This is a genomic window from Stenotrophomonas sp. YJH_SMC_65, from assembly GCF_059369475.1.
The window spans coordinates 1-225,908 of record NZ_JCAFSR010000001.1 but is presented as its reverse complement, the minus strand read 5'-3'; the positions used below and the strand labels follow the sequence as shown (position 1 = coordinate 225,908).

Sequence of the window (225,908 nt, the reverse complement as noted above, 5' to 3'; positions counted from 1 at the left end):
AACAGATGGCCGAAGCTGCCATGCAGGAAACCGTAGGTCAGCAGCTGCCAAGGCTGGAAGTTGCCACCCGGCGAGAACGCGTCGAAGCCCTGCTGCAACGGTTGCAGCATGAACGGCTCGAAGGTCTGCATGCCGAGCAGGAACGGCTGCTGCAGCAGGAACAGGATCGCGTTGGCGATCAGCAGGGCCTTGGTGACGGTTGGCAGTCGCGGGAACATGGGAGCACCGGCATGGAACGGCCTCCATCATAGCCGCAGCATCGTGTCTTGTTGGCGACCCGCAGGTCCGGCCTGTTCAGTCGCCAGCGGTGCTCAGCCCGGGCCCCACACCGCTGCGTCCAGCGCCGCCGCCGGATCGGTCGCCGGCATCCGCACCCGGCCGTTCTCCACCCGCACACCCTCGGCGCGCAACCGTTGTGACTGCTCGCGCCAGCCGGCCGACCCTTCTTCCATGGCAATGCGCCCGTCCGAGCGCAGCACGCGGTGCCAGGGCAGGTCCGGGTCGTCGTTCTGGCCCAGGATGCGTGCGGTCAGGCGTGCACGCCCGGGCAGGCCCGCGCGCATCGCCACCTGGCCGTAGCCCATCACCTGCCCCGCCGGGATTGCGCGGATCACCGCCAGGATGCGCGCACGCGCCTGCTCCGGCGTCAGCGCCGCAGGCGGGTCACCAGCAGAACGCCGATCAGCACCAGCACGGTGCCGGCGATCTGAGCCGGCCCCATCGGTTCGTCGAGCAGCCATAGGCTCATCACGATGGTGGAAACAGGGCCCAGCATACCGACCTGCGCGGCCAGCGACGAACCCACGCGCTGCACCGCCAGCATGATCGCCAGCACCGGCAGCACCGTGCACACGGTGGCATTGACCAACGACAGCCACTGCACCGGCGCCGGTGCCTGCCACAGCAGCGGCAGCGGATGGGTCACCGCGAAATGCAGCAGCACCAGCACGCTGGCCACGCAACTGGCATAGGCGGTCAGCCGCACCGCACCGATGCGCGCGACCACCTGCCCACTGCCGAACAGGTACAGCGCATAGCTGAGGGCACTGCCCAGCACCAGCAGGCTGCCGACGATGATCTGCCCACCCTCGCGCTGCAGATCGTGGCCGAAGGCCAGCAGCACGCCGAGGTAGCTCAGCACCAGCGCACCGATCTGCCAGCGGCCCGGCCGCTGGCGCGCCAGCAGCACGTTGATCAGCAGTACCAGGGTCGGGTTCAAGTACAGGATCAGCCGCTCCAGGGTCACGCTGATGTACTGCAGTCCCTGGAAGTCGAGCAGGCTGGACAGGTAGTAGCCGGTGAAACCCAGCCACAGCACGCGGGCACGGTCGGCCCAGGACAACGGCTCGGCCCGGCGCGCGGCCCACGCTGCCATCAACGCGAACAGGGGCAGCGCCATCAGCATGCGCAGGGCGAGCAGCGTGGTGGCATCGACGCCGTGGCGCAGGCCGAGCTTGACGATGATCGCCTTGCCCGACGCGGCGATGGCGCCGATCGCGGCCAGGCCGATGCCGCCCAGCGCAATGCGTGGGGAAGCAGTGGCGATGCGGGAAGCGGGAGTGGACATCAGGACGACGGCGGGCCGCGCAGAGCGGCCCGGTAAGGCGTGGGGCGCTCATTGTCGCATGGGGGCGCCCGCTGCCCTGTAGAGCCGAGCCTGCGCTCGGCGTCGCCAGGTGTGGGCGAAAGGCTGCCGAGCAGGGCTCGGCCCCACAACGGCCCGGCTCAGCGCATCAGCACCACTTCTTCGGCCGAGGTCGGGTGGATCGCCACGGTGTCGTCGAACTGGGCCTTGGTCGCGCCCATCTTCACCGCCACCGCAAAGCCCTGCAGGATCTCGTCGGCCGCTTCGCCCAGCAGGTGGATGCCTACCACGCGTTCTTCCGGACCGGCACAGACCATCTTGAACAGGCTGCGCTGGGTACCATTGGCCAGCGCCTGCAGCATCGGGCGGAAGCGGCTGTGGTAGACGCTCACCTGGTCGAAACGCCGGCGCGCTTCTTCCTCACTCATGCCCACCGCGCCCAGCGGCGGATGCGAGAACACCACGCTCGCCACGTTCTCGTAATCCATTTTGGACTGCGGGCGCCCCCCGAACAGGCGGTCCATCAGCCGCCGCGAAGCGGCCACCGCCACCGGGGTCAGACCGACCTTGCCGGCGATGTCACCGACCGCGTGCACGCTCGGCACACGGGTGGTCTGCCACTCGTCCACCTGCACCTGCTCGTGCTCGCCGATGTCGATGCCGAGCGCTTCCAGACCCAGGCCACGGCTGTTGCCGCGGCGGCCGGCAGCGAAGAACACCGCATCGAACACACTGTCGATCGGGCCGTCATGGCCGAACGCCCGGACGCGCTCGCCATCGCGCTGCAGTTCGCGCAGGCGATAGTCGAAATGGATCCGCACGCCCTGCTGTTTCAGGTTCTCGGCCAGCTGATCGGTCAGCTCGTAATCGAAGCGCTCCAGCAGGCGCTTGCCGCGCACCAGCAGGCTCACGCGGCTGCCGAGCGCCTGCAGCAGGCCAGCCAGCTCCACCGCGATGTAACCACCACCGATGATCGCCACCTCGGCCGGCGCCGCACGCAGGTCGAAGAAATCGTCGGAGACCAGGCCCAGCTCCGCGCCGGGAATATCCGGACGCAGTGGATGCGCGCCAGTGGCGATCAGGATGTGTTCGGCGCTGTAGTGCACGCCATCACTGCAGGCCACGGTGTGCGCATCAAGCAGATGGCCACGTGCCGGAATGCGCACCACGCCGGTTTCGTCCAGGCGCTTGTGGTAGCTGGTGTGGATGTTGCTGATGTAGGCCTGGCGATGGATCACCAGTTCCTTCCACGACAGCGCCGGGCGTGCCTCGACATCGAAGCCCATCGCATTGGCCAGGCCGATGCGCTCGTGCAGGTCGGCCGCCAGCCACATCGCCTTCTTCGGCACGCAGCCGACATTGACACAGGTTCCGCCCAGTTCGCCGGGTTCCAGCATTGCCACGCGCTTGCCGTGCTGCGCGGCGCGGATCGCGCCGGCCAGGCCGGCGGAGCCGCCGCCAAGGACGATCAGGTCGTAATCATAGGATGCAGTGCTCATCGGAATCGCTCGGGTCGGTAAGGGGCAGGATCGATCGCTGGCGTGTGGCCGCAGACGAGATCGGCGATCCGCTGGCCGATGCCGGCGCTCATGCTGACGCCGAGCATGCCATGCCCCGCTGCAGGCCAGACGTGAGGATGCGCGGGCGCGCGGCCGATCGGCACAGCGCGTGCGCGCTCATCGCTCACCCCTGCTTCGTCCTGCGCCGCATCGGTGGCCACTGCCGGTAGGTCATTGCACGCCACAGCCATTCCATCGGACCAAAGCGGAAGCGCGCCAGCCACGCGTGCGAAACAGCCACCTGCACGGCAAACAACAGCAGCGCGAACAGCAGCTGCACGCTGCGCGGCATCATCTCGAACCTGCCCAGGCCGTAGTGGTAGAAGGTCCAGGTACACAGCAGCGACTGGCCAAGATAGTGGGTCAACGCCATGCGCCCCACCGGCGCCAGCCACGCCAGCCGCGTGCGCCAGTGCACGATCCACGCCAGGTAGCCCAGGCACATCGGCAGCCCGCCAACCGTGACCAGGGCCATCGCCGCGGTCACCGGCAGGTTGTAGGCGCCGGGTGCAAGGTAGGGTTTCCAGGCAACCCCCAGCAGCGTGACCAGCAGCCCCAGCGGCAGTGCGATCCAGCGCAGCGACGCGTACAGCCGCGGGAAGCGCTCCGGCGTCGCCAGCGCGCCACTGCCGGCGAACCAGCTGCCGAGCAGGAACATGCCCAGCACTTCCGGGCCGCTGATCAGCAACGCGCCCATCGAGGTGCCGAACTCGCTCAGGCGCTGCACAGTGGCCTGCGCCCAGCTGCCCTGCCCGTACACCTGCCGCTGCAGGTCGATGCTCTGCTGCGCCTCGGCAAGCATGCCCTGCACCTCTTCGGCCGAAGCCATCGACACCATCGCACCCACCAGCAGCATCATCGCTACACCGCCGAGGTAGACGATCACGCCCATCCACGGCAGCCAGCTGCGCGGCGCCTCGCGGCAGGCCAGCAAGGGCAACGAGACCAGCGCATACATCACCAGGATGTCGCCGGACCAGACCAGCAGTGCATGGCACAGGCCGATCAGCAGCAGGCCGGCGCTGCGGCGCAGGTAGAACGGGGTGAAGTCGCGCCCGGCCACCTCGGCGCGTTGTGCCATCACCGCAAAGCCGGCACCGAACAGCAGCGAGAACAGGGTGAAGAACTTGCCCTGCACGAACACATAGACGAAGGCGTCGGCCCAGTAATCGATGCCCCGCCAGTGCACGTCAATGCCGGTGAAGGCCAGGTCCAGCGGGCCGCTGAAAGCCTCGATGTTCATCAGCAGGATGCCCAGCAGCGCAGCACCACGCAGCACGTCCAGCACGGCGATGCGTTCGCCGGAAGCCACCGGCTGCAGGGAAGGAGAAGCGGCGTTCACGGGGCGTCCGTCAGGCAGGTCCGCCATTATGCCGCCGGCCCGTGCACCATGGATGGCCGCGGCGTGTTCCAGAAACGCAACGGCCCGCCGAAGCGGGCCATTGCTGCCATCACGATCGCGCTGCGATCAGTGCTGGTGACCGCCGTCGCCGTGGACGTGGCCGTGGTCCAGCTCTTCCTTGCCGGCTTCGCGCACGTCGACGATTTCGACGTCGAAGTGCAGGTCCTTGCCAGCCATCGGATGGTTCAGGTCAACGTCGACGACGCTCATGCCGACCTTCTGCACGGTCACCGCACGCGGGCCGAAGTTGGTCTGCAGCACGACCTGCTGGCCCGGCGCCAGCTTGGTATTGCCGAAGTGCTTCTTCGGCACGCGCTGGGACAGGCCCTCACGACGCTCGCCGTAGGCATCGGCCGCCTTGACGTCGACGTTGAAGGTCGCGCCGGCTTCCTTGTCCATCATGGCGTTTTCCAGGCCCGGGATGATGTTGCCGTGACCGATCAGGATCGCCAGCGGCTCGCCGCGGTCCTTGGACGATTCGATCGGCTCCTGGCCGACTTCGGAAACGGTGTAGTGGAAGCGGACAACGCGGTCTTTTTCGATCTTCATGCGCAACTCTGTCTGGATCTGCCGGAGGCAGGCGGGTTGGGGCGGGTTGTCGCCCGGCGGGGACGCCGCCATCATGACGGCCAATCCAAGGTGGCGCATTATCCGGAGATCATGCACATCACGCCAGTTTTGTCCGGCCAGCGCCGGTTTCTCGCCCCGGCCCTGCTGCTGGCCCTGCCTCTGTTGATGACGGCCTGTGGCGGTGGCAAGGCCACCCGCCCGGCCCCGCCCCCGCCCCCGCCCACGGCGAACTGGCCAAAGACCGTGCCGGACAACCCCGAGGCTGCCAACTCGGTGCTGATGCGCGCCATCAGCCTGGTCGGCACGCCCTACCGCTATGGCGGCAACACCCCGGATTCGGGCTTCGACTGCAGCGGCCTGGTCGCCTATGTCTATCGCGAGATGCTGGACCTGCGGCTGCCGCGCACCTCCCGCGACCTGGCGGCGGTGCAGGGCCCGAAGATCGACCCGCAGCGCCTGGCCACCGGCGACCTGGTGTTCTTCGGCAGCCGCGGCAGCGTCACCCACGTCGGTATTTATGTAGGTGAAGGGCGTTTCGTGCATGCGCCGAGCACCGGCGGCACCGTGCGCCTGGACTCGCTCAGCGGTCCCTACTGGAAGGACCACTACACAGGGGCGAAACGCGTCCTTCGCTAAAATGAACAGGCGATATATTCAAAACTGTGACGAGCATCACTGTGCAACTAACGAATTACTAACGGAATTTTTAACTTATCCGCGCTTTTACAGGGCATGATGCCCCATCGTTTTTTTCCTGTGACCGACGCGTGACGACTGACGACCTGAAAAGCGAAGGCCAGACTTCCGTATCTTCACGTAGTGCCCGCCCGCTGTTGCTTGGCCTGGCACTGTGTCTGACCAGCCTTCCGGCCTGGTCGCAGACTGCTCCGAACCGTTCCGATGTGACCCCGGCCCCGGTGGCCGAGAGCACCGCCCGACCGGCCGCCAAGGCCGAGGCTGCCGCTCCGCAGCGCAGCCGCGTCGATGCCGCCGCCAGTGCCACGCTGGCCGCCCTGCTGCCGCACCTGGCCGCCAACGACACCATTCCGCTGATGGACCGCTCGGCCGTGGTGGCCGGCGACCTCAGCCGCCTGCTCGCCAACTACGACACCAGCAGCGCCGCCAATGGCAGCGTCGTCGGCACCGCCGCCGACAACGGCAAGGTGCAGTCGCTGCTGCGCCGCGCGATGACCCTGCTGGGCACCCCGTACCGTTGGGGTGGCAGCAACCCGGACAGCGGTTTCGACTGCAGCGGCCTGGTCGGTTATGTGTTCCGTTCGGCCCTGGGCATCGAACTTCCGCGCGTCTCGCGCGAGATGGCCCACGATGACAATGCCGAACTGATCAACGACCGCACCGCGCTGGCCGCGGGTGATCTGGTGTTCTTCGGCCGCAAGGGCCGCGTCGACCACGTCGGCATCTACGTCGGCGATGGCCGTTTCCTGCATGCGCCGAGCTCGGGCAAGGACGTCCGCGTGGACACCCTGCTCAGTGGCTACTGGGGCAACAAGTTCATGCAGGCCCGCCGGGTCGACCTCTGACCGGCTGGCGTCACAGCGCCGCCTGATACGCAAAGCAAAGCCGCTGCCCTGCAGCGGCTTTTTTGTTGGGGCCCGCGTAATGGTGGGTAGCTGCCGACCTTGGTCGGCACCGCCTCCATCCACGCATGGCGTGGATCTACCACGGTCGGCAGCGCGTCAGCCATCTCCCAAACGAAAGGCCCGCCGGTCAGGGCGGGCCTTTCATCTCCACGCAACCTCAGCTGCGTGGCGGTGTCGGGTCAGGATCGTCCACGCCCACATTGCTGGACGGATTGTCATACACCGTCTGGTCCAGCAGCCCGGTTTCCTTGGCCACGATCACCGGCACCAGCATCTGGCCGGTCACATTCGTCATCGTGCGCATCATGTCGAGGATGCGGTCGATGGCATACAGATAGCCGATGGTCTCCAGCGGCAGGTTGGCTGCGCTCAGCACCACCGTGGCCATGATCACCGCGGTACCCGGCACGCCGGCCGTACCGAAGCTGCCCAGCACCGAGGCGATCAGCACCACCACGTACTGCTCCGGGGTCAGCGGCACACCGCTGTACTGCGCGATGAACACCGCGCACAGCGCCGGATAGATCGCGCCGCAGCCATCCATCTTGATGCTGGCGCCCAGCGGCACCGCGAATGAACCGTAGTCCTTGTTCACGCCCAGGTTGTGGGTGATCGAACGCAGCGCCACCGGCATCGCGGCGAAGCTGGACGAGCTGACGAAGGCCACCTGCATGCCCGGCGCCGCGCCGCGGAAGAACTTCAGCGGGTTCAGGCCGTGCGCCAGCAGCAGCGCGCTGTAGACCACCACGATGTGCAGGGCGCAGGCCACGTACAGGGCTAGCACGAAATGGCCCAGCGGCAGCAGCTTCTCGAAGCCATAGCTGCCGACCAGGCCGGCGATCAGGCCGAAGGTACCGATCGGGGTGACTTCCAGCACGAAGCGGGTCACCTGGATCATGATGTCGCTCATCTGGCCGACCAGCTTGCGCGCCTCGGTCACCTTCTCGCCCAGCTTGACGATGGCAAAGCCCACCAGGCCGGCGAAGAAGATCACCGGCAGGATCGAGCCGCGACCGGCCGCCAGCACAGTCTCACCGGCCGCATTGACCTTGGTACCGATGCCGGACAGCGCGTAGAAGACATTGGCCGGCACCACGTCCAGCAGCACCTGCATCACACTGGGCACTTCGCGCGGCACGTAGTTGCTGGCCATTGTCAGCTGCAGCCCGCCGGCACCGGGCTGCAGCACGGTCCCCACGCCCAGCCCAACGCATACCGCCAGCGCCGCGGTGATCACGAACCAGAGGAAGGTGCGGCCACTGAGCGCGGCGACCGACTTCTGCCCGTGCAGCGACGAGATCGCGTTGATGACCGCGAAGAACACCAGCGGCACGGCGATCATCTTGATCAGGGTGACGTACAGCTCACCGAGCGGGCCGAACCACGTTTCCGCGGCCGGGCCAAGCGCCCAGCCGGCCAGCGCGCCGAGCACGAAGCCACCGACCACGCGCTGCCAGAATGGAATCCGCAGCCAGGCAGAGACCAGCTTCATAGGCAATCCAGAGGGGAAGGAAGGGATTCTGGCACGATAGCCCAAGGCGGCCCGCAGAACGACCGCCCGGCCGGCAAATCAGTGTGTCATCGGCGTGCCTTGCAGGGGCGGGCATAATGAACGTCCCGTTACAGTTTGTGAGATCCCAGCGTCCATGCGCCGTTCCGTCTCCCTGTTGGCCGCCTGCGCCACCACCCTGCTGCTGGGCGCCTGCGCCAGCACCACCCCCGCCTCTGCCCCGGCCGGCCTGAAGGTCGCCGTCGACCCGGTCGCCCATCCGGCCGGCGAGACCCCGCAATGGTGGTACCGCAGTGGCGCCGCCCAGGCCGCCGCCAACGGCGCGATGTCCGGCAAGGCGAAGAACGTCATCCTGTTCCTCGGCGACGGCATGAGCCTGACCACCGTGGCCGCCTCGCGCATCTACGAAGGCCAGCAGAAGGGTGGCTCGGGCGAGGAGAACCTGCTGTCCTGGGAGCGCTTCCCGGCCACGGCGTTCAGCAAGACCTACAACACCGATTCGCAGACGCCGGACTCGGCCGGCACCATGACCGCCATCACCACCGGCGTGAAGACCCACATGGGCGCGATCGGTGTCAGCGCCGGCAGCCGCACCGACTGCGCCGACAGCCTGTCCAAGGGTCTGCTGACCTGGCTGCAGCTGGCCGACAGCGCCGGCCTGGCCACCGGTGTGGTGTCCACCGCGCGCCTGACCCATGCCACCCCTGCTGCCACCTATGCGCACTCGCCCGAGCGCAACTGGGAAAACGACACCGACCTGACTGAAGCGGCCAAGGCTGCAGGCTGCAAGGACATCGCACAGCAGCTGCTGTCGACCTCGCGTTATGGGCGCGGCCCGCTGGTCGCTCTCGGCGGCGGTCGCGGTGAATTCACCACCGTGGAAGAGCGCGATCCGGAATACGACGACAAGGTCGGCCAGCGCCTGGATGGCCGCAGCCTGGTGCAGGAATGGCAGCAGGCGCACCCGCAGGGTGCCTACGTGTGGAACAGCAAGCAGCTGGCGGCGGCCGCCAATGCGCCGGCCATCCTCGGCCTGTTCGAACCGGACCACATGCGCTACGAATACGAGCGCCCGCAGGATCCGGGCGGTGAGCCGAGCCTGGCCGAACTGACGGCTGCAGCGATCAGGAATCTGGCCAGGCACCAGGAAGGCTACGTGCTGATGATCGAAGGCGCGCGCATCGACCACGCCAACCACAGCGGCAACGCCTACCGTGCACTGACCGAGACCGTGGCGCTGTCCGACGCGGTGCGCGTGGCCAACGAACTGACCTCGGCCGACGACACCCTGATCATCGTTACCGCCGACCACTCGCATACGCTGAACTTCGTCGGCTACCCGGCACGTGGCAATCCGATCCTGGGCAAGGTGAAGGACAAGGGCGGCGAAGATGGTGCCGGCAAGCTGGACTACGCGCTGGACGGCACCGGCCAGCCGTACACCACACTGAGCTATGCCAACGGCCCGGGCCATACCGGCAGCAGCAACCAGCAGCCGGCCGGCCCGAAGCGTTACCCGCACAACCCGAGCAGCTTCGAACCGGCCAACGGCCGCCCGAACCTGCGCGAGGTCGACACCGAGCATCCGGACTACATGCAGGAAGCACTGGTGCCGATGAAGTCCGAATCGCACGGTGGTGAGGATGTCGGCATCTGGGCGCGTGGCCCGGGCAGCAAGGCGATCCGCGGCACGCTGGAACAGAACGCGATCTACCACATGATCGTGCAGGCCACCCCGGCCCTGCGCGAGCGCCTGTGCCAGGCCGGCACCTGCGATGACAAGGGCGTGCCGGTGCAGCTGCCGGCACCGACGGCCTTCGAGCGCAAGGCCGAGGCCAAGTGATCGTGCGGCAGGCCCGCCTCGACCGCGGCCGCTTCGCGCGGTCGCTGGTCCTGCTCGGCGTACTGGCCGGTTCCAGCGCGCTGGCGCAGGCGCCGGCCTGCAAGCTGCTGACCGACGAACACGGGTTGTGGCCGCTGCCCAACTGCGAGGTGGTCGATCACCGGCCGAAGATCAGCGCCGATGCGCTGAAGGACCTGAACTACGACGACCACGGCCTGGCCGTGGTGTATGCCGACCAGGGCTTCCACTACGTCGACCGCAAGGGCCGCAGCCTGCCTGTGCTGACCTGGGACAACGGCCCGGAAACACCGCAGGAAGGCCTGCTGCGCGGCCGCGTCGGCAACCGCGTCGGCTACTTCGACCTGACGTTCCGCCAGGTGGTGCCCGGCACCTACGATTTCGGGTGGCCGTTCCAGGATGGCGTGGCCGAGGTCTGCAACGGCTGTCGGCGCGGCACGCCGGATGCCGATGGCCACACGCCGATGGAAGGCGGGGAGTGGTTCCGCATCGACCGCGCGGGCCGTCGGGTGAAGTAGGTTTTTCGGCAGGGCTGCGCCCTGCACCTGCCGATGCAACGGCAACGGCCGAAGCAACAGCAACAGCAACAGCAACAGCAACAGCGTGCATTCCGTGGGATGGCGGGGCGGCCGGCAACCACGGCGGTTGCTGTTGCTCCTGGTAGGTGTCGAGCTTGGTCGACACGATTTTTCTCTCAGATATCGAATTGAATACGGGGTCAGATCCGTTTTCCGCAGGAAAACGGATCTGACCCCAAGAGCCATTCCGACAGTTCGCAGGAAACTGTCAAAGGCGGGATGGGTCCGGTTGCGGGAGTGTCCGCGGCATGGATGCCGCGGACAAGCCCCCATGGGTGAGGGCGCTTTGCTTGCGAAGCACTGCTTCGCAAGCGCCCGAACGCACAGCCGCCAGCGGCTGGGCCGGCCTGGGGGTTTACGGCGTCTCCCGCAACCGGACCCACCCCGCCTACCCTCAGGAAACCAGCTTCTGCTGTTGCTGTTGCTGTTGCTGTTGCCGTTGCTCTGGATCGTAGCGGGTGCAGGGCGCAGCCCTGCCGAGCAACCCTATACTTGCCGCCGTGACTGCCTTCCCTGCCCTCGTTCCGCTGGATGCACCACTGCTGGTGGGCTACAGCGGCGGTGTCGACTCGACCGTGCTGCTGCACTGGCTGTGGCGCTGCGCCAAGGCCTCCGGCACGGCGCTGCGCGCGGTGCACGTGCACCATGGCCTGCACCCCGATGCGGACGACTGGGTGCTGCATTGCCAGCACCAATGCGCAGCGCTGGGCATCGAACTGGCCGTGCATCGCGTGCAGATCGACCCCACATCGGGCCTGGGCCTGGAAGGCGCAGCACGGCAGGCGCGACGCGCCGCGTTCGCCACCGAACTGCGCGACGGCGAAACACTGGCGCTGGCGCAGCACCTGGACGACCAGGCCGAGACCTTCCTGCTGCGTGCCCTGCGTGGCTCCGGCGTCGATGGTCTTGCCGCGATGTCCGCAGACAGCCGCGTAGGCGAACACCGTGTGTGGCGACCGCTGCTGGCGGTGCCGCGCCGTGCGCTGCTCGATTACGCGCACCAGCACGCGCTGCGCTGGGTTGAAGACCCCAGCAACGCCGACGACCACGCCGATCGCAATTTCCTGCGCCTGCAGGTGCTGCCGTTGCTGCGCCAGCGCTGGCCGCACGCCGCCGCGGCATTGGCGGGCAGCGCCCTGCATTGCCGGCAAACCCGCGAGCTGCTGGACGAGGAGGACGCCGAGCTGATCGCGCATCTGGAGGTGGCACCGCGTGTGCTGTCGCTGCAGCTGCTGCGCCAGGTGTCACCGGGCCGCGCCGCGCGCGTGCTGCGTGCCTGGGTGATCGGCCATGGGGCCGCCCAACTGCCGGCCACGGTGCTGCAGCAGGCGCTGGACGAGCTGCTGCCAGCCAGCAACGATCGCCAGGCGCGGGTGCGCTGGCACGATCATGCCATCCAGCAATGGCGCGATCATGCCTATCTCCTGCCCGCGCAACTGCCGGCGCTTCCCCATGATTGGCAGGCCGGATGGGATGGACGCGCGCCATTGGCGCTGCCCGATGGCGGTCAGCTGCACCTGCACGGCGCCGAGGCCTTCGAACGGCCGCTCCAGGTCCGTGCGCGTGTGGGCGGCGAACGCATCCTGCTGCCCGGTCGCCAGCATTCGCATGCGCTGAAGGACTGCCTGCAACGCGAACACCTTGCCCCCTGGCGACGCGCCCAGCTGCCGCTGGTCTTCGATGGAGCGCAGCTGCTTGCCGCCGCCGACGTGGTCATCGCAGCTCCCCTGCAGGCCTGGTTGCAGGCCCACGACGCGCAGCTGCAGTGGCGTCCCGGCGGCTGGTGAATTGACCCCCGCGCGCAGCCCGTCCACACTTGCCGCATGGCCAAGAAGTCCCCCGAAAACGCCTCCCCGGTCGCCCAGTTCGAGCAGTCGCTCGAATCGCTGGAACAGCTGGTGGAGCAGATGGAAACCGGCGAGCTGAGCCTGGAAGCGTCGCTCAGTGCTTACGAACGCGGTGTCGGTCTGTACCGTCAGTGCCAGCAGGCGCTGGAGCAGGCCGAATTGCGCGTGCGCCTGCTCAGCGATCCGGCCCAGCCGGAAACGGCCGAGCCTTTCGATCCGCCCAACCATGACGGCTGAAGCCCTGTTCGCGCGCTGGCGCGACCGTATCGAAAGCCAGCTCGATGCCGCCCTGCCCTCGCCCGCCGAAGCACCGCAGCGCCTGCACCAGGCCATGCGCTATTCGGTGCTGGGCGGTGGCAAACGCATGCGCCCGCTGCTGGTGTATGCCAGTGGCGACCTGTTCGGCGCGCAGCCGGAACAGCTGGACGCGGCGGCGATGGCTGTCGAGCTGATCCACGCCTATTCGCTGGTGCATGACGACCTGCCGGCGATGGACGACGACGCCCTGCGCCGCGGCAAGCCGACCACCCACATCGCCTTCGACGAAGCCACCGCGATCCTGGCCGGCGACGCCCTGCAGACGCGTGCCTTCGGCCTGCTGGCCGATGCGCCGCTGCCGGCCACGCTGCGCGTGGCCTGCCTGCAGACCCTCGCTCACGCGTCCGGCGCCTCCGGCATGTGCGGCGGCCAGGCGCTGGACATCGATGCCACCGGCCAGCAGCAGACCCTGGCGGCACTGACCCGCATGCATGCGCTGAAGACCGGCGCGCTGATCCGTGCAGCGGTGCGCATGGGGGCGCTGTGCGGCCAGGCCCACGAGCCGCAGCTGGCCCAGCTCGACAGTTTCGCCGATGCACTCGGCCTGGCCTTCCAGGTCCGCGATGACATCCTCGATGTCGAAGCCAGTTCCGAACAGCTGGGCAAGACCGCCGGCAAGGACCAGGCGCAGGACAAGAGCACCTTCCCCGCGCTGCTCGGCATGGACGGCGCGAAGGCGCAGCTGCGCGAACTGGCCGCACGCATGCAGGCCACGTTGGCCGGCCATGGCGAAGAGGCCGATGCGCTGCGCGCGCTGGCAACGCTGGCGGTGGAACGCGATCACTGATCGCCGCCGGTGACGCTGCCCTCAAACAGGAACGCCCGGCAATGCCGGGCGTTCCTGCTTGCGCATGCGGCCGGTATTACTTGATCAGGCGCAGGGTGAACGGGTAGCGATAGGCTTCGCCGTTGTTGGCCTTGACTGCGGCAATGATGCAGAACACCAGGTTGATGATGCCCACGATCGGCGCCAGGATGCCGCCGATGATCACCACCATCAGGATGATGCTGATGACCATGGCGATGGTCACGGTGATCTGGAAGTTCAGCGCTTCCTTGGCCTGGTCGGTCACGAAGGCCTTGCTGGCGTCATCCTTGTTGATCAGCCAGATGATCAGGGCGCCGATGAACCAGGTGAAGATGCCCAGCAGGTGCGCAGCCAGCGCCATGGTGCGCTGGTCGGCCGGGGCATCGGTGGTTGCCGGCGGCGGCGGGACGTTATCGAATTCGCTCACGACAAAACTCCTTTTCATTGGGTGGTCTTGACCCACCAGCACCAAGCTGGTTGCGTCAGGCGCGCATAGCTTACGTCATCAATGCCATCAATCATTACCGGCGACGGTCATCCGCCCCAGCAGGATCGAACCGGTCCGGATGTGCGAGCGCGGGTCGACGTCGCTGCCGACCGCCTCGATGCTGCTGAACATCTCGCGCAGGTTGCCGGCGATGGTGACGCCGTCCACCGGGTACTGGATCTCGCCGTTCTCGACACGGAAGCCGCCCGCGCCTCGTGAGTAATCGCCGGTCACCCCGTTCACGCCCTGCCCCATCAGCTCGGTCACCAGCAGGCCGTCACCCATCTGCCGGGCGATCTCTTCCAGCGGGCCGGCATTGGCCGCCAGCTGCAGGTTGTGCACGCCGCCAGCATTGGCGGTGGTCTGCAGGCCCAGCTTGCGCGCCGAATAGCTGCCCAGCACGTAGCGCTGCAGTACGCCGTCTCGGACCAGCGCCGAACTACGGGTGGCCACGCCGTCGCCGTCGAAGGCGGCCGAGCGCAGGCCACGGCGCAGGTGCGGCAGCTCGTCGATCTGCATCCATTCCGGGAACAGGCGTTGGCCGACGCTGTCCAGCAGGAAGCTGGCCTGGCGGTACAAGGCGCCGCCGGACACCGCCGACAGCAGGTGGCCGACCAGGCTGCGCGCCACTTCCGGGGCGAACAGCACCGGCATGCTGCCAGTAGCCAGTGAACGCGGCTGCAGGCGGGCCACGGTGCGCTCGGCGGCACGACGGCCGACCAGGCCCACGTCTTCCAGGTCCTCCCGGGCAAGCGCGCTGGTGTACCAGCCATCGCGCTGCATGCCATCGCCCTGCCCGGCGATCAGCGCGCAGCCGACCGAATGGTGGGTGCCGCGCTCACGACCAAAGAAACCATGCGAATTGGCATACACCGACAGGCTCTGCATGCTCGACACCGATGCGCCGTCGGAATTGCGGATCTGCGCGTCGGCCTCGCGACCGGCCGCCTCGCAGGCCAGGGCCAGGTCCACCGCCTCATCGGCCTGCAGCGCCCACGGGTGCCAACCGTCCAGCTCCGGGAAGTCGGTGGCCATCAGTGCGGCCTCGGCCAGGCCGGCAGCCGGGTCATCCTCGGTATGCCGGGCAATCGCGCAGGCCTGCTCGACCGTAGCGGCCAGGCTGGCCTCGTTCAGGTCACCGGTGCTGGCACTGCCCTTGCGCTGGCCGAAATAGACGGTCACGGCGATGCCGCGGTCACGCGTGGACTGCACGGTCTCGACCTCGCCGAGGCGGACATTGACCTCCAGTCCGCGGTCCTCGCTGCAACTGACCTCGGCCTGGCTGGCGCCCAGCGCGCGGGCGCGGTCGAGCAGCTGCTGGGAGAGGTCGGCCAGCCGTTCCAGCCGGGCCGGGCTGTCGTCGCCGACGGCCACTTCAGGGGCGATCACGTTCAATGCTTTATCCTGTACAGGTTGGGCCCGGCATCACGCCGGGCGACTTTTTTTGAGATCAGGTAGGGACGATGCGCGGACGCGACGAAGAAACCGGTGAATTCCACGACAAGAGCCGCAGCCAGAACCGGCGCGACGCGCTCGACGTCCTGGCCCTGGGCGAGAAGCTGGTGTCGTTGACCCCGGCCCAGCTGGCGCGCCTGCCGATCCCGGAAGACCTGCTGCCGCATATCGCCGAGTGCAAGCGCATCACCGCCCACATCGCCCACAAGCGCCAGCTGGCGTTCCTGGCCAAGCACATGCGCCGCGAGGACGAGGCAACGCTGGACGCGATCCGCGATGCGCTGGACGCCAACAGCGAGACTGGCCGCCGCGAAGTGGCGATGATGCACCGCGTGGAAGACTGGCGCGACCGTCTGTTGGCCGACGGTGACAAGGCGCTGGCCGCCCTGCTTGACGACTACCCGCAGGCCGACCGCCAGCAGCTGCGCACCCTGGTACGCAACGCGCAGGCCGAAAAGGCGAAGAACAAGCCGCCGCGCGCCTACCGCGAGATCTTCCAGGTGCTGCGGACGCTGATGCTGCCGGCGGCGCTGGGCTTGAAGACGGCAGGCGACGAACACGCCGGCGATCCGGTCGACGAGGCCGACGAGGACTGAGTCCGCGCCGGCCCGGGCGGTGGCCGCGGCCATCGCCACGCTCAGGCCTGCGTACCGCCGACGGTGATGCCCTCGATCAACAGCGAGGGCTGGCCGACACCCACGGGCACACTCTGCCCGTCCTTGCCGCAGATGCCCACGCCCTCGTCCAGGGCCAGATCGTTGCCGACCATGCGCACCTTCTGCATGGTCTCCGGGCCGTTGCCGATCAGGGTCGCGCCCTTCACCGGGGTGGTGATGCGGCCATCCTCGATCAGGTAGGCCTCGGTGGCCGAGAACACGTACTTGCCGCTGGTGATGTCGACCTGGCCACCGCCGAAGTTCACCGCGTACAGGCCCTTCTTCACCGAACGGATCATCTCCTGCGGGTCGTGCTCGCCGGCGCGCATGTAGGTGTTGGTCATGCGTGGCATGGTCAGGTGCGCGAACGATTCGCGGCGCCCGTTGCCGGTCGGGGCCATGCCCATCAGCCGCGCGTTGAGGCTGTCCTGCATGTAGCCGACCAGGATGCCGTCCTCGATCAGCGGGGTGCACTGGCTCGGGTGGCCTTCGTCGTCGATGTTCAACGAACCGCGGCGACCGTCGAGGGTGCCGTCGTCGACGATGGTCACCCCCGGTGCGGCGACGCGCTCGCCGATGCGGCCGGCGTAGACGCTGGTGCCCTTGCGGTTGAAGTCGCCTTCCAGGCCGTGGCCGACCGCTTCGTGCAGCAACACGCCCGGCCAACCCGGGCCGAGCACCACCGGCATCATGCCGGCCGGCGCCGGCACCGCGTCCAGGTTCACCAGCGCCTGGCGCAGCGCTTCCTGGGCCAGGGCTTCGGGGCGGCCGCTGGCGAACAGCGCTTCGTAGCCATAACGGCCACCACCACCGGCGTAGCCGGACTCGCGACGGCCGTTGTGTTCGACGATGACCTGCACGTTCAGGCGTACCAGCGGGCGCACGTCGGCCGCCAGCACGCCGTCGCTGCGGGCGATCAGCACCGTATCGACGCCGCCGGACAGGCTCACCATCACCTGCTTCACGCGCGGGTCGGCGGCACGCAGGTAGCCATCCAGGCGCTTGAGCACCTCGACCTTGGCCTCGTTGCCGATGCCGTCGATCGGGTCCAGCGCCGGGTACAGCGCGCGCGCATTGCCGCGCAGCAGCGAACGTCCGGTCTGCGCACCGCCCTCGCGCGAGATCGCGCGCGCCGACTGCGCCGCCGCCAGCAGCGCATCGGCATGGATGTCATCGGAGTAGGCGAAGCCGGTCTTCTCGCCGGAAATCGCCCGCACGCCCACGCCCTGCTCGATGGAATGGGCGCCGTCCTTGACGATGCCGTCTTCCACGCTCCAGCTCTCGCGGCGGGCGTGCTGGAAATATAGGTCGCCGAAGTCGACACCAGGGCCGAGCAGTTGCCCGAAGGTGCGCTCCAGGCCGGCGGTATCCAGGCCGCCGGGGCGCAGCAGGCGGTCTTGGGCAAGCGTCAGGGCGATATCAGTCATGGTTTCGATCTGGGGGTGCGGGGGCGCTCAGGCAAGCCCCGTGAACAGGAAGCCGTGCTCAGCGCGAGCGCGGCAGGTCGGTGACGGTCGGCGGAATGGCCGGTGCAGGTGCCGGCACGGGCGGTGATGGGGTCTTGTCGCGGCTGCGCTCGATCACTTCCACCTTCGGCTCCTTCCATGGACCGGTCACCTTGTAGGTACGGGCGCCAATCTCGCCCAGCGGCTTGGACAATACCGCATTGGTGGCCGCGCCCAGCGCCGCCCCCACCGGGCCGCCGGCCACCGCACCGACCACGGTCAGCAGGTTGCCCGCGCGCGGGTTGACGTCGATGGTCTGGTCGAACTGCTGGTTGCGCAGGTCGGCCTGGCCACGGATGGTGATGTTGGCCGCCGGGCCTTCGATCAGCACCTTGTCGGTGCGCGCCATGCCCTGACCGAACTGCATGCTGCCCTCGATCTGGTTGAACGCGAAGCCCTTGGAGAAGAAGTCGCGGAAATCGAACATCAGCCGCCGCGGCAGCTGCGCGACGCTGAGCAGGCCCAGCACGCGGCCGGCGCCCGGCTCCAGCTCCAGCAGCTGGCCATTGCGCGCATGCAGGTCGAGGCTGCCCTGCAGGTTGCCCAGCTGGAAGTCCGACGGCCCCCCGCTCCAGGCCGCCTGCAGCTGCGCCTGGCCGGAACCGCCGCGCAGCTGGCCGCCGTAATCAAGGTTCTGCATCAGCCCGCCCAGGTCCTCGCTGCGCACCTGCGCGGTCAGTTCGGTACGGGCGCCGCCCGTACGGCCGAGCCAGCGGCCGGTGATGTCGATTTCCTGGTCCGGCGCGCGGAAGCGCAACGCGTCCACGTTCAGGCCGTTGGCCAGTGGGCGCGTGCGCAGCACCGCCTGGCCCAGCACCACCTTGCCGAACTTCAGGTCGGCGATGTCCAGCGCGAACGGCGGCAGCTTGGCCGGGTCCATGTCATTGGCACCGGCCTGTACCCGCGCCGGCGCGGCGGCCGCCCCCGGTACCGCCGGCAGTGACTGCCAGTGCACCCGGTCAAGCTGGCCGCTGATGGTGCCGCCGTCGGCGTTGGGTACGGTCAGGCGGCCGGCCAGCGACGGCCCGTCCAGGCGCACGTCCAGTGCCTGCGGGCCCGGGTGCAGCTGCAGCCGGGTCTGCTCGAAGACTCCGCCGATCAGCTTGAGCTGGCCGACCTGCACGTCGACCGCGCGCAGCGGCATCGCGTCGTCGTCACTCCCACCGCGCGCCAGGCTGATCCACTCCAGCGCATCCAGGGTCGGGCTGCGGCCATTGACCGTCAGTCCGCTCGCCGGCGGCTCGCGGTCGACATGGTCGCTGCCCAGCGTGACCTGCACACCGGTCTGGTTGTTGTGGCTGCGCGCGGCCAGGGCCAGGCGCTGGCCGAACGCCACATCGATGCGGCCGGCGCCCATCGGCAGCTGCGCGGCCACCGTGGTCGCCAGCGGCTCGGCGGCCGGCTTGTCCAGCGGCGCCGGCAGGTCGAGCCGGGTGCCGACCAGGTCCGAACTCAGTCGCAGCTCGCTCGGCGGCGCAGGCGCGCCGGGCGCCACCTTGGGCAGGTTGACGCCGATGGTCCAGGCCGAATTGCCGTTGATGTAAGGCTTGAGCCAGGCCATCTCCGGAGCACGGTCGATCAGCACGCTGGCATCGAGGCGGGCGGTCAGCTGCGACTCGAAGGCGCGCGTGCTGTCATGCACGTAACCGCCGGCACGCAGGCTCAGCCGTCCTTCCTGGCCGAGGTGGCGCACCGCCAGGTCCTCGGCGCCGAAACCGCCATTGCTGTAGCGCGCCTGCCCGTGCATGTTGTCAAAGGTCAGCTGGAAGCGCTTGTCGACCAGCTTCACGCCGGCCAGATCGACCGTGCCCTGCAGGTGGCCCTCGCCCTCGTCCTGATGCAGCGGCTGCAGCAGATCGAAGGTCACATGGGCCGGACCACTGGCGACCAGATTGTCCAGCGTATCGCCGTAATCCTTGTGCAACGGGCTCTGGCGCAGCATCGCCAGCAGCTTGCCGGCCTCGCTCGGCGCGTCGGCACGTACGTACAACGGCTGGTGCCCGAAGTCCGGAATGCCCGCTTCGAATTTCTGTACCGCCACGCCGGCAAGATCACCCCGTCCACGCATGTCGAAGCCAGGGCCGATGAAGGCGATGTCGACGTCGACCTGGCTCATCAGCGGCCAGTCGTGCTGGAAGCGGATGTCGCCATTGGTGATGTGGCCGGTGGCCTCGAAGCGGCCATCATTGTTGTCGAACGGCCAGTCGTCCAGGTCACCGGTGACCAGGCCGACGCCATTGCGCACCTGGCCGCCAGCCAGCGCCATGTCCAGCCAGTCGGTGGCGCCCTTGCTCATCTTGGAGTGGATCCAGAAGCGCTTGGCCGCCGTCATCGGCACGTCGTCCAGCTTCGCGGCCAGCTGCAGCCACGGCCGCGTGCCGTCGCCCTGGAACCAGACCCCGCCGCGCACGTCGGCCGCGTAGTCGGTGCCTTCCACACGCATCGCCGGCGTCCCGATCCGCCAACCACCGCCCTCGTCGCGCCAGCCCACGATCTGTCCGGCCAGGTGCAGGTCATGGCGCACGCCGAAGCCGGTCGGCCAATCGAACTGCAGCTGCCGTTGCGGTTGCAGCTGCAGGCTGAAGCCGTCGGCGTCGCCTTCAAAGCGCCCGCCCAGGCCGCGCAGGCCGGGCGAGTTGCCCACGCTGGCGAAACCCAGCGACTGCAGTTCACCCTGCGCCCACAGGGGGCCATCGCGTTCGCCCGACAGCTGCAAGGCGCGCACGTCCAGCTGCGGCCTGGACAGGAACAGCCAGCGACGCAGGCCCGGCTCAAGGCGATCACTCAGGGCCAGCGCACGCAGTGCGATGCCGGCCTGCACTTCACCGGAACGGACCTGCAGCTGTTTGCCGACCTGCAGCTGCAGGCCATCGAGGCGCTGCTCGCCGTCTTCATTCTTCAGCCGCAGCTGCGGTACCTGCAGCGCCCAGCCCTCGGCCTGGCGCTGCCAGCGCAGGCGGGCCTGCAGTCGCTGCAGCTGCAGCTGCGGCGCCGCCATGCCGGGTATCGGTGCGCCATCGATACGCACGTCGCGCAGATCCGAATCCGTGGTCAGCGCCACCGGCGCGAAATCGCGCAGGGTCAACCACAGGTTCAACTCGCCCTTGCCCTCGCGCAGGCGCACGCCGCCAGCCGCCAGCAAGGGCGCCCAGGCGTGGAAATCGACCGGGTCGGCGCCCAGCCAGGCCTCGCCGTTGCCGCGCGCACGGTCCACGTCCAGCACCGCGGTCAGCGGCAGCGCTTCGGGCTGCGCCCAGGCGCGTACGCCCACGCGCAGGCGATCGCCATTGACCCGCATGCGCAGGTCGATGCGCGGCAGCGTCGTGTCGATGCCCAACGTCGGCGCGTGCACGCCCAGGCGCCCTCCGATCACCTGCAGCTCGCCCAGCCGGCGCAGCGCATCCAGCGGATCGCCGCCGTTGTCCGATTGCGGCAGCCCGCGCACCGTCCAGCGTCCGTCCTCGCCCTGCTGCAGATCCAGCGCCAGGCCACGCAGGCGCAGCTCGGTCAGCGAGCGCCCGGGCAGCAGCCCGCTGTACATCGATACCAGCACCTCGGCCTCGCCGATCGCCAGGCCCTGCCCGGCGCCGATGCGCAGGCCTTTCAGCTGCAGCAGCGGGCCACGACGGGTCCAGGCGGTCTGCAGCTGGTCGAAACGCACCGGCTGGCCGGCACGCTCGCTCAGCCAGGCGGCAATCCTGTCAGGATGACGCTCGGCCAGCGGCAGCAGCTGGCTGAGCGTGCCCACCAGCAGTGCAAGCCCGACCAGGCCCACCGCACAGGCGGCAATGAAATGACGGCGGATCCTTCGCAGTCGCAGGCGCGGCGGCGCGCTCATCGGCCACCGCCGGCCTGCAGCCGGCGAGGATCAGAGCAGAACGACATCGAATTGCTCCTGCAGGTACTGCTCGTCCGCCTGGAAGCGGATGCTCTTGCCGAGGAACTCTTCCAGCTCGGCCACCGCCGAGGATTCCTCATCGGTAATTCGCGCGACCACCTTGGTCGAGGCGATCACCAGCAGGCGCGCAGCATCGAACTGGCGCACGGCACGGGTGATCTCGCGGAAGATCTCATAGGTCACCGTCTCGGTGGTCTTGATGCTGCCGCGGCCGCTGCACTGCGGGCAGGTCTCCGACAGCTGGCGCTCCAGGCTTTCCACCGTACGCTTGCGGGTCATCTCCACCAGGCCCAGCGGCGAGAAATCATAGACCGTGGTCTTGGCATGGTCGCGGGCCAGCGCCTTTTCCAGCGTGCGCAGCACCTGGCGACGATGCTCCGCATCATCCATGTCGATGAAGTCGATGATGATGATGCCGCCCAGGTTGCGCAGCCGCAGCTGCCGCGCCACCGCCTGCGCCGCTTCCAGGTTGGTGCGGAACACCGTTTCTTCCAGGTTGCGCTGGCCGAGGAACGAACCGGTGTTGACGTCGATGGTGGTCATCGCCTCGGTCTGGTCGATCACCAGGTAGCCACCGGATTTCAGCGGCACCTGCTTGTCCAGCGCGCGGCCGATCTCGTCCTCCACGCCGAACATGTCGAAGATCGGGCGGTCACCGGAGTACAGCTCCAGCTTCTCGGCCAGCACCGGCATGTACTTGGCGACGAAGGCCTGCAGTTGGCCGAAGGTCTCCTTCGAGTCCACCTTCACCTTGTCCACGTCCTTGCGGATCAGGTCGCGCACCGACCGCAGCGGCAGGCTCAGGTCTTCATAGATGATGCTGCACGACGGCGCTTCGCGGCCGCGGCGCTCGACCACGTTCCACACGCGCGACAGGTAGGCGATGTCCTCGGCGATGGCCTCGGCCGGCTGCCCTTCGGCGTTGGTGCGCACGATGTAGCCGTAGCCGCCGTGCTGCGCCGACAACTCGGTCACCAGCGCCTTCAGGCGGGCGCGCTCGGTTTCATCCTCGATGCGCGCGGACACCCCCACCACCTTGGACTGCGGCAGCAGCACCATGTAGCGCGAGGGAATGCTGATCTGCGTGGTCAGGCGTGCACCCTTGGTGCCGATCGGGTCCTTCACCACCTGCACCACGATGTCCTGGCCGTCACGCAGCAGCTCGACGATCGGCACGCTGGCCGGCGGCGGCAGCGTCGTGTTCTCGGTGTCGGCACTGGCCACCGGGGCCGGGCGCACCACGTCGTTGGCGTGCAGGAACGCGGCGCGCTCCAGGCCGACCTCGACGAACGCGGCCTGCATGCCGGGCATGACCCGCTGCACCTTGCCCTTGTAGATGTTGCCGACCACACCCCGGCGCCAGCCGCGCTCGATGTGCAGTTCCTGCAGCATGCCGTTCTCGATCACCGCGACCCGGGTTTCGCGGGGGGTCACATTGACCAGGATTTCCTCAGACATCGGCAGCCTCCCTGGCGGCATCGGCAGTGGGGGCCGGCACGCCACAGCGCGCCAGCAGACGATCGGTATGCAGCAATGGCAGCCCCATGACGCCGGAGTAGCTGCCGGAAAGATGTTCGATCCAGCGCTCGGCCCCGCCCTGGATGGCGTAGGCCCCGGCCTTGTCCAACGGCTCGCCGGTGGCGACATAGGCGGCGATGTCGGCGGCGGCGATCGGGGCGAAGGTCACTTCGGAAATGACCAGTTCGCTGTCCAGCCCGTCGGCGCCGACCACCACCACCGCAGTCATCACCTGGTGGGTGCGCCCGGCCAGGCGCGCCAGCATCGCGCGCGCGCCGGCGGCGTCGGCCGGCTTGCCGAACACTTCACCGTCCAGCACCACCTCGGTGTCCGAGCCGAGCACCCGCGCCTGCGGGTCTTCGGCCAGCACCCGGGCCAGGCCGGCGCGCGCCTTGTCGGCGGCGACCCGGCACACATACTGTTCGGCACTCTCGGTCGCGGCGCGCTGCTCGACGACCTCCAGGTCCAGGGCCTGGAAGGGGCGTCCGAGTCGGGCCAGCAACTGGTTGCGTCGGGGGGAGCGGGAAGCAAGATAGAGCATCGGCACAGCATAACCTGAGCCCGTCACCTGAATCGTCGGCAACCCGTTACGGAACGCGTACAACCCCGTACAGGCTCACAGCGCGTTCATCGCTACGACACCACCCTCACCGCACAACAAGGAGATCCCATGCGCCTGACCGCCACCCCGCTGCTGCTCGCCCTGTCCCTCGCCCTTGGAACCTCGATGACTGCCCATGCCGCTCCGTCGTCGCCGTCGATCGCCGCCGCGGCCGAAGGCACCCTGCTGAACATTTCGGCCAACGCCGAGGCCACCCGCGTGCCGGACGTCGCCACCCTGTCGGCCGGCGTGGTCACCCAGGCCGCCGACGGCAACAGCGCCATGCGCCAGAACGCCCAGCAGATGGACAAGGTGCTGGCCGCGATCAAGGCCGCCGGCATCGCCGAGCGCGACGTGCAGACCAGCGGCGTCAGCCTCAACCCGCAGTACCGCTATGCCGACAACGAGGCGCCGAAGATCACCGGCTACCAGGCCAGCAACACGGTCAGCCTGAAGGTCCGTGACATCGCCAAGCTCGGCAAGGTGCTCGATGCGCTGGCCGCTCAGGGCGCCAACCAGATCAACGGTCCGCAGTTTGAGATCGACCAGCCCGAACCGGTCTATGACGAAGCCCGCCTGGCCGCGCTGAAGAAGGCCCAGGCCCGCGCCCAGACCTATGCCAAGTCGCTGGGCCTGCAGGTGCGCCGCATCGTCAGCATCTCCGAGAACAGCAGCGGCGGTTTCCGCCCGATGCAGATGATGCGCACCATGGCGGCCGGTGCGGCGATGGACAAGGCCACCCCGGTCGCACCGGGCGAATCGACCGTCTCGGTCAACCTGGACGTGGTGTTCGAACTGGGCCGCTGATCGCGTCCGCCGCGGTCGACGACACAGGCGGGTCCCGCAGGGGGCCCGCCTTTTTCGTGCCCTCCGCCGACACTGGCTGAAGGCCAGCCCAACGATCATGCCCCTGCCTCTAGGCAGTAGCCGTCGTGCCGCGCTACTGATGGACTGCCAGCCGCGTGCGGCAACCCCGCCACGGGCCCTGGTGCGTTGAGGACTTCGTCACTGGCATGGAGGTGGATCATGGTTCGTACGTACCCCGTTGCATCCCTGCATTTCGACCCCGCCCGGGTGGCCGCCTGGAGCGCGGCGATCGCCCTGCACCTGCTGGCCTTCCTGTTGCTGCTCATCCCTGCGACCTACCAGGCCGTGCAGGTCCCGCGTGAAAAGACGCCGGTCCGGCTGATCGAGAAGATCCCGCCACCGCCAACGCCGCCGGTTCCGGTCACGCCCAAGGAGATCGTCCAGGTGGTGCCGAAACCGCGAACGCAGCCGGTGGTGCCGCCACTGCCCGCGCCCACCGCGACCGTGGAGGAGACCCAGGGCATCGCGTTGCCGGCCGCCGAACCGGCTCCGCCGCAGCTGGCGCCCAGCATCGACACGTCCACCCCTCTGGCCGGCGCCCAGCTGCAGTACCGCAGCGCCCCGCCGCCGACCTACCCCATCCAGTCCCTGCGCAACCACGAACAGGGAACAGTGCTGTTGCGGGTGGAAGTGGACAGCCATGGCCAACCGGTCGCGGTCAGCGTCGAGCGCAGCAGCGGCTCGCGCAACCTGGACCAGGCCGCCCGCCAGCAGGTGCTCCGGCACTGGCGCTTCGAGCCTGCCCAGCGTGACGGCGTGGCAGTTCCGGCCATCGGCCTGGTACCGGTACAGTTCTCGCTGCCCGACTGAGCCCCACCACCGGCCCGGCCTCGCGCCGGGCCGGTCCCTGCCGCTGCCCGGGAAATGCGGACAGGCCAGGGACCAAGCGTTACCGATTAAGCAAAATTTCACGACTTCGTCACCTGCAGGAAACCTAGATTGGCGCGTCCCGGTATCGATCCGGCGACAGCCCTCAACGCTACGGTTTTCCAGTTAGGAGAGAAGCTGTGAAACACCCGATCCAACGGCCCGCCAGCCGCCGCCGCAGCACCCTGGCATCGTCCATCACCCACATCCTCACCGGCGGCGCCCTGCTGCTGGCCGGCGCCGTCGCTTCCTCCTCCGCCTTCGCGCAGGAAAAGGCCACCAACCTCGACCGCATCACGGTCACCGGCTCCAACATCCCGCGCACCAACACCGAGACACCGTCGCCGGTGCAGGTGGTGACCCGCCAGGAAATCGACCGCACCGGCAAGACCTCGCTGGCCGAGTACCTGCAGACCATCACCGCCGATGGCGCCGGCTCGATTCCCAAGACCTTCGGCAACGGTTTCGCCGGCGGTGGTGCCGGCATCTCGCTGCGCGGCCTGGGCGCCGGCTCGACGCTGGTACTGTTGAACGGCCGCCGCATGGCCACCTATGGCCTGGCCGATGACGGACAGAAGGTCTTCACCGACCTCAGCACCATTCCGCTCGATGCCGTCGAGCGCGTGGAAGTCCTGAAGGACGGCGCTTCGGCGATCTACGGCTCCGATGCCATCGCCGGCGTGGTCAACATCATCCTGCGCAGCGACTTCCAGGGCGCCATCCTGCGTGGCTCCTACGGCCTGTCCGGTGACAGCGATGGCGACGCCCGGAAGGCAACCCTGACCGCCGGTACCGGCGACCTGGCCACCGATGGCTGGAACGCCTTCTTCAGCCTGGACGTTGGCAAGACCGACGCGATCAAGATCAGCGACCGCAAGAACCGCAAGTGGATCGGTACCGGTGACACCCGCCCGTGGGGCTATGACAAGACCGCCCAGTTCCTCGGCGGTGCCTACACCCGTGGTGGCACCTCCGGCGGTTCCGGCCCGAACGGCTCCTACCTCGACGCCACCGGCCATCTGGTGCCGCTGCCGGGTTGCGCCGGCCTGACCACCATCGGTGGGCAGACCCCGGCCAGCATCGCCGCCGATGGCTGCCTGTGGGATCCGGCGCAGCAGTACCGCGACCTGATTCCGGAAGAGAAGTACGTCAACGTGTTCGGTCGCGCCAGCTTCGCTTTCGGTGAAGGCGGCGAGATCTACACCGAGATCGGCTACTCGAAGAAGGAAACCATCTTCAGCAACACCCCGTCCGGCGTGTCGGGCGGCTGGGGCTATCCGGGCGGCCCGGTCAATGCCAACAGTGGCCCCGGTGCCACCGTGCTGGGCCCGAACCATCCCGACAACCCGACCCCGGGCACGGCGCGCCGCGTGCGTTACTCGGCCTGGGATGTCGGCCCGCGCGTGACCGACAACACCAATGAGTTCAACCGCTTCCTGGTCGGCATCAAGGGCAACTGGGGCGACTGGAGCTACGACACCGCCTACCTGCACTCGGGCACCGACCTGACCAACAAGCGCACCGGCTTCCTGCGCTACAGCGCCGTCCAGTGTGCACTGGGCAATGCCAACTGCGCCGGTGGCGTGTGGCGTATCGGTGATGATGCCGGCAAGAACTCGCAGGCGCTGTACGACTACATCTCGCCCACGATCAGCGCGCGCGCCAAGTCCAGCCTGGACATGTTCGACTTCACCGTCTCGCGCAGCCTGATGGACCTGAAGGGTGGTCCGCTGGGCCTGGCGATCGGTACCGAGTGGCGCAAGACCAGCAACAGCCTGACCCCGCAGACCTACACCGACCAGGGCGACATCATCGGCCTGGGCTACTCGGCCTATGACGGCACCCAGAACGTCTACGCCGGCTACGTCGAACTGTCGGCACCGGTGCTGGAACAGCTGGAACTGTCCGGCGCCCTGCGTTACGACAAGTACGAAAGCGGCGAAGGCAAGGCTACGCCGAAGCTGGGCGTGAAGTGGACCCCGGCCGACTGGATCGCCCTGCGCGCCAGCTACGCCGAAGGTTTCCGCGCGCCGAACCCGGCCGAGAACGGTGACGGTGGCCTGGCCGCCTTCTCCACTGCGGTCGACCCGGTGCGTTGCCAGATCAGCGGCGGCGCTGCCAGCGAATGTGGCGCCAATTCGGTGGCGATCATCACCAAGCCGAACAAGCTGCTGAAGCCGGAAGAGTCCAAGAGCTACTCGGTCGGCATCGTGCTGCAGCCGACTTCGACCACCTCGATGACCGTCGATGCCTGGCAGATCAAGCGTACCAACGAGATCGTGCAGGGCAGCACGGCGGCGGCGATCCTGGCCGGCAACGTGCTGCGCGACAGCAACAATCTCAATGGCGTGGCCAACAGCGGCACCATCCTGGCGGTCAACACCGGCTACGTGAATGCCAGCTCGTCGCGCGTGCGCGGTATCGATACCGATATCCGCCAGACCTTCGAGATCGGCCCGGGCCAGCTGGAGCTGGACCTGCAGTGGAGCCACATCCTGAAGTTCGAGCGCACCGAAGGCGGCGACACGGTTGATTACGTGGGTACCCACGGCAACTGCGACGTCACCAACTGCATCGGTACGCCGAAGGACAAGGTCAACTTCGGCACCACCTGGAAGCAGGGCCCGTGGAGCGTCAGCGGCATCGTCAACTACATCAGCAAGATGGACAACATCGACAGCCGTGGTGGCAGCTACCTGGCCTTCTACGCTGACGGTACGCCGGTGAAGAAGATCTCTTCCTTCACCACGATGGACCTGTCCGGTCGCTGGAGCATCAACGACTCGTTCGAACTCAACGCCTCGGTGGCCAACGTGTTCGACCGCATCGCCCCGCTCGATCCGACCACCTACGGCGCGGTGAACTACAACCCGATGCACTTCTCCGGTGCGCTGGGCCGTTACTACACCGTCGGCTTCAAGTACACGTTCAAGTAAGACCGGTTGCAGCGTCACCTTCGAAGGCCCGGGCCGTTGCCCGGGCCTTCGTCGTTTTCACGCGGGCCGGTTCGTGCAGGCTGGCGCTTGCCCGCTGGCTCTTGCGGACATGTTCACGAGGACATGGCTACCGTATGCTCGCGGCATCCGCGCCGCAGGGGATCTCCATGGCCGCGACATCGCAACGGCTGGGCCTGCCCGCGTTGACTGCACTGGTAGTCGGCTCGATGGTCGGCGCCGGCATCTTTTCACTGCCGCAGAACGTCGCGCGCAGCGCCGGCCCGGCCGCCGCCTTGATCGGCTGGGCGGTCAGTGGCGCCGGCATGCTGATGCTGGCCTTCGTGTTCCAGGCCCTGGCCAATCGTCGCCCCGACCTGGATACCGGCATATACGCCTATGCGCGCGAAGGCTTCGGCAACTACATCGGCTTCTCCGCGGCGTGGGGCTACTGGGTGGCGTCGGTGCTCGGCAACGCCAGCTTCTTCGTACTGATCTTCAGTGGCCTCGGCCACTTCGTGCCGGTCTTCGGTGAAGGCAATACACCCGCCGCCGTAGCCGCTTCATCACTGCTGCTGTGGACCGTGCACCTGCTGGTGCTGCGCGGCCTGCGCACGGCCGCCATCGTCAACGGCCTGGTGACGGTGGCCAAGCTGCTGCCGATCGCGTTGTTCCTGATCCTGGCGGCGGGCGCGTTCCGCATGGACGTGTTCCGCGCCGATTTCCTCGGTACGCCCGCACTCGGCGACCTCGGCCAGCAGCTGCGCGGCATGATGCTGGTGACCGTGTGGGTGTTCATCGGCATCGAAGGGGCCAGCATCTATTCGCGGCGTGCCGCGCGCCGTGCCGACGTCGGCCGTGCCACGGTGATCGGTTTCCTCGGGGTCTGGCTGCTGCTGGTACTGGTCAGCCTGCTGTCGATGGGCGTGCTGTCGCAGGCCGAACTGGCCGGGCTGCCCAATCCGTCGATGGCCTACGTGCTGCGCGCCATCGTCGGCGAATGGGGCGCGACGGTGATCATCATCGGTTCGATCGTCTCCGTACTCGGCGCATTGCTGGCCTGGGTGCTGCTGTGCGCCGAAGTGCTGTATGCCGCCGCCGGTGACGGCACCATGCCGGCCTTCCTCGGCCGCGAGAACGCGCGTGGCGTGCCGGCCAATGCACTGTGGTTGAGCAATGGCCTGATCCAGTTGTTCCTGCTGATGGTGCTGGTCAGTTCGGGCAGCTACACCGGGCTGGTGCTGCTCGCTGCGTCGATGAGCCTGGTGCCCTACTTCCTGTCCACCGCGTTCGGCGTGCAGCTGGCCTGGCGCGGGCAGGCCTACACCGGCGAACCAGGCGTGCGCTGGCGCGATTTCGGGGTCGCACTGCTGGCCAGCGCCTATGCGCTGTGGCTGGTGTATGCCGGCGGCCTGGACAACCTGCTGCTGTCGGTACTGCTGTACGTGCCCGGCGTGGTGTTGTTCGCTTTGACCCGGCGCCAGCGCGGCGAGCGGGTATTCACGCGCTGGGAGTGGGTACTGTTCGGCGCGATCCTGGCGGTGGCGATCGCCACGCTGGTGGCCTTCTGCAGAGGTGAGCTGGCACTGTAGAGCCGAGCCCGCGCTCGGCTTCACACAGGCAGCCGAGCATGGCTCGGCTCTACAACTGGCGATCCGCCAGCATGCCGATATCCTGCATCCAGCGCTCGGCCAGCTGCGGCCACGCCGCGACCGGTGCATCCTTCATGCGCAGCCCGAATGCGTGGCCGCCGCGTGCAAACAGATGCATTTCCACCGGCGCGCCCGCGTCCGCCAAGGCACGGTAATAGGCCAGCGATTCGCGCACGTCATCGGTGCGATCGTCGGTGGCCTGCGCGATGAACGTCGGCGGCACCTTGTCATCCACGGTGATGTCCCTGACCAGCGACAATCCCTTCCCGTGCCCTGCCCACAGGTGCCCGGAATACATCACCATCGCGAAATCGGGACGGCTGGGTTGCTTATCCGCAGCATCGACCGGCGCGTAGCTGCGCAGCGCGTGCGTGCTCAGTCCCGCCACCACGTGACCACCGGCGGAAAAGCCGATCGCCCCGATCCGCTTGGGATTGATTGACCAGCGCTCGGCCTGTGCGCGCAGCAGGCCCATTGCACGCTGTGCATCCTGCAGGGCCATCGGCACTTTCGGAATGTCGCGGCAGTTGCACTCGGGGTCCCAGTTCGGGCCAGAGGCTGGCACCCGGTACTTCAGCAATGCACAGGTGATGCCCTGTGCGGTCAGCCAGCCGCAGATCTCGCTGCCTTCCAGGTCCATCGCCAGCACCCGATAGCCTCCGCCAGGCACCACCATCACTGCGGTGCCGGTGGCCGGTCCCTTCGGTGGAAACACGGTGAGGGTCGGCGCAGCGACGTTCTGCAGCATCATCCAGTGTTCGCCACTGGCTTCGGAGATCACTTCGCTGACCTGCTCGGGCCCCTTCAACTTCGGCGGCGCGATCACCGTGCCCTGCGGCCACAACGGAAGCTCGGTGGTGCCCTGTGGCGGATGCCAGGTGGAAGGCGCGGCCTTCGTTGTGGCGAACGGCACCATCGCCAGCAGCAGGAAGCTCGAGGACAGCAGCACGCGCATGATCGGCATCCATGGTTGCAGCAGCAGAGTGTAGCGACAAAAAAAAACCTGCATCTTGCGATGCAGGTTTCTCAAGGTGGCGCCCGAAGTTGGACTCGAACCAACGACCCCCTGATTAACAGTCAAGTGCTCTAACCGGCTGAGCTATTCGGGCAGACGACTAGTATAACCACTCTTCACGCGCGATGGTAGGGGTGATTGGCAATCATTGCGGCGGCCCGATACAGCTGCTCGGCCACCACCAGGCGCACCAGCATGTGCGGCAGCGTCAGCGGTCCGATCGACCACTTCTCATCGGCCAGCGCGGACACCTCCGGCGAATGCCCTTCCGGGCCACCAATCAGGAACGCCAGGTCGCGGCCCTGCCCGCGCCAATGCTCCAGGCGCTGTGCCAGCTGTTCGGAACTCAGCTGTCGTCCTGGCACATCCAGTGCCACCACATAGGCGTTCTTCGGCAGCGCAGCGATGACCCGCTTGCCTTCATCTTCAGTGGCGCGGCGCGGATCACGTCCCTTGCCGCGCAAGCCGGGCTCGATTTCCACCAGCTCGAACGGCAGCCAGTGCGACAGCCGCTTCTGGTACTCGGCGAAGCCCTGCGCGACCCAGCTGGGCGCGCGTTCACCGGTGGCGATCAGGCGGGCTTTCATCTACACGGTCCTCCAAAACGTCGACGGCGCCATCGGCGCCGTCGAAGGGATGCATCAACGTGCGGCTCAGGCCACTTCGTCGTCGCTGGACGGCGGCTGGTCGCCAACGGTCCACAGGCGCTCGAGGGCGTAGAACTCACGCACGCGCGGCAGCATCACATGGACGATCACGTCGCCCAGATCGACCAGCACCCACTCGGCTTCGCGCTCGCCTTCAACACCCAGCGGCATCACGTCGATGTTCTTGGCGAAGCGCACGACTTCATCGGCGATCGACTTGACGTGGCGGGTCGAGGTGCCCGAAACGACGATCATGTAGTCGGCAACGCTGGACCGGCCGCGCACGTCGATCTCGACCAGGTCCTTGGCCTTCAGGTCTTCGGTGGCTTGGCGGACGCTGGCCAGCAGTTCCGGCACGGACGGCGGCGGGCTGGGCAGATCGACCTTGATGGTCTGGGGCTGGGTCTGGTTGCTCAAAGTGGATCGACTCGATAAACGTGGGGGCGATTATACGGGGATGGCACGGCGGCGCCATTCACGCTGTGGCCGGGCGGTACAGCCCGTGTGCAGCGACGTAGTCCGCGACGGCCGGCGGCAGCAGGGCGCGCCAGGGGCCACCGGCGGCGATCTGCGAGCGCACGGCGCTGGCCGATTCCTCGCGCAGCGGGTGGTGCAGGCGCAGGATGCGTCCGGCCGGGCTGGCGAACAGGGCCTGTTCGTTGTCGGCCCAGCGCCCCTGCAGGGCACGCCCCAGTTCACCGTCGATCGACGCCTGCAGCGGGCTGCCCGGCCGCTCGGCCACCACGAAGTGGGCCAGCCCGAACAGGGCCTCCCATTCGTGCCAGCCGGACAGGCCCAGCAGGCTGTCGGCGCCCACCAGCCAGGCCAATGGCCGGCTTGGGCCCAGCTCGCCACGCAGCTCGCGCAGGGTATCGACGGTGTAGGACGGACGACCGGGATAGCGCGTGGCACGGTCCAGTTCACGACGGTCCAGCAGCAGGCCCGGTTCGTCGCCGATGGCCAGCGACAACATGGCGCAGCGCTGCTCGGCGGTGGCGCCGGGCACCGCACGGTGCGGCGGATCGCCTGCCGGCAACATGCGCACGGCCACCTGCAGTTCGTCCCGGGCGGCTCGCGCGATTGCCAGATGCCCCAGGTGCACCGGATCGAAGGTGCCCCCGTAATAGATCCGCAGGCTCATCGCTCAGGCCCGCGCCAGCAGGCGCACGGCACGCGGTTCGGCCACGGCCACCAGCAGGCGCTCCAGCGCCAGCCAGGCATCGCCGTCGGCCCGCCCCTTGGCGATGCGGTCGACCAGCCCGGCTTCGGCCACGAAGCGTTCCCAGCGCTTGCCTTCCGGGTGCCGCTGCAGCGCGCGCTTGTAGGGCGCCTGCCGTGATTCCCAGATGCCACGCGATTTCATTTCGGCGGCCAGGTTGCCGCCACGGGCCTGCACACGGGCCAGGCCGGCACCGGCCAGCAGTTCACGGATCACGATCGGCATCAGTGCGGCCACCGCTTCGCCTTCGCCGCGCAGGCCAGCCAGCATGCGCAGTACGGCCGGCGGCTGGCCGGAGAACGTCGCCTCCACCAGCCGGAACACGTCGTAGCGGGCAGCGTCAGCCACCAGCGATTCCATCCGCTCCACATCCAGCGGCTGGCCATCGGCCAACAGCGCCAGCTTGTCGATTTCCTGAGCGGCGGCCAGCAGGTTGCCCTCCACCCGCTCGGCCAGGCGTTGCACGGCGGCCGGGTCGGCACGCAGGCCCTTGCCGCGCAGGCGGCGCTCGATCCAGTCCGGCAGTTCGTGCGGCTTGATCGCCCAGGCCACCGACAGCACGCCGATGCGGCTGACCGCCTCGGCCCACTTGCCCTGATGGGCCTTGCTCCATTCATTGGCGGTGATCATCAGCACCACGTCCGGCGCCGGATTGGCGCAGAACTGGCTGATCACTTCGGCGCCGTCCTTGCCGGGCTTGCCGCTGGGCAGGCGCACCTCGACCAGGCGGCGGGCGCTGAACAGGCTGGGCGCATTGAAGCTGGCGTCGAGCTGGTTCCAGTCGAAATCCCGCCCGTCGGCGTCGAACACTTCGCGTTCGCCGATGCCGGAAGCGCGCGCGCGCGCGCGGACGGCATCTGCCGCCTCCAGCACGCGCAGGGTTTCCGGGCCTGCGATCAGGTACACCGGCGCCAACGGGATGTCAGCGCCCTGGCTGGCCAGCTGCTCCGGACGCAGTTCCATCGTCGCTGCCGCTCAGTGCTTGGCGTCGGCGGCCGGCGCCGCACCCTCGATCGGCTTGGCCTTCGGCGCGGACAGGCTGCCGCCCTTCTCGATCTCGGCGCGGACCACGCTGTCGATACGGCGGATGATCGAGGCGGACATTTCCCGGCGCAGCTCCGTGGCCAGGATTTCGCGTTCGGTGGTGGTACCGGTGGCGTCGGTCGGCGGCGACACATAGTCGCGCGACAGTTCGATCACCTGCTGCGGCACCAGTTCGCTGCCATCCTCGCGACGGAAGATGAAGATCACCGCGTAGCGCAGGCTGTATTCCTGTGCGCGGCCCTGCGAGTCGATGGCGATCGGCAGGTCACCCCAGCGCTCGGACAGCACCTGCAGCTGGGCGTTGGGTCCCTTGCTGTCCTCATCGGCCAGCTTGGCACCGGAGGCCAGCAGGCTGCGGTTGAGCAGCTTGACCAGTTCACTGTACGGGGCGGTGGAGACCACCTTCACCGGGGCAGTGTCGGTCGGCAGCATCAGCTTGTTGCGCAGATGGAAACCGCAGCCGGCGAGGCCGAGGACAAGAACGAGGGCAAGCAGGATTCGGGTCATGGAGACAGTCTGGCGGAGCCGGGCGATCACGGCAACACACAGCGTGCCCGAAGCCGCGTGAATGCAGGGCCATCAGGCGCCCGGCCCTGCTCATGGAATGGCACCGGCCACCGCGCGGGTGACCGGTGCCGGGGACATCAGGCAGCGACGATGTTCACGATCTTGCCCGGGACGATGATGATCTTGCGCACCGTCAGGCCTTCCATGAACCTGGCCGCGTTGGGCTCGGCCAGGGCCAGCGCCTCGACCTGCTCGCGCGCGGCATCGGCCGCCACCTCGATGGTGCCACGCAGCTTGCCGTTGACCTGCACCGCCAGGGTCAGCGCATCGCGCACCAGCGCGCTGCTGTCGGCCTGCGGGAACGGCTGGTCTTCCAGCAACGTCTCGCCATGACCCAGCACCTGCCACAGGGCGTGGCTGGCATGCGGGGTGATCGGGTTGAGCAGCAGCACGATCGCCTGCAGCGCTTCCTGGCGCACCGCGCGGCCCTGCTCGCTGCCATCCTCGAACTTGGCCAGCGCGTTCATCAGCTCCATCACCGCAGCGATCGCGGTATTGAAGCTGTGGCGGCGGCCATAGTCATCACCGACCTTGCCGATGGTTTCATGGGTCTTGCGGCGCAGCGCCTTCTGGTTGGCATCCAGCGCCGCGGCATCCAGTGCCGGGGCGGCACCGTCGGCAGCGTGCTTCTGCACCTGGGCCCAGAGGCGGCGCAGGAAGCGGGCCATGCCGTCCACGCCGGCTTCGTTCCACTCCAGCGACTGTTCCGGCGGTGCGGCGAACATCGAGAACAGGCGCACGGTATCGGCGCCGTACTTGCCGACCATCGCCTGCGGGTCCACGCCGTTGTTCTTCGACTTGGACATCTTCTCGGTACCACCGACCACCACCGGCTGGCCGTCGGCGATCAGGGTGGCGCCGGTGATGCGGCCGCGCTCGTCGCGCTGCACTTCCACGTCGGCCGGGTTGATCCAGTCCTTCGAGCCGTCCGGGTTCGGGCGGTAATAGGTTTCAGCGATCACCATGCCCTGGCACAGCAGGTTGCGCGCCGGTTCGTTGCTGTCCACCATCCGCGCGTCGCGCAGCAGCTTGTGGTAGAAGCGGAAATACATCAGGTGCAGGATCGCGTGCTCGATGCCACCGATGTACTGGTCCACCGGCAGCCAGTAGTTGCCGCGCTTGTCGACCGCATCACGGGCACCCGGCGAGGTGTAGCGGGCGTAGTACCAGCTCGACTCCATGAAGGTGTCGAAGGTGTCGGTCTCGCGCTCGGCCGCGCCGCCGCAATCCGGGCAGGTGGTCTTGCGCCATTCCGGGTCGGTCTTGATCGGCGAGCCGGTACCGGCGAAGGCCACGTCTTCCGGCAGCACCACCGGCAGCTGCTCTTCCGGCACCGGCACCGCGCCGCACTTGGCGCAGTAGATCACCGGAATCGGGCAGCCCCAGTAGCGCTGGCGGCTCACGCCCCAGTCGCGCAGGCGGTAGTTGACGCGGCGCTGGCCCTGGGCCTTGCGCTCGAAACGTTCGGCCAAGGCTTCAAAGGCGCCCTGGAAATCCAGGCCGTCGAACTCGGCCGAGTTCACCAGCTCGAAGGCACGGCTCTTGTCGCTGTACCAGTCCTGCCAGCGGCTACCGTCCCAGTTGCGCTCCTCTTCGGTGCGCGCATCCTTCAGCGCGATCACCTGCTTGATCGGCAGGCCGTACTTGTTGGCCACTTCGTTGTCGCGCTGGTCATGGCCCGGAACGGCCATCACCGCGCCGGTGCCGTAGCCCATCAGCACGAAGTTGGCGACCCACACCGGCACCGGCTCGCCGGTGACCGGATGCAGCGCGCGCAGGCCGGTGTCCATGCCGCGCTTTTCCTGGGTTTCCAGTTCAGCCTCGGACACGCCACCCTGCTTCAGGTCGGCCAGCATCGCCGCCAGCTCCGGGTTGTTCTTCGCCGCATGCAGCGCCAGCGGGTGCTCGGCGGCGATCGACACGAAGGTCACGCCCATCACCGTGTCCGGGCGGGTGGTGAACACGCGCAGCGGGTCCAGCGCGCTGCCATCGACATCGCGCACATCGAACTGGATCTCCAGGCCCTCGGAACGGCCGATCCAGTTGCGCTGCATGGTCTTGACCGATTCCGGCCAGCCGTCCAGCTCGTCCAGGCCGTCCAGCAGTTCCTGGGCGTAGTCGGTGATGCGCAGGAACCATTGCGGGATCTCGCGCTTCTCCACCAGCGCACCGGAGCGCCAGCCGCGGCCGTCGATGACCTGCTCGTTGGCCAGCACGGTCTGGTCGACCGGGTCCCAGTTCACCACCGCGTTGCGGCGGTAGGCCAGGCCCTTGCGCATCAGGCGGGTGAACATGCGCTGCTCGTGGACGTAATAGTCCGGACGGCAGGTGGCGAACTCGCGCGACCAGTCGATGGCATAGCCCAGCGACTTCAGCTGGCTGCGCATGTGGTCGATGTTCTTGTAGGTCCACGCCGCCGGCGCGGTCTTGTTCTTGATCGCAGCGTTTTCCGCCGGCAGGCCGAACGCGTCCCAGCCCATCGGCTGCAGCACGTTGTGGCCGGTCATGCGCTTGTAGCGGCTGATCACGTCGCCGATCGTGTAATTGCGCACGTGGCCCATGTGCAGCGCACCGGACGGGTACGGAAGCATCGACAGGCAGTAGTACTTCGGCTTGTCCGAAGTCTCGTCGACCTCGAAGGCACGGGTGGCGTCCCAGTACTGCTGGGCGGCGGATTCAACCTGCTGCGGGTCGTAGGCGTTGGTTTCAGCGCTGGTCATGGAACACGCGGATGCGGCGGCAAAGCGGTACAGCGTACCGCAGTGCGGCAAATGGCTCCAATCCTGCCTGCCGGACGCCGGCGCCGCGGCGCTCGGGGAGGCGTCTCAGCGCGGACGCGACAGCGGCAGGGCCGCCGCCAGCCAGACCAGCCAGCAGGCGAACGCGAGCCGTTGTGCCATCGGCGCCGGCAGTGTGCCCTGCAGGGCGAACGCCGCCAGCGCGGCCAGCACGCCGCAGCCCAGGGCCACTGCGCCCAAGGCCCGGCCATGCGCCTGGCGCAGATGGGACACGCCCAGCAGCACGGTGCCGGCGACGAAACCCAGCACCCAGATCATCCAGGCGCTGGCATGCAGCTGGCTGGCGGGCCCATGCAGGTCATCCACGTCCAGTGGCAGCAGCCCCATCGCGGCAAAGGCCAGACCGGCCAGCAGCAGCATCTGGCTGCCGACCCGTGGCGCCCAGCCAGCAGTGGCCGGCAGACTGCGGCGCAGGCGTTCAGCCACCGCCACCGCCAGCACGCCGGGCAGCACGAAACCCAGCAGATTGAAGGCCAGCGCATGCGGTACACCGCGCGCACCCAGCAGCGCCACTGGGTGGCGAGCCTGGGCATAGCCGTCCAGGCCGGCACCGAAGCCGGCCACGGCCAGGACGAATACGACTGCCGCAAGCAGCCCCAACCAACGATCAAGCCGGACCACGGACATTGCGCGCAATCACCCGAAAAGGAATGGACCACGGCATTGTCGCGGCAGCGGCGCGATGCGCCAAGCGCGGCGCATTCCAGAGCACTTCAATATCTGCCTGCTGCGCCTACCGTGATGCTCGAGGCATGGCAGTTCCGCCCTGTCGCAAGCGCGCCTCCCCATCGAAGCCTGTCGCCTCCGGCTAGTGGGTGATCCACACGCTGCACTGCGCCCCTGCCGGCCCGCCAGCACCACTCGAGGGCGTACTCCGTGATGGCAGGGTTGAGACCGACATCGATCGTCACCATAGAATCGGTCTCCAGATGCCAAGCGATGCCTCCCCCATGACCGAGACGACCTACGTATTCGACGCCACCACTGCGACCTTCGAGGCCGAAGTCCTGCAGAAGTCGCTGCAGACGCCGGTGCTGGTCGACTTCTGGGCCACCTGGTGCGGGCCGTGCAAGACCCTGGGCCCGATGCTGGAAAAGCTGGCTGCCGAGTACAACGGCGCTTTCGAGCTGGCCAAGGTCGATGTCGACAAGGAACAGCAGATCGCGGCAGCCTTCCAGATCCGCTCGGTGCCCACCGTGTTCCTGGTCAAGGGCGGCCAGCTGGTGGACGGCTTCCCCGGCGCCATTCCGGAAGGCCAGCTGCGTGAATTCCTGGCCCAGCACGGCATCGTGCCGGCCGATGTCGGCGATGCCGCCCCTGAAGATGACGCCCCGCTGGACCCGCAGGCGCAGGTAGACGTACTGCGCGCGCAGATCGCCGCCGAGCCGGACAAGGATGAGCTGAAGCTCGACCTGGCCCTGGCCCTGCTGCAGATCGGCGGCGTGGACGAGGCCGGTACCCTGATCGACGGCCTGCCGGCCAATCTGGCCACCGACGACCGCGCCGTGCGCGCCCGTGCCCGCCTGGCCTTCGCCGCTGCGCTGAAGGATGCTCCGGCGGCCGAGGTGCTGGAGGCCCGCATCGCCGCTGATGGCAAGGATCTCAAGGCCCGCCACCTGCGCGGCGTGCAGCTGCTGCTGGGCGGGCATGACGAGGCCGCCCTGGCGCAGTTCCTGGAAATGCTGCGGATCGACCGTGGATTCGAGGAGGGCCTGCCACGCAAAGCCTTGATCGACGCCTTCAATGTGATCTCCGACGAGGACCTGGTGGGCCAGTACCGCCGCAGGATGGCGTCGCTGCTGTTCTGAACGGAAGCCCGCTCCGTTCAGAATCCCTGCACTGAACGCGGGCAATAATGCGCGCGCTGGCGGCCTTGCGGTCGCCACGATCCGTTCGGGGGGATGAGGTCGGGGCCATGGGGTCTTGCAGCTGCACCCCCGCATTGCCGGGATTGCAAACTGTGACCGTCGTCCGCTCTCTGTCGTTCGCCATGCGTTTAACGGGCGCCCTGCTCTGCGCCCTCCTCCTGCCGCCTGCCATCGCCGGCGCCCAGGACTGGAACTACCGGGTCCGGCCCGGCGACACCCTGTGGGACCTGGGTGGGCTGTACCTGAAACCCTCGGTACGCTGGCAGCAGCTGCAGCAGCACAACCGCATCGACAACCCCTACCAGTTGCCGCCGGGCCAGCTGCTGCGCTTCCCGATCAGCTGGCTGCGCACCGAACCGGCGCCGGCCCGGGTGCTGTCGGTGCGCGGCAAGGTCGAGCTGTCCGGTGCCGATGGCACGGCGACCCGTGCGCTCCAGGCCGGCGAGCAGCTGCATATCGGTGACACCGTGGAAACCGAGGGCGATTCCAGCATCACGCTGGAATTCGCCGATGCCTCGCGCCTGCAGCTGCGCGAATACTCGCGCCTGCGCCTGGACCAGCTCAGCCGCTATGGCCACACCGGCATGGTCGACACCCGCCTGCGCCTGCAGCAGGGGCGCGCCAGCAACCGGGTGACGCCGGCGCGCGGCCCGGCCTCGCGCTACATCATCGATGCACCCACCGCGACCAGCAGCGTGCGCGGCACGCTGTTCCGGGTCAGCGCCGGGGATACCGGGCACGTCGGCGCCACCGAGGTCCTGCAGGGCAAGGTGCAGGTCGGCAACCCCCATGGCCAGCGGCTGGTACGGCCGGGGCAGTCCACCCGCAGCAGCAGCGCCGATGCGGCCCCCGCCGCGGTCTCGGCCCTGCTGCCGGCGCCGGCGCTGCGCAATGACGCGCTGCGCCTGGCGCCGCTGCCGACCCTGCTTGCCTGGGAACCGGTCACTGGCGCCGATCACTACCGGGTGGAAGTGGTGCAGGCGGCAACGCCGGAGATCCTGCTGTTCGCCACCACCACCGCCGACACCCGGTTAGCGATCGGCGACCTGCCGCCCGGCCAGCTGCGCCTCCTGTTGCGCGCGGTCGACGCACAGGGCGTCGAAGGCCTGGATGCGAGCGCCGATTTCGAGCTCAGTGACCAGCCACCGCCGCCGCTGACCGTATCGCCGCTGCATGGGCAGACGATCAACAGCGACCGCCCGCGCTTCCGCTGGAGCCAGGCCCCCGGTGCACGCAGCAGCGTGCTGCAGATCGCCGCCGAACCCAGCTTCCGGCAGCCACTGCAGGAGCAGGCTACCCATGCGACCGACCTGCGCCTGGCGCAACCGCTGCCGCCCGGACAGTACTACTGGCGCGTGGCCTCGCGCGATGCCGAAGGCCACCAGGGCCGCTATGGCCAGGCGCTGCCGCTGCAGCTGAGCAACGAGCCGGTGGACCCGGCACTGCAACCGCCCGAGGCCGCGCACGGCGAGCTCACCCTGCGCTGGCAGGCCGGCAGCGAAGGCCAGCGCTACCGGGTGCAGGTGGATCGCCGCGGTGACTTCAAGGCCCCATTGATCGATGAAACCGTGGCCCAGCCGCAGGTGAGCTTCAAGCGCCCGTGGAGCGGCACGCTGCACGTGCGCGTGCAGTACATCGACGATGACGGCCACGCCGGCGAGTTCTCTCCTGCCCAGCAGATCCCGTTGCCATGCCGCCTGTGCTACGGCGCCGGTGGCGGTGCACTGCTGCTCTGGTTGTTGTTGTGAGGCGCTCGCCGCTGCCATGGTCGAAGCGGATCCTGCTGGCCCTGCTGGCCGGCGTGCTGACCATCGTGGCCAGCCAGGGCCAATGGCTGTGGCGGCAGGACGAGGCGGCCTATGACGCACTGGTCGGCAACTGGGACTACCGCCCCGACCCCAGCGTGCTGATCGTGGCCATCGACGAAGGCAGCCTGCAGCGTATCGGCCAGTGGCCCTGGCCGCGCTCGGTGCATGCCCGCCTGCTGGACCGCCTGACCGATGCCGGCGCCGAACGCGTTGCGCTGGACCTGATGCTGTCCGAACCCGACCGTCGCGACAGCCGCCAGGATGATGAGCTGGCGGCCGCGATCCGACGCAACGGCCGGGTGGTGCTGCCGGTGCTGGCGGCACCGGCGGCCGGCGACCGCATGGCCGAGGAAATGCTGCCGATCCCGCAGATCGCCGCCAGTGCCGCCGCGATCGGCCACACCGATGTCGAGGTGGATGGGGACGGCGTCGCCCGCGGCGTCTATCTGCACGCCGGTATCGGACGGCCGCACTGGCCGGCACTGGGCCTGGCACTGGCCGACCTGCCGGCGGGTGCGGTACGCGGCCTGCCCGACCCCGACCCGGCGCTGGGCTCGCCCTATCAATGGCGTCGCGATGATTACGTGCGCGTGCGCTACGCCGGCCCGCCCGAGCGGCTGCCGCAGGTGTCCTATGCGGACGTGCTCGATGGGCACGTGGATGGAGCGATGCTGCATGGCCGCCGCATCGTGGTCGGCATGACGGCCAGCGGCATCGCGCCTCGCCTGCTGACCCCGACCACCCGCGAGTTCTGGATGAGCGGCAGCGAGTACCAGGCCAACATCACCTCGATGCTGCTGCAGCACAAGCAGATCGACGTGCTGCCGCACGCCTGGCAGCACGCCATCAGTGGCGTGCTGGTGGCGCTGTGCGTGATCCTGCTCGGCCTGCGCCTGCCGTGGCTGGTCGCGCTGTGTTCGCTGCCGATGCCGCCGCTGCTGAGCTGGCTGCTGCTGCGCACCGGTGACCTGTGGTGGGCACCGGCCAGCGCGATGCTGGGCGTGGTGCTGGCACTGCTGGTCTGGGCGGTGTGGCGGATCTCGGCCTGGCACCGCCTGGCCAACCGCGATGCCCTCACCGGCCTGGGCAACCGCCTTCGCTTCGAGCAGTCACTGCAGCAGGAATGCGACGCCGCGCGGCGCAGTGGCAAGCCATTGAGCCTGGCGCTGATCGACGTCGACCACTTCAAGCGCCACAACGACCGCCATGGCCACCAGGTCGGTGACCGCGTGCTGCGTGATGTCGCCCGCCTGATCGGCGCGCATGCCCGTCGCCCGCGCGACATGGCGGCGCGCTACGGTGGCGACGAATTCGCACTGGTGCTGCCGGATACGCCGGCCGAGGGCGCGCGCCGGGTGATCGAGGACCTGATTGCCTGCGTGCGTGCACTGCCGGCGCCGGGCGATGGCAGCGATGACGGCGTCACGCTCACCATCGGGGTATTCACCCGCGTGCCCGACGGTGACCTGCAACCGCACCATTTCGTGGAAGGCGCCGACACCGCCCTTTACCAGGCCAAGGCCAACGGCCGCGACGGGTTCATGATCGACGGCGGGACGTGACTCCCGGGGTGCAACATACGCATGCGAATGGTTAGACTGGGCACCTCGCCCCGCGCCCCGGACCCGCATGAACGCCCGCCTGTTCCGCTTCGGCATCAACCTCTGGCCGCCGTTCCTGTTCACCGGCATCCACGTCACCCGGATCACGCCCGATTACCGGCAGATCGACGTGGCACTGCGACTGCGGCCGTGGAACCGCAATTACGTGGGCACGCATTTCGGCGGCAGCCTGTTCGCGATGACCGATCCATTCTGGATGCTGGGCCTGCTGCACATCCTCGGCCGTGACTATTACGGGTGGGACCGGGCCGGTGCGATCGATTTCCTCAAGCCTGGCCGGGGCACGGTGCGCACTTCGTTCCGCATCGATGATGCACTGCTGGCCGAACTGCGTGCCGAAGCGGCCGGCGGCGAAAAGGTGCTGCGCTGGTTCAGCAACGATGTCGTCGACGAAAGCGGCGAAGTGGTCGCCCAGGTACGCAAGCAGGTGTACCTGCGGTTGAAGCCGCACGCACGCTGATCCAGCACGCGCGCGCTATCCTCGGCCTCCCTGCCATGGAGGCTCCGATGCGCTCGTATGCGCTTGCCACACTGCTGACCCTGCTGTCCTTCACCGCCCACGCCCTCGACCTGCCACCGGTGCAATATCCGACGCTGCCGGCCCAGGCGGCCAATGCCGCCGGTTTCGTCCCCCAGGGCTGGGCACTTGAATCGAGTGTCGAAGGCGATCTCGACCAGGATGGCCGCGCGGACCTGGTGCTGGTGCTGCGTCAGCAGGCGCCACGCAACGTCATCGAGCACGATGGCTTGGGTCCCTCGCCGTACGACAGCAACCCGCGCATTCTCGCCGTGGCGTGGTCGCGCCCGTCCGGCTATGTGCTGGCGGTGCAGGACCACCAGCTGATACCACGCCCGGACAATCCGGTGATGAGCGACCCGCTCGAAGACGGCGGCGTCAGCATCCAGCGGGGCACCCTGAAGGTCGCACTGTTTTCATTCGCCAGCGCGGGCAGCTGGTCAATGGGCACGACCGCCTTTACCTTCCGTTGGCAGGACGATGCCTTTGCGCTGATCGGCTACGACCAGAATTCGGTGATGCGCAATTCCGGGCAGACCGAGTCGGTGAGCGTGAACTTCTCCACCGGCAGGGTAAAGCGGAGCGAAGGCAGCATCGAGGACGACAAGGACAGCGTGCACTGGGAGCCCCTGCACAGCCGCCGCCGCTGGACGCTGCAGACCATCGGTGATGGCTGGGCATTCGATCCGCTGGCGGGCAGCGACTGAGACGCTGCTCAATCGCGCGCAGCAGCGGCCGGGGCGTTCTCCATCACCAGCGGCACCGACAGCCATGGGCTCTCGTCGGTGCTGCGCGACGGTGAACGCCGCGGCACCTGCAGACGGCGGCCATCGGCCGACAGCTGCGGTGCCCGCACCGGCGAGCGGAACTGCGCAGGCAGGCGCTGCAGCGCATCCACCGGATCCTGCGCCTGCTGCCGCAGCCAGCGCTGCGCGCCGATCAGCCGCACCATCGCGGCGGCATCCTGGGTCCGTGACGAATAGGCCGGATAGACCGGGCGGGCAATATCGGTCAGCACGCACCCCAGGATGTTCGACAGGCAGCCAAAGTCATGCTGCGGCGGTGCCGGCACCGGCAGCGGGCGATCCGCTTCCAGCGCCGCCATCGCCGCCGCGCCGCAGGCCCAGCCCAGATTGCCCGCCGCGCGCGCCAGGGTGCTGCTGCGATCCAGGACCAGCACCCCGCCGAATTCCTGCGCCGAAGTTTCGATCGCAGCCCGGCTCATCGCGTACTCACCCTGCATCGCACGGCACAGGCTCTGTTCGGCGGCCAGCATCGGCTGCATTGCCTGATCGCATTCCGCTGGCAACGGATGGTCGGCCGGCAGTTCGACCAGCATGTCGGCCAGCAGTTGGGCATTGGCCTGCACCAGGCTGGCACCGATGATGCTCTCCACCAGGTAACTGCCGCCCGTCACCAGCCGCCGGCCCAGCTGAAGCCCCCTGCAACTGCCACGCAGCGCACCGTCGATATCGCCCTGCACATAGGCCAGCGCGCGTGCGCTGGTGGCATCGATCATCAGGCCATAGGTCGGCATCGGCACCAGGATGCCGTCGCCCTTGGGCCGGAATGGCGACACGAAGTGGTCCGCATCGGCCAGCTGGTCCAGGCGCGCATGCAGCTGCTGGTGGCCAGCGTGGGCATCGACGAAGCGCTGCGGGTCGGCGCGCACCTGGCCCAGGCAGTCACTGGCGGTCGGCCCGCAGCTGGCCGCCGGTCGTGATCGCAGCGCGTCATGGTCCTCCGCCAGCTGCGGTCCGGCGCCGCCATTGCCGCGCGGATCGGCCTCCCAACGCTGCACGTCGCGGGCCAGGGCCTGTTCGCGCTGGCGCGCGTCCAGATCGTCGAACGCGAGCGTCCACAGCAGCGCAAAACCGTTGTGGCCGTGGACAGGCAGGCGGGCCTGCAGGCGCTGCTGGGCCTGTCGCCGCGATTCCGGCACCGGCCACATGCGCGAGGCGCACCACACCACGATGGCCAGCACCAGAAGGCCTGCCAGGGTCCAACCCAGTCCGCGCAGAATCTTCAACACAGCTTCCCTTCCATGTGCCGTTGCCGCAGTCGATTGCCCAGCGTAATCGAGCGGCCGTGACCGCTACAATGCGCACATGTCGCTCGAAGCCCCCGCCCTGGTCCCCCGCCCCTCCCTGCAGCGCCTGTTCCTGACCGGCCTGCTGACCCTGCTGCCGATCTGGCTGACCTGGGTCGTGGTCAAGTTCGTGTTCGTGCTGCTGTCGGGCATTTCCAGCCCGTTGGTGGTGCCACTTTCCGAGCAGATCGCGACAAGCTTTCCGCACTACCTCGGCTGGGTCCGGGCCGAGTGGATCCAGAACACCATCGCCCTGCTGGCCACCCTGCTGGTGATCCTGGCGGTGGGCGTGGCCAGCCGCCGCGTGCTGGGCCAGCGCCTGCTGCGCTGGGTCGGCGCGGTCATCAAGCGCATTCCGCTGGCCAGCATCATCTACGACAGCGCCAAGAAGCTGCTGGACATGCTGCAGACCGAACCGGGCAGCACCCAGCGCGTGGTGCTGATCGACTTCCCGCACCGCGACATGAAGTCGGTCGGGCTGGTCACCCGCGTGATCAAGGAACACGGCACCGACCGTGAACTGGCCGCGGTGTACGTGCCAACCACGCCGAACCCGACTTCGGGTTACCTGGAAATCGTGCCGGTGGAACTGCTGACCCCGACCGACTGGACCGTCGACCAGGCCATGAGCTTCATCATTTCCGGCGGCGCCGTCGCGCCGTCCAGCGTTCCGTTCACGCGCGCCGGCGATCGCAGCGAATGACCGCGGCGCCGATCGAGCGCCCGTTGCAGGACCGCGCGGTCCTGCTGTTCATCGTGCTGGCTGCGTTCTTCTGCGGCAATGCGGTGCTGGCCGAACTGATCGGAGTGAAGATCTTCGCGCTGGAAGACACCCTCGGCATCGATCCGCTGAACTGGAACCTGTTCGGTCAGACTGGTTCGCTCAGCTTCACCGCCGGCACCCTGCTATGGCCGGTGGTGTTCATCATGACCGACACCATCAACGAGTTCTTCGGCAAGCGCGGCGTGCGCTTCATCTCGTGGCTGGCCGTGGTCCTGATCGCCTATGGCTTCCTGTTCGCCTTCGCGGCGATCTCGCTGGCGCCGGCCAGCTGGTGGGTCACCTCCATGGACGGGCACGGCGTGCCGGACTACCAGGCCGCATTCGCAGCGGTGTTCGGCCAGGGCATGTGGACCATCGCCGGTTCACTGGTGGCCTTCCTGCTCGGCCAGCTGATCGACGTGGCGGTGTTCCATCGCATCCGCCAGGCCACCGGCGAGCGCCACGTGTGGCTGCGTGCGACCGGGTCCACCGCGATCTCGCAGGTGGTGGACAGCTTCGTGGTGATCTGGATCGCCTTCGTGCTCGGCCCGCAGCACTGGCCGACCTCGCTGTTCCTGGCCGTCAGCAGCGTCAACTACATCTACAAGATGGGCTTTGCAATTGCCCTGATTCCGGTGCTGTACCTGATGCGGCGTGCGATCACCCGCTATCTGGGCGCAGACAGGGCCGCTGCGCTGCGCGCGGCGGCGGCGGCTGACTGAAGCCCCAGCGGCGGCAAGCTGACTGCGCCTTCACGCTGGCCGTACGCGGCCGGATCGTGCAAGCTCCACGGTCTGTGTTCCACGGAAGCTCCTGATGCCGCATCCCACCCGCGCCCTGGCCGCCGCCATCGCCGCGTTGTTCCTGTTCAGTGCCGTGCCGTCGGCCGAAGCAGCGAAAAAGAAGGCCAGCCGCCCTGCCGCCGCGCAGACCCGCCAGGCTGCCAAGCCCAAGGCCAGGCCCGCCCGCGCCACCGCACCGGCGCGTGGCAGCTCGGCACGCCGCGCCGCGCCGCGTCCGGTGGCGCCGGCCCGTGCCGTACCCAAGCAGGTACAGCTGGAGCGCCTGTACGACGAGTACTGGGATGCCTCGATGCGGTTGAACCCGCTGCAGGCCACCTTCCAGGGCGAATCCCGCTACAACGACCAGCTGCCCAACATCCTGTCCGCCGCCTGGCGCCAGCAGTCACACGACTTCACCACGCAATGGCTGGGCAAGGTCGAGAAGCTCGGCAGTGATGGCCTGCAGGGCCAGGACCTGCTCAGCTACGAGATCTTCGTGCGCGACGCACGCGCCTCGCTGGCCGCCGAGCGCTACCCGAGCTGGATGATGCCGATCAGCCAGTACTACAACATCGGCAGCATCATGGCGATCCTCGGTGCCGGTGCCGGCGCGCAGCCATTCAACACCGTGCAGGACTACGACACCTGGTCGCGCCGTTCGCTGGGCATTCCCGAACTGTTCGACCAGGCCATCGACAACATGCGCCAAGGCATGAAGGCCGGCGTGGTACAGCCGCGCGACCTGATGGAAAAAGTGCTGCCGCAACTGGATGCGGTGATCAAGCCGACCGCCGAAGAGAGCATCTTCTGGTCGCCGATCCGCACCATGCCCAACACCATCCCGGCCGAGGACAAGGCGCGCATCAGCGCCGAGTACAAGCGCATGATCGAACTGCGCATCATGCCGGCCTATCGCGCCCTGCGCGGCTTCATCGCCACCGAATACCTGCCGGCCACGCGCGCCAGCAGCGGCCTGGGCGCACTGCCCGATGGCCAGGCCTGGTACGCCAGCCTGATCGTGCAGACCACCGCCAGCGACCAGACCGCCGCGCAGCTGCACGCGCTGGGCGAACAACGCGTGCAGGAACTGCAGGCGCAGATCGCCACGGTGATGAAGGATGCCAAGCTGCGCGGCACCCCCACCAAGCTGCTGCGCAGCATGCGCAACGACCGCCAGTTCCAGTACGGCGATGCCAATGCGCTGATCAACCGTTACCGCCAGGTGCAGCAGCAGGTCAACGCACGCCTGCCGCAGGTGCTGGATACCTTGCCCAAGGCGCCGCTGGACGTACGCGCGGTGGAACCGGAGCGTGCGCTCACCGCCGCTGCCGCTGCCTACCAGCCAGCACTGCCCGGGCAATCCGCGGTGCTGTACGTGAACACCCGCGACCTGCCCGGCCGCAAGCGCTGGAACGTGCCGGTGCAGTACCTGCATGAAGCGATCCCCGGCCACCACGTGCAGCTGGGCCTGCAACAGGAGCTGGCCAAGCTGCCGCGCTTCCGCCGCCTCGGTGGCGATCTGGCCTTCGTCGAAGGCTGGGGCCTGTACGCCGAAACGCTGGGCGAGGACCTGGGCATCTACACCGATCCCTACGACCGCATCGGCTACCTGTACTCGCGCCTGCTGCGCGCCGCCCGCGTGGTGGCCGATACCGGCGTGAATGCCCAGGGCTGGAGCAAGCAGCAGGCTGTCACCTACCTGCAGAAGACCGTGGACATGAGCAGCGACGATGCCAACGCCGAAGTCGAGCGGGTCATGGCCCAGCCTGGCCAGGCACTGTCGAACGTGGCCGGCCTGACCACCATTGTCGCCCTGCGCGACAAGGCCAGGGCGCGCCAGGGCGCCGCCTTCGACCTGCGCCGCTTCCACGCCGAACTGCTGAAGGACGGCTCGATGCCGCTGGACGTGCTGGACCGCAAGATGGAACGCTGGATGGCCCAGCCGGCCAGCGCCACGCCCGCCCCGTCACCCTGAGCCTTCCGGAGCCGCCATGCGTCCTGCCGTCGCCCTGTTCGCCGCCGTGCTGGGCCTGCTGCCGCTGGCCACCGTTGCCGCACCGGTGCTGGCCCCACCGGATGCGGGCATCGACGGCCTGATGCAGGCCTACGACGGCCAGGTGCCCGGCGCCGCCGTACTGGTGCTGCATGATGGCAAACCGGTATTCCGGCGCGGCTATGGCCTGGCGGTGGTGGAGGACGGCACGGCGGTCACCGCGGCCAGCAACTTCCGGCTGGCCTCGGTCAGCAAGCAGTTCACCGCTGCGGCGGTGTTGCTGCTGGTGGAAGATGGCCGGCTCGGGCTGGACCAACCTGCCCGGCAATGGCTGCCCGAACTGCCCCCGGCTGCGGCCGCCATCACCATCCGCCAGCTGCTCTCGCATACCGGTGGCCTGCCCGACTACGAAGACCTGATGGACACAGCTGATGCTCGGCAGGTGCATGACGCCGATGTGCTGACCCTGCTGTCGCGCCAGGACCGACTGAACTTCGCGCCCGGCACGCAGTACCACTACAGCAACAGCGGCTATGCGCTGCTGGCACTGATCGTCGGCCGCGCCTCCGGCCAGGATTTCGCAGCCTTCCTGCAACAGCGCATCTTCCGCCCGCTGGGCATGGCCCACACCGTGGCCCATCAGGACGGCATCGATACCATCGCCGCACGCGCCTATGGCTACAGCTGGATCGATGGCCGTTGGCAGCGCACCGACCAGAGCACCACCAGCGCCGTGCTCGGCGATGGCGGCATCTATTCCTCGCTGGACGACCTGGCCCGCTGGGATGCGGCGCTGTACGACGACCGCCTGCTGTCGAAGGCCTCGCGCCGCGCGATGTTCAGCCCCGCCACATCGACGCCCGAACCGGATGTACCGCACTACGGGTTCGGCTGGCGGCTGAATGGCCCCGTGCAATGGCACAGCGGCGAGAGCATCGGCTTCCGCAACGTGATCGAGCGCCACCCGGAAAAACACCTGACCGTGATCGTTCTGACCAACCGCAACGACCCCGAACCCTATCCGCTGGCGCTGAAGATCGCCCAGCGCTGGCTGGACACCCTGCAATGACCGCCGATTCCGGTGCCCTGCTGGGCATCCACCACGCCGCACTGATCTGCAGCGACTACGCACGTTCAAAAGACTTCTACGTGCGCATCCTCGGCCTGCGCGTGCTGGCCGAGAACCACCGCGCCGCGCGCGATTCCTGGAAGCTGGACCTGGCCCTGCCCGACGGCGGCCAGCTGGAACTGTTCTCCTTCCCCTCGCCGCCGCCCCGTCCCAGCCGCCCGGAAGCCCAGGGCCTGCGCCACCTCGCGTTCCGCGTGGCCACGCTGGAACCCTTCATCCAGCGCCTGTCAGCGCACGGCGTAGTGTGCGAACCGATCCGCGTGGACGAGTACACCGGCCGCCGCTTCACCTTCTTCGCCGACCCCGACGACCTGCCGCTGGAGCTGTACGAAGCCGGTTGACGTCCCCGGGGGTCAGATCCCTTTTCCGACGGAAAAGGGATCTGACCCTATCGCCGCCACCGGAAACGTCATCCACGCATGGCATGGATCTGTGTCGACCAAGGTCGACACCCACCAACCGCACCAGCACCAGCAGATCGCCGGAAACTGTCGAAGGCGGGGCATTGTGGGTTTGCGGGGTGTGAGCCGCATGGATGCGGCGACCAAGCCCCCAGGGACGGGTTTACGGCGGCCCCGCAAACCCAAAGTGCCCCGCCATCCCTCAGCAAGTCCGCTTTTGCTGTTGCTCCGGCTGTTGCGGCTGCCTCTGCAGGTGCAGGGCGCAGCCCTGCAAAGCCCCCCTTCCCCATACCCCGCCGAATGGGTATACAGTCGACCCATGCCGGCACCGTGCCGGAATGAACCCTGGGAGGGGACCATGCGCAACACCTTCAAGACCCTGCTGCTGGCACTGCCGCTGTGCCTGGCCGCCCTGTCGGCCCAGGCCGCCGACGGCGCCGCCGGCCGCTGGAAGACCATCGACGACAAGACCGGCAAGGTGAAGTCGATCGTCGAGATCAGCCAAGCCGCCAACGGCACCCTGACCGGCAAGGTGGTCGACATCCTGCACTCGGACAAGGGCCCGAACCCGGTCTGCGATGGATGTGAAGGCGCCAACAGGAACAAGCCGGTGAAGGGCATGACCATCCTCTGGAACCTGAAGGCCGATGGCGCCAACAAGTGGTCCGGCGGCACCATCCTCGACCCGGCCAACGGCAAGACCTACAAGTCGAAGATGGAGCTGCAGCCGGGTGGCACCAGGCTGGACGTGTCCGGCTGCATCGCCTTCATCTGCCGCGCGCAGACCTGGCAGCGCGAATAAGCGCCCCGGCCCCCGCTTCATCCCCGTGACCCGGCCACGGCCGGGTCACGTCCTTGCGGGCATGCGATACTCTGCGGTTCCCCTCGGCTTCACCCCGCGACCATGACCCGTACCGCGCTCGTCACCACCGCCCTGCCCTACGCCAACGGCCCGCTGCACCTGGGCCACCTGGTCGGCTACATCCAGGCCGACATCTGGGTGCGTGCGCGGCGAATGAGCGGCGGCAAGGCCTGGTTCGTCTGCGCCGACGACACCCACGGCACGCCGATCATGCTGGCCGCGGAAAAAGCCGGGGTCACCCCGGAAACCTTCATCGCCAACATCCAGGCCAGCCACGAACGTGACTTCGCCGCCTTCGGCGTGGCCTTCGACCACTACGACTCGACCAACTCGGCGGCCAACAAGGCACTGACCGAGCAGTTCTACCTGAAGCTGGAAGCGGCCGGCCACATCAGCCGCCGTTCGGTCGCCCAGTTCTACGACCCGGCCAAGGGCATGTTCCTGCCCGACCGCTACGTCAAGGGCATCTGCCCGAACTGCGGCAGCCCCGACCAGTACGGCGACAACTGCGAAGTCTGCGGCGCGACCTATGCACCGACCGACCTGAAGGAGCCGCGTTCGGTCATCTCCGGCGCCACGCCGGAAATGCGCGATTCGGAGCACTTCTTCTTCGAGGTGGGCCACTTCGATGCATTCCTGCGCGAATGGCTGGCCGGCGATGTCGCCCTGCCGGGCGTGAAGGCCAAGCTGGGTGAGTGGCTCAACGCCGAAGGTGGCCTGCGCGCGTGGGACATCTCGCGCGATGCGCCGTACTTCGGTTTCCAGATTCCCGGCCAGCCGGGCAAGTACTTCTATGTCTGGCTGGATGCGCCGATCGGCTACCTGTCCAGCTTCCAGACCCTGTGCGGCAAGCTCGGCGAAGACTTCGAAGCGCACCTGCGCGCCGGCACCGCCACCGAACTGCACCACTTCATCGGCAAGGACATCGTCAACTTCCACGGCCTGTTCTGGCCGGCGGTGCTGCACGGTACCGGCCACCGCGCGCCGACCCGCCTGCACGTCAACGGCTACCTGACCGTGGACGGTGCCAAGATGAGCAAATCGCGCGGCACCTTCGTGATGGCGCGTACCTTCCTCGATGCCGGCCTGGAGCCGGAAGCGCTGCGCTACTACTACGCCGCCAAGTCCGGCGGTGGCGTCGACGATCTTGACCTGAACCTGGGTGATTTCATCGCCCGCGTCAACGCCGACCTGGTCGGCAAGTTCGTCAACCTGGCCAGCCGCTGCGCCGGCTTCATCAGCAAGCGCTTCGACGGCCAGCTGGCCGCGCAGCTGCCCGACGCGGCGCAGTACCAGCGCTTCGTCGACGGCCTGGCGCCGATCCGCGAAGCCTACGAGCGCAACGACCCGGCTGCGGCGATCCGCCTGACCATGACCCTGGCCGACGAAGCCAACCGCTACATCGACGACGTCAAGCCGTGGGTCATCGCCAAGCAGGAAGGCGCCGACGCGCAGCTGCAGGCCGTGTGCAGCCAGGGCCTGAACCTGTTCCGCGTGCTGGTCACCGCACTGAAGCCGGTGCTGCCGGCCACCGCCGCGCAGGCCGAGGCCTTCCTGGCCGCGCCGGTCAATGACTGGACCGAACTGGCACAGCCGCTGCTGGGCCACCGCATCACCGACTACACCCCGCTGTTCACCCGTATCGACCCGAAGAAGATTGACGCCATGATCGACGCCTCCAAGGACACCCTGCAGCCGGCCGCCGCTGCCGCCCCCGCCGCCAGGACCGACGCCGCCAAGCCGGCCACACCGGCCCCGGCCAAGGACGACGCGAAGAGCGCCGATGCTCCGGCCTATATCGGCATCGACGATTTCGCCAAGCTCGACCTGCGCATCGGCAAGGTGCTGGTGTGCGAGTTCGTGGAAGGTTCGGACAAGCTGCTGCGCTTCGAACTGGATGCCGGCGAACTGGGCAAGCGCCAGATCTTCTCCGGCATCCGTGGCAGCTACGGCGAGCCGGAAGCCCTGGTCGGTCGCAGCGTGGTGTTCATCGCCAACCTGGCCCCGCGCAAGATGCGCTTCGGCCTGAGCGAAGGCATGATCCTGTCGGCCGGTTTCGACGGCGGCGCGCTGGCGCTGCTGGACGCCGACAGCGGCGCGCAGCCGGGCATGCCGGTCCGCTGATGCCTGCAGCGGGCGCGGCCACCGCCGCGCCTGCCGGCAGCATCGGCCAGCGGAGGCAACGCGATCGGAAGCAATGGAATGGAACTGGCGCTGTTCGACTTCGACCACACCGTGACCACCTGCGATACCTATGGCCGTTTCCTGCGCCGCGTGGCCACCGCCGAACAGCTGGCGCAGGCGTGGTGGAAGGTCGGCCCGTGGCTGGCCGCATACAAGCTGAAACTGATCTCGGCCGAACGCATCCGTGCACGCGTCACCCGCCTGACCTTCAGCAACCGCCACAGCGATGACATCGCCACGCTGGCCGCAGGCTTCTCGCGTGAGTTCCTGCCCGAGGTGGTGCGCCCGGAAATGCTGGAGCAGATCCGCTGGCACAGGGAACAGCAGCATACCGTGGTGATCGTGTCCGGCTCGCTCGACCTGTACCTGCGGCCATGGTGCGAGCAGCTGGGCCTTCAGTTGATCTGCAACCGGCTGGAAAGCCAGGACGGCCGCCTGACCGGTCGCTATGCCGGTGGCGACTGCGGCCCGCGCAAGGTCGAGCACATCCGTCGCCAGTTCGATCTGTCCCGCTACGTGCGTATCCATGCCTACGGTGACAGTTCCGAAGACAAGCCGATGCTGGCGCTGGCCCACGAGCGCTGGTTCCGTGGCAAACCCCTGAAGTAACCCCGACGCGCAGCCTTCGCCACGCATGAGCATGAGCCTGATCCCGCCCCTGACCGAACGCCTCGACCGCCTGCTGCCGCAGACCCAATGCGGGCAGTGCGGCTACGACGGCTGCCGCCCGTATGCGCAGGCGATGGCGCGCGGCGAGGTGGGCGTGGACCGCTGCCCGCCGGGCGGCGATGCCGGCGCGCGCGCGCTGGCGCAGGTACTGGGCGTGCCTGCCATTCCGTTTGATCGTTCGCGTGGCGAACACAAGGTGCCGCAGGTGGCGCTGATCGTGGAAGCCGACTGCATCGGCTGCACCAAGTGCATCCAGGCCTGCCCGGTGGACGCCATCGTCGGCGGCGCCAAGTACATGCACACGGTCATCGCCGATCTGTGCACCGGTTGCGAACTGTGCATTCCGCCGTGCCCGGTGGACTGCATCGAGTTGCTGCCCCTGTAACAGGGGTCGGATCCCTTTCCGCGGGAAAGGGATCCGACCCCATCCCGCAGTTACGGCACGGCCGCCGTTACCACGATCTCGACCTTCCACTCGGCGTGGGCCAGCTTGGCTTCGAAGGTTGCGCGGGCCGGGGTCGCGCCCTCGACCACCCACTCGTCCCACGCCTTGTTCATGCCGTCGAAGTCGGCGATATCGGCCAGGAACACTTCCGCGCGCAGCACGTGCTGGCGATCACTGGCGACCAGTGCCAGCAGCTTGTCGATCTCCGCCAGCACCTGCCGGGTCTGCCCGGTGATGTCCTGGCTGGTGTCTTCCGGAATCTGGCCGGAGAGGTAGGCGACCTTGTTGTACACGGTCATTTCGGACATGCGCGGTCCGACGTCGTAACGCTCCATCATGGGCGTGGCTCCTGCGGGTGATCAGGCCTGCATTGTCCTCCAATCCGGTCGGCGGTGGGTGCACGGGCACCTTCCGCGACACGTCACTACCGGGCTCCGACGGTCCCACTGGTCAAATGACGATGACAGGCGCACGATGCGCCACGCCCGCGTTGACACCGCCCTCGCCCCTCCTGCCGCACCCTTGCGCCGATGACCGTCCCCGTCGATTCCACCACTGCCCCTTCCACGCCAGCCTGGAAGCGGGTTGCCACCATCGTCATCCCGCTGCTGATCCTCGCCCTGGCCCTGCACGGCCTGGCCAACGAGTTCGACGAGCACGGCTACCGGGCCATCCGCCAGGCGTTCCGCCAGCTCAGCGGCATGCAGATCGCGCTCACCGTGGTACTCGGCCTGGCCAGTTACGCCTGCCTGATCGGCTTCGATGCCATCGGCCTGCGTCGCAGCGGCATCCGCGTGCACCCTGCGCGAGTCGGCATCACCGCGTTCCTTGCGCACACGCTGGGCCAGACCGTGGGCTTTGCCGCGTTGACCGGCGGCGCGGTACGCCTGCGTGGCTACCGCAGCGCCGGCCTGGACCTGGCGCAGATCGGCCAGGTGGTGCTGATGAGCACGCTCGGCTTCGTGTTCGGGGCATGGCTGCTGATCAGCGTGGCACTGTGCATGGAACCTGCAGCGGCAGCGTTGGCATTGCCATTGAATCCCGATGCCGTGCGCATCGTCGGCATCGTCGCCCTGCTCGCATATCTCGGCACCGTGCTGCTGGTCGGCCGCGATGGACGGCAGTTCAGCGTGTTCGGCCATGCGTTGTGGCTGCCCGACCGCCGCACCATGATCGGCGTCACCGTGCTGAGCGTGATCGAACTGGTGCTGGCCAGTGCCGCGTTCTACGTGCTGCTGCCGGACTCCACGCCGACCGGACTGCCCGGCTTCGTCGGCCTGTACCTGGTGGCCGTGCTGGCCGGCCTGGTCTCGACCGTGCCCGCCGGCCTTGGCGTGTTCGAGTGGAGCCTGCTGAAGCTGTTGCCGCAGGTGGCACCGGCGGCGGTGCTGGCAGCGGCGCTGATCTACCGCGTCACCTACTACGTGCTGCCGCTGGTGCTGGCCACCCTGCTCGCGCTCGCGCCCGCCCTGCGCCAACCGCTGCAGGCCAGCGCCGGGGCAACCCGTGCGGGCTGGAACGCGCTGCGCCCGTGGCTGCCGCAGATCATCGCGCTGGCGGTGTTCAGCATCGGCGCCGCACTGGTCATCGACGGCACGCTGCCGACGCCACGCCGTCACCTGGTCAATGCCTCGCTGCCGATCCTGGAGACCTCGCACCTGATCGGCAGCCTCAGCGGCGTCGCACTGCTGCTGATCGGCCAGGGCCTGGCCCGGCGCAGCCACGCCGCGTGGGTGCTGGCGATGGCGGTGTGCGTGATCACCCCGCTGCCGCTGTGGCTGCGGGGTGGCCAACTGTTGATCGCCGTCTCGGCAGTGCTGGTGGCGATGGCACTGTGGGCCGCACGTCGCGAGTTCTACCGCCAGGGCGCGCTGCTGGACGAAGCCTGGTCATGGCCGTGGCTGCGCAACCTCGGCCTGGTGCTGGTCGCGGTCACCTGGCTGCTGTTCTTCACCTACAGCCATGTCGAGTACCAGAACGAGCTGTGGTGGCAGTTTGCGATATCCGGCAACGCACCACGCGCGCTGCGCGCGTTGCTGGTCGTGGCGATCGCGCTGGTGATGTTCGGCCTGGCGCGGCTGCTGCACAGCACGCGCAGCCCGCTGCCAGCCGCCGACGAGGCCACGCTGCAATCACTGGCGCCGGTACTGGCCGGTGCCACCGATACCCAGGCCTGCCTGGTGCTGACCGCCGACAAGGCGGTGCTGCGCGACGAGGCGAAACAGGGCTTCGTGATGATGCAGCGCTACGGCGGTTCGCTGATCGCGATGGGGGATCCGGTCGGCCCGCCGGAGGTCGCCCGCGCATTGATCTGGCGCTTCCGCGAGGAAGCCGACCGGCTCGGCCTGCGCCCGGTGTTCTACCAGGTCGGCGTGTCCTACTGGCAGACCTACCTCGACCTGGGCCTGGGCCTGGTCAAGCTGGGCGAAGAAGCGATGGTGCCGCTGCACGATTTCGGCCTGGAAGGCCGCGAACGTGCGGACCTGCGCCAGGCCTGGAACCGGGGCAAGCGCGGCGGCCTGTCCTTCCGTGTGGCACCGGTGGAGGAAATTCCCAGCCTGCTGCCGCGCCTGCACGCGATTTCCAACGCGTGGCTGGAAGACAAGGCCGGCGACGAAAAGGGCTTTTCGCTGGGCAGCTACGACCCGGATTACCTGGTGCGGTTCCCGGTGGCACTGGTGGAGGCCGAAGGCCAGATCGTGGCGTTTGCCAACCTGTGGCAGGCACCGGCCGGTGCCGAGCTGTCGGTGGACCTGATGCGCCACGTCAACGAGGCGCCGAAGGGGACGATGGACTTCCTCTTCATCGAACTGTTCCTGTGGGGGCGCGCGCAGGGCTATGCACGCTTCTCGCTGGGCATGGCGCCACTGTCCGGGCTGGCACAGCATCGCCTGGCCGGCCGCTGGAACCGCCTGGCCGGCCTGCTGGCGCGGCATGGCGAACGCTTCTACGGCTTCAGTGGCCTGCGCCGCTTCAAGTCGAAGTTCGACCCGCAGTGGCGGCCACGCTATCTCGCTGCGCCGGGCGGCATGCACCTGCCAGCCGCACTGCTGGATGCCACGCGCCTGATCTCGCTGGACCCGCGGCGCAACTGACGCCCCGCACCACCAGGCATACCCGGCGCCACCTGCCGCCCGGTAGGTGTCGACCTTGGTCGACACGCTCATCCCCAAGGCGCCCTCAGCCCCAGCGCCGACCAAGGTCGGCGTCTACCAAGCGCTACATACCGCCCTTGAGGATCACCTCGGCCAGCCGATCATAGTCACCACCGAAATGGTGGTCACCCGGCAGCTTCACCTTCTTCACACCGTCATTGGCCGGCAGGTCCGGGCACAGTGCGTCCTCATCCTTGTCGCCGTACACGCACAGCGTTTTCTCCGCCGGCAGTCTGGCCACTTCCGGCGCGATCGGCAGGCCGTCGCCGCCGCCGCCCAGCCAGTTGCTGACGTGGAACTCGAAGTCGGCCTTCTTGCCTACCGACAGCAGCACGATGCGATCCAGCGCTGCACGGGTATCGGCATCGAGCTGGTTGATGGTCGCCGGCAGCACGTCGGCCCCCTGCGAGAAACCGATCAGCATCACCTTGTCGCGGTGCCACTGCTGGCGGTAGTGATCGATGATCTTCTGCAGGTCAGCAGCGAAGCCCTTCGGCGTGCGCTCGCTCCAGAAGTAGCGCAGCGAGTCGATGCCGACCACGGCCACGCCGTGCTCGTTGAGCGACGACGCCACGTCCTTGTCCAGGCCGGCCCAGCCACCATCACCGGAGACGAACACGGCCAGCGTGTCGCCGTTGCCGGTCGACGGTACTTCCACCACCGGCAGGCCCTTCAGCGCGGCCGGCGGCGGTGCCAGGCTGACGCCTGCCTGCGCACCCATCACCCGCGCTGCAGCCACCAGGCCCGGTGAGGCATCACCACGCGCCGTGCGCTTGAACTCGCGCGCCATCGCCACCTGCTGCACGAAACCGCTGGCCTCGCCCGCCTTGCAGCCGTGATCACCGGCTGCACTCAACCACGGGAAGTTCAGTTCGGCGGGTTGCAGCGTGTTGCGCTTCACGCCATCGCCGCAGACCATGCGCTCGTGGTTGTGGTCCGGGCAGAAACCAGTGGTGAGCAGGCCGGCGAACACCTGCGTATCGGCCTGCGCAGCCAGCGCATAGGCCATTTCAGCGCCTTCGCCATCGCCGCCGACCAGCGGCAGGTGGTACCCGGGCAGATGCAGCGAGGCCTGCAGCCAGCGCGAGAAATTCTCGACATCGCCGGAACCGAACGAACAGGTCGGGTTGCCTTCGCGCTTGAGCACGCCGCGCAGGTGCGCGATGTCCACGGCGGCGACCATCGCACCGTCGGCACGCAGGGCCTCGATCGGCAGACGGCTGGTATCGCCACCGGGAGTCGGTTCGTGGAACCAGATCACCACCCGCTGCGGGGTACCGGCCGGCATATGCACCGGAATCTGTTCGAACCGCCCGTGGCTGAACTGCTGCACGGTCGCTGCCGCGGTTGCCGGCAGTGCGGCCAGCGCCAGCACCACGCCCATTACCCTGCCCAGCCCTGCACGCTTCATATCGCAGCCCCGATGGAATGCGCACACGATACGCTGCCTCCACGTGCACGGCACGTACCGGTGCAGGCCGTTGGGGTTTCAGCAGGCTGCGGCGCGACGACTGCGCCGATACAGCGCCAGCGCCAGATACAGCAGCCAGCCCACGATCACCACGATCACCGCTTTCTGCCCCAGCCCGCGCGGCGGCCCGCCACGCCACAGCACGTGCAGCCACAGCAGCACGAAGGCCAGCCAGGCCCAGCCCCAGAGCAGGCCGGCCGCGGATTGCCAGCCCGGTTCTCGGCGCAGGTACCAGGCCTGCAGCAGCATGCCGACGCTGGCACACAGGAACGCAGTGTTGGCCGCCAACCCGTGGATGAACGGTGCCAGCAGCGGGGTTGCTTCGGGCAGCCAGCTGTCACCGATGGCGACCGTGGCCAGGCCCAGCGCCGAGACCGTGAACAGCAGCGGCGCCGCCGCGCTGCGCCGCGGGCCGATGCTGCCGCGATAAAGGGCGATGCCGAGCAGGGTGATCGCCAGTGCCAGCAGGCAGTACGCCGCACGCAACGCCAGCCCCCACGGCCCGTGCAGGTAGAGGCTGAGCGTGGCCCGCACCCAGTCCAGGTCGGTGCGTGCGAACTGGGTCCACAGCGCGGTAACCAGGAACAGAACCAGGGCTGCCAGCGCCAGCAGCGCCGCCGGACGCGCGCGGCTCATGCGGAGGCTTCCGGGTGCCGCGCCTGCCATTCGGCCAACGCCTTGCGATAGCGCTGCAGCTCGTCGGCATACAGGTCCAGCACGCACAGCGGGCAACCGCTGCCACAGCATTCGTTGGGACCGGGCTCTTCCGGCGGCAGCGGACGGGGATCGGGATCAGGGACGGACACGGTTGGAAGCGGCAATCGGTGGAAACGGGCCCCAGTGTAGCGGGCTGGCTCAGCGACCCAGCTGCCGCCGCAGGTTGTCGCGCGCGGCCGCGTCGAGGCGCTGGTGGAAGAACTCGCTGAGGAAGATGCGCGGTGCGCGCAGCAGGCCCTGCAGGAAACGGCGGCGGCCAGCGCGATACAGGAAGCCCGGCACCACGCCCTTGTACTCTTCGGCCACGCCCCGGTCATAGGCGGTGAACACCGGTTCCGGCGCGGCCAGGATCGCCATGTCGCAGTCCAGGAACAGCGCGGCCTCGGCATCGACATCGTCCGGGCCGAGCGCGCCATGGCGGGCGGTCAGCAGGATCAGCTGCTCGACCCGGGCGGCATCGACAGCGGCGAGTTCCGGCGCCTGCGTGATCGCCTGCAGGGCCATCTGCGCCGAACGTGCTTCGTTGTCCTTTCGCCCCGCCACGTAGATCGCATCGTGGTAGAGCACGGCCAGGTAGACCTCGGCCGGCTGCTGCCAGCCGGGGCCGTCGGCAACCTCCTGGCAGTGCTGCAGCACCGCGCGCACGTGGCCGAAGTGATGGTAGGCGCGTGGTGGCGTTGCATAGCTGTCCTGCAGCGCCTGCCACTGCGCCGGAGCGAGCGTCAGCGGGGAAAAGTCCATGCCCGGATCATCCCGCCTGCGCGGTTGACGGGCAAGCTGTCGCTTTTTTCACCACGTCCTCACAACGCCCTTCGCACTAGGCCGCAACGCGGTTGTCCACAGCTTTCCCGAGCGCTGGTCCACACCGGTTGTGGATGAACGTGCGGACCGACCAACGGTCGCTGCAGCGGTGCGCGCACAGGTCTACACTCGCCTCAGGCGGGAGCGCCCGCCGCTGCCGGGAGCCGTCATGTACCGTCCTGCCGCCCGATTCGTTCTGCTCGCACTGGCCGCATTGGCAGCACCGTCCGCGATCGCACAGGATCATCCGGGAACGGCCGCGCCGCTGGCCGTTGCCAGCACCGCCACTCCGGCGATGCCGACGCCGCAGCAGGTGTTCGCGATTCCACCGGCGATGCGCGACATGCTGCGCACGCAGGTGATCAATCACAGTTACTCCCGCGAGCAGCGCCTGCAGGCGCTGGTGGAGATGATCTTCGACCGCCACGGCCTGGACCTGCAGTACGACGCCGATGCGACCTTCACCGTCAGCGAGATCTGGCAGCAGCGGCGCGCCAACTGCCTGGCCTTTACCCTGATGTTCGTCGCGCTGGCACGCGAAGCCGGCATCCAGGCACGCGTGCAGGAAGTCGGCCAGGTCGTGTCGTGGTACCAGGACCAGGCCCAGGGCCTGGTCTACAGCGTCGGCCACGTCAATGCCGGGGTCGGCTTCGCCGGCCGCTTCGCCACCGTCGATCTGGATCGCAACGTGCTGTACGACCGCCGCGGGCCGCTGCCGATCAGCCAGGCACGGGCATTGGCACACTTCTACAACAACCGCGGCGCCGAACGCATGGCCAGCGGCGATCTGGTGGGTGCACGCACCTTCTTCAATGCCGCGCTGGCACAGGACAACAGCTTCGCCGCCACCTGGAACAACCTGGGCGTGCTGGAAAACCGTACGGGCGATACCGCCGCCGCGCGCCGGGCATTGGAAACGGCGCTGCGACTGGACGGCCGCCAGGACGCTGCACTGACCAACGCCAGCGCGCTGTACCGGAAGCTGGGCATGGTCATGCAGGCGCAGGCGCTGGAGCAGCGCCTGCAGTCGGTGCAGCGCGAGGATCCGTTCGCGCAGTACATGCTCGGCGCCGAGGCCGAACGCGCCGGCCGACTGGATCAGGCGATCCGCTATTACCGGCAGGCCGTGCGCCTGTACGACACCGCACACCAGTTCCACTTCGGGCTGGCGCGGGCCTATTTCCTGGCCGGCCAGCTCAGGCGCGCCGATCGTGAACTGCTGCGCGCGCAGGCGCTGGGCGGTGCCCCGCAGCAGGCGCGCTACCAGGCCAAGCTGGACAGCCTGGCCCGCTGGCGCGCACAGCAGCAGGCCAGGCGCTGAAGGCCGGTCAGGCCTTCTTGAGGAAGCAGGTCTTCAGGACCAGGCCCTTGATCTTGTCCGAGTTGCCTTCGATGTGCTCGGCATCGTCCTCGACCAGGCGGATGTTGCGGATCACGGTGCCCTGCTTGAGCGGGATCGAGGAACCCTTCACCTTCAGGTCCTTGATCACGGTGACGGTGTCACCGGCCTGCAGGGTATTGCCGTTGCTGTCACGCACGACCAGGGTCGAACCGGCACTTTCCTCGGCGGTCCATTCGAAGCCGCAGTCGGCGCAGATCCACAGCGCGCCATCGGCATAGGTGTTTTCCAGGGTGCACTGCGGGCAGGCGGGGGCAGAAGACATCAGCAAGTAGCTCAAAGTGAATCAACAGCCGCCATTGTAACCGCCCGGCTCGCCTGCCCTTTTCCGGGCGGCGCCCGGCTCCCGGCTTGACCCGATCCGGCCTCCCGATACGGAATGGGAGGCCGCAGGAACTTGCAGTCGGCGGCGAACTGCAGCAGAGTGCGCGGCCCCTGATCGCCCCCGGAACTCCCCATGCGCCTCGGCATCGACTTCGGTACCAGCAACTCCGCCGCCGCCATCGTGCATGAGGGAACACTGCTGCCGATCCGCTTCGGCGACGCCGAGCAGTTCCGCACCAGTGTGTACTTCCCCGGCGTGGTGCCCGACCCGGACGACTTCCAGCTCGACGACGGCCAGGAACACCAGCTGCAGCAGATGATCGACAGCGCCGCGCGCGCGGCGCGTGCCGCCGGCCAGGAACGCGCGCCGCAGGCGCTGCGCCGCGAAGCCCTGCGCGCGCTGCGCCGGGAATGGATGGAAGCCCGCGCCGGCAAGGAACGCAGCGCCAACGACCTGCTGCAGAACGCGGTCTACGGCGACGAAGCGCTGGAAGCCTATTTCGAGGAACACGAAGGCAACCTGGTGCAGAGCCCGAAGTCGATGCTCGGCTACAACCTGCACCCGCGCGCGAAGCAGACCATCACCGGCATCGCCGCGCACATCCTCGAACACATCCGCCTGACCGCCAGTGCCCAGCTCGGCCGGCCGCTGCGCGCCGCCCTGCTCGGGCGCCCGGTGCAGTTCCGCAGTTCGATCGGCGCAGCCGGCAACGACCAGGCGCTGGACATCCTGCGTGAAGCGGCCACCCAGGCCGGCTTCGACCAGGTTGATTTCCTCGAGGAGCCAGCCGCGGCGGCCATGCATTACCACGCCGAAAGCCGCGAGCGGCACCAGGCGGTGATCGTCGATATCGGCGGCGGCACCACCGACATCGCCCATGCCGAAGTCGGCGGCGACGACGCCCCGCGCATCCACCGCGCCTGGGGTATCGCCCGCGGCGGCACCGACATCGACCTGGCGCTGAGCCTGTCCAGCTACATGCCGCTGTTCGGCCGCGGCATCACCCGCGTACCGGCCCACCACTACGTGGAAGCGGCCACCGTGCAGGACATGACCCGCCAGCGCGAATTCCGCCTGCACAAGTACGACCATGTCGACGCGCCCTGGGGCGAGCGCCTGCAGGCACTGCAGGACACCGGCAACACCGCCCGCCTGTACCGTGACGTGGAACGCGCCAAGATCGCCCTCAGCGCTGCCAGCGAGCACCGCAGCACGCTGGACTACATCGCCCGCGACCTGCATGCCGACAGCAGCGCCGACGGCCTGGCCGCCGCCGCCCATGGCTACCTGGAGCAGATCCGCGAGCTGCTGGCCCAGGTCCGCAGCGACATCGGCGGCGACCCGGATGCCGTGTTCCTGACCGGTGGCATGTCCCGCGCCGGCTACCTGCGCCAGGCGGTGGCGGCCGCCTTCCCGGGCGCCCGCATGGTCCACGGCGAGCCCTCGCTGGGCGTGGTCCAGGGCCTTGCGCTGGCGGCAGCCAGCCAGGATTAACAAAACGTTACGCGGTCTAAGTTACTCTTGGTCGGCTAGAACCCTGCTGCCCCTTCCACCGGCCATGCCGGTGTGTGTCCACGGTGCAGCCTGGCCCGCCCAGCGGGCCTAGCGGCCATGCCTTCCTGGCTCGTTCATGGTCCGCGCAGCACCTGAGCCGCCATTGAGACCCGCTTTGGGCACCCGCCAGGCCCCTGAGGCCTTACAACCTGACGCAGCACCTGCACCCATCGACTGCCGCCGTTGTGACGCGGTCTGTTGCCGGTTGCCCGTGCTGCTGCAGCCCGGCGACCACGTGCCCGGCCAGTTCCTGTCACGCGACACCCACGGCCGTGCCGTGATGGCGCGCAACGAGGAAGGCTGGTGCGCGGCGATCGATCCCTATCACCTGCGCTGCACGATCTATTCGCAGCGCCCGGCGATCTGCCGCCAGTTCTCGATGGGCGGCGATGACTGCCGCCGCGAGCGGCAGGACTACCTGCGCCAGGCCGATGCCTGGGCGCTTTCCTCCCCTTCCACCTGACAGGAGCAACCATGCCCCGCAAGGCAAAGACCCCCGCGAAGGCCAGCAACAGCATCCGCAGCGAACGCAAGGGCGCGGCCGCCAGCACCGTGGTCAGCAGCGATTCGATCGCTTCGGACCTGGCAGCGTTCCGCAAGGCCGGTGGCAAGATCGAAGTCCTCGGCACTACCTGGGCGCTGAAGAAAGCCAGCTGACCCAGCTCCGACCGCGGCGGCGCTGCCGCCGCGGCCTGCCGGACCGCGCTCAGCGATCCAGGCGTACCCGCACACTGCCCGAATGCGACTGGATGCGGATGTCACCGTCGCCATTGCCGAGCCGAGTATCGAGATGGCTGCCGGGGCCGTAGCGCGGCCGTTCCACCTGGCCGGCGTCGCTGTTGATCGACCCGCTGAAGCTGTTCACCGACAGCTGCGCCGAAACCGTGCGTGGCAGGCGCAGGTTGACCGACGCGCTCACCGATTCGACATTGATACGGCCCCCCGGCGCCAGCCCGGCCGCCGACAGGTCGATGCTGCCCGACACGGTTTCCACCGCCAGCCGCTGCACCCGCCCGGCATCGACCTCGACCCGGCCGGATACCGTCTGTGCACCGATGTCACCGGACACGCCGCCGCCGGCTTCGATGCGGCCACTGACCGTGTTCACGTCCAGCTTCGGCGTCTGCAGGCGCGCGATGACACCGCCGCTGACCGTATTGAGCTTGCTGTCGCCGCTGCGACCGGAGGCGCTCAGGCTGCCGCTGACCGTGTCGGCCTGCAGGCGGCGCACATCGATGCCGCTGATGTCCTGGCTGGCACTGACCGTACTCAGCAGCAGTTCCACCGAGCGCGGCACGTTCAGCACCAGCGTCGCGCCGCCGTTGTTGTTGCGACGCGGATACTCGATCTCCCAGCGCACGCGGTTGGCACTCTTCTCCTGGCGCAGCTGCAGGCCATCGCTTAGCGTACCGGTGAGCTGCACGTCGTTGCGGTCCCAGCCACGCACGCTCACTTTGCCGGCCACGTTGCTCAGTTCGATGCGGCCGCCGGCGGCCAGGTTGTGGCGCTCGTCGATCCGGGTGTCAGCCAGGGCCACCGCGGGCAGCAGCAACAGCGCGGCGCAGCAGGTCATCAGGGTTCGTGTCATCGGGGGTCTCCTCAGGTCGTCAGGCCGGACTCGGCGGCATAGGCCGCCTGCCGGGTCAATTCCAGCCGCAGCGCATAGGTGCGCTTGAGCTGGCCAAGCAGATGCGGCGCGCGTGGATCCTGCGCCAGCGCGGCCCGGATCTGTGCCGCGCTTTCATCGAGTTCGTGCAGCGCCGGCTGCCATTCCGGCGCCCGGCCTGCGGGCAACGAGGCCACTGCCTGCTGGTACTGCTCGGTCATCGCCGCGGCCTGCAGTTGCAGGGTAGACGGCACCGGCGCGTCCGGTTGCGCATGGCGCCACGGCGCCACCGCGTAGAGCGCCAGGCTTGCGGCCAGTGCGGCCCCCACCGGCAACCACCAGCGCCGGCGCGAACGCCCCGGCAGCACCACCACGTTGCCGGTCGGCGCAGGCGCCGCCTGTGGTTCACGCGGCGGCAGCTGCGCCGACAACCGCGCCCAGCCATCGGCGGGCAGGCCGCGTTCGGAAGGCAGCGCGCGCAGTCGGGCCACCAGATCGTGGTCGGAATCGTGTTCGTGTGTACTCATGTCATGTCTCCCAGCCGTGCGCGCAACAGGCCGCGCGCACGATGCAACTGTGCCTTGGAGCTGCCGACGGCCATCTGCAGCTGCGCGGCGATCTCCTGGTGTTTCCAGCCCTCGATGTCATGCAGCACCAGTACCGCGCGCGCCCTCGGCGGCAGCGTCGCCAGCGCGCGCTCCAGGTCGCGCTCGGTACCGGCGCAGCGGTCGTGTACGGCCAGTTCCTGCAGTCCTCCGTCCACATCATCAAGACTGTCGTGGTCCTGCCCGGCGGCGCGCCCACGCAGTTCCATCAGCGCAGCGTTGACGCCCAGGCGATGCAGCCAGGTCGACAGGCTGCTCTCGAAACGGAACCCCGGCAGCGCCTTCCACGCCTGCAGGAAGGCTTCCTGCAAGGCGTCTTCGGCACGCGCCTGCTGGCCCCCGCACAGCCGCCACAGCACGGCGAACACGCGCGGTGCATGCCGCCGGTACAGCAGTTCATAGGCCGAGGTATCGCCGGCGGCGGCCGCCCGCACCAGGGCGGGTTCATCGACGGCGTCGTGGGCGGCAGGCGGCGCGGGCATGGTGGTGTCGAGCATATCGCTTGGATGCGGCGGCCCGGGAAAAGGTTTAGAGCCGGACGACGATCACTGCCGTGCAACCTTTTCGACACCTGCTGCATCCATGGAAGGTCCTTCGCGAAATTGCCGTCCAGGAGTCCTGCCATGTCCAGCCCAACCTGCGCCGCCCTGCTGGTGATCGCCGCCTGCGTCGTGCTGCAGGCACTGGGCCTGTCGCTGCAGCTGCACCCCGGTAACGGCCGTGCCTGCCTGCAACAGCACCGCCAGGCGCTGGTGTGCCTGGCCTGGGCCCCGGCGGTCGAATCCCCGGCACGCGCCGGGTAACATCGAAGGTCGTTATTGCCACCTGTTGTCGCCCCATGATGTTGTCGCTGAAGGATCACCTGCCGCCCTGGACCCACCCGTGGTTGAACTACGCCGGCGTCGCCCTGCAGATCGTAGTGGTGCTTCTGGTCGCGTGGCTCCTGCGCGTGCTCGCCCGGCGCCTGATCCGCCGCTTCGCCGAGCACTACACGTTGCCGCCCGAGATGGTGATGGGCGCGCGCCGGATCACCAGTTTCGTGGTCTATTTCAGTGCCCTGCTGTACATCCTCAGCCTGCTCGGCGCGAAGCCCTCGGTGCTGTGGACCGCGTTCACCGGCTTCGCGGCCGTGGGCGCGGTGGCCTTCTTCGCGGCCTGGAGCGTGCTGTCCAACATCTTCTGCACGCTGCTGATCTTCACCACCCGCCCGTTCCGCCTGCACGACTACATCGAGGTGCTGGAGAACGGCGAGAAGCCGGGCCTGAAGGGCCGGGTGATCGACGTGAACCTGATCTACACCACGCTGCAGGAGACCGGCGAGGGCCACGAGGGCACGGTGCTGCAGCTGCCGAACAACCTGTTCTTCCAGCGCACGGTACGGCGCTGGCGTGACCCGGCGCAGGCCCCCGGCGGCATCCAGGGCGACGGTTGAGGGTGGAGTTTTCGGCAGGGCTGCGCCCTGCAATAAAACACCCCTTTACCTCAGCTGGCTGTCCTTGCTGCCACGCCGGTTGTACCCGGCATGCGCCTGGTCTTCGTCGTCCCGCGCCTGCTGGCACGCAACGCACAACCGCACACCAGGCACAGCCTGGCGCCGCGCCAACGGGATCGGCGCGTCGCATTCCTCACAGTGTTCCAGACCGGGTCCCTCGCGCAGCTGGCGCCGCGCGCGGGCGATCGCGTCGTCGACGGTGGCGTCGATCTGGTCCTGGACCGCGCCGTCTCCTGCCCAACCGGTGGCCATGGCTATCCTCCGCAGGTGTGTCGCCCGATATGGGGACGATACACCCCGGCAAAAAGGAAGGCCTTCATGTAGAGCCGAGCCATGCTCGGCTGCTTTTCAGGATGCCAAACAGAACGCCGACGGATCCGATCAGGCCGATTGCGGCTTAATCCCCTCCGTCCCCTTTTTGCTTACCAGACCAGGTCGTCGGGCACCTGGAACTGCGCGTAATAGGCGTCGTCTTCTGCGTTGCCGGTGGAGATCTCGGCGGTCGAGCCCGGCTGGCCGTGGTCGACGATGATTGCTTCGGGTGCGCGTTCACGCACCTTTTCGGCGGCGGCGCGGGGCAGCAACACATAGCCCTCGCCGTGGGCGACGATGACCAGCACGCCCACCGACAGCGCCTTGCGCAGCTTGGGGTCGATCAGCAGGGTACGGATCGCTGCGCCATCGCTGAAGCGGTACTCGTCGTCGCCCTTGTGGGGTACGGCATGGGCCGTGATGATCTGCCTGGCCTGGGCCTTCTGTTCAGCCTGCCTGGCCTGGGCATTGCGTTCGGCGGCCAGTGCGCGGTCGCGCTCGACCTTCTCGGCGCGGGCACGTTCAGCCTCGCGCTGGACCTCGGCCGAGGTCGATTCGGCCTTGCCCTGGCGGGCCTTGGCCTGCTCGCGTGCGGCGGCGCTGGCCTGCGACTTCTTGGCCAGGCCGGCCTTGAGCAATTGTTCCTGCAGCGCGTTGGGCTTTGCCATGGTCGGTGCGTACCGCGTGTAATCTTGGATGCCCCATTCTACCGACGCCCCGCCGGCCCTGCATGGCAGTCCTGAAGTACCTCACCGGTTATCCCGAACCCCTGGTTGCCCAGGTCAGCGAGCTGCTGGCGCAGGGCAGGCTCGGCCCCTGGCTGCAGCAGCGCTACCCCGACCCGCACGAGGTGCGCAGCGACCGCCAGCTGTACGACTACACCCAGGAGCTGAAGGACCGTTACCTGCGCAAGTCGGTGCCGCTCAACAAGGTCTGCTACGACAATACGCTGGAAGTGATCAAGCACGCGCTGGGCACCCACACCGCCATCTCCCGCGTGCACGGCGGCCGCCTCAAGGCCAGCCGCGAGATCCGCATCGCGACCGTGTTCCGCCAGGCACCCGCGGCGTTCCTGCGCATGATCGTGGTGCATGAGCTGGCCCACCTGAAGGAAGCCGACCACAACAAGGCCTTCTACCAGCTGTGCCAGCACATGGAGCCGGACTACCTGCAGCTGGAGTTCGATACCCGCCTGTACCTGACCGAGCTGGCCAACCGCGGCCAGCGCTGACCGGCCGCAGCAGCTACACTGCGCGCCCCCTGCCCGACCTGCCTGCCATGGAACCGATCCGTCTCGACAAACGCCTGTCCGCCCTGCTCGGCATCCCGCGCGGCGAAGCGCGGCGCTACATCGAAGGCGGCTGGGTCACGGTCAACGGCGACGTGGTGGAACAGCCGCAGCGCCCGGTCGATGACAGCGCGGTGATCGTGGTGGCCGAACAGGCCAGCGATGAAAAGGCCGAGCGGGTCAGCATGCTGCTGCACAAGCCGGCCGGTGTCGCCGCCGAAACCCTGTGTGCCCTGGTCAGCAGTGACAGCCGCAGCGAACTTGATGCCAGCGACATCCGCCCGTTGCAGCGTCACTTCCACGGCCTGCAGCTGGCCGCCTCGCTGCCGGCCAGCGACAGCGGGCTGGTGGTGGTCAGCCAGGATCCGGCCACGCTGGCCCACCTGCAGCGCAACCTGGGCCGTACCGAGCAGGAATACCTGATCGAAGTGGCCGAAGGCGGTCCCGAGCGCGGGCCGTGGCTGATGGCGCGGCTGCAGCAGGAATCGGGCGGCGCCAAGGTCAGCTGGCAGAGCGAGCAGCGCCTGCGCTTCGCCGGCAAGGGCCTGACGGCCAAGGGGCTGCGTGTGGCGGTCAGCGCCGCCGGCCTGCAGGTCACGGCCGTGCGCCGCCTGCGTATCGGACGCGTGGCGCTGGGGCCGCTGCCGCCGGGGCAGTGGCGCTACCTGGGCAGCGACGAGCGGTTCTGAGGTGTGCGGGTCAGGGCCCTTTCCCGTGGAGAGGGATCCGGGGGTCGGATCCCGTGCCGAAGGCAGGGGCTCTGACCCCCTGTCGATCCTGCAGGCATTCCTTCACGCATGGCGTGGCTCTACCATCGGGGCATGAGCCTGCCCAAGCCGCTGTGGCGACGCCTGCTGCGTGTTGCTGCGATCATCCTCGCCGTGCTGGTGCTGCTGGTCCTGTCCGGGCTGCTGCTGGCCGACCATCTCACGCCGCAGGCGCATGGCGCGCCTTCGCACGTGCTGCCGCTGCAGCCGGCACAGACCCGCATCGACCAGCAGATCGTGCCGCTGCAGGCGGCCCATCCCGGCCAGTCGGGCGTGGCCTTCCTCAGCGATGGCATGGATGCCTTCGCCGCCCGCGCGATGATCACCACCCAGGCCGGCCGCAGCCTGGACCTGCAGTACTACATCTGGCACGACGACCTGATCGGCCACCTGATGGCCAAGGCGCTGTACGACGCCGCCGAGCGCGGCGTGCGCGTGCGCATCCTGCTCGATGACATGAATGCCAAGGACAAGGACGCGCTGATGATGGCGCTCGATGCCCATCCGAACATCGAGATCCGCCTGTACAACCCGTTCCGCAACCGGACCGGCATCCTGCGCATGGTGGAGATGGTGCAGCGCTTCTTCAGCGTGAACCACCGCATGCACAACAAGAGCTGGATCGCCGATGGCCGCGTCGCGATCGTCGGTGGCCGCAACATCGGCGAGGAGTACTTCAGCGCGCGCACCGACGTGAACTTCCAGGATCTGGACCTGCTGGTCGCCGGCCCCGCCGTGGAGCAGGCCAACCGGATCTTCGACGACTACTGGAACAGCGAAACCGCCATTCCGGTATCCGCGCTTGCCTTCCATACCGACGCACAACTGCGCCTGCTGGTGCGCGAATCGGACCACGAGGCGCAGCGGGACGTGGCCCGCCCCTACCTTGCGCGCGTGGCCGAATCACGCCAGCGGCAGCGCCCGAGCCCCGAGCCGTTGCACTGGAGCGGTGCCGTGCGCATCGTGTCGGACCCGCCGATGAAGCACCGCAGGGATGATCGCGCCACCTGGCTGGTGTCGACCCTGATCAGCGAGCTGCAGGCCGCCCGGCACAAGGCCCTGTTGATCTCGCCCTACTTCGTGCCCGGCAACGAGGGCCTCGATGGCTTTTCGGCAATGGCCGGGCGGGGCGTGCAGGTGGGCGTGGTCACCAACTCGCTGGCCGCCAACGACGTCGCCGCCGTGCACGGGGGCTACATGGGCTACCGCGTGCCACTGCTGGAAGCCGGCGTCCACCTGTACGAGCTGAAGGCACAGGGTCAGTCGGGCGATGCCGGCGTGTTCGGCAGCAGCGGCGCGAGCCTGCACACCAAGGCATTCCTGATCGATGACCGCCGCGGTTTCGTCGGCTCCTTCAACCTGGACCCGCGCTCGGCCTACCTGAACACTGAAATGGGTGTGCTGTTCGACGATCCGGTGCTGGGTACACAGCTGCGGGACGAATACCTGCGCCTGGCTGACCCCAGGCACAGCTGGTGGCTGGCACTGGACGACCGCCGCCGGTTGCGCTGGCTGGAGCGCGAACCGCCACCGCACTGGGTGGAGGCCGAGCCAGGGGCAACGGCGCGCAAGCGCTGGTTGTCGCGGGTGATCAGCTGGCTGCCGGTGGAATCGCAGCTGTAGCGCTCAGGACGCCGGAGTGGCCTCATCCTGTCCGGCCTCGTCCAGCGTTTCCACGTTGCGCCCATGCAGGCGCCGCCAGATCCAGCGCAATGCATGCGGCGGTGCCGAGGGCAGCTGCTCCAGCAGGGCCAGCATGCGGCTCTGGCTGGCATGCCCATGGCGGCACAACAGGCTGGCCGCTGCGGCCGCGCTGGCCAGGCGCAGGCTGTCGGCCAACGATCCTTCCGCATCCACCGCCAAGGCCTGGTGAACCGGCTCAGGCAACTCCCATGCGGCAGCGACCCGCTGCGCCAGCGGCAACGACCACTGCTGCAACAGCTGCAGGGCCAACGCCGGCTCCACGGGCTCGCCACGGGCCTGTGCCTCCTGCAGCAGCTGGCGCATCACCAGCGCCGCACCCAGCCCCTGCACCAGGCCCAGCCACTGCGCGGCGAAGGCATCGCCGAAGGTGACCGTGCGTGCGTGGTCGGCCGCTGCACGCGATGCCAGCAGTGCGTGCTCCCAGATGATCGCGCTGAACTGCGGGAACACCTCGCATTGCACCTGCATCACCGGCTGCACCAGTACCGCACTGATGATCTGGCGCACGCCCTCGGTGCCGACCAGGGTCACCGCCCGCTGCAGGCTCTCTACCGGGCGCTCGTGGACCTTGTAGGCCGGGCTGTTGGCGATGCGCAGCAGGTTGCCGGTCAGCACCGGGTCCTGGCCGATGATCGCGGCCATCACCCGGGCCGAGGCGGCATCGTCGTTGACGGTCTGGATCAGCTGCGGCAGCAGCTGCGGCCGGCGGGGCAGCTGCCTGGCCGCCCAGTCGCGGTCCTGCAGCGCGCGCGCCACCGCCTCGCCCAGGCCTGGGTCCTGCACCGGCGTTGGCTCGCCGGCCAGCCGTGGGTACAACGCAAGCGCATGCAGCCCGCGTTGCAGGTGAGCGGCGATCTCCGGCGACGGCAGCGCCTCGCCCTGCAGGCTTGCGGCTGCGGCGGCCACCGCCTGGCGGGATGCGGCAACCAGCCGCGCCGGTGCCGTCCCGGTCGAACGTGTCAGCCAGCCGCGCAGCGATCGCCACCATGCCGCTGTCATCGCCGCCCGCCCTGTCGTTGTGATGCCCTTGCCGTCACTGACCGCCCTGCCTCTTCACGCCCATCCGGCCACCCGCCGTCGTCGCAGCATCGGCCGCACTTTCATCTTCTTTAACCGGACGGCCGCCGACGTCGACGGCAACGGCCGGGCGAATGGACTAGAATGGCGCCGCGCGACCCGTCCCCCAGCCATGACGACGTCGCTTTTTTTGTTTTGGGACCCTACCGTTCACTGGCCGTTCGCTGCAGTTCGCCGCTGTTCGCGCCATCGGAGACGCCATGCTATTCGAAACCCTCGCCACCACCGGCCACGAACAAGTGGTGTTCTGCCACAACCACGATGCCGGCCTGAAGGCGATCATCGCCATTCACAACACCACCCTGGGCCCGGCCCTGGGCGGCGTGCGCATGCGCCCCTACGCCAGCACCGACGAGGCACTGGCCGACGTGCTGCGGCTGAGCCGGACGATGACCTACAAGAATGCGCTGGCCGGCCTCAACGTCGGTGGCGGCAAGGCGGTGATCATCGGCGACCCGAAGGTGGACAAGACCGAGGTGCTGTTCCGCGCCTTCGGCCGTTACGTCGACTCGCTGGGCGGCCGCTACATCACCGCCGAAGACGTCGGCACCGACGTCAACGACATGGAGAACATCTACCTGGAGAGCCAGTTCGTGACCGGCGTGCACCAGGTCCATGGCGGCTCCGGCGATCCGGCCCCGTTCACCGCCTACGGTGCGCTGCAGGCGCTGATGGCGGCGATGCGCTTCAAGTTCGGCCACGAGGAAGTGGGCAAGACCAGCATCGCGGTGCAGGGCCTGGGCCACATCGGCATGGAGCTGGTGAAACTGCTGCGCGACCGCGGTGCCAAGCTGTATGTCACCGACCTGGACAGCGCACTGGTTGATCGCGCGGTCAGCGATTTCGGCGCCGAAGCGGTCAAGCCCGACGAGATCCACGAAGTGAACGCCGACGTGTTCGCACCGTGCGCGCTGGAAGGCGCCATCAACGCCGACACCCTGCCGCGGATCAAGGCCAAGATCATCTGCGGTACCGCCAACAACCAGCTGTCGAGCCTGGAAATCGGCGATGAACTGCACGCGCGCGGCATCCTGTATGCGCCGGACTATGCGGTCAACGCTGGCGGCGTGATGAACGTGTCGCTGGAGATCGATGGCTACAACCGCGAACGCGCGATGCGCCTGATCCGCAGCATCTATCACAACCTCACCCGCATCTTCGAACTGTCGCAGCGCGAGAACATCGCGCCGCAGCGTGCGGCCGACCGCATCGCCGAAAGCCGCATCCTGTCGATCGGCAAGCTGAAGATGCCGCTGGGCCGCAGCACCCCGCGCCTGGGCAACCTGCGCGGCGGCTGAGCCTGCCGATGTCGCGCCGGAGCTGACGTCCCGGCGCGACCTCCCGCTCAGAACCCGGTGCTGTAGCGCAGCGCCGCCTGGCGCGCGCCCTCGCCACCGACGCGCTGGTCGAAGCCCAGGCTCAGGCGGCCATTGCGGCCCCACCACGACTCCAGCGCCACGCCGAACAGCGCACTGCCACGCGGTGCGTCCCATCCCGCCAGGGGTGCCCAGGCATCGACACCAACGAAGCTGGCCTGCCAGTCCGCATCGGCACCGTCGAGCCGTTGCTGCCACTCGGCGTGCCCGCGCAGCGTCCAGCGCCCCCAGCCGCGCTCGCCGCGGATACCGGCCAGCATCTTGCTGCGCTGCACGCGGTTGGCGTCGCCACGCAGGCCGAAGCCGAAACCACCCAGCTCATTGAAGGCATCGGTATCCACGCGCGTGGTGCTGGCACCCAGATACGGTGTCAACGACGCGCCCGCGCGGCCAAAACGATAGCCGCCTTCGACGCTGGCACTGCTGAAGCGTCCGCCGTAACGTGCGGAAACACCATAGGCACCGGCACCCAGCAGCAACTGGCGATCCAGCGCACGGGTGAACTGGCCGCTGCCGACCTGCGCCAGCGCATAGCCCCGGCCCAGGTTCCAACCGGCGTACAACTGTGCCTGCGCCTGGCGATCACGCCCACGATCGCCGCCGAAGCTGCTGCCACCATTGCTGCGGGTCTCGCCAAAGGCCACGCCCATCAGCCCATTGCTGCCCAGCGGCAGGTCCTGGCCGGCCATCCAGCCACGGCTGTCGGCGGCATTGCCGGCAAAACTGCCCTGCCCGGCCTCACCGAGCGCGCTCTGCCAGGCCCCGCGCAGGCGCGGCGCCGCCTGCACGCGATCGAAGCGCTCGGCGATCGCACGGCGCGACATGTCGATGCTGTCGAAGGTGGCCGACTCGGCCCGCGCATGCGCCTGCCCGGACAGGCTCTGCAGGCTGGCTGCCAGGCCCTCGCTGCCACCGCCGGTCCACTGCAGCGCACCGGCCGCCGTGCCGAAGGCCGAGCCCTGCAGCGCAGGACTGCCATCGAGTGCGCTGAACGCACCTTCCAGTCGTTGCGCCGCGGACTGCGCCGAGGCCGCGAGCCCGGTCGCCGCCGCCGTCACGCTCACCTGGGTCAGGTTCAACCAGGCAGTGTTGCTGTCATAGCCATAGCTGCTCTGCAGCAGCGACAGGCCCTGCAGGCCGCTGGAGGAGGCCGGGCTGCTGAAGGTGCCGCTCAGGCCACCGGCCGCATGGACCAGGTCCTGGCGGCTGCCGTTCTGCGGCACGTAGCCGGAGACGAAGCCATGCACGCGCACGCCACCATTGATCGAGGCCGTGCCGGTCACCTGCAGCGCATTGGCACCGAGCGCGATCATCAACTGGCCACCCGCCTGCTGCGTGTAGTTGCCCTCGATGGTGCCGGTGGTGCTGCCGGTGGTCAGGAACACGCTGCTGCCGTTGACCACGTTGCCGATCACGCGCGGCGTGCCGCCATTGAACTGCAGGCCGGTCGAATCCGGGTCGGGCTGGCCGAGGATGGTCACGTTGGAACGGATGACACCGCCGTTCTGCAGCGACAGGATGCCGCGTTCGATGCGGGTGGCGCCGCTGTAGCTGTTGTTGCCTGCGAGCACCAGGGTGCCCCCGCCCTGCTTGACCAGGCCGCCGCTGCCGACGATGTCGTTGCTCCACAGCGAGCCGCTCGATGGCGCATCGACATTGGCCACTACATCACCCCAGTCGAAGCGGCCCGGGCCCTTGATCGCCCGCGAGATGTCGAGCAGGCCGTAGCCGAACACCGCATCCACGCCGGGCGCGCCGATGTCCTTGGCCGTGCCCAGCAGGGTCTGCCGCACCAGGTTGTTGTCGAAGTATGGGTAGCGCTGCCAGACCAGCGCGGCGGCGCCGGAGATCAACGGGGCGGCGAAGGACGTCCCGTAGTTCCAGTAGTAGGTGCTGCCATTGGCATCGGGATAGACCGCGCTGCCCGGCGCCGCCAGGCAATAGCGCGCCGCCTGCCCGCAGGCATTGGCGTAGCTGGCCAGCGTGCCCGGTGCATAGGGATCCACTGCGGTCGCCACCAGCCAACCGCGCTCCAGGTCGGCCGCCGGCAGCGAGCCGGCAACGCCCAGCTGGCTGGGCAGGGCGGCCAGGCTGCTCGGTTCGGTGCGCGCATCGTTGCCGGCCGCGAACACCACCAGGCCGCCATGGTTGATGACGAACGGACGGTACTCGGCCGCCACCTGCGCGGTGGTCGGCAGGTCGGTCCAGTACAGGCCGCCCCACGAGTTGTTCATCACCTTCACGTTGTAGCTGATCAGGTCCTGGTGGACCTGCGCCACGCCCAGCGGACCGCTGAAGGAATTGCCCTTGCCGCTGCCGTCATCGACCGGCGGCTTGTCGGCGATGATCCGCGCCGAAACGATCTGCGCACCGGGGGCGATGCCGCCCGGCCAGGTTCCCACCGGCGCGCCGGCGGCCAGGCTGGCTACCGCCGTGCCGTGGCCCACCACGTCGTCCACCAGCAGGTTGTTGCGCGCCGGATCGATGTAGTTGAGGTTGCCCACCACCCGCCCGTTCAATGCCGCTGCGTTGCGCTGCACGCCCGAGTCGACGATGCCGATGCGCACGCCCTGCCCGGTCAGGCCGGCGGCCTGTGCGGCACGCGCATTGGTCACTGACAGGTGCGCGTCGAAGGCCGGTTCCTGCGGCTTGGCCGGAGGCGGTGCCGTCGGAGGGGGCGTCGTTGGGGGTGTGGGGGTGGTCGGAGGGGGATCGATGCGGACATTGCCGCCGCCTCCGCCGCCGCCACATGCCGTCATTGCCATCGCCAGCGCCGTTGCCAGCGCGGACCTAACCATCGTCGTGCGTTCCATCGATTCCTTCCCATGAACGTTGACCTGCCTACATCCCGGCAGGCGTGCGGTGCCGCCCAGCGGCGGCCCTCCCCGACCCTCTATACTTGGGCCGACCCCCACGCAGTCTGCCGGGAAACCGGGGCGCTTCCAACGTCCGCGGTCTCCTTTCCGAACATTGCTTACGCATCAACGAGATTGCCATGTCCAACATCGTCATCGCCGCCGCCAAGCGCACCGCCATCGGCTCCTTCCTCGGCCAGTTCAACGGCGTGCCGACCCCCACCCTCGGCGCGGCCGCCATCGCTGCCGCCCTGGAACAGTCGGGCGTACCGGCCAGCGACGTCTCCGAGGTCCTCATGGGCTGCGTGCTGCCGGCCAACCTCGGCCAGGCGCCCGCCCGCCAGGCGGCGATCGCCGCCGGCATTCCGCTGTCGACCGGCGCCACCACCCTCAACAAGGTGTGCGGCTCGGGCATGAAGACCATCATGCTCGGCCATGACCTGATCAAGGCCGGTTCGGCCAGCATCGTGGTCGCCGGTGGCATGGAATCGATGTCCAACGCCCCGCACCTGCTGCCGAACTCCCGTACCGGCAACCGCTTCGGCAACTTCCAGGCGGTCGACCACATGGCCCACGACGGCCTGGTCAACGCCTATGACGGCAAGGCCATGGGCGAATTCGCCGAATGCGCCGTGGACAAGTACCAGTTCAGCCGCGAGGAGCAGGACGCCTACGCGATCGAATCGGTCAAGCGCGCGCAGGCCGCACAGGCCAACGGTGCGTTCGCCGACGAGATCGTCGCGGTGAAGGTAGCCACCCGCAAGGGTGACGTCGAGGTCGCCACCGACGAGCAGCCGGGGCGCTCGGATATCGCCAAGATCCCGACCCTGCGCCCGGCCTTCAAGAAGGACGGCAGCGTCACCGCCGCCAGTTCCTCCAGCATCTCCGACGGCGCCGCCGCGGTGGTCCTGCTGACCGAGGAAGACGCGGCCGCCCGTGGCATCACTCCGCTGGCCCGCATCGTCGGCCACGCCACCCATTCGCAGGAACCGGAGTGGTTCACCACCGCCCCGATCGGCGCGATCCACACGCTGCTGGCCAAGACCGGCTGGTCGCTGGACCAGATCGACCTGTTCGAGATCAACGAGGCCTTTGCCGTGGTGGCAATGGCGCCGATGCGTGAGCTGGGCATCCCGCACGACAAGCTGAACGTGAATGGCGGTGCCTGCGCGCTGGGTCATCCCATCGGTGCCTCCGGTGCACGCCTGGTGGTGACCCTGGTCAACGCCCTGCGCACGCGCGGTGGCAAGCGCGGCATTGCCACCCTGTGCATCGGTGGCGGCGAAGCAACGGCAATCGCCATCGAATTGATTTAAAAAGATTTAACGATGATTTCGCAAAAATGAATGCGGGATCGCTTGACACCCAATCTTGGCTTGTCATCATGTTGTCGGCGCGCAGCATGCGCGTTGCCTAATTCTAACGACGAGGATTTACACAATGAGCATCAACAAGCTGCTGGTCGCGATGTCCCTGGCTCTGGCCCTGGCCGCCTGCTCGAAGCAGGAAGCTGCCCAGGACGCCGCTGCTTCGGCCAACGAAGCCGCCACCGAAGCCCAGGCTGCTGCCGACCAGGCCGCCGCTGCCGGCGCCCAGACCGCCGACGCTGCCCAGCAGGCTGCCAACACCGCCGCCACCGCTGCTGACGCTGCGACCGACGCTGCTGCCAACACCGCTGCTGCCGCGACCGACGCTGCTGCTGGCGAAGCCAAGGACGCTGCCAAGGCTGCCGAAGCTACCGCTGAGCAGGCCAAGGACGCTGCTGAAGAAGCCAAGAAGTAATAACTTCTTTCTTCACGCTGTTCCGGAAAAGCCGCTGGTTCGCCAGCGGCTTTTTCTTTGCGCCACTGCGACCTCGCGGCGCGGGCATCGCGACCCCGCCTTCACAACGGCATGAATAGGCTGGCGTCCCCATCCATTGCAGTACCGGAGACCGCCATGAAGATTCGCCCGATCACCACCACCCTGCTGGCCGCCTCCCTGCTGCTGGCCCTGGCCGCCTGCAAGGGCCCGGAAGCCGAACAGGCCAAGCAGGACGCGCAGCAGGCCGCTGACAGCGCCGGCGCGGCTGCCCGCGATGCCGTCGACAAGGCGGCAGAAGCTACCCGTGACGCCGCCGACAAGACCGCTGCAGCCTCCGAGCAGGCCGCCGCCGATACCCAGCAGGCGCTGGACAAGGCTGCAGACGCCACCGCCAACGCTGCCGACAAGGCCAAGGACGCCGCAACCGACGCCGCCGCACACGCCAGCGACGCGACTGCCAACGCCGCACAGAAGGTGGCCGACAAGGCCCGCGATGTTGCCAATGACGCGAAGGCGAACGCCGCCAAGGAAGAAGCCAAGCACTGAGGCGTGCCGGCAGCCAGGCATGGGCCCGGCGCTACAGGAAAAGCCGCGGCACTGCCGCGGCTTTTCTGCTTTTCGCTTTGCGTTTTTTCCGTTGATTCCGTGGTGGGCGCTCCTACGGCAGCGCGCGCACCAGCATCGCCGACAGATCCACGCCCGTCGGCAGGGTCCCGAACACCAGCCCATGCTCCGCTTGCAGCCGGCTGCGCACGAACGCCTCTGCCATCGGACTTTGCGCACGCAACAGCAGCGCGGCCTGCAACAACAGCACTGTGCGCTCGCAGAACAGCCGCGCCTGCGACTCATCCGGTGGCGGTGCTGCTGCCCACCGCTGCAAAGCCGCTGCGTAGCGCGCATCACGATCGGCCACCGCCGCCAGTTCAGCGCGCAGCGCCGCCAGCGCCTCCGGTTCGCGCGCCAGCGCGCGCAGCACGTCCAGACACTGGATGTTGCCGCTTCCTTCCCAGATCGAATTCAACGGTGCCTGCCGGTACAGCCGCGGCAGCATCGATTCCTCCACATAGCCCGCGCCGCCCAGGCATTCCTGTGCTTCATTGACGAAGGCCGGCGCGCGCTTGCACAACCAGTACTTGCCCAGCGCCGTCCCCACACGCGCCAACGCGGCTTCGTTGGCATCCACGCCGGCCCGGTCCACCGCACGCGCGATGCGCATCGACAGCACTGTGGCCGCTTCCGACTCCAGTGCCAGGTCGGCCAGCACATTGGTCATCAACGGGTGCTCGACCAGCAGCTTGCCGAACGTGCGGCGATGACGTGCGTGATGCAGCGCCTGCGCCAGCGCCATGCGCATTTCCGCCGCCGCGCCCAGCATGCAGTCCAGGCGGGTCATCATCACCATGCCGATGATGGTGGCCACGCCCCGCCCCTCCTCGCCCACGCGCCACGCCTGTGCCCCGCAGAACTCGACTTCGCTGGAGGCATTGGCCCAATCGCCAAGCTTGTCCTTCAAGCGCATCAACCGGAATGCGTTGCGGTCGCCGTCGGCCAGCCGGCGCGGCATCAGCAGGCAGGTCAGTCCTCCCGGCGCCTGCGCCAGCACCAGGAAGCCATCGCACATCGGTGCGGAAAAGAACCACTTGTGACCGACCAGGCGATAGCGCTCGCCATCGATCGGTTCAGCGCGCGTGCTGTTGGCACGCACATCCGAGCCTCCCTGCTTCTCGGTCATGCCCATGCCCAGCGTGATGCCGGCCTTGTCCGCCACCGGTACATCGCGCGGATCATAGACCGGCGCTGCGGCCTTGCGCGCCCACTCGGCCAGGTGCGGCTGCGTGTGCAGCACCGCAACTGCCGCATGGGTCATCGTCAACGGGCAACTGGTGCCGGCCTCGGCCTGGTGGTGCAGGTAGCTCAACACCGCGCGCGCGACATGCCCGCCCGGTTGCGGCTCGTGCCAGGACAACCCGGCGACCCCGTGCGATTTCGCTGTGCCCATCAACTGGTGATAGGCCGGATGGAACTCCACCGTATCGATGCGATGGCCCTGCGCATCATGCGTGCGCAGGCGCGGCCGATCGCGGTTGGCATCGAAGCCGAGCCGGTACAGTTCGTCACCCGCCAGCGCACCATAGACCGCCAGCCGCGGCGCGAAGCCGCCAGCGCCTTCGCGCTGCACCGCCTCCATCAGCGCCACGTCATCGGTCCACAACTGGCGCCCCGCGAACGACGGCGGCTGGTTCAGCACCACATGGGTTTCGTAGGGCGCATTGCTGCTGAAGCTGGGTCCACTCATCCGGTCCGTCCTGGCGGCAAGAGATCTGCGGTTCGATTGTGCCGCATCGCCTGCCAAGCCCGTGTTCAGGCCGATTCTCACCCTGTGCACGAGCGGTCGGCCACAGTGACCGCATGGCAGTCAATGACGATCTGGTGGTCCTGCGCCCAGAAGGGCTGTACTGCGCCGCCGGTGATTTCCACATCGATCCCTGGCGACCGGTCCCGCGCGCGGTCATCACCCATGGCCACGGCGATCACGCACGCCCGGGCATGGGCGAGTACCACTGCAGCGACGGCAGCCTGCCGATCCTGCGCTGGCGCCTGGGCGATGTGCCGGTGCAGGCGCATGCCGAGGGCGTGCCGTTCCGCCTGGGCCGGGTGCAGGTATCGCTGCATCCCGCCGGCCATGTACTGGGGTCTTCGCAGGTGCGCATCGACGACGGGCAGCAGGTCTGGGTGGCGTCCGGCGACTACAAGCGCCAGCCTGATCCAACCTGTGCGCCGTTCGAAGTGGTGCCCTGCGATACCTTCATCACCGAGGCCACCTTTGCCCTGCCGATCTATCGTTGGCCGGACACGCCCACCGTCGCTGCGGAGATCGTGGCGTGGCGCCGCGAATGCGAACAGCGCGGCGAAGCTGCCATCCTGCTGTGCTATGCACTGGGCAAGGCGCAGCGGGTACTGGCCGAACTGCTGCCGCTGGACGATCGCCCGGCCTGGCTGCACGGTGCCATCGCCAATGGTGTGGAGGTGTATCGGCAGGCCAACGTGCCAATGCTGGAGACGCTGGCGGTGGCCGAGCAGGGTCGCCAGCCGGATGCCGCCGGCCAGTTGATCCTCGCCCCGCCCTCGGCCGCCGGCACACCGTGGATGCGCCGCTTCGGCCGCTACCAGCTGGGCTTCGCCTCGGGCTGGATGCAGCTGCGCGGCAACCGGCGTCGCCGCAACGTCGATCGTGGCTTCGTCATTTCCGATCACGCCGATTGGCCCGCACTGCTGCAGACCATCGAACAGACCGGCGCGCAGCGGGTGATCGCCACCCATGGCAATACCGATGCGTTGATTCCCTTCCTGCGAGAGCGCGGCGTAGCGGCTGAAGCCTTCCGTACCGATTTCGGGAGCGAGGAATGAAGGCCTTCGCGGCGCTCTACCAGCGCCTGGACCGCAGCACCGCCACGCTGGACAAGCGTGCGGCATTGATCGATTACTTCCGCCAGGCAGGCGCGCACGATGCGGCGTGGGCGCTGTACCTGCTCAGCGGTGGCAAGGTGGGCGGCGCACGCCGCAAGATCGCCGCCAGTGGCGAACTGCGCGCCTGGATTGCCGAAGAATCCGGCTTGCCGCCATGGCTGGTGGAAGACAGCTATGCGCAGGTCGGTGACTTGGCCGAAACGTTGACCCTGCTGCTGGATGATCCATCCCAGCCGGCCGCCGACCGTGCGTTGGCGGATTGGATCGAACAGCATCTGCTGGCGGTGGCCAACCAGCCCGAAGCGGTACGCCGTGCGGCGGTCGTCGCGGGCTGGCAGCAGCTGTGCAGCAGCGAACGCCTGGTGTTCAACAAGCTGCTGACCGGCGCCCTGCGCGTTGGCGTCTCGCAGCGGCTGGTGCAGCAGGCACTGGCGGAGTGGTCCGGCCTGGACATCGCGCGCATCGCCCAGCGCATGCTTGGCGAGTGGGTGCCCTCGCCCGCACTGCTGGGCCAGCTGCTGTCGCCGGATGAGCTGCCACTGGACCGGCAGCAACCCTACCCGTTCTTCCTCGCCTCACCACTGGAAGGCGATCCTGCCGAACGCCTCGGCCCCATCGAAGATTGGCTGCTGGAATGGAAGTGGGATGGCATCCGCCTGCAGCTGCTGCGCCGGCGCGGCGAGGTCGCATTGTGGTCACGCGGCGAAGAGCGGCTGGATGGTCGCTTCCCCGAAATCGAACAGGCGGCGATGGCGCTTCCCGATGGCTGCGTGCTGGACGGAGAGCTGCTGGCCTGGGACGAAGCCACGGACCTGCCGCGTGCATTCACCGCGCTGCAGACCCGCATCCAGCGCCGCAAGCCCGGTGCGGCTACCCTGCGCAACACGCCGGTGCGCGTGCTCGCCTATGACCTGCTGGAACACGATGGCGCGGACCTGCGTGAGTTGCCGTTGCGGGAACGGCGTGCACGGCTTGCCGACGTCGTCGGTGCCCTGGGTGATGTACGGATCCAGCTCTCACCCGACGTTGCCGCCGAAGACTGGCCGCAGGCGGCGGCGATGCGCGATGTGGCACGCGAACGTGGCGTGGAAGGGCTGATGCTGAAACGTCGTGCCTCGCCCTACCAGGCCGGGCGACGCCGCGGTGACTGGTGGAAATGGAAGGTCGATCCGCTCACCGTCGATGCAGTGCTCCTGTACGCGCAGGCTGGCCATGGGCGGCGCAGCACGTTGTACACCGACTACACCTTCGGCGTCTGGGACGGCGACACGCTGGTACCGGTGGCCAAGGCCTATTCGGGCCTGGATGACAAGGAGATCCTCGCGCTTGATCGCTGGATCCGCGCCAATACCCGCGAGCGCTTTGGCCCGGTGCGCAGCGTACGCCCCGAACACGTCTTCGAACTGGGCTTCGAGGCGGTCAACCGCAGCAGCCGGCACAAGTCCGGTATCGCCGTACGCTTTCCACGCATCCTGCGCTGGCGCCACGACAAGCCAGCCAGCGAGGCCGATCAGCTGGCTACCCTGCAGGCGCTGGCGCGATGAACCGCAGCCAGGCACTACGCCGGCTGGAAGACTGGTTCGCGTCGAAAGGCTGGCGCTCGTTGCCGTTCCAGCGCGCGATGTGGCGGCACTATCTCGCCGGCGGATCCGGGTTGCTGCACACGCCCACAGGCAGCGGCAAGACACTGGCGATGTTCGGGGGACCGCTGCTGCAGGCCATGATCGACCCACCGCCTTCGCCCCGCCGCGCCGGTGCGGTACGCCCGCTGCAGGTGCTGTGGGTGACGCCCTTGCGCGCGTTGGCCAGCGACACCGCGCGTGCGCTGCAGGCCGTGGTCGATGGGTTGCAGCTTGGATGGCGTGTCGGCCTGCGCAGCGGTGACGCCAGCAACCGCGAACGACGACAGGCACGCGAGGGCCGCATCGACGTACTGGTCACGACGCCGGAATCGCTGGCGCTGCTGTTGAGCTATCCGGATACGCTGCCGCGCATGCGCCAGCTGCGCTGCGTGGTGGTGGACGAATGGCACGAACTGCTGGGCAACAAGCGCGGTGTCCTGCTGCAGTTGAATCTGGCCGTGCTGCGCGATGCCGCGCCGGCATTGCAGCTGTGGGGGCTGTCGGCCACGCTGGGCAATCTGGATGAGGCGCGCGACGTGCTGCTGCCCGGACAGCCCGACGCGCCGATCGTGCAGGGCGTGCGCCCGCGTGCGACCACGGTGCGCAGCCTGCTGCCCGAACCCGGTGAACGCTTTCCCTGGGCCGGGCACCTGGGCCTGGCCCAACTGCCGCGGGTGCTGGACGCATTGATGCAGGCACGCAGCAGCCTGCTCTTCACCAACACCCGTGCACAGGCAGAACTGTGGCATCAGGCGCTGGCGTCGGTCTGGCCCGAGGAACACGACACGCTTGCGCTGCACCACGGTTCGCTGGATCCGGCGCTGCGCCAGCAGGTGGAGGACGGGCTGCGTGCAGGAACGCTGCGCTGCGTGGTCGCCACCTCCAGCCTCGACCTCGGCGTGGACTTTCCCGAGGTCGAACAGGTACTGCAGCTGGGCAGCCCGAAGGGCGTCGCCCGCCTGCGCCAGCGCGCCGGACGTGCGCGCCATCGTCCCGGTGCCAGTGGCGCGATCCTCTGCGTGCCGAGCCATGCGCTGGAACTGGCCGAGTACGCAGCCGTGCGTCGCGCACTGGCCGAAGGCGTGGTCGAAGCACGCAGGCCGCCGATGCTGTCGCTGGACGTTCTGGCCCAGCATGCGGTCAGCCGTGCCCTGGCCGGTGGCTTCCACGGGGATGCGCTGCTGGCGCAGGTCCGGCGCACCCATGCGTTCGCATCCCTGGCCGAGGACCAGTGGCAGGCCGTGCTGACTTTCATCGTGCAGGGGGGCCAGGCCCTGGCCCAGTACCCTGACTTCCACAAGGTCGTGCAGGACGCCGATGGCCGCTACCGGATGCACGACCGGCGCCAGGCACTACGCCACCGGCTGTCGATCGGCACCATCAGCAGCGATGGCAGCGTGCGCGTGCAGTTCCTGCGCGGGGCCGGCCTCGGCGCCGTGGAGGAACAGTTCGCCAGCCGCCTGCGCCGCGGAGACCGCTTCCAGTTCGCCGGGCGCCTGCTGGAGCTGGTGCAGCTGCGCGACATGACCGCCTTCGTGCGGCTGGCACGAGGGCGCGGTGAAGGTGTCGTGCCCCGCTGGCAGGGAGGCCAGCTGCCGCTGTCGATGGCACTGGGCAGCGAACTGGAGTCGGTGCTGTCAGGCGCCGACGACAGCGCGGAAGCCCGCTGGCTGGCACCGCTGCTGGCACTTCAGCAGCAGGTGTCGGCGCTTCCCGGCCCGGACCACGTGCTGCTGGAGGACGTACGCCGCCGCGAAGGCCAGTTCCTCTTCGTCTATCCCTTCGCCGGACGCCACGTGCACGAGGCGCTGGCCGCCCTGTTGGCACTGCGCTGCACCCGCCAGCAACGCAACAGCATCGGCTATGCCGTGAATGATCACGGCCTGGCGCTGGCACCGGCGCAGGCGATCGACCTGGACGCGGCGCAATGGCATGCGTTGTTCACCACCGATCAGCTGCTGGACGATCTGCGTGCGGCGGTGAACCTGGGCGAGCTTGCGCGGCGCCAGTTCCGTGGCATCGCGCGCGTCGCAGGCCTGCTGGTACCCAGCCTGCCGGGGGGCATGCCGCGATCGCTGCGCCAGCTGCAGGCCTCGGCGGGCCTGCTGTATGACGTATTGCGCGAGCATGACCCCGAGCACCTGCTGCTGGCGCTGGCCGAACGCGAAGTGCTGCATGACAGCCTCGACCTGCCGGGGCTACGCCAGGTGCTGGTCCGGATCGGCGCGCGACGCATGTCGATGCAGCGCCCTGCATCGCTGACGCCCCTGGGCTTTCCACTGTGGGCCGAACGCCTGCGCGGACAGTTCAGCAACGAGGACTGGCGTACCCGCGTGCAACGCGCGGCCCAGCAGCTGGAACGTCGCCATGGCCGATGAAATACCACTGCTGCTTGCCGGCGAACCGGTGACCCTGGCGGGCGCACGCGCACTCTACTGGCCGGCGCGGCAGGCGCTGCTGATCGCGGACCTGCACCTGGGCAAGGCCGATGTGTTCCGCCGCGCCGGCATCGCGCTGCCCAGCGGCGGAACCGGCGAAGACCTGCAACGCCTGCAGGGTCTGCTGGACAGGCACGCCTGCCGCGAACTGTGGATCCTGGGCGACATCCTGCATGGGCCGGCGCATCGCGCCGCCTGGTACCAGCAATGGCTCGGCTGGCGCGAACGCAACACCGCACTGGACGTGCATGTCCTGCGCGGAAATCATGACCGGCAGCTACCGCATGCCCAGCTGCAGGTGCAGATCCACGAGGAGGTGCGGCTGGCGCCGTTCCTGCTGCGACATGAACCGTGCGCAGATCCGGCGTGGCACGTAGTCGCAGGCCACCTGCATCCGCAGGTCGCACTGCCCGCATTGCGCCGGCGCTTCCCGGCCTTCTGGCTGCGCGAGCGGATGACGGTCCTGCCGGCCTTTTCTGCGTTCACCGCCGGAATCGTGCCTGCTCCCGCCAGCGGCGAACAGATGATCGCCTGCGTGGAAAACGGCCTGGTGGAACTGCCAGTGGCTTGAATCAGGCCGGACGAATGTCCAGCTGCGGCATCAACTGGAACTCAGGCGTGTCAACTTCACGTCGCCGCGGCAAGGCCTGGATTGCCGCCAGCATCTCCTGTGCGCAGGCGCGGATGCGTCCGTGGTGCTCCGGCGATGCATGACTGATCAAGCTGCCCACATGGAATTCGAACACGTCCTCCAGTACGTCGGGCTGGTCCTCGTGCAGCATCTGCAACAGTCCGCGCAGCTTGCAGATTTCCGATTCCAGCTCCTCGACCGCGAACCACATGGCGTCCTCCTCTTCAACAACAGGCGGCGCGTCCGGGCCGCGACAGGCCGCAACGGCAGCGCCGCCCGGGCCACGCGCGATGTCAATCACGGAAAGGAAAACGGGCGACGCGCAATCGCGTGCAACCTACTTCTCGCATATACACGGTGAGGCAACCGTTAATTCGCGTGACAGCGCGCTTCACGCATTCGCAGTGATCGCGCTGATGCCAGGCATCTGCGCCCCTGCAGCCAACGCGTCGACAAATGCCGGATCCAGCGCAAGCGAACCGAACCAGCCATGCTGGGTACCGCTGAGCACGCGCAGCATGTGGCCACGCCCACCCGGCAGGCGCCCCATCGGCCCGAGCAGCACGTCGCGCGCCTTTGCCCAGGCATCGCGATCAGACTGGAACAGCGGCGTCAGCCAACGGCTCCAGCGCTGGTAGACCGCAACGTGCGCCCTGCGCTGCGCCTGGTAGGCCTGCAATGCAGCGCCTCCCCCGCCATGTGCGCGCACGGCATCGCGCAATGCCAGCGCATCGAGCAGCGCCATGTTCACGCCCTGCCCCAGCTGCGGGCTCATCGCATGTGCGGCATCGCCGGCCAGCACCATGCGGCCGCAATGCCAGCGCGTCATCACGGCGTCACGGTAGACCGCGCGCGCCAGCTGGCCGGCATCATGCAGATGCGCAAAGCGCGCGCTGGCCTGCGGCCACAGCGCGTGCAGCTCGTCCAGCCAGGGCGTCATGCCATCGGCCTGCCATCGTTCGAAGTCGGCGCGTGGCAGGCTCCAGAAGAAGCTCAGGCGCGGCGTGTCATCACCTGGCCGCGTACCGACCGGCAGCAGCCCGATCATCTTGCGCGCGGCCACGTAGCGCTGCCGCAGCTCCTGCAGGTGCGGCCAGTCCTCGGCCGGCAGCAGGCACCACAGTGCGCCCCAGGGATACACGCGGTCCAGCCCGGTGCCGCCTTCGATCGAGCCGCGCAGCGTCGAAGCCGCACCATCGGCGGCCACCACCAGGTCGAACGGCCCATGCATGCGGCCCTCACTGTCATGCAGGCGGCCCTGTGCGGCATCCACTGCGGCGATGGTGACGCCGGCATGCAGCTGGCCCGCACCCGCACGCGCCCCGTCCAGCAGCGAGAACAGCGCCCCACGCTGCATGCCGAGGCCGTGCAGGCGCGCGTCCAGGCCGTCATAGCGCATGTCCATCACCGTGCGCTCGCACGGTGTATCGCCATAAAGACGGTGCACCGGCGCCGCATGCGCGCGCACGGCATCAAGCAGGCCCATCTGCCACAGCACCTGCAGGCCGCTGGGCTGCAGCAGGAAGCCGGCGCCAACCGGCCCCGGCGAGGGCACGCGTTCGAAGATCTCCACCTCGTGGCCATCACGAGAGAGCAGGATGGACAATGCCTGTCCAGCGGTGCCGTAGCCGATCACGGCGATGCGCAGTCGTTCCTTCATCGGCGCATTGTGCCCGAGCGCAAATCCGGATGGCCACCTGGAACCCTGTCCACAGCGCCGCAATGCCCGTCGCGACGCAAAAAAAACCCCGCCGAAGCGGGGTTTTCAACGCACTGTCGAGTGGATCACTCGGCCGGCGTGATGTTCGAAGCCTGGGCACCCTTCGGGCCCTGGGTCACGTCATAGGTGACACGCTGGCCTTCCTGCAGGCTGCGGAAGCCCTTGGAGTTGATGGCGGAGAAGTGCGCGAACACGTCGGCGCTGCCATCCTCCGGCGAGATGAAGCCAAATCCCTTGGCGTCGTTGAACCACTTGACGGTACCGTTCGGCATGGTGATGCGAGACCTTATGCAATGAATGGGTGGTGTACGCTGAACCCGCGCACAAGCTGAGTATGCAAAGCTTGCTCGGGGAAGACAATCACCCCCGCGCCAATTCGCCCACCAGTTCCGGAAGTCCGTTGCTGGCCGCCTGCACGTTCGCCAGTACTTCGGCCATCGTAATCTCCTCGCCATCACCGCAGCCGGCGGCCCAGTTGGCGATGATTGCCAGGCAGGCGTAATCCAGCCCCAGCTCGCGTGCCAGCGCGGCCTCCGGCATGCCGGTCATGCCTACCAGGTCGCAGCCGTCACGGCGCATGCGGGCGATCTCGGCGATGGTCTCCAGGCGCGGGCCCTGCGTCGCGCCGTAGCAGCCACCGTCATGGACCGTGACGCCGGTCACTTTCGCTGCCGCCAGGATCTTGCTGCGCAGCATCGGCGTATAGGGGTGGCCGAAATCGACGTGGACCACGTCGGTGCCTTCTTCTTCACAGATCGTGCTGATGCGGCCCCAGGTGTAGTCGATGATCTGGTCCGGGCAGGCCAGCACGCGCGGACCGAAGTCTTCGGTGATGCCACCCACCGTGTTCAATGCCAGCACGCGCTGCGCGCCCAGCTGCTGCAGCGCGGCCAGGTTGGCGCGGTAGTTGATCTTGTGCGGCGGCAGTGAGTGCCCCTCGCCATGCCGCGCCAGGAACGCCACGCGATGGCCGAGCAGCGTGCCCACGCGCACCGGGCCGGACGGGCGGCCAAAGCGGGTGTCGACCTCGTGGGTCTGCACGTCGTCGAGCTTGGCCAGGTTGTAGACACCGGTACCGCCGATCACGGCCAGGGCGATCTGTTGCATTCAAAGCACTCCATGGAAAGACGAACGCCGGCACCCGAGGATGCCGGCGGTGGAAGAAGACGCGCCGCAGGCAGCTGCGCCGTTACTCCTTCATTGCGTAGATCGCCGGCACGCAGCGCAGGGTCTCGTTGACGTCCATGCCGAAGCCGAACACGTAGCGGTCCGGCAGCTCGATGCCGGCGTAGTCGGCGGTCACGTCCGGCAGTGCGCGGTCGTGCTTCTTCACGGTCATCGCGGCGATGTGCACGTCGGTCGCGCCCTGCTCCAGGCACCAGGTGCGGACGCCCTGCAGGGTGTAGCCCTCGTCGAGGATGTCGTCGATCAGCAGCACGCGGCGGCCGAACAGCGAGGTGGCCGGCTTGTGCTTCCAGACCAGGTCTCCGCCGGTGGTTTCACCGCGGTAGCGGGTCGCGTGCAGGTAATCGAACTGCACGTCCTGGCCGCGCGCGCCCAGTTCCAGCGCCAGCTGGCCGGCGAACGGCAGCGCACCATGCATGATGGACAGGAACAGCGGCACCTCGCCCTTGTAATCGCGCGCGATGGCGTCGGCGATACCAGCGATGGCCTTGTCGATGGTGGGGCGGTCGACCAGCAGGTCAGCCTGGGCCAGGGCCTGGGAAATGGTGAGGTTGGGCATCAGACGGTTCTTCCAAGGGTTTCAAGCAGACGGGATTGGGTGTCGCCATGGCGGGCGTCGGCAAGCAGGCCGTCCCAGCCGAGCGCGCCGCGGCCAAGCAGGCCCAGCAGCGCAGCAGTATTGAGGGAGCGTCCCTGCACCGCGTGCAGGGCTTCATCGACCAGTTCCGGGTGGCAGACCAGCACCACGTCGCAGCCGGCATCCAGGTGCGCGTGCACGCGTGCCGGCACGCCACCGGCACTGTGCGAGGCGGCCATGCCGATGTCATCGGAGAACACCACGCCACGGAAGCCGAGCTCGCCACGCAGGATGTCCTGGATCCAGCGCGGGGAATAGCCGGCCGGCTCCGGCGCCACCTGCGGATAGATCACGTGCGCCATCATCACCGCATCGGCACCGGCGGCGATGCCGGCCTGGAACGGCACCAGGTCCTGGGCGCGCAGTTCGTCCAGCGCGCGCGGGTCGATCGCGGTATCGACGTGGGTGTCTTCCAGCACGGTGCCGTGGCCGGGGAAATGCTTGAGCGTGGCGGCCATGCCGACCGCATGCATGCCGCGCACATAGGCGGCGGTGAACGCGGCCACCACCTGCGGGTCTTCACTGAAGGCACGGTTGCCGATGGCGCGGTTGCCGCGGCCAAGGTCGACCACCGGCGCGAAACTCAGGTCGAGGCCGCTGGCACGTACTTCGCTGGCCATCAGCCAGGCATGCTGTTCGGCCAGGGCCAGCGCCTGCTGCGGGTCGGCGGCGTACAGCGCGCCGATGTCCTGCAGCGGCGGCAGCGCGCTGTAGCCCTCGCGGAAACGCTGCACACGGCCGCCTTCCTGGTCCACGCAGATCAGCTGCGGGCGCGGGGCGGCGGCACGGATCGCCGCACTCAGATCGGTCACCTGCTGGCGCGAGGCGAAGTTGCGCTTGAACAGCACCACCCCGGCCACGGCGTCGTGCTGCAGCCAGTCACGTTCCTGGGCGGTCAGTTCGGTGCCGGCAACGCCGATCAGCAGCATGGTCGATCTCCACAACGCGCGCCCGCATGGCGCAGTGCCGCATTGTCGCAGAACCGGCCGACAGGCGCAGGGGTCAGACGAAGGGGAGTGTGGGGTCAGAGCCCCTGCGGGGATCTGACCCCGGGGTCGGATCCCCGCAGGGGCTCTGACCCCGATCTGCTCAGACTTTGCAGCCGTCCGGGCCGCAGGCCTCGTCGCCGTCAGCCGAAGCTGCCGGGGCGCCCTGTTCGGCTGCGATCTGGCGAAGGGCGTTGGCGAAGGCCTCTGGCGGCTGGGCCCCGGAAATGGCCCACTTCCCATCGATGACGAAAGTCGGCACCGAGGAAATGCCCAGTGCATGGGCCTGCGCGAGCCTGGCTTCGACCTCGGCCAGGCCGCGGTCGGAGCCCAGCATCTGCGCGATTTCAGCACCGTCCAGGCCGCCAGCCACGCCGGCCTTCACCAGCACTGCGGTATCGGCCAGATTCTGGCCATGCTCGAAGTGGGCACGGAAAAGTGCTTCGCCGACCGCATCCTGCACGCCGTGCTGGCCGGCCAGCCACAACACCCGATGGGCCGGCAGCGTGGTCACCCGCACCTGGCCCTGGCTGAAATCCATCGGCAGGCCCTCGGCCCGCGCGGTGGTCTGGGTCTGGCCGAGGATCTGCTCGGTGCGCTCGACGCCACCGAACTTGCGCACATAGGCCTCGCGCAGCGGCACCGGGGTGGCGTCCGCGTCCGGGTCCAGCTGGAACGGCTGCCAGTGGATATCGAGTTCAGGCGCATTGGCGCCGAGCAACTGCACACCCTGCTGGAAGCGATGCTTGCCGATCCAGCACCAAGGGCAGACCACGTCGGAGTAGATGTCGATTCTCATCCCCACCACATGGGGCCCGCCTCCCTCGAAAAAAGGGGACGGAGGGGATTAAGTCGTTTCCAGCACAGCTGGGGTAAAGACGACTTAATCCCCTCCGTCCCCTTTTTTGGGGGCTTCACCACTGTGAATAGGGGTGACTGGCCAGTGCGACGTTGTAGTAGCGCGCGTCGTCGGTGACTTCGGCACCCACCCAGTCCGGCAGTTCGATCGCCTGGTCGGCGCTGTCCAGCTCGACTTCGGCCACGACCAGGCCGGCGTTGTCGCCGAAGAACTCGTCCACTTCCCAGGTCAGGCCGGCGTGTTCGACCAGGTGGCGGCGCTTGTCGATCAGGCCACCGACGCACAGCGCCAACAGGGCGCGCGCATCCTCCACCGGGATCGGGTAGTCGAACTCCTGGCGGGTATGGCCGATGGTGCGCGACTTCAGGTTCAGCGCGGCGTGGTCGCCTTCGATGCGCACGCGCACCGAGGCGTTCTGGGTGCCGCGGTCGAGCGCGCCCATGTCGTTGATGTAGCCCTGCGCCATCGGGATCACCCGATGCGCGGCGGTGCGCCAGCCATCACTGCTGACGAGGAATTTGCGTTCGATTTCGATGCCCATCGCGCCATTATGCGCGATGGGTGATGACAACCTGTCAGCGCTTCTCGAACACCGCGATGCTTTCCACGTGCGCGGTATGCGGGAACATGTCCATGGCACCGGCGCTGACCAGGGTGAAGCCCTGTTCGTTGACCAGATAGCCGGCATCGCGCGCCAGCGAGCCCGGGTGGCAGCTGACGTAGACAATGCGCTTGAACTGCTTCAGCGGCAGCTGCTGCAGCACTTCGATCGCACCCGAGCGCGGCGGGTCCAGCAGCAGCTTGTCAAAGCCCTGGCGCATCCACGGGGTGCTGCGCTGGTCCTGGGTCAGGTCGGCGCTGAAGAACTGCGCGTTGGCCAGGCCGTTGCGCTCGGCGTTCTCACGCGCACGCGCCACCAGGCCGGCATCGCCTTCCACGCCAACCACCTCGCGCACGCGGCGCGCCAGCGGCAGGGTGAAGTTGCCCAGGCCGCAGAACAGGTCCAGTACACGCTCGTCCTCACCCGGTTCCAGCAGGTCCAGGGCGTGGGCGATCATCTTCTCGTTGAGCTTGGCATTGACCTGGATGAAGTCCAGCGGGCGGAACGCCAGCTCGACATCCCACGGCGCCAGACGGAACGACAGCGGCACACCCTGCCCGTCCAGCGGCTGCACGGTATCCACGCCGCCGGACTGCAGGTAGATCACGAAGCCATGCTGCTGGCCGAAGGCCGCCCAGGCCGCGCGGTCGGCATCGCTGAGCGGCTGCAGATGGCGAACGGTCAGGACCACGGCCTGGTCACCGGCGATGAATTCGATCTGCGGGATGTCACGCTTGCCATCGAGTGACTCGATGAAGGTGGACAGCGCCTCGACCTTGGTACCAATCTCGGGGATCACGGTCAGGCACTGGCTGAGGTCGGCGACGAAGCGCGGATCCTGTTCACGGAAGCCGACCAGGGTCTTGTCCTTCTTTTCGACCCGGCGCACCGAGAAACGGCCCTTGCGGCGGTAGCCCCAGCTCTCGCCGACCAGCGGCGCGAGCACGGTGCCCGGCTTCACATGGCCGATCCGCTCCAGGTTGTCCATCAGCACGCGCTGCTTGGCCACGATCTGCTGGTCTTCGTCCAGGTGCTGCAGCACGCAGCCGGCGCAGGTGCCGAAATGGGGGCACTTGGGGGTCACCCGCTGCGGCGAGGCCTGCAGCACCTCCAGGGTGCGCGCCTCGTCGAAATGGCGGCTGCGGGCAGTCTGTTCAGCCATCACCACCTCGCCGGGCAGCGCGCCGCTGACGAAGGTGACCTTGCCGCCCTCGCCTTCACGGCGGGCGACACCGCGACCATCATGGCTGAGGTCGAGGATCTCGGTCTGGAATGGGGTACGGTCAGTGCGGGAACGGGATCGGGCCACGTGGCAACAGGCTGCGGGCAAAAATGGGGGCGTATTGTCGCAGATCCTGACCGACGGGGCCTGGACCCGCTTGCGCCCGTGGCCGTCGTGCTTGATGATTGGGCCAGCTGACATGGAGGCAGCCCTGATGCAGATGACCCCGCGGGCCGCACGGCCCCGCTTCCTGCTTGTCGAGGACGACATCATCAGCCGCGGTTTTTTCAAGGCGGCGTTGGAAACGTTACCGGCGGATGTGGATACCGCAGATTCGCTGGCCAGTGCCCTGGCCAGTGCCGAACCCGGCGCGCATGATCTGTGGCTGATCGACGTCAACCTGCCGGATGGCAATGGCGCGCAACTGCTGCGTGAGCTACGCCGCTCACATCCCGACACACCGGCGCTGGCACATACGGCCGACGGCGATACCTCCATCCACGCCCGCCTGCGCGAAGCCGGTTTCAGCGACACCCTGGTCAAGCCGCTGGGCCGCGACCAGCTGCTGAAGGCCGTGCGCCGTGCGCTGGTCAACAGCCCGGCGGGAATCTTCGTGGCACAGGCCCCGGCCGCGGTCGAGCTGGCCGTTCAGGACTGGGACGAGACTGCGGCATTGGCCGCGCTCAATGGCCAGCGCAACCACCTGATCGCACTGCGCGAGCTGTTCCTGGCCGAGTTGCCCGGTGTGCGCGACGCGGTCGAGCAGGCGGTGGACCAGCACGACGAGCGCCAGCTGCGCAGCCAGTTGCACCGGTTGCAGGCGAGCTGTGGCTTCGTGGGGGCGGCACGGTTGGGCCGGGCGGTGCGCCAGCTGCATCATGCACCCGAGTCCGGGCAGGCCCAGGACGGGTTCCGCGCCGCGGTAGCTGCCCTGCTGCATTGAGGGTTTTTCGGCAGGGCTGCGCCCTGCACCCGCAGAGGCTTCAAGCCAAGCCAAGGCAACAGCAACAGCAACAGCAACGGCATGCATTCCGTGGGTTGGCGGTGCGGTATCGGAGGGCGGGGACGCCGTAAACCCGTCCTTGGGGGCTTGGCAGCCGCATCCATGCGGCTGACACCCCGCCCTCCGATACCGCCCCACCTCTTACAGTTTTCCGCGATCGGGTAGATCCACGCCATGCGTGGATGAATTTCTGTCAGATATCGAAATCAATCTGGGGTCGGATCCGTTTTCCGAAGGAAAACGGATCCGACCCCACGCCGTTCCGACAGTTCGCGGAACACTGTCGAAGGCGGGGTGGGTCCGGTTGCGGGAGTGTCCGCGGCATGGATGCCGCGGCCAAGCCCCCAGGGACGGGTTTACGGCGTCTCCCGCAACCGGACCCACCCCGCCTACCCACGGATAGCCAGCTTTTGCCGTTGACGTTGATTCGGCAGGTGCAGGGCTGCAAGCCCTGCCCCCCCCCCTACCTGCGCGGCGCAAGCTGCTCGAGCATTTCCCAGGACTTCAGCCCGCGCGCGCCCAGGTGATGGGCCAGCACCCGCCGCATCGGCAGGCGCAGGCTGGCCAGATCGGCGGCATCCGGTTCTTCGTCGGCCGCAAGGGCCAGCAGCGCCGAGCCAGTGGCCGCCGCCCGGCGCTCCCCGCCACGCTCGCTCAGCAGGCGCTGCGCCCCTTCCTGCGGGTCCAGCTCGTAGCGCGCCGCCGGGTCGATCGGCTGGCCATCACTGGCACTGTCCAGCTCGAAACCCAGGCCCAGCGCGGACAGCAGTTCGCGCTCGAAACGGCGCAGGGTCCAGGCCAGGCCGGCACCGACCGCCAGCCGCGCGCGTGCCTCACCGTAGGCAAGGTACAGCTCCGGCAGCGGGTCCTGGCGCGGGGCCAGGCGCAGGGTCAGTTCACTCAGGTAGAAGCCGGCCAACATCGCCTGGCCGACCAGGCGTGGCGCGGCATCCAGCGCCTCGGCACCCCGCAGCTGGGCCAGTTCACCCCGCTGCTGGGCACTGAAGCGGATCCACTGCAACGGCTGCAGGGCGGCGCGCAGCACCTGGCCCTTGGCGGTGGACACGCCACGCGCCAGCAGGCCGATACGGCCATGCTGCGCGCTCAACACTTCGACCAGCAGGCTGGTCTCGCGGTAGGCCCGTGCGTGCAGCACGAAGCCGGTGTCGTCCTCGATCATCATCGAAGCGACCGTCGCGGCTTATTCGTAGCCGAAGGCCTTCAGCGCGGCCTCGTCGTCGGACCAGCCTTCACGCACGCGCACCCAGGTTTCCAGGAACACCTTGGCCCCGAACAGACGCTCCATCTGCAGGCGGGACTTGGCGCCGATCTCCTTCAGGCGGGCGCCGCCCTTGCCGATCACGATGGCCTTCTGGCCCTCGCGCTCGACCCAGATCACCGCACCGATGCGCAGCAGGTTGCCATCCTCGGTGAAGCGCTCGATCTCGACGGTGGTTGCGTACGGCAGTTCCTCGCCGAGCTGGCGCATCAACTGCTCGCGCACCAGTTCACCGGCCAGGAAACGCTGGCTGCGATCGGTGATCTCGTCCTCGCCGAACATCGGCGGGGCTTCCGGCAGCAGCTTCAGCACGTCGCGCACCAGTGCTTCCAAGCCGTTGCGCTTCTGCGCCGAGATCGGGTGCACGGCGGCGAAATCACGACCTTCGGTCACCTGCTGCAGGAACGGCAGCAGCGCGCCCTTTTCCTTCAGGCGATCGATCTTGTTGACCACCAGCACCACCGGGATGCCGGCGTCGCGCAGCACGTTGAACGCCAGGCTGTCCTCTTCATCCCAGCGACCGGCTTCGATCACCAGCAGGCCGGCATCGACGCCTTCCAGCGAGCCACGCGCGGCGCGGTTCATCACCCGGTTCATCGCCCGCTTCTGCACCTTGTGCAGGCCGGGGGTGTCGACCAGGACCAGCTGGCCTTCCGGATAGGTGGCGATGCCCAGCAGGCGATGGCGCGTGGTCTGCGGACGGTTGGAGACGATGCTGACCTTGGCGCCGACCAGGGCATTGGTCAGGGTCGACTTGCCCACGTTCGGGCGGCCGATGACGGCCACGCTGCCGCAATGATGGGGAGTTTGTTCGCTCACTTGGAATCCAGTTGTGCTAGGACGGCCGCAGCCGCCTGTTGTTCGGCAAGCCGCCGCGAGGCGCCTTCGCCCTCGGTGCTGGCGGCCGGGTCGGCTACGTTGCAGCGTACCCGGAAGTGCTTGGCGTGGTCGTCACCGGATTCTGACACCAGTTCATACTGCGGCAACGCCTTCTGTCGGGCCTGCAGCCATTCCTGCAGGCGGGTCTTGGGGTCCTTCTCGGGCCGGCCGGAGGCCGGCAGTGCCTCGATCGAAGCGCTGAACCAGGGCAGTACCACCGCCCGGCAGGCCTCGAAGCCGGCATCCAGGTAGATCGCAGCCACCACGGCTTCCACCGCGTCGGCCAGGATCGAATCACGACGGTGGCCGCCGGACTTCATTTCGCCCGGACCCAGGATCAGTCGATCGCCCAGTTCCAGGGTGCGCCCGATCACCGCCAGCGCGCCTTCACGCACCAGCTCGGCGCGGGCACGGGTCATCGCGCCTTCGTCAGCCTTGGGCCAGCGCTGGTACAACGCCTCGGCCGCCATCATGTTGACGATGCTGTCGCCCAGGAACTCCAGGCGCTCGTTGTGTGGCGCACCGGCACTGCGATGCGTCAGCGCCTGCTTCAGCAGCGCCGGGTCGCGGAAGGGATGACCGATCAGGTCACCACGTTGGAAAGGTTTATTCGGCACCGCTTCGGGTCAGGTCCTGGGATGAATCGAATTTGCCAACCACGTCCAGGTTGCCGACCAGCGGACGGCGCACTTCGTAGTTGACCTTGAGGGTCCAGCCATTGTCGCGGCGGTCGAACTTCACGTTGGCCGGCTTCACGTTTTCCGAGTAGTTGATGTACAGCCGCTTGAAGAACAGATCCTGGATCCGGGCCGGTTCCATGCTGCCCACACCCGGCTCGTTGGCCAGGCTCTTCATCGCCGAGCGCACCGCGTAATACTCCTGGTACATCGGGAACAGCTTCATGCCGATGTAAAGGAAGAAACCGACCACGATCAGGACCGCCAGGAACGAGGTCAGGGTCATGCCACGCTGCGTGTTCATCGTCTTCATTGCGTTCTCCCCAGATACGCGTTGGATGTGAAAATACTCGGTTGATGCCCGATCAGTTGATGCTCGAGCCGATCCGCGACGGCTCGAAGCCATCCTTGCAGAACCAGCCCTGGCAGTTCAGCCAGATCAGGAAGGCCTTGCCGCGCAGGTTTTCTTCCGGCAGCAGGCCCCAGAAACGGCCATCGTCGCTGTTGTCACGGTTGTCGCCCATCACCAGGTACTTGCCGGCCGGCACGGTCCACTGGCCCTGGCCACGCGGATAGTCGGTCTCCAGCACGGTGTGGGTACGACCCGGCAGGTGTTCGACCAGCAGGTTGGCACCCTCGCCCTGGCCCTTGTGGCCTGCATAGATGCCCTTGTTGTCGTACTTCAGCGGTTCGCCGTTGAGGATCACGCCGTCGCCTTCGAAGACCACGGTGTCGCCCGGCACGCCGATGACGCGCTTGATGAAGTTCTCACCCTTGGCCGGATCGTTGTCGCTGTGGCCGGGGAAGTGGAACACCACCACGTCGCCGCGCGACGGCTCGCCAAACGGCACGATCTTGGTGTTGCTGATCGGCAGGCGCAGGCCGTAGGAGAACTTGTTGACCAGGATGAAGTCGCCGATCAGCAGGTTCGGCATCATCGAGCTGGACGGGATCTTGTACGGCTCGGCGATGAAACTGCGCACGATCAGCACGATCGCCAGCACCGGGAAGAACGCACGCGAGTAATCCACCAGCACCGGCTCGGAGTCGAGCAGGCCCGCGCGCTGGGCGCGACGCTTGGCGAGGTACAGCTTGTCCGCGAGCAGGATCAGGCCCGAGGCCAGGGTCAGCACGACCAGGAGGATCTCAAACAGTTTCATTCAGGGTCCTTTGCAACGTCACCAGACGACCGGCCCCGCAGGGCCGGTGCGGGCCTTACTTGTTGTCCATCTGCAGGACGGCCAGGAACGCTTCCTGCGGAATCTCCACGCGTCCGACCTGCTTCATGCGCTTCTTGCCTTCCTTCTGCTTTTCCAGAAGCTTCTTCTTGCGCGAAACGTCGCCACCATAGCACTTGGCCAGCACGTTCTTGCGCATGGCCTTGACCGTGGTGCGGGCGATGATCTGCGAGCCGACGGCGGCCTGGATGGCCACGTCGAACATCTGGCGCGGGATCAGGTCCTTCATCTTCTCGCACAGCTCGCGGCCACGTCGGTCAGCGTGGCTGCGGTGCACGATCAACGACAGCGCATCGACCTTGTCACCGTTGATCAGCACGTCCACGCGCACGAACGGGCCTGCGTCGAAGCGCACGAAGTGGTAATCGAGCGAGGCGTAGCCGCGGCTGACCGACTTCAGCTTGTCGAAGAAGTCCAGCACCACCTCGGCCATCGGCAGCTCGTAGCTGATCTGCACCTGGCTGCCCAGGTAGTTGATGCCGATCTGGCTGCCGCGCTTTTCTTCGCACAGCTTGATGATGTTGCCGATGTACTCCTCGGGGGTGAGCACGTTGGCGCGGATGATCGGTTCGCGGATTTCCTCGACCTGGTTCACCGCCGGCAGCTTGGCCGGGTTGTCCATGTTGATGATCGAGCCATCGGTCTTCAGGACCTCATACACCACCGTCGGCGCGGTGCTGATCAGGTCCAGGTTGTATTCGCGCTCCAGGCGCTCCTGCACGATTTCCATGTGCAGCATGCCCAGGAAGCCGCAGCGGAAGCCGAAGCCCATCGCTTCGGAGCTTTCCGGCTCGAAACGCAGCGCGGCATCGTTCAGGCGCAGCTTGTCCAGCGCTTCGCGCAGGTCCGGGTAGTCTTCGGCATCGACCGGGAACAGGCCGGCGAACACGCGCGGCTGCATTTCCTGGAAGCCCGGCAGCGGCTTCGGCGCCGGGTCGCCGGCCAGGGTGAGGGTGTCGCCGACCGGCGCACCATGCACGTCCTTGATGCTGGCGGTGACCCAGCCCACTTCACCGGCACGCAGCGCCGGCAGCACCTTGCGCTTCGGCGTGAACACGCCGACGTTGTCGACCTGGTGGTTGCGGCCGGTCGACATCACCTGCAGCTTGTCACCAGCCTTGATCTCGCCCTGCATCACGCGCACCAGCGACACCACGCCGAGGTAGTTGTCGAACCACGAGTCGATGATCAGCGCCTGCAGCTTGTCGGTGTCGCGCGGCGCCGGCGGCGGGATGCGGTGCACGATCGCTTCCAGCACGTCCTGCACGTTGAGGCCGGTCTTGGCACTGACCGGCACGGCGTCGGAGGCATCGATGCCGATCACGGCCTCGATCTCGGCCTTGGCGCGCTCGATGTCGGCGGTGGGCAGGTCGATCTTGTTGATCACCGGCACCACTTCCAGGCCCTGCTCCACGGCGGTGTAGCAGTTGGCCACCGACTGGGCTTCCACGCCCTGCGCCGCATCGACCACCAGCAGCGCGCCTTCGCAGGCGGCCAGCGAGCGGCTGACTTCATAGGAGAAGTCGACGTGGCCGGGGGTGTCGATGAAGTTCAGGTGGTAGGTCTGCCCGTCCTTGGCCAGGTACGGCAGTGACACCGACTGCGCCTTGATCGTGATGCCACGCTCGCGCTCGATCGGATTGGAATCGAGCACCTGCGCTTCCATCTCGCGGGCCTGCAGGCCACCGCAGAGCTGGATGATGCGGTCGGCCAGCGTGGACTTGCCGTGGTCGACATGGGCGATGATGGAGAAGTTGCGGATGTTCCGCATCGAATCAGAAGACATAGGTGGCGGCGGCGCGCGGCGTCGTCAGGGTAACGGTCGATTATCGCACGCCCAGCGCCCGGCCGCGAAAACCGGCTGCCGGGCACCGGCCCGGAACGACCGAAGCCCCGCCGAGGCGGGGCTTCGGGGGAGGCCCAGGGGCCGCCGGAGCGGCCCCGGCAGGCCCTACTGGCCGGCCTTGACCGCCACGAAGGCGCTGTTGCCATTGGCCGTGCGGACCAGCAGCATGACCACGTCGTCCTTCTTGAAGCTGGACAGCGCCCGGTTCAGGGCATCCACGCTGCCGATCGCGACGCGGCCGACCTGCAGGATCACCATGCCCGGCGACAGGCCGGCATCACGCGCCGCCTGGCCCTTGACCCCGGTGATGCGCACGCCTTCGTTGCCGTTGAGCCCGAACTGCTTGCGCTGAGCTGCGCTCAGGTCGCTCACGTCCAGCCCCAGCAGGGCATTGGCCCCGGTCTGCGGCGCCGCCTCGGCACCGCCGGCCGACGGCCCGCGGGCACTGGCCTGCCCGTCTTCACTCAGGGCGGTCAACGTGGCACTGAGGTCATGCGGCTTGCCGTCGCGGTACACCACCAGGTTCACCTTGCTGCCCGGCGCCATCGCACCGATCAGCGGCGGCAGGTCGGACCAGCTGTTGACCGGGCTGCCGTTGACCGAGCGGATGACGTCGCCCACCTGCACGCCGGCCTTGGCGGCCGCACTGCCGGCCACGATCTGGTTGACCAGGGCGCCACGGCTGTCCGGCAGGCCCAGGCCCTGCGCCTTCAGCGAATCGATCGGCTCCACGACCGCGCCGAGCTGGCCGCGGGTGACCTTGCCGCTCTTCTTGATCTGCTCCACCGCGCTCATCGCAAGGTCGATCGGGATCGCGAAGCTGATGCCCATGTAGCCGCCGGACGCGGAGAAGATCTGCGAGTTGATGCCGACCACTTCGCCGCGGGTGTTCAGAAGAGGGCCACCGGAATTGCCCTGGTTGATCGCCACGTCGGTCTGGATGAACGGCACATAGCGCTGGTCGGGGCCGCCCGTACTGCGGCCGACGGCGCTGACCACGCCGGCGGTGACAGAATGGTCGAGGCCGAACGGCGAGCCGATCGCGACAACCCACTGCCCCGGCTTCAGGCTGTTGGAGTCACCCACGCGCACGGTTGGCAGGTTCTTCCCGTCGATCTTCAGCAGGGCGACGTCGTACTGCTGGTCGCTGCCCACCACCTTGGCGGTGAACTCACGGCTGTCGCCCAGCTTGACCTTCACGTCACTGGCGTCGGCCACCACGTGGTAATTGGTCAGCACATAGCCATCGGGCGAGATGATGAAGCCCGAGCCCATGCCACGGCCCTTGATGCTGGGGCCACCGTCTGGCCCACCCGGCCCCTGCCCCGGCATCGGGAAGTCGGGACCAAAGAAGCGGCGGAAGAACTCCGGCATGTCATCGTCGCCCATCGGGCCGCGCGCGGCCTGGCGGTTGTTGCGGACGATGGTGGTATCGACGTTGACCACGCCCGGGCCGACCTGTTCGACCAGGTTGGTGAAGTCGGGCAGGCCACTGACCAGCGGCTGCGCCGGTGCCCGCGCGGCCGCGGCTGGCGCGGGCTGGGTCTGGGCGACGGGCGCCGGCGCCTGTGCGCAGGCCACCAGGGGAAGGGTCAGGGCCAGCAGGCCAATGGCCTGCGTGCGGAGTCGGGGAGTCATCGGACGGCAACCTCCGGGTCGGGTGGAAAGAGGAATACGGGCCCCGCCGACGGCGGGGCGTGAAGGCGCCCGGCTCAGTCGCGCGGGCGCGGCGGCACCGGCAGGTCATCCTGCAGGCGCGGCTCGAACGGATAGAACGCGGCACTACCGGCGTGGGCCGGGAAGCTGGCATTGAGCGCGCCGCCAGCGGCGGGCGCCAGGCTGGAGCGCGGCCATGGCCGGGCCTGCAGCCCGCTGACCTCGCCGAACGGCAGGTTGCGGTTGGCGTTGGCCGGCACGGTCGGGGTCAACGGTGCCTGCACGGCCGCGATGGCGCGCTGCGAAGTGTCGTCGCGCTGGGCGGCACGCGCGGCCTGCTGGCTGCGCGTAGCGCTGGCACGGCGGGCGTCCTGGCGGCGGCCCGCCGCGGCCATCGCTACGGCCGGCGCAGCAGCCACGGCCACTGCGGCCGTGTCCACCGAAGCCTCGGTGACTGGGGTCGGCGCGGCCGGTGCCAGTTCCGCCTGGCTGGCGATCACCTGCGGCGCCAGCGGTTCACCCGGCGTCGCCTCCTTCAATTTCTCGCCGCCGATGAACAGGGCGACCGCGGCGACCGATGCGGCCAGCGCAGCACCGCCGCCCCAGGCGCGCCAGCCACTGCGACGCACCTGGCGACGCGGCTCGGCCTGCGGCGTCGGCTCTGCCGCAATGGCGGCCGCAACGGCGGCACTGAAGCCGGCCGGTGCCAACGCCGGGGCCTGCCCGCGCATCACGTCGCCCAGCAGCTGCCAGCGCTCCTGGCAGCCGGCCAGTTCGGGGTCGTGTTCCATCCGGCGCAGCAGGAAGCGCGCTTCGTCGGCACCCAGCTCGCCATCGACCAGGGCCGACAGCTGCTCGCGATGGCGCTGGTCCAGGCGCTGCCCGGCGGGCGATTGATGGTTCTGCGATTCGTTGAACGGGTTACTGGTCATACGCGGCTCTTCTCACGGGTGGCGCTGCCGATGTCCAACAGCGGCCGGAGTTCGGTGTCGATCGCCTCGCGCGCCCGGAAGATCCGGGAACGCACGGTGCCGATCGGGCACCCCATCTTCTGCGCGATATCCTCGTAGCTCAGGCCTTCCACCTCGCGCAGGGTGATCGCCGACCGGAGTTCCTCCGGCAGCGCGTTGACGGCCTTCATGACCGTCTGTTCCAGCTCCTGGCGCATCAACTCGCGCTCGGGCGTGTCGGTGTCCCGCAGGCGGGTACCGCTGTCGAACTGCTCGGCGTCACCGATGTCGATGTCATCGGTCGGCGGACGACGATTGTGTGAAGCCAGGTAGTTTTTGGCGGTATTCACGGCGATTCGATGCAACCAGGTTGAGAACTGGGCATCGCCACGGAAACTCCCGATCGCGCGGTAGGCACGGATGAAAGTGTCCTGGGCGACGTCCTGACATTCGCTCCAGTCGGCGATGTAGCGACCGACCAGGGCCACGACCCGATGCTGGTACTTGCGCACCAGGACATCGAACGCGGCACTCTCGCCGTGCTGCACGCGCCGGACCAGCTCCAGATCCAGCTCCTGAGGTGTATCAACATCGGCCATGAGGGGCCGCACTCCTGTCAGCCCAACCGACGTCGGGCAATGAGACTGCCAATCCCGGGAAAAGTTCAGTCGCCGATCACCTGGCGCCGCACCAGCTTTTAACCACCATTCGGTTAGCGTCCCGATCCACGGCCATGGATCCGGGGGCGCCACTCCCCTGCTATTGGGATTTGACGCGGGGGAAACAACCTCTGGATCATAGCCGCTTCTCCATACACAACCGGATGGAACGTCCATGCTCTCAGGCTTCGATGGTCTCCGCTTCAGCCACTGGCACCCCGAGATCCGCGACGACGGCGTGGTGGTTCTCTCCCTGGATCGCCAGGACAGCAGCGTCAATGCGATGTCGCAGGACGTGCTGCTGGAACTGGGCGACCTGCTTGAGCGCATTGCCCTGGACCCGCCCAAGGGCGTAGTCATCCAGTCGCTGAAGAAGGCCGGCTTCATTGCCGGTGCCGACCTGAAGGAGTTCCAGGAATTCGACCGTCGCGGCACCGTCAACGACGCGATCCGGCGTGGCCAGGCCACCTACCAGAAGCTGGCCGAGCTGCCCTGCCCGACCGTGGCGGCCATCCACGGCCACTGCCTCGGCGGTGGCACCGAGCTTGCCCTGGCCTGCCGCTATCGCGTGGCCTCCAATGACAGCAGCACCCGCATCGGCCTGCCGGAAACCCAGCTGGGCATCTTCCCGGGGTGGGGTGGCAGCGCCCGCCTGCCGCACCTGGTGGGCGCCCCGGCAGCGATGGACATGATGCTGACCGGCCGCACCCTGTCGGCCTCGGCCGCGCGTGGCATCGGCCTGGTCGACAAGGTGGTGGCACCGGCGGTGGTGCTCGACACGGCCGTTGCACTGGCGCTGTCCGGCACCACCCGCCCGTTCAAGCAGCGCGCCACGGCCTGGGCCACCAACACCTGGCTGGCACGCACGCTGCTGGCACCACAGATGGTCAAGCAGGTCGCCCGCAAGGCGAAGAAGGACCAGTACCCGGCGCCGTACGCGCTGATCAGCACCTGGCAGCGCAGTGGCGGCAAGCCGATCCAGGCCCGCCTGGACGCCGAGCGGCGTGCCGTGGTGAAGCTGGCCAGTACTCCGACCGCGCGCAACCTGATCCGTATCTTCTTCCTGACCGAACGCCTGAAGGGCCTCGGTGGCGGTGATTCCGGCATCCGCCACGTGCACGTGGTCGGCGCCGGCGTGATGGGCGGCGACATCGCCGCGTGGGCCGCCTACAAGGGCTTCGAGGTGACCCTGCAGGACCGCGAGCAGCGCTTCATCGACCCGGCCATGGAACGCGCGCAGGCGCTGTTCGCCAAGAAGGTGCGCGACGAGAGCAAGCGCCCGGCCGTGGCCGCGCGCCTGAGTGCCGACCTGGAAGGCAACGGCGTGGCCGAGGCCGACCTGGTGATCGAGGCAATCATCGAGAACCCCGAAGCCAAGCGTGCGCTGTACCAGACGCTTGAGCCGAAGATGAAGCAGGACGCCCTGCTGACCACCAACACCTCGTCGATTCCGCTGGTGGAACTGCGCGACCACATCCAGCGCCCTGCGCAGTTCGCGGGCCTGCACTACTTCAACCCGGTAGCGCAGATGCCGTTGGTGGAGATCATCCATCACGACGGCATGGCGCCGGAGACCGAGCGCCGCCTGGCCGCGTTCTGCAAGGCGCTGGGCAAGTTCCCGGTGCCGGTAGCCGGCAGCCCGGGCTTCCTGGTCAACCGCGTGCTGTTCCCGTACATGCTGGAAGCGGCCACCGCGTATGCCGAGGGCATTCCGGGCCCGGTGATCGACAAGGCCGCGGTGAAGTTCGGCATGCCGATGGGCCCGATCGAACTGATCGATACCGTGGGCCTGGACGTGGCCGCCGGCGTCGGCCGCGAACTGGCGCCGTTCCTGGGCCTGCAGATCCCGGCCGCACTGCAGACGGTGGAACCGGACAAGCGCGGCAAGAAGGATGGCCAGGGCATCTACACCTGGGAGAACGGCAAGCCGAAGAAGCCGGACGTGGCCAGCGACTACCAGGCCCCGGCCGATCTGGAGGACCGCCTGATCCTGCCGCTGTTGAACGAGGCGGTGGCCTGCCTTCACGAGGGCGTGGTGGCCGACGCGGACCTGCTGGATGCCGGCGTGATCTTCGGCACCGGTTTCGCACCGTTCCGCGGCGGTCCGATCCAGCACATCCGTGCGGTCGGTGCCGATGCGATCGTCGAACGGTTGAAGGCGCTGCAGCAGCGCCATGGCGACCGTTTCGCGCCGCGCCCCGGCTGGGACAACCCCACCCTGCGCGAACCGGTGGTCTGAGTTCATCGGCCGGGCCTGCGGCCCGGCACCCGCAGAGGCAACCGCCGAAGCCAGAGCCGGAGCAACAGCCGGCTCTGGCTTTTCTGTTAGGCGGGCGGGGCGGTGTGGGCTTGCAGGACACGCCGTAAACCCCGCTCCCCTGCAAGCCCACACCGCCCCACCCAGACAGTTTCCCGGTGACGGTTGCTGAACTGCGATGGCTGGTAGGTGTCGACCTTGGTCGACACGCTTGAAACACGCGTGGACGCGAGCGAAGCGACCGGCGTTTGATTTTGATTTTGATTTTCTTTTTTCTCTTCTCCGTGGCTGGACGCACACGGAAACTGTCAGAGGCCGGGCGGGTGGGTGGCGCAGGACCGTTGGCGCCATGGATGGCGCCATCGAGCCCCCATGGATGGGTTTACGGCGTGTCCTGCGCCACCCACCCGCCCGGCCAAGCGCGGCTTTTGCTTTACGCGACCAAGCAACCAGCCACGAGGGGCTGCGCCGTTGGCTGGAACACCCTGTTACCCATACGGGGCATGTGCCCGTCACAGCTGCATGCGATGCTCATCACCTGATCCCTGCCAGCGAGAACGCCCGCATGACCACCATCATCGCCCCGCGCGTGCACGACATCGGCGGCCTGGAAGTCCGTCGCGCCGTCCCCACCCTGCAGGCGCGCAGCATCGGCTCGTTCGTGTTCGTCGACCAGATGGGCCCGGCACTCATGCACCCCGGCACCGCCATCGACGTGCGCCCGCATCCGCATATCGGCCTGGCCACCGTCACCTACCTGTGGTCGGGCGCGATCGGCCACCGCGACACGCTGGGTTCGGATCAGGTGATCCGTCCCGGTGACGTCAACTGGATGACCGCCGGCCGCGGTATCGCCCATTCCGAGCGCACGCCGCAGCCGGACCGCGATCACGACAACCCGATCCACGGCATGCAGACCTGGGTCGCGCTGCCGAAGTCGCATGAAGAGATCGAGCCGGCGTTCTACCACCATGCCGCTGCCACCCTGCCCGAGCAGCGTCGCAACGGCGCGTGGCTGCGGGTGATCGCCGGCCGTGCGTACGGCGAGGAATCGCCGGTGAAGGTGTTCGCCGACACCCTCAACGTGGCAATCGATCTCGACCCCGATGCGGAAATCGATATCGACGACGGCCACCGCGAGCGCGCGTTGTACATCCTCGAGGGCGACGCGCAGCTGGATGGCGTGGATATTCCCGCGCAGCACCTGGTGATCCCCGAAGCCGGTGCACGAGGCCGCCTGCGCGCGAAGACGCCGGTGAAGGCGATGCTGTTCGGTGGCGAGCCGCTGGATGGCCCGCGCCACCTGTGGTGGAACTTCGTGTCGAGCTCGAAGGAGCGCATCGAGCAGGCCAAGCACGACTGGGAAGCCGGCCGCTTCGGCACCATTCCGGGCGACGACAAGGAATTCATCCCACTTCCGCAGTACTGAACATCGCGTGTTGCACACATCTGAAGGTGTATCCCTGCACCCGGCGTTGACGCTACAGTCACCCGCTGATCACTGAAATGTGACATAAATCACACTTTAGATCGTCAAAGGAGTGCAACACATGAGCATGGGTAAACGCTTGTCCGCCGAGTTCCTCGGCACGTTCTGGCTGGTTCTGGGTGGCTGTGGCAGTGCGGTGCTGGCCGCCAAGTTCGGTGGCGACGGCAATCCGCTGGGTATCGGTTTCCTCGGCGTGGCGCTGGCCTTCGGCCTGACCGTGGTGACCGGCGCCTATGCGTTCGGCCATATCTCCGGCGCGCACTTCAACCCGGCAGTCAGCGTCGGGCTGTGGGCCGGTGGTCGTTTCCCGACCAGGGATCTGGTGCCCTACATCATCGCCCAGGTTGCCGGCGGCCTGCTGGCCGGCTTCATCCTGCTGCAGATCGCCTCCGGCGCCAGTGGCTTCGCCATCGATGGCAGCCAGGCGGGTGCGTTCGCCAGCAATGGCTATGGCGCGCTGTCGCCCGGCGGCTACAGCGTGGCAGCCGCCTTCCTGTGCGAAGTGGTGCTGACGGCGGTGTTCCTGATCGTGATCATGGGTTCCACCCACGGCAAGGCACCGGCCGGTTTCGCCCCGCTGGCGATCGGCCTGTCGCTGACCCTGATCCACCTGATCAGCATTCCGGTCACCAACACCTCGGTGAACCCGGCCCGCTCCACCGCCGTGGCCTTCTTTGCCGGCAGCGGAGCAGTCAGCCAGCTGTGGCTGTTCTGGGTCGCTCCCCTGCTGGGCGGCGCGATCGGCGGCCTGATCTACAAGTGGATCGGCAGCGACCGCTGATCCACGCGGCTCCCATTGCGGCCGACCCTCGGCCGCAATGGTTACTTCTGTAACCGCGAATTGTGCGATTGCTCACGTTCCGTTAAGGTTGAGTTGACCGTCCGTGCACATGCCGGATGGGGCGGCATCCGGGGATGGGATGCCATGGCCGCCGGCCCTGCTGGCGGAGCCAAACAACTCATCACCTTGGGGGATGCATGAAGTTCGTGCCTGTCATGTTGTCGAGCCTGCTGTTCGCTGCGGCCCAGGCCGCCGCGCAGGCGCCGTCCGAATGTCCTTCGCTGCCAGCCAGCAGTGGCCTGCAGTGGCAGCAGCAGGTGCAGGCCGATTTCCTGGTCTGCCGCGCCAGCACCCCTGATGGCCGCGAAGTACTGAGCCTGATGCTCAGCGCGCGTGACCCCGCCATTCCGCTGAGCCGCTCGCTGCGCCAGGAAAAAGGCAGCTTCGGCGGTGAATCGCTGTACTGGTACCAGCCCGACCTGGGCGGCCAGCAACCGCCGGGTTACGCCGAACGGCGCATCAGCGTGGTCAAGATCGACAAAGGGCGTTACGCGCAGATTGCGCTGTATCCGGACAGCGCGCAGGAGCTGAGCTCACTGCAGCAGCTGGCGCAGGGCATGAGCCTGACCCCTTCGGCCGTGGCCGCCGGGCGCTGAAGGTGACGGGGATGACTGCCTGGCAGCATCCCCGCAATGCACCTCGATCGGCAGGCAGTGCCGGCCGCCGGCCGGCAAACCCTTCGGTCCTGATCAAAAGCAGGTGCCGGCCGGCGGCCGGCACTACCTCAGAACCTGCCTTCCTGGAAATCGACGAAGGCCTGCATCAGTTCCTGCCGCGTGTTCATCACGAACGGGCCGTGCCGCATCACCGGCTCGCGCAACGGACGGCCGGCCACCAGGATCAGCCGCGCGCCTTCGCTGCCAGCCGAAACATGCAGCTGTTCGCCGCCGCCCAGCACCGCCAGCTCCTGGCGCGCAACATCACGGGCGGCGTCCTGTTCACCCACCGTCAGTCCGCCTTCAAATACATAGGCAAAGGCGTTGTGGCCTTCCGGCAGCGTGTAAGTCCAGGCCCGGTCGGGCGCCAACGTGATGTCGAGATACAGCGGCTCGGTGGCCGGCTGCACGATCGGGCCGCGGGTGCCGTCGACCGAGCCGGCGATCACCTTCACTTCCACGCCGGCTGCCGGCTGCACCACGGGAATGCGCTCGGGCGCGAACTCCTGGTACTTCGGCTCGGTCATCTTCTCCTTCGCCGGCAGGTTCACCCACAGCTGGAATCCACGCATCTGCCCGCTTTCCTGCTCGGGCATCTCCGAGTGCACCAGGCCGCGGCCAGCGGTCATCCACTGCACGCTGCCCGGGGTCAACAGGCCTTCGTTGCCATGGTTGTCGCGATGCCGCATGCGTCCGTCGAGCATGTAGGTGACGGTCTCGAAACCGCGGTGCGGGTGTTCCGGGAAGCCGGCGATGTAGTCCTCGGCCCGGTCGGTGCCGAATTCATCGAGCAGCAGGAACGGGTCCAGGTCCGGCAGCGTCGGGCCGCCGATGACGCGGGTCAGGCGCACGCCGGCACCGTCGGAGGTGGGCATGCCACGGATGGTGCGCAGCACGCGGACCGGTTCGGGAAGGCTCATGGCGACTCCTGTGGGATGGATGCCCCTGAAGATGGACGCCACATGGCCGTACGCCAATGGATGGCACCGCAACCAATTGTTCCATCCCTGATGTTGGCTGCACGTCAGCGCCACCGTCGTACGACCAAAGTACTACCGCCGATTCGTCCTGTGCCAATTGACCCTGTCGTGGGCAAGCAGGACTCTTTGACTGTCTTTCCGGGAGAGAGCACCTCATGAAAGGGTTTTCCAAACTGGGCTGGGCGGCACTCGCCCTGCTCGGCGCATTCTGTCTGGGCACCGTCGCCCTGCGCCGCGGCGAGCACATCAACGCACTGTGGATCGTGGTGGCCGCGGTCTCGCTGTACCTGGTCGCCTACCGCTTCTACAGCCTGTTCATCGCCAACAAGGTGATGCAGCTGGATCCGACCCGGGCCACCCCGGCGGTGATCAACAACGATGGCCTGGACTACGTGCCGACCAACAAGCACGTGCTGTTCGGCCACCACTTCGCCGCCATTGCCGGCGCCGGCCCGCTGGTCGGCCCGGTGCTGGCCGCGCAGATGGGCTACCTGCCCGGCCTGCTGTGGCTGGTGGTGGGCGTGGTGCTGGCCGGCGCAGTGCAGGACTTCATGGTGCTGTTCCTGTCCAGCCGTCGCAACGGCCGCTCGCTGGGTGACCTGGTGCGCGAGGAGATGGGCCAGGTACCCGGCACCATCGCCCTGTTCGGTGCGTTCCTGATCATGATCATCATCCTGGCGGTGCTGGCGATGGTGGTGGTCAAGGCGCTGGCCGAAAGCCCGTGGGGCATGTTCACGGTGATCGCGACGATGCCCATCGCGATCCTGATGGGCGTGTACATGCGCTACATCCGCCCCGGCAGGATCGGCGAGATTTCGGTGGTTGGCCTGATCCTGCTGCTGGCCGCGATCTGGTACGGCGGCAAGGTCGCCGCCGACCCGGTGTGGGGGCCGGCGTTCACCTTCACCGGCACCCAGATCACCTGGATGCTGATCGGCTACGGCTTCGTCGCCTCGGTGCTGCCGGTGTGGCTGCTGCTGGCCCCGCGCGACTACCTGTCGACCTTCCTCAAGATCGGCACCATCATCGCGCTGGCCATCGGCATCCTGGTGGTGATGCCGGAACTGAAGATGCCGGCGCTGACCCAGTTCGCCGCCAGCGGTGATGGCCCGGTGTGGAAGGGCGGCATGTTCCCCTTCCTGTTCATTACCATCGCCTGCGGTGCGGTCTCCGGTTTCCACGCACTGATCTCCTCCGGCACCACGCCGAAGCTGCTGGCCAATGAAGCGCACATGCGCTACATCGGCTACGGCGGCATGCTGATGGAATCGTTCGTGGCGGTGATGGCGCTGGTGGCGGCCTCGATCATCGATCCGGGCATCTACTTCGCGATGAACAGCCCGGCCGCCGTGATCGGTGCCGATGCAGCCTCGGCGGCGCACTACATCACCAACACCTGGGGCTTCACCATTACCCCCGAGCAGTTGACCGCGACCGCGGCCGCCATCGGTGAACCGACCATCCTGCACCGCGCCGGTGGTGCACCGACGCTGGCGGTAGGCATCGCGCAGATCCTGCACGAAGCGATTCCCAGTGGCAGCGACGCGATGATGGCGTTCTGGTACCACTTCGCGATCCTGTTCGAAGCCTTGTTCATCCTGACCGCGGTGGACGCCGGTACCCGCGCCGGGCGCTTCATGCTGCAGGACCTGCTGGGCAACTTCGTGCCGGCCCTGAAGAAGACCGAGTCGTGGACCGCCAACATCATCGGTACCGCCGGCTGCGTGGCGCTGTGGGGCTACCTGCTCTACACCGGCGTGGTCGATCCGTTCGGCGGCATCCAGACGCTGTGGCCGCTGTTCGGCATCTCCAACCAGATGCTGGCTGGCATCGCGCTGATGCTGGGCACGGTGGTGCTGTTCAAGATGAAGCGTGACCGCTATGCGTGGGTCACTGCGGTACCGGCGGTGTGGCTGCTGATCTGCACCACCTACGCCGGCTTCATCAAGATCTTCGACAGCAACCCGGCGCAGGGTTTCCTGGCGCAGGCACACAAGTTCCAGGCCGCGCTCGCCAGCGATACGATCACTGCACCGGCCAAGTCGGTGGCGCAGATGAAGCAGATCGTGGTCAACGCCTACGTCAACACCGGCCTGACCGCGCTGTTCCTGCTGGTGGTCGGCGCGGTGCTGGTGTATTCGATCAAGACCATCCTGGCGGCACGCCGCAACCCGCAGCGCAGCGACCGCGAGACCCCGTACGTGGCGCTGAAGCCGCATGAAATGGTGGATCTGTGATGAGCACGCAACTGGTTCCCGCCGGCCAGTACCAGGCGCACCGCCGCATCTGGCGGCGCCTGGTGCAGACCGCACGACTGTGCTGTGGCATTCCTGACTACGACAACTACGTCCGGCACATGCTGGATAAGCACCCGGACCAGGAGCCGATGGACTACAAGACGTTCTTCCGCGAGCGCCAGGAAGCGCGTTACGGCGGGCGCAACGGCGGGCGCTGCTGCTGAAGGCCAGGCCTGCCTTTCAGCAGGCAAAAGAAAGCCGAGCGCGGGCTCGGCTCTACACGGGCAGAGCGGGTTCGCGGCGCACGCCGCGAACCCGCAACAGGATCGTCCGGCCAAGACTCAGGCGCCGGCCATCCACTTCAGGATCAGGCCGGTGACATACGCCAGCCCGGTGCCGGTGGCATAGCCCACCGTACCCAGCAGCACGCCCACCGGCGCCAGCGTCGGATGGAAGGCTGCGGCCACCACGGGGGCCGAGGCGGCCGCGCCGATGTTGCCCTGCGAACCGATCGCGAAGAAGAACAGCGGCGCGCGCAGCAGCTTGGCTACCCCCCACAGCACCAGCACGTGCGTGGCCATCCAGATCGCGCCAAGCAGGAACAGCCACGGCCGATCCAGCAGCGACAGCAGGTTCATCTGCATGCCGATGCAGGCGATCAGGAAGTACAGGAACACCGTGCCCAGCCGCGAAGCGCCTGCGGCTTCCAGCCGGCGCGCACGGGTGAAGCTCAGGCCCAGGCCCATCGCCGTGGACAGCAGGATCACCCAGACGAACTGGCTGTCGAGGCTGAACTGGCTGGCCCAGCTGACATTGGCCTTGAACCAGCCCGACAACGGCGCGGCGATGGCATGGGCCAGGCCGACGCCACCCAATGCCACGCCAACGATCACCATCAGGTCGGTCATGCTGGGAATGCGCGCGTTCTGTGCCTCGTAGGCGCTGATGCGTGCCTTCATCTCGTCGATGGCGCGGGTGTCGGCACCGTTGCGGGTATCGATCTGCTGCGCGCGGTTGGCCAAAAACAGCAGGATCGCCATCCAGAGGCTGGCGCAGGCCACGTCGACCACCGCGAACTGGCCAAAGGTGGTGGCATCGGTGCCGAACACCTCGCGCATGGCCACCATGTTGGCGCCGCCACCGATCCAGCTGCCGGCCAGCGCGGCCATGCCGGCCCAGGTATCACCGGCCACCGTTTCCGGATGGATCAGCTTCATCAGCTGGAACGAGACGATGGCGCCGAGCATGATGCCGGCGGTACCGGCACAGAACACGATCAGCAGCTTTGGGCCGAGCTTGATGACGCCTTTCAGGTCGATCGACAGTGTCAGCAGGACCAGCGCAGCGGGCAGCAGCACGTCGCGCGCGACCGGGTTGTACAGCGAGGTGTTGTGGCCATCGATGACACCAGCGGTGTTGTAGATGGCGGGGATGAAGTAGCACAGCAGCAGTGCCGGCACCCAGGCGAAGATCTTCTTCAACAACGGGGTCGGACCACTGGCGGCCCAGAAGATCAGGGCCAGGGTGGCGGCAATCAGGCCCAGTCCAACGATGTCGTTGCTGATCAGGGCGGTAGCGGGTTCGGTCGGCATGGGATCCTCTGTCGATCGAAAGAGCGGAGAAAAAAAAGCGCCGCATGACGCGGCGCAGGTCGAGATTAACATTGTCTTCACGCCGGGTCATGCTGCGCTGCTTGCCGCCTTCCCCTGCATTGACGACGATTGCGGCATCACCGTTGTGGAGCAGGCCCATGCAGCTTGGTGCGTTCTCTGTCAGCCTGTCCGTGAAGGACCTGGCCGCCTCCCGCGCGTTCCACGAAGCCCTCGGGTTCTCGGTCACCGGTGGCGATCCCACGCAGAACTGGCTGGTAATGCGCAGCAACGGCACGGTCATCGGGCTGTTCCAGGGCATGTTCGAGGGCAACCTGCTGACCTTCAACCCCGGCTGGGACCAGCACAGGCAGGAGCTGCCCCACTTCCAGGATGTGCGTGAACTGCAGGCGGAACTGGATGCCAAGGGCATCGAACTGGCAGTCCGCACTGACCCCGATGGCCAGGGGACCGGCTACCTGCAGCTGGCCGATCCCGACGGCAACGTGATCCTGATCGACCAGCACGTGGCGCGGCCGAACGGGCGGTAATGCGAACAGCCATTGCGTGGGTAGGCGTCGACCTTGGTCGACGGGCCGCATGCCAACCAAGGTTGGCATCTACCAGGACGGCCGGATCAGGCCGGGCGCGAGGCACTGAAATCTAGCGTGACACGCGTTCCGCGCGGCTCGCAGGGCTGCAGCTGCAGGGTCCAGCCCAGGTGCTCGCACAACCGCGCGATCAGGTCCAGGCCGATGCCGCCGCCACGATCGGCGCGTCCGCCACGGGCCATGCGCGCGTGGATGGCGGCAATCTCCTCCGGGCTCATGCCATGCCCTGGGTCCTGCAGCGTCAGCACCGCCGACGCACTCAACTGCAGCTCGATATGGCCGCGGCCGCTGTTCTCGATGGCATTGCGCAGCAGGTTGCCGATCGCCGCCTGCACCACTGCCATCGGCGCAACGATATCCACCGGCGCCGCCTGGATGCCGATGCTCAGGTCCTTGTCACCGAGCAGGTGGCGATGGTCGTCGACGATCTCCGGCAGCAGCTGGTCCAGGGCGATGCGCTCGGCACGCGCGGCCAGGCGTGCCGGATCACGCGCCAGCACCAGCAGCAGCTCGATCAGCTGCTCCACGCTCTGCGCTGTGCGCAACACCCGCTGCATCTGCTGGCGGGCGCGCTCGGGCAGGCCCGGTTGCTCCAGCGCGAGCTCGGCAGCACCGGTCATCACCGCGATCGGCGTGCGCAGTTCGTGGCTGGCGGTGCTGATGAAGACCCGCTCGCGCTCGACGAACTGCTCGTTGCGGTCCAGGTAGTCGTTCAACGCACCGGCGATGGTATGCAGCTCAGCGCTGCCGCGCGGATCGACTTCGATACGCTGGCCCTGCACGCCCGGCCGCAGCCCGGCAATGTGCTGTGCCAGCAGGCTCAACGGACGCACCATCCGCTCCATGCCGAACGACGCCATCAGCACGGTGACGAAGATCATGATCACCCCGGCCAGCATCACCCAGCGCGTGGCGAACTGTTCCAGGTCATGGAAATCGGAGATGTCAAGCGCCAGCGCCACCCGTCCCATCGACTGCGTTTCACGGACCATCACCGCCGTCTCGCGGCCCTTGACCATCACTCCGTCATGCAACCCCGGATGCAGGGAGCGCAGGCTCTCTGGCAGATTGACTGCGTCAAAGCGGTACAGGCTCAGCGTGTCCGAGTCCTGCCAGCGATAGTGAGGTTCGTGCTCGACATGCTCGACGATGCTGTCCAGTTCGGAATTGAGCAGCGCGCGCCACGCGGCGTGCTCGGCGTGTTCGTGCACGTAGTTGCCGACACTGAATACTGCAATCGACAGCAGTGCCAGGTACCCGAGCAACCACCACACCACCCGCCGGTACAGCGGCCCCGGCTTACGCGCCCTCATCAGCATTCCTGCCTGCGTCGGCAGCGTCCATCAGCGCCAACCGATAGCCCACCCGCGGCAGCGTATGGATGAGCTTGTCGGCAAACGGGCCGTCGACGCTGCGGCGCAGCTCGTAGACATGCGAGCGCAGCAGATCGCCATCCGGTGGCTCGTCGCCCCACAGGGCGAACTCCAGCTGCTGGCGGGTGACCGCACCGGGGCTGGCGCGCATCAGCACTTCCAGCAGCTTGCGGCAGGCCGGGTACAGGTGCAGCACCTGGCCACCACGCTGGGCTTCCAGGGTCGCCAGGTCCAGCACCAGGTCGCCCACCTGCAGGCGCTTGCGCGGATTGCGGCCCTGCGCGCGCAGCAGCAGCGCCTCCAGCCGCACTTCCAGCTCGGGCAGGGCGAACGGCTTGGTCAGGTAGTCGTCGGCACCGGCGCGGAAGCCGGCGATCTTGTCCGGCAGCTCGTCGCGCGCGGTCAGCATGATCACCGGCACCTCCGACGCGTGCTCGGCGCGCAGGCGACGCAGCACCTCCGGCCCCTCCATGCGCGGCAGCATCCAGTCCAGGATCACCGCATCGTAGGGGTGGCTGCCTGCCAGGTGCAGGCCGGTGATGCCATCCGGGGCCACGTCGAGCACGTGCCCGCGCGACTCGAAATAGTCGAACAGGTTGGCCACCAGCTGGCGGTTGTCCTCGATCACCAACAGACGCATGCACGAAAGATCCACGGAAGTTCGTACCATGGTAGCGCCGACCATGTCGGAATGCGGTCGCCCTGCGCCCGCTCCGACGCCTTTCCTACCCCAGCCACGTCAGAGTGGCGGTTTTGCTCCCGGAGCCTGCCGTGCCCGTAGCCCTGCCCCGCCGTTGGCGCCTGCCCCTGTTGTGGCTGCTGATCATCGCCGCGTTGGCCGCCGGTATCGGCCTGCGCCAGCCGCAGCCGCCGGACGAGCCGCGCTTCGTGCTGGCGGCCCGTACCATGGTCGAAAGTGGAGAATGGCTGCTGCCGCACCGGGGCGTGGAGCTGTACGCGGAGAAGCCGCCGGTCTTCATGTGGCTGCAGGCGGCCGCTTACGAGGTGGTCGGCAGCTGGCAATGGTCGTTCCTGCTGCCGTCGCTGCTGGGCGCCCTGCTCAGCCTGTGGCTGGTGTCGGACCTGGCACGGCGGCTGTGGGCGCCGCGGCATTCCCTGTACGCCCTCGCGGCGCTGTTCTGCACCCTGCAGTTCGGCCTGATGGCCAAGCGCGCGCAGATCGACATGGTGCTGGTCGGCATGACCACGGTGGCCCTGTGGGGATTGATGCGCCACCTGTGCGAGCGCCGCAACCTGCCCGCGCTGTGGCTGGCCGGTTTCGCCGCTGGCCTCGGCACGGTGACCAAGGGCGTGGGGTTCCTGCCGCTGCTGATGGTGCTGCCGTGGTTCGGCTGGTGGCTGTACCAGCGCCGCCGCGGACGCAGCGTGGACGGTCCGCACCCGGCAACGCTGCTGTGGCTGATCCCGGCCTTCCTGCTGGGCGTGGCGGTGTGGCTTGCCCCGCTGGGCTGGGCATTGCTGCATGAGCCCAGCGCGTCCCTGCAGTCCTACGCCCACGAACTGCTGTTCAAGCAGACCGGCACCCGCTACGCCAACGCCTGGCACCACCGCCAGCCGGTCTGGTACTACCTGCAGGTGATCCTGACCTTGTGGCTGCCGGGCAGCCTGCTGCTGCCGATGCTGTTCAAACCCTGGTGGCGCCGCATCCGCCGTGGTGACCGCCGGCAATGGCTGCTGCTGGGGTGGGCGCTGCTGGTGCTGGTGTTCTTCAGTGCCAGCCCCGGCAAGCGCGAGGTCTATGTGCTGCCAATGCTGCCGGCGATGGCGCTGGCGGTGGCCCCGCTGTTGCCTGGCCTGCTGCGACGGCTGTGCGTGCGGCGCTACCTGTTCGGCTACACCGTGGTGCTGATGCTGGCCACCGGTGTGCTCGGCGTGATGCTGATGACCGAACATCCGTGGGCCCTGGCGCAGCTGGAACGGCGGGCGATGCCCGATTCGCTGCTGCCGGTGCTGGGAGATGGCCTGCTGACCTTTGCCATTGCCCTGGCCACGTTGATCGTGTGGCTGCGGGTGCGACGTGCCGCAACGCTGGTGTTGCTGACCCACGGCATGCTGTGGATGCTCTACGGCCTGGTGCTGATCCCGGCGCTGGATCCGTACGCATCAGCGTCGGCGGTGATGCGCCGGGTGGGCGCGCGGATCGGCCCGGATGCGGAGCTGGCACTGGTCGCCTGGCGCGAACAGAACCTGCTGCAGGCAGATCGGCCGGTGCGCGAGTTCGGCTTCAAGCGCCCGTGGGCCGAACAATGGCATGACGCCGGCCCGTGGCTGGCCGAGGCGCCGGGCAAGCGCTGGGTGCTGGTGCTGGACGATGCGATGAGCCCCTGCGTGGACCCGGCCAAGGTGATCGACATCGGCATTGCCAACAGGAATCGTTGGCAACTGCTTCCCGGTACGGCCTGGGACCCGAAGTGCCACGCCGAGCGGACCGGATCGACCGCCGAAGAAGACTGAACGGTGACGCGCGCCGGGGACTCATTAACCCGGCGCGAACGGGCGTCCGACCCTTCTCCGACATCGAGGTGACGAGCATGAGCGCGGATTCCCGAACCGCCCCTTCCCAGCATGCCCGTTCGTCCCATTGATGCGGCAGCGCCGCTTGCGACATCACCACTGGCGTCAAGATTCGCCGTAACTCACTTCTGGCTGCCTGTCGCAATCGGTCTGCCCGTGTTTACGCTGCTGATGGGTTTCGGCGGTGATCAATGGTTGGCCGATCACCTGTTCCGCCTCGAAGGTGGCCACTGGGCGTTGCAGGACGCCTGGGTCACCCGCACGGTGGTGCACAAGGCCGGCAAGTGGCTGAGCACGTCGGCGGCGCTGGTCGCGATCCTGTTGTGCGTGCACCACTGGCGCAAGGGGGGCGATCGCACCCTGCGATGGGCGCTGCTTTATGTCGTAATTGCCATGGCGCTGGGTACGGGCGTGATCTCCCTGCTGAAGACCCTGGTGGCGATGGAATGTCCCTGGGACCTGCTGCGCTACGGTGGCCATCAGCCCTATATCGGGCTTTTCACGCAGCGCCCGGCCGGCATGGCCGCACAGGCCTGCTTCCCTGCCGGCCACGCCAGCGCAGGCTATGCGTGGCTGTGCCTGTACTATTTCGCCCTGCTGTGGCGCCCGTCGTGGCGCTGGGCAGGCTTGTGGATCGGCCTCGGCACCGGCCTGGTGTTCGGCATCAGCCAGCAGCTCCGGGGCGCGCATTTCCTTTCGCATGATGTTGCCACCGCGTTGATATGTTGGCTGCTGTCACTCGGCCTGTACCTGATCGTCAAAGGCATCCTGATCCGCCGTCAGCTGGACCGTCCCAACCGCCAGGAGGCAAACGCATGAGTGCATCGGTCCAACGCCCCGCCCGCCCTTCCGCGCTGGCGGGTCTTCGCCACTGGCGGCCACAGCTGTCCACCGAAGCACTGATCGCGTTCACCAGCCTGTTCTTCGCGGTGGCCGGCAACGGCCTGTTCTGGCACAGCGCGATGGCCAGCCATCCGGGCAGCCTGCGCTACGCGCTGTCGCTGCTGCTGTTGCTGCTGGGTGCGCACGGCGTGCTGCTGGGCATCCTGGTCTGGCGCTGGAACGCCAAAGTGGTGATCAGCCTGCTGCTGCTGGTGACCGCATTCGCCGCACACTACATGAGCCGCTACCACATCTACCTGGATGCGGACATGCTGCGCAACGTGCTGGCGACCGACCCCAAGGAAAGCCGCGAGCTGATGACGGTATCGCTGCTGTGGCCGGTACTGCTGCTGGCAGTGCTGCCGATGGTGGTGCTGTGGCGCGTGCAGCTGCGCCGCCGCAGCTGGGGCCGCAGCCTGCTCTGGCGTGTCGGCTTCCTGGTGGTGGCGGCAGTGACGGCTGTCGGCGGCGCGTTGATCTCGTTCCAGGATGTCTCGGCACTGATGCGCAACCAGCGTGAAGTGCGCTATCTCGCGACACCGGCCAATGTCCTGTTGGGCATGCCGCGTGCATTGCGTGGCGACAATCCGGTGCAGCGCGCGCCGAAGCTGCCGATCGGCACCGATGCCAAGGCCACCCCGCGCGCGCCGGCCAGCAAGCCGCGCCTGCTGGTGATCGTCATGGGCGAGACCGTGCGTGCGCAGAACTGGGGGCTCAACGGTGGCCGCAACACCACCCCGGAACTGGCGCAGGCCAGCGTGATCAATTTCCCGGACATGCATTCGTGCGGCACCAGCACCGAGGTTTCGTTGCCGTGCCTGTTCTCGCCGTGGGGCCGCCATGACTACGACGAGAAGAAGATCCGCGCGCACCAGTCGCTGCTGCACGTATTGAACCGTGCCGGCATCGCACCGTTGTGGCGTGACAACCAGTCCGGCTGCAAGGGCGTGTGCGAAGGCCTGGACTTCCAGTCCCTGTCCGATGCCACCACGCCGGGCCTGTGCGCCGATGGCCGCTGCATGGACGAGATCCTGCTGCAGGACCTGGCCACCCAGGTACGCGCCAGGCCCGGCGACCGGGTGGTGGTGCTGCACCAGCTGGGCAACCACGGTCCGGCCTACTTCGAGCGCTATCCGCCCGCATTCCGCCGTTTCACCCCGACCTGCGATACCCGTGACATTGGCCGTTGCTCGCGCGAAGAGATCACCAACAGCTACGACAATGCCGTGCTGTACACCGATCACTTCCTGACAAAGACCATCGGCACGCTGCAGGGCATGCAGGATTACGACACGGCGATGATCTACCTGTCCGACCACGGCGAGTCGCTGGGCGAGAAGGGCCTGTTCCTGCACGGCGTGCCCTACGCCATCGCCCCGGCCGAGCAGACCCGGGTACCGATGACGATGTGGTTCTCGCCAGGCTTCGCCAGCAGCCGTGGGCTGGACCTGCAGTGCGTGCGCAAGCGTTCGGCGGCGTATACCGACCATGACAACCTGTTCCCGTCGGTGCTGGGCCTGATGCAGGTGAAGACCTCGCTGTACGAACGCGACCGCGACGTGTTCGCCAACTGCGAGAGTTGAGGGGTGTTCGGCAGGGCTTGCAGCCCTGCACCTGCCGGGGCAACGGCCGAAGCAACAGCAACAGCGTGCATTCCGTGGGATGGCGGGGTGGGCCCGGTTGCGGGAGACGCCGTAAACCCATCCTTGGGGGCTTGGCCGCGGCATCCATGCCGCGGACACTCCCGCCACCGGACCCACCCCGCCTTCGACAGTTTTCCGCGATCTGTTGGACATGCCGATGGGGTCGGATCCGTTTTCCGTAGGAAAACGGATCCGACCCCATTTTGATTGTCGATATCTGACAGATGTGTCGACCAAGGTCGACACCTACCGACAGCACACGGAATCTGTCAGAGGTGGGGCGGTGTCGGAGTGCGGGGTGTCAGCCGCATGGATGCGGCTGCCAAGCCTACACGGACGTACTTGCGGCGTCCCCGCACTCCGACACCGCCCCGCCAAACCACGGATAGTCCGCTGTTGCTGTTGCTTCGGCTTTGCCGTTTGTTGAAGGCCTCTGCGGGTGCCGGGCGCCGCCCGGCCGACTTCCGCCACTTGCGGAGGCAGCGGCTGCCCACTAGCCTTCGGCCGTCGTTCACCACCCAAGGACCGCCCGTGAAACACCGTCATCTCCTGCTGGCCTCGGCAATCGCCGCCGCCACGCTGGCCCTGGCCGCCTGCAAGAAGGAAGCTGCCCCAGGCACCGATACCGCCAGCAGCAGCGCCCCGGCCGGCGAAACCGCCGACCAGTTCGTGGCCCGCATCAATGTCGAGTTCAAGGCCGCCTACCCGGAGATGACCTCGGCGCAGTGGCTGTCCTCCACCTACATCAACAGTGATTCGGAACGCATCGCGGCCAAGGCCAACGAGCGCTCGCTGACCCAGCTCAACAGCTGGATCGAACAGGCTGCGAAGTTCGACGGCAAGCCGATGAGCGAGGACAGCAAGCGCGCCATCCACCTGCTGAAGCTGATGTCGTCGATGCCGGCACCGCGCGACCCGGCCAAGCTGGCCGAGCTAACCCAGATCGCCACCCGCATGGAAGGCAGCTATGGCGCCGGCAAGTACTGCACCGATGCCAACGATCCGAACTCCTGCCGCCAGCTGGGCGAGCTGGAGCAGGTGCTGGCACGCAGCCGCGACTATGACAAGCAGCTCGACGCCTGGCAGGGCTGGCACAGCACCACCAAGAACATGCGCGGCGACTACCAGAAGTTCGTCGGCCTGGTGAACGAAGGCGCCAAGGGCATGGGCTTCACCGATGCCGGCCAGATGTGGCGCAGCGGCTATGACATGCCGCCGGAGCAGATCGGCCCGGAAACCGACCGCCTGTGGGAACAGGTCAAGCCGATGTACGAGCAGCTGCACTGCTACGCACGCGGCAAGCTGGACAAGACCTACGGCAAGGACAAGGCCGAAGTGGGCAACGGCCTGATCGCCGCGCACCTGCTGGGCAACATGTGGCAGCAGGACTGGTCGAACCTGTGGGACCAGCTGGAACCGTACCCGGGCGCCGGCAGCCTGGACATCACCGCGGCGCTGGAGAAGCAGTACCAGACCAACCTGAGCGCGGCGCTGGCCAAGGCCGGCAAGGATGCCAACGTGGCCGCGCAGTACAAGGCGCAGCGCGAGGCCGAACTGCGCACCGCCAAGCAGATGACCGAACGCGCGCAGGACTTCTACGTGTCGCTGGGCATGCCGTCGCTGCCGCAGTCGTACTGGGAACGCACCCAGTTCATCAAGCCCGATGACCGCGATGTGGTCTGCCACGCCAGCGCCTGGGACATGAACATGGAAGGCGACGTGCGCACCAAGATGTGCATCAAGCCGAACGAAGAGAACTTCACCACCATCTACCACGAGCTGGGCCACATCTATTACGACCTGGCCTACAACCCGCTGCCGCCGCTGTTCCAGGGCGGTGCCAACGATGGGTTCCATGAAGCGATCGGCGACACCATCGTGCTGGCGATGACCCCCAAGTACCTCAGCTCGATCGGCCTGGTCGATGCGCCGACCGAAAACCGCGAAGCGGTCATCAACAACCAGATGCGCATGGCGCTGTCGGGCGTGTCGTTCCTGCCGTTCGGGCTGATGATCGACCGCTGGCGCTGGGGTGTGTTCGATGGTTCGATCACCGCCGACAACTACAACAAGGCATGGTGGGACCTGAAGGCCAAGTACCAGGGCGTGGCGCCTGCCAGTACCCGTGGCGAGGAGTTCTTCGATCCGGGCGCGAAGTACCACGTGCCAGGCAACACCCCGTACACCCGCTACTTCCTGGCGCGCATCCTGCAGTTCCAGTTCTACAAGGGCCTGTGCGACGCGGCCGGCTACAAGGGCCCGCTGCATGAGTGCACCTTCTACGGCAACAAGGAAGCCGGCCAGAAATACTGGGCGATGCTGAGCAAGGGTGCCAGCCAGCCGTGGCAGGCCACGCTGAAGGAGCTGACCGGCACCGACAAGCTCGATGCCGGCCCGATGATCGAGTACTTCACGCCGGTCAACGAGTGGCTGAAGCAGCAGAACGAAGGCCAGATGTGCGGCTGGCAGGCCAACGCGGCCCCGGCGGCAAAATGAAAAAAGGGGCGGGTCCGCAAGGATCCGCCCCTTCCTGGTAGTGCCGGCCGCTGGCCGGCAACTACGCGATGAAGACCCCGCGGGCAGCCGGCCAGCGGCCGGCTCTACCGGAATGCCTGTCAGCTGTCCTTCTTCGCCGCCATCGCCGCGGCCAGGTCCGCCTTGAACTCCTCGAAGGTCTGGCCCTTTTCCTTCGCTTCGGCCTGTGCGGCGTCGCGCAGCGCATCGGAGTACATCAGGCGCACCGGCGTGCCGTTGCGCTCGTGCAGTTCACCGGCCTGCATGATCAGCGCCAGTACCTGCGCGGCGGAGTCACTGTGGCCGGCGATACGGCCGTCCATGCCCAGCACCCATTCGCCATCGCGGCGCACGACACCGGCCAGCAGGGTGCGCTGCGCGTCGCGCAGTTCCGCATGTGGCTCCACCGGCGAGGCCTGGGCAGCGGCCTTGTTGGCGGCCTGCTTTTCCTGGCGACGGCGCTGGTCGCGGCGGGTCTTGGAGCTGGTGGACATGGTGCGGTACCGCTGCGAAAGGGGGCGCAAGGATAGCGCACCCCACGCGCAGCACCGCTTCACGCGCGCTCGATCCAGCAAGGTCAGTCCAGCACTTTCCCGTGCCGCCAGTAACCCATGAAGGTGATCGTGCGGCGGTCCAGCCCGCACTCGCGGACCAGATGGCGACGGATCGCCATCACCGCTCCCGCCTCGCCTGCCACCCAGGCATACAGCGGCCCGGCCACGCTGGCATCGGCCTGTTCCCAGAGAATCTGCGCGTCAACGTCGATCTCTTCCAGTTCTTCGCCAGCGACCACGCTCGAGGCGGCCAGGCGCGCCTGCACCGCCTGCAACAGGGGCGCCCCGTACGCCGCCCGCCCGCGCGGCAGCCAGACAAGCTCGGCGGTAGCCGGCGCCTTCAGCGGCACGGCGTCGCCGGCCTGCGCCACTTCCAGCAGGGCCAGCGTACGTGGCGGATCCACCCTGGCCGCCAGTTCCTCAAGAATGCCGGCCACTGCCGGCAGCGCGGTCTCGTCAGCCACCAGCAGCACCTGGCCAACGCCGGCCGGCGGCTTCCATTCCCAGCCCTCGCTGCTGTCGGCGCAGTCGGCATCCGGGGCCAGCAGCACCACGCGGTCGCCCGGCCGTGCATGGATGGCCCATCGCGAGGCCGGCCCGGTCTCGCCATGCAGCACGAAATCAACATCGACCTCGCCCTGCTCTGCACGCAGCTGGCGGAGGGTGTAGGTGCGCATCGGCGGGCGCTGATCGTCCGGCAGGGCCCGGTAGCGCGGGTACCAGTCCTCGCCGCTGGGGACCTGCGGCGCCTCCTGGCCGGGCAAGGGGAAGAACACCTTGATGCGCTGGTCCGGCCCTCCGGTCGTCATCCGCGCCACGTCGGCACCGGTGAACACCATGCGGTCCAGGGAAGGGGAAAGAACGCGGCGCTCCTTCAGCGCCACCTCGAACAGGCGGTAGGTCTGCTGCGCAGCCATGGGGAACCTCATGCAACGACAGTGGATCGGCTGGCTGTCGTGCACCTGTGCACCGGCTGGCTGGAGTGCCCAGCCTAGTCCGGCGGTTTCCCGTCGCAAGCGTTGCGGGCGTCGTAGCCTGCCCTACCCCTGCGCGCTGCTCAGTGACCCGTGCAGGCTGCCTGCGCCGCGCGTTCGCGCCGGTGTTCCCAGTACCAGAACACGAAGCCGGCGCCGAAGAACCCAGCCTGGCCCAACGCCAGGTGCAGCGGGCTGGCGCTGAGCAGCGGCGACACCACGCCGGCCACCACGGTGCTGATCATCAGCTGCACGAAGGCCTGCAGCGACGAGGCCAGGCCGCGCTGGTGCGGGTACATGTCCAGCACCGCCAGCGCCAGGATCGGGAAGATCAGCGCCATGCCCATGCCACCCAGGAAGATCGGCAGCACCGCCCACGGCAGCACGAACTGCGGCGCCAGCGCCACGTAGCCGACGTTCAGCAGCACCGACAGCGCGCACAGGCCGAAACCAATGGATACCTGGCGGGTGGGCGTGGTGTGCCCGGCCATGCGCCCGGACAGGAACGAGCCGGTGGTCATGCCGCCGATGGTGGGGATGAACAGCCAGGCGAAACCGCCCTCGCCCAGGTGCAGGTGTTGCATCACGAACACCGGTGCCGAGGAGATGTACAGGAAGATGCCACCGAAACCGATGCTGCCGGCCAGCGCCAGGCGCAGGAAGCGCGGATTGAAACCGATGCGCACGTAATCACGCATCAGCACCCGCGGCGACAACGGAACGCGCGCTTCGAGCGGATGGGTCTCCGGCAGGTAGCGGGCGGTGGCCGCCAGCAGAACCAGTGCGAACACCACCAGGAACCAGAAGATCAGCGGCCAGCCAGCACCGCTGAGCAGGATCCAGCCACCGATGATCGGCGCGATCGCCGGGGCGATGCCGAACAGCATCGACACCTGGCTCATCAGCCGCTGCGCGTCGTGACCGTGGTACAGGTCGCGGATCACCGCGCGGCCGACGATCATGCCGACGCCTGCGGACAGGCCCTGCAGGGCGCGGAACCCCAGCAGCGTGGTCAGATCGGTGGACAGCGCACAGCCGACCGAGGCGCCGACGAACACCACCAGGCCGCCGAGGATCACCCGCTTGCGGCCCCAGGCATCGGACAGCGGGCCGTGTGCCAGGCTCATCAGGCCGTAGAACAGCAGGTACACGCTGATGGTCTGCTGCACCGCCACCTCGTCCACCGCCAGGCGCTGGGCCAGCTGCGGGAACGCTGGGAAGATGGTGTCGATCGAGAACGGACCGAACATGGCCAGGCCGGCGAGCAGCAGGGCCATGCGGCGGGTGGAAGGAGCAACAGCGGCGGTCATGGAGAAGGCGTCCGGCAGGGCCATGCGCGGCACGCACGGCGGGCGCCAGTCCCCTGCAGCAGGGACGGCGCCAGATGAATTCGGGTATCCGCCCATCATAGGTGGGGATTGCGCCTGATGCCATGCAGCAGTGCACAAAACGCACGGGCGGGCCATCGGCCATTCAGGCGCCGCGGCCGGGCCCGCAGGCGGCTGGCGCGCCCGCAACGGGCTATAATCGGCGGGCAACACGGTGGGAGAAGCGGAACACCGCTGCCGAAGGCGCAACGCCCGTAATCGCTCAGGCCCGATACCACCCGTAACACAACTCTGGAGAGACCGGTTCGATCCGGCGCCGAAGGGGCACGAAGCCGCGGTTTTCCGCGCTTCCAAACTCTCAGGCAAAAGGACAGAGGGGCGCCCCGCAGACCGCCGACCGGCGGCTTGTGCCCGTGCGTGTGCCCTTTCCTGACGGATCCTTCGCCATGTCCCAGAACACCCCTTCCCTGCGTGAGCTCGAGCACCACAATGCGTTCGTCGAGCGCCACATCGGCCCCAACGATGCCGAGATCGCGCAGATGCTCGACGTCGTCGGCCACGCGTCGCTGGATGCGATGACCGATGCCATCGTACCGGCCAAGATCAAGTCGCCGGCGCCGCTGGCACTGCCGGAATCGATGACCGAAGTGCAGGCACTGGCGAAGATCCGTGCGATCGCCGACAAGAACACCGTGCTGCGCAGCTTCATCGGCCAGGGCTACTACGGTACCCACACGCCGAACGTGATCCTGCGCAACATCCTGGAAAACCCGGCCTGGTACACCGCCTACACCCCGTACCAGGCCGAGATCTCGCAGGGCCGCATGGAAGCGCTGATCAACTTCCAGACCCTGTGCGCCGACCTCACCGGCATGGAAATCGCCAACGCCTCGCTGCTGGACGAAGCCACCGCCGCAGCTGAAGCGATGACCCTGGCCAAGCGTTCGGCCAAGTCGAAGTCGGACACCTTCTTCGTGCACGACGCCGTGCACCCGCAGACCCTGGAACTGCTGCGTACCCGCGCCGAGCCCATGGGCATCGTGCTGCGCGTCGGCACCCCGGTCGAGGCACTGGAAGCAGAAGCCTTCGGCCTGCTGCTGCAGTACCCGGACACCTTCGGCCAGATCGGCGACTACAAGGCGCTGGTCGAGGCCGTGCACGCGCGCGGCGGCCTGGTGGCCGTGGCCACCGACCTGCTGGCGCTGACCCTGCTGGCCGCCCCGGGCGAATGGGGTGCGGACATCGTGGTCGGCAACAGCCAGCGTTTCGGCGTGCCGTTCGGCTTCGGCGGCCCGCACGCCGCATTCATGGCCTGCCGCGACGCCTACAAGCGCTCGATGCCGGGCCGCCTGATCGGCGTCTCGGTCGATGCCCAGGGCAACCCGGCCTACCGCCTGACCCTGCAGACCCGCGAGCAGCACATCCGCCGCGAGAAGGCCACCTCCAACATCTGTACCGCACAGGTGCTGCTGGCGGTGATGGCCTCGATGTATGCCGTGTACCACGGCCCGGAAGGCCTGACCCGCATCGCCCGGCGCACCCACCGCCTGGCCTCGATCCTGGCCGCCGCGCTGCGCGAGGCCGGCGTGCAGGTCGGTGGCGACTTCTTCGACACCCTGCATGTCACCGGCGTGCACGCCGATGAGATTCACGCCAAGGCCCGCGCCGCCGGTTACAACCTGCGTGCGATCGACAGCGACTCGGTCGGCATCAGCCTGGACGAGACCGCCACCCGCGCCGACGTGGTCGCACTGGCCGCCGTGTTCGGTGCGCAGGCCGACGTCGACGCGCTGGATGCCAGCACCGCCGATGCGCTGCCGGCCGGGCTGCTGCGCCAGTCCGCATTCCTGACCCACCCGGTGTTCAACACCCACCACAGCGAGCACGAACTGCTGCGCTACCTGCGCTCGCTGGCCGACAAGGACCTGGCGATGGACCGCACGATGATCCCGCTGGGCTCGTGCACCATGAAGCTCAACGCCACCGCCGAGATGATCCCGGTGACCTGGCCGGAGTTCTCGCAGATCCACCCGCTGGTGCCGGCCGACCAGGCGCTGGGCTACAAGGAACTGATCGACACGCTGGAAGCGATGCTGGTGGAATGCACCGGCTATGACGCGGTCAGCCTGCAGCCGAACTCCGGCGCGCAGGGCGAGTACGCCGGCCTGCTGGCGATCCGCGCCTACCACCGCTCGCGCGGCGAAGGCCACCGCGACATCTGCCTGATCCCGGATTCGGCGCACGGCACCAACCCGGCCTCGGCGCAGATGTGCGGCATGAAGGTGGTGGTGACCAAGACCGATGCCAACGGCAACGTCGACGTCGAGGACATCCGCCTCAACGCCGAGAAGTACAGCGACCGCCTGGCTGCGATCATGATGACCTACCCGTCCACGCACGGCGTGTTCGAGGAAGAGGTGGTGGAGATCTGCGAGATCATCCACAAGCACGGCGGCCAGGTGTACACCGACGGTGCCAACATGAATGCCCTGGTCGGCGTGGCCAAGCCGGGCAAGTGGGGGTCGGACGTTTCGCACCTGAATCTGCACAAGACCTTCTGCATCCCGCACGGCGGTGGCGGCCCGGGCGTCGGCCCGTGCGCGGTCAAGGAGCACCTGGCCCCGTTCCTGCCGGGCAAGCTGGGTGACAACGGCCCGGTCGGCATGGTCAGCGCGGCCAGCTTCGGCAGCGCCTCGATCCTGCCGATCAGCTGGATGTACATCGCGATGATGGGCCGCGACGGCCTGCGCAAGGCCACCCAGGTCGCGCAGCTCAACGCCAACTACATCGCCAAGCGCCTGGCCCCGCACTTCAAGACCCTGTACACCGGCCGCAACGGCCTGGTGGCGCACGAGTGCATCCTGGACGTGCGCCCGCTGGAGAAGACCAGCGGCATCGGTGCCGAGGACGTGGCCAAGCGCCTGATCGACTTCGGCTTCCATGCCCCGACCCTGAGCTTCCCGGTGGCCGGCACGCTGATGGTGGAGCCGACCGAGAGCGAATCGCTGCACGAACTGGATCGCTTCATCAACGCGATGATCCAGATCCGCGAGGAGATCACCGCGATCGAAGACGGCCGCCTCGACCGCGAGGACAACCCGCTGAAGAACGCGCCGCACACTGCCACCGCAGTGACCGCCAGCGAGTGGACCCACGCCTACCCGCGTGAACTGGCCGCCTTCCCGCTGGCCAGCCTGAAGCAGAGCAAATACTGGCCGCCGGTGGCGCGTGTCGACAACGTGTACGGCGACAAGAACGTGATGTGCGCCTGCATCCCGGTCGATGCCTACAAGGATGATGAAGTCGAGGCGTGATTCCTCACTGCATCGGTAAAGAAAACGGCCCGCGCAAGCGGGCCGTTTTCATGGGGCGTGTGGACCAAGGCCCACACCCACAAGCATCCGATCACGGGTCCGGCATCTGCCCCAGGCTCAACTGCCACGACACGCCAAAGCGGTCCTGCACCCAGCCGTAGCGATTGCTGAAGTCATAGTCGCCCACCGGCATCAACCAATGGCCGCCCTCACCCAGCACGCGTGCCGCGCGCTCGAACTGCTCGGCACCGGAACACTCGACGAACAGCGAGATCGACGGCGAGAAGGTGAAATCGTGCACGTCCAGGCTGTCGAAGCACAGGTAGTGGGTGCCACCGAGCAGGAAGATGGCCTGGCGGACCTGCCCCGGCACGCCGGCGCCGGCCCCCTCGGGATGGCGTTGCAGGGCCAGCAGCCGGAAATCGGCAAAGGCTTCGGCGTACAGGGCCAGCGCGGCCTCGGCCTGGCCGGTGAACATCAGGAAGGGACGGCTGCGCAGCATGCGGTACTCCTGGTCGACGGGCCGATGACGGCCTGCCTGCACAGTGCCACGCGGAGTGTGTGCCTGTTGTAGAGCCGAGCCCATGCTCGGCTGGCGATCGCGCAAACAGCAGCCGACCGCAGGGTCGGCTCTACAGAATCACGCCTGGCGCATGCGCCGCGCGATGGCACTGCTGGCGGCGATCGTGGCGGTCAACGCCACCATCGACAGGAACTGCAGGCGGGTGTGCGACTCACTCAGCAGCAGGCCGAAGATCAGCGCAAGGATCGCCAGTGCACAGCAGGTCAGCCACGGGAAACCGGCCATGCGGAACGGCAGTCGGGTACCCAGACGATCCGCGCGACGACGCAGCACCAGCTGCGAGACCAGCGACAGCGTCCACACCAGCAGGCAGGTGGAACCGACGATGTTCAGCAGCACCGGCAGCACCCGGTCCGGGAACAGCAGTTCCATTACCGTGGCGGCAAAGCCGAACAGCACGCTGGCCAGCACGGCGATCACCGGCACCTGGCGCGGGTCGGTCCAGCCAAGCACGGCCGGCGCTTCGCGACGCTGCGCCAGCGAATACATCATGCGCGAGGCGCCGTAGAGGTTGGCATTGAGCGCCGACAGCAGCGCGATCACGGCGATCAGCGTGATGGCGGTACCAGCGCCCGGGATGCGGGCGATGTCCAGCACGGCGGCGAACGGCGACTTCAGCGCCTCGCTGGTCCACGGCACCACGGCGATGATCACGCTCAGCGAGCCGATGTAGAACACCAGGATGCGCCAGGCCACGGTGCGGATGGCACGGGCAATGCTGCGCTCGGGGTCTTCGGTTTCGGCCGCCGCCACGGCCACGATCTCGGTGCCGCCGAAGGCGAACACCACCACCAGCAGCGCCGCGCCGATCCCGGCCAGGCCCTTCGGCGCAAAACCACCGTGTTCGGTGAAGTTGCTCAGGCCCGGGGAGGTCACCTGCGGCAGCCATCCCATCAGCAGCGCCACGCCAATGGCGATGAACGCCAGGATCGCCGCGACTTTGAGGATGGCGAACCAGAATTCGAACTCGCCGAAGTTCTTCACTCCGAGCAGGTTGATCGCGGTGAAGAACAGCATGAACGCCAACGCCGCCATCGGTACCGGTATCGCCGGCCAGACCGTGGCCAGCAGCCCGGCCGCACCCACTGCTTCGGCGGCGATCACGATCACCAGCTGCACCCACCACAGCCAGCCCACGGTGGCACCGGCGGTAGCGCCCATGGCGTCGGCTGCATACACCGAGAACGCGCCGCTGGTCGGTTTGGCCGCCGCCATCTCGCCCAGAGCGTTCATCACGATGATCACCAGCGCTCCGGCGACCAGATACGACACCAGGACCGCCGGACCGGCCGCCTGCACACCCACGCCCGAGCCGAGGAACAGCCCGGCGCCGATGGCGCTGCCCAGGCCCATCATGATCAGCTGGCGGGGCTTGAGCGAATGTCCGAGGCGGGACGGCGAAGCGGTCGGAATCGAGTTGGGCATCGGCGGGGCTGGCGGCGGGCTACAGGGGCGACACCTTACCCTGTCCCGTGCCCACGGGGATAGGCACAGCGCAGCAGGCCGCTCAGGCCAGCGCCGGCTCGCCGACGTTCCCACCGATACGGGCACGATAGGCACGCGGCGAGAAACCGGTTTCAGCCTTGAACTTGCGGGTGAAGGCACTCTGGTCGCTGAAACCGCAGGCCTGGCCGATGCAGGCGATGCTGTCGTCGCCATGCAGCAGATGCATGGCCATCTGGATCCGCAGCCGGGTCAGCACCTGCTGCGGGGTCATCTGGAACACCTTGCGGAAGCTGCGCTCCAGCTTGGACAGCGAAAAGCCGGTGATGTCCAGCAGGGTCTGCATGCGCACGTTCTCGGCGTAGTGCGCGTTGAGGTGGGCCAGCGCCAGCCGCAGCTGCTCGTACTGGGTACCGAGGCTGTCCTTCTGGCCAAGGTCGCGGGAAATGCCGATCAGGCCCTCGATGGCCCCGTCGACCACCAGCGGGCGCTTGCAGGTCAGGCACCAGCCCGGTTCGCGGTTGGCGAACAGGTGCAGCTCCATCAGGTTCTCGATCACCTCACCGGACAGCACGCGGGCGTCCTGGTCAACGTAGTCCGCACTGAGGCCGGTCGGGTAGATTTCGGCCGCCGTACGCCCGATCACGTCCTTGCGCGCGCGCAGACCCAGCCGCCGCAGCATGGTCTGGTTGACGTGGGTGTAACGCCCCTGGCGGTCCTTGATGAAGAACAGCACATCCGGGATGGCGTCGAACAGGGCTTCGATGTCGGCGGGCTCGACTCGCATGCGGCAAGCATACCCGAGCCTGCTTTTGCCCGTACGTTCACCTTTGCCGGACCGTGGTTTAACGGGGCTGGTTCCAGTGTCGTGGTTCCTTTTGATGATCCGGAGCCAACGTCCATGGCCGCCAGCAAGCCGACCGGCAAGCGCGCAACCGTCCCTGCCGAAAGCCACCGCCGGGGCGATGGCGATGAACTGCACCAGCAGGCCGGGGGCAGCCATCCGGCAATGACCACCGACCAGGGCATTCCGGTGGCGGACAACCAGAACTCCCTGCGGCAGGGACCTCGGGGGCCCACGCTGCTGGAGGACTTCATCCTGCGCGAGAAGATCACCCACTTCGATCACGAACGCATTCCCGAGCGCATCGTGCACGCACGTGGCAGCGCAGCACACGGCTACTTCGAGCTGACCCGATCACTGGCAGCCCATACCCGCGCGCGCATCCTGACCGAGGTCGGCGTGAAGACGCCGGTATTCACCCGCTTCTCGACCGTGGCCGGTGGCGCAGGCTCGGTGGATACCCCGCGCGACGTGCGCGGCTTTGCGGTCAAGTTCTACACCAAGGAGGGCAACTGGGATCTGGTCGGCAACAACATCCCGGTGTTCTTCATCCAGGACGCGATGAAGTTTCCGGACCTGGTGCACGCAGTGAAGATGGAGCCGGACCGCGCCTTCCCGCAGGCCGCGTCGGCCCATGACACGTTCTGGGACTTCATTTCGCTGATGCCCGAATCGATGCACATGATCATGTGGGCGATGAGCGACCGCGCCATCCCGCGTTCGCTGCGGATGATCGAAGGCTTCGGCGTGCACAGCTTCCGCCTGCTGAACGAGGCTGGCGAGTCGACGTTTGTCAAGTTCCACTGGCGGCCCAAGCTGGGCATTCAGTCCACGGTCTGGGACGAAGCGTTGAAACTGCAATCGGCCGACAATGACTTCCATCGCCGCGACCTGTTCGAGGCCATCCAGCGCGGCGACTTTCCCGAATGGGAGCTGGCGGTGCAGCTGTTCACCGAAGAAGACGCCGACGCATTCCCGTTCGACCACCTGGATCCGACCAAGATCATTCCCGAATCGCTGGTGCCGTTGCAGGTGATCGGGCGCATGGTACTGGACCGCTGGCCCGACAACTTCTTCGCAGAGACCGAGCAGGTGGCGTTCTGCCCGGCCAACGTGCCGCCCGGCATCGACTTCAGCAACGACCCGCTGCTGCAGGGCCGCCTGTTCTCCTACCTGGACACCCAGCTGCTGCGCCTGGGCGGCCCGAACTTCCACCAGATCCCGGTGAATGCACCGAAGTGCCCGTTTGCCAATCATCAGCGCGACGGCCACATGCAGATGCAGGTGCCCAAGGGCCGCGTCGCCTACGATCCCAGCTCGCTGCAGGACGACACCCCGCGCGAGACGCCTGCCGGATTCCGCAGCCATGCCAGCGCCGACGATGGCCGCAAGGGCCGCACCCGCGCGGAGAGTTTCGCCGACCACTACAGCCAGGCCCGGATGTTCTTCCGCAGCCTGGAAAAGCCGGAGCAGGCGCACCTGGCATCGGCGCTGGTGTTCGAGCTGTCCAAGGTGGAAACGCTGAAGGTGCGGGTGCGCACCGTCAGCCACCTGCGCAACATCGATGACGCGCTGGCGCAGCGCGTGGCCGATGGCCTGGCCCTGCCTGCGCTGCCCGACCCGGCCCCAACCGCCACGCCGGTGCGGGACATGCCACCCGCTCCCGAGGTGCGCGTGATCGGGCGTAACAAGCCCACCCTGCAGGGTCGCTGCATCGGCATCCTGTTCGACGAAGGCTCCGACGCGCGCGTGATTGCCAGCCTGAGCAAGGCCGCCCGGAAGGCAGGTGCAGACGTGAAGCTGGTCGCGCCAAAAGTGGGAGGCGCCACGCTGAGCGATGGCGCATTGCAGGCGGCAGATGGGCAGCTGGCGGGCACCCCGTCAGCCGTGTTCGATGCAGTAGCCGTGGTGCTCAGCCTTGAAGCCGCGAAGGCCTTGTCGAAAGAGAGTGCAGCCGTCGAATTCGTCAGCCAGGCGTGGGCACACCTGAAGGCCATCGCCAGCGACGCGGGCGGCCAGGTGCTGCTGAAGGCGGCGCGCGTCGGCAACGACCCCGGCATCGTCGAAGCAGAAGACGCCAAGGCATTCCTGGCGGCGGCCGCCACCCGCCAGTGGGCGCGCGAGCCCAAGCTGCGCCTGCTGGCCTGACCACAACGACAGGAGAATCGTCATGCCCCGTGGTGACAAATCCGCATACACCGAAAAGCAGAAGCGCCAGGCCGAGCACATCGAGGAAAGCGAACGTGATCGCGGCGCGAGTGAAGGCACCGCCGAGCGCATTGCCTGGGCCACCGTGAACAAGCAGGACGGCGGCGGCAAGCGCGCCGGCAGTGCCCGCAAGGGCGCGAAGAAGGCGACCAGCAAGAAGGCTGCCAAGAAGGCGCCTGCCAGGAAATCGGCCACAAAGAAGGCCGCAACCAAGAGGACGGCGGCGAAGAAGGCACCTGCGAAGAAGGCGGTGGCGAAGAAGGCACCGGCTCGCAAGACCGCGACAAAGAAGGCCGCAAAGAAGACGGCGAAGAAGGCAGCGGTAAAGAAGGCGGGTACGGCCGCCGCGCGGAGCGCCGCCGCGAAGAAGGCAGCCAAGACGCGGGCCGCGAAGAAGACCGTGCGCAAGGCGGCGGCGAAGAAAGCCGCGCGCACGCGTGCACGCGGCTGAGTCTTCGATCAGGAGGGGAGCGCCCTCATCCATGCGGCAACTTCGGCTGCGGCTGCCTCGGCACGGGCCTGCAGCAGTAGATGCGGCCCTTCCAGCGATACGTGCCGGGCATCGGGCAACAAGACCTGCAGCTCGGCCACGCTGGGCGGCCACAACAGGTGGTCCTGTCGTGCATGCAGGCATAACGTCGGCAGCATGAGCTTCGGCAACTGCGCGCGGACATCGATCTGCAGTGTCGCCGCAGCGCGCTGCCGCAGGATCGCGGTCGGTACCGCAGCGATCGCATGCCGCAGCTCGCGAAGGTTCATGCGTGTCCGCCAATGCCCCAGCAGAAGCCGGGCCAGCAACGCCAGCGGCGGCGGTGGCCATGCAGGGGCAAGCAAGCGTGCGCTCGCCGCTGGCAGCGGCACCGGTCGCCGCGCGAAGGTCGTACTCAGTATCAATCCGCGCAACCCCGGCGGTGAAGCCACCGCCAGTTCGATAGCCAGCGGCCCGGCAAACGATTCAGCCAGCAGCACAAAGGGAGAGATGGGAAGCTGCGGGCGCAGGATCGACGCCAATGTGACGTAGTCCTGTGGCCCGTGCATGGGCAGCGGCAGCACCTGCACGGTAACCCCCTGGTCCTGCATCGCTTCCACGAAGCATGTCGACAGCAGGCCGCTGCCATCCAGCCCGGGCAGCATCACGATCGGGAGCATCACGGCGTTCATCACATTGCTCACTTCTCAGGTCCCTTCGCACGACTCGCTGCCGCGCAGCTTCGCTTATCGGCTCGACCCAGGGAAGTGCACGCCGCTGCTCGCGGCGCTACCCTGATGGCCCCGGACAGACGAGGAAGGCGGCATGCGCAAGCCACGCTGGCTCAGCTGGACCGGCATTGCCCTATGCGCGCTCTATCTCGCGCTGACCACCTGGCTGGTGCTCGATGCCCGGTCCAACAGCGACCCCAAGAGCGCCTACATCCTCATGCAGCTGCCGGTGATGCTGCAGACCGCAGCACTCAACGTCATCGGCGTGGGACGCTGGCTTTCCGGAATGACCTGGATCACCGTCTACCTTCTGGTGATTCCTCCCACGCTTGGCGTGCTGTACGTGCTTGGGGCCATGCTCGGCAGCGTCCTGGAGCAATGAGGGCGATCCTCCCTGCTGCCTGAGCGGGCAATGCAAATACGGCCGCTCAAGGCGGCCGTATTCCTGTCACGGGGTCAGCAGCCTGCTCAGGCTGCACGGCGCGGCACGGCCGAAGCCCCTGCGCCTTCCACCTTGAATACCGCTACCGACGTGGTCAGCGCATGCGCCTGTTCTTCCAGCGCGCGGCTCGCCGCAGTGGCTTCTTCCACCAGGGCCGCGTTCTGCTGCGTCACCTGGTCCATCTGCACCACCACCTGGTTGACCTGCTCGATGCCGGCGGCCTGTTCCTTGCTGGCCGCTGCGATGTCGCTCATCAGCTGGGTGGTGCGCGAACTGGCCTGGGCGACGCGTGCGATCGCTGCTTCCGATTCAACGGTCACCGCCAGGCCACTCTTCACCTTGGCAGCGGCGTCTTCGATCAGCTCCTTGATTTCCTTGGCCGCGACGCCGGCGCGCTGCGCGAGCGTGCGTACTTCGCTGGCGACCACGGCAAAACCACGGCCCTGCTCGCCCGCGCGCGCGGCTTCCACCGCAGCGTTCAGTGCCAGGATGTTGGTCTGGAACGCGATGCCGTCGATAACGGTGGAGATTTCCGAGATGCGTGCCGAGGACTGATCGATCTCACCCATCACCGAGGCCATCTGCGCCATCGCCTGCTCGGTCTCGCGTACGGCGGCACCGGCGGCATGCGCTTCGCTGTCGGCCTGACGCGCCAGCTCGGCGTTCTGGCGCACGGTGGAGGTCAGCTCCTCCATCGACGCGGCAGCTTCCTCCAGGTTGGCCGCCTGCTGCTCCGTGCGGCGCGACAGGTCGTTGTTGCCGGCGGCCAGTTCCTGGGCCGCGTTGTTGATGCTGTCGGCAGCCACCTGGATGCCCCGCACAATGCCCGTCAGCTGCGCGGTGGTGGTATTGGCGTCGTCGCGCATGCGCGCGAACACGCCGTCGTACTCACCGTCCATGCGTGCGGTCAGGTCACCGTGCGAGATCGCGCGCAGCACGTCGGAAACATCGGCAATGCTGGCCTGCGAACTGGCCATCATGCCGTTGAGGTGTTCGACCATCGCCTTGAACTGGTACTGGAACGCAGCAGCATCGCCACGCATGCTGAAGTCGCCGGCGCGAGCCGCACGGGCCAGTTCATCGATCTGCGCGTTGATCGCCATCAGGCTCTGCTTTACCGCGGCCAGAGTGCGGGTCAGCGTGCCCTTCTCGCCCGGGTAGTCCGGCAGGTCACGGCTGAGGTCGCCGATCGCGTAACGCTGCATCACTTCGGCCATCAGCAGCTCCACCTGCACGTGCGATTCGACCAGGCTGTTGGTGGCCTGCACCATGCGGCCGAAATCACCGGGGAAGGCACTGTCGTCCATGCGATAGCGGATCGCACCCGCTTCGTGCTGCTCAGCCATCTGCAGCTGCGCGCCGATCGCCGCCTGCACGCTCTGCCGCACACTGGCCATGGCCTCGCCCAGCTGGGTCAGTTCATCCCGGCCACCGAGGCGGAACTCCTGGTCCAGCTGGCCCTTGGACAGCCGCTCGGCCAGGTTCACCGCGCGCGCCAGCGGGCCGGTCAGGCTGCGGCCGATCATCACCGAGGCGCCGATGCCGGCAAGCAGCGCGACGCCGCCCAGCACCAGCAGCTGCAGCAGGCTGCGTTCGCCCAGGCGGATCGCTTCGGCGGCAGCCTCACGGCTTTCCTTCTCCTCGAAGTCCACGCCATCGGACAGCGCCTTGTTCCAGCCGTTGGCCGCTTCCTGCACCGGGCCCAGCGTCAGCGCCACGGCGCCAGGGTAATCACCCTGCTCCATCAGTTCGCTGGTCTGCTTGTTGAGCGGGCGCGCAACGGCACGCTTGGCCGCGATGGTTTCCGCGATGGTCTTGCCCTGGGCATCGCTGGGCAGCGCCTGGTAGGCGGTCCAGCTGGCCTCATAGCGCTTGACCAGGTCGGCGATGCGCTTCTCGTCGCTGCCGCGGTCTTCGCCCTGACGGATCAGCATTTCGCGGCGCACGACCATCATCTGGTTGTTGGCATCGAGCATCTGCGACAGCAGGCGCACCTTGGCCACGCTGACGTCGACCACCTGCTGCATCGCGCGCTTCTGCACGACACTGGCAGTGGCGCCGGTGGCCACCACGGCGGCGACCAGCAGCAGCAACAGGCCAAAGCCCAGCCCAAGACGCCAGGCAACCCTGACGTTCCTCAAGTAGTTCATGGGGATATCCAATACGGGGGGATGTGGCCTTATCGGCGGCCTCATGCTGGGTCTTGACCCGTAAATTCTGAACGCTTCGGGCGCGGTTCACGTTTGCATCGCCATTGCCAGCAACGAATGCGCAGCATCTCCGTAGGCGGTCTGATCCACGCAGTTGTTGCCGTTATGCTGGGCCACCGCTGATCTGCAAGATGCCAGACCTCGGCCACCCCCGCCATCGTACAAGGACGACCATGAGGCATTATCTCAGTGCACTTCCGCTCCTGCTTGCCTGCATGACAAGCCCACAGTCCGCGCACGCCCAGGACGCATACACCGGAAGCAACTTCAAGTTCCTCTACGCGTACAACATCATCGGCAATGCTGACCCCGCAGTCCGCTCCCAGCTGACCGAGCTGCACAATGCCGGCGCGAATGTGATTCCCGTGACAGGATGGAATACGGGTGAACTCAGCTCCCGTTTGCAGGCGCTGCGGCAGGACCCGCTGTTATCCAGATTCAAAGTGCTGCTCCAGTTCAACGGACCCGTTCACGACGCCTGGTACGCAGATCCCGGCAGTGCCTGCTCTCCTGGCAACGAGCGTCTACCAGACTGGCTTCAACAGGAGCTTGACGCTGTTGCTGCACTTGCCCTGCAGAACTCAGACATCGTAGTTGGTTACTACACTTTTGACGAACCAGCTCTGCCACAGACACCACAGAACCTTGGTATCTGCAAGCGCTTCCAGGAACTGGTCTACGAAAGGCTTCGGCAAGCGGATCCCGATGCATCCGCGCGCCCGGTGATCATCGCCAATCTGATGGGCACGTTGAGCGATGTCCAGATCCAGTACGCAATGAGCCCACACGCACAGGATGTCGTCTTCGTTGACCAGTATCAGAACACCGTCAACGAACAGGTCGCTCAGTACCAGAAATGGAAACGGCACGGATTGCTGGGAGGTGGAATGGTTCCGGTCCTTCCTGCTTTCAACTACACCAGCTGCAATGACCCCGGACTGCGCACCAGCTTCCGGGTGAAACTCGAAGCTTCATTGCAAGCCGTGTATGGAGCGGACCGCCCTCGCAACCTAGGCAGCGCCTACTTTGCGTTCTGGCCGGGTGCACGCCCTGATTTTCAGTTTGACGGGCAGAACTGCCCTGCCATCTTCAACTCAATGATCGATGACCTCACGCATCAACCGGACCTTCAGGTCACGCGGATCGACACGATTCCAAGCCAGTTCCGGGCAGGGGAGCCAGTCCGTTTCCGGGCAACCATCCGAAATGCCGGCAATGCTCCGTCTCCCATGAATCACCACAGTGTCCTCGTCCATGAGGAGGGACAGTGTTTCGAGGGAGGATGCCAATGGGGGATCTTGACCATCAGTCTGGCCCCTGGTCAACAGGCCACCATAGATCTGAACCAGGGACCCAGCTGGACACCTTCGGCAGGGCTGCATGCGATGACCGTGTTCGCTGATGACGCGGACCGCATCAAGGAACTCGACGAACACAACAACGAGTTGACCCGGGAAATCATGGTGGGGGATCTGCCCGATCTGCAGCCATACCTGATCGAAACGATTCCAGCCAGTTTCAAGCCAGGCGATGCAGTGACATTCCGCACGGCAGTAACCAACCGCGGATCAATGCCCGCACCTGCGGGTTGGCTCGGAGCGGTCTATCTGGTAAACGGCGCGTGCCCAGCCAGTGGCTGCCCCTGGAGTGGCCTGACAACGGCCTTGGCGCCGGGCGAATCCGTATGGTTGAGCCCCGCAGGCCCCGTTTGGCCAGCCGCGGGTGGCCAGCAACAGATCACCTCCATTGTTGACGACCAAGGGCTGATCCAGGAGTCGAATGAGGGCAACAACCAGCTGGCTCGAATCATCCAGGTCTCGGACAAGCCAGACCTTCGGATCACCAGCGCCCATTCACAGCCGCTGCGTCCGAAATCCGGCGATGCAACCTCGTTCACCGCAACCATCGAGAATGTCGGCTCGGTCGCCGCCAGCGCGCCTTGGATTGGGCTGATGGCCATGAAGAACGGGCAGTGTTTCATTGAAGGTTGCGTGTGGGGCGGCCTCCAGAACTACACCCTGGCACCCGGCGCCAGCGTCAATGTCAGGACTTACAACGACGTCTGGCGCCCGACCCCAGGGGTGCACTCCATCCAGCTGCTGGTTGACGATCAGAACACCGTGAGCGAGTCACGGGAGGACAACAACAGCATCGACATCATGGTTACTGTGGATTGAACATCAGGGCAGGCGGCGACGGATCCGTGGTCGCCTGCCCTCGTTGCTTTCCATGTGCAGACGCGGCCCCACAAGGGATGGTCACGTTGGCACCACTCATCCCGGCGTCAGATTCTTTTCACATCAGTCCTGCATTGCGCACAGGCATGGTAGTTCCGTGAATGCCGGAGATGCCCATGCGTGTACCCTATCCTGTACTGTTCGTCCTGTCGCTACTGATATCACCCGCCTTCGCGCAGTCCCCTGCGCCCAACCTGCCCGCCCCCATTGCCGAGAAGGCCGGCCCGGACGCCGCAGTGCGCTCCGCCCTGCACGCCCAGGTGCTGCTGGATCGCGCGAATTTCTCGCCTGGCCAGATCGATGGCGAAGTGGGCAGCAACCAGCGACGCGCGGTGGCGGGCTTCCAGGCCGCGCATGGGCTGACCGTGACGGGTGAGCTGGACGACGCCACCTGGAAGGCTCTGCAGGCTGATACGGTGGGGCCGCTGGCCAGCTACACGCTGACTGCCGAGGATGTCGCCGGCCCGTTCCAGCCCATACCGAAAGGACCTGCCGCACAGGCCAAACTGAAATCGCTGGGTTTCAGCAGTGTGGAAGAAGCCCTGGGCGAGCGCTTCCACGCCTCGCCGGAGTTGCTGAAGGTGCTCAATCCCGGCGTGGATCTGACCAAGGCTGGCAGCCGCATCCAAGTGCCCAACATCGCACCAGCGGCATTGCCGAAGGCGGCGAAGATCGTGGTCGACAAATCCGACTCCACCCTGCAGTTGCTGGATGCGCAGGGCAAGCTGATCGCGCAGGTGCCGGTGTCGTCGGGCAGCCAGCACGACCCGTTGCCGATCGGCGAATGGAAGATCCTGGGCGTGTATCGCGACCCGCCGTTCCACTACAACCCGAAGTTGTTCTGGGATGCGCGCAAGGGCGAAAAGAAGGCGACGCTGCCGCCGGGCCCGAACAATCCGGTCGGCCGGGTCTGGATCGACCTGTCCAAGCCGCACTACGGCCTGCATGGCACGCCCGAACCCAGCCACGTGGGCAAGACCGAATCGCATGGCTGCGTACGCATGACCAACTGGGATGCGGTGCGTGTGGCCGACGCAGTGGATACTTCGGTGCCCGTGGTGATGCAGGAGTAAGCCCATGCGTCTTTCGCAGCTGATCGTATTGGGCGTACTGCTGGGACTGGGGGCAGGTTGGTGGCTGCGTCGCGATGGGAGTGAGCCGGTAGCCGCCTCGCTGCCGGCAGCGCCATCGGCGGTGTCCGCCGCGCCGGTGGTCGAACCAGCGCCACGCGCAACGGCCCCACCCGCCACCACCGCGCCGCCGGCCGCGCAGGCTGCGGATGCACCGTCCGGCCTGCTGCTGCCGGTGCAGGGCATCCTGGCCTCGCAGCTGCGCGATACCTTCACCGATGCACGCAGCGAAGGCCGCGTACACGATGCCATCGACATCCTGGCCGATGCCGGTACTCCGGTACTCGCGGTGGCTGATGGCACGGTGGAAAAACTGTTCGACAGCAAACGCGGCGGGCTGACTATCTACCAGTTCGAGCCCAGCGGACGCTGGTGCTACTACTACGCGCACCTGCAGCGCTATGCCGATGGCCTGGCCGAGAAACAGGCGATCAAGCGCGGGGATGTGATCGGCTACGTCGGCAGCACCGGCAATGCCAGCGCCGAGGCCCCGCACCTGCACTTCGAAGTGCATGTCTTGGGGCCGGAGAAGCAGTGGTGGAAGGGAGAGTCGATCAATCCCTATCCCTTGCTGAAGTCGGCGGCACCGATGCCCGGCGCTGCTGGCGCCGCAACGCCACAGTGAAGACAGTCAACGCAGCCCCCGGAATCAGCAGGAACAGCGCCGCCATCTTCCAGAAAAAGAACGGCCACAGCCAGAGGTAGTCCAGGTCGGTCAGCTTCAGCAGACCCAGCGGCGGCTGCAGCTCGATGTCTGCAGTGCGTCCCGCCAGCGCCGGATCCACCTCCAGCACGGTTACCCGCAGCCATGAGCGGCCGCGTGGCAATGCGTCGCCGCGACCGTAACCAAAGTAGGAGGCCATGAGGCCGCTGGACTCAACCGATACCAGCGCGCGGTCGATGCCCTGCCCGGCCACTCCCCAACGCTCCCCTGCGCGGAAGTCTCCATGTTCGGTGGGAGTCTCGATGCGCAGCAGCACTTCAGGGTCAGCCTCTGTACCGTCCGCGGCATAGCGCAGGCGCAGCCGAAGCTGGTCATCGATGAGGCGGTAGACGGTGATCTGGGCGGTTGCGCCAGGGCGCAGCACCAGCGGCACCGTCTGCGTGCGCGAAGCCAGGGCATTGGCGGCTGCACCCAACACAAGTACCAGGCCGGCCATGCACCACAGGCTCCACGACACCCACAGGGTGACCCGCACTACCGTCCCGCCTTTCACGCTGACATCCTGGTCATCGCGTCGCTTCCCCGCTGGCCTGGCCACACAGTAACGAAAAAGCCCCGCGTGCGCGGGGCTTTTCCTGTCACCAACGCCGGGCATGGCCCGGCGCCACCTCAGGCGAACGGATCCTGCAGGACCATGGTGTGGTCGCGGTCCGGGCCGGTGGAGACGATGCTGATCGGGCAGCCGGCCAGCTCTTCCAGCGAACGCAGGTAGGCGCGTGCGGCCGGCGGCAGATCGTCCCACTGGGTGATGCCGTGGGTGTTCTCGCTCCAGCCCGGGAACTCCAGGTACACCGGGGTGCATTCTTCCCAGCCCTGCGCGTCCAGCGGCGCGTACTCGGTGCGCTTGCCGTTGTATTCGTAGGCGATGCAGACCTTCAGCTTTTCCATGCCGTCCAGCACGTCCAGCTTGGTGATGCACAGGCCGCTGATGCCGTTGATGGCCACGGCGCGCTTCAGCGCGACGATGTCCATCCAGCCACAACGACGCGGACGGCCGGTCGACGCACCGTACTCGGCGCCGCGGTCACGAATGCCCTGGCCGACTTCGTCGTCCAGCTCGGTCGGGAACGGGCCACCGCCGACGCGGGTGGCGTAGGCCTTGGCGATGCCCAGCACGTAGTCGATCGAATCAGCGCCGACGCCGGAACCGGCCAGCGCACCACCGACGGTGGTGTTGGAGCTGGTGACGTACGGGTAGGTGCCGTGGTCGATGTCCAGCAGCGCGCCCTGCGCACCTTCGAACAGCACGCGCTTACCCTGCTTGCGCAGGTCGTGCAGGATGCCGGCCACGTCGGACTTCATCGGCTGCACGTATTCGCCGAAGGCCAGCGCTTCGTCGAAGGTCTTCTGGAAGTCGACCGCATCGGTGTTCAGATACTTGGACAGCACGAAGTTGTGGTAATCCAGCGCGGTGCGCAGCAGTTCTTCCAGCTGCTTCGGGTAATGCAGGTCGGCGATGCGGATGCCGCGACGCGCCACCTTGTCTTCGTAGGCCGGGCCGATGCCGCGGCCGGTGGTGCCGATCGCCTTGCCACCGGCTGCGCGCTCGCGCGCCTGGTCCAGGGCGATGTGGTACGGCATGATCAGCGGCGCGGCCGGGGAGATCTTCAGGCGCGAACGCACTTCCACGCCGGAGGCTTCCAGCTCGGCGATTTCCTTCTGCAGCGCGGCCGGCGAGATCACCACGCCGTTGCCGATCAGGCACAGCGCATCGTCACGCAGGATGCCCGACGGGATCAGGTGCAGGACGGTCTTCTTACCGTTGATGACCAGGGTGTGGCCGGCATTGTGGCCGCCCTGGAAGCGCACGACGGCGCCGATTTCCTCAGTGAGCAGATCGACGATCTTGCCCTTGCCTTCATCGCCCCACTGGGCACCCAACACTACGACAGACTGACCCATGACGGGCTCCTCGGTTTGTTGCGGCCATCGGGGCCGCGGACGGGTAAACCGTGGCGGGGCTGGCCAGCACCTGGAGGGCGGCTCCAAACGGGGAGCGGCCGGCGATGGAGGGCCCAGACACGGAAAAAGCCGAACGGGGAGGCCCGTCCGGCTTTTGTGCATTATCCGGGTTTCCGGGGTCCGCTGCCACCTTTCCGACGGACGGCTTCACCGGCCGGTCAGCCGCCCCGCCCGGTCGTGCCGGCCGCTGGCCGGCAATGCCAACCAAGGTTGGCATCTACCAGAGCCTCGCCACGCTGGTGCAGGCCGGTCAGCCGCCCCGCCCGGTCGTGCCGGCCGCTGGCCGGCAATGCCAACCAAGGTTGGCATCTACCAGGGCCTGGCCACGCAGGTGCAGGTCGGTCAGCCGTCCCACCCGGTCGTGCCGGCCGCTGGCCGGCAATGCCAACCAAGGTTGGCAGCTACCAGGGCCTGGCCACGCAGGTGCAGGTCGGTCAGCCGCCCCGCCCGGTCGTGCCGGCCGCTGGCCGGCAATGCCAACCAAGGTTGGCATCTACCAGGGCCTGGCCACGCCGCAGGTGCAGGGCGGTCAGCTGCCCCGCCCGGTCGTGCCGGCCGCTGGCCGGCAATGCCAACCAAGGTTGGCATCTACCAGAGCCTGGCCACGCAGGTGCAGGTCGGTCAGCCGCCCCACCCGGTCGTGCCGGCCGCTGGCCGGCAATGCCAACCAAGGTTGGCAGCTACCAAGGCCAGGCCACGCACGTAGACGCAGGCGGCCGCGCCGGGGCTTCTAGTGCCGCACCCACCACAGCAGGCTCAGGCCGGCCAGCAGCACCAGTCCGCCGAAGCTGCGCAGGGCCGGGCTGGGCAGGTCCAGCAGGCGTTCGGCCATGCGCTTCCAGGCGAACGGCGCGACGAACAGGAACAGGCCTTCCAGCACCGCGACCAGGCAGACGGCGGCGAACAGATCTTTCATCGGAACTCCGGAAAAAGCACGGGGCCCGGCAGTTGGCCGGGCCCCGTGGGGTAATGCCTGCGACCTCAGCGGTCGTTCTTCAGGTACTGCAGGAACGGGTCGTTCTTGTCGAGCACGATCACGCCGTTGCCGTCGGTCATGGAGCCGCGGTACGCCTCCAGGCTACGGTAGAACGCGTAGAACGACGGATCAGCCGAACCGGCCTTGCCGTAGATGCGGGTGGCTTCCGCATCACCTTCACCGCGCAGGCGCTGTGCATCGCGCTCGGCCTCGGCGATCAGCACGGTGCTGTCACGGTCGGCCTGGGCGCGGATGGTCAGCGACTGTTCCTCGCCTTCCGCGCGCAGCTTGGCGGCTTCCTGCTTGCGCTGGGCGCGCATGCGCTCGTACACGTCGTTGATCACCTGGCTGTCGGTGGGCAGGTCCACCTGCTTGATGCGCAGGTCGATCATCTGCATGCCCAGGCCGGCCACGGCCTCGTTGATTCCCTTCAACTGCTCGGCGATCAGCTCACTGCGGTCGCCGGACACCAGCTGCTGCAGGGTGCGCGAGTTGATCTGGTTGCGCAGCGAATCGGTGATGATCGGCGCCAGGCGGGCGTTGGCCACGCGCGGGTCGCCGCCGGTGGCACGGAAGTAGTCACCCACGTTGGAGATGTAGCCGATGGCGAAGAAGTCGACGCTGACGTCCTTCTGCTCGGCGGTGAAGTAGCGCGCCGGCGCGGTGTCGAGCACCTGGAAGCGGCGGTCGAAGACCTTCACCGTTTCCACCACCGGCACCTTGAAGTGCAGGCCTGGCTTGATGTCCGACCGCACCACCTTGCCCAGGTTCAGCACCATGGCGGTCTGGTCCTCACGGACCACATACACCGAGCCGAGCAGGCCCAGCACCACCGCCACGATCACGGCGATCCAGATAGGACTCTTCATCGGCTGCCCTCCTCACGGCCGCTCGGTCGCCCGGTCGGGCGGCCCACCGGCCGGCCCGGATCACGGGAAGCTTCCACCGCTGCGCCCGGCAGCGACGGCATGACCACGTCCGGGTTTGCCACTGCGGCCGGGGCCGACGTGGTGGGACGGGTGTCGCCGGTCATCGGCACGTAGATCAGCTGGCGGCCATCGCCGCCGATCACCTTGCGGTTCTCGCTCAGCACCTGCTGCACGGTCTCCAGCCACAGGCGCTTGCGGGTCACTTCCGGCGCGTCCTTGTACTGGGCCTGCAACAGGCTGAAGCGCTGCGCGTCACCCTCGGCCTTGGACACCACCGCCTGCTTGTAGCCTTCGGCGGTGGTACGGGCGCGCGAGGCCTGGCCTCGGGCTTCCGGCACGACCTTGGCGGCGTAGGCCTGGGCTTCGTTGATCAGGCGTTCCTTGACCTGCTGGGCACCATTGACCTCGTCGAAGGCCGGCTTCACTTCCTCCGGCGGACGGGCGTCCTGCAGGGTCAGGCCGGTCACGGTCAGGCCGGTCTTGAACGCCTTCAGCAGCGCCTGCAGGCGCTCCTCGGCGGCCACGGCCAGCGGGCCACGGTTGTTCAGCACGGCATTGAGGTCGGCGCGGCCGACTTCCTCGCGCACCGCGCTCTGCGCCGACTGCTCCAGCACCTGGTTGGCATCGACCGTGCCGAACAGGTACTGCTGCGGATCGTCGATGCGGTACTGGACGTTCAGCGAGACGTTGACGATGTTCTCGTCACGGGTCAGGACCGGCACCTGGATCGAGAAGGTCTTGATCTCGGTGGCGTTGACCTTGGTGACCGACTCGATCGGCCACGGCAGCTTGAAGTTCGGGCCGGGCTGCAGGATGCGCGAGAACTGGCCGAAGCGCAGGACCACGCCACGCTGCTGCTCACCGATCAGCTGGAAGCTGGAGAACAGCACCAGCAGCACCACGGCCGCCACCACCCAACGCACGATGCCGCCGTCGAACAGGTCCTTCAGCGGCCCGGGCAGTCCGCCCCAGCCACCACCATTGCCACCGCCGCGCGACCCGAACGGCCCGCGTCGATTGTCCTCGGGGCCTTGTCCGCCCTTGTTGCCGCCGGGTGTATTCCAGGCCATGCACGCTCCATCAAGATGTGGGCTGCGGCGCGGGCCCTTCCCGCGGCGCCAGCCGTGAAACCATTACCGATCATACAAGATGGGGCGGATCGGCAGGATCGAAAGGGCGACGACGGGGTAAGGTGGCGTTTTCCTCGAAGTCAGGCAACGCCGATGGCCCCCACCACCCCGTTCACCGCCTTCCGCATCGAAAACGACGACGCCGGCTATCGCAGCGGCCTGACCCGGCTCGGTGTCGACGACCTCAACCCCGGGCAGGTACTGATCCGCGCCCACTGGTCCTCGGTCAACTACAAGGATGCCCTGGCCGGCACCGGCAAGGGGAAGATCCTGCGCCGCTTCCCGCTGGTCGGCGGCATCGACGTGGCCGGCACCGTGGTCGCCAGCACCGACCCGGCCTGGCGTGAAGGCGACGCGGTGCTGGCCACCGGCTGCGGCCTCAGCGAGACCCGTGACGGCGGCTACAGCCAGTATGTGCGGCTGGAGTCGCGTGCGGTGATTGCACAGCCGGCCGGGCTGAGCCCGCGCGAGGCGATGGTGCTGGGCACCGCCGGCTTCACGGCGGCGCTGGCGCTGCTGCGCATGCAGGACAACCGCCAGACCCCGGCGCTCGGCCCGCTGGCGGTCACCGGCGCCAGCGGCGGCGTCGGTGCGCTGGCGCTGTCGATCTTCAGCCGTGCCGGCTACACCGTGCACGCGGTCAGTGGCAAGCCGGACCAGACCGACTTCCTGCGCGACATCGGTGCCAGCGAGGTGCTGCCGCGCGAGGCGCTGGCCGACACCGGCCCGCTGCAGTCGGCGCGCTTCGGCGGGGGCCTGGACAATGCCGGCGGCGCCATGCTCGCCAGCCTGCTGGCGCAGACCGTGCCCTACGGCAGCGTGGTCAGCGCCGGCCTGGCGGCCAGCCCGACGCTGGACATGACGGTGATGCCCTTCATCCTGCGCGGTGTGTCGCTGCTCGGCGTGTCTTCGGCCAATGCGCCGCGCCGGCTGCGCGAAGAGGTGTGGTCGCGCCTGGGCGGTGAGTGGAAGCCGCAGCACCTGGACCGCATCTGCACCGCCGAGGTCGGCCTTGATGGCCTCCGGGCAGTGTTCGAGCGGATGCTGGCGGGTGGATCGCTGGGCCGCACGGTGGTGCGGATCGACTGAACGTCGCAGGCAGGCGACGGACGGCAGGTGCCCCCCTCCCGCCGGTAATGAGCCCGCACTACACTGCGGGCATTACATGGGGAACAACATGGCACGCATTCTGATCGTCGACGACTCACCGTCGCAGCTGTTGGGGATACAGCGCATCGTCGAGAAGCTCGGGCACCAGATCCTGACCGCCACCGATGGCGCCGCCGGGGTCGAAACCGCCAGGGCCGAGCTGCCCGACCTGGTCCTGATGGACGTGGTGATGCCCAATCTCAACGGCTTCCAGGCCACCCGTACCCTCGCCCGCGACGAGGCGACCCGGCATATCCCGGTGATCCTGGTGACCACCAAGGACCAGGACACCGATCGCATGTGGGGCATGCGCCAGGGCGCCAAGGCCTACATCACCAAGCCGTTCTCGGAAGACGAGCTGTCCGAGGTGCTGGAGCGGGTGTTCGCCGGCCAGGGCTGAGACGCGCGTGGTCGTGCCGGCCGCTGGCCGGCAACCACGCATCACCGTCCCAGGTCATGAAATTGCCGGCCAGCGGCCGGCACGACCGCAAGGCGTGCTCAGATCGACTCGCCGAAGGCCTTGGCCAGATTGCGGTAGGCCTTCTTCTGCGCCTCGTCGGTCGCGGCCGGGGCCACGATCTCGATTTCAACGATCTGGTCGCCGTCCGGGCTGCCCGGCAGGCCCCGGCCACGCAGGCGCAGTTTGCGGCCGGCATCGGAGTCGGCGGGGATCTTCAGCTCCACCGCACCGCCCAGGGTCGGCACGCTGATGCTGGTGCCCAACGCGGCCTGCCAGGGCGTGACCGGCAACGTATAGAGGATGTTGCGGCCATCGACCTCGAACTGCGGATGCGCGGCGTACTCCACTTCCAGCAGCAGGTTGCCGCCATGGTTGCCCTGCCCTGCCAGGCGGATCACCTGGCCCGGACGGATGCCCTTGGGCACGCGCACGTCCAGCTGCTTGCCGTTGACGGTGATGCGCAGGCTGTCGCCGCTGTAGGCCGCTTCCAGCGGGACCGACAGCTTGGCGCGGGTGTCGCGGTTGGGTGCGTGGCCCTGGCTGCTGAAGCCCGGGCCCGGACCGGCACCGCCACGCTGGCGCGCGAACAGGCTTTCGAAGAAGTCGCTGAAGCCGCCGTTGGGGCCACCACCGCCGAATACTTCCTCGAAATTGAAACCGCCGGCGCCGCCGTAGTTCGGCGGCACGTTGAACTCCTCGCCCGGGCGATAGCCCTGCGCGCGCAGCTGGTCGTAGGCTGCGCGCTTTTCCGGATCGCGCAGCGCCTCGTAGGCCTCGTTGACCGCCTTGAACTTGTCTTCGGCCCCGGCCTCCTTGCTGACGTCCGGGTGGTACTTGCGTGCCAACCGGCGGTAGGCGGTCTTGATCTCCGCCTCGCCCGCGCTCGGTTCCACCCCCAGGGTGGCGTAGTAATCCTTGAATTCCATCCAGCTACCTCGATCTGCTTCGGCCGCGCCGGTGGCGCCGCCCCGGGTTCATTCTACGCGCCGGCGATGCTACGCCGCCCCTCGTGCGGCCCCGGTGAGGCCGACTGATCCTGCGCAATGCCGCTGCCATCCCGATGCCCCAGGCTGTGGCTGGAAGCCCCCGCCGCAACCCTGAAGATGGGGCCTGCACACGGGTTTTCCAATGTCTTGACGCCCCTGTCCCATCCGGCCCACTAGCCTGCCCCAGCAAGGAGTTCCCCATGACCATCCATGTCGGCGACCGCATTCCGGAAGTGACCCTCAAGCGCATCCGCGAGGGCATCGCAACGCTTGATACGCATTCGCTGTTCGACGCCCGCAAGGTCGTGCTGTTTGCGGTGCCCGGCGCGTTCACGCCCACCTGCTCGGCCCGCCACCTGCCCGGCTACGTCGAAAAATTCGAGGCCTTCCGCCAGCGCGGCATCGATGTCTACTGCATGGCGGTCAACGACCCGTTCGTGATGAAAGCCTGGGCCGCCGACCAGAAGGTGCCCGACGGCCTGCTGATGCTGTCCGACGGCAATGCCGAGCTGACCCGCGCGCTCGGCCTGGAGCTGGATGCCAGCGCCTCGGGCATGGGCATGCGCTCGCGCCGCTTCGCGCTGTACGTGGTCGATGGCGTGGTGCGTGCGGCCTGGATCGAGCAGCCGGGCCAGTTCGAGGTGTCTTCCGCCGAGTACGTGCTGGAGCACCTGCCTACCTGATTCCCCACCGCAGAAGGAAACGGCCAGCAATGTCCAGCAAGCCAGCCAAAGCCAGCAAGCCCGCCGCCGGGATTCCCGGCATCAGTGACCGTCAGACCCTGCGCGAGCGTGCCCGGCATAACATCGAAGACGGCGCGATCACCGACAGCTACAGCGCCGACCGCAAGGTGGTGATCAAGCTGCTCAACGATGCCCTCGCCACCGAGTACGTGTGCGTGCTGCGCTACTACCGGCACTATTTCATGGCCAAGGGCATGCTGGCCGACGCGGTCAAGGCCGAGTTCCTCGAGCATGCGCAGCAGGAACAGGCGCACGCCGGCAAGCTGGCCGAGCGCATCGTCCAGCTTGGCGGCGAGCCGGACCTGAACCCGGATACGCTGACCACGCGCTCGCATGCCGAATACAAGGAAGGCAGCGACCTGCGCGACATGGTGCGCGAGAACCTGGTGGCTGAACGGATCGCCATAGACAGCTACCGCGAGATGATCAACTTCATCGGCGACCGCGATACCACCACCAAGCGCATCCTTGAAGAGATCCTGGCGCAGGAGGAAGAACACGCCGACGAGTTCGCCGACCTGCTGGACGGGTGGATCGGGGAATAGCGGCCCCGCAAACGCCTTGGTAGATGCCCACCTTGGTGGGCGCATTTATCGCGTGCCAACCAAGGTTGGCACCTACCAGAGCATGGATGCGTCGGGTCGACGGGCCATTCCCCCCAGCACCTATCGCAGGACGTTGAACCGCACCTGCGTCCACGCGCCGTCGGCTGCCAGCGCGGTCAGGGTGTGTGCGCCCGGATCGGCGAACTCGCGCTGCATCAGCTGCGCGCCGTGGGTCTGTGCAATCCAGCGTCCATCCAGCAACCAGTCCACCGCCTGCTCGCTGCCCAGCGCGCGCAGCTGCAGGCGCACGCCGTGTTCGGAATTCGGCGCGCGCGCCAGCGTGGCGCCGTCATTGAGCCCGTCCACGTGCAGCGCGACGCTGGCCTCACGCCCGTCGTCGCGGCAGTCCGGCGACAGCGCCGGCAGCTGCGAAGCCTCGCGCGTGGCCTTCGGCAGCCACGGCGACAACAACGCCGGCCAACGCGCGATCTCCCGCGCGACTTCCTGATGCGGCAAACGGCAATCAGCGGATACACGCAGACCGGTCCGCGCGTCGGCCAGGTAACGCTGCCGCCCCGGCTGCCAGCGCCGCGCCTCGCGCTCGGGGAAGGTCGGCGGTGCCGCACCGTCCAGCAGATAGGCCGACATCCGCCGCTGGCACAGCGCCGCTGGCAGGCCCTCGGCACGTTCGCCGGTGGGCCAGCAGACGTCCTCCTGGCTGACACTGGCCGGCATCGGTGCAGCAGCTGAATCACCGCGCTGGCGCGGCAGGCTGTCCACCACCTCGAACATCAGCGGCAGCGCGGTCACCGCGCCGTACTGGCCCGGTAGCGGTGTGCCGTCCGGCCGACCCACCCACACGCCCACGGTGTAGTGGCGGGTGCTGCCGATCGCCCACGCATCGCGGTACCCGTAACTGGTGCCGGTCTTCCACGCCACGCGCGGGCGGCCACCGACATCGAACGTCCCGACGCTATACCCCGGCCGCGGATTCGATTCCAGCATCTCGCGCACGATCCAGCTGGCGCCCGGCGAGGCCAGGCGACGCTCGATCATCGGTTCGTCATCGGTGTAGCGCACGCGCCCGGCGATGCCGTTGCGGTTGAGCGCTGCGAACGCACCGACCAGATCTTCCAGCCGCGCACCGGTGCCGCCCAGGATCAGCGACAGATTGGGTGTACTGCCCGGCGGGAAGCGCAGCTGGATGCCGGAGTGCGACAGGCGTGCGGCGAAGCGCGCCGGACCGACCCGCTGCAGCAGGTCCACCGAGGGCACGTTGAGTGACAGCCGCAGCGCGCTGGAGGCACCAATCGGCCCATTGAAAGCCATGTCGAAGTTGCCGGGGCGGTAGCTGCCGAAACTCTGCGGCGCATCGACCAGCAGGCTTTCCGAATGGATCAGGCCATCGTCCAGCGCCATGGCATACAGGAACGGTTTGAGCGTGGAGCCCGGCGACCGCCAGGCCTGCACCATGTCCACGTGGCCCAGCCGCTGCCGGTCACCGAACGCCAGCGTGCCGACATAGGCACGCGCCTGCAGGGTCTGGTTGTCGACTACCAGCAGGGCGGCCGAGGTGCGTTCCGGCAGCGTCGAGAAATAGCTGGCCACGCGTTCTTCCAGCGTTCGCTGCAGGCCGATGTCGATGCTGCTCTGGATGCGTGCCTGGCCCGGATGCGCCGAGTGCAGGCGCTGCGCCAGCAGCGCGGCGTGCAGCGGCGGGCGCAGCGAGCGCGCCACCACGTTCTCGATGCGCGCGTCTTCCACTTCGTCCGCCGTCCACACGCCCAGCTCGTTCATGCGGGACAGCACCTTGTCGCGCGCCTTCTGCGCCGCTTCCGGATGACGGTCCGGGCGCAGCCGGCTCGGCGCCTGCGGCAGCACCGCCAGCAACGCGGCCTCGGCATGCGACAGCTGCGCCGCCGGCTTGCCCAGGTAGGCCCAGCTGGCCGCTTCCACCCCCTCGATGGTGCCGCCGTAGGGCGCGCGCTCCAGATACAGGGCCAGGATCTGCTGCTTGCTCAGGTGCACTTCCAGCTGCACCGCGCGCAGCATCTGCTTGAGCTTGCCCCACGGCGTGCGCGTATGCGGATCGAGGATGCGGGCGACCTGCATGGTCAGGGTCGAGCCACCGGAAACGATGCGGCCGCCACGCAGCAGCTGGCCGCTGGCACGCAGGATCGCCAGCGGGTTGATGCCCGGATGCCGCCAGAACCAGCGGTCTTCGTAGGTCAGCAACGCCTGCAGGTACAGCGGCGAGACGCTGTTGATCGAAGCCGGGTAGCGCCACACACCCTCGGCGTCGGCGAATGCACGCAGCGGCGTGCCGTCGGCAGCCACCACCAGGGTGCTGGTATCACGCTGCTTCGGCAGCGGTGGCGGGAAGGCGAAATCCAGCACCAGCAGCAGCGCCAGCGTGGCGGCCGTACCCCAGCGCAGCCAGGGCCACAGCGGCTGCAGCCGGCGGCGCAGGGCCGCCAGCCGGATCGACATCGTGTTGTTCATTGCAGGTTGCCAGCAGGACGGGCCGCGCCGTCGCGGCCCGTCCGCGCGGTCACGGCTGTACCACCGTGATCGTGGTCGGGTTGCTGCGGCCGACGCCGCGCAGCTGCGGCCGGTACATGTCCTCCACCAGCGGCGGCGGCACCGAGTAGGTTCCCGGCGTCACCGCGCGTACCAGGTAGAACACGTTGGCCTTGCTGCCACGCGAGAGCTTCAGCGCGGCCACATAGCGGTCATCGCGGAACTCCTCGTGCTTGGTGTCGGCGGCCTCACCACGGTCGCTGATGGTGATGCCATCGACCACCACGTCGGCCCACTGCTTGGCATCGCCCAGGTTGAAGTTCTCGATCTCCAGGCCCGCCGGCAGCAGGTCGGTCAGCAGTGCATCGGGCATCGTGGTGTCAGCGGTGACGGTGACGCGCACGATCAGTGCTTCGCCTTCCTTCAGCGGGCGCGGCGACCACGGCTTGCCATCGGTGCCGTAGTAGCTGCGCTCGACGCCCAGCACGCTGTTGTCCGGTGCCGGTGCGCTGCGCGGGATGCCGGCCACGTCGATGCTGGCGAACATCGGCGGCTGGCCCTGCGGGGTGAAGCGCACGCCGCTGGCCAGTTCACTGGCGCTGAAGTTGCGTCCGAACAGCTTGCGCTCGCCGATGGCTTCGGTGTTGCCACCGATCACCAGTTCACCGGCCACCAGCGCCTTCTGGTTGGCGGCGAGCGCCTTGCCGAGGCGGGCAATCGCCACCTGTTCCTGCGTGCTCAGCCACATCCAGCCGGCATTGCGGCGTGCATCCAGGCCACGACCGAGGTCGACCGCGCGCGCGTCCCAGGCCGGCTTGGCCAGCTTGTTCTCGTGGGTCAGCGCGATCATCAGCGCGTCATCGCGGATCGCGCTGCCGTAGTCGCCGAAGTACGACGGGCGCTCGCTGCTGGACTTGGCGAAGGCCGCCGCCAGCGCGGCCTGGCCACGCTTGGCATCGCCCTGCAGTGACAGCGCCACGCCCAGGTGGACCAGCGACAGGCCGCCCACCGCCTTGCTGCGCTCGTTGTCGTACAGCGTGCGCAGGGTACCGAGCGGTGCACGGTTGACCCGGGCCAGCACGTAGCCCGAATAGGCCTGGTTGGCGAACTTCAGCTTCTCGCGGTCGTCCTGGCCGTAGAACTGGTTGCCGCCGGACAGCAGATCCTCGCTGAGCCGGTTGAGCGCCTTCTGCAGCACATTGTCGGGCACCGCAAAACCGGCATCCTTGGCGTCGAGCAGGAACTCGGTGATGTACGGGGTCAGCCACGGGTTCACGTAGCCGTCGTCACCCCACATCGAGAAGTTGCCGTTGGCCACCTGCATCGACGCCAGGCGACCGAACGCACCTTCCATGCGCTCGCGACGGGTCTTGGCATCCAGGCCGTCGGCACCGAGCATCGACGACGTCGCCTGGTCCAGGATCAGCGCCGCGTAACCCTTGCTGGTGGTCTGCTCGGCACAGCCATATGGATAGTTCAGCGCGCCCTGCAGTGCACTGGCGAACGGAATCGGCGGCAGCGGGCTGACCAGCAGGCGGGCATTGACCGACTCGGCCATCAGGCCATCGGTCAGGTTGTTGTCGAGGCTGACCGCGGCCAGCGGGTCAAGCGTACGCACCTGCGAACGCAGCACCTGCGGCCACGCCGCACGCACCGGCAGGTCGTAGCGGCGATCGGCCTTGAAGCCGTTGCCGTCCACCCGCACGCGCACCTTGGCCACGCTGTGGCCCTCGCGAGCCGACAGCGGGAAGCTCAGCGTGGTCTTGGCATCGGCATTCAACTGCACGCTGCGGCTGCCCTCGCCCAGGTTCAGCGGGCCTTCGCTCTCCACCTTCACGTTGAACTGCCCCGGCTTGCCGGTGAAGTTCTGCACGTCCAGGGTCACCGTGCTGCGGTCGCCCGGGGCCAGCACGCGCGGCATGCTGGCTTCGGCCAGGATCGGTGCGCGCACGATGGTTTCCACGTCGCGCTTGCCGTACTGGTCATCGCTGTAGACCAGCGCCGACACGCGCAGGGTGCCGTTGAAGTCCGGCACCTTCAGGCGGATGCGGGCATTGCCCTTGGCATCGAGCTGCACCGGGCCGGAGAACAGGTCCACGGTCTGCACGCGCGCGGTCGGGCGCTTGGCCTGCGGCAATGCCTGCAGCGCCATGTCGCCGCCGAACTTCAGCTTGCCGCTGCCGCCATCGAAGCTCTCGATCACCCGGCTGTAGATGTCGTAGGCATCGATACCGAGGCGACGCTGGGCGAAGAAGTGTGCACCGGCATCGGGCACCGGGAAACGGGTGATGTTGAGGATGCCCACGTCCACCGCCGAAACGGTGACGTGCGCGGTCTTGCCGGCCAGCTGCGGCGCACTGACGGTTACCGGCAGGTCCTGCTCGGGCCGCATCTGCTTGGGCGCGACCAGGCCGACGGCCACGGTGCGGCCCTTGCGGTCCATCGGCACATGCACCACGCCCACGGCACGGGCCGGGGTGATCTTGCTCGGCGCACTGCCGCCGCGGAACACCAGCGCGGTGATGTAGACATCGTGGCGTTCCCAGTCGGCGGTGACCGGGATCTTGAAGGTCGAACCCGGCTTGGCGTCGATGTCCTGCACGTACAGCATGCGGTCGGTCTCGACCATCAGGATGCCCTTGCCGGCGTGCGGCGGGGTCACCGTCACTTCCAGGGTGTCACCGGCCTTGTAGCCGGTCTTGTCCAGGCCCAGCTTGACCTTGTCCGGGCGTGCATCCAGGCCACGGTTGTCATCGCCCCAGCTCCAGCCGGCACGGAACGGGTAGCGGCTGGTCAGGCCGGTGGACGGATCGAACACGTCCACCCGGTACTCGCCCCACTCCACCGGGAAATCGAAGGCAACCGCACTGCTGCCGGCATCGACGGTGCGGGTTTCCTTGTTCTCGAAACGGCGGGTGAAATCGTAATCCCAGCGGTTGTCGTTGAAGGTCCAGTGGTAGTCGCGCAGTTCGCGCACCAGGGTGATCTTCAGGCCCTTGGCCGGCTGCGGCGTGCCCGCGGCGTCCACGCGCATCAGCTCGAAGCGCGCGTTGCCGTTGGCATCGGCACCATCGTCCGGGTTGAACAGCGGGCGCACGCCGACCAGCGCGTTGGCCGGCCACATCACCCGCTTCAGGGTACGGGTGACCGTGCGGCCACCGGTTTCATACAGGCTGCCGGACAGTACCACGGCGATCGGCGCCTTGGCCTTGGCCGCCTCTTCCGGCAGCGCCACATCCTCACGCAGCTGGCCATTGGCCGGCAGCGTGGTATCGATCACGTCCTTGGCCTCGCGCGGCAGCTGCAGGGTCGGGTCACCGAAGAAATAGCCCGGCAGGCCCTCCACCGGCTTCTGCTCGGCAGCCACCGCCATGCGCGCAGTGAAGCGGTTGCCATCGGCCGGCGCGCCGTACAGATAGGCGCCGTTGGCCTGCAGGCGCAGGTCCTCGCCCGGCTTCAGCGTCTTCTGCGCGCTGTCCAGGTCCAGCTTCATGCGCTCGGGCAGGAACTCCTCGATGCGCAGGGTCATGCCCTGGATCGCTTCCTTGCTGGCCGGGTCGGTGCGGAACTCGACCTGCCAGCGCCCGGTCGGCGCCTCGGCGGGGATCACCTGCTCGAAGTTGATGTAGCCCTGGTCGCCCGGCTGCAGGCGGGTCTCGCGGAAGGTCTTGCCGTCGGGCTGCTTCAGGCGCAGGAACACCGGTTGTGCCTTGACCGGCTTGCCGTCGTTGTCGCGCAGCAGCGCGGACAGGCGCACGGTCTCGCCCGGGCGGTACAGGTCGCGGCCGGACCAGGCGTAGACGTCGAACCAGGCGTTGTCACGACCGGCCACGGCGAACTCACTCAGGTCCAGCGCCGGCTGGTTGAACGGCAGGAAGCTGGTGTCCTTGCCACTGCTGGCGACCAGCACGTGGGTGGCATCCAGGGTGTAGTTCAGCAGCGCATTGCCGTTGCCGTCGGTGCTGCCCTTCAGCACCACCTCACCCTTGGCGTCGAGCACGCGCAGGTCGATGCCCTTCAGCGGCGCACCGTCCTTGAGGCCGGCGGTGTGCACGAACAGCTTGTCCTTGTAGGCACGGGTATGCAGGCCGATGTCGCTGACCGAGAAGAACGCGGTATCGAACTCGCCCTCGTAGTCACCGGTGCGCTTGAGCAGGGCGAAGTACAGGCCCGGCTCCTGCAGTTCCTTGATGTCCTGGGTCGGCAGGTAGGTCAGCACCCGCTCGTTCTGTTTGCCACCCAGGATGAAGCGGTTGACGTAGACCGGCTCGGCCAGCTTGTTGATCGGGCTGCGCTCGTAGTCGCTGCTGAGCTCCCAGCTGCCACGGCGGCCGCCGCGCTGGTACTGGCTGAAGAAGGTCGGCAGGTCCTTCTCGCGCACGCGCAGGAACTCGACGTCGACCTCCGGCACGTTCACCGAGACCACCGGCAGGCCGCGGCTGTCCTTGGCCGGCAGCACGCTGCCCTGCGAGGCGAAACCGACCACCGGCTTCAGCTCGCCGCTGAACACCTTCTGCTTCAGTTCCTTGCCCAGCCGGCTGCCGTCGGCGGCCAGCAGGTCCGGCGAGGCCACCAGGCTGAACTCCTTGCCGGCCTCGACGAACGGGTAACGCAGGGTCAGGCCGTCATCGGACAGGGTCCAGCTGCTGTCCTCGGTGCCGACCTTCTCTTCGAAGCGAACCAGTTTGTCGAAATCCTGCGTGCCGACCAGCGGGCGCGAGAACTCCAGCGCCAGCGACAGGCCGTCATTCTTCTGGTCCGGGTAGGCACGCAGCAGGGTGAATTCCTTCACCTGCTCGGCCTTGGTGGTGATGGCTTCACCACTGGCCTTGGGCAGCTGCCCGCTGTCATTGCGGCAGCCGGCCAGCCCCAGCAACAGGCCTCCTGCCAGTACGGCCGCCGCCCACCCCCACCGCTTCCGCCGTGCCGGACCGCTCATGTCGTCACTCCTTGATCGAGGCGGCCATTATAGGCAGGCCACGTCAAGGTGTTGACGCAAATCCGGCAATTGCCCCAGGCGCGGGTAGTGCCGGCCGCTGGCCGGCAGTCTCGGTAGCCGCCAACCTTGGTTGGCGTCGGCCGTGCCAACCAAGGTTGGCACCTACCCAAGCGGATCGAGCCATGTGCCCGGCAAGCAGGCGTGGTGTCAGATCCGGTGAAGCGCCCCTACCCCGGCAGGTACAGGTCCACATAGTCGGTCACCGGCATCGCCGCCAGCGCCACCAGATCCAGCGATGCGGCCAGGATGCGCTGCTGCTGGGTGGTCGGGAAGCGATGGGCCAGGTGCCGGCGGAACTTGTCCATCAGCAGCGGAATGCCTTCCTCGCGACGGCGCGCGTGGCCCAGCGGGTATTCCACCAGTACTTCGGGCAGCTCGGTGCCATCGGTGAAGCGCACGCTCAGGCCGTTGGCGATGCTGCGCTTGTCAGGGTCCAGGTAATCGGCGCTGAGCTGCGGGTCTTCATGGCAGGTCATCTTCGCGCGCAGCGCATCGATGCGCGGATCCGCCGCCACATCGTCCTCGTAGTCCTGGGCCACCAGCCGCCCATGCAGCAATGCGATGGCGACCATGTACTGCACGCAGTGGTCGCGGTCGGCCGGGTTATGCAGTGGGCCCTGCTTGTCGATGATGCGGATGCAGGCTTCCTGGGTGCAGATGGCGATGTGCGCGATGTCCTCGACCCGACGCCCCATCGCACGCAGCTGCTGGTGCAGCGTGATCGCCGCCTCCACCGCGGTCTGGCCATGGAACTCGGCCGGGTAGCTGATCTTGAACAGCACGTTTTCCATCACGTAGCTGCCCAGCGGTCGCTCCAGCGTCAGCGCCTTGCCCTGCATCGATACCGCTTCAAAACCCCAGGTCGGCGCGCTCAACACACTGGGATAGCCCATCTCGCCACTGGCCGCCATCAGCGCCAGGCGCACGCCACGGCTGGTCGCATCGCCGGCCGCCCAGCTCTTGCGCGAGCCGGTGTTGGGCGCGTGCCGGTAGGTGCGCAGCGCCTGGCCATCGACCCAGGCCAGCGACAGTGCATTGAGCATGCGTTCGCGATCCAGGCCGAGCAACTGCGCGACCACCGCGGTGGTGGCCACCTTGACCAGCACCACGTGGTCCAGCCCGACCCGGTTGAAGGAATTCTGCAGGGCCAGCACGCCCTGGATCTCGTGTGCCTTGATCATCGCCAGCAGCACGTCATGCAGGGTCGGCGCTGGGCGATGCAGGGCCTGCGCGTTGCGCCCCAGCCAATCGCAGACAGACAGGATGCCGCCCAGGTTGTCCGACGGGTGGCCCCACTCGGCGGCCAGCCAGGTATCGTTGAAATCCAGCCAGCGCACCATCGCGCCCAGGTTGAAGGCGGCCTGCACCGGGTCCAGCACGTAGTGCGTACCCGGCACGCGCGCCCCGTTGACCACGCTGATACCCGGCACCAGCGGACCGAGCAGCTTGCTGCAGGCCGGGAAGGACAGCGCTTCCAGCCCGCAGCCCAGCGTGTCGAGCAGGCAGTAGTGCGCGGTCTGGAAGGCCAGGGGGGAGTCGATGCGCGCGTCGCGTACGTAATCGACGATGTCCACCAGCAGCGCATCCCACGCTGCACGCTCGTTGGATGGGGTGTGGCTGTCAGACATCGTCGATCTCCTCTTCAGAGCTCAGGCCGCGCCTCCCGGTAGTCGCCAACCTTGGTTGGCGCTGGACGTTGCCCGGGCGGTGCCAATGCCATGCCAACCAAGGTTGGCATCTACCGAAGCATGTGATGCCAGCGCCGACCGGCTGGTTATTCGGCCGGCACCCGCACCTTGCCTTCCATCAATACGCGGGCGCTGCGGCTCATGATGGCCTTGGTCACTGTCCACTGGCCGTCAACGAGGCCGGCCTGCGCGCCCACGCGCAGAGTGCCGGAAGGGTGGCCGAAGGTCACCGCTTCGCGTTCACCACCACCGGCCGCGCGATTGACCAGCGTGCCCGGAATCGCCGCCGCAGTGCCGATCGCCACGGCGGCGGTGCCCATCATCGCGTGGTGCAGCTTGCCCATCGACAACGCCCGCGCGTGCAGGTCGATGGCCGAGGCCGGAATGGCCTTGCCGCTGGAGGACACGTAGTCCCGTGCCGGCGCCACGAAGGCCACCTTCGGCGTGTGCTGGCGGGTGGCCGCATCTTCCAGGTTCCTGATCAGACCCATGCGCAAGGCGCCGTAGGCGCGGATCTTCTCGAAGCGCTCCAGCGCCCCCTTGTCCTCGTTGATCGCAGGCTGCAGTTCGGTGCCGGTGTAGCCCAGGTCGGCCGCATTGAGGAAGATGGTCGGAATGCCGGCGGTGATCATGGTCACCTCAAAACTGCCGACGCCCGGCACATCCAAGGTGTCGACCAGATTGCCGGTCGGGAACATCGCGCCCGCATCGCCGTCATCGGACGGATCGATGAACTCCAGCTGGATCTCGGCGGCCGGGAAGGTCACGCCATCCAGCTCGAAATCGCCGATCTCCTGCACTTCGCCATCGCGCATCGGCACGTGGGCGATGATGGTCTTGCCGATGTTGGCCTGCCAGATGCGCACGGTGCACAGGCCATCGCGCGGCACCCGGGCCGGATCGATCAGCCCATTGGCGATCGCGAACGGACCCACTGCCGTACTGAGGTTACCGCAGTTGCCGCTCCAATCGACGAAGGCGGTGTCGATCGAGACCTGGCCGTACAGGTAGTCCACATCGTGGTCCGGCACCGAGGCGGTGGAGATGATCACGCACTTGCTGGTGCTGGAGGTGGCACCGCCCATGCCGTCGGTCTGCTTGCCATACGGATCGGGCGAGCCGATCACGCGCATCAGCAGCGCATCGCGCGCGGCGCCCGGCACCTGAGCGGCTTCGGGCAGGTCCTGCAGGCGGAAGAACACGCCCTTGCTGGTGCCGCCGCGCATGTAGGTGGCGGGAATACGGAGTTGCGGGAGGAAGGTCATCGTCGAATCCACGCGTTTGAATTTCAGGAAATGTCTTGCATCAGTGCGTCAAGACCACGATCAACGCACCACACACGCATGATGTCCACGCGGTCCGGTAGATCGAGGTAATAGACGAGGTAGCGTTCGAAGCCCGGAACCAGCATGAACCGCAACGACACCGGCAGCTGTGCTGCGAGGTCGGCGTGCCGGGTGGAATCCGAGCCTGGAAACACCGCGATGCGTTGAAGCGTGGCCTCCAACTCGGCGAGAAAGCGCCGACCCAGTACCAGCCCACCCTGCCGTGCAAACCACAGCGCGGCATCGGCTGCGTCGGCTTCGGCCCTTGGCCGCCATTCAATCGCCTTCACGCTCCATCCTTTCGGTCAGTTCGCGACGCATGCGCTCGAATGTGTCGGCCGTCACCGCGACGCCTGGACCAGAAGCCAGCCCCTCGGCTATCAACTGCTTGAGCAGCTCTTCGGCCTTGCTGCGCTGGCGCTGGCGGATCAGGTCACGCACGTAGTCCGACGTACTGGAGTAGCCGCCTTCACGCACTTCCTCGTCCACGAACTGCTTGAGCGGGTCGGTCAGCGAAATGTTCATGGTGGCCATGAGACTCTCCATTGGCAGTTTTTGCCAAGTCAGTGTGCGCCCTGCCCGGGTGTCGGACAAGCCGCCCCCGGCCTCCGGGGGCAGGCATTCAGGCCGGTATCACGCCACCTTGGCGCCTTCCAGGAAGTCCTGGGCGAAACGCTGCAGCACGCCACCGGCTTCGTAGATCGCCACTTCCTCGTCGCTGTCCAGGCGGCAGGTCACTGGCACGATCACGTCCTGGCCGTCACGGCGGTGGATGACCAGGGTCAGGTCGGCGCGCGGGGTGCGCTCGCCGATCACGTCGAAGGTCTCGGTACCGTCGATGCCCAGGGTCAGGCGGGTGGTGCCCGGCTTGAACTCCAGCGGCAGCACGCCCATGCCGATCAGGTTGGTGCGGTGGATGCGTTCGAAGCCTTCGGCCACGATCGCTTCCACACCGGCCAGGCGCACGCCCTTGGCGGCCCAGTCACGCGAGCTGCCCTGGCCATAGTCGGCACCGGCGATGATGATCAGCGGCTGCTTGCGGTCCATGTAGGTCTCGATCGCTTCCCACATGCGCATCACCTTGCCTTCCGGCTCCACGCGCGCCAGCGAACCCTGCTTCACGCTGCCATCGTCGTTGCGCACCATTTCATTGAACAGCTTCGGGTTGGCGAAGGTGGCGCGCTGTGCGGTCAGGTGGTCACCGCGGTGGGTGGCGTAGGAATTGAAGTCCTCTTCCGGCAGGCCCATCTTCGCCAGGTATTCGCCGGCGGCACTGGACGCCAGGATCGCGTTGGACGGCGACAGGTGGTCGGTGGTGATGTTGTCCGGCAGCACCGCCAGCGCACGCATGCCCGACAGTGTGCGCTCACCGGCCAGTGCGCCCTCCCAGTACGGCGGACGGCGGATGTAGGTGCTCTGCGGGCGCCAGTCGTACAGCGGGCTGACCGCCGCGCCATGCTCCACGCGCACGTTGAACATCGGGTTGTAGACGCGGCGGAACTGCTCGGGCTTCACCGAGGCCTTCACCACCGCGTCGATCTCGGCATCGCTCGGCCAGATGTCCTTCAGGCGCACCTCGTTGCCCTCGGCATCCACGCCCAGCACGTCCTTCTCGATGTCGAAGCGCACGGTGCCGGCGATGGCATAGGCGATCACCAGCGGCGGCGACGCCAGGAAGGCCTGCTTCGCATACGGGTGGATGCGGCCATCGAAGTTGCGGTTGCCCGACAGCACGGCCGTGGCGTACAGGTCGCGATCGATGATCTCCTGCTGGATGGCCGGATCCAGCGCGCCGCTCATGCCGTTGCAGGTGGTGCAGGCGAAGGCGACGATGCCGAAGCCGAGCTTTTCCAGGTCCGGCAGCAGGCCGGATTCTTCCAGGTACAGCTGCACCGCCTTCGAGCCCGGCGCCAGCGACGACTTCACCCACGGCTTGCGCAGCAGGCCACGTTCGTTGGCCTTGCGCGCCAGCAGTGCGGCAGCGATCACGTTGCGCGGGTTGGATGTGTTGGTGCAGCTGGTGATGGCGGCGATGATCACCGCGCCGTCGGGCATCAGGCCCTGCGCCTGCTCGGCCCTGCCCGCTGCCAGCTTGGCTTCGTCGGCGATGCCGCGCTCGGCCAGCTCGGCGGTGGCCACGCGCTTGTGCGGGTTGGACGGGCCAGCCATGTTGCGCACCACGCTGGACAAGTCGAAGCGCAGCACGCGCTCGTACTGCGCGGTGGCCAGGTCATCGGCCCACAGGCCGGTGGTGCGCGCATAGTTCTCCACCAGCGCCACCTGCGATTCCTCGCGGCCGGTCAGGCGCAGGTAATCGATGGTCTGCCCGTCGATATAGAACATCGCGGCGGTGGCGCCGTATTCGGGGCACATGTTGGAGATGGTGGCGCGGTCACCGATGGTCAGTGCCGACGCCCCCTCGCCGAAGAATTCAAGATACGCACCCACCACGCGTTCCTTGCGCAGGAACTCGGTCAGTGCCAGCACCACGTCGGTGGCGGTGATGCCCGGCTGCGGCCTGCCGGTCAGCTCGACGCCGATGATATCCGGCAGGCGCATCCACGACGCGCGGCCCAGCATCACGTTCTCCGCTTCCAGGCCGCCAACACCAATCGCGATCACGCCCAGCGCGTCCACGTGCGGGGTGTGGCTGTCGGTGCCCACGCAGGTATCCGGGAAGGCTACGCCGTCCTGCACGTAGATCACCGGCGACATCTTCTCCAGGTTGATCTGGTGCATGATGCCGTTGCCCGGCGGAATCACGTCCACGTTCTGGAACGCCTGCTTGGTCCAGTCGATGAAGTGGAAACGGTCTTCGTTGCGGCGATCCTCGATGGCGCGGTTCTTCTCGAACGCCTGCGGATCGTAGCCACCGCATTCCACCGCCAGCGAGTGATCGACGATCAACTGCACCGGCACCACCGGATTGACCTTGGCCGGGTCGCCGCCCTTGTCGGCGATCGCATCACGCAGGCCGGCCAGGTCCACCAGCGCGGTCTGGCCGAGGATGTCGTGGCACACCACGCGTGCCGGGAACCACGGGAAGTCGAGGTCGCGACGGCGCTCGATCAGCTGCTTCAGCGAATCGCCGAGCGTGGCCGGATCGCAGCGGCGCACCAGGTTCTCGGCCAGCACGCGCGAGGTGTACGGCAGGGTGGCATAGGCGCCGGGCTGGATCGCATCGACAGCGGCGCGCGCGTCGAAATAGTCCAGCGCGCTGCCGGGGAGGTTCTTGCGGTAATCGGTATTCATGGGCTGGCGGAGTGCTTGGGGCGGGCCGGGTGCCGGCGGTGCGGCGGCGAAAGCACCCGGCCGGCATGCGGCCGGCCGGATGGGGACAGCAGGGGGATCAGACGCGCTTGTCGATGGCAACGAAGTCGCGGTCTTCCGGACCGATGTAATTGGCGCTCGGGCGGATGATCTTGCCGTCGATGCGCTGCTCGATGATGTGCGCGCTCCAGCCGGCGGTGCGCGCGATCACGAACAGCGGGGTGAACATCGCGGTCGGCACGCCCATCATGTGGTAGCTGACCGCACTGAACCAGTCCAGGTTCGGGAACATCTTCTTGATGTCCCACATCACCGATTCCAGGCGCTCGGCGATGTCGTACATCTTCATGCTCGACTGTTCCTCGGACAGCTCGCGGGCCACGTCCTTGATCACCTTGTTGCGCGGATCGGAGACGGTATAGACCGGGTGGCCGAAACCGATCACCACTTCCTTGCGCTCGACGCGCGCCTTGATGTCCTCCTCGGCTTCATCCGGGTTGTCATAGCGCTTCTGCACTTCGAACGCCACTTCGTTGGCGCCGCCATGCTTCGGGCCACGCAGCGCACCGATGCCACCGCAGATCGCGCTGTACATGTCGCTGCCGGTACCGGCGATGACACGGCAGGTGAAGGTCGAGGCGTTGAACTCGTGCTCGGCGTACAGGATCAGCGAGGTGTGCATCGCCTTCACCCACGAATCCTGCGGCTTTTCGCCATGCAGCAGGTGCAGGAAGTGGCCGCCGATCGAATCATCGTCGGTTTCCACATCGATGGCGCGGCCGTTGTGGCTCCAGTGGTACCAGTACAGCAGCATCGAACCGAGGCAGGCCATCAGCTTGTCGGCGATGTCGCGCGCGCCCGGGTGGTTGTGGTCGTCCTTCTCCGGTGCCACGCAGCCGAGCACGGACACGCCGGTGCGCATCACGTCCATCGGGTGCGCCGACGGCGGCAGCTCTTCCAGCGCGGCCTTCACCGCGGCGGGGATCCCACGCAGCGACTTCAGCTTGGCCTTGTACGAAACCAGCTCGGCGCGGGTCGGCAGCTTGCCGTGCACCAGCAGGTAGGCGATTTCCTCGAACTCGCTGGTGTTGGCCAGGTCCAGGATGTCATAGCCGCGGTAGTGCAGGTCGTTGCCGCTGCGGCCCACGCTGCACAGCGCGGTGTTGCCGGCCGCGGTGCCGGACAGGGCGACGGACTTCTTCGGCTTGAAGGTCGGGGTTGCGGTCGTATCGTTCATGTTTCCCTCCGAAACTTGATGGTGCAGGGTACTGCTTATTTCTTGGCGGCGAACAGCGCATCGAGCTGCTGCTCGAAGGCGTGATAGCCGATGCGGTCGTAGAGTTCCTCGCGGGTCTGCATGGTTTCCACCACGTTGCGCTGGTGGCCATCGCGGCGCACCGCCTGGTAGACGTTCTCGGCGGCCTTGTTGGCGGCACGGAACGCCGACAGCGGGAACAGCTGGATGGCGACGCCGGCCGAGGCCAGTTCATCGCGGCTGAACAGCGGGGTGGCGCCGAATTCGGTGATGTTGGCCAGCACCGGCACCTTCACCGCGTCGACGAAGCGGCGGTAGGTATCCAGATCGTAGGCGGCCTCGGCGAAGATGCCGTCGGCACCGGCCTCGACACAGGCGATGGCGCGCTCGATCGCCTTGTCCACGCCGTCCACCTGGATGGCGTCGGTGCGCGCGATCAGGAAGAAGTCCGGATCGGTCTTGGCATCGGCAGCGGCCTTCACACGGTCGACCATTTCACCCTGCGAGACGATCTCCTTGCCCGGACGATGGCCGCAACGCTTGGCGCCGACCTGGTCCTCGATGTGGCAGGCGGCCGCGCCGGCCTTGATCAGCGACTTCACGGTGCGCGCGATGTTGAACGCGCTCGGGCCGAAGCCGGTGTCGATGTCGACCATCAAGGGCAGGTCGCAGACATCGGTGATGCGGCGCACGTCCACCAGCACGTCTTCCAGGGTGTTGATGCCCAGGTCCGGCAGGCCCAGCGAGCCTGCGGCAACGCCGCCGCCGGACAGGTAAATGGCACGGAAGCCGGCGCGCTTGGCCAGCAGGGCGTGGTTGGCGTTGATCGCACCGATCACCTGCAGCGGCGATTCGGAAGCCAGCGCCTCACGGAAGCGGGCACCGGCGGAGAAAGGGGCAGAAGCGGTCATGCGGCAATCCAGGTTGAAGTACGGGAAAGGAAGCGCAAGCACCATGCCAAGCTGCAAGCGGTTGATTTCACGGGAATGACCGGCATGCAACAGTGGAACATATGAAACATTGAAACGGATGTATCATGAAACATCCTCCCCGAAACGGCTGCCATGTATCTGCCCCGCTCCCCCCTGCGCCATGCCGATGCCGACCCGGGCCGTCCGGTGATCTGGACGGTCAGCGTCTCGCGGCTGACCGGCCTGCTCGGCGACGTGATCCCCGAGTTCGACCGCCGCGCGCGTATCGAACAGATCAACCTCGGCTTCGAGGAAGCGGTGGAGGTGATCGGCCAACGCCTGCGCCGCGAGCACTGCGACGTGGTCATCGCCGGCGGCTCCAACGCGGCCTGGCTGCGCGGCCGGCTGGAGCTGCCGCTGGTGCCGATCCAGGCCAACGGCTTCGACCTGATGGAAGCGCTGGCCCGGGCACGGCGTATCGCCGGCCGCATCGGCCTGGTCACCCACGCCAGCGACGTACCGGTGTTCAGCAACTTCCAGCAGAGTTTCGGCCTGGATATCGAGCATCGCCGTTTCGTCACCCGCGAGGATGCGCGCGACTGCATCGCCGACCTGCGCGCCAACGGCATCGAGGTGATCGTCGGCACCGGCATGGCCATCGACCATGCCGAGCAGGCCGGCCTGCCCGGGGTGCTGCTGTATTCGGCCGACTCGGTGCGGCAGGCGTTCGAACATGCGCTGGAACTGACCCAGACCCTGGCACGTTCCGGCAGCAACCGCGCTGCACCGCGCCGGCGCCCGGCAGCGCGTGCCGATGCGCATGAACTGCTCGGCGACAGCGACGCGATGGCGCAGGTGCGCGCGCAGATCGCGCTGTATGCCCCACATGACAGCACCGTGCTGGTCAGCGGCGAAACCGGCACCGGCAAGGAACTGGTGGCGCGCCAGCTGCACGCCGCCAGCGGGCGCCGTGGCCGCTTCGTCGCGCTGAACTGTGGCGCGATCAGCGAATCGCTGCTGGAAGCGGAGCTGTTCGGCTACAGCGATGGCGCCTTCACCGGCGCACGGCGTGGCGGCCGCGTTGGCCTGGTGGAAGCTGCAGATGGCGGCACCCTGTTCCTGGACGAAATCGGCGAACTTCCGCTGCCGCTGCAGACCCGCCTGCTGCGGGTGCTGGAGGAACGTGAAGTGCTGCGCGTGGGTGCCACCGAACCGACGCCGGTGGACCTGCGCGTGGTCGCCGCCACCCTGCAGTCGCTGGAGCAGCGCGCGGCAGCCGGCAGCTTCCGCCGCGACCTGTATTATCGCCTGGCCGCGCTGCGGATTGCCCTGCCCTCGCTGCGCGCCCGACGCGGTGACATCCCGTTGCTGGTGCAGCATTTCTTCCGCCAACTGCGTGGCATCGACGCGCCATTGGATGAGGCGGCGCTGGCGCTACTGTGCGCGGCCGAGTGGCCGGGAAACGTGCGCGAGCTGCGCAATCTGGTCGATCGCCTGCGCATCCACTGGCAGCCCGGTGAAGGGCTGATCGATGCCGCGCGACTGCTGCAGCTGGCGCCTGAGCTGGTGCATGAAGGTGTCGCGGCGTTGCCGGTGGAAAGCAACGGCAGGCGCCCACCGCGGGCCAAGCTGGAAGCACTGTTGCGGGAACACCGGCATGATCGCGAGGGCATGGCGCAGGCGCTGGGCGTGTCACGCACCACGCTGTGGCGCTGGCTGCGCGCGGAGGACCTGTAAAGCCGAGCCCATGCCCGGCTGAGGTTCCCGCGTAAGCAGCCGAGCATGGGCTCGGCTCTACACGGTGCCTGTCGTCAGCGCGCTTCGATGGCGAACCGTCCACTACCCACTGCGGCAATCCACAGCAGCAGTACGCCCAGCGGCACTTCGCTCAGGTAGAAGAACCAGCTCAGCCAATCCAGCACGCCAAGCCCTGCCGGAATGCGCGCGATGCCATCGGTCAGCGCAGCCACTACGCAGATCGCCGCCAGCAGCAGGGCCGAGGGGCGGCTCAAAAGGCCCAGCACCAGCAGACCACCCGCAATCCACTCGATCGCACCGAGTACCGGCGCACTGAACACCGGGAATGGGATACCGGCATCGACCAGCGTATGCACCATGCGCTCGCGCCCGGCGTCGGTGAACACCTTGTTCCAGCCGGACACGCAGAACATCACACCGGCGACGATGCGGGCGAGCAGCAACAACAACGCTTCCACGCCGCGGCGTGGTGGCGGCACGGCAAACAGGCAACGCCAGGAGGGCATGGCAACTCCGCAGATCGAGGGCATCGCAGCGAGTGTGCCCGTCGCCGACCTGCTCGTGCATGAAGCGGACCAGTCCGTTCGCGACAAACGCAGGTTTCTGTAGAGCCGAGCCCATGCTCGGCTGCTCCTGCGAGAACATCAGCCGAGCATGGGCTCGGCTCTACAGCAGCCCCGGCACCACCCCGCCTTACGGGTACAGCAGGCGCTTGCTCCAGCGCCCTTCGGCGCCGGCTTCATAGCACCAGCGCTCGTGCAGGCGGAACTGCGCGCCAAACCAGAACTCGATGCGGTCAGGCACCACGCGCAGGCCGCTCCAGCCCTCCGGGCGCGGCACGTCCTTGCCCTCGAAGCGGGCTTCGACCTCGGCCACGCGCGCATCGAATTCCTCGCGCGTTGCCAGCGTCTTCGACTGCTGCGAGGCCCACGCGCCGATCTGGCTCATCCGCGGGCGGCTGGCGAAATAGGCGTCGGCTTCGGCATCGGCGACCTGCTCGACACGGCCTTCGATGCGCACCTGGATGCCGGCCTCGCGCAGGCTGCGCCACAGGAACAGCAGTGCAGCCTGCGGATTGGCCTGCAGCTCCCGGCCCTTGTGGCTGTCCAGATGGGTGTAGAACACAAAGCCGCGCTCATCGAACGCCTTCAGCAGCACGGTGCGCGCCGAGGGGCGACCCTGCGTATCGGCGGTGGCCACGGTCATCGCGTTCGGCTCGACCTCGCGGCTCTGTTTGGCCTCGTCGAACAGGCCGGCAAACGTGGACAGGGCTTCGGCGTACAGGTCGCTCATGATTGCGTTCTTCTCACACGGATTGGGCTATTGTGGCTGCATGGCCGCTGCTGCGTATATGCCCCAGGTGAAAGGATTCCCCGAAACATTGGCCGAACAGGCGCTGGATGATGCGCTGGGCAGCGGCGCAGCGGTTCCAGTATTGGCGATCAGCGGCCTGCAGGGGAGCGGCAAATCGACGCTGGCGGCGCAGGTGGTGGCCCGTGCCCAGGCACGCGGCCTGAACGCAGCCACGCTGTCGATCGATGATGTCTACCTGACCCGCGCACAGCGCCAACGGCTGGCCCGCCAGGTGCACCCACTGCTGATCACCCGCGGCCCGCCCGGCACCCACGACCTGCCGCTGGCCCATGCGGTATTGAACGCCGTGGCCGCACGCCAGCCCTTCGCAATGCCGCGCTTCGACAAGCTGGCCGACGAGCGCCTGCCCGAAGCACACTGGCCGCAGCTGCAGCAACCGCTGGACCTGCTGGTATTCGAAGGCTGGTTCCTGGGCACGCCCGCGCAGGATGACGACGCGCTGGACAGCCCGTTGAACGCACTGGAACGCGAAGCCGACGCCGATGGCCGCTGGCGGCGCTGGTGCAACCAGGCGCTGGCCCGTGACTACCCGGCGTTGTGGCAGCGCTGCGACCGCCTGTGGTTCCTGCAGCCGCCGGATTTCTCGGTGGTACCACGCTGGCGCTGGCAGCAGGAGCAGAACCTGCAGGCCGCGCAGCCGGGCCGGCACGGCATGAGCCGGCCACAGCTGGAGCGCTTCGTGCAGTACTACGAGCGGGTCAGCCGGCAGGCATTGAGCGCCCTGCCCGCCCTGGCCGACCACGTGGTGGTGCTGGACGGCCAGCGACAGGTGCAGGACGTGCGCTGAACGCGCCCCTATTCCACCAGGAAAGTCACCCGCAGGTTGACCCGCCATTCGGTGATCTCGCCGCTGCCATTGGTGACCACCTTGGTCTCGTTCACCCAGGCGCCCTGGATGCCCTTGACCGTCTCGGAGACTTTCTTCAGCCCGCTGCGCACGGCGTCTTCCACGCTTTTCGGCGAGGACGCAGTGATTTCGATGACCTTGGCGACCGTCATGGCCTGTACTCCGTCTGGCGCGGGAGACCCCGCAGGAACGCCCACCCTGACGTGAAGAACGTAAAGGCCAGGGCACGGAGGTGTTAGCATCAGAAGGCATGAATCCTGCTCCGAACCTGATCCTGATCGGCCCGATGGGCGCCGGCAAAACCTGCATCGGCCGCCGCCTGGCCGAGCGTTTCACGCTGGACTTCGTCGATGTCGACCAGGCCATCGTCGATGCCGCCGGCGCCAGCATTCCGACCATCTTCGAGCACTCCGGCGAAGCCGGCTTCCGCAGCCATGAACGCCAGGCGCTTGCGCGGGTACTGGAAGGCCGTGGTCAGCTGGTCTCCACCGGTGGCGGCGCCGTGCTGGATCCGGACAATCGTGCACTGATCGCCCGGCGCGGCTTCGTGGTCTATCTTCGGGTCAGCGTGGCCGAACAGCTCGAGCGCCTGGCCCGCGACAAGGGCCGGCCGCTGCTGCAGCGCCCGGACCGCGAGCAGGTGCTGCACGATCTGGCCGCACACCGCGACCCGCTGTACCGCGAACTGGCCGACCTCACCCTCGACACCGACCCGTATACCGCTGCCGATGCGACCGCCCAACTGGTGGTCAAGCTGGCCACGCAATGGCAGCGCCAGGACCTGACCGCATGACCTCCCCCGCCCTGCTGCAGGTCGCCGTTGGCGGCGACCGCCCCTACTCCATCACCATCGGCGCCGGTGCCCAGGCCGATGGCACCGCGCTGGCCTCGCACGTGCGCGGCCGTCATGTGCTGCTGCTCAGCGACAGTGAAGTCGCCCCGCGCTATCTGGCGCCGGTGAAGCAGACGCTGCTGGCCGCTCGCCCCGACCTGGTCATCGGCGAGCACGTGCTGGCCGCGGGCGAAGCCTCCAAGACGCTGGCCGAGTTCGGCCGCGCGATCGAAGCGCTGGCCGCGCTCGGCGCCACCCGCGACGCCTGCGTCTTCGCCCTCGGCGGCGGCGTGGTCGGTGATCTCGCCGGTTTCGCTGCCGCCTGCTGGATGCGCGGCGTGGACTGCGTGCAGCTGCCGACCACCCTGCTGGCAATGGTCGATTCGTCGGTGGGCGGCAAGACCGCAGTCGACATTCCGGCCGGCAAGAACCTGGTCGGTGCCTTCCATCCGCCGCGTGCGGTCATCGCCGATACCCGCGTGCTGGCCACCCTGCCGCCACGCGAGCTGCGTGCCGGCCTGGCCGAAGTGGTGAAGTACGGCGCGCTGGGTGATGCCGTGTTCTTCGAGTGGCTGCAGCAGCATGCCGATGCGCTGCTGGCCGGCGAGGATGCGGTGCTGGCCGAGGCCATCGCGCGCAGCTGCCGGCACAAGGCCGCCATCGTCGAGCGCGACCCGTTCGAAAAGGGCGAGCGTGCCCTGCTCAACCTCGGCCACACCTTCGGCCACGCCATCGAGACCGAACAGGGCTATTCGGCCCCGGGCCGCGATGCGCTGAACCACGGCGAGGCGGTGGCGGTGGGCATGGTGCTGGCGGCGAAGCTGTCCACCGACCTGGGCCTGGCCGACGATGCCGACCGCGCGCGCCTGCAGGCCCTGCTGGAACGCCTCGGCCTGCCGGTGGCGATCCCGGGCGGGCTGGAGCCGCAGGCCCTGCTCGGCCGCATGCGCCTGGACAAGAAGAACGTGGCCGGCCGCCTGCGCCTGGTGTTGTGGCGCGGGATGGGCCGTGCCGAAGTGGTGCCGGACGTGGATGAAGCGGCGGTGCTGAAGGTGCTGTCGGTCCGGTAGTGCCGGCCGCGTTGCGGCTGGGGTCACCCTGGCCCCGCTACAATCGGCGCCATGCACGTCTACCTGCAACATCCCGATGCCGGCGCGCAGGCACCGCGCTTCCTGCGCCTGAGCCTGCTGCCGGACCTGTTCGGCGGCTGGGAGCTGCTGCGCGAGAGCGGCCGTGTCGGCAGCCGCTCGCAGCTGCGGCGCGAGCTGTTCCTGCAGGCCGACGACGCCCGCCACGCCTTCGAGAAGGCCCGTGATGCCGAACTGCATCGCGGCTTCCAGATCCTTTCGCACGGCGACTGACGCCGCTGCTCCTCCCGTCCAAGGAATGCCCATCGTGACCAGCCCTCTCCGCAACGATCGCCTGCTGCGCGCCCTGCGCCGCGAACCGGTGGACTGCACCCCCGTCTGGCTGATGCGCCAGGCCGGCCGCTACCTGCCGGAATACCGCGCGACCCGGGCCAAGGCCGGCAGCTTCCTGGCCATGGCCAAGACCCCGGAGATCGCCTGCGAAGTCACCCTGCAGCCGCTGCGCCGGTTCCCGCTGGACGCGGCCATCCTGTTCTCGGACATCCTCACCATTCCCGACGCGATGGGCCTGGAGCTGTACTTCGTCGAAGGCGAAGGCCCGAAGTTCCGGCACCCGGTGCGTGACGAAGCCGCCATCGCCCGGCTGGCGGTGCCGGACATGGAACAGGACCTGGGCTACGTGATGGATGCGGTACGGCTGATCCGCCGCGAGCTGGACGGCCAGGTACCGCTGATCGGCTTCTCCGGCAGCCCGTGGACACTGGCCTGCTACATGGTGGAAGGCGGTGGCAGCAAGGACTTTGCGCGCATCAAGGCCATGGCACTGAACCATCCGCAGGCCCTGCACCGCCTGCTGGAGGTCACCACCGACGCCGTGATCGCCTACCTCGGCGCGCAGCGCGCCGCCGGTGCGCAGGCGCTGCAGGTGTTCGACACCTGGGGTGGCGTGCTGTCGCCGTCGATGTACCGCGAGTTCTCGCTGCGCTACCTGCAGCGCATTGCCGAGGGGCTGGAGCGCGGCGAAGGCAGCGAGCGCACGCCGCTGATCCTGTTCGGCAAGGGCACCGGCCTGCACCTGGAAGCGCTGTCGCAGACCGGCGCCGATGCACTCGGCCTGGACTGGACGCTGGACCTGGACGAGGCGATGCGCCGCACCGGTGGCCGCGTCGCCCTGCAGGGCAACCTCGACCCGACCACGCTGTACGCCTCGCCGGATGCGATCGCCGCGGCCGCCGCGCGCGTGCTCGACACCTATGCCGCCGGCAACGGCGGCTCGCGCGAGGGCCATGTGTTCAACCTCGGCCATGGCATGTCGCCGGACATGGACCCGGCGCATGTACAGGTGCTGGTCGACGCAGTGCACGCGCACAGCCAACGCTGAGCATTCCGCAGGCAGGTACGGCGCGACCTTGATCGCGCCGTGACCCGCAGTGCGCGATCATGGCGGCCCCCACGCTGCACCGGCCGCACCCCATGTCCACATCGCCATCGACCTACAACCGCCAGCGTCCCCTGCTGTGGCTGGTGTCCCTGGCGATCTTCATGCAGATGCTGGACTCGACCATCGTCAACACGGCGTTGCCGGCGATGGCGGCCAGCCTGGGCGAGAGCCCGCTGCAGATGCAGTCGGTGGTGTTCAGCTATGCGCTGGCGGTGGCCACCTTCATTCCCGCCTCGGGCTGGATCGCCGACCGCTATGGCACCCGGCGCACCTTCCTGGTGGCGATCATCCTGTTCACCCTCGGCTCGCTGGCCTGCGCGCTGGCCCAGCACCTGCACCAGCTGGTCGGTGCGCGCGTGCTGCAGGGCATCGGCGGTGCGATGCTGCTGCCGGTCGGCCGGCTGGCGGTGATGCGCTCGGTGCCCCGCGAGGATTTCCTGCGCGCGATGAGCTTCATCGCCATCCCCGCGCTGGTCGGCCCGCTGATCGGCCCCACGCTGGGCGGCTGGCTGGTCGAGATCGCCTCATGGCACTGGGTGTTCCTGATCAACCTGCCGATCGGCGTGATCGGTTTCATCGCCGCGATGAAGATCATGCCCGACCATTACGCCAGCCACCGCACCCGCTTCGACCTGCGCGGCTACGTCATGCTGGCCTTCGCGATGGTGGTGCTGTCGCTGGCACTGGACGGCATCTCCGGCCTGGGTACGCCACACGCACTGGTGATGCTGATGACCGTGGCTGGCCTGGCCGCGCTGGTGGGCTACTGGCTGCACGCCGCCAACTCGACCGCACCGTTGTTCTCGCTGGCCCTGTTCCGCGTGCCCAGCTACCGCATCGGCATTCTCGGCAACCTGTTCTCGCGCATCGGCAGCAGCGCGATGCCGATGCTGATCCCGCTGCTGCTGCAGGTCGGCCTCGGCCTGGGCCCGATGCATGCCGGCCTGATGATGGTGCCGGTAGCGGCCGCCGGCATGGTCTCCAAGCAGCTGGCGGTGAGGCTGGTCGAGCGCTTCGGTTACCGCCGCGTGCTGATGGTCAACACCGTGCTGGTCGGCCTGGCGATGGCCAGCTTCATCCTGATGACACCCGGCCAGCACCTGGCCTGGCGCCTGCTGCAGCTCGCGTTCTTCGGCGCGGTCAATTCGCTGCAGTTCACCGTGATGAACACCGTGACCCTGCGCGATCTGGACCGTGAGTTCGCCAGTTCCGGCAACAGCCTGCTGTCGATGGTGATGATGCTGGCCGCCGGTTTCGGCGCCGCAGCCGCCGGCAGCCTGCTGGCCGCGTTCGGCAACCACCTGGACAGCAACAGCGCCACCGCCGCGCTGCATGCCACGTTCCTGTGCGTGGGCGCGATCACGCTGACCTCGACGATGATCTTCTGGCAGCTGCCCGACACCAAGCCCGAACCGCGGCAGGTCGAGCACGTCGCGGAGTGAAGGTGGTTCGGCAGGGCCTGCGGCCCTGCACCTGCAGAGGCCGAAGCCGAAGCAACAGCAACAGCGAGCATTCCGTGGGTTGACGGGGCGGTGCGGGCTTGCAGGACACGCCGTAAACCCCGCTCCGCGGTCCGGCCCAGCCGCCGGCGGCTGCGCGTTCGGGCGCTTGCGAAGCAGTGCTTCGCAAGCAAAGCGCCCTCACCCATGGGGGCTCGATGGCGCCATCCATGGCGCCAACGGTCCTGCAAGCCCACACCGCCCCACCTCTGACAGGTTCACGCGGCTGTGGGTAACGGCGACTGTTGGAACGCGCGGTTGTTGGTAGGTGTCGACCTTGGTCGACACATCTGTCAGATATCGAATTCCAGATTGGGGTCAGAGCCCGTTGCGCAGCAACGGGATCCGACCCCGAGCTCCGACAGATCGCGGAAAACTGTCGAAGGCGGGCTTTTGACGTTGACATTGATTCTGCAGGTGCAGGACTGCAAGCCCTGCAATAAACCCTACCTGCCCATCACCCTGGCGATCGCTTCCACCAGCAGTTCACCGGTCACCGGCTTGCGCAGGAAGCCGCCGATGCCGGCCGCTTCCACCTGCTGCTGAAGGTCCGGATCAGTCCGCGCGGTCACCGCCAGCAGCGGCAGCATGTAGCCCTGGTTACGCAGGTGCTGGGCCAGTTCGAAGCCGCTCAGGCCGGGCAGGTCCAGATCCAGCAGGCCGACGTCGAAATCGCCGGCACTGATCTCGCGCAGCGCCGCCAGCGCATGGCCGGCATGCACCACCTCGTGGCCGCGTGCGCTCAACAACCCCCGCACCACATCGGCCACGGTGGCATCGTCCTCGACCAGCAGCACCCGCAGCGGTGGCATGTTCGCCGCATCGTCGCGATGCCCCTCGGCGGACACCTCGGCGTCACCGTCCACCACCAGTGGCAACGGCAGGGTGACGCCGAAGCAGGTGCCCCGGCCCAGCTGGCTCTCCACCTGGATCCGCCCCTGCATCGCTTGTGCCAGCTCGCGGCAGATCGCCAGGCCCAGGCCGCTGCCACCGTACTGCGCTGCCGTACGTGCACCATCGGCCTGCTCGAAGCGTCGGAACAGGCGCTGCTGCTGTTCCTGGCTGATGCCCGGGCCGGTATCACGTACCTCGAAATGCAGCGCGCGCAGCTCGCCATCGCAACGTGCATGCAGGGTGATGGTGCCGCGGCTGGTGAATTTCACTGCGTTCGACAGCAGGTTCAGCAGGATCTGCCGCACGCGCATGGCATCACCGGTCGCCTGCAGGCCCGGCGGCAGCTGGTTGTCCAGGACGAAGCGCAGGCCCTTCTGTGCAGCCAGCGGGCCCATCAGCGCCGCCAGATCCTGCAGCAGGCCATTCAACGCAAACGACTGCGACTGCAGCTCCAGGCGCCCGGACTCGATCCGCGCCAGGTCCAGCGCATCGTTGACCAGATGCAGCAGGTGCTCGCCCGCATGCCGGATCGACTGCGTGTAGCCGCGCTGCTGCGGGTCCAGTGGCGAAGCCAGCAGCAGCTCGCTCATGCCCAGCACGCCGGTCATCGGCGTACGGATCTCATGGCCAAGGTTGGCCAGGAAGCGGGTCTTGGCCGCCGAGGCCTGCTCGGCCAGTTCCTGCTTGTGCAGCGCCAGCTGGTAGGCGTGGCGCCGCTGCAGGCGGCGTCGGTACAACCAGGCGAACCAGCTGGTCAGCAGCAACCCGACCGACGCCAGTACCAGCAGGCCGGACAGGCTGCGCCACCACGGCGGCTGCACGCGGAACTCCAGGCTCTGCACCCGCGACCACACATGGTCGGCCGAGCGTGCCTGCACCTCCAGCCGGTAGCTGCCCGGCGCCAGGCGCGAGAACAGGCGCTCACCCGCCGGACCGACTTCAACCCAATCCGGGTCGTAGCCGGCCAGGCGATAACGGTAGGTATTGGACGCCGAGTCGGCGAAGGACAGCAATCGCGCGACGATGCGCAGGTCGCGATCGCCATCGGCGATCTGCAACGGCGCATCGTGGGTCATGTCCAGCACCTGTTCGTTGCGGCGCACTTCCACCCGCTCGATCACCAGTGGCGCGCGACGTACCGAAGGCCGTACCTGCTCCGGGTCGAACACCACCGCGCCCGCTGCCGTTCCGGCCACCAGGTGGCCATCGGCCGCTGCGATCAGGGTGTGCTCGCGGAATTCCTGGCTTGGCAGGCCGTCGTGCACGCCGTACAGGCGCACGCTCTGCCCATCGGCACTGACACGTACCAGGCCGCGTGCGCTGGTCGCCCAGGCCACGCCCTGCGCATCCACCACCAGGCCAGAGGCGGAGATCGCCGGATAGCCCTGTTCGGCACCGACCACCGCCTGCCGTTCCAGCCGCCCCTGGCTCCAGCGGTATCGCGACAGGCGCCCGTCCTCGGACAACCAGACCTGGCCGTCACGGCCCACATGCAACGCATGGATGGCCGTTGCCGGCGCACCCGGCACCGGCTGGAAGCGTTCGCTTTCCGGCAGCCACTGCAGCAGGCCACGGCTGCTGGCCAGCCAGATATGGTCCTGCGGACCGCATTCCACATCGAGGTTGAGCTGGCCCTGCTGCAGGCCGCGCTGGCCATTGTCCAGCTGGCGCCGCAGGCGTCCGTCGAGATCACGTTGCTGCAGGCCCGCGGGAAGCATCAACCAGAGGCTGTCGCCGTCGCAGGTCATCATCGCTTCGATGACCCCTTCCATCGCCGCATCGGTACCGGCATCACGGCCCCAACGACGCAGTTCGCGCCGTTGCGGGTCGTAGCGCACCAGTGCATCGGTCGATCCGATCCAGACCTGGCCACGCCGGTCCTCACGCACCGAGGTCAGCCAGTGCATGCCGTTGACCCAGGTGCGGTGCTGCTCGATCCTGCCGGTCTTCGGATCGAAGCGGTCCAGCGCGCCATGGCTGCCCACGGTCCAGACACCGCCATTGCTGGACGGGCTGGTGCCCAGCACGAGCGCATTGCGCAGCGAGCTGGGGTCGTCCTCCAGCCGCGACAGCACCGAGAACTGCCACCAGCGTGGCAGCAGGTGCCACAACCCGGCATTGGTGCTGGCCAGCCAGATGCCACCTTCGCGGTCCTCATAGGCACCGGTCCAGTTCGGCCGCACCGGACCGCGTGCGATCGCGCTGTACAGCGGCACGGTCTGGTACTGGCCGTCGACCGCACGTCCCAGCCCGGTGCGCGTATCCAGCCAATGCCCGCCCTGCTCGTCGCGCAGCATCATGCCCAGCACCTGCTCGCCTGGCGGCAGCTTCCACGGTGGTGCCTCGAAGCGGCCATCCGGGCGGCGCACGGTGGCCCCGGCCATCGTGCTGATCCACAGGCTGCCATCGGGCTCGGCGGTCAACCCGTTGATCAGCAGGCTGGGAATGATGTCCGTACCGACACGCTCGAAGTCGGTCCCGGTCCAGCGTGCCACGCCATGCTTGGTGCCGATCCACAGGCTGCCATCGGCCAGCGTGGCCAGGTAGGGCACCGACGACGAAGGCAGGCTGCGCGGATTGTTCGGCTCGGGCAGGAAGCGCTGCAGGCGGTCCTGGCTGTCCAGGCGGTACAGGCCGCCTTCGTGGGTACCGAACCAGATCGAGCCATCAGGCGTGCTGGCCAGGCTCCAGACCGTGTTGGTGCCCATCAACGGCTGGCTGCTGCGGTCGTAGAAGTGCAGCTGCCGGCGGTCGGCCGACATGCGCACCAGGCCAGCGTTCTCGGTGCCTATCCACAACTGGTTGCGGGCATCGACCAGCACCGTCCAGATGCGGTTGTCACGCAGTCCATCCTCGGAACGCCACACGCGGTAAGTGCGGCCGTCATAGCGGGCCAGGCCATCGTTGGTGGCGATCCATAGGTAGCCGTACCGGTCCTCGGCCATGCGGTTGACGGTATTGGACGGCAGGCCATCGAACACCGTCACCTGCCGCGGGCTCGGAGGCACCGGCTGTGCCGCAGCGGGCAACGCGCCGCACAGGAGGACCAGCAGCAGCATCGCCGCCCGCAGATACACCACCGATTGCCTCCTCACGCTGGTCCTGATGATTCCCGCGCTGCGGGCGTCGGCATGGTAAACCGAAAGTCGCGCCGTTCACGCCCGGCGCCGGCACAGTCACGCAGTTGCCTGCCGTTTCGCACGCGCCTGGGCGATGGCCGCCACCAGCAGGTCGCCGGTCACCGGCTTGCGCAGGAAGCCATCGAAGCCGGCGGCCAGCACCTGGGTTTCGGCGTAGGCATCGGAACGGGCGGTCACTGCCACCAGCGGCAGTTCATAGCCCATGGTGCGCAGCTGGCGGGCGATGGCCGTACCGTCCAGCGCGGGCAGATCGAGATCGAGCAGGCCGACGTCGAAACCATCGGTGGCGATCTCCGACAGCGCGCCCAGGCCATGCAGCACGTGGACCACCTCATGCCCGCGCACCCGCAGCAGGCCGGCGATGACCTCGGCCACCGTGGCGTCGTCCTCGACCAGCAGGATGCGCAGCGGCGGCAGTTCCGGCAGGGCCGCCACCTCGCCCGCGGTGCCGGCGGCCTGGCGCGTCCAGGGCAGGGGCAGGCGCACGCGGAACCGCGCACCCTTGCCAGGCTGGCTGTCCACTTCGATACGCCCCCCCATCGCCACCGCCAGTTCCTGGCAGATCGCCAGTCCCAGGCCACTGCCGCCGTAGCGCGACGCGGTGCGCGGACCGTCGGCCTGTTCAAAACGATGGAACAGGCGCTGCTGCTGCTCGGCATTGATGCCCGGGCCACTGTCATGCACTTCGAAACACAGGCCGCCCTTCTCTTCCAGGCGCACGGCCAGGCCGACGTGGCCGCGCTCGGTGAACTTGATGGCGTTGCCGAGCAGGTTCAGCAGGATCTGGCGCACGCGCATCTCGTCGCCGCTGACACTGACCGGCCCTGCCGGGTTTTCACCGCGCCGGAATTCCAGCTGGCGCTGCTGCGCCATCGGCTGCATCAGGCCCTGCACCTGGTCGAGCAGTTCCTCCAGGTCGAACGGACGCAGATCCAGCTCAAGCCGCCCGGCTTCGATGCGGGCCAGGTCCAGCGCATCGTTGACCAGCCGCAGCAGATGGCTGCCGGCCTGCTGGATCGACCCCGCGTAGCCACGCTGCACCGGATCCAGCGGAGTCGCCAGCAGCAGTTCGCTCATGCCCAGCACGCCGGTCATCGGCGTGCGTACTTCGTGGCCCAGCGTGGCCAGGAAACGGCTCTTGGCCTGCGAGGCCTGCTCGGCCAGCTGCTGCTTGTGCACCGTCAGCTGCCATTGCTGGCGACGGCGCAGCCGCGCGCGGACCGACCAGACCAGGACCACCAGCAGCAGCGACCCCAGCAGGATGTAGCCGAAGATCGCCATGCCGCTGCGCCACCACGGCGGCAGCACCTTCACCTGCAACTGCTGCGAAGGCGTCCACGCGCCCCGGGCGGTCGCTGCCTGCACCTCGATGACGTAGCTGCCGGTCGGCAGCCGCGACAGGGTGCGCTGGCCATCGCCCCCCTGCTCCACCCAGTCCTGGTCATAGCCCTGCACGCGGAAGCGGTAACGGTTGCCCTGCGGGCTGGCATAGGACAGCAGCCGCGCATCGATCTGCAGATCGCGGTCATCCGGTCCCAGCAACAGGGTGCCGGTGAGCGGCAACGGTTGCCAGCCGCGCGCGTCGTCGCGGCGTACGCGCACTTCGGCGATCACCAGCGATGAAGAAGGCAGCACCGTGTCGTCGGCATTCACATCGAAGGCAACCAACCCGGTCTGGGTGACGGCCAGCACGCGACCATCTGCATTCACTGCCGGTGGCCGGCCGGTGAACTCCGCATCGGACAGTCCATCGCGCTCGTTGAACTGCTGCAGGCGCCGCGTTTTCGGGTCCCAACGCAGCAGGCCGCGCGGCGTCGTCGCCCACAGCTGGCCGTTGCCGGCCAGCGCCAGCCCGCCCATGGTGACCGGCGGCACGCCTGCACTGCCATCGATGCGCTGGATCAGGCGCAGGCTCATGCCATCCCACTGGTAGCGCTCGAACGCGCCTTGGCGCGCCAGCCACAACTGTTGCGGATCGATCCACACCAGGTCGTAGATGGGCCCGCGCGAAACGCCCGGTACTGCCTCGAAGCGTCCAGCCTGCTCGCGCCAGATGCCCATGTCACCCATCACCCAGGGCCGGCCATGGGCGTCGAAGCGGATCTGCTCGATCGGCGCATCGGCGGTCCCGCGGAAATGCTCCAGCGGATAGCGGTGCAGCAGCCGGCCCTCTGCATCGCGCTGCTGCAGGTCCAGGCCCATCACCGACACCCACACCGTGCCATCAGGCGCCTGCCGCATCAGGTCGATGCGCTGGCGCAGGTCGGCACTGCCATCGATCCGCAGATCGCGCAGCGCGCCGGTAGCCGGATCGTAGACGGTGATGCGGCCGCCGCGTCCCAGCCACAGGCGCCCATCCGGGCGCGGCAGCACCGACCACACCACGCCGCTGCCGAGCTGCCGGTCGCTGGCCAGCAGGCGCAGGGTGCCCTGCGCATCGAGCTGGTACACCCCTCGCGCCGAGCCGACGTAGTAGTTCTTCCCATCGCTGGCCGCGCTCAACAGGTACTGGCTGTCCAGCGGCTTGCCGTCGAGCTGGTTCCAGATCGAGAAGCGCCGCCAGTCCGGTGGCAGATAGGCCAGGCCCTGGGTCAGCAGCGCCACCCACAATCCGCCCTCGTGGTCCTGCAGCAGATCGAGCACACCGCTGTGCGCGGTCAGGAAGCCGCTGCCGCGGTCGCCCTCCAGCCGGCGCAGCGCCGCCGCATCCCCCCGCAACAGGCCATCGGAGGTGCCAGCCCAGTAGCCCCCCTGGCGATCGGCCAGGACCAGGGCCGAGCGCAGCTGGGCGCTGTCGGCCCATCGCGGACGACTGACCCGGTCCTGCCCATCGATGCGGTACAGGCCATCGTTCTGGCTGCCGACCCAGATCGAACCCTCCGCATCCCGGCTCAACCGGAGCACGCTCAGCGTGCCCAGTTCCCGCGCGGCCACCGGCTCGAATCCGCTGCCGTTCCAACGCGCCACGCCCGCTTCGGTGCCCAGCCACAGGCGGCCCTGCGCATCGACCAGGCTGGTGAAGATGCTGTTGCTGGGCAGGCCCCCCGGCTGCGCCGGGTCATGGGTGTAGAGGCGCACGCTGCCGTCCTCGCCAAGCCGGCAGACGCCATGGTTGTTGGTCCCGATCCACAAGGCGTTGTCGACATAGGCCAGCGCCCAGAACTGCCCCTGGCAGGTGGAATTGACCGTGTCGAAGGTCCGGAAGCGCTCGCGGTCGGCATCCAGGCGGGCCACGCCCTTGCCGTTGATGCCCACCCAGACCCGGTCCAGCGGATCGATCAGCAGGGTCTCGATCTCGTTGCCGGGCAGCGAGCCCGGCTGTTCCGGATCGTGCTCCCAGACCCGCAGGCTGTTGCCGTCATAACGGGCGAGTCCACCATCGGTGGCGGCCCAGATGTGGCCCTGGCGATCCTCGGCCAGCGCCACCACCATGCGTGACGGCAAGCCTTCGGCGGCACCGAAGCGGCGCAGGCGCGGTGTTTCTGCCATGTCCAGGGTCGCAGCCGCCGTGGCCAAAGCCATCAGCAGCAGTCCCATACCTGCGATGCCACGGCACCACCGGCGCCAGCCGCTCGTCATCCTGAACCCCCTGTCCTGGGCCGATTGTCACACAGGGCCGGGTTCATGGCTGCAACAGGCTGTTTCCAGCGGCGGCACCACCACGAACTGTTGCAGCCATGCACGCAACGTTGGCAGGGGGCTGTGCGTATGATCACAGCGTCACCTTCCGGAGCCCGCCATCGATGCGTCCCTGCCTGGCCCTGCTGCCGATGCTGCTCGCCACCGCCCCTGCCTGGGCGGCCGCCGACACCTATCGCCTCGATCCGGTGCACACGCGGGTGCTGTTCTCCATCGATCACGCGGGCTACTCGCAGGCCATGGGCACCGTGTCCGGCAGCGAGGGCCGCGTGCTGTTCGATCCCGACAACTGGCGCGACGCCACCCTGGAAGTGGACATTCCGGTGTCGCGTCTGGACCTTGGCGACGCCAAGTGGAACCAGGCCACGCTGGCCCGCAGCCTGCTCGATGGCGAGCGATTCCCCAGCGCACGCTTCGTCTCCAGCCGGGTCGAACCGATCGACGCCAAGCGTGCGCATGTGATCGGCACGCTGACCCTGCGCGGGGTCAGCCAGGAAGTCACCCTGGACGTGACCCTCAACGCGCTCAAGCGCTACCCGCTCCCTCCATTCCGACGCACCGCCGGGTTTTCCGCCAGCACGACGCTGAGCCGGCGCGCGTTCGGCATCACCGCCTGGCCGGGGGTCATCGGTGATGCGGTACAGGTGCGGATCGAGGCCGAAGCCACCCTCGACCGCAGCGACGCCCCGGGAACTCCCGCTCCCGTTCCACACTCCGACCACACGACGGCCCCCAAGGACCCTTCATGACCGCCAAGAACACCCCCGCCGCGTGGGGAAGTGTCAGCCAGCTCCTGCACTGGTTGATCGCACTGCTGATCCTCGCCCTGGGCGTGGTCGGCCTGACCATGGGCGAACTGCCCAAGACGCCCAAGTACTTCTGGGTCTACACCGCGCACAAGTCGATCGGCATCACCGTGCTGGCGCTGGTGCTGTTCCGTCTCGGCTGGCGCCTGTATGCCGGTGCGCCGAAGCCGGTGCCGGGCGTGCCCAGCTGGCAGGAACGCATCGCCAATGCCACCCACGTGCTGCTGTACGTGCTGATGTTTGCCATTCCGCTGTCGGGCTGGCTGTACGATTCGGCCAGTGGCCTGCGCCCGTTCCGTTGGTTCGGCCTGGTCGACGTGCCCAAGCTGAGCGGCCCCGACCCGCAGGTCGTCGCGGTGTCCCATGCCCTCCACGAATACGGCTTCTGGCTGTTGATCGCCGTAGTGCTGGCCCATGCCGGCGCTGCCTTCTACCACCACCTGTTCCAGCGCGATGCAACGCTGTCCCGCATGTTGCCGCGCGGCTGGCTCGCCTCCCCTCAGAAGGACTGACCGATGAACCTGAAACTGACCACTCCGGCCGCCGTGGCTGCCGCCCTGGCCGGCATGCTGGCCACCGCCCCGGCGCTCGCTGCGGAGTATGCGCAGGCCCCCGGTGCCGGCTCGATCCTGGTGTTCGCCAGCAAGTACGACGGCGAAGTGTTCACCGGCAGCTTCCCGGGCTTCGCCACCAAGCTCAGCTTCGACCCGGCCAACCCGGCCGCCGGTTCGCTGGATGTGGTGATTCCGCTGGCAGGCGCCAGGAGCGGCAACAGCGACCGTGACTCGACCCTGCAGGGCGCCGACTTCTTCAATGTCGGCAAGTTCGCCACCGCGCGTTACACCGCCAAGGGCTTCCGCGCCGTGGGCAACGACCAGTTCGCCGCCGATGGCACCCTGGAACTGCGCGGCGTCAGCAAGCCGGTCACCCTGACCTTCACCTGGAAGCCGGGCACCCAGCCGGTGCTGACCGGCAAGGCCACGGTCAAGCGCCTGGACTTCGGCGTCGGCGGCGGTGACTGGGCCGATACCAAGACCATTCCGGACGACACCGCGATCAGCACGATCGTGAAGTTCGACGCGAAATAAGACGCATCCGGTGATGCCGTGCCCGCGGCCGGCATCACCGGGCATCGCAACGCATGCGGTAGTGCCGGCCGCTGGCCGGCATCACCGGGAACAGAGGGTTTGCCGGCCAGCGGCCGGCACTACCGATCGACGGCCAACCAGGCCTGCACCGTGGCCGCATCGAACGGCCAGTCCAGCTCGCGCTCGCCGCGCTCGTCGCGCAGCACCGGCACGCGCGTGCCATAGCGCGCTTCCAGCGCCGGCTGGTCATCCAGGAACACCGATTCGAACTCCGGCGCCCGCGCCTTGGCCAGCTCGGCCAGGGCCAGGTCGCACAGGTGGCAATCGTCACGCTGGATCAGGGTCAGCACCAGTCAGGCTCCCGTGGCGGAAATGCTGCGCCGCAGCCATCGGATGGCCCGGCAAGCCGCTAGAATAGCCGCTTGTCCGGTACCCGCAGTTTGGCATCCATGGCTGTCAGCACGTTCGACGTTTTCAAGATCGGCATTGGCCCGAGCTCCTCGCACACCGTCGGACCGATGAAGGCCGCCGAGCGATTCATCCATCGCTGGCTGCTCGACCCGGGTCGCCTGCACGAGGTCGCGCGCATCCGCGCCGATGTCTACGGCTCGCTGGCCTTGACCGGCCGCGGCCATGGCACCGACAAGGCGATCCTGCTGGGCCTGGAAGGCCAACGGCCTAACCTGATCGACCCGGACATCATTCCGGCCACCCTGGAGCGCATCCGCAGCAGCAAGCGCATCCAGCTGATGGGCCAGCACGAGATCGCCTTCGACGAGAAGCGCGATCTCGGCATGAACAAGCGCCAGAAGCTGCCCTACCACACCAACGGCATGCGCTTCACCGCGTACAACGCCGACGACGAAGTGATCGCCACCCGCGATTACTACTCGGTCGGTGGTGGCTTCGTGGTCAACCAGGACGACGCAGCCGATGACCGCATCGTGCCCGATGAAACCCCGCTGCCCTACCCGTTCAAGAGCGGCGACGAGCTGCTGGCACAGACCGCACGCAGCGGCCTGAGCATCGCCCAGCTGATGTTCGAGAACGAAAAGTGCTGGCGCAGCGAAGACGAGATCCGCGCCCAGCTGCGCGAGATCTGGAGCGCGATGCAGTCGTGCGTCACCCGCGGCATCCGCGAGGAGGGCGTGCTGCCGGGTGGCCTGAAGGTCGGCCGTCGTGCACCGGCGCTGTACCGCGAGCTGTCGTCGAAGCCGGAAGCGGCGATGCGCGATCCGCTGACGACGCTGGACTGGGTCAACCTGTACGCACTGGCAGTGAACGAAGAGAACGCTGCCGGTGGCCGCGTGGTGACCGCACCGACCAACGGTGCGGCCGGCGTACTGCCGGCGGTGCTGCATTACTTCGACCGCTTCTGCCCCGGCGCCAACGAACAGCGCGTGTTCGATTTCCTGCTGACCTCGGCGGCGATCGGCATCCTGTACAAGGAAAATGCTTCGATTTCCGGTGCCGAAGTGGGCTGCCAGGGCGAAGTGGGCGTGGCCTGCTCGATGGCGGCCGGTGGCCTGGTCGCGGCGCTGGGGGGCAACCCGAGCCAGATCGAGAACGCCGCGGAAATCGGCATGGAACACAACCTGGGCCTGACCTGCGACCCGATCGGCGGCCTGGTGCAGATTCCCTGCATCGAGCGCAATGCAATGGGCGCGGTGAAGGCGATCAATGCCTCGCGCATGGCGATGCGTGGCGACGGCAAGCACAAGGTGTCGCTGGACAAGGTCATCAAGACCATGCGCGATACCGGCCGCGACATGCAGGACAAGTACAAGGAAACCAGCCGCGGTGGCCTGGCGGTGAACGTCATCGAGTGCTGAGGGCGACCGGCTCCGGCGCGATGGCGACGGGCCACAGGTAGAGTCGACTGTCAGTCGACTATCGCGCGCAGCGCGGGATTTCCGCGGCCTGAGGGAAGAGCAGTCGACCAACAGTCGACTCTACCCGGTCACCCTTGCCCGAACGGGCGACACCGTCACCGCGTTCCGGTTAGGCTCGGGGCTTCCCCACCCCGGATTGCCCCATGCGCGTGATCGCTGCCGCCCTGCTTGCCTGCCTTCCGCTGGCCGCCCTGGCCGCCCCCACCTACGGGCCTCGGCTGGAGGGTTTCGACTACGGCTATCCGGTGAAGACCTTCGCGCTGGAATCGCAGCGGCAGCCGCTGGAGATGGCCTACCTGGACATCGCGCCGAAGAAGGCACCCATCGGCGTGGTGGTGCTGCTGCACGGCAAGAACTTCTGTGCCGCCACCTGGAAGGAATCGATCAAGCCACTGGTCGCCGCCGGCTATCGGGTGATTGCCCCGGACCAGGTGGGCTTCTGCAAATCCAGCAAGCCCGAGCGTTACCAGTATTCGTTCGCGCAGCTGGCCGCCAACACCCATGCCCTGCTGCAACAGCTGCAACTGGGTGACGTCCCGGTGCACCTGGTCGGTCATTCGATGGGCGGCATGCTGGCGGTGCGCTACGCGCTGATGTTCCCGCAGGACCTGCGCAGCCTGTCGCTGGTCAATCCGATCGGGCTGGAGGACTGGAAGGCGCTGGGCGTCCCCTGGCGCGGCGTCGACGCGTGGTACGCCGGCGAAATGAACATCAGCTATGACAGCATCCGCCGCTACCAGCTGGAGGTGTACTACGACGGCAAATGGAAACCGGCCTACGAACCGTGGGCGCGGATGCAGTCGGGCATGTACGAAGGCCCGGGCAAGCAGGCCGTTGCATGGAGCCAGGCGCTGGCCTCGGACATGGTGTTCAACCAGCCGGTGGTCTACGAACTGAAGCACGTGCAGGTGCCGACCACGCTGTTCATCGGCCAGAAGGACCGCACCGCGATCGGGCGCGACCTGGCGCCGCCTGCGGTGAAGGCGACGCTGGGCAATTATCCGGTGCTGGGCAAAGCAGCGGCCGCAGCGATTCCCGGCGCGACGCTGGTCGAGTTCGCCGAACTGGGCCATTCGCCGCAGGTGCAGGACCCCAAGCAGTTCAACAGCGCGTTGTTGAAGGCCCTGAAGTCCCGCTGACCGGCAGGCGTGCCCTCTGTAGAGCCGAGCCCACGCTCGGCTCATGCGGCAGGACCGGGGTTCTGTCAGGAGCAGCCGAGCGTGGGCTCGGCGCTACAGGAACAATGCGATCAACCCACGATCCGCAGCACGTCATCCAGCAACGCAGCCGCAGTGACTTCCGCGCCGGCACCCGGTCCCTGGATCAACAAGGGTTGGTGGCGGTAGCGATCGCTGTGGATGGCCACGCGGTTGTCGGTGCCGGCACCCTGCGCCAGCGGATGATCGGCCGGCAGTTCGCGCAGGCCCACCTGCGCACCTTCGCTGTCAACACGGCCAACGAAACGCAGCACGCGGCCGTTGTCACGTGCCTGCTGCCAACGCGCCTGCAGCGGCGCATCCAGCTGCTCCAAGGCAGCCACGGCATCCTCCAGCGGCAACGCTGCCAGCGCTTCAGGCACCAGTGAATCCACCTGTACCTGCGACGCATCCAGCGCCAGCCCGCTGCTGCGCGCCAGGATCAGCAGCTTGCGGCGCACGTCCTCGCCGGACAGGTCCAGACGCGGGTCTGGCTCGGTATAACCGGCCGCCAGCGCCTCGCGCACCGCCGCCGAGAACGGCGACTGGCCGTCATAGCGATGGAACAGCCACGCCAGCGAGCCGGACAGCACGCCCTCGATGGCATGGATGTGATCGCCACCGGCCACCAGCGCGCGCAGGCTGCTCAACAGCGGCAGCCCGGCACCAACGGTGGCACTGTCGCCATAACGCGCGCCACTGTCGGCACAGCTTTCGGCAATGGCCTGCGCGCGGGCGAGCTGCGCGCCCCGGCCCAGCTTGTTGGCGGTCACCACATGCACGCCGCGCGCCAGCCATTGCACGTGACGGGCGGCCACGTCTTCACTGGCCGTGGCATCGACCACCACGTCGCCACGCTCCAGCCCTTCGGCGCTCGCCCATGGTGGCGAACTGTGGCCATCGCGGGGGGCTCGACGTGCCAGTTCCAAGGGCAGCGCCAGGTCGCGATCGATCTCCAGCGCGGTGCGCGAGTTGGCCAGCCATTGCACGCTGGGCAGTTCCAACCCGCGTGCCTGCAGCGCCTGGTAGCGCTGTACGAAGGCCGAACCGACCGTGCCCGTACCGAGCAGCGCCAGGCGTCCCGCCCCCAGCGCAGGAATGTCAGCGGCGAGTGCGCTCATGCGTCCACCACCTGTTTGCGGCGGGCGGCCGCATCGATCACCGCTTCGGCGCGCTGCAGCGCGGCGCCGAGATCGGCCAGCAGGTCACGCTCGGCCTCGATGCCGACCGACAGGCGCAGCAGCCCTTCGCTGATGCCGGCGGCTGCACGCGCTTCGGCGGTCATCGCCGCATGAGTCATCGTGGCCGGATGTGCGATCAGGCTTTCGACGCCGCCCAGCGATTCGGCCAGGGTGAAACAGCGTAGCCCGTCCACAAATGCACGCACCGCCGCATGCGGATCATCACCGGCGCAGTGCGCCAGTTCGAATGACAGCATCGCGCCGAAGCCATTCTGCTGGCGCGCGGCGATGGCGTGGCCCGGGTGATCGGCCAGGCCCGGGTAGTACACCGCGCCGACCGCCGGATGCTGGTCCAGCAGGGCAACGATCGACGCCGTGTTTTCCTGGTGCACGCGCAGGCGCGCATCCAGCGTGCGCAGGCCGCGCAGGGTCAGGAAGGCATCGAACGGCGAACCGGTCAGGCCCAGCGCGTTGCCCCACCACACCAGCTGCTCGTGCAGCGCCGGATCGCGCGCGACCACCGCCCCACCCACCACATCGCTGTGGCCATTGATGTACTTGGTGGTGGAATGCAGCACCAGGTCCGCACCAAACGACAGCGGCTGCTGCAGCGCCGGTGACAGGAAGGTGTTGTCGACCACCACGAGGGCACCGGCCTTGTGCGCGGCATCGATGACGAAGCGCAGGTCGGTGATGCGCAGCAGCGGGTTGGACGGGGTTTCCACCAGCACCAGCTTTGGCTGCGTGGCCAGCGCCTGCGCCAGCGCTCGCGGATCGGTCAGGTCGGCGGTGACCAGTTCGAAGTGCCCCTTCTTTGCCAACGCGTTGAACAGCCGCCAGCTGCCGCCGTAGGCATCGTGCGGCACCACCAGGGTGTCGCCCGGCTGCAGCAGCGCGTTCAGCACCAGGTTGATCGCGCCCATGCCGGTCGCGGTGATGACGCCGCCGGCGCCGCCTTCCAGTTCGGCCAGCGCTTCACCCAGCAGGTCGCGGGTCGGGTTGCCACTGCGCGTGTAATCGTACTGGCGCTTGTTGCCGAAGCCTTCAAAACTGAAGTTCGACGACAGCACGATCGGCGGCGTGACCGCGCCATGCGCGGTGTCCCGATCGATGCCGGCACGGACGGCGGCAGTGGTACGACTACAGGACGGCTCGTTGGCGTGCAGGCTCATGCGGACTCTCCAGAAGTGCGGAAGGCGGTGGCGAGGATCGCATCGATGCGATCGGTTTCTTTGAGGAAGGCATCGTGGCCATAGGGCGAGCGCAGCACGCGCAGGCTGCCGCGCGGGCCCAGCCCTTCGACCAGGCCGACCAGGTCGGCCAGCGGCACCAGGCGGTCGCCCTCCACGGCCACCACCACGGTCGGCGGCAGGATCGCGGTGGGATCGACGCGGTGCAGGTCGATTGATTCGGACAGGCGCAGGTAAGCGGTCACCGGCGTGCGCGCGACGTACTGCGCACCGGCCGCGTCGAGATAGTCTTCGGCAGCCACGCGCACGCGGCCATTGATGACCTCCGGCGCAGCATCAAAGCGCTCGCCGAACTCTTCCGGGGTGCGGTAGCTGAGCATGGCGAACTGCCGGGCCAGGGCCAGGCCGTGGTCTTCGCCGCACTGCAGCTGGCCCAGCGCGACCGCGCGGCGCTGCAATGCGCGCCAGGCGGCGGCATACGGATGCGGTCGGTGCGCACCGCTGGCCAGCACCAGCTGGCGCACGCGGGCACGATGACGGATCGCGAACTGCTGGCCGACCAGCGCGCCATACGAATAGCCAACGAAGGCCTTCAGCGTGCGGATGCCGAGATGGTCCAGCAGCAGCGCCAAGGCATCGGCCTGGTCGGCGGTATCGATCGGCACATCAAGTGCACCGTCGGCGCCGATGAAGTCGAAGGCCAGCACGCGCAGCTGCTGCGGATCCAGCGCGCGGCCGCTGCCCACCAGGTCTTCGGCCCAGCCCTTCTCGCGGAACTGCGTGTTGGACGCCACGTGGCGATGGGCGGAAATGCCGCCGGCCAGCACCACCACCGGTGCATTGGCCGGACCGACCCACTCATAGCGCAGGCGCACCGGGCTGGGGCCGGCGTGGCGCATCGACAGCACCGCGGCGAACTCACCGCGCTCGGCATGCACGCGGTCTTCGACCGGCACGCTGACGGGGACAAAGGGTTCGGGGCGAATGGCGGTACTGGCGGCGAAGCTCATGGCGGGATCCGGTTGGGGAATCGGCCATCGAGCCTTCGCGGGGCCCGCGTTCGAGATGCACGTGTGGTGCATGGTTCGAACCATCTTTCGGTGGACGCCACGGTCCCCGCAGGATTTGGCACCTACGCAGACGCTTGCGCGCCTGCGGGCTGCCCCGGCTTCAAAGGGCCTGTCCCTCTGCCGGTCTCGATGGTGGGGCCACGATGCCAGCCCATTCCGGCGCTGTCAATCCCTTCATGCGGATAAAGCGATGAATATTCTTGGGACAGCTATGCGAAGGCCGTCCCGGTCGCCCTGTTCAGGATCGGGTACAGTCCGGGCGGTCCATTCCGCTGGAAACGCCGATGTCGCGCCTGCCCCTGTCCTGCCTGCTGCTGCCTCTGCTGGCGAGCGCGACCGCACACGCCGGCGACTGGCGCCAGGGCTGGGGACTGGCTCCCCCTTCCGCCCCGGCCACCCGCGCAGGCAGTGCCGAGGGCGCCGCCCCCATGGCCCAATTGCGCCTGCAGCCGGTCGGTACGCAATGGCAGGCCCGGATCGACAACGGGCTGGCAGGGCCGCTGCAGATCCAGCTGCGCGCCGCCCCCGGGCACCCGGTCGAAGGCCTCCCGGTCGAGTCGCTGATCCAGGGCGACAGCAGCCTGGTAGTCGGCCACCTGCCCGCCCCGATCGATGGCCGCATGCTGGATCTGCGCCTGCAGTCGGTGCCGGGCAACCCGGCCGCACAGGCCGAAGATGTCGCCTACCGCCTGCCATTCGATGCGGCGCGCCTGCGCGTGGACCAGGCGCCGCAGGGACGATTCAGCCATGACGACGAGGAGAACCACGACGCGGTCGACTTCGCACTGCCGGAGGGCACCCTGGTGCTGGCCGCGCGCGAGGGTACGGTGATGCAGATCCAGGATGGCTTCCGTGGCAACGGCCAGGACCGCGAACGCGATGGTGCCCGCGCCAACTTCATCCGCGTGCTGCACAGCGACGGCAGCATGGCGCTGTACGGCCACCTGCAGGCCGGCGGCATGCGCGTGCGTCGTGGCCAGGCGATAGGGGCCGGACAGCCGATCGGCCTGTCTGGCAACAGCGGCTACAGCAGTGCCCCGCACCTGCACTTCGTGGTGCAGGTCAATCGCGGCATGGGCCTGCGCTCGGTGCCGGTGCGCATCTTCGCCGAGCAGGGCCAGCTGCAGTTCGCCCGCCAGGGCGAGGCCGAAGGCGGTACCGGGCGCTGACCGCCCCCGGCCGGTATAATCGGGCGCTTATCTCTTTGAAAAGCGCCCCGGGCGGGCGCCACTGCCATGTCCGAAGTCGCCAACGAAGCGTCGCGTCGCCGCACCTTCGCCATCATTTCCCACCCTGACGCCGGCAAGACCACGCTGACCGAAAAGCTGCTGCTGTTCGGGGGCGCGATCCAGATGGCCGGTTCGGTCAAGGGCCGCAAGGCTGCCCGCCACGCCACCTCCGACTGGATGGCGCTGGAAAAGGAGCGCGGCATCTCCGTCACCTCCTCGGTGATGCAGTTCCCGTATGAAGGCAAGATCGTCAACCTGCTCGACACCCCCGGCCACGCCGACTTCGGCGAAGACACCTACCGCGTGCTGACCGCGGTGGACTCGGCGCTGATGGTGATCGACGTGGCCAAGGGCGTGGAAGAGCGCACCATCAAGCTGATGGAAGTGTGCCGCCTGCGCGACACCCCGATCATGACCTTCATCAACAAGCTCGACCGCGAGGGCAAGGACCCGATCGAGCTGCTGGATGAAGTGGAAACCGTGCTCGGCATCCAGTGCGCGCCGGTCACCTGGCCGATCGGCATGGGCCAGCGCCTGAAGGGCGTGGTCCACCTGCTGACCGGCGAAGTGCACCTGTACGAACCGGGCCGCAACTTCACCCGCCAGGACTCGACCATTTTCCCGTCCATCGATGCTCCCGGCCTGGCCGAGAAGATCGGTGCACAGATGCTGGCCGACCTGCGCGACGAGCTGGAACTGGTGCAGGGCGCCAGCCACCCGTTCGACCTGCAGGCCTACCGCGAGGGCAAGCAGACGCCGGTGTTCTTCGGCTCGGGCGTCAACAACTTCGGCGTGCAGCCGCTGCTGGACTTCTTCGTCGAACACGCACCCGCACCGCAGGCGCGCTCCACCACCGGCCGCGAGATCGCCCCGGAAGAAAACAAGCTGACCGGCTTCGTGTTCAAGATCCAGGCCAACATGGACCCGCAGCACCGCGACCGCGTGGCCTTCATGCGGGTCTGCTCGGGCCGCTTCAGCGCCGGCATGAAGACCTTCCACGTGCGTACCGGCAAGGAAATGAAGCTGGCCAACGCGCTGACCTTCATGGCCAGCGACCGTGAGATCGCCGCCGAGGCGTGGCCGGGCGATGTGATCGGCATCCACAACCACGGCACCATCTCCATTGGCGATACCTTCACCGAAGGCGAAGCGGTCACCTTCACCGGGATCCCCAACTTCGCCCCGGAACTGTTCCGCCGCGCCCGCCTGCGCGATCCGCTCAAGCTCAAGCAGCTGCAGAAGGGCCTGGCCCAGCTGTCCGAGGAAGGCGCGACCCAGTTCTTCCGCCCGCTGACCAGCAACGACCTGATCCTGGGTGCGGTCGGCGTGCTGCAGTTCGACGTGGCCGCCTACCGCCTGAAGGACGAGTACGGCGTGGAAGCCACCTTCGAGCCGGTGAGCGTGACCACTGCGCGCTGGGTCCACTGCAGCAACGAGAAGAAGCTGGAAGAGTTCCGCGAGAAGAACGCGCTGAACCTGGCGCTGGATGCCGCCGGGCACCTGGTCTACCTGGCGCCGACCCGGGTCAACCTGCAGCTGGCCCAGGAACGCTCGCCGGACGTGCGCTTCTCTGCCACGCGCGAAGCGGCGCATACCGTTTCGGCAGGCTGATGCCACGGGGTCGGATCCCTTTCCGGCAGGAAAGGGCTCTGACCCCAGCCAACGCAAGGCAGGCATTCACCCACCATACGGTGACAGGCGTGCACGCATCGCCCATCGCGGCGATGATAGGGGGGTGCGGGTCCCCCTCCCCGCGAACAATGCCTACGCCATGTCCACGACGTCCATTGCTTCGATCCGTGAAGAAATCGCCAGCGCCCTGACCCATGGCCTGGGCGCGGTATTCGCCCTAGCAGCCAGCGCGGTGTTGATCACCCTGGCGGCGATCTACGGCGACGGCTGGCAGCTGGCCAGCGCGATCGTATTCGGTATCGCGCTGTTGCTGCTGTACACCGCCTCCACGCTGTACCACGCCATCCAGCATCCGGTCGCCAAGGGCCGGTTGAAGGTGTTCGACCATTGCGCGATCTATGTGCTGATCGCGGGCACCTATACCCCGTTCACCCTGATCGGCCTGCGCGGTCCGTGGGGCTGGGGCCTGTTCACCGCGATCTGGGCGCTGGCGCTGGGCGGCGTGGTGTTCAAGCTGTTCTACACCGGCCGCTTCAAGGTGCTCTCAACGGTGATCTACATCGCCATGGGCTGGCTGGTGGTCGTGGCGATCAAGCCGATGTGGGCCTCGATCGATGGCGGCACCCTCACCTGGCTGTTCGCCGGCGGCCTGTCGTACACGCTGGGGACCTATTTCTACCACCGTGAATCGATCCCGTACTCGCATGCCATCTGGCACCTGTTCGTGATCGGCGGCAGCGTCTGCCACTTCGTCGCGGTCACCATGCAGGTGCTGTAACGGCCGCTCGACGGCAGCGCGTGCACACCATGCACATGGTCGCTTCGCGCCCTGTCCACGAAGAGGGGGCAACCATGGCAGCGTGAATGCTGCCGCCTCCCCTGCCGCAAAGCGCACGCCCCGCTGGCGCCTCCGCCGCCCCGGCCCACGAGGCCGGCGCTGGCTCACGATCCTGATCTTCCTGCTGGCGGCGATCCTGGTACTGATCGCGTTGTGGGACTGGAACTGGTTCAAGGGGCCGGTGGAGCGCGCGGTGCAGGCACGCACCGGCCGCGTGCTGCACATCGGGAACCTTGATGTCGACCTCGGCCGCACCAGCACGATCCGCGCCGATGCGGTCACCTTCGCCAATGCCAGCTGGGCGAAACAACCCGATATGGCCAGCGTCGACCGCGTCGAGATCGACGTGCGGGTCTGGCCCCTGCTGCGCGGCAGCGTGCAGCTGCCCGAAGTGCGCCTGACCCGGCCGGACGTGCTGCTGGAAACCGCCCCGCGCAAAGGCGAACCGGGCAACTGGGATTTCCTCGGTGACAGCGCCGGCGGGACCAGCCCCCAGCTCAAACGGCTGCGCGTCGATGACGGTCGCCTGCAGTTCCTCGATGCGCTCGGCCGCACCGATATCCGCGCGGACGTGCGCAGCGGCCAGCCGAAACAGGCCGACGCGGCGCCACCGCTGCTGGTGCAGGGCAAGGGACGCTGGCAGGGCAATCCGTTCACCCTGCGCGGTGGTACTGAATCACCGCTGGAGCTGACCGACAGCGGCCACCCGTTCCGCATCCACCTCGACGGTCGCGCTGGCGCCACCCACGCCGTCGCCAGCGGCACATTGACCAATCCCTTCCAGCTGCGCGTGTTCGACCTGCAGTTCGCGCTCAGCGGCCAGGACCTGGCCGACCTCTACCCCTTGCTCGGCATCGCCATTCCGCCGTCCCCGCCCTACGCGTTGAATGGTCGGCTCAAGCGTGACCACGACCTCTGGCGTTACGAGCAGTTCACCGGCAAGGTCGGCGACAGCGACCTCGGTGGCAACCTGCAGTTCGAAGTGGGAGGCGCGCGCCCGCGACTGACCGCCACGCTGGAATCCAGACGCCTGGACTTCGATGACCTGGCCGGCTTCGTCGGTGCGCCACCGAAGACCGGCGGCGGCGAAACCGCCAATGCAGAGCAGAAGGCCGAGGCCGCACGGGTCGCCGCGCGTGCGCGTGTGTTGCCGGACACGCCCTACAACCTCGGCAAGCTGCGTGCGATGGATGCCGACGTGCGTTGGAAAGCCCACCGCATCAACGCGCCGTCATTGCCATTGGACGACATGGATGCACACCTGTTGCTGGATGACGGTGTGCTGCGGCTGGACCCACTGAACTTCGGCGTCGCCGGCGGCGACATCCGCAGCACGATCCGCATGGACGCGCGCCAGCCGCAGATCAGTACCGCGCTGAAGGCCAGTGTGCGCGGCGTGCAGCTTGGCCAGTTGTTCCCCGACGCCAAGCTGGCCGAACAGGCCAAGGGCGGCATCGGCGGCGAGGTGGACCTGAGTGGCCGCGGCAATTCGATCGCCGCGATGCTCGGCAGCAGCAGCGGCAAGGTCGGCCTGGCAATGGGCCGTGGCCATGTCGGCAACCTGGTGATGGAACTGGCCGGCCTGGACATCACCGAGTCGCTGAAATTCCTGGTGACCGGCGACAAGCAGATCCCCCTGCGTTGCGCCTTCGCCGACTTCGGCGTGCGCGACGGCCTGATGACCAGCCAGGCGTTGGCGGTGGATACCACCGACACGATCCTCATCGGCGAAGGCACGGTCAGCCTGCGCGACGAGAGCCTGGACCTCCTGTTGAAGCCACGCCCGAAGGACAAGAGCATCCTGGTGCTGCGCTCGCCACTGCACATCGCCGGCACTTTCAAGGACCCGTCGTTCCGCCCGGACTTCAAGGCGCTGGGCATCCGCGGCGCGGTGGCCCTGGCACTGGGCAGCATCGCCCCGCCGGCGGCATTGCTGGCAACCATCGAACTGGGGCCGGGCAAGGATGCCGACTGCGGGGGGCAGTATGCGAAGTAGGAGCGTTCGTTCGTGGCGCCTGGATTGGTCGTGGTTTGAGGGGGACGAGTGACAGTTTCCTGCGCGCGCGGAACGAGAGCGGAAATTCAAAGTCAAAAGAAAAAAGCAAAGTCAAAAGCTGTTGCCAACCAAGGTTGGCAGCTACCAAAGGCAGTCAACCGACGCGGCAACCCACCGCACTCGCGGGACGAGTCCTGAGGCGGAGTGCATGGCCGTGCAGGACCGTTGGCGCCATGGGCCCGAGGCATGCCTCGGGCGGGTTGGGGAGGACGCCCAACCCCGGTCTTGCCGTGTGCGCAGGACAGCGCACACGAGCAAGGCGCCATCGAGCCCCCATGGGTGAGGGCGCTTTGCTTGCGAAGCACTGCTTCGCAAGCGCCCGAACGCACAGCCGCCAGCGGCTGGGCCGGACCGCGGAGCGGGGTTTACGGCGTGTCCTGCATGGATGCCCTCCGCCTCCCCCGCATCAGGAAGGCGCTGCTTTGGCTTTGGCTTTGGCTTTGGCTTTGAGCTTCGAAAAGCGGGCCGGCGGGCCGCAGGCCCGCCGGTGAACACCTCACCCCGCCACGATGTACTGCTGCAGCTGGTCCAGCTCGCGCCGCTGCGCATCAATCACCGACTTCACCAGGTCACCGATGGAGATCACCCCCAGCACCTGCGCGCCCTCCACCACCGGCAGATGGCGGATGCGGTAGTCGGTCACCAGTTGCAGGCAATGCTCCACCTGCTCACCGGGCGACACCGTCACCACCTGCGCCGTCATGATCTCCGCCACCGCGGTATCGCGCGATGAACGATCACGCAGCACGATCTTGCGCGCGTAGTCACGCTCGGACAGGATCCCGACCAGCCGCGGCCCGTCCATCACCAGTACCGCACCGATGCCCTTTTCCGCCATCAACCGGATCGCATCGATCACCGCCGCGTCCGGCGCGACCGCATGTACTTCAGGAGACTTGCCATCCAACAGTTGCCGTACCGTCGTCATCTGCCTGCCCTCCGAGGGTGGGTTGCAGGGCCGAGTCTGCCACGGCGGATGCTAGCCACGCGTCAACCAGGTACAACGGCCGCTGCTTGGACTCTTCGTACAGCCGCCCCAGGTACTCTCCCACCAGCCCCAGCGCGATCAACTGCACTCCCCCCAGGAACAGGATCACCGCCATCATCGTCGGCCAACCCGCCACCCGGTCGCCATACAGCGCCGCCTTCACGATCACCCACAGGCCGAACACGAACGCGACTGCGGCGGTTGCCAGTCCCAGGTAGGTGGCAGCCCGCAGCGGCACAGTCGAGAAGCCGGTGATGCCTTCGAGGGCGAAATTCCACAGCCGCCACAGGCTGAATTTGCTGGCGCCGGCCACGCGCGCGTGGCGGTGATAGGGCACGGCAATCCGCTTGAAGCCTACCCAGCTGAAAAGCCCCTTCATGAAACGGTGGCGCTCACGCATCCCGCGCAGGGCGCTCAGCGCGCGCGGGGACAGCAGGCGGAAATCTCCGGTATCGGCCGGGATCGGCGTACGCGACAGGCGACCCATCACCCGGTAGAACATCGCTGCCGTGGCGCGCTTGATCCAGGACTCGCCATCGCGGGCCATGCGCGTGCCGTAGACGTTGTCATGGCCCTCGCGCCAGCGCGCGACGAATTGCGGCACCAGCTCCGGCGGGTCCTGGCCGTCGGCATCGAGGATCATCGCTGCCCCCTCGTGCACCAGATCCAGGCCCGCGGTCAGCGCCGCCTCCTTGCCGAAGTTGCGCGACAGCTTCAGCGCCGAGACGCGCGCATCAGCCTTGGCCAACTCCGCGATCACCTCCCATGTGCGGTCATGACTGCCGTCATCCACATAGAGGATGTGGCCGTCGATGTCGGGCATGCCGTCCAGCACTGCGCACAGCCGTGGATGCAGCAGCGGTAATGCCAGGGCCTCGTTGTAGGCGGCGATGACAAAAGTGAGCCGTTCGCGGGTCATGCCCGGATTGTACATTGCCGGCCAGGCGCACGACCCGTCGCCCGCCGCTCACGCCACGCCTGCCTCAGTCCTCCGACAAGTATGACGCGCCTCCCAGCTGGCGCGCCTGGCGCTGGATCCATGCGGCGCGCCGCTGCACATACGGCCCCGGTGCGGCCGCGTTGTAGCGTCGCGGTGCCGGCAGTACCGCCGCCAGTCGCGCACTCTCGGCCGGGCTCAACCGGGCCGCGTCCTTACCCCAGTATTTCTGGGCTGCCGCCTGCGCACCGTACACACCATCACCGAACTCGGCGATGTTGGCGTACATCTCCAGGATGCGCTCCTTCGGCCACAGCGCCTCGATCAGCACCGTGTACCAGACTTCCAGGCCCTTGCGGATCCAGCTGCGGCCCTGCCACAGGAACAGGTTCTTGGCCACCTGCTGGCTGATCGTGCTGGCGCCACGCAGGCGCCCTCCCCTGGCGTTATGGTCGCGGGCCTTTTCGATGGCCTGCAGATCGAAGCCATTGTGGTCGGGGAAGCGCTGGTCCTCGGCCGCCACCAGCGAGATCGGCAGGCTCGGTGCCATCTGGTCGAGGTCGCGCCATTGGTAATGCAGCCGATAGGACCAGTCGGCCTCGCCCAGCGCCTCGCCATAACGCCACAGCATCACCGTGGACACCGGCGGGTCGATGAACCGCAGCACCAGCACCTGCAGGCAGCTGAAGGCGGCCAGCAGCACCGGCAGCCACAGCAGCCGCTTCCAGCGCCAGCGTCGCCGGCGCGGTGCGGCCACCTCCGCCACTACCTTGTGCTGCTCTCCCGCTGCCCCCATTACTGGTGCATCCTTCTTCTGTCTGGTTGTCGGCGCATTATCCGGCAACCGCCCCCGTTTACGCGCTATGTGAGCCGATGACCGCCAACTCCGATTCCCTGATCCGTTTCCTGCTCCCCGACGCCGGCGTCCGCGGCGTGCATGTGCACCTGCAGGCCACCTGGCAGGAAATCCTGTCCCACGCCGTGTACCCGGACGCCGCTGCCGAGCTGCTCGGCGAGGCCTGTGTCGCCTCGGCCCTGTTCACCGGCCACACCAAGATCGACGGCCGCCTGTCAGTGCAGCTGCGCAGCAGCACTGCCCTGCGCACCCTGTTCGCCGAATGCACCGCGGGCGGCACCCTGCGTGGCATCGCCCAGCTCAGCGAAGGCGCCGACGCGCCGCGTGACCTGTCCAGCCTCGGCGATGACGCCATCCTCGCCATCACCATCGAGAACCCCGGCCTGGACCCGCGCGAGCCGCAGCGCTACCAGAGCCTGGTCGCGCTGACCGCGCCGGAACTGGACGAGGCCTTCGAGGACTACTTCCGCCAGTCGGAGCAGCTGCCCACCCGCCTGCTGCTGGCGGCCGACCGCAACGGTGCCGCCGGCCTGCTGCTGCAGAAACTGCCGGGCGACGAAGGCGACGAAGATGGCTGGGCGCGCGCCAGCGCCCTGTTCGAGACCCTGGGCAAGGCCGAACTGCTGGCGACCCCGGCCGAGCAGCTGCTGCACCGCCTGTTCCACGAGGAGCGGCCGGAGCTGCTGGGTGAAAAGCCGCTCTCTTTCGCCTGCTCCTGCTCGCGCGAGCGGGTGGCCGGCATGCTGCAGTCGCTGGGGGAAGAGGAGGCCCGAGCGGCCGCCGAGGACACTGGCGCCGTCGAGGTGCGTTGCGAATTCTGCGGACGCGAGTATCACTTTCCATTGACGGAGTTCGGCATACTGTTCCACGGCGCCCAGGGGGCTGTACCGGCGCCTGAACGACTTCAGTGAACGGCAGTCTTGTACCTGGGGAGGATCAAGGCTTGTTAAGAATTCATAAACACCCTAGGATCGAGTTCCCGTCCCCACGGGAACTTCCGTTGTCTGTCCCTGTCTGAACTGGTCCGATGCGTACCTTCCTGCGTCTACCGCTGGCCCTGCTGATCGCCCTTGGCGCGATCACGGGCGTGCATGCGCAGAGCAAGGACACCCGCACCGTGCTGCCGGTCTGGAACAAGGGCAGCGGCAAGGTCGAGGCGCTGCTGTACCTTGAGCCGACCGGCGAACAGGCGGCCGGCGCCCGCTGGCATTTCGGCCGCAACTCGCTGGACGCGGCCTTTGGCCTGTCCTCCGGCGATTCGCTGGGCCTGCTCTGCAACAGCAGCAGCGGCACCAGCATCAGCGGTCTGGCCAGCCATTGCATGCTGGCCAGCCTGGGCGACGAGGATGATCTGAACAGCCGTCGTTTCAGCGGTACCGCCGCGCTGAACCGCGGCAACAGCCGCCTGGGCATCACCGCCGGCACTGGCCGTGAAACCCTGCCCGCCTGGTTGTCGGGCCCGAACAAGACGCCCTCGCTGCGTGCCGAGCAGAACGATCTGACCGTGTTCGCGCAGAAGAACATCGGTCGCGAAGGCTTCGTCTCCATTGCCGGTACCTACGCCAAGGCGCGCCTGGTTCCGCTGGCCGACGCCTCGCCGGCCATCGTCGATCGCTGGGACAGCAAGAGCCTGAGCATCGGCGCCGGTTACGGCAACTTCACCGGCAGCATCATCGGCCGCGTGGTCGACGTCCCGGGCAAGCCCGGCAAGTGGGAAGGCCTGGGCATCGGCCTGACCTGGCGTACCCCGTGGTCCGGCCAGCTCACCGTCGGCGCCGAGAATGTGATCAGCCGCGGCAAGAATCCGTTCTCCCCGCGCAACGAAAGCAACGACGACGGCACCGTGCCGTATGTGCGTTACGAACAGGATCTCTGATCCCGGTAAACAGGCTCAGCAACGATATTCCCAAAGGCGCCGAAAGGCGCCTTTTGCATGTGCAAGCCTACCGCGCACTTGCGTAACCGGTATCGCCGCTGGGCGATGAAACGCTGCGCACCGACATAGTGAGACACATTTCAACCGAAACTTTTTTCATCATTCTGCGTTAACAAACGAGGCAGAGCGCTCTGACCATGCCGGTAAACTATTGAGTGGCATGGAAAAAGCGCATCTTTACCAAAATCACAGGCTTGATTAACACAGCTTTAATTCTTGGCGAACGCCCGTTACTATCGGGTCAGCCTCGCGATTTGGGAGCGCTTTTTCGCTCCCCCGCCGGGCATTAACCCCAGCCAAGATTTCTTGGAGAGAGAGAGCCAATGAAACTCAAGTCCAGCCAGCTGCGTGACGCAGTTGTGATCGCGCTTGTCGCCGGTGCCACCACCGCGACGGCCCACGCCCAGGAAGCCACCAACCTCGACCGCATCGAGGTCACCGGTTCGCGCATCCGTCAGGTCGATACCGAAACCGCCCAGCCCGTTCTGAGCATCAGCCGCGCTTCGATCGAGAAGAGCGGTTTCAAGACAGTTGCCGACGTCCTGCAGAACATCTCTGCCGCTGGCAGCCCGGCCATCAGCCGTTCCGAGCCGCTGTCCTCCGGCGAAGCCGTCGGTGGCTTCTACATCGACCTGCGCAACCTCGGCGCCGAACGCACCCTGGTGCTGGTCGACGGCAAGCGCCTCGGCGCCAGCGTCAGCGGCCTGCAGGACGTGTCGCAGATCCCGTCGGCCATCGTCGAGCGCATCGACGTCCTGAAGGACGGCGCCTCGTCGATCTACGGCTCCGACGCGATCGCCGGCGTGATCAACATCATCACCCGCAAGAACTTCCAGGGCCTGGAAGCCAACGCCTACGTCGGCCAGTACGGCGAAGGCGACGGCCAGAAGAGCAGCTTCGACTTCGTGGCCGGCTTCACCGGTGATCGTGGTTCGGTCACCATCGGTGCGGAATACGCCGAAGAAAAGGCCGTCTGGGCCAAGAATCGCTGGTTCAGCAAGTCGCAGCGCACGGATCGCCACCCGGACCGCGGCTGGACCCCGGTCAGCCAGTGGGGCGCGGTCTATGACGTCAATGATCCGAATGCACCGTTGCTGACGCTGAACCGTGGTGGAAATCCGTTCGATCCGAACGCCTATCACGAGACCGACCTCACCCCGATCACCGGTGACGTCAGCAACTCCAACGAGCAGATGCACCTGCTGACGCCGACCAAGCGTCGTTCGGTGTTCGCCAACGTACAGTACGACCTGACCGACAACATCCGCTTCGTCTCCGACCTGCTGTACACCCGTCGCGAGTCGCAGGCCCAGGTCGCCGGTTATCCGCTGCAGTCGGCCGACTATGAGCGTCAGCTGGGTACCGTGCTCTCGCAGGACAGCTACTACAACCCGTTCGGCACCGACATGGGCTTCATCCGCCGTGGCTGGGAAGTGCCGCGCCTGTCGACCAACAAGCTGACCACCTTCCGCTTCACTGGCGCCCTGCAGGGCAGCTTCCAGTTCAATGACAAGTACTTCGACTGGGAAGCCGGCTACATCTACCAGAACTCGGAGAACCTGCAGACCCAGACCGGCAACTACAACATGCTGGCGGTCACCCAGGCCACCGGCGCGTCGTTCCTCAACCCGGCCACCGGCCGCGTCGAGTGCGGCACGGCCGCCGGCCTGGCCGCGGGCACCAACCCGATCTATGGCCCGGGCCCGGGCGGCTGCATTCCGTGGAATCCGGCCATTCCGTACGGCCGTACCGGCGACGGCGGCCTGACCGGCAATCCTGCCCTGCAGCAGTTCCTGTTCCCGACCACCAAGAACACCGGTGAAGTCACCACCAAGACCTACTACGCGAACATCGCCGGCAGCCTGTTCACCCTGCCCGCCGGCGACCTGGGCTTCGCGCTGGGTTACGAGTACCGCGAAGACAAGGGCACCTACGTCCCGGATGCGCTGTCACAGTCGGGCTACTCGACCGATCTGGCGGCCGGCCCGACCGGTGGTGGCTACAACGTCAACGAAGTGTATCTGGAGCTGAATGTTCCGATCCTGGCCGACCTGCCGGGTGCCAAGGAACTGAGCTTCAACGCCGCATCGCGCTACTCGAAGTACAACACCTTCGGCAACACCACCAACAACAAGTTCGGCCTCAAGTGGAAGCCGATCGACCAGTTGCTGGTGCGTGCCACCTATGCCGAGGGCTTCCGCGCACCGACCATCGATAATCTGTACGGTGGCAGCTCGCAGACCTTCGCCTACTTCACCGATCCGTGCGATACCGATTTCGGCCTGGCTGCCAGCGATCCGGCCACCGCCCAGCGTTGCGCCGCCGCTCTGGGCGCGCTGGCCCCGAATTTCCGCCAGCTGAAGCAGGGTTACGTCCCGGCGGAAGGTCAGGATGAGCAGAGCCCGGTGCCGTTCAACGCCGTCTCCAACCCGAACCTGACTCCGGAAAAGTCCAAGTCCAAGACCGTCGGCCTGGTGTGGAGCCCGACCTTTGCCCAGGGCCTGAACATGAGCCTGGACTGGTGGAACATCAAGATCACCAACACCATCGTCACCGACGATCCGACCACCCAGCTCAACGACTGCTACGTACTCGGCATCGCCGACCGCTGCAACTCGTTCACCCGCGACGCAACCCGTGGCATCGTGACCAACCTGACCTACGCACCACGTAATGCCGGTTACCAGGAAACCGAAGGCTTCGACTTCGATGTGGCCTATCGCTTCGAAACCAGCAGCTGGGGCAGCTTCAACGCCAACCTGCAGAACACCTACGTCAGCAAGAACGTGCTGAAGACCACCAACGCGCAGCAGGTGCCGGTGTCGATCCTCAACGGCTTCAGCAGCAACTTCCGCCTGCGTTCGAACCTGGTGCTGGGCTGGGAATACGGCGATTGGGGCATCACCTGGGGTACGCGCTACTTCTCCAGCGTGAAGGAACAGTGCTACTTCTCGACCGAGTGCAGCCTGCCTGACTTCGGCTCGCCGGATCCGGCACGCGACCAGCCGATGAACCGCCGTGGCGCCACCACCTTCCACGACGTCCAGGTCTCCTGGAACGCACCGTGGAATGCAACCATCGCCGTGGGCGCGCGTAACGTGTTCGATCATTACGGCCCGCAGATGTACTCGGCGCCGAACTCGCAGTACTCCTACTACGGTGGCTACGACATCGGTCGCTTCATGTACATGCAGTACAAGCAGAAGTTCTGATCGGCACTCTGATCAGCTGATGCAGCAACGGCCCCGCAAGGGGCCGTTGTTCTTTGTGCGCCATGGACGGAGGCTGGCCGGCGCGCAACAAAAAAGGCCGCGGTGTCGCCGCGGCCTTCCTTCGACATCATTCCCGGGCGCTCATCCGTTCGGAATCAGCGTCTCGATCAGATGCTCGACGTACGCTTCGAAATCCTCGCGCGCCTGCTTGGGCTGCTGCAGCTGCAACGACAACTGCAGGAAGCCGACATACGCGGCGTAGGCCAGGCGCGCGCGATGGCGTGCATCGGTCGAGCTGAGGCCGGCCTGGCGGAACGAGGCGACCAGATAATCGAGGCGGCGCTGCGAGACGCGGTCGATCACCGGCCGCACCATTGGATGATCCAGTGCCTTCAGCAGCTCGCTGTAGATGATGTGCGGCTGCACTTCATGCGCCACCATCTGGAACAGCTGGCGCAGGCGCACGCGCGGATCCGGCACGTCTTCCAGGCTGCCGAACACCTGTTCCTGTTCGAACAGTTCCCAGCGCTCCAGCGCCGCTTGCAGCAATGCATCGCGCGAAGGGAAATGCCAGTAGAAACTGCCCTTGGTGACGCCGAGCCGCCGTGCCAGCGGCTCCACCGCGACGGCGCCGACACCTTGTTCAGCAATCAGATCGAGGGCCGCCTGGGCCCAGTCTTCGGCACTCAGGCGGCTGTTGCGGCCGGCGCGCGGTTCGCCGGCGGAAGCGTCAGGTTGATTCATGGGCTGATTTAACCATACGCCGGGGTTCGTTGCAGTACGCGGTTGCGGTCGAAACCGTCGCAGCCTCCCAGGCGAGGTCCATTCAGGGGACTTCCGCAGCGCACCATACCGTGCAGTATTGACTTCCCCCCGAACCGATCCATACTAGCAAGTATGGTTACGTCCCCACCTCCCGCTGCGTTCCATGACCTGCGCCTGGACGCCGCCCATGGCGCCCGCCTGGCAGCCACCGCCAGCGACCATGGCCGGCGCGGCCGGGTGCTGTTCGCGCATGGCTTCGGCCAGACCCGCCACGCCTGGGATGCCACTGCCCGCGCACTGAATGCCGCCGGCCTGCAGACGCTGGCCTACGACGCCCGCGGCCACGGCGATTCGGACTGGAATGCCGCCAACCTGCCCTATCACGGCGAACAGTTCGCCGATGACCTGATCGTGCTGGCCGGCGAGCAGCCGCGCCCGCCGGTACTGGTTGCCGCATCGATGGGCGGGCTGTTCGGCCTGCTGGCCGAGTCGCGCTGGCCCGGCCTGTTCTCGGCGATGGTGCTGGTCGACATCACCCCGCGCTGGGATACCGCCGGCGTCGAGCGCATCCTCGCCTTCATGACCGCCCATCCCGACGGCTTCGCTTCGCTGGCCCAGGCCGCCGACGTGATCTCGGCGTACATGCCGCACCGTCCGCGCAAATCCGAGCAGTCGCTGCGTGCGCTGCTGCGCGAGGACGGCCGCGGCCGCTGGCGCTGGCACTGGGATCCGCGCCTGGTGGCCGAACTGGCCCGCGACAGCGAACAGCACCAGGACGCACTGGCCGAGGCCGCGCGCCAGGTGAAGTGCCCGCTGCTGCTGGTCAGCGGCGGACGCAGCGACCTGGTCACGCCGCAGACCGTGGCCGAGTTCCTGGCGTTGGCGCCGCATGCGCGCCATGTGCAGCTGCCGCAGGCCACCCATATGGTCGCCGGCGATGACAACGACGCCTTTACCGCTACTGTGTTGGACTATCTGGACGTGTTGCCCGCAGCGGACGCTGCGGCTTCGTCCGCCACAAACGAGCACGTCACCGGAGCACGCTCATGAGCATCGTTCTTCCCTTCCTCGCCCTGCTGCTGGCAGGCGCGTTCGTCGCCTACCACCGCATGCGGCTGGTTACCTGGACGCTGATCAGCGTGGCCCTGCTGGCCGCCTGCTGGTTCATTCCCTACGTCAACCAGACCGCCACGATCGTCGCGGCCGCCGTGTTGGCCGTCATCGCCGTGCCGCTGCTGCTGCCGTTCATCCGCAAGCCGCTGCTGACCGGCCCGATGATGAAGGTGTTCCGCAAGGTGCTGCCGCCGCTGTCGCAGACCGAGCGCATCGCACTGGAAACCGGTTCGGTCGGTTTCGAGGGCGAACTGTTCACCGGTGATCCGGACTGGAACATCCTGCTCAACTATCCCAAGCCGCAGCTGACCGCCGAGGAACAGGCCTTCCTCGATGGCCCGGTGGAAGAGCTGTGCGCGATGGTCAACGACTGGGAAATCACCCATGTCCATGCGGACCTGCCGCCGGAACTGTGGGCCTTCATCAAGAAGAACAAGTTCTTCGGCATGATCATCCCGAAGGAATATGGCGGGCTGGGCTTCTCCGCACTGGCCCACCACAAGGTGATCCAGAAGCTGGCGTCGGTGTCTTCGGTGGTCAGCTCCACCGTCGGCGTGCCCAACTCGCTGGGCCCGGGTGAACTGCTGGTGCATTACGGCACCCAGGAACAGAAGGACCAGTACCTGCCGCGCCTGGCCGATGGCCGCGAAGTGCCCTGCTTCGGCCTGACCGGTCCGTTCGCCGGCTCCGACGCCACCTCGATCCCGGACTACGGCATCGTCTGCAAGGGCGAGTGGAACGGCGAGCAGGTGCTCGGCGTCAAGCTCACCTTCGACAAGCGCTACATCACCCTGGCCCCGGTCGCTTCGCTGATCGGCCTGGCGTTCCGCATGTACGACCCGGATGGCCTGATCGGCGATACCCGCGACATCGGCATCACCCTGGGCCTGCTGCCGCGCGACACCGCCGGCGTTGAAATCGGCCGTCGCCACTTCCCGCTGAACTCGACGTTCCAGAACGGCCCGATCCGCGGCAAGGACGTGTTCATTCCGCTGACCCAGCTGATCGGTGGCGCGGCGATGGCCGGCAAGGGCTGGAACATGCTCAACGAGTGCCTGGCCGTGGGCCGCTCGATCACCTTGCCGTCCACCGCCAGTGGTGGTGCCAAGGCCGGTGCCGCGGTGACCGGCGCCTATGCGCGCATCCGCAAGCAGTTCGGCCTGTCGGTCGGCCGCTTCGAGGGCGTGGAAGAAGCGCTGGCCCGCATCGGCGGCAAGGCGTACAAGATCAGTGCGCTGTCGCAGGCCACCGCCGCCGCGGTTGACCGTGGCGACGTGCCGTCGGTGCCGTCGGCGATCGCCAAGTACCACTGCACCACCATGAGTCGCGAAGTGATCTCGGACATGATGGACGTGATCGGCGGCAAGGGCATCATCCTGGGGCCGCGCAACTTCGCTGGCCGCAGCTGGCAGGCCGCGCCGATCGCGATCACCGTGGAGGGCGCCAACATCATGACCCGCAGCCTGCTGATCTTCGGCCAGGGTGCGATCCTGTGCCACCCGTGGGTGCTGAAGGAAATGAAGGCCGCGCAGGATCCGGATACCCGCGCCGGCCTGCAGGACTTCGACCGCAGCCTGTTCGGCCACATCCGCTTCGGCATCTCCAATGCCGTGCGTTCGTTCTGGTTCGGCCTGACCGGCGCGCGCTTCGGTGCCGCCCCGGGCGACGCCTATACCCGCCGCTACTTCCGCAAGCTGGACCGCTACTCGGCCAACCTGGCGCTGATGGCCGACATCTCGATGATGACCCTCGGCGGCAAGCTGAAGTTCAAGGAATCGCTGTCCGGCCGCCTGGGCGATGTGCTGAGCCACGTCTACATGACCAGCGCCATGCTCAAGCGCTACCACGACGAAGGCGCACCGCAGGCCGACCAGCCGCTGCTGGCCTGGGCCTTCCATGACAGCGTGCACAAGATCGAAGAGTCGCTGTCGGCCGCACTGCGCAACTTCCCGATCCGTCCGATCGGCTGGCTGATGTGGGCACTGATCTTCCCGCTGGGCCGTCGTGCCGAGGCTCCGGGCGATCGCCTGAGCCGTCGTGTCGCCGCCCTGCTGATGGCGCCGAATGAAGCCCGCGACCGTCTGGCCAGTGGCGTGTTCCTGACCCCGTGCGAGAACAACCCGGGCGGCCGTATCAACAGCTACCTGAGCAAGGCGATCATGGCCGAGCCGGTGGAGCGCAAGTTCCTGAAGGCGCTGAAGAGCAAGGGCATCGAGGCGCTGGACTTCAAGGCGCAGCTGGACGAAGCCGTGGCCGAGGGCGTGATCACCCAGGATGAGCGCAGCCTGCTGGAAGAGCTGCGCACGCTGACCCTGGACACCATCAGCGTGGACGACTTCGACACCCACGAACTGCGCGCGGCCAGCTACTACGACCGCCAGCACAAGGACCCGCATTCGCAGGCAGCCTGATCGCCCGCGACACGCGTTGCTTCGACGGCGGGCCTCGGCCCGCCGTCGCTTTATCCGCCGACCGGAATACCCACCATGTCCACGCCCCTGCTCTCGCTTTACCACCGGCTGCAGCGCTGGCCCGCCGGCACCTGGCTGTTCTCGCGCGCGGTGTGCTTCAAGGCGCCCTACTTCGCCAGCATCGCGCCACGCATCACCCGCCTGGAACACGGCCGCTGCGAAGGCACGCTGGCCGACCGCCGCAGGGTGCGCAACCACATCGGCACGGTGCACGCGATCGCGATGTGCAACCTGGCCGAACTGACCGCCGGGTTGATGGTCGATGCATCGCTGCCGAAGGGCATGCGCTGGATCCCGAAGGGGATGCAGGTGCAGTACCTGGCCAAGGCACGTGGCACGCTGCAGGCGGTGGCGTTGCCGGCACAGCCGATTGTCGTCGCGGCCGAGGGCTATGCCCTGCCGGTGACGGTGAGCGTGCGCGACCGTGCGGGCACGGAGGTGTTCAGCGCGGTGATCGACATGTGGTTGTCGCCGGCGAAGTAGGTTCCCGCGAACGGCGCAGCCCCTCGTGGGTGGACGGTTGATCGCGGAAAGCCCTGGTTAGGCTGGGGACGGTGGGTTCGCGGGGGACGCCGTGAACCCATCCCTGGGGGCTTGGCCGCGGCATCCATGCCGCGGACACCCCCGCGAACCCACCGCCCCCAGCCTCGGACGCATCTCTGCGGCGTCCACCCACGCAAGAGAAAAAAGAAGGGCAGAAGCAAAAGCAAAAGCGGCCCACCGGCCGCTTTTTGCTGTTGCTGTTGCTGTTGCTGTTGCTCTTGAACTTCTTTTTCTTCTCCGTGGGCTGGCCGCGCCCTGAAACTGTCAGGGGTGTGGCGGGTGGGCCGTTCAGGGGCGTTGGCGCCATGGATGGCGCCATCGAGCTTACATGGACGTACTTGCAGCGTCCCCTGCACGGCCCACCCGCCACACCCAACACATGACCCGCTCCACGCGACCAACCCACGAGGGGCTGCGCCGTTGGCTGGAAACTACGCCAGCGCGCGAAACACCAACGCCAGGATCGCCGGCACCGCCTGGATCATGAAAATACGGCGGCTCACGCTGTACGCGCCGTAGCACCCCGCCACCACCACGCAGGCCAGCGAGAACGTCACCAGCACCGGCTGATCGATCACCAGCCCCACCACGATGCCTGCCGCCAGGAAGCCGTTGTACAAGCCCTGGTTGGCCGCCAGCACGCGCGTGGCCCCGGCCTTCTCCGGCGTGTTGCGGAAGGTCTTCAGGCCCAGCGGGCGGGTCCACAGGAACATCTCCAGCACCAGGAAATAGATGTGCAGCAGTGCGACCAGCAAGGTCAGGGCGAGTGCGATCCAGTACATGTGCGGTTCCTTGGACAGGGAAGGAGAATGGGGTCAGCGCCCTATCCGCGGGAAAAGGCTCTGACCCCGGCAAATCAACGGTCGCGCGGCAGCTTCTTTTCTTCGCGCAGCACGCCGAATGCAGCCAGGGTCATGAAGCCGGCCACCAGCACGCCGCCGATGAACACCACGTGCGAACCGAACAGGGTCAGTGCCTTGTGGATCCAGGTGAACCCCAGGTCCGCGCCGCGGTACACCACGGTGTCGATCGCCGCGCCGGCCTTGTAGCGCCACTGCCGGTCCACGCGCGTGTAGATGGTCTCGCGCGCCGGCTTGGCCAGTGCGAATTCGCTGGCGCGGGTCATCACCTGCACCACCGCGACCATCAACGGCATCGGCGAGGCTGCCAGCACCGAGAAGCCGATCAGGATCGCGAAACCGGGAATCAGCAGCGCCGGCGCGATGCCGTGGCGCGACAGCAGCCAGCGGGTCAGGCCCACCTGCATCAGCAGCGCCAGCGCGTTCACCGCCAGGTCGATGCGCGAGAAGAACGCGGTACTGGCCGCCGGGTCGGTAAACGCCGCGCGCACGATGCTGGCCTGCTGGTTGTACAGCAGCGTGCCGACGCCCACGCCGAACACCACCATCACCGCCAACCAGCGCAGCAGCGGCTCGCGCACGATCAGTTTCAGGCCGTCCAGCACGCTGCCGCCCATCGGTTGCTCGCCGGACACCAGTTGCTGCTCGCGTTCGCGCAGCACCGCCCAATGCCGCAGCCGCCAGATGCACAACAGGCACACGACCAGGAATGCTGCCGAGACCAGCATCAGGTTGGCGATGCCCACGCGCTGGGCCAGCGCGCTGGTGATCAACGGGCCGAGGAACGCGCCAACGGTGCCGGCCGCACCGATGTAGCCGTAGTAGGCACGCGCCTGTGCGTTGGAGAACACGTCGGCCATGAAGCTCCAGAACACCGCCACCGCGAACAGGTTGAAGACCATCACCCAGAGGAAGAAGGCCATGCCCCGCCCTGGCACGTGACTGTCGAACAGTGCGTAGAACCCCAGCAGGGTGACGATGAAGAAGCCGTACACCACGGGAAGGAACACACGGCGCGGGAAGCGGCTGACCAGCCAGCCATACACCGGCTGCAGCACCAGCATGATCACGAACACGCAGGAGAACAGGAACTGCAGGACGAAGTCCTTCAACGCGATGCCATGGCTGGCGAACCAGGTGATCAGCACGGGCGGGAACACCGTTTCCAGGTCCGCCGAGGCGGCCATGGCCTCACGCACCGGGCGCAGCACGTAGTAGCCGCTGAGCAGGCAGAAGAAGTACAGGAACGACCACCACAGCGCCGGCGACTCGCGCAGCGCCGCCGCCAGGCCCTGCAGCGGCCCCTTGCCCGATGCAGCGCTCATGCAGCGCCCCTCGCCCACAGACGGCGGTTGGACAGCAGCATGGCAGGCTCCGGGGCGGTGAAGCGCGTACGTTAGCCAATGCACTGCAACATCGCCAGCGTGACGCGCCCTCGCGCCTGCGGACGGACGCGACGACCGGCCTGGACGACACGTTCCGATACACACTTTCGGGGCGTCAAAATTCCAACTTTTTCAACAAGATGCGCATTCATCTTCGCTTTGTTTGTGCACAGGGGAAAAGCGGCGCTAGAATCGCCATCAGCAGTCGCGCACGGGTCCAACCGATGAAAAAGAACAGCCTGCGTCGTCCGATCCGTTCGGCGGCCACCGGTTTGCTGGGCATGTTGATGCCCGTTGCCTTGTCCACCACCGCGCAGACACCGCCGGCGTTGCCGCCGATGCCGACCAACATCGAATCCGCGACGGCTGCCACCGTCGCCCACACCCAGCCTGCGGCCTACCGCACCGGTCTGGTGCCGCGCGTCCAGGCGCCGGCGGCTGGCTTCAACGTCGCCAACATCGAATCGATGGCGCAGCAGCTGACCTATGGCGAGCGCGTGCCAGGCATGGCGGTGGCGATCGTGCAGGGCGGCCGCATTCTCAGCGCGCGTGGCTATGGCGTCACCGACGTCAACAACCCGCTGCCGGTCGATGCGCACACCGTGTTCCGCCTGGCCTCGCTGTCCAAGGCCTTCGCCGGCACCATGGCCGGCCTGCTGGTCAACGACGGCACGCTGCGCTGGGACAGCAAGGTCACCGACTACGTGCCGGGCTTCCGCCTCAATTCGCCCGAAGCCACCGACCGCCTGACCGTGGCCGACGTGCTCAGCCATCGCGTCGGCCTGCCGTACAACGCCTACGACCGCGACATCGAAGGCAACGCCGAGTACTACGCGCTGACCCAGAAGCTGGCCAACACCAGCCTGAAATGCCTGCCGGGCGACTGCTACGCCTACCAGAATGTGGCCTTCAGCCTGATCGGCGACGTTGTCTATGCGGCCTCGGGCAGCTTCTACGAGCAGTCGGTCGAGCGCCGCATCTTCAAGCCGCTGGGCATGAATGATGCCAGCCTCGGCCTGGCCGGCATCCAGGCCAGCTCGCGCTGGGCGCGTCCGCACGTGCGCAGCCGCAACGGCTGGGTCTCGCTGACGCCCAAGCCCACCTATTACCGCGTCGCTCCGGCGGCTGGCGTCAACGCCAGCGCCAGCGACATGGCGCAGTGGCTGCTGGCCCACACCGGCCATCGCCCCGACGTGCTGCCGGCACCGCTGCTGGCCACCCTGCATTCAAGCCTGATCAACACGCCGGGCGAGATGCGTTCGGGCTGGCGCCGTGAGCGCCTGCACTCGGCGGGCTACGCATTGGGTTGGCGTACCTTCGACTACGCCGGCCACGACGTGGTGTTCCATGCAGGTGCCGTGCAGGGCTATCGCGGCCTGGTCGCGCTGGTGCCGGAACGTGACCTCGGCATCGCCATCCTCTGGAATGGCGAAAGCGGCCTGCCCAGCGGCCTGCTGCCGACCGTGCTCGACTCGGCGCTCGGCCTGCCGGCGCATCGCTGGCTGGATGTGGACACCGACTTCGGCAGCGACAACCTGATGGCCGAGGGCGCAAGCCCGGCGCAGCAGGACAAGCGCAAGGGCAAGGGCGCCTCGGGCAACCGCGCGGTGGCTTCGCCGCGCTGACCAGGCGGGCTCGACCGTGTGTGCGAAGGGCGGCCCATCGGTCGCCCTTTTTGTTGGCCGTTGCAGCGTCGAGCCCATGCTCGGCTCTGCAGTTCCGCAGCGCTAGTGCGCGAAGTAGTGCATGCCGCCGTCCACTGGAATCACCGCACCGGTGATGTAACCCGCCAGCGGCGAGGCCAGGAACGCCACCAGCGGCGCCACTTCCTCCGGTTCACCAAAGCGTCCGATCGGGATGTTGCGGGCAATGAACGCGCGTCTGCTTTCCTCGGTGGGGTGCAGGCGGTCCAGGATCTGCGCGCTGTTGATGCGCCCCGGTGCAATCGCGTTCACCGTGATGCCCTGCCCCGCCACCTCCGACGACAGGCCCTTGCTCCACAGGTGCAATGCCGCCTTCGCCGCGGTGGCCGCGTTCACCGCGCGCGGTTCCATCGAACCGCTGAAATTGATCACCCGTCCCCATGCCTGCGCCTGCATGCCGGGCAACAGCGCCTGGGTCAGCCGTCGTGCGGCGGAGAAGTTCAGGGCGATCGCTTCCTCCCAGATATCGTCATCGGCATCGACCGTGGTCGGCCGGGAACCGCCTGCGGCATTGACCAGGATGTCGACACGCTGCAATGCCTCACGGGATGCGTCCGCGATGTACCGGAGGTCGCCGGCAACCGTGACATCGCCGGCCACGATGACCGGTGCAGCGCCGCCTTCGGCTTCGATCCGCGCCGCCAGCGCCTGCAGCGGTGCCCGCTGCCGCGACGTGATGGCAATGCGCACGCCCTGGGCCGCCAGCTGCCTGGCGACGGCGGCACCGATGCCGCTGGCCGCGCCCGTCACCAACGCGGTACGGCCAGCAAGATTCAAGTCCATGGTGTTCTCCTGTCAGCGTGGCCGGCGAATCCGGTCCGTGCACGACATGCTGTTTGATCACCCCTGATTGATAAACTCCACGCAGGTTTCAGCATTCAACACCCGGGGTGTCAGATGAACCTGCTGGAGAGCATGCAGGTCTACGTGCTGATCGTGGACAAGGGCAGCCTCAGTGCGGCAGCCGCGGCGATGGATATCTCGGCAACGATGGCCGGCAAGCACCTGCGCGCATTGGAAGCCCGGCTGGGCATGCAGCTGTTGAGCCGTACCACCCGGCGCCAGCACATGACACCGTTCGGCGAGGACTACTACGCGCGCTGCAAGGAGATCCTGCGCCTGGTGGAGGAAACCGACGCGCAGGCGCAGCACCAGCAGCTCTCACCGGCGGGCACGCTGCGCATCAGCGCACCGGTGATCTTCGGTACACACGCGCTGGTACCGGCGCTGGCCGAGTACATGGCCCGTCATCCGGATGTCCGGGTCGAAGCCACGCTGACCGATCGTGTGGTCGACCTGGCCGAAGAGGGCTTCGAGGCGGCACTGCGCATCGGCACGCTGGCCGACAGCAGCGTGCTGGTGGCACGAGCACTGGCCCCCTATCGCTTGATGATGTGCGCCTCGCCGGCGTATCTGGCCAGGCATGGCACGCCACGCGGCGTGCACGCACTTGCCGGCCATCAATGCCTGTCGTTCGAACCGAGTGCGCTTGCCCAGTGGCTGCAGGACGACGCTGGCGAGCTCGACCACGTGCCCGACGGCCGACTGCAGATCAACAATGGCGAAGCGCTGCGTTCGGCGGCGCTGCACGGCCTTGGCATCGTCCTGCAATCGACGCTGCTGCTGGCCGCCGATGTCGAGGCGGGGCGTCTGGTGCAGCTGTTCCCGGAATACGGTCAGGCCGGTCGGCCGATGCACGTGGTCTATGCGCACGACCGTTACCACTCCACCCGCCTGCGCAGCTTCCTCGACTTCCTGATGGAGCGCTTTCCAGCGGCGCCGCACGGCTAGCGCCGACCGTCAGCAAAGCGGTCGAGCCTGGCTCGACTCGACGCTACAAGTGGCCCATAAAAAAACCCCCTCCCCGCTGGGCAGCCAGGGAAGGGGGTTTCAGGATGCGGCTATCGGGAAGTACTTAGATCAGCGGCGCCGGGGTTGCCGGCAGAGCGACCGGAGCGGCCTTCTTCTTGCGGGCGGCCGGCTTGCGCTTGGCAACCTTCTTCGCTGCCTTCTTCGGGGCAGCCTTCTTGGTGGCCTTCTTCGCGGTCTTCTTCACTGCCTTCTTGGCGGTCTTCTTGACGGCCTTCTTGGCAGTGGCCTTCTTCGCGACCTTCTTGGCCGGCTTGCGCGCCGCGGCCTTCTTGGCAGTCTTCTTGGTGGCCTTCTTGGCAACCTTCTTGGTGGCCTTCTTGGCAGCGGACTTCTTGGCTACCTTCTTCGCCGCCTTCTTCACTGCCTTCTTCGCAGTGGTCTTCTTGGCGACCTTCTTCGCAGCCTTCTTCACTGCCTTCTTGGCGGTTGCCTTCTTCGCGACCTTCTTCACTGCCTTCTTGGCAGCGGCCTTCTTCGCGACCTTCTTCACCGCTTTCTTGGCGGCGGGCTTCTTCTTCGCAGCTTTCTTGGTTGCCATGGGATGGCTCCTCGTCAGTGATAGGGAGTTGAAACGCCCAGTTGGATCAAACCCGCGGATGCTGCGTGCGGGGACCGCCGGCGCGTCAGGCGCGCCGTTACGGATGCGGCAATGCCCGCCTCGATCGGCGGAGCGGGCATCGGAACGGGAGTTGCCTTGCATTTCTCCGGGGGAAGCGGGGCCATGTCCACCGTCATCAGGGTCGCGGTGGTCTTGAAGGGGCTGCTTCGCATCGGACGATTGATTCTGCGCACTCGGTTGGGCAGGCAAGGTCTGCTGAGGCGAAACCTAATCACGGTTTTTTTTACTGTCAACAACCCCCGCGAAAAATTTTCACATCCGCGCCTTCCCGGGCGCCGCCGGCGCCACCACTCTGCACGGCCTGCAACGACGGTGGAAGCGGCGCGCACGCACGTTGCCTGCATCGATGCCAATGCAGGCGTTGATCAAAAAACACTTGAAATAAGCACTCCGCGTAGACAGGCGCAGGCAAGGCACAACGGCGTACGCGCATCGTCGGTGGTCACCGGCACCGCCGCCAACGCCAGCACAACGGCGCCGCAACGGGGGGCGAAAAGTTTTCACATTCGAACGCTTCGGCGCGGGGCTGAAACGCGGATTTGCGCAAAACTGCGCACGCCCATCGGCACCGTTCGCCTGTCGGCTGATGCCACGCCGAGGGTGCACAGCGAACCCCGCGTCATGAGTCCGACGCGGTCGCCAAAACAAAAACGGCCACCCGAAGGTGGCCGTTCCAGAATCCGGAAACGACGACTCAGTGGTCGTCGTTCTCCAGGGCTTCGGCGTACGCGTCCGGGTCCAGCAGCTCGTTGACCTCTTCGGCGTTGGTCAGTTCGATCACGAACATCCAGCCTTCGCCGTAGGCATCTTCGTTGATGGTTTCCGGCTTGTCGGACAGGGCCGAGTTGACCTCGACGACCTTGCCGCTGATCGGGCTGTAGACGTCCGAGGCGGCCTTCACCGACTCGACGACGGCGATCTGTTCGCCGGCCTTGGCGTCGGCGCCGACTTCCGGCAGTTCGACGTAGACCAGGTCACCCAGCAGGCCCTGGGCGTGGTCGGAAATACCGACGGTGACGCGGCCATTGCCTTCGACACGGGCCCACTCATGGGACTTGAGGAACTTGAGGTCGCCGGGGATCTCGCTCATGGGACTGCTCCAGAGATATGCAGGGGTGGAAAAAACGGGGCTAGTGTAACCAACCGGCCGCCACTGCTGTCAGTGACGACCGGCACGTTCGGATCAGGCGTCGGCGAGCACGCCGGGCTGGGCCTGGCCTTCGCGCACGAACGGGAACTTGACCACGCGCACCGGCACCTGCCGGCCGCGGATGTCGACGGTGACCTCGCCGAGTTCACCGGCCGGCACGCGGGCGAAGGCGATGCCCTTGGCCAGGGTCGGCGAGAAGGTGCCGGACAGGATCTCGCCCTGGCCGCCAGCGGTGGTCACCGCCTGGCCGTGGCGCAGCACGCCCTTCTCGTCCATCACCAGGCCGATCATCTGGCGCGCGGTGCCGGCGGCCTTCTGCGCCTCCAGCACGTCGCGGCCGATGAAGTCGCGGCCTTCGTCCAGCGACACGGTCCAGGCCAGTGCCGCTTCATACGGGCTGATCTCTTCGTCCATGTCCTGGCCGTACAGGTTCATGCCGGCCTCCAGGCGCAGGGTGTCGCGCGCACCGAGGCCGGCCGGCTTCACGCCTGCCGCCAGCAGGCGGTTCCAGAAGGCGACCACGGCATCCTGCGGCAGCAGGATCTCGAAACCGTCTTCACCGGTGTAGCCGGTGCGGGCGACAAACAACTCGACGCTGTCGTCGGACTGCACCTGCAGGGCGGCGAAGCGGCCCAGCTTGGTCAGTGCTGCACGGTCGGCTTCGCGGGCCAGGCCGATCACGATGTCGCGCGCCTGCGGGCCCTGCACGGCGAGGATGGCCAGGTCCGGGCGCTGCTCGACGGAAACACCGAACGGTGCCGCCTGCTCACGCAGCCAGGCCAGGTCCTTTTCGCGGGTGGAGGCATTGACCACCATGCGGAAGAAATCGTCGCCCAGGTAGTAGACGATCAGGTCGTCGATGACGCCGCCGCGCGGATTCAGCATGCACGAGTACAGGGCCTTGCCGGTCACCTTCAGTTTGTCGATCGAATTGGCCAGCAGGCGGCGCAGGAACGGCTTGACCTGGTCACCGCGCAGGTCGACCACGGTCATGTGACTGACGTCGAACACGCCGGCTTCGCGACGCACCAGGTGGTGTTCGTCCAGCTGCGAGCCGTAGTGGATGGGCATGTCCCAACCCCCGAAATCGACCATCTTGGCGCCAAGGGCGCGGTGGGTATCGTTGAGCAGCGTCTTCTGGGTCATGACCGGTCCGGCAGCAGAGGAAACAGGAATTCCCATTATCCCAGATCGGTCGCCCGCAGGCGTGCCGCAGCGCAGCGGTTCGTGGAAGCGGAAGCGCGGCCCGCCTTGCCCTTTCCCTTTCGGGCAAGGCAATGGCTGCGCTCCCCGCAACCGCCTGTTACAGGCGCACCCGCCCACGCAGGATGTCGACGAACATCACCCAGTCACCCATGAATGAATACAGCGGATGCCGGAAGGTGGCCGGGCGATTCTTCTCGAAGAAGACGTGGCCGACCCAGGCGAATCCATAACCGCAGAACAGCGCGGCCAGCAGGAGCGTCGGCTGGCCGCGCAACACGGCAGCCGCAGCCAGCAGCAGCACTCCGCAGCTGCCGATGAAATGCAGGCGCCGCGAGACCGGGTGGCGGTGCTCGCTGAGATAGAACGGATAGAACTCGCGGAAGCTGGCGAAGCGGGACATGCGCGTGCTCCGGGGGCCGTGGTCACTGCCATCATGCGCCTTACCGGGATGCAGCGCTGCGCGCTTGCGGGGCATGGCCCGGCGGCCGTTGTAGAGCCGAGCCATGCTCGGCTGCCTTGGCCTTTGTAGCGCCAAGCTTGCTCGACTGCTCCCCGGAGAAGCAGCCGAGCATGGCTCGGCTCTACAAAAGGGTGGGCGCGGTCGAGCCTGGCTCGACGCTACACCGGGGCCGTGCGCGGACCGAACATGATCACCGCCATGCCGGCCAGGCACAGGGCTGCACCGAACAGGTCCCAGCGGCTGGGGCGGATGCCGTCGACCAGCCACAACCAGAACAGCGCGGTGCCGATGTACACGCCACCGTAGGCGGCATAGACCCGTCCACTGGCAGTCGGGTGCAGAGTCAGCAGCCAGGCGAACAGGGCCAGGCTGGCCGCGGCCGGCAGCAGCAACCAGACGCTGCCTCCCTTGCGCAGCCACAACCATGGCAGGTAACAGCCGACGATCTCGGCCAGCGCGGTCAGCAGGAACAGGCCAAGCGTCTTCACGCTTTTTCTGCTGCCTTGGCGTGCTGCCACAGCGCTTCCTGCGCATCCAGGTCCAGTGCCGCCAACGCCTCCCCCTGCGCCTCGGCCTGCGCTTCCATCGCGCGGAAGCGCCGCTCGAACTTGTGGTTGGCCCCGCGCAGTGCGGCGCCCAGATCGATATCGGCGTGCCGGGCCAGGTTGGCGCAGACGAACAGCAGGTCGCCCAGTTCTTCCTGCAGGCGCGCCTTGTTGCCCGCGATATCGCCGCGCTCGAATTCCTCTCGCAGCTCCTGCAGCTCCTCGGTCGCCTTGTCCAGCACAGGCAGCGGGCCCGGCCAGTCGAAACCGACCCTGGCCGCGCGCGACTGGAGCTTCACGGCGCGCTGCCATTCCGGCAGGCCACGCGAGATACCGGCCAGTGCGGAGGTGTCCTGCTCGCCCTTGGCGGCACGCTCGGCGCGCTTGATCGCGTCCCAGTTGCGCATCACTCCGTCGGCATCGTCGACGCTGACATCGGCAAACACATGCGGGTGACGGCGCTGCATCTTGTCGCTGATCGCACGTGCGACATCGGCGAAGGCAAATGCCCCCTGCTCCTCGGCCATGCGTGCGTGGAACACCACCTGCAGCAGCAGGTCGCCGAGCTCGTCGCAGAGATCGTCGAGGTCGCCGCGGTCGATCGCATCGGCCACCTCGTAGGCTTCCTCGATGGTGTACGGGGCAATGGTCGAGAAGTCCTGCTCCAGGTCCCATGGGCAACCTCCCTGCGGGTCGCGCAGGCGCGCCATGATGACCAGCAGGCGTTCCAGTTGATGGCTTGCCTCGCTGCCGGTGGCAGGGGTGTCGTGCGCGCTCATGCGGCCTCCAGGTTCAGTCGGACAACCAGTCGCGCCACGGCAGGCTGGTATCACCAAGGGCAATGAAATCGCCGTTCAACAGCGTTTCGCGGCGGTTGTAACGGAACGGCTTGCCGGTCGCGGCCGACAGCACCGCGCCACCCGCCGCATGCAGCACGCACTGGCCGGCGGCGGTATCCCATTCAGAGGTCGGGCCGAGCCGCGGATAGACATCCAGGCCGCCTTCGGCGATCCGGCAGAATTTCAGCGACGATCCCTGCGCGATGGTCTCGATGCGGCCCATGCGCGCCAGCAGCGCCTCGGTTTCCGGCGAACGGTGCGATCGGCTGGCGGCGACGCGCAGCGGAGCAGTGGCCGGCGTGCGGGTGCGCAGCACGGTGTCGTGCAGACCCTGCCGCCGATAGGCCAGTTCCCCGCGCATGGCATGCCAGACAATGCCGGTGACCGGCGCCAGCACCACGCCGAATGCCGGTGCGCCCTGGTAGATCAAGGCAATGTTGACGCTGAACTCACCGTTGCGCTTGACGAACTCGCGGGTGCCGTCGAGCGGGTCCACCAGCCAGTAGGCGCCCCAGTGGCGGCGCTGCTCCCAGCCCACCTGCGCCGATTCCTCGGACAGGATCGGCAGGTCCGGGGTCAGCTGGCGCAGGCCCAGTTCAATGACCTGGTTGGCGGCCAGGTCAGCTGCGGTGACCGGGCTGTTGTCGTCCTTGATCTGCACGTCGAAGCCATCGGCATACACCTGCATGATGGCCTGTCCGGCTTCCTGGGCGATGGCGATGGCGGTCTCGCGCAGGTCCGTCGTCAGCTTGATCATCGCGTTCCCTGCAACCACTGGCGGGCAATGAACAGCGCCGCCAGCGAGCGTCCCTCTGAGAAGTCCTCGCGCAGCATCAGCTGGTCCAGTTCGGCCAGCTTCCACGGCACCACTTCCAGCTCCTCCGGCTCGTCGCCGGCCAGTTTTTCCGGGTACAGGTCGCGCGCCACCACCAGCCACGACTGGTGGCTCATGTAGGTCGGGGCCAGGGTCATCGCGCGCAGCACGTCGACCCGGCGCGCACCATAACCGGCCTCTTCCTTCAGTTCGCGGTCGGCCGCCTGCTCGGGCGTCTCGCCGGCATCGATCCGGCCCTTCACCAGCCCCAGTTCGTAACGGTGCATGCCAGCGGCGTATTCACGTACCAGCAGCACGGTTTCGTCGTCGAGCATCGGCACCACCACCACCGCACCGTGCCCACGGCTGACCAGGCGCTCGAAGCGGCGGCGTTCGCCGTTGGAGAACTCCAGGTCCAGGTGCTGGCGCTGGAAGGGGCCGTTCTCCTCATCGGTGATCCGATGGATGATCGGCAAGCGACGGCCGGCACGGTCATCGTTCATGCGGAATCTCCGCGGCGACCGGCGGCTGCGCCGGGGCCGATAGAATGTGCAGGCAGCAACATGTTCATGAGCCCGAAATGCTAGCAGACCCAACCCCCTCCCCGCTGGCCCGCCACTGGCGGCAGCGCGACCTGCAGGTGCTGTGGCACCCGTGCACGCAGATGCGTGAGCATCCGGACACCCTGCCGCTGGTACCGATTGCCCGTGGCGAAGGCGCATGGCTGATCGACCACGACGGCAACCGCTATCTGGACGCGGTCAGCAGCTGGTGGACCAATCTGTTCGGTCATGCCGAACCGCGCATCGGTGGTGCCATCGCTGCCCAGGCCGGGCAGCTGGAACAGGTGATGCTCGCCGGTTTCGGCCACGAGCCGGCGATCACCCTGGCCGAACGCCTGCTGGCACTGGCGCCACGCCAGGCCGGCCGCGAACCGCTGGCCAAGGTGTTCTACGCCGACAACGGGTCCGCCGGCGTGGAAGTGGCGCTGAAGATGGCCTTCCAGTACTTCCAGAACCGCGGAGAGCCCCGGCGCACGCGCTTCATCGCGCTCGAGAACGGCTACCACGGCGAAACCCTGGGCGCGCTGGCGCTGGGTGAAATTCCGCTGTACCGCCGCGTCTATGCGCCGCTGCTGGCCGAGGGCCTGTTCGCGCCGTCGCCCGATGCCTACCTGGCCGAACCGGGCCAGAGCGCGGCCGATCGCGCACGGCAGGCGGCCGATGGCCTGGCCACGCTGTTCGACCAGCACCCGGGCGAGGTCTGCGCGGTGATCCTGGAACCGCGCCTGCAGTGTGCCGGCGGCATGCGCATGCATGACCCGGTCTACCTGCAGCGCGTGCGCGAACTGTGCGATGCCCATGGCGCGTTCATGATCGCCGACGAGATCGCCACCGGCTTCGGCCGCACCGGCACCCTGTTCGCCTGCGAGCAGGCCGGGGTGATGCCGGACCTGATGTGCCTGTCCAAGGGCCTGACCGGCGGCTTCCTGCCACTGGCCGCCGTACTGGCGACGCAGGCGCTGTATGACGCCTTCCTCGACGACTCGCGCGAGCGCGCCTTCCTGCATTCGCACAGTTACACCGGCAACCCGCTGGCCTGCGCCGCGGCGCTGGCGACGCTGGACATCTTCCGCGACGACGATGTGATCGCGCGCAACCGGGGCATCGCCTCGGTGATGGGCACGCTGGCGGCACCGTTTGCCGACCACCCGCACGTGGCCGACGTGCGCCAGGCCGGCATGGTGGTGGCGTTCGAGCTGTCGCGCGACGGCAACAAGCGCACGCCGTTCGACCCGGGCCTGCGGCTGGGCCTGCAGGCCTACAAGGCCGCCCTCAAGCGCGGCGTGGTGCTGCGCCCGCTGGGCGACGTGCTGTACTGGATGCCACCCTACTGCGTGGACGACGAACAACTGGAGCTGCTGGCGCACACTACGCTGGCGGCCATCGACGAGGCGATTGCATGCGCGTGACCCGCTGCCCCATCGACCTGGCGCTGCACAGCGGCCAGACCGTGACCCTGCCGGAAGAGACCGCCAACCACCTGGTGCGGGTGATGCGCCTGCGCGAAGGCGATACCTGCGTGCTGTTCAACGGCGATGGCCACGACTACAGCGCGACGCTGACCGTGGCCGGCAAGCGCGAGGTGCAGGTCCGCATCGACGCCGTGCAGGCCATCGACAATGAATCCCCGCTGGCGATCACCCTGCTGCAGGGCATCGCCCGTGGCGAGAAGATGGACCTGATCCTGCAGAAGGCCACCGAGCTGGGCGTGGTCGCGATCATTCCGGTCAACGCCGAGCGCACCGAGGTGAAGCTGGACGCGGCACGGGCGGAAAAGCGCGTGGCGCACTGGAACAACGTGGTGACCTCGGCCTGCGGCCAGTCCGGGCGCGCGCGCATTCCGCCGGTAGGATCGCCGCTGTCGCTGGCGCAGGCTGCGGCGGCGCTGCCAGCCGATTCGCTGCGCCTGACCCTGGATCCGCACGGAGCACATCGCCTGTCGACGCTGGAAGCCGCTCCCGCTGGCGGCATCGTGATTGCAATCGGCCCGGAAGGCGGCTGGTCGCCACGCGACCGCGATCAACTGGCCGCAGCAGGGTTCCAGGGGCTGCAACTGGGGCCGCGGATCCTGCGCACGGAAACGGCCGGACTGGCCGCGATCGCGGCGTTGCAGGCGCGGTTGGGCGATCTGGGGTGAGGCTGATTCGTGGTAGTGCCGGCCCGCTGGCCGGCATCCACGGGATCATGAGGTTGCCGGCCAGCGGCCGGCACTACCAGCTACCCGACCGGCGGATTGCCGATCAGGCCGCCAGCGGATGTCGACGCAGGAAGCCGCTCCCGCTGGCGGCATCGTGATTGCAATCGGCGGGATTCCAGGGGCTGCAACTGGGGCCGCGGATCCTGCGCACGGAAACGGCCGGGCTGGCCGCGAT

The 225,908-nt window shown here is 67.6% G+C and carries 199 protein-coding genes, 1 tRNA gene, 1 pseudogene and 2 riboswitches (1 of these 203 running past the window's edge); of the genes and pseudogenes, 94 read left to right on the top strand and 107 right to left on the bottom strand.

Annotated elements, in window-relative coordinates; all coding sequences use genetic code 11:
* From AC5P7A_RS01005 to AC5P7A_RS00975, 7 genes and pseudogenes are all read right to left on the bottom strand, one after another.
* Positions 1–218, bottom strand: the start of a protein-coding gene (locus tag AC5P7A_RS01005; protein ID WP_126411223.1) for a rhomboid family intramembrane serine protease. 454 nt of this gene lie to the left of the window's left edge; only the first 218 of its 672 coding nucleotides appear in the window; its start codon is at positions 216–218; the stop codon falls past the left edge of the window.
* A 93-nt stretch (positions 219–311) separates the two neighbouring features.
* Positions 312–740: an MGMT family protein gene (locus AC5P7A_RS01000; RefSeq protein WP_495219815.1), complete on the bottom strand. Its 429-nt coding sequence runs from the start codon at positions 738–740 to the stop codon at positions 312–314.
* Positions 647–1,567, bottom strand: a complete 921-nt coding sequence (locus AC5P7A_RS00995; protein WP_014647921.1) for a DMT family transporter — start codon at positions 1,565–1,567, stop codon at positions 647–649. Before AC5P7A_RS00995 ends, AC5P7A_RS01000 begins: the two co-directional genes overlap by 94 nt.
* 158 nt (positions 1,568–1,725) lie before the next feature.
* On the bottom strand, positions 1,726–3,084 hold the full coding sequence (gene gorA / locus AC5P7A_RS00990) for a glutathione-disulfide reductase (RefSeq protein WP_014647922.1): 1,359 nt from the start codon (positions 3,082–3,084) through the stop codon (positions 1,726–1,728).
* Positions 3,081–3,242, bottom strand: a pseudogene (locus AC5P7A_RS00985) (amino acid dehydrogenase); the annotation flags it as partial. The gene gorA and the pseudogene AC5P7A_RS00985, both read right to left, overlap by 4 nt.
* A gap of 26 nt (positions 3,243–3,268) precedes the next feature.
* On the bottom strand, positions 3,269–4,513 hold the full coding sequence (locus AC5P7A_RS00980) for a DUF418 domain-containing protein (RefSeq protein ID WP_041863671.1): 1,245 nt from the start codon (positions 4,511–4,513) through the stop codon (positions 3,269–3,271).
* Positions 4,514–4,612: 99 nt separating this feature from the next.
* Complete coding sequence (locus tag AC5P7A_RS00975) at positions 4,613–5,095, bottom strand: FKBP-type peptidyl-prolyl cis-trans isomerase (RefSeq protein ID WP_014647924.1); 483 nt, start codon at positions 5,093–5,095, stop codon at positions 4,613–4,615.
* Positions 5,096–5,206: 111 nt separating this feature from the next.
* On the opposite strand from AC5P7A_RS00975, the gene AC5P7A_RS00970 reads away from it, so the two are divergent.
* Together AC5P7A_RS00970 and AC5P7A_RS00965 are read left to right on the top strand one after the other, a co-directional pair.
* The gene (locus AC5P7A_RS00970; protein WP_495219814.1) at positions 5,207–5,752 is read left to right on the top strand and encodes a C40 family peptidase; all 546 of its coding nucleotides are present in this window, start codon (positions 5,207–5,209) and stop codon (positions 5,750–5,752) included.
* Positions 5,753–5,883: 131 nt separating this feature from the next.
* On the top strand, positions 5,884–6,657 hold the full coding sequence (locus AC5P7A_RS00965) for a C40 family peptidase (protein WP_005414115.1): 774 nt from the start codon (positions 5,884–5,886) through the stop codon (positions 6,655–6,657).
* Between the two features lie 217 nt (positions 6,658–6,874).
* Here AC5P7A_RS00965 and AC5P7A_RS00960 read toward each other — a convergent pair whose 3' ends face one another.
* A complete protein-coding gene (locus AC5P7A_RS00960) occupies positions 6,875–8,209 on the bottom strand; it encodes a dicarboxylate/amino acid:cation symporter (protein WP_495219813.1) in 1,335 nt (444 codons plus the stop codon).
* A 154-nt stretch (positions 8,210–8,363) separates the two neighbouring features.
* On the opposite strand from AC5P7A_RS00960, the gene AC5P7A_RS00955 reads away from it, so the two are divergent.
* From AC5P7A_RS00955 to AC5P7A_RS00935, 5 genes are all read left to right on the top strand, one after another.
* Positions 8,364–10,070, top strand: a complete 1,707-nt coding sequence (locus AC5P7A_RS00955; RefSeq protein ID WP_014647928.1) for an alkaline phosphatase — start codon at positions 8,364–8,366, stop codon at positions 10,068–10,070.
* Complete coding sequence (locus AC5P7A_RS00950; RefSeq protein ID WP_032960809.1) at positions 10,067–10,606, top strand: WG repeat-containing protein; 540 nt, start codon at positions 10,067–10,069, stop codon at positions 10,604–10,606. The genes AC5P7A_RS00955 and AC5P7A_RS00950 overlap by 4 nt, the downstream gene beginning before the upstream one ends.
* A gap of 560 nt (positions 10,607–11,166) precedes the next feature.
* Entirely contained in the window at positions 11,167–12,453 is a 1,287-nt protein-coding gene (gene tilS, locus AC5P7A_RS00945; RefSeq protein ID WP_495219812.1) for a tRNA lysidine(34) synthetase TilS, read from the top strand.
* Positions 12,454–12,489: 36 nt separating this feature from the next.
* Complete coding sequence (locus tag AC5P7A_RS00940) at positions 12,490–12,750, top strand: exodeoxyribonuclease VII small subunit (RefSeq protein WP_014647931.1); 261 nt, start codon at positions 12,490–12,492, stop codon at positions 12,748–12,750.
* A complete protein-coding gene (locus AC5P7A_RS00935) occupies positions 12,740–13,618 on the top strand; it encodes a polyprenyl synthetase family protein (protein ID WP_495219811.1) in 879 nt (292 codons plus the stop codon). Before AC5P7A_RS00940 ends, AC5P7A_RS00935 begins: the two co-directional genes overlap by 11 nt.
* 76 nt (positions 13,619–13,694) lie before the next feature.
* Here the strand turns inward: AC5P7A_RS00935 and AC5P7A_RS00930 are convergent, their stop codons facing one another.
* Together AC5P7A_RS00930 and pmbA are read right to left on the bottom strand one after the other, a co-directional pair.
* Positions 13,695–14,066, bottom strand: a complete 372-nt coding sequence (locus AC5P7A_RS00930; RefSeq protein ID WP_014647933.1) for a DUF4870 domain-containing protein — start codon at positions 14,064–14,066, stop codon at positions 13,695–13,697.
* Positions 14,067–14,153: 87 nt separating this feature from the next.
* Positions 14,154–15,521 carry a metalloprotease PmbA gene (gene pmbA / locus AC5P7A_RS00925; protein WP_014647934.1) on the bottom strand — a complete coding sequence of 456 codons (1,368 nt, stop codon included), beginning with the start codon at positions 15,519–15,521 and terminating at the stop codon, positions 14,154–14,156.
* A 68-nt stretch (positions 15,522–15,589) separates the two neighbouring features.
* Between pmbA and yjgA the strand changes: the two genes are divergently transcribed.
* Positions 15,590–16,177, top strand: a complete 588-nt coding sequence (gene yjgA, locus AC5P7A_RS00920; RefSeq protein ID WP_014647935.1) for a ribosome biogenesis factor YjgA — start codon at positions 15,590–15,592, stop codon at positions 16,175–16,177.
* Positions 16,178–16,218: 41 nt separating this feature from the next.
* On the opposite strand, the gene tldD is transcribed toward yjgA, so the two are convergent.
* The 4 genes from tldD to AC5P7A_RS00900 are packed head-to-tail and all read right to left on the bottom strand — an operon-like array spanning position 16,219 to position 23,699.
* Positions 16,219–17,664, bottom strand: coding sequence for a metalloprotease TldD (tldD, locus tag AC5P7A_RS00915; RefSeq protein WP_014647936.1), 1,446 nt, complete (start codon positions 17,662–17,664; stop codon positions 16,219–16,221).
* A gap of 58 nt (positions 17,665–17,722) precedes the next feature.
* Positions 17,723–21,580, bottom strand: a complete 3,858-nt coding sequence (locus AC5P7A_RS00910; RefSeq protein WP_495219810.1) for a YhdP family protein — start codon at positions 21,578–21,580, stop codon at positions 17,723–17,725.
* Positions 21,581–21,610: 30 nt separating this feature from the next.
* A complete protein-coding gene (rng, locus tag AC5P7A_RS00905) occupies positions 21,611–23,098 on the bottom strand; it encodes a ribonuclease G (protein WP_005418079.1) in 1,488 nt (495 codons plus the stop codon).
* Entirely contained in the window at positions 23,091–23,699 is a 609-nt protein-coding gene (locus AC5P7A_RS00900) for a Maf family nucleotide pyrophosphatase (RefSeq protein WP_032961948.1), read from the bottom strand. Before AC5P7A_RS00900 ends, rng begins: the two co-directional genes overlap by 8 nt.
* A gap of 129 nt (positions 23,700–23,828) precedes the next feature.
* Here AC5P7A_RS00900 and AC5P7A_RS00895 point away from each other — a divergent pair, with 129 nt between their 5' ends.
* The 4 genes from AC5P7A_RS00895 (at position 23,829) to AC5P7A_RS00880 (ending at position 30,018) form a co-directional block, all read left to right on the top strand.
* Positions 23,829–24,566, top strand: coding sequence for an SIMPL domain-containing protein (locus tag AC5P7A_RS00895; RefSeq protein ID WP_049406598.1), 738 nt, complete (start codon positions 23,829–23,831; stop codon positions 24,564–24,566).
* Positions 24,567–24,785: 219 nt separating this feature from the next.
* Positions 24,786–25,436 carry an energy transducer TonB gene (locus AC5P7A_RS00890; protein WP_049406597.1) on the top strand — a complete coding sequence of 217 codons (651 nt, stop codon included), beginning with the start codon at positions 24,786–24,788 and terminating at the stop codon, positions 25,434–25,436.
* Positions 25,437–25,633: 197 nt separating this feature from the next.
* Complete coding sequence (locus AC5P7A_RS00885; RefSeq protein ID WP_014647941.1) at positions 25,634–28,429, top strand: TonB-dependent receptor; 2,796 nt, start codon at positions 25,634–25,636, stop codon at positions 28,427–28,429.
* A 167-nt stretch (positions 28,430–28,596) separates the two neighbouring features.
* Entirely contained in the window at positions 28,597–30,018 is a 1,422-nt protein-coding gene (locus AC5P7A_RS00880) for a basic amino acid/polyamine antiporter (RefSeq protein WP_032961961.1), read from the top strand.
* A 49-nt stretch (positions 30,019–30,067) separates the two neighbouring features.
* On the opposite strand, the gene AC5P7A_RS00875 is transcribed toward AC5P7A_RS00880, so the two are convergent.
* From AC5P7A_RS00875 to AC5P7A_RS00835, 9 genes are all read right to left on the bottom strand, one after another.
* A complete protein-coding gene (locus tag AC5P7A_RS00875; RefSeq protein ID WP_052728164.1) occupies positions 30,068–31,033 on the bottom strand; it encodes an alpha/beta hydrolase in 966 nt (321 codons plus the stop codon).
* 77 nt (positions 31,034–31,110) lie between these two features.
* Positions 31,111–31,187 (bottom strand) — tRNA-Asn (locus AC5P7A_RS00870).
* Positions 31,188–31,209: 22 nt separating this feature from the next.
* Positions 31,210–31,680, bottom strand: a complete 471-nt coding sequence (rlmH, locus tag AC5P7A_RS00865; RefSeq protein WP_005418108.1) for a 23S rRNA (pseudouridine(1915)-N(3))-methyltransferase RlmH — start codon at positions 31,678–31,680, stop codon at positions 31,210–31,212.
* Between the two features lie 66 nt (positions 31,681–31,746).
* Positions 31,747–32,157: a ribosome silencing factor gene (gene rsfS / locus AC5P7A_RS00860; protein ID WP_005418109.1), complete on the bottom strand. Its 411-nt coding sequence runs from the start codon at positions 32,155–32,157 to the stop codon at positions 31,747–31,749.
* A gap of 58 nt (positions 32,158–32,215) precedes the next feature.
* Positions 32,216–32,881, bottom strand: a complete 666-nt coding sequence (gene nadD / locus AC5P7A_RS00855) for a nicotinate-nucleotide adenylyltransferase (RefSeq protein WP_495219809.1) — start codon at positions 32,879–32,881, stop codon at positions 32,216–32,218.
* A 3-nt stretch (positions 32,882–32,884) separates the two neighbouring features.
* A complete protein-coding gene (gene holA, locus AC5P7A_RS00850; RefSeq protein WP_046431874.1) occupies positions 32,885–33,922 on the bottom strand; it encodes a DNA polymerase III subunit delta in 1,038 nt (345 codons plus the stop codon).
* Between the two features lie 12 nt (positions 33,923–33,934).
* Entirely contained in the window at positions 33,935–34,510 is a 576-nt protein-coding gene (locus AC5P7A_RS00845) for an LPS-assembly lipoprotein LptE (protein ID WP_495219808.1), read from the bottom strand.
* 137 nt (positions 34,511–34,647) lie between these two features.
* A complete protein-coding gene (gene leuS, locus AC5P7A_RS00840) occupies positions 34,648–37,290 on the bottom strand; it encodes a leucine--tRNA ligase (protein ID WP_046431889.1) in 2,643 nt (880 codons plus the stop codon).
* Positions 37,291–37,395: 105 nt separating this feature from the next.
* Positions 37,396–37,995: a DUF998 domain-containing protein gene (locus AC5P7A_RS00835; protein ID WP_075076259.1), complete on the bottom strand. Its 600-nt coding sequence runs from the start codon at positions 37,993–37,995 to the stop codon at positions 37,396–37,398.
* Positions 37,996–38,318: 323 nt separating this feature from the next.
* Here AC5P7A_RS00835 and trxA point away from each other — a divergent pair, with 323 nt between their 5' ends.
* The 5 genes from trxA (at position 38,319) to AC5P7A_RS00810 (ending at position 43,890) form a co-directional block, all read left to right on the top strand.
* A complete protein-coding gene (gene trxA, locus AC5P7A_RS00830; protein ID WP_014038035.1) occupies positions 38,319–39,176 on the top strand; it encodes a thioredoxin in 858 nt (285 codons plus the stop codon).
* Between the two features lie 107 nt (positions 39,177–39,283).
* Positions 39,284–40,984 carry a FecR family protein gene (locus AC5P7A_RS00825; RefSeq protein WP_046431878.1) on the top strand — a complete coding sequence of 567 codons (1,701 nt, stop codon included), beginning with the start codon at positions 39,284–39,286 and terminating at the stop codon, positions 40,982–40,984.
* A complete protein-coding gene (locus tag AC5P7A_RS00820) occupies positions 40,981–42,606 on the top strand; it encodes a CHASE2 domain-containing protein (RefSeq protein ID WP_069116173.1) in 1,626 nt (541 codons plus the stop codon). Before AC5P7A_RS00825 ends, AC5P7A_RS00820 begins: the two co-directional genes overlap by 4 nt.
* 67 nt (positions 42,607–42,673) lie before the next feature.
* Complete coding sequence (locus tag AC5P7A_RS00815; RefSeq protein ID WP_495219807.1) at positions 42,674–43,126, top strand: DUF4442 domain-containing protein; 453 nt, start codon at positions 42,674–42,676, stop codon at positions 43,124–43,126.
* Between the two features lie 47 nt (positions 43,127–43,173).
* Positions 43,174–43,890: a hypothetical protein gene (locus AC5P7A_RS00810; protein ID WP_049442352.1), complete on the top strand. Its 717-nt coding sequence runs from the start codon at positions 43,174–43,176 to the stop codon at positions 43,888–43,890.
* Positions 43,891–43,898: 8 nt separating this feature from the next.
* Here the strand turns inward: AC5P7A_RS00810 and AC5P7A_RS00805 are convergent, their stop codons facing one another.
* A complete protein-coding gene (locus tag AC5P7A_RS00805) occupies positions 43,899–45,215 on the bottom strand; it encodes a hypothetical protein (protein WP_049419039.1) in 1,317 nt (438 codons plus the stop codon).
* A gap of 76 nt (positions 45,216–45,291) precedes the next feature.
* Here AC5P7A_RS00805 and AC5P7A_RS00800 point away from each other — a divergent pair, with 76 nt between their 5' ends.
* From AC5P7A_RS00800 to rnfB, 9 genes are all read left to right on the top strand, one after another.
* A complete protein-coding gene (locus tag AC5P7A_RS00800) occupies positions 45,292–45,975 on the top strand; it encodes a DUF502 domain-containing protein (RefSeq protein ID WP_014647956.1) in 684 nt (227 codons plus the stop codon).
* The gene (locus AC5P7A_RS00795; protein WP_126411235.1) at positions 45,972–46,757 is read left to right on the top strand and encodes a queuosine precursor transporter; all 786 of its coding nucleotides are present in this window, start codon (positions 45,972–45,974) and stop codon (positions 46,755–46,757) included. The genes AC5P7A_RS00800 and AC5P7A_RS00795 overlap by 4 nt, the downstream gene beginning before the upstream one ends.
* A 94-nt stretch (positions 46,758–46,851) precedes the next feature.
* Entirely contained in the window at positions 46,852–48,792 is a 1,941-nt protein-coding gene (locus AC5P7A_RS00790) for a DUF885 domain-containing protein (RefSeq protein WP_049442350.1), read from the top strand.
* Between the two features lie 16 nt (positions 48,793–48,808).
* Positions 48,809–49,879: a serine hydrolase domain-containing protein gene (locus AC5P7A_RS00785; protein WP_495219805.1), complete on the top strand. Its 1,071-nt coding sequence runs from the start codon at positions 48,809–48,811 to the stop codon at positions 49,877–49,879.
* Positions 49,876–50,280 (top strand): SMU1112c/YaeR family gloxylase I-like metalloprotein, encoded by a 405-nt coding sequence (gene gloA2, locus AC5P7A_RS00780; RefSeq protein ID WP_014647959.1) that lies wholly within the window; start codon positions 49,876–49,878, stop codon positions 50,278–50,280. Before AC5P7A_RS00785 ends, gloA2 begins: the two co-directional genes overlap by 4 nt.
* Positions 50,281–50,698: 418 nt before the next feature.
* Positions 50,699–51,142: a DUF2147 domain-containing protein gene (locus AC5P7A_RS00775; RefSeq protein ID WP_032958676.1), complete on the top strand. Its 444-nt coding sequence runs from the start codon at positions 50,699–50,701 to the stop codon at positions 51,140–51,142.
* A 102-nt stretch (positions 51,143–51,244) separates the two neighbouring features.
* The gene (gene metG, locus AC5P7A_RS00770; protein ID WP_014647960.1) at positions 51,245–53,326 is read left to right on the top strand and encodes a methionine--tRNA ligase; all 2,082 of its coding nucleotides are present in this window, start codon (positions 51,245–51,247) and stop codon (positions 53,324–53,326) included.
* 78 nt (positions 53,327–53,404) lie between these two features.
* Positions 53,405–53,995 (top strand): HAD family hydrolase, encoded by a 591-nt coding sequence (locus AC5P7A_RS00765; RefSeq protein ID WP_032958670.1) that lies wholly within the window; start codon positions 53,405–53,407, stop codon positions 53,993–53,995.
* A 31-nt stretch (positions 53,996–54,026) separates the two neighbouring features.
* A complete protein-coding gene (rnfB, locus tag AC5P7A_RS00760) occupies positions 54,027–54,440 on the top strand; it encodes an Rnf electron transport complex subunit RnfB (protein ID WP_014647962.1) in 414 nt (137 codons plus the stop codon).
* A gap of 50 nt (positions 54,441–54,490) precedes the next feature.
* On the opposite strand, the gene AC5P7A_RS00755 is transcribed toward rnfB, so the two are convergent.
* Positions 54,491–54,838, bottom strand: a complete 348-nt coding sequence (locus AC5P7A_RS00755) for a RidA family protein (RefSeq protein WP_005418155.1) — start codon at positions 54,836–54,838, stop codon at positions 54,491–54,493.
* A gap of 192 nt (positions 54,839–55,030) precedes the next feature.
* Between AC5P7A_RS00755 and mprF the strand changes: the two genes are divergently transcribed.
* The gene (mprF, locus tag AC5P7A_RS00750) at positions 55,031–57,595 is read left to right on the top strand and encodes a bifunctional lysylphosphatidylglycerol flippase/synthetase MprF (protein WP_495219804.1); all 2,565 of its coding nucleotides are present in this window, start codon (positions 55,031–55,033) and stop codon (positions 57,593–57,595) included.
* Between the two features lie 124 nt (positions 57,596–57,719).
* Here the strand turns inward: mprF and AC5P7A_RS00745 are convergent, their stop codons facing one another.
* From AC5P7A_RS00745 to AC5P7A_RS00730, 4 genes are all read right to left on the bottom strand, one after another.
* Positions 57,720–59,066: a virulence factor family protein gene (locus AC5P7A_RS00745; RefSeq protein ID WP_032958666.1), complete on the bottom strand. Its 1,347-nt coding sequence runs from the start codon at positions 59,064–59,066 to the stop codon at positions 57,720–57,722.
* Between the two features lie 78 nt (positions 59,067–59,144).
* The gene (locus AC5P7A_RS00740; RefSeq protein WP_126411237.1) at positions 59,145–59,762 is read right to left on the bottom strand and encodes a DUF998 domain-containing protein; all 618 of its coding nucleotides are present in this window, start codon (positions 59,760–59,762) and stop codon (positions 59,145–59,147) included.
* On the bottom strand, positions 59,759–59,932 hold the full coding sequence (locus AC5P7A_RS00735; RefSeq protein ID WP_032958663.1) for an oxidoreductase-like domain-containing protein: 174 nt from the start codon (positions 59,930–59,932) through the stop codon (positions 59,759–59,761). Before AC5P7A_RS00735 ends, AC5P7A_RS00740 begins: the two co-directional genes overlap by 4 nt.
* Before the next feature lie 49 nt (positions 59,933–59,981).
* Positions 59,982–60,584 carry an HD domain-containing protein gene (locus tag AC5P7A_RS00730; RefSeq protein WP_014647966.1) on the bottom strand — a complete coding sequence of 201 codons (603 nt, stop codon included), beginning with the start codon at positions 60,582–60,584 and terminating at the stop codon, positions 59,982–59,984.
* A gap of 229 nt (positions 60,585–60,813) precedes the next feature.
* Here AC5P7A_RS00730 and AC5P7A_RS00725 point away from each other — a divergent pair, with 229 nt between their 5' ends.
* The gene (locus AC5P7A_RS00725) at positions 60,814–61,965 is read left to right on the top strand and encodes a tetratricopeptide repeat protein (protein ID WP_495219803.1); all 1,152 of its coding nucleotides are present in this window, start codon (positions 60,814–60,816) and stop codon (positions 61,963–61,965) included.
* A 7-nt stretch (positions 61,966–61,972) separates the two neighbouring features.
* Here AC5P7A_RS00725 and AC5P7A_RS00720 read toward each other — a convergent pair whose 3' ends face one another.
* Entirely contained in the window at positions 61,973–62,308 is a 336-nt protein-coding gene (locus tag AC5P7A_RS00720; protein WP_010482882.1) for a zinc ribbon domain-containing protein YjdM, read from the bottom strand.
* A 192-nt stretch (positions 62,309–62,500) separates the two neighbouring features.
* Here AC5P7A_RS00720 and AC5P7A_RS00715 point away from each other — a divergent pair, with 192 nt between their 5' ends.
* The 3 genes from AC5P7A_RS00715 (at position 62,501) to AC5P7A_RS00705 (ending at position 64,579) form a co-directional block, all read left to right on the top strand.
* Positions 62,501–63,862 carry an Hsp70 family protein gene (locus AC5P7A_RS00715; protein WP_142235308.1) on the top strand — a complete coding sequence of 454 codons (1,362 nt, stop codon included), beginning with the start codon at positions 62,501–62,503 and terminating at the stop codon, positions 63,860–63,862.
* A gap of 229 nt (positions 63,863–64,091) precedes the next feature.
* Positions 64,092–64,385: a YkgJ family cysteine cluster protein gene (locus AC5P7A_RS00710; RefSeq protein WP_053462562.1), complete on the top strand. Its 294-nt coding sequence runs from the start codon at positions 64,092–64,094 to the stop codon at positions 64,383–64,385.
* 11 nt (positions 64,386–64,396) lie between these two features.
* Positions 64,397–64,579, top strand: coding sequence for a hypothetical protein (locus AC5P7A_RS00705; protein ID WP_005410566.1), 183 nt, complete (start codon positions 64,397–64,399; stop codon positions 64,577–64,579).
* 49 nt (positions 64,580–64,628) lie between these two features.
* Here the strand turns inward: AC5P7A_RS00705 and AC5P7A_RS00700 are convergent, their stop codons facing one another.
* From AC5P7A_RS00700 to AC5P7A_RS00690, 3 genes are read right to left on the bottom strand one after another with little or no spacing between them, the layout of a single operon-like run.
* A complete protein-coding gene (locus tag AC5P7A_RS00700) occupies positions 64,629–65,510 on the bottom strand; it encodes a DUF4097 family beta strand repeat-containing protein (protein WP_032958651.1) in 882 nt (293 codons plus the stop codon).
* 11 nt (positions 65,511–65,521) lie between these two features.
* Positions 65,522–66,055: a hypothetical protein gene (locus AC5P7A_RS00695; RefSeq protein WP_046431913.1), complete on the bottom strand. Its 534-nt coding sequence runs from the start codon at positions 66,053–66,055 to the stop codon at positions 65,522–65,524.
* Complete coding sequence (locus tag AC5P7A_RS00690) at positions 66,052–66,630, bottom strand: RNA polymerase sigma factor (protein ID WP_032958649.1); 579 nt, start codon at positions 66,628–66,630, stop codon at positions 66,052–66,054. The genes AC5P7A_RS00695 and AC5P7A_RS00690 overlap by 4 nt, the downstream gene beginning before the upstream one ends.
* Positions 66,631–66,756: 126 nt before the next feature.
* Between AC5P7A_RS00690 and AC5P7A_RS00685 the strand changes: the two genes are divergently transcribed.
* Entirely contained in the window at positions 66,757–66,936 is a 180-nt protein-coding gene (locus AC5P7A_RS00685; RefSeq protein ID WP_014647972.1) for a hypothetical protein, read from the top strand.
* Positions 66,937–66,971: 35 nt separating this feature from the next.
* Positions 66,972–67,565 carry a mechanosensitive ion channel family protein gene (locus tag AC5P7A_RS00680; protein WP_080469282.1) on the top strand — a complete coding sequence of 198 codons (594 nt, stop codon included), beginning with the start codon at positions 66,972–66,974 and terminating at the stop codon, positions 67,563–67,565.
* A gap of 45 nt (positions 67,566–67,610) precedes the next feature.
* On the opposite strand, the gene AC5P7A_RS00675 is transcribed toward AC5P7A_RS00680, so the two are convergent.
* Both AC5P7A_RS00675 and AC5P7A_RS00670 read right to left on the bottom strand, forming a co-directional pair.
* Positions 67,611–67,877 (bottom strand): DksA/TraR family C4-type zinc finger protein, encoded by a 267-nt coding sequence (locus AC5P7A_RS00675; RefSeq protein ID WP_014647974.1) that lies wholly within the window; start codon positions 67,875–67,877, stop codon positions 67,611–67,613.
* 170 nt (positions 67,878–68,047) lie between these two features.
* Complete coding sequence (locus AC5P7A_RS00670; RefSeq protein ID WP_111207092.1) at positions 68,048–68,605, bottom strand: DUF2058 domain-containing protein; 558 nt, start codon at positions 68,603–68,605, stop codon at positions 68,048–68,050.
* 62 nt (positions 68,606–68,667) lie between these two features.
* On the opposite strand from AC5P7A_RS00670, the gene AC5P7A_RS00665 reads away from it, so the two are divergent.
* The 3 genes from AC5P7A_RS00665 (at position 68,668) to AC5P7A_RS00655 (ending at position 71,615) form a co-directional block, all read left to right on the top strand.
* Complete coding sequence (locus AC5P7A_RS00665; protein ID WP_014647976.1) at positions 68,668–69,168, top strand: M48 metallopeptidase family protein; 501 nt, start codon at positions 68,668–68,670, stop codon at positions 69,166–69,168.
* Between the two features lie 47 nt (positions 69,169–69,215).
* Positions 69,216–69,914 carry an RNA pseudouridine synthase gene (locus AC5P7A_RS00660; RefSeq protein WP_032958643.1) on the top strand — a complete coding sequence of 233 codons (699 nt, stop codon included), beginning with the start codon at positions 69,216–69,218 and terminating at the stop codon, positions 69,912–69,914.
* A gap of 108 nt (positions 69,915–70,022) precedes the next feature.
* Positions 70,023–71,615 (top strand): phospholipase D family protein, encoded by a 1,593-nt coding sequence (locus AC5P7A_RS00655; protein WP_049404698.1) that lies wholly within the window; start codon positions 70,023–70,025, stop codon positions 71,613–71,615.
* A 3-nt stretch (positions 71,616–71,618) separates the two neighbouring features.
* Here AC5P7A_RS00655 and AC5P7A_RS00650 read toward each other — a convergent pair whose 3' ends face one another.
* The gene (locus tag AC5P7A_RS00650; RefSeq protein WP_046431919.1) at positions 71,619–72,695 is read right to left on the bottom strand and encodes an HDOD domain-containing protein; all 1,077 of its coding nucleotides are present in this window, start codon (positions 72,693–72,695) and stop codon (positions 71,619–71,621) included.
* 278 nt (positions 72,696–72,973) lie between these two features.
* Here AC5P7A_RS00650 and AC5P7A_RS00645 point away from each other — a divergent pair, with 278 nt between their 5' ends.
* On the top strand, positions 72,974–74,071 hold the full coding sequence (locus AC5P7A_RS00645; RefSeq protein WP_008264553.1) for a Glu/Leu/Phe/Val dehydrogenase dimerization domain-containing protein: 1,098 nt from the start codon (positions 72,974–72,976) through the stop codon (positions 74,069–74,071).
* A gap of 47 nt (positions 74,072–74,118) precedes the next feature.
* On the opposite strand, the gene AC5P7A_RS00640 is transcribed toward AC5P7A_RS00645, so the two are convergent.
* Positions 74,119–76,962, bottom strand: coding sequence for a S8 family serine peptidase (locus tag AC5P7A_RS00640; protein WP_445978779.1), 2,844 nt, complete (start codon positions 76,960–76,962; stop codon positions 74,119–74,121).
* A 182-nt stretch (positions 76,963–77,144) separates the two neighbouring features.
* On the opposite strand from AC5P7A_RS00640, the gene AC5P7A_RS00635 reads away from it, so the two are divergent.
* From AC5P7A_RS00635 to AC5P7A_RS00625, 3 genes are all read left to right on the top strand, one after another.
* A complete protein-coding gene (locus AC5P7A_RS00635) occupies positions 77,145–78,320 on the top strand; it encodes a thiolase family protein (RefSeq protein WP_014647981.1) in 1,176 nt (391 codons plus the stop codon).
* A gap of 124 nt (positions 78,321–78,444) precedes the next feature.
* A complete protein-coding gene (locus AC5P7A_RS00630; protein WP_005418203.1) occupies positions 78,445–78,786 on the top strand; it encodes a hypothetical protein in 342 nt (113 codons plus the stop codon).
* 156 nt (positions 78,787–78,942) lie between these two features.
* Positions 78,943–79,353, top strand: a complete 411-nt coding sequence (locus AC5P7A_RS00625) for a hypothetical protein (protein WP_014647982.1) — start codon at positions 78,943–78,945, stop codon at positions 79,351–79,353.
* 112 nt (positions 79,354–79,465) lie between these two features.
* On the opposite strand, the gene AC5P7A_RS00620 is transcribed toward AC5P7A_RS00625, so the two are convergent.
* Positions 79,466–81,103 (bottom strand): acyl-CoA dehydrogenase family protein, encoded by a 1,638-nt coding sequence (locus tag AC5P7A_RS00620; protein ID WP_046431928.1) that lies wholly within the window; start codon positions 81,101–81,103, stop codon positions 79,466–79,468.
* Positions 81,104–81,216: 113 nt separating this feature from the next.
* On the opposite strand from AC5P7A_RS00620, the gene AC5P7A_RS00615 reads away from it, so the two are divergent.
* Genes AC5P7A_RS00615 through pdeM form a run of 4 tightly spaced genes read left to right on the top strand, consistent with a single transcriptional unit; the run spans position 81,217 to position 86,906 of the window.
* Positions 81,217–82,215, top strand: a complete 999-nt coding sequence (locus AC5P7A_RS00615) for a ligase-associated DNA damage response exonuclease (RefSeq protein ID WP_046431930.1) — start codon at positions 81,217–81,219, stop codon at positions 82,213–82,215.
* Entirely contained in the window at positions 82,212–83,819 is a 1,608-nt protein-coding gene (locus AC5P7A_RS00610) for an ATP-dependent DNA ligase (protein WP_495219802.1), read from the top strand. The genes AC5P7A_RS00615 and AC5P7A_RS00610 overlap by 4 nt, the downstream gene beginning before the upstream one ends.
* Positions 83,816–86,275: a ligase-associated DNA damage response DEXH box helicase gene (locus AC5P7A_RS00605; protein ID WP_495219801.1), complete on the top strand. Its 2,460-nt coding sequence runs from the start codon at positions 83,816–83,818 to the stop codon at positions 86,273–86,275. The genes AC5P7A_RS00610 and AC5P7A_RS00605 overlap by 4 nt, the downstream gene beginning before the upstream one ends.
* The gene (pdeM, locus tag AC5P7A_RS00600) at positions 86,265–86,906 is read left to right on the top strand and encodes a ligase-associated DNA damage response endonuclease PdeM (RefSeq protein ID WP_032959004.1); all 642 of its coding nucleotides are present in this window, start codon (positions 86,265–86,267) and stop codon (positions 86,904–86,906) included. Before AC5P7A_RS00605 ends, pdeM begins: the two co-directional genes overlap by 11 nt.
* Position 86,907: 1 nt before the next feature.
* On the opposite strand, the gene AC5P7A_RS00595 is transcribed toward pdeM, so the two are convergent.
* From AC5P7A_RS00595 to rlmD, 9 genes are all read right to left on the bottom strand, one after another.
* Positions 86,908–87,177: a hypothetical protein gene (locus AC5P7A_RS00595; RefSeq protein ID WP_014647988.1), complete on the bottom strand. Its 270-nt coding sequence runs from the start codon at positions 87,175–87,177 to the stop codon at positions 86,908–86,910.
* Positions 87,178–87,357: 180 nt separating this feature from the next.
* Complete coding sequence (locus AC5P7A_RS00590) at positions 87,358–88,626, bottom strand: FAD-dependent oxidoreductase (protein ID WP_014647989.1); 1,269 nt, start codon at positions 88,624–88,626, stop codon at positions 87,358–87,360.
* 125 nt (positions 88,627–88,751) lie between these two features.
* The gene (locus tag AC5P7A_RS00585; protein ID WP_005410590.1) at positions 88,752–88,958 is read right to left on the bottom strand and encodes a cold-shock protein; all 207 of its coding nucleotides are present in this window, start codon (positions 88,956–88,958) and stop codon (positions 88,752–88,754) included.
* Positions 88,959–89,046: 88 nt separating this feature from the next.
* Complete coding sequence (locus tag AC5P7A_RS00580; RefSeq protein ID WP_006461208.1) at positions 89,047–89,793, bottom strand: S-methyl-5'-thioinosine phosphorylase; 747 nt, start codon at positions 89,791–89,793, stop codon at positions 89,047–89,049.
* An 82-nt stretch (positions 89,794–89,875) separates the two neighbouring features.
* Entirely contained in the window at positions 89,876–90,430 is a 555-nt protein-coding gene (locus AC5P7A_RS00575; protein WP_495219800.1) for a hypoxanthine-guanine phosphoribosyltransferase, read from the bottom strand.
* Positions 90,430–91,437 (bottom strand): beta-N-acetylhexosaminidase, encoded by a 1,008-nt coding sequence (gene nagZ / locus AC5P7A_RS00570; protein ID WP_014647990.1) that lies wholly within the window; start codon positions 91,435–91,437, stop codon positions 90,430–90,432. The genes AC5P7A_RS00575 and nagZ overlap by 1 nt, the downstream gene beginning before the upstream one ends.
* Before the next feature lie 160 nt (positions 91,438–91,597).
* Entirely contained in the window at positions 91,598–92,293 is a 696-nt protein-coding gene (locus AC5P7A_RS00565) for a DsbA family oxidoreductase (RefSeq protein ID WP_014647991.1), read from the bottom strand.
* Between the two features lie 115 nt (positions 92,294–92,408).
* Positions 92,409–92,894, bottom strand: a complete 486-nt coding sequence (locus AC5P7A_RS00560; protein ID WP_014647992.1) for a CYTH domain-containing protein — start codon at positions 92,892–92,894, stop codon at positions 92,409–92,411.
* Positions 92,895–92,928: 34 nt separating this feature from the next.
* Positions 92,929–94,263: a 23S rRNA (uracil(1939)-C(5))-methyltransferase RlmD gene (rlmD, locus tag AC5P7A_RS00555; RefSeq protein ID WP_032959001.1), complete on the bottom strand. Its 1,335-nt coding sequence runs from the start codon at positions 94,261–94,263 to the stop codon at positions 92,929–92,931.
* A gap of 127 nt (positions 94,264–94,390) precedes the next feature.
* Between rlmD and AC5P7A_RS00550 the strand changes: the two genes are divergently transcribed.
* On the top strand, positions 94,391–95,119 hold the full coding sequence (locus AC5P7A_RS00550; protein WP_014647994.1) for a response regulator: 729 nt from the start codon (positions 94,391–94,393) through the stop codon (positions 95,117–95,119).
* A 523-nt stretch (positions 95,120–95,642) separates the two neighbouring features.
* Here AC5P7A_RS00550 and recO read toward each other — a convergent pair.
* The 9 genes from recO to rpoE all read right to left on the bottom strand — a co-directional run bounded on the left by recO (position 95,643) and on the right by rpoE (position 104,303).
* Positions 95,643–96,362, bottom strand: coding sequence for a DNA repair protein RecO (recO, locus tag AC5P7A_RS00545; RefSeq protein ID WP_014647995.1), 720 nt, complete (start codon positions 96,360–96,362; stop codon positions 95,643–95,645).
* A gap of 18 nt (positions 96,363–96,380) precedes the next feature.
* The gene (gene era / locus AC5P7A_RS00540) at positions 96,381–97,277 is read right to left on the bottom strand and encodes a GTPase Era (RefSeq protein ID WP_005410599.1); all 897 of its coding nucleotides are present in this window, start codon (positions 97,275–97,277) and stop codon (positions 96,381–96,383) included.
* Positions 97,274–97,954, bottom strand: coding sequence for a ribonuclease III (gene rnc, locus AC5P7A_RS00535; protein ID WP_032958999.1), 681 nt, complete (start codon positions 97,952–97,954; stop codon positions 97,274–97,276). The genes era and rnc overlap by 4 nt, the downstream gene beginning before the upstream one ends.
* The gene (locus AC5P7A_RS00530; protein WP_014647998.1) at positions 97,944–98,327 is read right to left on the bottom strand and encodes a DUF4845 domain-containing protein; all 384 of its coding nucleotides are present in this window, start codon (positions 98,325–98,327) and stop codon (positions 97,944–97,946) included. The genes rnc and AC5P7A_RS00530 overlap by 11 nt, the downstream gene beginning before the upstream one ends.
* Before the next feature lie 52 nt (positions 98,328–98,379).
* Positions 98,380–99,174 carry a signal peptidase I gene (gene lepB / locus AC5P7A_RS00525; protein ID WP_014038087.1) on the bottom strand — a complete coding sequence of 265 codons (795 nt, stop codon included), beginning with the start codon at positions 99,172–99,174 and terminating at the stop codon, positions 98,380–98,382.
* 55 nt (positions 99,175–99,229) lie between these two features.
* Complete coding sequence (lepA, locus tag AC5P7A_RS00520; RefSeq protein ID WP_032958997.1) at positions 99,230–101,023, bottom strand: translation elongation factor 4; 1,794 nt, start codon at positions 101,021–101,023, stop codon at positions 99,230–99,232.
* A gap of 180 nt (positions 101,024–101,203) precedes the next feature.
* Positions 101,204–102,736, bottom strand: coding sequence for a DegQ family serine endoprotease (locus AC5P7A_RS00515; RefSeq protein ID WP_495219799.1), 1,533 nt, complete (start codon positions 102,734–102,736; stop codon positions 101,204–101,206).
* 74 nt (positions 102,737–102,810) lie between these two features.
* Positions 102,811–103,686: a sigma-E factor negative regulatory protein gene (locus tag AC5P7A_RS00510; protein WP_126411249.1), complete on the bottom strand. Its 876-nt coding sequence runs from the start codon at positions 103,684–103,686 to the stop codon at positions 102,811–102,813.
* Positions 103,683–104,303 carry an RNA polymerase sigma factor RpoE gene (gene rpoE, locus AC5P7A_RS00505; RefSeq protein WP_014038091.1) on the bottom strand — a complete coding sequence of 207 codons (621 nt, stop codon included), beginning with the start codon at positions 104,301–104,303 and terminating at the stop codon, positions 103,683–103,685. Before rpoE ends, AC5P7A_RS00510 begins: the two co-directional genes overlap by 4 nt.
* 235 nt (positions 104,304–104,538) lie before the next feature.
* Between rpoE and AC5P7A_RS00500 the strand changes: the two genes are divergently transcribed.
* The 4 genes from AC5P7A_RS00500 to AC5P7A_RS00485 all read left to right on the top strand — a co-directional run bounded on the left by AC5P7A_RS00500 (position 104,539) and on the right by AC5P7A_RS00485 (position 109,546).
* Positions 104,539–106,602, top strand: a complete 2,064-nt coding sequence (locus tag AC5P7A_RS00500; RefSeq protein ID WP_126411250.1) for a 3-hydroxyacyl-CoA dehydrogenase NAD-binding domain-containing protein — start codon at positions 104,539–104,541, stop codon at positions 106,600–106,602.
* 583 nt (positions 106,603–107,185) lie between these two features.
* Complete coding sequence (locus AC5P7A_RS00495; RefSeq protein WP_005410608.1) at positions 107,186–108,049, top strand: pirin family protein; 864 nt, start codon at positions 107,186–107,188, stop codon at positions 108,047–108,049.
* Positions 108,050–108,170: 121 nt separating this feature from the next.
* Positions 108,171–108,890 (top strand): aquaporin Z, encoded by a 720-nt coding sequence (gene aqpZ / locus AC5P7A_RS00490; RefSeq protein WP_053496518.1) that lies wholly within the window; start codon positions 108,171–108,173, stop codon positions 108,888–108,890.
* Positions 108,891–109,087: 197 nt separating this feature from the next.
* Positions 109,088–109,546, top strand: a complete 459-nt coding sequence (locus AC5P7A_RS00485; RefSeq protein WP_049441929.1) for a hypothetical protein — start codon at positions 109,088–109,090, stop codon at positions 109,544–109,546.
* A 128-nt stretch (positions 109,547–109,674) separates the two neighbouring features.
* Here AC5P7A_RS00485 and AC5P7A_RS00480 read toward each other — a convergent pair whose 3' ends face one another.
* Positions 109,675–110,526 carry a pirin family protein gene (locus AC5P7A_RS00480; protein WP_014648005.1) on the bottom strand — a complete coding sequence of 284 codons (852 nt, stop codon included), beginning with the start codon at positions 110,524–110,526 and terminating at the stop codon, positions 109,675–109,677.
* Between the two features lie 215 nt (positions 110,527–110,741).
* Between AC5P7A_RS00480 and AC5P7A_RS00475 the strand changes: the two genes are divergently transcribed.
* The gene (locus AC5P7A_RS00475; RefSeq protein WP_014648006.1) at positions 110,742–112,823 is read left to right on the top strand and encodes a carbon starvation CstA family protein; all 2,082 of its coding nucleotides are present in this window, start codon (positions 110,742–110,744) and stop codon (positions 112,821–112,823) included.
* Complete coding sequence (locus tag AC5P7A_RS00470; RefSeq protein WP_032958992.1) at positions 112,823–113,047, top strand: YbdD/YjiX family protein; 225 nt, start codon at positions 112,823–112,825, stop codon at positions 113,045–113,047. The genes AC5P7A_RS00475 and AC5P7A_RS00470 overlap by 1 nt, the downstream gene beginning before the upstream one ends.
* A 117-nt stretch (positions 113,048–113,164) precedes the next feature.
* On the opposite strand, the gene AC5P7A_RS00465 is transcribed toward AC5P7A_RS00470, so the two are convergent.
* Complete coding sequence (locus AC5P7A_RS00465) at positions 113,165–114,415, bottom strand: DUF819 family protein (protein WP_053496043.1); 1,251 nt, start codon at positions 114,413–114,415, stop codon at positions 113,165–113,167.
* Between the two features lie 158 nt (positions 114,416–114,573).
* On the opposite strand from AC5P7A_RS00465, the gene AC5P7A_RS00460 reads away from it, so the two are divergent.
* On the top strand, positions 114,574–114,963 hold the full coding sequence (locus AC5P7A_RS00460) for a VOC family protein (protein ID WP_014648009.1): 390 nt from the start codon (positions 114,574–114,576) through the stop codon (positions 114,961–114,963).
* Between the two features lie 86 nt (positions 114,964–115,049).
* Here AC5P7A_RS00460 and AC5P7A_RS00455 read toward each other — a convergent pair whose 3' ends face one another.
* Both AC5P7A_RS00455 and AC5P7A_RS00450 read right to left on the bottom strand, forming a co-directional pair.
* Positions 115,050–116,336, bottom strand: coding sequence for a sensor histidine kinase (locus AC5P7A_RS00455; RefSeq protein WP_014648010.1), 1,287 nt, complete (start codon positions 116,334–116,336; stop codon positions 115,050–115,052).
* Positions 116,323–117,036, bottom strand: coding sequence for a response regulator transcription factor (locus tag AC5P7A_RS00450; RefSeq protein WP_014648011.1), 714 nt, complete (start codon positions 117,034–117,036; stop codon positions 116,323–116,325). Before AC5P7A_RS00450 ends, AC5P7A_RS00455 begins: the two co-directional genes overlap by 14 nt.
* Positions 117,037–117,167: 131 nt before the next feature.
* Here AC5P7A_RS00450 and AC5P7A_RS00445 point away from each other — a divergent pair, with 131 nt between their 5' ends.
* The 4 genes from AC5P7A_RS00445 to AC5P7A_RS00430 all read left to right on the top strand — a co-directional run bounded on the left by AC5P7A_RS00445 (position 117,168) and on the right by AC5P7A_RS00430 (position 123,952).
* Positions 117,168–118,871 (top strand): ArnT family glycosyltransferase, encoded by a 1,704-nt coding sequence (locus AC5P7A_RS00445; protein ID WP_495219798.1) that lies wholly within the window; start codon positions 117,168–117,170, stop codon positions 118,869–118,871.
* A gap of 111 nt (positions 118,872–118,982) precedes the next feature.
* Positions 118,983–119,750, top strand: coding sequence for a phosphatase PAP2 family protein (locus tag AC5P7A_RS00440; RefSeq protein WP_495219797.1), 768 nt, complete (start codon positions 118,983–118,985; stop codon positions 119,748–119,750).
* Positions 119,747–121,396 (top strand): phosphoethanolamine transferase, encoded by a 1,650-nt coding sequence (locus tag AC5P7A_RS00435; protein WP_014648014.1) that lies wholly within the window; start codon positions 119,747–119,749, stop codon positions 121,394–121,396. Before AC5P7A_RS00440 ends, AC5P7A_RS00435 begins: the two co-directional genes overlap by 4 nt.
* A 591-nt stretch (positions 121,397–121,987) precedes the next feature.
* Entirely contained in the window at positions 121,988–123,952 is a 1,965-nt protein-coding gene (locus tag AC5P7A_RS00430; protein ID WP_495219796.1) for a M2 family metallopeptidase, read from the top strand.
* Between the two features lie 119 nt (positions 123,953–124,071).
* On the opposite strand, the gene AC5P7A_RS00425 is transcribed toward AC5P7A_RS00430, so the two are convergent.
* The 3 genes from AC5P7A_RS00425 to AC5P7A_RS00415 form a co-directional block, all read right to left on the bottom strand.
* The gene (locus AC5P7A_RS00425) at positions 124,072–124,464 is read right to left on the bottom strand and encodes a hypothetical protein (protein WP_014648016.1); all 393 of its coding nucleotides are present in this window, start codon (positions 124,462–124,464) and stop codon (positions 124,072–124,074) included.
* Between the two features lie 83 nt (positions 124,465–124,547).
* Entirely contained in the window at positions 124,548–125,441 is an 894-nt protein-coding gene (locus AC5P7A_RS00420; RefSeq protein WP_111206464.1) for a siderophore-interacting protein, read from the bottom strand.
* Positions 125,442–125,581: 140 nt separating this feature from the next.
* Positions 125,582–126,808, bottom strand: a complete 1,227-nt coding sequence (locus tag AC5P7A_RS00415; protein WP_032960036.1) for a multidrug effflux MFS transporter — start codon at positions 126,806–126,808, stop codon at positions 125,582–125,584.
* A gap of 299 nt (positions 126,809–127,107) precedes the next feature.
* Positions 127,108–127,210, top strand: a riboswitch (glycine riboswitch).
* Positions 127,211–127,272: 62 nt separating this feature from the next.
* Between AC5P7A_RS00415 and gcvP the strand changes: the two genes are divergently transcribed.
* Positions 127,273–130,140 carry an aminomethyl-transferring glycine dehydrogenase gene (gene gcvP, locus AC5P7A_RS00410; RefSeq protein WP_049441931.1) on the top strand — a complete coding sequence of 956 codons (2,868 nt, stop codon included), beginning with the start codon at positions 127,273–127,275 and terminating at the stop codon, positions 130,138–130,140.
* A gap of 91 nt (positions 130,141–130,231) precedes the next feature.
* Here the strand turns inward: gcvP and AC5P7A_RS00405 are convergent, their stop codons facing one another.
* The 3 genes from AC5P7A_RS00405 to AC5P7A_RS00395 all read right to left on the bottom strand — a co-directional run bounded on the left by AC5P7A_RS00405 (position 130,232) and on the right by AC5P7A_RS00395 (position 132,953).
* Entirely contained in the window at positions 130,232–130,642 is a 411-nt protein-coding gene (locus AC5P7A_RS00405; protein WP_005418291.1) for a VOC family protein, read from the bottom strand.
* 138 nt (positions 130,643–130,780) lie between these two features.
* A complete protein-coding gene (locus AC5P7A_RS00400) occupies positions 130,781–132,148 on the bottom strand; it encodes an amino acid permease (protein ID WP_014648020.1) in 1,368 nt (455 codons plus the stop codon).
* Between the two features lie 82 nt (positions 132,149–132,230).
* Positions 132,231–132,953: an AraC family transcriptional regulator gene (locus AC5P7A_RS00395; RefSeq protein WP_014038112.1), complete on the bottom strand. Its 723-nt coding sequence runs from the start codon at positions 132,951–132,953 to the stop codon at positions 132,231–132,233.
* A 114-nt stretch (positions 132,954–133,067) separates the two neighbouring features.
* Here AC5P7A_RS00395 and AC5P7A_RS00390 point away from each other — a divergent pair, with 114 nt between their 5' ends.
* A complete protein-coding gene (locus tag AC5P7A_RS00390; RefSeq protein ID WP_049441934.1) occupies positions 133,068–135,158 on the top strand; it encodes a catalase in 2,091 nt (696 codons plus the stop codon).
* Positions 135,159–135,180: 22 nt separating this feature from the next.
* The gene (locus AC5P7A_RS00385; RefSeq protein WP_014648023.1) at positions 135,181–135,669 is read left to right on the top strand and encodes a hypothetical protein; all 489 of its coding nucleotides are present in this window, start codon (positions 135,181–135,183) and stop codon (positions 135,667–135,669) included.
* Positions 135,670–135,677: 8 nt separating this feature from the next.
* On the opposite strand, the gene AC5P7A_RS00380 is transcribed toward AC5P7A_RS00385, so the two are convergent.
* Positions 135,678–136,379 (bottom strand): alpha/beta fold hydrolase, encoded by a 702-nt coding sequence (locus AC5P7A_RS00380; RefSeq protein WP_046431979.1) that lies wholly within the window; start codon positions 136,377–136,379, stop codon positions 135,678–135,680.
* 133 nt (positions 136,380–136,512) lie between these two features.
* On the opposite strand from AC5P7A_RS00380, the gene AC5P7A_RS00375 reads away from it, so the two are divergent.
* On the top strand, positions 136,513–136,800 hold the full coding sequence (locus AC5P7A_RS00375; RefSeq protein WP_032960023.1) for a hypothetical protein: 288 nt from the start codon (positions 136,513–136,515) through the stop codon (positions 136,798–136,800).
* A gap of 86 nt (positions 136,801–136,886) precedes the next feature.
* Here the strand turns inward: AC5P7A_RS00375 and AC5P7A_RS00370 are convergent, their stop codons facing one another.
* Positions 136,887–139,010, bottom strand: a complete 2,124-nt coding sequence (locus AC5P7A_RS00370; protein WP_126411256.1) for a methyl-accepting chemotaxis protein — start codon at positions 139,008–139,010, stop codon at positions 136,887–136,889.
* A 233-nt stretch (positions 139,011–139,243) separates the two neighbouring features.
* Here AC5P7A_RS00370 and AC5P7A_RS00365 point away from each other — a divergent pair, with 233 nt between their 5' ends.
* The 3 genes from AC5P7A_RS00365 (at position 139,244) to AC5P7A_RS00355 (ending at position 143,062) form a co-directional block, all read left to right on the top strand.
* Positions 139,244–141,247, top strand: coding sequence for a CARDB domain-containing protein (locus AC5P7A_RS00365; RefSeq protein ID WP_049441936.1), 2,004 nt, complete (start codon positions 139,244–139,246; stop codon positions 141,245–141,247).
* 170 nt (positions 141,248–141,417) lie between these two features.
* Positions 141,418–142,380, top strand: coding sequence for a L,D-transpeptidase family protein (locus tag AC5P7A_RS00360; RefSeq protein ID WP_049441943.1), 963 nt, complete (start codon positions 141,418–141,420; stop codon positions 142,378–142,380).
* A 4-nt stretch (positions 142,381–142,384) separates the two neighbouring features.
* Positions 142,385–143,062, top strand: a complete 678-nt coding sequence (locus tag AC5P7A_RS00355; protein WP_049441937.1) for a M23 family metallopeptidase — start codon at positions 142,385–142,387, stop codon at positions 143,060–143,062.
* Here the strand turns inward: AC5P7A_RS00355 and AC5P7A_RS00350 are convergent.
* The 5 genes from AC5P7A_RS00350 to hflK all read right to left on the bottom strand — a co-directional run bounded on the left by AC5P7A_RS00350 (position 142,992) and on the right by hflK (position 148,098).
* Entirely contained in the window at positions 142,992–143,654 is a 663-nt protein-coding gene (locus AC5P7A_RS00350) for a hypothetical protein (RefSeq protein WP_049407584.1), read from the bottom strand. The two genes, AC5P7A_RS00355 and AC5P7A_RS00350, sit on opposite strands and share 71 nt — an antisense overlap.
* Positions 143,655–143,770: 116 nt before the next feature.
* A complete protein-coding gene (locus tag AC5P7A_RS00345; protein ID WP_049441939.1) occupies positions 143,771–145,063 on the bottom strand; it encodes an adenylosuccinate synthase in 1,293 nt (430 codons plus the stop codon).
* A gap of 790 nt (positions 145,064–145,853) precedes the next feature.
* The gene (locus AC5P7A_RS00340) at positions 145,854–146,039 is read right to left on the bottom strand and encodes a DUF2065 domain-containing protein (RefSeq protein WP_005414170.1); all 186 of its coding nucleotides are present in this window, start codon (positions 146,037–146,039) and stop codon (positions 145,854–145,856) included.
* A 65-nt stretch (positions 146,040–146,104) separates the two neighbouring features.
* Complete coding sequence (hflC, locus tag AC5P7A_RS00335) at positions 146,105–146,968, bottom strand: protease modulator HflC (RefSeq protein ID WP_014648031.1); 864 nt, start codon at positions 146,966–146,968, stop codon at positions 146,105–146,107.
* Positions 146,965–148,098, bottom strand: coding sequence for an FtsH protease activity modulator HflK (gene hflK, locus AC5P7A_RS00330; RefSeq protein ID WP_005418335.1), 1,134 nt, complete (start codon positions 148,096–148,098; stop codon positions 146,965–146,967). Before hflK ends, hflC begins: the two co-directional genes overlap by 4 nt.
* 153 nt (positions 148,099–148,251) lie before the next feature.
* Here hflK and AC5P7A_RS00325 point away from each other — a divergent pair, with 153 nt between their 5' ends.
* Together AC5P7A_RS00325 and pilH are read left to right on the top strand one after the other, a co-directional pair.
* Entirely contained in the window at positions 148,252–149,247 is a 996-nt protein-coding gene (locus AC5P7A_RS00325) for a YhdH/YhfP family quinone oxidoreductase (protein WP_049441256.1), read from the top strand.
* 88 nt (positions 149,248–149,335) lie between these two features.
* The gene (gene pilH, locus AC5P7A_RS00320) at positions 149,336–149,707 is read left to right on the top strand and encodes a twitching motility response regulator PilH (RefSeq protein WP_014648033.1); all 372 of its coding nucleotides are present in this window, start codon (positions 149,336–149,338) and stop codon (positions 149,705–149,707) included.
* Positions 149,708–149,805: 98 nt separating this feature from the next.
* Here pilH and AC5P7A_RS00315 read toward each other — a convergent pair whose 3' ends face one another.
* Positions 149,806–150,693, bottom strand: coding sequence for a DnaJ C-terminal domain-containing protein (locus AC5P7A_RS00315; protein WP_012511838.1), 888 nt, complete (start codon positions 150,691–150,693; stop codon positions 149,806–149,808).
* Positions 150,694–150,953: 260 nt separating this feature from the next.
* On the opposite strand from AC5P7A_RS00315, the gene AC5P7A_RS00310 reads away from it, so the two are divergent.
* On the top strand, positions 150,954–151,436 hold the full coding sequence (locus tag AC5P7A_RS00310; protein ID WP_049441260.1) for a peroxiredoxin: 483 nt from the start codon (positions 150,954–150,956) through the stop codon (positions 151,434–151,436).
* A 29-nt stretch (positions 151,437–151,465) separates the two neighbouring features.
* On the top strand, positions 151,466–152,041 hold the full coding sequence (locus tag AC5P7A_RS00305) for a ferritin-like domain-containing protein (RefSeq protein WP_014648036.1): 576 nt from the start codon (positions 151,466–151,468) through the stop codon (positions 152,039–152,041).
* A 120-nt stretch (positions 152,042–152,161) separates the two neighbouring features.
* Here the strand turns inward: AC5P7A_RS00305 and pbpC are convergent, their stop codons facing one another.
* From pbpC to prpB, 9 genes are all read right to left on the bottom strand, one after another.
* Positions 152,162–154,543 (bottom strand): penicillin-binding protein 1C, encoded by a 2,382-nt coding sequence (gene pbpC, locus AC5P7A_RS00300; RefSeq protein ID WP_111206446.1) that lies wholly within the window; start codon positions 154,541–154,543, stop codon positions 152,162–152,164.
* Between the two features lie 49 nt (positions 154,544–154,592).
* On the bottom strand, positions 154,593–159,500 hold the full coding sequence (locus tag AC5P7A_RS00295; protein WP_495219795.1) for an alpha-2-macroglobulin family protein: 4,908 nt from the start codon (positions 159,498–159,500) through the stop codon (positions 154,593–154,595).
* A gap of 227 nt (positions 159,501–159,727) precedes the next feature.
* Positions 159,728–161,188 (bottom strand): bifunctional 2-methylcitrate dehydratase/aconitate hydratase, encoded by a 1,461-nt coding sequence (locus AC5P7A_RS00290; RefSeq protein WP_445391839.1) that lies wholly within the window; start codon positions 161,186–161,188, stop codon positions 159,728–159,730.
* A 146-nt stretch (positions 161,189–161,334) separates the two neighbouring features.
* Positions 161,335–162,513 carry a 2-methylaconitate cis-trans isomerase PrpF gene (gene prpF, locus AC5P7A_RS00285; protein WP_046431995.1) on the bottom strand — a complete coding sequence of 393 codons (1,179 nt, stop codon included), beginning with the start codon at positions 162,511–162,513 and terminating at the stop codon, positions 161,335–161,337.
* 23 nt (positions 162,514–162,536) lie between these two features.
* Positions 162,537–162,863, bottom strand: coding sequence for a type II toxin-antitoxin system RelE/ParE family toxin (locus AC5P7A_RS00280; RefSeq protein ID WP_049441268.1), 327 nt, complete (start codon positions 162,861–162,863; stop codon positions 162,537–162,539).
* A complete protein-coding gene (locus tag AC5P7A_RS00275) occupies positions 162,850–163,107 on the bottom strand; it encodes a type II toxin-antitoxin system ParD family antitoxin (protein WP_032957090.1) in 258 nt (85 codons plus the stop codon). Before AC5P7A_RS00275 ends, AC5P7A_RS00280 begins: the two co-directional genes overlap by 14 nt.
* A 99-nt stretch (positions 163,108–163,206) precedes the next feature.
* Positions 163,207–165,825 carry a Fe/S-dependent 2-methylisocitrate dehydratase AcnD gene (gene acnD, locus AC5P7A_RS00270; protein WP_111206439.1) on the bottom strand — a complete coding sequence of 873 codons (2,619 nt, stop codon included), beginning with the start codon at positions 165,823–165,825 and terminating at the stop codon, positions 163,207–163,209.
* Between the two features lie 97 nt (positions 165,826–165,922).
* Entirely contained in the window at positions 165,923–167,080 is a 1,158-nt protein-coding gene (gene prpC / locus AC5P7A_RS00265; RefSeq protein WP_005418357.1) for a bifunctional 2-methylcitrate synthase/citrate synthase, read from the bottom strand.
* 35 nt (positions 167,081–167,115) lie between these two features.
* Positions 167,116–168,009: a methylisocitrate lyase gene (gene prpB / locus AC5P7A_RS00260; RefSeq protein WP_126411260.1), complete on the bottom strand. Its 894-nt coding sequence runs from the start codon at positions 168,007–168,009 to the stop codon at positions 167,116–167,118.
* 153 nt (positions 168,010–168,162) lie between these two features.
* On the opposite strand from prpB, the gene prpR reads away from it, so the two are divergent.
* The gene (gene prpR / locus AC5P7A_RS00255) at positions 168,163–169,746 is read left to right on the top strand and encodes a propionate catabolism operon regulatory protein PrpR (RefSeq protein WP_495219794.1); all 1,584 of its coding nucleotides are present in this window, start codon (positions 168,163–168,165) and stop codon (positions 169,744–169,746) included.
* A 74-nt stretch (positions 169,747–169,820) separates the two neighbouring features.
* Here the strand turns inward: prpR and AC5P7A_RS00250 are convergent, their stop codons facing one another.
* Both AC5P7A_RS00250 and pdxH read right to left on the bottom strand, forming a co-directional pair.
* Positions 169,821–170,273, bottom strand: a complete 453-nt coding sequence (locus AC5P7A_RS00250; RefSeq protein ID WP_032957082.1) for a DoxX family protein — start codon at positions 170,271–170,273, stop codon at positions 169,821–169,823.
* 187 nt (positions 170,274–170,460) lie between these two features.
* On the bottom strand, positions 170,461–171,060 hold the full coding sequence (pdxH, locus tag AC5P7A_RS00245; RefSeq protein WP_126411263.1) for a pyridoxamine 5'-phosphate oxidase: 600 nt from the start codon (positions 171,058–171,060) through the stop codon (positions 170,461–170,463).
* A 40-nt stretch (positions 171,061–171,100) separates the two neighbouring features.
* Here pdxH and AC5P7A_RS00240 point away from each other — a divergent pair, with 40 nt between their 5' ends.
* On the top strand, positions 171,101–171,928 hold the full coding sequence (locus tag AC5P7A_RS00240; RefSeq protein ID WP_046432003.1) for a kinase: 828 nt from the start codon (positions 171,101–171,103) through the stop codon (positions 171,926–171,928).
* Between the two features lie 8 nt (positions 171,929–171,936).
* Here the strand turns inward: AC5P7A_RS00240 and AC5P7A_RS00235 are convergent, their stop codons facing one another.
* Complete coding sequence (locus AC5P7A_RS00235) at positions 171,937–172,140, bottom strand: dodecin family protein (protein ID WP_005410663.1); 204 nt, start codon at positions 172,138–172,140, stop codon at positions 171,937–171,939.
* A gap of 98 nt (positions 172,141–172,238) precedes the next feature.
* On the opposite strand from AC5P7A_RS00235, the gene AC5P7A_RS00230 reads away from it, so the two are divergent.
* The 5 genes from AC5P7A_RS00230 to mdtD all read left to right on the top strand — a co-directional run bounded on the left by AC5P7A_RS00230 (position 172,239) and on the right by mdtD (position 176,791).
* Entirely contained in the window at positions 172,239–172,781 is a 543-nt protein-coding gene (locus tag AC5P7A_RS00230) for a shikimate kinase (protein WP_014648049.1), read from the top strand.
* Positions 172,778–173,890 carry a 3-dehydroquinate synthase gene (aroB, locus tag AC5P7A_RS00225; protein WP_053495220.1) on the top strand — a complete coding sequence of 371 codons (1,113 nt, stop codon included), beginning with the start codon at positions 172,778–172,780 and terminating at the stop codon, positions 173,888–173,890. The genes AC5P7A_RS00230 and aroB overlap by 4 nt, the downstream gene beginning before the upstream one ends.
* Positions 173,891–173,941: 51 nt before the next feature.
* Entirely contained in the window at positions 173,942–174,181 is a 240-nt protein-coding gene (locus AC5P7A_RS00220; RefSeq protein WP_014648051.1) for a WGR domain-containing protein, read from the top strand.
* Between the two features lie 25 nt (positions 174,182–174,206).
* Complete coding sequence (hemE, locus tag AC5P7A_RS00215; RefSeq protein WP_049408252.1) at positions 174,207–175,289, top strand: uroporphyrinogen decarboxylase; 1,083 nt, start codon at positions 174,207–174,209, stop codon at positions 175,287–175,289.
* Between the two features lie 92 nt (positions 175,290–175,381).
* A complete protein-coding gene (gene mdtD / locus AC5P7A_RS00210) occupies positions 175,382–176,791 on the top strand; it encodes a multidrug transporter subunit MdtD (RefSeq protein WP_014648053.1) in 1,410 nt (469 codons plus the stop codon).
* Positions 176,792–177,294: 503 nt separating this feature from the next.
* Here the strand turns inward: mdtD and AC5P7A_RS00205 are convergent.
* On the bottom strand, positions 177,295–180,822 hold the full coding sequence (locus tag AC5P7A_RS00205) for a hybrid sensor histidine kinase/response regulator (RefSeq protein ID WP_197606971.1): 3,528 nt from the start codon (positions 180,820–180,822) through the stop codon (positions 177,295–177,297).
* Positions 180,823–180,918: 96 nt separating this feature from the next.
* Positions 180,919–184,461 carry a sensor histidine kinase gene (locus AC5P7A_RS00200; protein WP_142235288.1) on the bottom strand — a complete coding sequence of 1,181 codons (3,543 nt, stop codon included), beginning with the start codon at positions 184,459–184,461 and terminating at the stop codon, positions 180,919–180,921.
* Positions 184,462–184,625: 164 nt separating this feature from the next.
* Between AC5P7A_RS00200 and AC5P7A_RS00195 the strand changes: the two genes are divergently transcribed.
* From AC5P7A_RS00195 to AC5P7A_RS00185, 3 genes are read left to right on the top strand one after another with little or no spacing between them, the layout of a single operon-like run.
* Positions 184,626–185,270 carry a YceI family protein gene (locus tag AC5P7A_RS00195; RefSeq protein ID WP_014648056.1) on the top strand — a complete coding sequence of 215 codons (645 nt, stop codon included), beginning with the start codon at positions 184,626–184,628 and terminating at the stop codon, positions 185,268–185,270.
* Positions 185,267–185,839 carry a cytochrome b gene (locus AC5P7A_RS00190; RefSeq protein ID WP_134809180.1) on the top strand — a complete coding sequence of 191 codons (573 nt, stop codon included), beginning with the start codon at positions 185,267–185,269 and terminating at the stop codon, positions 185,837–185,839. The genes AC5P7A_RS00195 and AC5P7A_RS00190 overlap by 4 nt, the downstream gene beginning before the upstream one ends.
* A 3-nt stretch (positions 185,840–185,842) precedes the next feature.
* Positions 185,843–186,415 (top strand): YceI family protein, encoded by a 573-nt coding sequence (locus AC5P7A_RS00185; protein ID WP_014648058.1) that lies wholly within the window; start codon positions 185,843–185,845, stop codon positions 186,413–186,415.
* Positions 186,416–186,534: 119 nt separating this feature from the next.
* Here the strand turns inward: AC5P7A_RS00185 and AC5P7A_RS00180 are convergent, their stop codons facing one another.
* Complete coding sequence (locus tag AC5P7A_RS00180) at positions 186,535–186,765, bottom strand: glutaredoxin family protein (RefSeq protein WP_049441297.1); 231 nt, start codon at positions 186,763–186,765, stop codon at positions 186,535–186,537.
* A gap of 99 nt (positions 186,766–186,864) precedes the next feature.
* Here AC5P7A_RS00180 and AC5P7A_RS00175 point away from each other — a divergent pair, with 99 nt between their 5' ends.
* Both AC5P7A_RS00175 and AC5P7A_RS00170 read left to right on the top strand, forming a co-directional pair.
* The gene (locus tag AC5P7A_RS00175) at positions 186,865–188,247 is read left to right on the top strand and encodes an L-serine ammonia-lyase (protein WP_006464040.1); all 1,383 of its coding nucleotides are present in this window, start codon (positions 186,865–186,867) and stop codon (positions 188,245–188,247) included.
* A gap of 203 nt (positions 188,248–188,450) precedes the next feature.
* Complete coding sequence (locus tag AC5P7A_RS00170) at positions 188,451–189,446, top strand: alpha/beta fold hydrolase (protein ID WP_478425944.1); 996 nt, start codon at positions 188,451–188,453, stop codon at positions 189,444–189,446.
* 110 nt (positions 189,447–189,556) lie between these two features.
* On the opposite strand, the gene AC5P7A_RS00165 is transcribed toward AC5P7A_RS00170, so the two are convergent.
* From AC5P7A_RS00165 to metX, 3 genes are read right to left on the bottom strand one after another with little or no spacing between them, the layout of a single operon-like run.
* On the bottom strand, positions 189,557–190,624 hold the full coding sequence (locus AC5P7A_RS00165; protein ID WP_014648061.1) for a homoserine dehydrogenase family protein: 1,068 nt from the start codon (positions 190,622–190,624) through the stop codon (positions 189,557–189,559).
* Positions 190,621–191,856: an O-succinylhomoserine (thiol)-lyase gene (locus tag AC5P7A_RS00160; protein WP_046432019.1), complete on the bottom strand. Its 1,236-nt coding sequence runs from the start codon at positions 191,854–191,856 to the stop codon at positions 190,621–190,623. Before AC5P7A_RS00160 ends, AC5P7A_RS00165 begins: the two co-directional genes overlap by 4 nt.
* Positions 191,853–192,884, bottom strand: coding sequence for a homoserine O-succinyltransferase MetX (metX, locus tag AC5P7A_RS00155; protein WP_014648063.1), 1,032 nt, complete (start codon positions 192,882–192,884; stop codon positions 191,853–191,855). Before metX ends, AC5P7A_RS00160 begins: the two co-directional genes overlap by 4 nt.
* A 77-nt stretch (positions 192,885–192,961) precedes the next feature.
* Positions 192,962–193,080, bottom strand: a riboswitch (SAM riboswitch).
* A gap of 148 nt (positions 193,081–193,228) precedes the next feature.
* Between metX and AC5P7A_RS00150 the strand changes: the two genes are divergently transcribed.
* The 4 genes from AC5P7A_RS00150 (at position 193,229) to AC5P7A_RS00135 (ending at position 198,639) form a co-directional block, all read left to right on the top strand.
* Entirely contained in the window at positions 193,229–194,113 is an 885-nt protein-coding gene (locus AC5P7A_RS00150; protein ID WP_495219793.1) for a M23 family metallopeptidase, read from the top strand.
* Positions 194,114–194,179: 66 nt separating this feature from the next.
* Positions 194,180–195,784 (top strand): peptide chain release factor 3, encoded by a 1,605-nt coding sequence (locus AC5P7A_RS00145; RefSeq protein WP_014648065.1) that lies wholly within the window; start codon positions 194,180–194,182, stop codon positions 195,782–195,784.
* Positions 195,785–195,944: 160 nt separating this feature from the next.
* Positions 195,945–196,583, top strand: a complete 639-nt coding sequence (trhA, locus tag AC5P7A_RS00140) for a PAQR family membrane homeostasis protein TrhA (protein ID WP_005410682.1) — start codon at positions 195,945–195,947, stop codon at positions 196,581–196,583.
* Positions 196,584–196,665: 82 nt separating this feature from the next.
* Positions 196,666–198,639 carry an AsmA family protein gene (locus AC5P7A_RS00135; RefSeq protein WP_495219792.1) on the top strand — a complete coding sequence of 658 codons (1,974 nt, stop codon included), beginning with the start codon at positions 196,666–196,668 and terminating at the stop codon, positions 198,637–198,639.
* Between the two features lie 556 nt (positions 198,640–199,195).
* On the opposite strand, the gene AC5P7A_RS00130 is transcribed toward AC5P7A_RS00135, so the two are convergent.
* The 3 genes from AC5P7A_RS00130 to mtgA form a co-directional block, all read right to left on the bottom strand.
* Entirely contained in the window at positions 199,196–199,627 is a 432-nt protein-coding gene (locus tag AC5P7A_RS00130) for a CBS domain-containing protein (protein ID WP_012511858.1), read from the bottom strand.
* A complete protein-coding gene (locus tag AC5P7A_RS00125) occupies positions 199,587–200,606 on the bottom strand; it encodes a glycosyltransferase family 2 protein (protein WP_495219791.1) in 1,020 nt (339 codons plus the stop codon). Before AC5P7A_RS00125 ends, AC5P7A_RS00130 begins: the two co-directional genes overlap by 41 nt.
* 64 nt (positions 200,607–200,670) lie before the next feature.
* Positions 200,671–201,420 carry a monofunctional biosynthetic peptidoglycan transglycosylase gene (gene mtgA, locus AC5P7A_RS00120; RefSeq protein ID WP_032957384.1) on the bottom strand — a complete coding sequence of 250 codons (750 nt, stop codon included), beginning with the start codon at positions 201,418–201,420 and terminating at the stop codon, positions 200,671–200,673.
* A gap of 77 nt (positions 201,421–201,497) precedes the next feature.
* Here mtgA and hslO point away from each other — a divergent pair, with 77 nt between their 5' ends.
* The 3 genes from hslO to AC5P7A_RS00105 all read left to right on the top strand — a co-directional run bounded on the left by hslO (position 201,498) and on the right by AC5P7A_RS00105 (position 206,628).
* Positions 201,498–202,391 (top strand): Hsp33 family molecular chaperone HslO, encoded by an 894-nt coding sequence (gene hslO / locus AC5P7A_RS00115; RefSeq protein ID WP_014648070.1) that lies wholly within the window; start codon positions 201,498–201,500, stop codon positions 202,389–202,391.
* 116 nt (positions 202,392–202,507) lie between these two features.
* A complete protein-coding gene (locus AC5P7A_RS00110) occupies positions 202,508–203,356 on the top strand; it encodes an XOO1806 family protein (RefSeq protein ID WP_014648071.1) in 849 nt (282 codons plus the stop codon).
* 383 nt (positions 203,357–203,739) lie between these two features.
* Positions 203,740–206,628: a TonB-dependent receptor plug domain-containing protein gene (locus AC5P7A_RS00105; protein ID WP_053496147.1), complete on the top strand. Its 2,889-nt coding sequence runs from the start codon at positions 203,740–203,742 to the stop codon at positions 206,626–206,628.
* A gap of 141 nt (positions 206,629–206,769) precedes the next feature.
* On the opposite strand, the gene AC5P7A_RS00100 is transcribed toward AC5P7A_RS00105, so the two are convergent.
* On the bottom strand, positions 206,770–207,372 hold the full coding sequence (locus AC5P7A_RS00100; protein WP_005418411.1) for a TetR/AcrR family transcriptional regulator: 603 nt from the start codon (positions 207,370–207,372) through the stop codon (positions 206,770–206,772).
* Positions 207,373–207,525: 153 nt separating this feature from the next.
* On the opposite strand from AC5P7A_RS00100, the gene AC5P7A_RS00095 reads away from it, so the two are divergent.
* From AC5P7A_RS00095 to AC5P7A_RS00085, 3 genes are all read left to right on the top strand, one after another.
* A complete protein-coding gene (locus tag AC5P7A_RS00095; protein ID WP_126411271.1) occupies positions 207,526–208,443 on the top strand; it encodes an alpha/beta fold hydrolase in 918 nt (305 codons plus the stop codon).
* A complete protein-coding gene (locus AC5P7A_RS00090) occupies positions 208,440–210,917 on the top strand; it encodes an acyl-CoA dehydrogenase (protein WP_014648074.1) in 2,478 nt (825 codons plus the stop codon). The genes AC5P7A_RS00095 and AC5P7A_RS00090 overlap by 4 nt, the downstream gene beginning before the upstream one ends.
* 75 nt (positions 210,918–210,992) lie before the next feature.
* Entirely contained in the window at positions 210,993–211,460 is a 468-nt protein-coding gene (locus AC5P7A_RS00085; protein ID WP_014648075.1) for a hotdog fold domain-containing protein, read from the top strand.
* Between the two features lie 491 nt (positions 211,461–211,951).
* On the opposite strand, the gene AC5P7A_RS00080 is transcribed toward AC5P7A_RS00085, so the two are convergent.
* Entirely contained in the window at positions 211,952–212,302 is a 351-nt protein-coding gene (locus AC5P7A_RS00080; protein ID WP_049441313.1) for a DUF1304 domain-containing protein, read from the bottom strand.
* Between the two features lie 74 nt (positions 212,303–212,376).
* The gene (locus AC5P7A_RS00075; protein WP_014648077.1) at positions 212,377–213,705 is read right to left on the bottom strand and encodes an NTP/NDP exchange transporter; all 1,329 of its coding nucleotides are present in this window, start codon (positions 213,703–213,705) and stop codon (positions 212,377–212,379) included.
* A 284-nt stretch (positions 213,706–213,989) separates the two neighbouring features.
* Between AC5P7A_RS00075 and AC5P7A_RS00070 the strand changes: the two genes are divergently transcribed.
* Complete coding sequence (locus tag AC5P7A_RS00070) at positions 213,990–215,390, top strand: serine hydrolase domain-containing protein (RefSeq protein WP_134809189.1); 1,401 nt, start codon at positions 213,990–213,992, stop codon at positions 215,388–215,390.
* Positions 215,391–215,492: 102 nt separating this feature from the next.
* Here the strand turns inward: AC5P7A_RS00070 and AC5P7A_RS00065 are convergent, their stop codons facing one another.
* On the bottom strand, positions 215,493–216,251 hold the full coding sequence (locus AC5P7A_RS00065; RefSeq protein WP_032960847.1) for an SDR family NAD(P)-dependent oxidoreductase: 759 nt from the start codon (positions 216,249–216,251) through the stop codon (positions 215,493–215,495).
* 114 nt (positions 216,252–216,365) lie between these two features.
* Here AC5P7A_RS00065 and AC5P7A_RS00060 point away from each other — a divergent pair, with 114 nt between their 5' ends.
* On the top strand, positions 216,366–217,259 hold the full coding sequence (locus AC5P7A_RS00060) for a LysR family transcriptional regulator (RefSeq protein ID WP_495219790.1): 894 nt from the start codon (positions 216,366–216,368) through the stop codon (positions 217,257–217,259).
* Positions 217,260–217,383: 124 nt separating this feature from the next.
* Here the strand turns inward: AC5P7A_RS00060 and AC5P7A_RS00055 are convergent, their stop codons facing one another.
* The 8 genes from AC5P7A_RS00055 to nudE all read right to left on the bottom strand — a co-directional run bounded on the left by AC5P7A_RS00055 (position 217,384) and on the right by nudE (position 223,476).
* A complete protein-coding gene (locus AC5P7A_RS00055; protein WP_014648081.1) occupies positions 217,384–217,878 on the bottom strand; it encodes a hypothetical protein in 495 nt (164 codons plus the stop codon).
* A 775-nt stretch (positions 217,879–218,653) separates the two neighbouring features.
* Positions 218,654–219,049, bottom strand: coding sequence for a glycine cleavage system protein GcvH (gcvH, locus tag AC5P7A_RS00050; RefSeq protein ID WP_014648082.1), 396 nt, complete (start codon positions 219,047–219,049; stop codon positions 218,654–218,656).
* Positions 219,050–219,142: 93 nt separating this feature from the next.
* The gene (gcvT, locus tag AC5P7A_RS00045) at positions 219,143–220,255 is read right to left on the bottom strand and encodes a glycine cleavage system aminomethyltransferase GcvT (protein ID WP_329768550.1); all 1,113 of its coding nucleotides are present in this window, start codon (positions 220,253–220,255) and stop codon (positions 219,143–219,145) included.
* A 157-nt stretch (positions 220,256–220,412) separates the two neighbouring features.
* On the bottom strand, positions 220,413–220,715 hold the full coding sequence (locus AC5P7A_RS00040) for an Mpo1-like protein (protein WP_164077967.1): 303 nt from the start codon (positions 220,713–220,715) through the stop codon (positions 220,413–220,415).
* 218 nt (positions 220,716–220,933) lie between these two features.
* Positions 220,934–221,263 carry a YnfA family protein gene (locus tag AC5P7A_RS00035; protein ID WP_495219789.1) on the bottom strand — a complete coding sequence of 110 codons (330 nt, stop codon included), beginning with the start codon at positions 221,261–221,263 and terminating at the stop codon, positions 220,934–220,936.
* Positions 221,260–222,099: a nucleoside triphosphate pyrophosphohydrolase gene (gene mazG, locus AC5P7A_RS00030; RefSeq protein WP_169412306.1), complete on the bottom strand. Its 840-nt coding sequence runs from the start codon at positions 222,097–222,099 to the stop codon at positions 221,260–221,262. The genes AC5P7A_RS00035 and mazG overlap by 4 nt, the downstream gene beginning before the upstream one ends.
* Before the next feature lie 13 nt (positions 222,100–222,112).
* Entirely contained in the window at positions 222,113–222,916 is an 804-nt protein-coding gene (gene cysQ, locus AC5P7A_RS00025) for a 3'(2'),5'-bisphosphate nucleotidase CysQ (protein WP_014038179.1), read from the bottom strand.
* Positions 222,913–223,476, bottom strand: a complete 564-nt coding sequence (nudE, locus tag AC5P7A_RS00020) for an ADP compounds hydrolase NudE (protein ID WP_005418435.1) — start codon at positions 223,474–223,476, stop codon at positions 222,913–222,915. Before nudE ends, cysQ begins: the two co-directional genes overlap by 4 nt.
* 77 nt (positions 223,477–223,553) lie before the next feature.
* Here nudE and bioA point away from each other — a divergent pair, with 77 nt between their 5' ends.
* The 3 genes from bioA to AC5P7A_RS00005 form a co-directional block, all read left to right on the top strand.
* A complete protein-coding gene (gene bioA, locus AC5P7A_RS00015) occupies positions 223,554–224,945 on the top strand; it encodes an adenosylmethionine--8-amino-7-oxononanoate transaminase (protein WP_495219788.1) in 1,392 nt (463 codons plus the stop codon).
* The gene (locus AC5P7A_RS00010; RefSeq protein WP_014648088.1) at positions 224,936–225,673 is read left to right on the top strand and encodes a 16S rRNA (uracil(1498)-N(3))-methyltransferase; all 738 of its coding nucleotides are present in this window, start codon (positions 224,936–224,938) and stop codon (positions 225,671–225,673) included. Before bioA ends, AC5P7A_RS00010 begins: the two co-directional genes overlap by 10 nt.
* 158 nt (positions 225,674–225,831) lie before the next feature.
* The coding region (locus AC5P7A_RS00005) for a 16S rRNA (uracil(1498)-N(3))-methyltransferase (protein WP_495219875.1) at positions 225,832–225,908 on the top strand (77 nt) is incomplete at its 3' end.

What these genes read in the sequence shown, in the direction of transcription:
- AC5P7A_RS01000 (WP_495219815.1), bottom strand. Translation starts at nt 740, where the DNA reads ATGGCTGCTCGACGAACCGATGGGGCCGGCTCAGATCGCCGGCACCGT.
- AC5P7A_RS00995 (WP_014647921.1), bottom strand. Translation starts at nt 1,567, where the DNA reads ATGTCCACTCCCGCTTCCCGCATCGCCACTGCTTCCCCACGCATTGCG.
- gorA (WP_014647922.1), bottom strand. Translation starts at nt 3,084, where the DNA reads ATGAGCACTGCATCCTATGATTACGACCTGATCGTCCTTGGCGGCGGC.
- AC5P7A_RS00980 (WP_041863671.1), bottom strand. Translation starts at nt 4,513, where the DNA reads ATGGCGGACCTGCCTGACGGACGCCCCGTGAACGCCGCTTCTCCTTCC.
- AC5P7A_RS00975 (WP_014647924.1), bottom strand. Translation starts at nt 5,095, where the DNA reads ATGAAGATCGAAAAAGACCGCGTTGTCCGCTTCCACTACACCGTTTCC.
- AC5P7A_RS00970 (WP_495219814.1), top strand. Translation starts at nt 5,207, where the DNA reads ATGCACATCACGCCAGTTTTGTCCGGCCAGCGCCGGTTTCTCGCCCCG.
- AC5P7A_RS00960 (WP_495219813.1), bottom strand. Translation starts at nt 8,209, where the DNA reads ATGAAGCTGGTCTCTGCCTGGCTGCGGATTCCATTCTGGCAGCGCGTG.
- AC5P7A_RS00955 (WP_014647928.1), top strand. Translation starts at nt 8,364, where the DNA reads ATGCGCCGTTCCGTCTCCCTGTTGGCCGCCTGCGCCACCACCCTGCTG.
- AC5P7A_RS00940 (WP_014647931.1), top strand. Translation starts at nt 12,490, where the DNA reads ATGGCCAAGAAGTCCCCCGAAAACGCCTCCCCGGTCGCCCAGTTCGAG.
- AC5P7A_RS00935 (WP_495219811.1), top strand. Translation starts at nt 12,740, where the DNA reads ATGACGGCTGAAGCCCTGTTCGCGCGCTGGCGCGACCGTATCGAAAGC.
- yjgA (WP_014647935.1), top strand. Translation starts at nt 15,590, where the DNA reads ATGCGCGGACGCGACGAAGAAACCGGTGAATTCCACGACAAGAGCCGC.
- tldD (WP_014647936.1), bottom strand. Translation starts at nt 17,664, where the DNA reads ATGACTGATATCGCCCTGACGCTTGCCCAAGACCGCCTGCTGCGCCCC.
- AC5P7A_RS00910 (WP_495219810.1), bottom strand. Translation starts at nt 21,580, where the DNA reads ATGAGCGCGCCGCCGCGCCTGCGACTGCGAAGGATCCGCCGTCATTTC.
- rng (WP_005418079.1), bottom strand. Translation starts at nt 23,098, where the DNA reads ATGTCTGAGGAAATCCTGGTCAATGTGACCCCCCGCGAAACCCGGGTC.
- AC5P7A_RS00900 (WP_032961948.1), bottom strand. Translation starts at nt 23,699, where the DNA reads ATGCTCTATCTTGCTTCCCGCTCCCCCCGACGCAACCAGTTGCTGGCC.
- AC5P7A_RS00895 (WP_049406598.1), top strand. Translation starts at nt 23,829, where the DNA reads ATGCGCCTGACCGCCACCCCGCTGCTGCTCGCCCTGTCCCTCGCCCTT.
- AC5P7A_RS00890 (WP_049406597.1), top strand. Translation starts at nt 24,786, where the DNA reads ATGGTTCGTACGTACCCCGTTGCATCCCTGCATTTCGACCCCGCCCGG.
- AC5P7A_RS00880 (WP_032961961.1), top strand. Translation starts at nt 28,597, where the DNA reads ATGGCCGCGACATCGCAACGGCTGGGCCTGCCCGCGTTGACTGCACTG.
- AC5P7A_RS00875 (WP_052728164.1), bottom strand. Translation starts at nt 31,033, where the DNA reads ATGCGCGTGCTGCTGTCCTCGAGCTTCCTGCTGCTGGCGATGGTGCCG.
- rlmH (WP_005418108.1), bottom strand. Translation starts at nt 31,680, where the DNA reads ATGAAAGCCCGCCTGATCGCCACCGGTGAACGCGCGCCCAGCTGGGTC.
- nadD (WP_495219809.1), bottom strand. Translation starts at nt 32,881, where the DNA reads ATGAGCCTGCGGATCTATTACGGGGGCACCTTCGATCCGGTGCACCTG.
- holA (WP_046431874.1), bottom strand. Translation starts at nt 33,922, where the DNA reads ATGGAACTGCGTCCGGAGCAGCTGGCCAGCCAGGGCGCTGACATCCCG.
- AC5P7A_RS00845 (WP_495219808.1), bottom strand. Translation starts at nt 34,510, where the DNA reads ATGACCCGAATCCTGCTTGCCCTCGTTCTTGTCCTCGGCCTCGCCGGC.
- leuS (WP_046431889.1), bottom strand. Translation starts at nt 37,290, where the DNA reads ATGACCAGCGCTGAAACCAACGCCTACGACCCGCAGCAGGTTGAATCC.
- AC5P7A_RS00835 (WP_075076259.1), bottom strand. Translation starts at nt 37,995, where the DNA reads ATGTCCGTGGTCCGGCTTGATCGTTGGTTGGGGCTGCTTGCGGCAGTC.
- trxA (WP_014038035.1), top strand. Translation starts at nt 38,319, where the DNA reads ATGACCGAGACGACCTACGTATTCGACGCCACCACTGCGACCTTCGAG.
- AC5P7A_RS00825 (WP_046431878.1), top strand. Translation starts at nt 39,284, where the DNA reads ATGGGGTCTTGCAGCTGCACCCCCGCATTGCCGGGATTGCAAACTGTG.
- AC5P7A_RS00815 (WP_495219807.1), top strand. Translation starts at nt 42,674, where the DNA reads ATGAACGCCCGCCTGTTCCGCTTCGGCATCAACCTCTGGCCGCCGTTC.
- AC5P7A_RS00810 (WP_049442352.1), top strand. Translation starts at nt 43,174, where the DNA reads ATGCGCTCGTATGCGCTTGCCACACTGCTGACCCTGCTGTCCTTCACC.
- AC5P7A_RS00800 (WP_014647956.1), top strand. Translation starts at nt 45,292, where the DNA reads ATGTCGCTCGAAGCCCCCGCCCTGGTCCCCCGCCCCTCCCTGCAGCGC.
- AC5P7A_RS00795 (WP_126411235.1), top strand. Translation starts at nt 45,972, where the DNA reads ATGACCGCGGCGCCGATCGAGCGCCCGTTGCAGGACCGCGCGGTCCTG.
- AC5P7A_RS00790 (WP_049442350.1), top strand. Translation starts at nt 46,852, where the DNA reads ATGCCGCATCCCACCCGCGCCCTGGCCGCCGCCATCGCCGCGTTGTTC.
- AC5P7A_RS00785 (WP_495219805.1), top strand. Translation starts at nt 48,809, where the DNA reads ATGCGTCCTGCCGTCGCCCTGTTCGCCGCCGTGCTGGGCCTGCTGCCG.
- gloA2 (WP_014647959.1), top strand. Translation starts at nt 49,876, where the DNA reads ATGACCGCCGATTCCGGTGCCCTGCTGGGCATCCACCACGCCGCACTG.
- AC5P7A_RS00775 (WP_032958676.1), top strand. Translation starts at nt 50,699, where the DNA reads ATGCGCAACACCTTCAAGACCCTGCTGCTGGCACTGCCGCTGTGCCTG.
- metG (WP_014647960.1), top strand. Translation starts at nt 51,245, where the DNA reads ATGACCCGTACCGCGCTCGTCACCACCGCCCTGCCCTACGCCAACGGC.
- AC5P7A_RS00765 (WP_032958670.1), top strand. Translation starts at nt 53,405, where the DNA reads ATGGAACTGGCGCTGTTCGACTTCGACCACACCGTGACCACCTGCGAT.
- rnfB (WP_014647962.1), top strand. Translation starts at nt 54,027, where the DNA reads ATGAGCCTGATCCCGCCCCTGACCGAACGCCTCGACCGCCTGCTGCCG.
- AC5P7A_RS00755 (WP_005418155.1), bottom strand. Translation starts at nt 54,838, where the DNA reads ATGATGGAGCGTTACGACGTCGGACCGCGCATGTCCGAAATGACCGTG.
- mprF (WP_495219804.1), top strand. Translation starts at nt 55,031, where the DNA reads ATGACCGTCCCCGTCGATTCCACCACTGCCCCTTCCACGCCAGCCTGG.
- AC5P7A_RS00745 (WP_032958666.1), bottom strand. Translation starts at nt 59,066, where the DNA reads ATGAAGCGTGCAGGGCTGGGCAGGGTAATGGGCGTGGTGCTGGCGCTG.
- AC5P7A_RS00740 (WP_126411237.1), bottom strand. Translation starts at nt 59,762, where the DNA reads ATGAGCCGCGCGCGTCCGGCGGCGCTGCTGGCGCTGGCAGCCCTGGTT.
- AC5P7A_RS00730 (WP_014647966.1), bottom strand. Translation starts at nt 60,584, where the DNA reads ATGGACTTTTCCCCGCTGACGCTCGCTCCGGCGCAGTGGCAGGCGCTG.
- AC5P7A_RS00725 (WP_495219803.1), top strand. Translation starts at nt 60,814, where the DNA reads ATGTACCGTCCTGCCGCCCGATTCGTTCTGCTCGCACTGGCCGCATTG.
- AC5P7A_RS00720 (WP_010482882.1), bottom strand. Translation starts at nt 62,308, where the DNA reads ATGTCTTCTGCCCCCGCCTGCCCGCAGTGCACCCTGGAAAACACCTAT.
- AC5P7A_RS00715 (WP_142235308.1), top strand. Translation starts at nt 62,501, where the DNA reads ATGCGCCTCGGCATCGACTTCGGTACCAGCAACTCCGCCGCCGCCATC.
- AC5P7A_RS00705 (WP_005410566.1), top strand. Translation starts at nt 64,397, where the DNA reads ATGCCCCGCAAGGCAAAGACCCCCGCGAAGGCCAGCAACAGCATCCGC.
- AC5P7A_RS00700 (WP_032958651.1), bottom strand. Translation starts at nt 65,510, where the DNA reads ATGACACGAACCCTGATGACCTGCTGCGCCGCGCTGTTGCTGCTGCCC.
- AC5P7A_RS00695 (WP_046431913.1), bottom strand. Translation starts at nt 66,055, where the DNA reads ATGAGTACACACGAACACGATTCCGACCACGATCTGGTGGCCCGACTG.
- AC5P7A_RS00690 (WP_032958649.1), bottom strand. Translation starts at nt 66,630, where the DNA reads ATGCTCGACACCACCATGCCCGCGCCGCCTGCCGCCCACGACGCCGTC.
- AC5P7A_RS00685 (WP_014647972.1), top strand. Translation starts at nt 66,757, where the DNA reads ATGTCCAGCCCAACCTGCGCCGCCCTGCTGGTGATCGCCGCCTGCGTC.
- AC5P7A_RS00680 (WP_080469282.1), top strand. Translation starts at nt 66,972, where the DNA reads ATGATGTTGTCGCTGAAGGATCACCTGCCGCCCTGGACCCACCCGTGG.
- AC5P7A_RS00675 (WP_014647974.1), bottom strand. Translation starts at nt 67,877, where the DNA reads ATGGCCACCGGTTGGGCAGGAGACGGCGCGGTCCAGGACCAGATCGAC.
- AC5P7A_RS00670 (WP_111207092.1), bottom strand. Translation starts at nt 68,605, where the DNA reads ATGGCAAAGCCCAACGCGCTGCAGGAACAATTGCTCAAGGCCGGCCTG.
- AC5P7A_RS00665 (WP_014647976.1), top strand. Translation starts at nt 68,668, where the DNA reads ATGGCAGTCCTGAAGTACCTCACCGGTTATCCCGAACCCCTGGTTGCC.
- AC5P7A_RS00660 (WP_032958643.1), top strand. Translation starts at nt 69,216, where the DNA reads ATGGAACCGATCCGTCTCGACAAACGCCTGTCCGCCCTGCTCGGCATC.
- AC5P7A_RS00655 (WP_049404698.1), top strand. Translation starts at nt 70,023, where the DNA reads ATGGCGTGGCTCTACCATCGGGGCATGAGCCTGCCCAAGCCGCTGTGG.
- AC5P7A_RS00650 (WP_046431919.1), bottom strand. Translation starts at nt 72,695, where the DNA reads ATGACAGCGGCATGGTGGCGATCGCTGCGCGGCTGGCTGACACGTTCG.
- AC5P7A_RS00645 (WP_008264553.1), top strand. Translation starts at nt 72,974, where the DNA reads ATGCTATTCGAAACCCTCGCCACCACCGGCCACGAACAAGTGGTGTTC.
- AC5P7A_RS00640 (WP_445978779.1), bottom strand. Translation starts at nt 76,962, where the DNA reads ATGGAACGCACGACGATGGTTAGGTCCGCGCTGGCAACGGCGCTGGCG.
- AC5P7A_RS00635 (WP_014647981.1), top strand. Translation starts at nt 77,145, where the DNA reads ATGTCCAACATCGTCATCGCCGCCGCCAAGCGCACCGCCATCGGCTCC.
- AC5P7A_RS00630 (WP_005418203.1), top strand. Translation starts at nt 78,445, where the DNA reads ATGAGCATCAACAAGCTGCTGGTCGCGATGTCCCTGGCTCTGGCCCTG.
- AC5P7A_RS00625 (WP_014647982.1), top strand. Translation starts at nt 78,943, where the DNA reads ATGAAGATTCGCCCGATCACCACCACCCTGCTGGCCGCCTCCCTGCTG.
- AC5P7A_RS00620 (WP_046431928.1), bottom strand. Translation starts at nt 81,103, where the DNA reads ATGAGTGGACCCAGCTTCAGCAGCAATGCGCCCTACGAAACCCATGTG.
- AC5P7A_RS00615 (WP_046431930.1), top strand. Translation starts at nt 81,217, where the DNA reads ATGGCAGTCAATGACGATCTGGTGGTCCTGCGCCCAGAAGGGCTGTAC.
- AC5P7A_RS00610 (WP_495219802.1), top strand. Translation starts at nt 82,212, where the DNA reads ATGAAGGCCTTCGCGGCGCTCTACCAGCGCCTGGACCGCAGCACCGCC.
- AC5P7A_RS00605 (WP_495219801.1), top strand. Translation starts at nt 83,816, where the DNA reads ATGAACCGCAGCCAGGCACTACGCCGGCTGGAAGACTGGTTCGCGTCG.
- pdeM (WP_032959004.1), top strand. Translation starts at nt 86,265, where the DNA reads ATGGCCGATGAAATACCACTGCTGCTTGCCGGCGAACCGGTGACCCTG.
- AC5P7A_RS00595 (WP_014647988.1), bottom strand. Translation starts at nt 87,177, where the DNA reads ATGTGGTTCGCGGTCGAGGAGCTGGAATCGGAAATCTGCAAGCTGCGC.
- AC5P7A_RS00590 (WP_014647989.1), bottom strand. Translation starts at nt 88,626, where the DNA reads ATGAAGGAACGACTGCGCATCGCCGTGATCGGCTACGGCACCGCTGGA.
- AC5P7A_RS00585 (WP_005410590.1), bottom strand. Translation starts at nt 88,958, where the DNA reads ATGCCGAACGGTACCGTCAAGTGGTTCAACGACGCCAAGGGATTTGGC.
- AC5P7A_RS00580 (WP_006461208.1), bottom strand. Translation starts at nt 89,793, where the DNA reads ATGCAACAGATCGCCCTGGCCGTGATCGGCGGTACCGGTGTCTACAAC.
- AC5P7A_RS00575 (WP_495219800.1), bottom strand. Translation starts at nt 90,430, where the DNA reads ATGCCCAACCTCACCATTTCCCAGGCCCTGGCCCAGGCTGACCTGCTG.
- nagZ (WP_014647990.1), bottom strand. Translation starts at nt 91,437, where the DNA reads ATGCTGCTGATCGGCGTTGCCGGCACCGAACTGACCGCCCAGGAACGT.
- AC5P7A_RS00565 (WP_014647991.1), bottom strand. Translation starts at nt 92,293, where the DNA reads ATGAGAATCGACATCTACTCCGACGTGGTCTGCCCTTGGTGCTGGATC.
- AC5P7A_RS00560 (WP_014647992.1), bottom strand. Translation starts at nt 92,894, where the DNA reads ATGGGCATCGAAATCGAACGCAAATTCCTCGTCAGCAGTGATGGCTGG.
- AC5P7A_RS00550 (WP_014647994.1), top strand. Translation starts at nt 94,391, where the DNA reads ATGCAGATGACCCCGCGGGCCGCACGGCCCCGCTTCCTGCTTGTCGAG.
- recO (WP_014647995.1), bottom strand. Translation starts at nt 96,362, where the DNA reads ATGATGATCGAGGACGACACCGGCTTCGTGCTGCACGCACGGGCCTAC.
- AC5P7A_RS00530 (WP_014647998.1), bottom strand. Translation starts at nt 98,327, where the DNA reads ATGAAGACGATGAACACGCAGCGTGGCATGACCCTGACCTCGTTCCTG.
- lepB (WP_014038087.1), bottom strand. Translation starts at nt 99,174, where the DNA reads ATGAAACTGTTTGAGATCCTCCTGGTCGTGCTGACCCTGGCCTCGGGC.
- lepA (WP_032958997.1), bottom strand. Translation starts at nt 101,023, where the DNA reads ATGCGGAACATCCGCAACTTCTCCATCATCGCCCATGTCGACCACGGC.
- AC5P7A_RS00515 (WP_495219799.1), bottom strand. Translation starts at nt 102,736, where the DNA reads ATGACTCCCCGACTCCGCACGCAGGCCATTGGCCTGCTGGCCCTGACC.
- AC5P7A_RS00510 (WP_126411249.1), bottom strand. Translation starts at nt 103,686, where the DNA reads ATGACCAGTAACCCGTTCAACGAATCGCAGAACCATCAATCGCCCGCC.
- rpoE (WP_014038091.1), bottom strand. Translation starts at nt 104,303, where the DNA reads ATGGCCGATGTTGATACACCTCAGGAGCTGGATCTGGAGCTGGTCCGG.
- AC5P7A_RS00500 (WP_126411250.1), top strand. Translation starts at nt 104,539, where the DNA reads ATGCTCTCAGGCTTCGATGGTCTCCGCTTCAGCCACTGGCACCCCGAG.
- AC5P7A_RS00495 (WP_005410608.1), top strand. Translation starts at nt 107,186, where the DNA reads ATGACCACCATCATCGCCCCGCGCGTGCACGACATCGGCGGCCTGGAA.
- aqpZ (WP_053496518.1), top strand. Translation starts at nt 108,171, where the DNA reads ATGAGCATGGGTAAACGCTTGTCCGCCGAGTTCCTCGGCACGTTCTGG.
- AC5P7A_RS00485 (WP_049441929.1), top strand. Translation starts at nt 109,088, where the DNA reads ATGAAGTTCGTGCCTGTCATGTTGTCGAGCCTGCTGTTCGCTGCGGCC.
- AC5P7A_RS00480 (WP_014648005.1), bottom strand. Translation starts at nt 110,526, where the DNA reads ATGAGCCTTCCCGAACCGGTCCGCGTGCTGCGCACCATCCGTGGCATG.
- AC5P7A_RS00475 (WP_014648006.1), top strand. Translation starts at nt 110,742, where the DNA reads ATGAAAGGGTTTTCCAAACTGGGCTGGGCGGCACTCGCCCTGCTCGGC.
- AC5P7A_RS00470 (WP_032958992.1), top strand. Translation starts at nt 112,823, where the DNA reads ATGAGCACGCAACTGGTTCCCGCCGGCCAGTACCAGGCGCACCGCCGC.
- AC5P7A_RS00465 (WP_053496043.1), bottom strand. Translation starts at nt 114,415, where the DNA reads ATGCCGACCGAACCCGCTACCGCCCTGATCAGCAACGACATCGTTGGA.
- AC5P7A_RS00460 (WP_014648009.1), top strand. Translation starts at nt 114,574, where the DNA reads ATGCAGCTTGGTGCGTTCTCTGTCAGCCTGTCCGTGAAGGACCTGGCC.
- AC5P7A_RS00455 (WP_014648010.1), bottom strand. Translation starts at nt 116,336, where the DNA reads ATGAGGGCGCGTAAGCCGGGGCCGCTGTACCGGCGGGTGGTGTGGTGG.
- AC5P7A_RS00450 (WP_014648011.1), bottom strand. Translation starts at nt 117,036, where the DNA reads ATGCGTCTGTTGGTGATCGAGGACAACCGCCAGCTGGTGGCCAACCTG.
- AC5P7A_RS00440 (WP_495219797.1), top strand. Translation starts at nt 118,983, where the DNA reads ATGCCCGTTCGTCCCATTGATGCGGCAGCGCCGCTTGCGACATCACCA.
- AC5P7A_RS00435 (WP_014648014.1), top strand. Translation starts at nt 119,747, where the DNA reads ATGAGTGCATCGGTCCAACGCCCCGCCCGCCCTTCCGCGCTGGCGGGT.
- AC5P7A_RS00425 (WP_014648016.1), bottom strand. Translation starts at nt 124,464, where the DNA reads ATGTCCACCAGCTCCAAGACCCGCCGCGACCAGCGCCGTCGCCAGGAA.
- AC5P7A_RS00420 (WP_111206464.1), bottom strand. Translation starts at nt 125,441, where the DNA reads ATGGCTGCGCAGCAGACCTACCGCCTGTTCGAGGTGGCGCTGAAGGAG.
- AC5P7A_RS00415 (WP_032960036.1), bottom strand. Translation starts at nt 126,808, where the DNA reads ATGACCGCCGCTGTTGCTCCTTCCACCCGCCGCATGGCCCTGCTGCTC.
- gcvP (WP_049441931.1), top strand. Translation starts at nt 127,273, where the DNA reads ATGTCCCAGAACACCCCTTCCCTGCGTGAGCTCGAGCACCACAATGCG.
- AC5P7A_RS00405 (WP_005418291.1), bottom strand. Translation starts at nt 130,642, where the DNA reads ATGCTGCGCAGCCGTCCCTTCCTGATGTTCACCGGCCAGGCCGAGGCC.
- AC5P7A_RS00400 (WP_014648020.1), bottom strand. Translation starts at nt 132,148, where the DNA reads ATGCCCAACTCGATTCCGACCGCTTCGCCGTCCCGCCTCGGACATTCG.
- AC5P7A_RS00395 (WP_014038112.1), bottom strand. Translation starts at nt 132,953, where the DNA reads ATGCGAGTCGAGCCCGCCGACATCGAAGCCCTGTTCGACGCCATCCCG.
- AC5P7A_RS00390 (WP_049441934.1), top strand. Translation starts at nt 133,068, where the DNA reads ATGGCCGCCAGCAAGCCGACCGGCAAGCGCGCAACCGTCCCTGCCGAA.
- AC5P7A_RS00385 (WP_014648023.1), top strand. Translation starts at nt 135,181, where the DNA reads ATGCCCCGTGGTGACAAATCCGCATACACCGAAAAGCAGAAGCGCCAG.
- AC5P7A_RS00380 (WP_046431979.1), bottom strand. Translation starts at nt 136,379, where the DNA reads ATGAACGCCGTGATGCTCCCGATCGTGATGCTGCCCGGGCTGGATGGC.
- AC5P7A_RS00375 (WP_032960023.1), top strand. Translation starts at nt 136,513, where the DNA reads ATGCGCAAGCCACGCTGGCTCAGCTGGACCGGCATTGCCCTATGCGCG.
- AC5P7A_RS00370 (WP_126411256.1), bottom strand. Translation starts at nt 139,010, where the DNA reads ATGAACTACTTGAGGAACGTCAGGGTTGCCTGGCGTCTTGGGCTGGGC.
- AC5P7A_RS00365 (WP_049441936.1), top strand. Translation starts at nt 139,244, where the DNA reads ATGAGGCATTATCTCAGTGCACTTCCGCTCCTGCTTGCCTGCATGACA.
- AC5P7A_RS00360 (WP_049441943.1), top strand. Translation starts at nt 141,418, where the DNA reads ATGCCCATGCGTGTACCCTATCCTGTACTGTTCGTCCTGTCGCTACTG.
- AC5P7A_RS00355 (WP_049441937.1), top strand. Translation starts at nt 142,385, where the DNA reads ATGCGTCTTTCGCAGCTGATCGTATTGGGCGTACTGCTGGGACTGGGG.
- AC5P7A_RS00345 (WP_049441939.1), bottom strand. Translation starts at nt 145,063, where the DNA reads ATGGGTCAGTCTGTCGTAGTGTTGGGTGCCCAGTGGGGCGATGAAGGC.
- AC5P7A_RS00340 (WP_005414170.1), bottom strand. Translation starts at nt 146,039, where the DNA reads ATGAAAGATCTGTTCGCCGCCGTCTGCCTGGTCGCGGTGCTGGAAGGC.
- hflC (WP_014648031.1), bottom strand. Translation starts at nt 146,968, where the DNA reads ATGAAGAGTCCTATCTGGATCGCCGTGATCGTGGCGGTGGTGCTGGGC.
- hflK (WP_005418335.1), bottom strand. Translation starts at nt 148,098, where the DNA reads ATGGCCTGGAATACACCCGGCGGCAACAAGGGCGGACAAGGCCCCGAG.
- AC5P7A_RS00325 (WP_049441256.1), top strand. Translation starts at nt 148,252, where the DNA reads ATGGCCCCCACCACCCCGTTCACCGCCTTCCGCATCGAAAACGACGAC.
- pilH (WP_014648033.1), top strand. Translation starts at nt 149,336, where the DNA reads ATGGCACGCATTCTGATCGTCGACGACTCACCGTCGCAGCTGTTGGGG.
- AC5P7A_RS00315 (WP_012511838.1), bottom strand. Translation starts at nt 150,693, where the DNA reads ATGGAATTCAAGGATTACTACGCCACCCTGGGGGTGGAACCGAGCGCG.
- AC5P7A_RS00310 (WP_049441260.1), top strand. Translation starts at nt 150,954, where the DNA reads ATGACCATCCATGTCGGCGACCGCATTCCGGAAGTGACCCTCAAGCGC.
- AC5P7A_RS00305 (WP_014648036.1), top strand. Translation starts at nt 151,466, where the DNA reads ATGTCCAGCAAGCCAGCCAAAGCCAGCAAGCCCGCCGCCGGGATTCCC.
- pbpC (WP_111206446.1), bottom strand. Translation starts at nt 154,543, where the DNA reads ATGAACAACACGATGTCGATCCGGCTGGCGGCCCTGCGCCGCCGGCTG.
- AC5P7A_RS00295 (WP_495219795.1), bottom strand. Translation starts at nt 159,500, where the DNA reads ATGAGCGGTCCGGCACGGCGGAAGCGGTGGGGGTGGGCGGCGGCCGTA.
- AC5P7A_RS00290 (WP_445391839.1), bottom strand. Translation starts at nt 161,188, where the DNA reads ATGTCTGACAGCCACACCCCATCCAACGAGCGTGCAGCGTGGGATGCG.
- prpF (WP_046431995.1), bottom strand. Translation starts at nt 162,513, where the DNA reads ATGACCTTCCTCCCGCAACTCCGTATTCCCGCCACCTACATGCGCGGC.
- AC5P7A_RS00275 (WP_032957090.1), bottom strand. Translation starts at nt 163,107, where the DNA reads ATGGCCACCATGAACATTTCGCTGACCGACCCGCTCAAGCAGTTCGTG.
- acnD (WP_111206439.1), bottom strand. Translation starts at nt 165,825, where the DNA reads ATGAATACCGATTACCGCAAGAACCTCCCCGGCAGCGCGCTGGACTAT.
- prpC (WP_005418357.1), bottom strand. Translation starts at nt 167,080, where the DNA reads ATGAACGATACGACCGCAACCCCGACCTTCAAGCCGAAGAAGTCCGTC.
- prpB (WP_126411260.1), bottom strand. Translation starts at nt 168,009, where the DNA reads ATGACCGCTTCTGCCCCTTTCTCCGCCGGTGCCCGCTTCCGTGAGGCG.
- prpR (WP_495219794.1), top strand. Translation starts at nt 168,163, where the DNA reads ATGTATCTGCCCCGCTCCCCCCTGCGCCATGCCGATGCCGACCCGGGC.
- AC5P7A_RS00250 (WP_032957082.1), bottom strand. Translation starts at nt 170,273, where the DNA reads ATGCCCTCCTGGCGTTGCCTGTTTGCCGTGCCGCCACCACGCCGCGGC.
- pdxH (WP_126411263.1), bottom strand. Translation starts at nt 171,060, where the DNA reads ATGAGCGACCTGTACGCCGAAGCCCTGTCCACGTTTGCCGGCCTGTTC.
- AC5P7A_RS00240 (WP_046432003.1), top strand. Translation starts at nt 171,101, where the DNA reads ATGGCCGCTGCTGCGTATATGCCCCAGGTGAAAGGATTCCCCGAAACA.
- AC5P7A_RS00235 (WP_005410663.1), bottom strand. Translation starts at nt 172,140, where the DNA reads ATGACGGTCGCCAAGGTCATCGAAATCACTGCGTCCTCGCCGAAAAGC.
- AC5P7A_RS00230 (WP_014648049.1), top strand. Translation starts at nt 172,239, where the DNA reads ATGAATCCTGCTCCGAACCTGATCCTGATCGGCCCGATGGGCGCCGGC.
- aroB (WP_053495220.1), top strand. Translation starts at nt 172,778, where the DNA reads ATGACCTCCCCCGCCCTGCTGCAGGTCGCCGTTGGCGGCGACCGCCCC.
- AC5P7A_RS00220 (WP_014648051.1), top strand. Translation starts at nt 173,942, where the DNA reads ATGCACGTCTACCTGCAACATCCCGATGCCGGCGCGCAGGCACCGCGC.
- hemE (WP_049408252.1), top strand. Translation starts at nt 174,207, where the DNA reads ATGCCCATCGTGACCAGCCCTCTCCGCAACGATCGCCTGCTGCGCGCC.
- mdtD (WP_014648053.1), top strand. Translation starts at nt 175,382, where the DNA reads ATGTCCACATCGCCATCGACCTACAACCGCCAGCGTCCCCTGCTGTGG.
- AC5P7A_RS00200 (WP_142235288.1), bottom strand. Translation starts at nt 184,461, where the DNA reads ATGACGAGCGGCTGGCGCCGGTGGTGCCGTGGCATCGCAGGTATGGGA.
- AC5P7A_RS00195 (WP_014648056.1), top strand. Translation starts at nt 184,626, where the DNA reads ATGCGTCCCTGCCTGGCCCTGCTGCCGATGCTGCTCGCCACCGCCCCT.
- AC5P7A_RS00190 (WP_134809180.1), top strand. Translation starts at nt 185,267, where the DNA reads ATGACCGCCAAGAACACCCCCGCCGCGTGGGGAAGTGTCAGCCAGCTC.
- AC5P7A_RS00185 (WP_014648058.1), top strand. Translation starts at nt 185,843, where the DNA reads ATGAACCTGAAACTGACCACTCCGGCCGCCGTGGCTGCCGCCCTGGCC.
- AC5P7A_RS00175 (WP_006464040.1), top strand. Translation starts at nt 186,865, where the DNA reads ATGGCTGTCAGCACGTTCGACGTTTTCAAGATCGGCATTGGCCCGAGC.
- AC5P7A_RS00170 (WP_478425944.1), top strand. Translation starts at nt 188,451, where the DNA reads ATGCGCGTGATCGCTGCCGCCCTGCTTGCCTGCCTTCCGCTGGCCGCC.
- AC5P7A_RS00165 (WP_014648061.1), bottom strand. Translation starts at nt 190,624, where the DNA reads ATGAGCGCACTCGCCGCTGACATTCCTGCGCTGGGGGCGGGACGCCTG.
- AC5P7A_RS00160 (WP_046432019.1), bottom strand. Translation starts at nt 191,856, where the DNA reads ATGAGCCTGCACGCCAACGAGCCGTCCTGTAGTCGTACCACTGCCGCC.
- metX (WP_014648063.1), bottom strand. Translation starts at nt 192,884, where the DNA reads ATGAGCTTCGCCGCCAGTACCGCCATTCGCCCCGAACCCTTTGTCCCC.
- AC5P7A_RS00150 (WP_495219793.1), top strand. Translation starts at nt 193,229, where the DNA reads ATGTCGCGCCTGCCCCTGTCCTGCCTGCTGCTGCCTCTGCTGGCGAGC.
- AC5P7A_RS00145 (WP_014648065.1), top strand. Translation starts at nt 194,180, where the DNA reads ATGTCCGAAGTCGCCAACGAAGCGTCGCGTCGCCGCACCTTCGCCATC.
- trhA (WP_005410682.1), top strand. Translation starts at nt 195,945, where the DNA reads ATGTCCACGACGTCCATTGCTTCGATCCGTGAAGAAATCGCCAGCGCC.
- AC5P7A_RS00130 (WP_012511858.1), bottom strand. Translation starts at nt 199,627, where the DNA reads ATGACGACGGTACGGCAACTGTTGGATGGCAAGTCTCCTGAAGTACAT.
- AC5P7A_RS00125 (WP_495219791.1), bottom strand. Translation starts at nt 200,606, where the DNA reads ATGACCCGCGAACGGCTCACTTTTGTCATCGCCGCCTACAACGAGGCC.
- mtgA (WP_032957384.1), bottom strand. Translation starts at nt 201,420, where the DNA reads ATGGGGGCAGCGGGAGAGCAGCACAAGGTAGTGGCGGAGGTGGCCGCA.
- hslO (WP_014648070.1), top strand. Translation starts at nt 201,498, where the DNA reads ATGACCGCCAACTCCGATTCCCTGATCCGTTTCCTGCTCCCCGACGCC.
- AC5P7A_RS00110 (WP_014648071.1), top strand. Translation starts at nt 202,508, where the DNA reads ATGCGTACCTTCCTGCGTCTACCGCTGGCCCTGCTGATCGCCCTTGGC.
- AC5P7A_RS00105 (WP_053496147.1), top strand. Translation starts at nt 203,740, where the DNA reads ATGAAACTCAAGTCCAGCCAGCTGCGTGACGCAGTTGTGATCGCGCTT.
- AC5P7A_RS00100 (WP_005418411.1), bottom strand. Translation starts at nt 207,372, where the DNA reads ATGAATCAACCTGACGCTTCCGCCGGCGAACCGCGCGCCGGCCGCAAC.
- AC5P7A_RS00095 (WP_126411271.1), top strand. Translation starts at nt 207,526, where the DNA reads ATGGTTACGTCCCCACCTCCCGCTGCGTTCCATGACCTGCGCCTGGAC.
- AC5P7A_RS00090 (WP_014648074.1), top strand. Translation starts at nt 208,440, where the DNA reads ATGAGCATCGTTCTTCCCTTCCTCGCCCTGCTGCTGGCAGGCGCGTTC.
- AC5P7A_RS00085 (WP_014648075.1), top strand. Translation starts at nt 210,993, where the DNA reads ATGTCCACGCCCCTGCTCTCGCTTTACCACCGGCTGCAGCGCTGGCCC.
- AC5P7A_RS00080 (WP_049441313.1), bottom strand. Translation starts at nt 212,302, where the DNA reads ATGTACTGGATCGCACTCGCCCTGACCTTGCTGGTCGCACTGCTGCAC.
- AC5P7A_RS00075 (WP_014648077.1), bottom strand. Translation starts at nt 213,705, where the DNA reads ATGAGCGCTGCATCGGGCAAGGGGCCGCTGCAGGGCCTGGCGGCGGCG.
- AC5P7A_RS00070 (WP_134809189.1), top strand. Translation starts at nt 213,990, where the DNA reads ATGAAAAAGAACAGCCTGCGTCGTCCGATCCGTTCGGCGGCCACCGGT.
- AC5P7A_RS00065 (WP_032960847.1), bottom strand. Translation starts at nt 216,251, where the DNA reads ATGGACTTGAATCTTGCTGGCCGTACCGCGTTGGTGACGGGCGCGGCC.
- AC5P7A_RS00060 (WP_495219790.1), top strand. Translation starts at nt 216,366, where the DNA reads ATGAACCTGCTGGAGAGCATGCAGGTCTACGTGCTGATCGTGGACAAG.
- AC5P7A_RS00055 (WP_014648081.1), bottom strand. Translation starts at nt 217,878, where the DNA reads ATGGCAACCAAGAAAGCTGCGAAGAAGAAGCCCGCCGCCAAGAAAGCG.
- gcvH (WP_014648082.1), bottom strand. Translation starts at nt 219,049, where the DNA reads ATGAGCGAGATCCCCGGCGACCTCAAGTTCCTCAAGTCCCATGAGTGG.
- gcvT (WP_329768550.1), bottom strand. Translation starts at nt 220,255, where the DNA reads ATGACCCAGAAGACGCTGCTCAACGATACCCACCGCGCCCTTGGCGCC.
- AC5P7A_RS00040 (WP_164077967.1), bottom strand. Translation starts at nt 220,715, where the DNA reads ATGTCCCGCTTCGCCAGCTTCCGCGAGTTCTATCCGTTCTATCTCAGC.
- mazG (WP_169412306.1), bottom strand. Translation starts at nt 222,099, where the DNA reads ATGAGCGCGCACGACACCCCTGCCACCGGCAGCGAGGCAAGCCATCAA.
- cysQ (WP_014038179.1), bottom strand. Translation starts at nt 222,916, where the DNA reads ATGATCAAGCTGACGACGGACCTGCGCGAGACCGCCATCGCCATCGCC.
- nudE (WP_005418435.1), bottom strand. Translation starts at nt 223,476, where the DNA reads ATGAACGATGACCGTGCCGGCCGTCGCTTGCCGATCATCCATCGGATC.
- bioA (WP_495219788.1), top strand. Translation starts at nt 223,554, where the DNA reads ATGCTAGCAGACCCAACCCCCTCCCCGCTGGCCCGCCACTGGCGGCAG.
- AC5P7A_RS00010 (WP_014648088.1), top strand. Translation starts at nt 224,936, where the DNA reads ATGCGCGTGACCCGCTGCCCCATCGACCTGGCGCTGCACAGCGGCCAG.